Annotated in this window: 220 protein-coding genes and 2 pseudogenes (1 of these 222 running past the window's edge); 111 read left to right on the forward strand and 111 right to left on the reverse strand. The window is 73.4% G+C overall.

Translation table 11 applies throughout. The features are described from left to right. The 5 genes from KUM03_RS23075 to KUM03_RS23095 form a co-directional block, all read right to left on the reverse strand. Positions 1-1,398: ThuA domain-containing protein (locus KUM03_RS23075; RefSeq protein ID WP_217251188.1), on the reverse strand; the 1,398-nt coding region annotated here is incomplete at its 3' end. 16 nt (positions 1,399-1,414) lie between these two features. Continuing rightward, positions 1,415-4,282: a PQQ-dependent sugar dehydrogenase gene (locus tag KUM03_RS23080; protein ID WP_217251189.1), complete on the reverse strand. Its 2,868-nt coding sequence runs from the start codon at positions 4,280-4,282 to the stop codon at positions 1,415-1,417. A gap of 308 nt (positions 4,283-4,590) precedes the next feature. Further along, positions 4,591-4,929, reverse strand: coding sequence for a hypothetical protein (locus KUM03_RS23085; RefSeq protein WP_217251190.1), 339 nt, complete (start codon positions 4,927-4,929; stop codon positions 4,591-4,593). A gap of 98 nt (positions 4,930-5,027) precedes the next feature. After that, on the reverse strand, positions 5,028-5,711 hold the full coding sequence (locus tag KUM03_RS23090) for a class F sortase (protein ID WP_308406391.1): 684 nt from the start codon (positions 5,709-5,711) through the stop codon (positions 5,028-5,030). Positions 5,712-5,723: 12 nt separating this feature from the next. Further along, on the reverse strand, positions 5,724-6,500 hold the full coding sequence (locus KUM03_RS23095) for a hypothetical protein (RefSeq protein WP_217251191.1): 777 nt from the start codon (positions 6,498-6,500) through the stop codon (positions 5,724-5,726). A 278-nt stretch (positions 6,501-6,778) separates the two neighbouring features. Between KUM03_RS23095 and sigK the strand changes: the two genes are divergently transcribed. After that, on the forward strand, positions 6,779-7,387 hold the full coding sequence (sigK, locus tag KUM03_RS23100; protein WP_217251192.1) for an ECF RNA polymerase sigma factor SigK: 609 nt from the start codon (positions 6,779-6,781) through the stop codon (positions 7,385-7,387). Next, entirely contained in the window at positions 7,384-8,130 is a 747-nt protein-coding gene (locus KUM03_RS23105) for an anti-sigma factor domain-containing protein (RefSeq protein WP_217251193.1), read from the forward strand. Before sigK ends, KUM03_RS23105 begins: the two co-directional genes overlap by 4 nt. 36 nt (positions 8,131-8,166) lie before the next feature. Here KUM03_RS23105 and sbnA read toward each other — a convergent pair whose 3' ends face one another. From sbnA to KUM03_RS23135, 7 genes are all read right to left on the reverse strand, one after another. Next, positions 8,167-9,156, reverse strand: a complete 990-nt coding sequence (gene sbnA / locus KUM03_RS23110) for a 2,3-diaminopropionate biosynthesis protein SbnA (protein WP_217251194.1) — start codon at positions 9,154-9,156, stop codon at positions 8,167-8,169. Between the two features lie 45 nt (positions 9,157-9,201). Beyond that, positions 9,202-10,269, reverse strand: coding sequence for a 2,3-diaminopropionate biosynthesis protein SbnB (gene sbnB / locus KUM03_RS23115; RefSeq protein WP_217251195.1), 1,068 nt, complete (start codon positions 10,267-10,269; stop codon positions 9,202-9,204). Then, positions 10,266-11,315: a TauD/TfdA family dioxygenase gene (locus tag KUM03_RS23120; protein ID WP_217251196.1), complete on the reverse strand. Its 1,050-nt coding sequence runs from the start codon at positions 11,313-11,315 to the stop codon at positions 10,266-10,268. Before KUM03_RS23120 ends, sbnB begins: the two co-directional genes overlap by 4 nt. Before the next feature lie 24 nt (positions 11,316-11,339). Next, entirely contained in the window at positions 11,340-13,832 is a 2,493-nt protein-coding gene (locus tag KUM03_RS23125) for an amino acid adenylation domain-containing protein (RefSeq protein ID WP_254399721.1), read from the reverse strand. Continuing rightward, positions 13,832-16,339 carry a Pls/PosA family non-ribosomal peptide synthetase gene (locus tag KUM03_RS38520; RefSeq protein WP_254399722.1) on the reverse strand — a complete coding sequence of 836 codons (2,508 nt, stop codon included), beginning with the start codon at positions 16,337-16,339 and terminating at the stop codon, positions 13,832-13,834. The genes KUM03_RS23125 and KUM03_RS38520 overlap by 1 nt, the downstream gene beginning before the upstream one ends. 173 nt (positions 16,340-16,512) lie before the next feature. Beyond that, entirely contained in the window at positions 16,513-18,108 is a 1,596-nt protein-coding gene (locus KUM03_RS23130; protein WP_217251198.1) for a sulfite oxidase, read from the reverse strand. 387 nt (positions 18,109-18,495) lie between these two features. Beyond that, a complete protein-coding gene (locus tag KUM03_RS23135) occupies positions 18,496-20,028 on the reverse strand; it encodes an alpha/beta fold hydrolase (protein ID WP_217251199.1) in 1,533 nt (510 codons plus the stop codon). A gap of 87 nt (positions 20,029-20,115) precedes the next feature. On the opposite strand from KUM03_RS23135, the gene KUM03_RS23140 reads away from it, so the two are divergent. Beyond that, positions 20,116-21,093, forward strand: coding sequence for a MerR family transcriptional regulator (locus tag KUM03_RS23140; protein WP_217251200.1), 978 nt, complete (start codon positions 20,116-20,118; stop codon positions 21,091-21,093). A gap of 2 nt (positions 21,094-21,095) precedes the next feature. Here the strand turns inward: KUM03_RS23140 and KUM03_RS23145 are convergent, their stop codons facing one another. Next, positions 21,096-21,362 carry a hypothetical protein gene (locus KUM03_RS23145; RefSeq protein ID WP_217251201.1) on the reverse strand — a complete coding sequence of 89 codons (267 nt, stop codon included), beginning with the start codon at positions 21,360-21,362 and terminating at the stop codon, positions 21,096-21,098. A gap of 45 nt (positions 21,363-21,407) precedes the next feature. Continuing rightward, the gene (locus KUM03_RS23150) at positions 21,408-22,406 is read right to left on the reverse strand and encodes a phosphotransferase (protein ID WP_217251202.1); all 999 of its coding nucleotides are present in this window, start codon (positions 22,404-22,406) and stop codon (positions 21,408-21,410) included. A 111-nt stretch (positions 22,407-22,517) separates the two neighbouring features. Here KUM03_RS23150 and KUM03_RS23155 point away from each other — a divergent pair, with 111 nt between their 5' ends. Next, complete coding sequence (locus KUM03_RS23155) at positions 22,518-23,480, forward strand: helix-turn-helix domain-containing protein (protein WP_308406399.1); 963 nt, start codon at positions 22,518-22,520, stop codon at positions 23,478-23,480. A gap of 51 nt (positions 23,481-23,531) precedes the next feature. Here KUM03_RS23155 and katG read toward each other — a convergent pair whose 3' ends face one another. Both katG and KUM03_RS23165 read right to left on the reverse strand, forming a co-directional pair. Further along, entirely contained in the window at positions 23,532-25,754 is a 2,223-nt protein-coding gene (katG, locus tag KUM03_RS23160) for a catalase/peroxidase HPI (RefSeq protein WP_217251203.1), read from the reverse strand. Between the two features lie 24 nt (positions 25,755-25,778). Then, a complete protein-coding gene (locus tag KUM03_RS23165; RefSeq protein WP_073726925.1) occupies positions 25,779-26,225 on the reverse strand; it encodes a Fur family transcriptional regulator in 447 nt (148 codons plus the stop codon). Positions 26,226-26,429: 204 nt separating this feature from the next. Between KUM03_RS23165 and KUM03_RS23170 the strand changes: the two genes are divergently transcribed. Both KUM03_RS23170 and KUM03_RS23175 read left to right on the forward strand, forming a co-directional pair. Next, the gene (locus KUM03_RS23170; protein ID WP_217251204.1) at positions 26,430-27,530 is read left to right on the forward strand and encodes a DUF475 domain-containing protein; all 1,101 of its coding nucleotides are present in this window, start codon (positions 26,430-26,432) and stop codon (positions 27,528-27,530) included. Positions 27,531-27,681: 151 nt separating this feature from the next. Then, entirely contained in the window at positions 27,682-28,104 is a 423-nt protein-coding gene (locus KUM03_RS23175) for a DUF350 domain-containing protein (RefSeq protein WP_055421381.1), read from the forward strand. A gap of 22 nt (positions 28,105-28,126) precedes the next feature. Here KUM03_RS23175 and KUM03_RS23180 read toward each other — a convergent pair whose 3' ends face one another. From KUM03_RS23180 to KUM03_RS23195, 4 genes are all read right to left on the reverse strand, one after another. Beyond that, positions 28,127-29,287: an oxygenase MpaB family protein gene (locus KUM03_RS23180; protein ID WP_217251205.1), complete on the reverse strand. Its 1,161-nt coding sequence runs from the start codon at positions 29,285-29,287 to the stop codon at positions 28,127-28,129. A gap of 13 nt (positions 29,288-29,300) precedes the next feature. Next, a complete protein-coding gene (locus KUM03_RS23185) occupies positions 29,301-30,365 on the reverse strand; it encodes a polyprenyl synthetase family protein (protein WP_217251206.1) in 1,065 nt (354 codons plus the stop codon). Beyond that, positions 30,358-30,642, reverse strand: a complete 285-nt coding sequence (locus KUM03_RS23190; protein ID WP_217251207.1) for a polyprenyl synthetase — start codon at positions 30,640-30,642, stop codon at positions 30,358-30,360. The genes KUM03_RS23185 and KUM03_RS23190 overlap by 8 nt, the downstream gene beginning before the upstream one ends. A gap of 143 nt (positions 30,643-30,785) precedes the next feature. Beyond that, entirely contained in the window at positions 30,786-31,862 is a 1,077-nt protein-coding gene (locus tag KUM03_RS23195; protein ID WP_217251208.1) for a polyprenyl synthetase family protein, read from the reverse strand. Positions 31,863-32,012: 150 nt separating this feature from the next. Here KUM03_RS23195 and KUM03_RS23200 point away from each other — a divergent pair, with 150 nt between their 5' ends. Next, entirely contained in the window at positions 32,013-33,932 is a 1,920-nt protein-coding gene (locus KUM03_RS23200) for a TerD family protein (protein ID WP_217251209.1), read from the forward strand. 92 nt (positions 33,933-34,024) lie between these two features. Here KUM03_RS23200 and rpmG read toward each other — a convergent pair whose 3' ends face one another. From rpmG to KUM03_RS23220, 4 genes are all read right to left on the reverse strand, one after another. Then, the gene (gene rpmG / locus KUM03_RS23205; protein WP_217251210.1) at positions 34,025-34,189 is read right to left on the reverse strand and encodes a 50S ribosomal protein L33; all 165 of its coding nucleotides are present in this window, start codon (positions 34,187-34,189) and stop codon (positions 34,025-34,027) included. 104 nt (positions 34,190-34,293) lie between these two features. Beyond that, the gene (locus KUM03_RS23210; RefSeq protein ID WP_217251211.1) at positions 34,294-35,625 is read right to left on the reverse strand and encodes a M20/M25/M40 family metallo-hydrolase; all 1,332 of its coding nucleotides are present in this window, start codon (positions 35,623-35,625) and stop codon (positions 34,294-34,296) included. Further along, positions 35,622-37,016 (reverse strand): cytosine permease, encoded by a 1,395-nt coding sequence (locus KUM03_RS23215; protein ID WP_217251212.1) that lies wholly within the window; start codon positions 37,014-37,016, stop codon positions 35,622-35,624. The genes KUM03_RS23210 and KUM03_RS23215 overlap by 4 nt, the downstream gene beginning before the upstream one ends. 2 nt (positions 37,017-37,018) lie before the next feature. Then, a complete protein-coding gene (locus KUM03_RS23220) occupies positions 37,019-37,972 on the reverse strand; it encodes a DUF1177 domain-containing protein (RefSeq protein ID WP_217251213.1) in 954 nt (317 codons plus the stop codon). A gap of 150 nt (positions 37,973-38,122) precedes the next feature. Between KUM03_RS23220 and KUM03_RS23225 the strand changes: the two genes are divergently transcribed. From KUM03_RS23225 to KUM03_RS23235, 3 genes are all read left to right on the forward strand, one after another. Next, entirely contained in the window at positions 38,123-38,956 is an 834-nt protein-coding gene (locus KUM03_RS23225; protein ID WP_217251214.1) for an IclR family transcriptional regulator, read from the forward strand. Between the two features lie 46 nt (positions 38,957-39,002). Further along, positions 39,003-39,728, forward strand: a complete 726-nt coding sequence (gene pepE, locus KUM03_RS23230) for a dipeptidase PepE (protein WP_217251215.1) — start codon at positions 39,003-39,005, stop codon at positions 39,726-39,728. A 91-nt stretch (positions 39,729-39,819) separates the two neighbouring features. After that, positions 39,820-41,055 (forward strand): cytochrome P450, encoded by a 1,236-nt coding sequence (locus KUM03_RS23235; protein WP_217251216.1) that lies wholly within the window; start codon positions 39,820-39,822, stop codon positions 41,053-41,055. Here KUM03_RS23235 and KUM03_RS23240 read toward each other — a convergent pair. Genes KUM03_RS23240 through KUM03_RS23260 form a run of 5 tightly spaced genes read right to left on the reverse strand, consistent with a single transcriptional unit; the run spans position 41,036 to position 45,453 of the window. Beyond that, positions 41,036-42,298, reverse strand: a complete 1,263-nt coding sequence (locus KUM03_RS23240; protein WP_217251217.1) for a cytochrome P450 — start codon at positions 42,296-42,298, stop codon at positions 41,036-41,038. The genes KUM03_RS23235 and KUM03_RS23240 overlap by 20 nt on opposite strands. After that, positions 42,295-42,930 carry an ATP/GTP-binding protein gene (locus KUM03_RS23245; protein WP_217251218.1) on the reverse strand — a complete coding sequence of 212 codons (636 nt, stop codon included), beginning with the start codon at positions 42,928-42,930 and terminating at the stop codon, positions 42,295-42,297. Before KUM03_RS23245 ends, KUM03_RS23240 begins: the two co-directional genes overlap by 4 nt. Further along, a complete protein-coding gene (locus tag KUM03_RS23250) occupies positions 42,911-43,267 on the reverse strand; it encodes a DUF742 domain-containing protein (RefSeq protein WP_217251219.1) in 357 nt (118 codons plus the stop codon). The genes KUM03_RS23245 and KUM03_RS23250 overlap by 20 nt, the downstream gene beginning before the upstream one ends. Beyond that, positions 43,264-43,683, reverse strand: a complete 420-nt coding sequence (locus KUM03_RS23255; protein ID WP_217251431.1) for a roadblock/LC7 domain-containing protein — start codon at positions 43,681-43,683, stop codon at positions 43,264-43,266. Before KUM03_RS23255 ends, KUM03_RS23250 begins: the two co-directional genes overlap by 4 nt. A gap of 57 nt (positions 43,684-43,740) precedes the next feature. Continuing rightward, positions 43,741-45,453: an ATP-binding protein gene (locus tag KUM03_RS23260; protein WP_217251220.1), complete on the reverse strand. Its 1,713-nt coding sequence runs from the start codon at positions 45,451-45,453 to the stop codon at positions 43,741-43,743. 278 nt (positions 45,454-45,731) lie between these two features. Here KUM03_RS23260 and KUM03_RS23265 point away from each other — a divergent pair, with 278 nt between their 5' ends. The 5 genes from KUM03_RS23265 (at position 45,732) to KUM03_RS23285 (ending at position 49,291) form a co-directional block, all read left to right on the forward strand. Beyond that, positions 45,732-46,148, forward strand: coding sequence for a hypothetical protein (locus KUM03_RS23265; RefSeq protein WP_217251221.1), 417 nt, complete (start codon positions 45,732-45,734; stop codon positions 46,146-46,148). 53 nt (positions 46,149-46,201) lie between these two features. Further along, a complete protein-coding gene (locus tag KUM03_RS23270) occupies positions 46,202-46,699 on the forward strand; it encodes a hypothetical protein (protein WP_217251222.1) in 498 nt (165 codons plus the stop codon). Between the two features lie 58 nt (positions 46,700-46,757). Next, the gene (locus KUM03_RS23275) at positions 46,758-47,540 is read left to right on the forward strand and encodes a DsbA family protein (protein ID WP_217251223.1); all 783 of its coding nucleotides are present in this window, start codon (positions 46,758-46,760) and stop codon (positions 47,538-47,540) included. Continuing rightward, positions 47,533-48,381, forward strand: a complete 849-nt coding sequence (locus KUM03_RS23280; RefSeq protein WP_217251224.1) for a cytochrome c biogenesis CcdA family protein — start codon at positions 47,533-47,535, stop codon at positions 48,379-48,381. Before KUM03_RS23275 ends, KUM03_RS23280 begins: the two co-directional genes overlap by 8 nt. Before the next feature lie 70 nt (positions 48,382-48,451). Then, positions 48,452-49,291 (forward strand): lysozyme, encoded by an 840-nt coding sequence (locus tag KUM03_RS23285; protein WP_217251225.1) that lies wholly within the window; start codon positions 48,452-48,454, stop codon positions 49,289-49,291. Positions 49,292-49,355: 64 nt separating this feature from the next. Here KUM03_RS23285 and KUM03_RS23290 read toward each other — a convergent pair whose 3' ends face one another. From KUM03_RS23290 to KUM03_RS23310, 5 genes are all read right to left on the reverse strand, one after another. Then, positions 49,356-50,081 (reverse strand): FAD binding domain-containing protein, encoded by a 726-nt coding sequence (locus KUM03_RS23290; RefSeq protein ID WP_217251226.1) that lies wholly within the window; start codon positions 50,079-50,081, stop codon positions 49,356-49,358. 174 nt (positions 50,082-50,255) lie between these two features. Further along, the gene (locus tag KUM03_RS23295; RefSeq protein ID WP_217251227.1) at positions 50,256-51,059 is read right to left on the reverse strand and encodes an alpha/beta fold hydrolase; all 804 of its coding nucleotides are present in this window, start codon (positions 51,057-51,059) and stop codon (positions 50,256-50,258) included. Between the two features lie 10 nt (positions 51,060-51,069). Continuing rightward, complete coding sequence (locus KUM03_RS23300) at positions 51,070-51,873, reverse strand: hypothetical protein (protein WP_217251228.1); 804 nt, start codon at positions 51,871-51,873, stop codon at positions 51,070-51,072. Between the two features lie 119 nt (positions 51,874-51,992). After that, positions 51,993-52,610, reverse strand: coding sequence for a sigma-70 family RNA polymerase sigma factor (locus KUM03_RS23305; protein WP_217251229.1), 618 nt, complete (start codon positions 52,608-52,610; stop codon positions 51,993-51,995). A gap of 194 nt (positions 52,611-52,804) precedes the next feature. Then, positions 52,805-53,530, reverse strand: coding sequence for a hypothetical protein (locus KUM03_RS23310; protein ID WP_217251230.1), 726 nt, complete (start codon positions 53,528-53,530; stop codon positions 52,805-52,807). 352 nt (positions 53,531-53,882) lie between these two features. Here KUM03_RS23310 and KUM03_RS23315 point away from each other — a divergent pair, with 352 nt between their 5' ends. From KUM03_RS23315 to KUM03_RS23325, 3 genes are all read left to right on the forward strand, one after another. Further along, on the forward strand, positions 53,883-54,098 hold the full coding sequence (locus KUM03_RS23315; RefSeq protein ID WP_217251231.1) for a hypothetical protein: 216 nt from the start codon (positions 53,883-53,885) through the stop codon (positions 54,096-54,098). Between the two features lie 111 nt (positions 54,099-54,209). Beyond that, a complete protein-coding gene (locus KUM03_RS23320) occupies positions 54,210-54,815 on the forward strand; it encodes a flavodoxin family protein (protein WP_217251232.1) in 606 nt (201 codons plus the stop codon). A gap of 151 nt (positions 54,816-54,966) precedes the next feature. Beyond that, positions 54,967-55,530, forward strand: a complete 564-nt coding sequence (locus tag KUM03_RS23325) for a Dps family protein (RefSeq protein WP_217251233.1) — start codon at positions 54,967-54,969, stop codon at positions 55,528-55,530. An 89-nt stretch (positions 55,531-55,619) separates the two neighbouring features. Here KUM03_RS23325 and KUM03_RS23330 read toward each other — a convergent pair whose 3' ends face one another. Both KUM03_RS23330 and KUM03_RS23335 read right to left on the reverse strand, forming a co-directional pair. Beyond that, on the reverse strand, positions 55,620-55,784 hold the full coding sequence (locus tag KUM03_RS23330; protein WP_217251234.1) for a hypothetical protein: 165 nt from the start codon (positions 55,782-55,784) through the stop codon (positions 55,620-55,622). A 33-nt stretch (positions 55,785-55,817) separates the two neighbouring features. Then, positions 55,818-56,174: a PRC-barrel domain-containing protein gene (locus tag KUM03_RS23335; RefSeq protein WP_073726864.1), complete on the reverse strand. Its 357-nt coding sequence runs from the start codon at positions 56,172-56,174 to the stop codon at positions 55,818-55,820. Between the two features lie 174 nt (positions 56,175-56,348). Here KUM03_RS23335 and KUM03_RS23340 point away from each other — a divergent pair, with 174 nt between their 5' ends. The 3 genes from KUM03_RS23340 (at position 56,349) to KUM03_RS23350 (ending at position 58,638) form a co-directional block, all read left to right on the forward strand. Then, positions 56,349-56,702 (forward strand): STAS domain-containing protein, encoded by a 354-nt coding sequence (locus tag KUM03_RS23340; RefSeq protein WP_217251235.1) that lies wholly within the window; start codon positions 56,349-56,351, stop codon positions 56,700-56,702. Further along, entirely contained in the window at positions 56,699-57,628 is a 930-nt protein-coding gene (locus KUM03_RS23345) for an anti-sigma factor RsbA family regulatory protein (protein WP_217251236.1), read from the forward strand. Before KUM03_RS23340 ends, KUM03_RS23345 begins: the two co-directional genes overlap by 4 nt. Before the next feature lie 164 nt (positions 57,629-57,792). Then, the gene (locus KUM03_RS23350) at positions 57,793-58,638 is read left to right on the forward strand and encodes an RNA polymerase sigma factor SigF (protein ID WP_217251237.1); all 846 of its coding nucleotides are present in this window, start codon (positions 57,793-57,795) and stop codon (positions 58,636-58,638) included. A gap of 23 nt (positions 58,639-58,661) precedes the next feature. Here the strand turns inward: KUM03_RS23350 and KUM03_RS23355 are convergent, their stop codons facing one another. Next, complete coding sequence (locus tag KUM03_RS23355; RefSeq protein WP_217251238.1) at positions 58,662-59,735, reverse strand: Ku protein; 1,074 nt, start codon at positions 59,733-59,735, stop codon at positions 58,662-58,664. Positions 59,736-59,967: 232 nt separating this feature from the next. Here KUM03_RS23355 and KUM03_RS23360 point away from each other — a divergent pair, with 232 nt between their 5' ends. Continuing rightward, entirely contained in the window at positions 59,968-61,089 is a 1,122-nt protein-coding gene (locus KUM03_RS23360) for a peptidoglycan bridge formation glycyltransferase FemA/FemB family protein (protein WP_217251239.1), read from the forward strand. Between the two features lie 19 nt (positions 61,090-61,108). Here the strand turns inward: KUM03_RS23360 and KUM03_RS23365 are convergent, their stop codons facing one another. Beyond that, positions 61,109-62,563 carry a cytosine permease gene (locus KUM03_RS23365; protein ID WP_217251240.1) on the reverse strand — a complete coding sequence of 485 codons (1,455 nt, stop codon included), beginning with the start codon at positions 62,561-62,563 and terminating at the stop codon, positions 61,109-61,111. Positions 62,564-62,632: 69 nt separating this feature from the next. On the opposite strand from KUM03_RS23365, the gene KUM03_RS23370 reads away from it, so the two are divergent. The 3 genes from KUM03_RS23370 to KUM03_RS23380 all read left to right on the forward strand — a co-directional run bounded on the left by KUM03_RS23370 (position 62,633) and on the right by KUM03_RS23380 (position 65,725). After that, positions 62,633-63,274, forward strand: a complete 642-nt coding sequence (locus KUM03_RS23370) for a TetR family transcriptional regulator C-terminal domain-containing protein (RefSeq protein WP_217251241.1) — start codon at positions 62,633-62,635, stop codon at positions 63,272-63,274. Positions 63,275-63,296: 22 nt separating this feature from the next. Then, a complete protein-coding gene (locus KUM03_RS23375) occupies positions 63,297-64,922 on the forward strand; it encodes an amidohydrolase (protein ID WP_217251242.1) in 1,626 nt (541 codons plus the stop codon). A gap of 74 nt (positions 64,923-64,996) precedes the next feature. Further along, positions 64,997-65,725: a type 1 glutamine amidotransferase gene (locus KUM03_RS23380; RefSeq protein WP_217251243.1), complete on the forward strand. Its 729-nt coding sequence runs from the start codon at positions 64,997-64,999 to the stop codon at positions 65,723-65,725. Here the strand turns inward: KUM03_RS23380 and KUM03_RS23385 are convergent. After that, positions 65,715-66,890, reverse strand: coding sequence for a GDSL-type esterase/lipase family protein (locus KUM03_RS23385; protein ID WP_217251244.1), 1,176 nt, complete (start codon positions 66,888-66,890; stop codon positions 65,715-65,717). The two genes, KUM03_RS23380 and KUM03_RS23385, sit on opposite strands and share 11 nt — an antisense overlap. Positions 66,891-66,934: 44 nt before the next feature. Next, positions 66,935-67,504, reverse strand: a complete 570-nt coding sequence (locus KUM03_RS23390) for a TetR/AcrR family transcriptional regulator (protein WP_217251245.1) — start codon at positions 67,502-67,504, stop codon at positions 66,935-66,937. A 71-nt stretch (positions 67,505-67,575) separates the two neighbouring features. On the opposite strand from KUM03_RS23390, the gene KUM03_RS23395 reads away from it, so the two are divergent. From KUM03_RS23395 to KUM03_RS23435, 9 genes are all read left to right on the forward strand, one after another. Next, the gene (locus tag KUM03_RS23395; RefSeq protein ID WP_217251246.1) at positions 67,576-68,067 is read left to right on the forward strand and encodes an FBP domain-containing protein; all 492 of its coding nucleotides are present in this window, start codon (positions 67,576-67,578) and stop codon (positions 68,065-68,067) included. 128 nt (positions 68,068-68,195) lie between these two features. After that, entirely contained in the window at positions 68,196-69,167 is a 972-nt protein-coding gene (locus KUM03_RS23400; protein WP_217251247.1) for a GlxA family transcriptional regulator, read from the forward strand. A 28-nt stretch (positions 69,168-69,195) separates the two neighbouring features. Further along, entirely contained in the window at positions 69,196-69,753 is a 558-nt protein-coding gene (locus KUM03_RS23405) for a DUF488 family protein (RefSeq protein WP_217251248.1), read from the forward strand. A gap of 52 nt (positions 69,754-69,805) precedes the next feature. Next, complete coding sequence (locus tag KUM03_RS23410) at positions 69,806-70,744, forward strand: hypothetical protein (RefSeq protein ID WP_217251249.1); 939 nt, start codon at positions 69,806-69,808, stop codon at positions 70,742-70,744. 91 nt (positions 70,745-70,835) lie between these two features. Further along, positions 70,836-71,177, forward strand: a complete 342-nt coding sequence (locus tag KUM03_RS23415) for an SCO0607 family lipoprotein (protein WP_254399724.1) — start codon at positions 70,836-70,838, stop codon at positions 71,175-71,177. A gap of 179 nt (positions 71,178-71,356) precedes the next feature. Continuing rightward, positions 71,357-72,178: a hypothetical protein gene (locus KUM03_RS23420; RefSeq protein WP_217251250.1), complete on the forward strand. Its 822-nt coding sequence runs from the start codon at positions 71,357-71,359 to the stop codon at positions 72,176-72,178. Between the two features lie 45 nt (positions 72,179-72,223). Further along, a complete protein-coding gene (locus tag KUM03_RS23425; protein WP_217251251.1) occupies positions 72,224-73,087 on the forward strand; it encodes a DMT family transporter in 864 nt (287 codons plus the stop codon). 89 nt (positions 73,088-73,176) lie between these two features. Further along, complete coding sequence (locus KUM03_RS23430) at positions 73,177-74,631, forward strand: basic amino acid/polyamine antiporter (RefSeq protein WP_217251252.1); 1,455 nt, start codon at positions 73,177-73,179, stop codon at positions 74,629-74,631. Between the two features lie 46 nt (positions 74,632-74,677). Beyond that, entirely contained in the window at positions 74,678-75,940 is a 1,263-nt protein-coding gene (locus KUM03_RS23435; protein ID WP_308406394.1) for an arginine deiminase, read from the forward strand. Positions 75,941-75,966: 26 nt separating this feature from the next. Here the strand turns inward: KUM03_RS23435 and KUM03_RS23440 are convergent, their stop codons facing one another. After that, on the reverse strand, positions 75,967-76,245 hold the full coding sequence (locus tag KUM03_RS23440; RefSeq protein WP_217251253.1) for a hypothetical protein: 279 nt from the start codon (positions 76,243-76,245) through the stop codon (positions 75,967-75,969). A gap of 119 nt (positions 76,246-76,364) precedes the next feature. Further along, positions 76,365-77,255 carry an MBL fold metallo-hydrolase gene (locus KUM03_RS23445; RefSeq protein ID WP_217251254.1) on the reverse strand — a complete coding sequence of 297 codons (891 nt, stop codon included), beginning with the start codon at positions 77,253-77,255 and terminating at the stop codon, positions 76,365-76,367. A gap of 123 nt (positions 77,256-77,378) precedes the next feature. Between KUM03_RS23445 and KUM03_RS23450 the strand changes: the two genes are divergently transcribed. The 4 genes from KUM03_RS23450 to KUM03_RS23465 all read left to right on the forward strand — a co-directional run bounded on the left by KUM03_RS23450 (position 77,379) and on the right by KUM03_RS23465 (position 80,084). Further along, positions 77,379-77,555, forward strand: a complete 177-nt coding sequence (locus KUM03_RS23450; RefSeq protein WP_217251255.1) for a hypothetical protein — start codon at positions 77,379-77,381, stop codon at positions 77,553-77,555. Then, positions 77,542-78,912: an amidase gene (locus tag KUM03_RS23455; RefSeq protein ID WP_217251256.1), complete on the forward strand. Its 1,371-nt coding sequence runs from the start codon at positions 77,542-77,544 to the stop codon at positions 78,910-78,912. Before KUM03_RS23450 ends, KUM03_RS23455 begins: the two co-directional genes overlap by 14 nt. Before the next feature lie 28 nt (positions 78,913-78,940). Beyond that, on the forward strand, positions 78,941-79,504 hold the full coding sequence (locus KUM03_RS23460; RefSeq protein ID WP_217251257.1) for a TetR/AcrR family transcriptional regulator: 564 nt from the start codon (positions 78,941-78,943) through the stop codon (positions 79,502-79,504). A 106-nt stretch (positions 79,505-79,610) separates the two neighbouring features. After that, entirely contained in the window at positions 79,611-80,084 is a 474-nt protein-coding gene (locus KUM03_RS23465; protein WP_217251258.1) for a hypothetical protein, read from the forward strand. Here KUM03_RS23465 and KUM03_RS23470 read toward each other — a convergent pair. Further along, positions 80,066-82,480 carry a glycoside hydrolase family 65 protein gene (locus KUM03_RS23470; RefSeq protein ID WP_217251259.1) on the reverse strand — a complete coding sequence of 805 codons (2,415 nt, stop codon included), beginning with the start codon at positions 82,478-82,480 and terminating at the stop codon, positions 80,066-80,068. The genes KUM03_RS23465 and KUM03_RS23470 overlap by 19 nt on opposite strands. Further along, the gene (locus KUM03_RS23475) at positions 82,477-84,867 is read right to left on the reverse strand and encodes a phosphoketolase (protein ID WP_217251260.1); all 2,391 of its coding nucleotides are present in this window, start codon (positions 84,865-84,867) and stop codon (positions 82,477-82,479) included. The genes KUM03_RS23470 and KUM03_RS23475 overlap by 4 nt, the downstream gene beginning before the upstream one ends. A 351-nt stretch (positions 84,868-85,218) precedes the next feature. Between KUM03_RS23475 and KUM03_RS23480 the strand changes: the two genes are divergently transcribed. Beyond that, positions 85,219-86,601 (forward strand): rhodanese-like domain-containing protein, encoded by a 1,383-nt coding sequence (locus KUM03_RS23480; protein WP_217251261.1) that lies wholly within the window; start codon positions 85,219-85,221, stop codon positions 86,599-86,601. Then, positions 86,598-87,341, forward strand: coding sequence for a sulfite exporter TauE/SafE family protein (locus KUM03_RS23485; RefSeq protein WP_217251262.1), 744 nt, complete (start codon positions 86,598-86,600; stop codon positions 87,339-87,341). Before KUM03_RS23480 ends, KUM03_RS23485 begins: the two co-directional genes overlap by 4 nt. Before the next feature lie 21 nt (positions 87,342-87,362). On the opposite strand, the gene KUM03_RS23490 is transcribed toward KUM03_RS23485, so the two are convergent. Further along, positions 87,363-87,641 (reverse strand): metal-sensitive transcriptional regulator, encoded by a 279-nt coding sequence (locus KUM03_RS23490; protein ID WP_003978241.1) that lies wholly within the window; start codon positions 87,639-87,641, stop codon positions 87,363-87,365. Between the two features lie 78 nt (positions 87,642-87,719). Between KUM03_RS23490 and KUM03_RS23495 the strand changes: the two genes are divergently transcribed. The 3 genes from KUM03_RS23495 to KUM03_RS23505 all read left to right on the forward strand — a co-directional run bounded on the left by KUM03_RS23495 (position 87,720) and on the right by KUM03_RS23505 (position 90,710). After that, positions 87,720-88,304 carry a rhodanese-like domain-containing protein gene (locus tag KUM03_RS23495; RefSeq protein ID WP_217251263.1) on the forward strand — a complete coding sequence of 195 codons (585 nt, stop codon included), beginning with the start codon at positions 87,720-87,722 and terminating at the stop codon, positions 88,302-88,304. Positions 88,305-88,387: 83 nt separating this feature from the next. Then, positions 88,388-89,011: a TetR family transcriptional regulator gene (locus KUM03_RS23500; protein ID WP_217251264.1), complete on the forward strand. Its 624-nt coding sequence runs from the start codon at positions 88,388-88,390 to the stop codon at positions 89,009-89,011. A 118-nt stretch (positions 89,012-89,129) separates the two neighbouring features. Next, complete coding sequence (locus tag KUM03_RS23505; RefSeq protein WP_217251434.1) at positions 89,130-90,710, forward strand: MDR family MFS transporter; 1,581 nt, start codon at positions 89,130-89,132, stop codon at positions 90,708-90,710. Positions 90,711-90,801: 91 nt separating this feature from the next. Here the strand turns inward: KUM03_RS23505 and KUM03_RS23510 are convergent, their stop codons facing one another. After that, on the reverse strand, positions 90,802-91,314 hold the full coding sequence (locus KUM03_RS23510) for a GNAT family N-acetyltransferase (RefSeq protein WP_217251265.1): 513 nt from the start codon (positions 91,312-91,314) through the stop codon (positions 90,802-90,804). A 186-nt stretch (positions 91,315-91,500) separates the two neighbouring features. Next, positions 91,501-92,028, reverse strand: coding sequence for a copper chaperone PCu(A)C (locus KUM03_RS23515; RefSeq protein ID WP_217251266.1), 528 nt, complete (start codon positions 92,026-92,028; stop codon positions 91,501-91,503). A 191-nt stretch (positions 92,029-92,219) separates the two neighbouring features. On the opposite strand from KUM03_RS23515, the gene KUM03_RS23520 reads away from it, so the two are divergent. From KUM03_RS23520 to KUM03_RS23530, 3 genes are all read left to right on the forward strand, one after another. Next, the gene (locus KUM03_RS23520; RefSeq protein ID WP_217251267.1) at positions 92,220-92,804 is read left to right on the forward strand and encodes a sigma-70 family RNA polymerase sigma factor; all 585 of its coding nucleotides are present in this window, start codon (positions 92,220-92,222) and stop codon (positions 92,802-92,804) included. Then, complete coding sequence (locus tag KUM03_RS23525) at positions 92,804-93,556, forward strand: anti-sigma factor domain-containing protein (protein WP_217251268.1); 753 nt, start codon at positions 92,804-92,806, stop codon at positions 93,554-93,556. Before KUM03_RS23520 ends, KUM03_RS23525 begins: the two co-directional genes overlap by 1 nt. 73 nt (positions 93,557-93,629) lie before the next feature. Beyond that, entirely contained in the window at positions 93,630-94,100 is a 471-nt protein-coding gene (locus KUM03_RS23530) for a GNAT family N-acetyltransferase (RefSeq protein WP_217251269.1), read from the forward strand. 55 nt (positions 94,101-94,155) lie between these two features. Here the strand turns inward: KUM03_RS23530 and KUM03_RS23535 are convergent, their stop codons facing one another. From KUM03_RS23535 to KUM03_RS23555, 5 genes are read right to left on the reverse strand one after another with little or no spacing between them, the layout of a single operon-like run. Next, a complete protein-coding gene (locus KUM03_RS23535; RefSeq protein WP_217251270.1) occupies positions 94,156-94,992 on the reverse strand; it encodes a DUF1295 domain-containing protein in 837 nt (278 codons plus the stop codon). Further along, the gene (locus KUM03_RS23540; RefSeq protein ID WP_217251271.1) at positions 94,989-96,299 is read right to left on the reverse strand and encodes a cyclopropane-fatty-acyl-phospholipid synthase family protein; all 1,311 of its coding nucleotides are present in this window, start codon (positions 96,297-96,299) and stop codon (positions 94,989-94,991) included. Before KUM03_RS23540 ends, KUM03_RS23535 begins: the two co-directional genes overlap by 4 nt. Then, complete coding sequence (locus KUM03_RS23545) at positions 96,296-97,588, reverse strand: cyclopropane-fatty-acyl-phospholipid synthase family protein (protein WP_217251272.1); 1,293 nt, start codon at positions 97,586-97,588, stop codon at positions 96,296-96,298. The genes KUM03_RS23540 and KUM03_RS23545 overlap by 4 nt, the downstream gene beginning before the upstream one ends. Beyond that, on the reverse strand, positions 97,585-98,334 hold the full coding sequence (locus KUM03_RS23550; RefSeq protein ID WP_217251273.1) for a DUF1365 domain-containing protein: 750 nt from the start codon (positions 98,332-98,334) through the stop codon (positions 97,585-97,587). Before KUM03_RS23550 ends, KUM03_RS23545 begins: the two co-directional genes overlap by 4 nt. Further along, positions 98,331-99,632: an NAD(P)/FAD-dependent oxidoreductase gene (locus KUM03_RS23555; protein WP_217251274.1), complete on the reverse strand. Its 1,302-nt coding sequence runs from the start codon at positions 99,630-99,632 to the stop codon at positions 98,331-98,333. The genes KUM03_RS23550 and KUM03_RS23555 overlap by 4 nt, the downstream gene beginning before the upstream one ends. Positions 99,633-99,789: 157 nt before the next feature. Here KUM03_RS23555 and KUM03_RS23560 point away from each other — a divergent pair, with 157 nt between their 5' ends. From KUM03_RS23560 to KUM03_RS23570, 3 genes are all read left to right on the forward strand, one after another. Further along, positions 99,790-100,194: an ATP-binding protein gene (locus KUM03_RS23560; protein WP_217251275.1), complete on the forward strand. Its 405-nt coding sequence runs from the start codon at positions 99,790-99,792 to the stop codon at positions 100,192-100,194. 100 nt (positions 100,195-100,294) lie between these two features. Continuing rightward, positions 100,295-100,993: an alpha/beta fold hydrolase gene (locus tag KUM03_RS23565; RefSeq protein ID WP_217251276.1), complete on the forward strand. Its 699-nt coding sequence runs from the start codon at positions 100,295-100,297 to the stop codon at positions 100,991-100,993. An 81-nt stretch (positions 100,994-101,074) separates the two neighbouring features. After that, positions 101,075-101,527, forward strand: coding sequence for an NAD(P)H-dependent oxidoreductase (locus tag KUM03_RS23570; RefSeq protein WP_217251277.1), 453 nt, complete (start codon positions 101,075-101,077; stop codon positions 101,525-101,527). 73 nt (positions 101,528-101,600) lie between these two features. Here the strand turns inward: KUM03_RS23570 and KUM03_RS23575 are convergent, their stop codons facing one another. From KUM03_RS23575 to KUM03_RS23605, 7 genes are all read right to left on the reverse strand, one after another. After that, entirely contained in the window at positions 101,601-102,272 is a 672-nt protein-coding gene (locus KUM03_RS23575) for a fasciclin domain-containing protein (RefSeq protein WP_217251278.1), read from the reverse strand. Positions 102,273-102,682: 410 nt separating this feature from the next. Next, positions 102,683-103,615, reverse strand: coding sequence for a M56 family metallopeptidase (locus tag KUM03_RS23580; protein WP_217251279.1), 933 nt, complete (start codon positions 103,613-103,615; stop codon positions 102,683-102,685). A 6-nt stretch (positions 103,616-103,621) separates the two neighbouring features. After that, positions 103,622-104,050, reverse strand: a complete 429-nt coding sequence (locus KUM03_RS23585) for a BlaI/MecI/CopY family transcriptional regulator (protein ID WP_254399725.1) — start codon at positions 104,048-104,050, stop codon at positions 103,622-103,624. A gap of 383 nt (positions 104,051-104,433) precedes the next feature. Next, on the reverse strand, positions 104,434-106,125 hold the full coding sequence (locus tag KUM03_RS23590; RefSeq protein ID WP_217251435.1) for a hypothetical protein: 1,692 nt from the start codon (positions 106,123-106,125) through the stop codon (positions 104,434-104,436). Between the two features lie 130 nt (positions 106,126-106,255). Next, positions 106,256-106,942 carry a lytic polysaccharide monooxygenase gene (locus tag KUM03_RS23595; RefSeq protein ID WP_217251281.1) on the reverse strand — a complete coding sequence of 229 codons (687 nt, stop codon included), beginning with the start codon at positions 106,940-106,942 and terminating at the stop codon, positions 106,256-106,258. Positions 106,943-107,173: 231 nt separating this feature from the next. After that, entirely contained in the window at positions 107,174-109,249 is a 2,076-nt protein-coding gene (locus tag KUM03_RS23600) for a DUF1996 domain-containing protein (RefSeq protein WP_374225377.1), read from the reverse strand. Positions 109,250-109,466: 217 nt separating this feature from the next. Beyond that, a complete protein-coding gene (locus KUM03_RS23605) occupies positions 109,467-110,480 on the reverse strand; it encodes a zinc-binding dehydrogenase (RefSeq protein ID WP_217251283.1) in 1,014 nt (337 codons plus the stop codon). A 164-nt stretch (positions 110,481-110,644) separates the two neighbouring features. Between KUM03_RS23605 and KUM03_RS23610 the strand changes: the two genes are divergently transcribed. From KUM03_RS23610 to KUM03_RS23715, 22 genes are all read left to right on the forward strand, one after another. Continuing rightward, on the forward strand, positions 110,645-111,235 hold the full coding sequence (locus KUM03_RS23610; protein ID WP_217251284.1) for a TetR/AcrR family transcriptional regulator: 591 nt from the start codon (positions 110,645-110,647) through the stop codon (positions 111,233-111,235). A 118-nt stretch (positions 111,236-111,353) separates the two neighbouring features. Next, positions 111,354-111,803: a hypothetical protein gene (locus KUM03_RS23615; RefSeq protein WP_217251285.1), complete on the forward strand. Its 450-nt coding sequence runs from the start codon at positions 111,354-111,356 to the stop codon at positions 111,801-111,803. Positions 111,804-111,814: 11 nt separating this feature from the next. After that, positions 111,815-112,615 (forward strand): SDR family oxidoreductase, encoded by an 801-nt coding sequence (locus KUM03_RS23620; RefSeq protein WP_217251286.1) that lies wholly within the window; start codon positions 111,815-111,817, stop codon positions 112,613-112,615. A gap of 88 nt (positions 112,616-112,703) precedes the next feature. Further along, positions 112,704-113,399, forward strand: coding sequence for a bifunctional 2-polyprenyl-6-hydroxyphenol methylase/3-demethylubiquinol 3-O-methyltransferase UbiG (locus KUM03_RS23625; RefSeq protein WP_254399726.1), 696 nt, complete (start codon positions 112,704-112,706; stop codon positions 113,397-113,399). Positions 113,400-113,494: 95 nt separating this feature from the next. After that, positions 113,495-113,812, forward strand: a complete 318-nt coding sequence (locus tag KUM03_RS23630) for a gas vesicle protein (protein ID WP_217251287.1) — start codon at positions 113,495-113,497, stop codon at positions 113,810-113,812. Positions 113,813-113,846: 34 nt separating this feature from the next. Beyond that, complete coding sequence (locus KUM03_RS23635) at positions 113,847-114,362, forward strand: gas vesicle structural protein GvpA (RefSeq protein WP_217251288.1); 516 nt, start codon at positions 113,847-113,849, stop codon at positions 114,360-114,362. Further along, on the forward strand, positions 114,359-115,186 hold the full coding sequence (locus KUM03_RS23640) for a GvpL/GvpF family gas vesicle protein (RefSeq protein WP_217251289.1): 828 nt from the start codon (positions 114,359-114,361) through the stop codon (positions 115,184-115,186). Before KUM03_RS23635 ends, KUM03_RS23640 begins: the two co-directional genes overlap by 4 nt. 4 nt (positions 115,187-115,190) lie before the next feature. Further along, positions 115,191-115,469, forward strand: coding sequence for a gas vesicle protein GvpG (locus KUM03_RS23645; protein ID WP_217251290.1), 279 nt, complete (start codon positions 115,191-115,193; stop codon positions 115,467-115,469). Then, positions 115,466-116,029: a hypothetical protein gene (locus KUM03_RS23650; RefSeq protein WP_217251291.1), complete on the forward strand. Its 564-nt coding sequence runs from the start codon at positions 115,466-115,468 to the stop codon at positions 116,027-116,029. Before KUM03_RS23645 ends, KUM03_RS23650 begins: the two co-directional genes overlap by 4 nt. Then, the gene (locus KUM03_RS23655; protein WP_217251292.1) at positions 116,026-116,877 is read left to right on the forward strand and encodes an SRPBCC family protein; all 852 of its coding nucleotides are present in this window, start codon (positions 116,026-116,028) and stop codon (positions 116,875-116,877) included. The genes KUM03_RS23650 and KUM03_RS23655 overlap by 4 nt, the downstream gene beginning before the upstream one ends. 18 nt (positions 116,878-116,895) lie before the next feature. Next, positions 116,896-117,264, forward strand: coding sequence for a gas vesicle protein (locus KUM03_RS23660; protein ID WP_217251293.1), 369 nt, complete (start codon positions 116,896-116,898; stop codon positions 117,262-117,264). Beyond that, entirely contained in the window at positions 117,261-118,100 is an 840-nt protein-coding gene (locus KUM03_RS23665; RefSeq protein ID WP_217251294.1) for a GvpL/GvpF family gas vesicle protein, read from the forward strand. The genes KUM03_RS23660 and KUM03_RS23665 overlap by 4 nt, the downstream gene beginning before the upstream one ends. Positions 118,101-118,135: 35 nt before the next feature. Then, positions 118,136-118,345, forward strand: coding sequence for a gas vesicle protein (locus tag KUM03_RS23670; RefSeq protein ID WP_003978205.1), 210 nt, complete (start codon positions 118,136-118,138; stop codon positions 118,343-118,345). Then, positions 118,342-118,635: a gas vesicle protein K gene (locus tag KUM03_RS23675; RefSeq protein ID WP_217251295.1), complete on the forward strand. Its 294-nt coding sequence runs from the start codon at positions 118,342-118,344 to the stop codon at positions 118,633-118,635. Before KUM03_RS23670 ends, KUM03_RS23675 begins: the two co-directional genes overlap by 4 nt. 89 nt (positions 118,636-118,724) lie before the next feature. Further along, the gene (locus tag KUM03_RS23680; RefSeq protein ID WP_217251296.1) at positions 118,725-119,807 is read left to right on the forward strand and encodes a substrate-binding domain-containing protein; all 1,083 of its coding nucleotides are present in this window, start codon (positions 118,725-118,727) and stop codon (positions 119,805-119,807) included. Between the two features lie 138 nt (positions 119,808-119,945). Next, on the forward strand, positions 119,946-121,277 hold the full coding sequence (locus KUM03_RS23685) for an ABC transporter substrate-binding protein (protein WP_217251297.1): 1,332 nt from the start codon (positions 119,946-119,948) through the stop codon (positions 121,275-121,277). Positions 121,278-121,302: 25 nt separating this feature from the next. Beyond that, positions 121,303-122,292, forward strand: coding sequence for a carbohydrate ABC transporter permease (locus tag KUM03_RS23690; protein WP_217251298.1), 990 nt, complete (start codon positions 121,303-121,305; stop codon positions 122,290-122,292). Further along, on the forward strand, positions 122,289-123,152 hold the full coding sequence (locus KUM03_RS23695) for a carbohydrate ABC transporter permease (protein WP_217251299.1): 864 nt from the start codon (positions 122,289-122,291) through the stop codon (positions 123,150-123,152). Before KUM03_RS23690 ends, KUM03_RS23695 begins: the two co-directional genes overlap by 4 nt. Beyond that, positions 123,149-124,180: a hydroxyacid dehydrogenase gene (locus tag KUM03_RS23700; protein WP_217251300.1), complete on the forward strand. Its 1,032-nt coding sequence runs from the start codon at positions 123,149-123,151 to the stop codon at positions 124,178-124,180. Before KUM03_RS23695 ends, KUM03_RS23700 begins: the two co-directional genes overlap by 4 nt. Beyond that, the gene (locus KUM03_RS23705; RefSeq protein ID WP_217251301.1) at positions 124,177-126,075 is read left to right on the forward strand and encodes a DUF2264 domain-containing protein; all 1,899 of its coding nucleotides are present in this window, start codon (positions 124,177-124,179) and stop codon (positions 126,073-126,075) included. The genes KUM03_RS23700 and KUM03_RS23705 overlap by 4 nt, the downstream gene beginning before the upstream one ends. Before the next feature lie 138 nt (positions 126,076-126,213). Beyond that, positions 126,214-126,441 (forward strand): hypothetical protein, encoded by a 228-nt coding sequence (locus tag KUM03_RS23710; protein ID WP_217251302.1) that lies wholly within the window; start codon positions 126,214-126,216, stop codon positions 126,439-126,441. Positions 126,442-126,577: 136 nt separating this feature from the next. Beyond that, complete coding sequence (locus KUM03_RS23715) at positions 126,578-128,857, forward strand: catalase (RefSeq protein ID WP_217251303.1); 2,280 nt, start codon at positions 126,578-126,580, stop codon at positions 128,855-128,857. Between the two features lie 53 nt (positions 128,858-128,910). Here KUM03_RS23715 and KUM03_RS23720 read toward each other — a convergent pair whose 3' ends face one another. Further along, positions 128,911-129,792: a YegS/Rv2252/BmrU family lipid kinase gene (locus KUM03_RS23720; RefSeq protein ID WP_217251304.1), complete on the reverse strand. Its 882-nt coding sequence runs from the start codon at positions 129,790-129,792 to the stop codon at positions 128,911-128,913. 41 nt (positions 129,793-129,833) lie between these two features. Further along, positions 129,834-131,471, reverse strand: coding sequence for an FAD-binding oxidoreductase (locus KUM03_RS23725; protein WP_217251305.1), 1,638 nt, complete (start codon positions 131,469-131,471; stop codon positions 129,834-129,836). 70 nt (positions 131,472-131,541) lie between these two features. On the opposite strand from KUM03_RS23725, the gene KUM03_RS23730 reads away from it, so the two are divergent. Beyond that, positions 131,542-132,183 (forward strand): TetR/AcrR family transcriptional regulator, encoded by a 642-nt coding sequence (locus KUM03_RS23730; RefSeq protein WP_254399727.1) that lies wholly within the window; start codon positions 131,542-131,544, stop codon positions 132,181-132,183. Beyond that, positions 132,180-133,766 carry a glycerol-3-phosphate dehydrogenase/oxidase gene (locus tag KUM03_RS23735; RefSeq protein ID WP_217251306.1) on the forward strand — a complete coding sequence of 529 codons (1,587 nt, stop codon included), beginning with the start codon at positions 132,180-132,182 and terminating at the stop codon, positions 133,764-133,766. The genes KUM03_RS23730 and KUM03_RS23735 overlap by 4 nt, the downstream gene beginning before the upstream one ends. Positions 133,767-134,096: 330 nt before the next feature. On the opposite strand, the gene KUM03_RS23740 is transcribed toward KUM03_RS23735, so the two are convergent. After that, positions 134,097-134,351 carry a hypothetical protein gene (locus KUM03_RS23740; RefSeq protein ID WP_217251438.1) on the reverse strand — a complete coding sequence of 85 codons (255 nt, stop codon included), beginning with the start codon at positions 134,349-134,351 and terminating at the stop codon, positions 134,097-134,099. A gap of 186 nt (positions 134,352-134,537) precedes the next feature. Here KUM03_RS23740 and KUM03_RS23745 point away from each other — a divergent pair, with 186 nt between their 5' ends. After that, on the forward strand, positions 134,538-134,903 hold the full coding sequence (locus KUM03_RS23745; RefSeq protein ID WP_217251307.1) for an STAS domain-containing protein: 366 nt from the start codon (positions 134,538-134,540) through the stop codon (positions 134,901-134,903). A gap of 18 nt (positions 134,904-134,921) precedes the next feature. Here the strand turns inward: KUM03_RS23745 and KUM03_RS23750 are convergent, their stop codons facing one another. Continuing rightward, the gene (locus KUM03_RS23750) at positions 134,922-135,350 is read right to left on the reverse strand and encodes an ATP-binding protein (protein WP_217251308.1); all 429 of its coding nucleotides are present in this window, start codon (positions 135,348-135,350) and stop codon (positions 134,922-134,924) included. A 219-nt stretch (positions 135,351-135,569) separates the two neighbouring features. Beyond that, the gene (locus KUM03_RS23755) at positions 135,570-136,943 is read right to left on the reverse strand and encodes an endo-1,4-beta-xylanase (RefSeq protein ID WP_217251309.1); all 1,374 of its coding nucleotides are present in this window, start codon (positions 136,941-136,943) and stop codon (positions 135,570-135,572) included. A gap of 238 nt (positions 136,944-137,181) precedes the next feature. Between KUM03_RS23755 and KUM03_RS23760 the strand changes: the two genes are divergently transcribed. The 3 genes from KUM03_RS23760 to KUM03_RS23770 all read left to right on the forward strand — a co-directional run bounded on the left by KUM03_RS23760 (position 137,182) and on the right by KUM03_RS23770 (position 143,543). Continuing rightward, entirely contained in the window at positions 137,182-139,737 is a 2,556-nt protein-coding gene (locus KUM03_RS23760) for a SpoIIE family protein phosphatase (RefSeq protein ID WP_217251310.1), read from the forward strand. An 88-nt stretch (positions 139,738-139,825) separates the two neighbouring features. Then, positions 139,826-142,576: a SpoIIE family protein phosphatase/ATP-binding protein gene (locus KUM03_RS23765; RefSeq protein ID WP_217251311.1), complete on the forward strand. Its 2,751-nt coding sequence runs from the start codon at positions 139,826-139,828 to the stop codon at positions 142,574-142,576. A 127-nt stretch (positions 142,577-142,703) separates the two neighbouring features. Then, the gene (locus KUM03_RS23770; RefSeq protein WP_217251312.1) at positions 142,704-143,543 is read left to right on the forward strand and encodes a chitosanase; all 840 of its coding nucleotides are present in this window, start codon (positions 142,704-142,706) and stop codon (positions 143,541-143,543) included. Between the two features lie 39 nt (positions 143,544-143,582). Here the strand turns inward: KUM03_RS23770 and KUM03_RS23775 are convergent, their stop codons facing one another. Continuing rightward, positions 143,583-143,756, reverse strand: coding sequence for a CsbD family protein (locus KUM03_RS23775; protein ID WP_210958280.1), 174 nt, complete (start codon positions 143,754-143,756; stop codon positions 143,583-143,585). Between the two features lie 155 nt (positions 143,757-143,911). On the opposite strand from KUM03_RS23775, the gene KUM03_RS23780 reads away from it, so the two are divergent. Continuing rightward, the gene (locus KUM03_RS23780) at positions 143,912-144,058 is read left to right on the forward strand and encodes a hypothetical protein (protein ID WP_107063994.1); all 147 of its coding nucleotides are present in this window, start codon (positions 143,912-143,914) and stop codon (positions 144,056-144,058) included. A gap of 25 nt (positions 144,059-144,083) precedes the next feature. On the opposite strand, the gene KUM03_RS23785 is transcribed toward KUM03_RS23780, so the two are convergent. Further along, a complete protein-coding gene (locus tag KUM03_RS23785) occupies positions 144,084-145,553 on the reverse strand; it encodes an MFS transporter (protein ID WP_217251313.1) in 1,470 nt (489 codons plus the stop codon). Between the two features lie 221 nt (positions 145,554-145,774). On the opposite strand from KUM03_RS23785, the gene KUM03_RS23790 reads away from it, so the two are divergent. Beyond that, entirely contained in the window at positions 145,775-147,139 is a 1,365-nt protein-coding gene (locus KUM03_RS23790) for an FAD-dependent oxidoreductase (protein ID WP_217251314.1), read from the forward strand. 95 nt (positions 147,140-147,234) lie between these two features. Here the strand turns inward: KUM03_RS23790 and KUM03_RS23795 are convergent, their stop codons facing one another. From KUM03_RS23795 to KUM03_RS23810, 4 genes are read right to left on the reverse strand one after another with little or no spacing between them, the layout of a single operon-like run. Beyond that, the gene (locus tag KUM03_RS23795; protein ID WP_217251315.1) at positions 147,235-147,609 is read right to left on the reverse strand and encodes a hypothetical protein; all 375 of its coding nucleotides are present in this window, start codon (positions 147,607-147,609) and stop codon (positions 147,235-147,237) included. A 42-nt stretch (positions 147,610-147,651) separates the two neighbouring features. Then, entirely contained in the window at positions 147,652-148,176 is a 525-nt protein-coding gene (locus KUM03_RS23800; protein ID WP_217251316.1) for a roadblock/LC7 domain-containing protein, read from the reverse strand. A 38-nt stretch (positions 148,177-148,214) separates the two neighbouring features. Then, positions 148,215-148,991 (reverse strand): hypothetical protein, encoded by a 777-nt coding sequence (locus tag KUM03_RS23805; RefSeq protein WP_217251317.1) that lies wholly within the window; start codon positions 148,989-148,991, stop codon positions 148,215-148,217. Between the two features lie 14 nt (positions 148,992-149,005). Continuing rightward, positions 149,006-149,401 (reverse strand): hypothetical protein, encoded by a 396-nt coding sequence (locus KUM03_RS23810; protein WP_217251318.1) that lies wholly within the window; start codon positions 149,399-149,401, stop codon positions 149,006-149,008. A 349-nt stretch (positions 149,402-149,750) separates the two neighbouring features. On the opposite strand from KUM03_RS23810, the gene KUM03_RS23815 reads away from it, so the two are divergent. Then, positions 149,751-150,827, forward strand: coding sequence for a YihY/virulence factor BrkB family protein (locus KUM03_RS23815; protein ID WP_217251319.1), 1,077 nt, complete (start codon positions 149,751-149,753; stop codon positions 150,825-150,827). A gap of 38 nt (positions 150,828-150,865) precedes the next feature. Beyond that, positions 150,866-151,189: a hypothetical protein gene (locus KUM03_RS23820; protein ID WP_217251320.1), complete on the forward strand. Its 324-nt coding sequence runs from the start codon at positions 150,866-150,868 to the stop codon at positions 151,187-151,189. Between the two features lie 21 nt (positions 151,190-151,210). On the opposite strand, the gene KUM03_RS23825 is transcribed toward KUM03_RS23820, so the two are convergent. Continuing rightward, positions 151,211-152,005, reverse strand: coding sequence for an SDR family NAD(P)-dependent oxidoreductase (locus tag KUM03_RS23825; protein WP_217251321.1), 795 nt, complete (start codon positions 152,003-152,005; stop codon positions 151,211-151,213). A 194-nt stretch (positions 152,006-152,199) separates the two neighbouring features. Between KUM03_RS23825 and KUM03_RS23830 the strand changes: the two genes are divergently transcribed. From KUM03_RS23830 to KUM03_RS23845, 4 genes are all read left to right on the forward strand, one after another. After that, positions 152,200-153,348 carry a hypothetical protein gene (locus KUM03_RS23830; RefSeq protein ID WP_217251322.1) on the forward strand — a complete coding sequence of 383 codons (1,149 nt, stop codon included), beginning with the start codon at positions 152,200-152,202 and terminating at the stop codon, positions 153,346-153,348. Between the two features lie 83 nt (positions 153,349-153,431). Further along, a complete protein-coding gene (locus KUM03_RS23835; RefSeq protein ID WP_217251439.1) occupies positions 153,432-153,992 on the forward strand; it encodes a (2Fe-2S)-binding protein in 561 nt (186 codons plus the stop codon). Next, positions 153,993-154,985, forward strand: a complete 993-nt coding sequence (locus KUM03_RS23840; protein WP_217251323.1) for a xanthine dehydrogenase family protein subunit M — start codon at positions 153,993-153,995, stop codon at positions 154,983-154,985. A gap of 25 nt (positions 154,986-155,010) precedes the next feature. Next, on the forward strand, positions 155,011-157,140 hold the full coding sequence (locus KUM03_RS23845; RefSeq protein ID WP_217251324.1) for a xanthine dehydrogenase family protein molybdopterin-binding subunit: 2,130 nt from the start codon (positions 155,011-155,013) through the stop codon (positions 157,138-157,140). Positions 157,141-157,243: 103 nt separating this feature from the next. On the opposite strand, the gene KUM03_RS23850 is transcribed toward KUM03_RS23845, so the two are convergent. Beyond that, positions 157,244-158,737 carry a hypothetical protein gene (locus KUM03_RS23850; protein ID WP_254399819.1) on the reverse strand — a complete coding sequence of 498 codons (1,494 nt, stop codon included), beginning with the start codon at positions 158,735-158,737 and terminating at the stop codon, positions 157,244-157,246. Positions 158,738-158,943: 206 nt separating this feature from the next. Here KUM03_RS23850 and KUM03_RS23855 point away from each other — a divergent pair, with 206 nt between their 5' ends. The 3 genes from KUM03_RS23855 (at position 158,944) to tgmB (ending at position 160,584) form a co-directional block, all read left to right on the forward strand. Further along, a complete protein-coding gene (locus KUM03_RS23855; protein ID WP_217251325.1) occupies positions 158,944-159,267 on the forward strand; it encodes a DUF1232 domain-containing protein in 324 nt (107 codons plus the stop codon). Between the two features lie 119 nt (positions 159,268-159,386). Beyond that, complete coding sequence (tgmA, locus tag KUM03_RS23860) at positions 159,387-159,578, forward strand: putative ATP-grasp-modified RiPP (RefSeq protein WP_073728776.1); 192 nt, start codon at positions 159,387-159,389, stop codon at positions 159,576-159,578. 16 nt (positions 159,579-159,594) lie between these two features. Next, positions 159,595-160,584 carry an ATP-grasp ribosomal peptide maturase gene (gene tgmB / locus KUM03_RS23865; RefSeq protein ID WP_217251326.1) on the forward strand — a complete coding sequence of 330 codons (990 nt, stop codon included), beginning with the start codon at positions 159,595-159,597 and terminating at the stop codon, positions 160,582-160,584. A 22-nt stretch (positions 160,585-160,606) separates the two neighbouring features. Here the strand turns inward: tgmB and KUM03_RS23870 are convergent, their stop codons facing one another. Both KUM03_RS23870 and KUM03_RS23875 read right to left on the reverse strand, forming a co-directional pair. Then, positions 160,607-160,825, reverse strand: coding sequence for a hypothetical protein (locus KUM03_RS23870; protein ID WP_217251327.1), 219 nt, complete (start codon positions 160,823-160,825; stop codon positions 160,607-160,609). Positions 160,826-160,931: 106 nt separating this feature from the next. After that, complete coding sequence (locus KUM03_RS23875) at positions 160,932-161,441, reverse strand: hypothetical protein (protein ID WP_217251328.1); 510 nt, start codon at positions 161,439-161,441, stop codon at positions 160,932-160,934. A gap of 203 nt (positions 161,442-161,644) precedes the next feature. On the opposite strand from KUM03_RS23875, the gene KUM03_RS23880 reads away from it, so the two are divergent. After that, positions 161,645-162,613 carry a GlxA family transcriptional regulator gene (locus tag KUM03_RS23880; RefSeq protein WP_217251329.1) on the forward strand — a complete coding sequence of 323 codons (969 nt, stop codon included), beginning with the start codon at positions 161,645-161,647 and terminating at the stop codon, positions 162,611-162,613. 68 nt (positions 162,614-162,681) lie between these two features. On the opposite strand, the gene KUM03_RS23885 is transcribed toward KUM03_RS23880, so the two are convergent. The 4 genes from KUM03_RS23885 to KUM03_RS23900 form a co-directional block, all read right to left on the reverse strand. After that, entirely contained in the window at positions 162,682-162,927 is a 246-nt protein-coding gene (locus KUM03_RS23885; RefSeq protein WP_217251330.1) for a DUF5133 domain-containing protein, read from the reverse strand. Between the two features lie 198 nt (positions 162,928-163,125). After that, a complete protein-coding gene (locus KUM03_RS23890; RefSeq protein WP_217251331.1) occupies positions 163,126-164,895 on the reverse strand; it encodes an ABC transporter ATP-binding protein in 1,770 nt (589 codons plus the stop codon). A gap of 191 nt (positions 164,896-165,086) precedes the next feature. Then, a complete protein-coding gene (locus KUM03_RS23895; RefSeq protein WP_217251332.1) occupies positions 165,087-165,635 on the reverse strand; it encodes a hypothetical protein in 549 nt (182 codons plus the stop codon). A 27-nt stretch (positions 165,636-165,662) separates the two neighbouring features. Next, complete coding sequence (locus KUM03_RS23900; RefSeq protein ID WP_217251333.1) at positions 165,663-166,241, reverse strand: ATP-binding protein; 579 nt, start codon at positions 166,239-166,241, stop codon at positions 165,663-165,665. A gap of 181 nt (positions 166,242-166,422) precedes the next feature. Here KUM03_RS23900 and KUM03_RS23905 point away from each other — a divergent pair, with 181 nt between their 5' ends. After that, entirely contained in the window at positions 166,423-166,650 is a 228-nt protein-coding gene (locus KUM03_RS23905) for a DUF397 domain-containing protein (protein WP_031015816.1), read from the forward strand. A gap of 151 nt (positions 166,651-166,801) precedes the next feature. Next, entirely contained in the window at positions 166,802-167,725 is a 924-nt protein-coding gene (locus tag KUM03_RS23910; protein ID WP_217251334.1) for a helix-turn-helix transcriptional regulator, read from the forward strand. Between the two features lie 85 nt (positions 167,726-167,810). Here KUM03_RS23910 and KUM03_RS23915 read toward each other — a convergent pair whose 3' ends face one another. From KUM03_RS23915 to KUM03_RS39315, 8 genes and pseudogenes are all read right to left on the reverse strand, one after another. After that, positions 167,811-168,629 carry an SAM-dependent methyltransferase gene (locus tag KUM03_RS23915; RefSeq protein ID WP_217251335.1) on the reverse strand — a complete coding sequence of 273 codons (819 nt, stop codon included), beginning with the start codon at positions 168,627-168,629 and terminating at the stop codon, positions 167,811-167,813. Between the two features lie 147 nt (positions 168,630-168,776). Further along, a complete protein-coding gene (locus KUM03_RS23920) occupies positions 168,777-170,057 on the reverse strand; it encodes an ABC transporter substrate-binding protein (protein ID WP_217251336.1) in 1,281 nt (426 codons plus the stop codon). Further along, positions 170,054-171,235 (reverse strand): branched-chain amino acid ABC transporter permease, encoded by a 1,182-nt coding sequence (locus KUM03_RS23925; RefSeq protein ID WP_374225372.1) that lies wholly within the window; start codon positions 171,233-171,235, stop codon positions 170,054-170,056. The genes KUM03_RS23920 and KUM03_RS23925 overlap by 4 nt, the downstream gene beginning before the upstream one ends. After that, on the reverse strand, positions 171,228-172,127 hold the full coding sequence (locus tag KUM03_RS23930) for a branched-chain amino acid ABC transporter permease (protein WP_217251337.1): 900 nt from the start codon (positions 172,125-172,127) through the stop codon (positions 171,228-171,230). Before KUM03_RS23930 ends, KUM03_RS23925 begins: the two co-directional genes overlap by 8 nt. After that, on the reverse strand, positions 172,124-172,924 hold the full coding sequence (locus tag KUM03_RS23935) for an ABC transporter ATP-binding protein (RefSeq protein WP_217251338.1): 801 nt from the start codon (positions 172,922-172,924) through the stop codon (positions 172,124-172,126). The genes KUM03_RS23930 and KUM03_RS23935 overlap by 4 nt, the downstream gene beginning before the upstream one ends. Further along, complete coding sequence (locus KUM03_RS23940; protein WP_217251339.1) at positions 172,921-173,739, reverse strand: ABC transporter ATP-binding protein; 819 nt, start codon at positions 173,737-173,739, stop codon at positions 172,921-172,923. Before KUM03_RS23940 ends, KUM03_RS23935 begins: the two co-directional genes overlap by 4 nt. Before the next feature lie 413 nt (positions 173,740-174,152). After that, positions 174,153-175,439 carry a CdaR family transcriptional regulator gene (locus tag KUM03_RS23945; protein ID WP_217251340.1) on the reverse strand — a complete coding sequence of 429 codons (1,287 nt, stop codon included), beginning with the start codon at positions 175,437-175,439 and terminating at the stop codon, positions 174,153-174,155. A gap of 118 nt (positions 175,440-175,557) precedes the next feature. Continuing rightward, positions 175,558-176,781: pseudogene (locus KUM03_RS39315) on the reverse strand (LuxR C-terminal-related transcriptional regulator); the annotation flags it as partial. Between the two features lie 667 nt (positions 176,782-177,448). Here KUM03_RS39315 and KUM03_RS39320 point away from each other — a divergent pair. Next, on the forward strand, positions 177,449-177,766 hold the full coding sequence (locus KUM03_RS39320) for a hypothetical protein (protein ID WP_374225373.1): 318 nt from the start codon (positions 177,449-177,451) through the stop codon (positions 177,764-177,766). Between the two features lie 6 nt (positions 177,767-177,772). Beyond that, the gene (locus tag KUM03_RS39325; protein WP_374225374.1) at positions 177,773-178,786 is read left to right on the forward strand and encodes a hypothetical protein; all 1,014 of its coding nucleotides are present in this window, start codon (positions 177,773-177,775) and stop codon (positions 178,784-178,786) included. A 195-nt stretch (positions 178,787-178,981) separates the two neighbouring features. Here the strand turns inward: KUM03_RS39325 and KUM03_RS23955 are convergent, their stop codons facing one another. Continuing rightward, positions 178,982-179,905 carry a dienelactone hydrolase family protein gene (locus KUM03_RS23955; protein ID WP_217251341.1) on the reverse strand — a complete coding sequence of 308 codons (924 nt, stop codon included), beginning with the start codon at positions 179,903-179,905 and terminating at the stop codon, positions 178,982-178,984. A gap of 356 nt (positions 179,906-180,261) precedes the next feature. Between KUM03_RS23955 and KUM03_RS23960 the strand changes: the two genes are divergently transcribed. Next, entirely contained in the window at positions 180,262-181,146 is an 885-nt protein-coding gene (locus KUM03_RS23960) for a Gfo/Idh/MocA family protein (protein WP_217251342.1), read from the forward strand. 7 nt (positions 181,147-181,153) lie between these two features. Here the strand turns inward: KUM03_RS23960 and KUM03_RS23965 are convergent, their stop codons facing one another. Together KUM03_RS23965 and KUM03_RS23970 are read right to left on the reverse strand one after the other, a co-directional pair. Further along, positions 181,154-181,540, reverse strand: a complete 387-nt coding sequence (locus KUM03_RS23965; RefSeq protein WP_217251343.1) for a hypothetical protein — start codon at positions 181,538-181,540, stop codon at positions 181,154-181,156. Positions 181,541-181,615: 75 nt separating this feature from the next. Beyond that, entirely contained in the window at positions 181,616-182,515 is a 900-nt protein-coding gene (locus tag KUM03_RS23970; RefSeq protein WP_217251344.1) for a GNAT family N-acetyltransferase, read from the reverse strand. A 231-nt stretch (positions 182,516-182,746) separates the two neighbouring features. Here KUM03_RS23970 and KUM03_RS23975 point away from each other — a divergent pair, with 231 nt between their 5' ends. The 3 genes from KUM03_RS23975 (at position 182,747) to KUM03_RS23985 (ending at position 185,483) form a co-directional block, all read left to right on the forward strand. Continuing rightward, positions 182,747-183,961, forward strand: coding sequence for a glycoside hydrolase family 64 protein (locus KUM03_RS23975; protein WP_217251345.1), 1,215 nt, complete (start codon positions 182,747-182,749; stop codon positions 183,959-183,961). A 63-nt stretch (positions 183,962-184,024) separates the two neighbouring features. Continuing rightward, positions 184,025-185,134, forward strand: a complete 1,110-nt coding sequence (locus KUM03_RS23980) for a PP2C family protein-serine/threonine phosphatase (RefSeq protein ID WP_217251346.1) — start codon at positions 184,025-184,027, stop codon at positions 185,132-185,134. Between the two features lie 127 nt (positions 185,135-185,261). After that, positions 185,262-185,483 carry a hypothetical protein gene (locus tag KUM03_RS23985; protein WP_073728736.1) on the forward strand — a complete coding sequence of 74 codons (222 nt, stop codon included), beginning with the start codon at positions 185,262-185,264 and terminating at the stop codon, positions 185,481-185,483. A 100-nt stretch (positions 185,484-185,583) separates the two neighbouring features. On the opposite strand, the gene KUM03_RS23990 is transcribed toward KUM03_RS23985, so the two are convergent. The 4 genes from KUM03_RS23990 to KUM03_RS24005 all read right to left on the reverse strand — a co-directional run bounded on the left by KUM03_RS23990 (position 185,584) and on the right by KUM03_RS24005 (position 190,943). After that, complete coding sequence (locus KUM03_RS23990; RefSeq protein WP_217251347.1) at positions 185,584-186,087, reverse strand: DUF5709 domain-containing protein; 504 nt, start codon at positions 186,085-186,087, stop codon at positions 185,584-185,586. 97 nt (positions 186,088-186,184) lie between these two features. Further along, a complete protein-coding gene (locus KUM03_RS23995; RefSeq protein WP_217251348.1) occupies positions 186,185-187,663 on the reverse strand; it encodes a CPP1-like family protein in 1,479 nt (492 codons plus the stop codon). 188 nt (positions 187,664-187,851) lie between these two features. Beyond that, entirely contained in the window at positions 187,852-190,206 is a 2,355-nt protein-coding gene (locus KUM03_RS24000; protein ID WP_217251349.1) for a glycoside hydrolase family 65 protein, read from the reverse strand. Next, positions 190,203-190,943, reverse strand: a complete 741-nt coding sequence (locus tag KUM03_RS24005) for a beta-phosphoglucomutase family hydrolase (protein WP_217251350.1) — start codon at positions 190,941-190,943, stop codon at positions 190,203-190,205. Before KUM03_RS24005 ends, KUM03_RS24000 begins: the two co-directional genes overlap by 4 nt. Positions 190,944-190,997: 54 nt before the next feature. Between KUM03_RS24005 and KUM03_RS24010 the strand changes: the two genes are divergently transcribed. Then, a complete protein-coding gene (locus tag KUM03_RS24010; protein ID WP_217251351.1) occupies positions 190,998-191,687 on the forward strand; it encodes a nucleoside/nucleotide kinase family protein in 690 nt (229 codons plus the stop codon). Between the two features lie 164 nt (positions 191,688-191,851). Here KUM03_RS24010 and KUM03_RS24015 read toward each other — a convergent pair whose 3' ends face one another. Next, a complete protein-coding gene (locus KUM03_RS24015) occupies positions 191,852-192,016 on the reverse strand; it encodes a hypothetical protein (protein ID WP_217251352.1) in 165 nt (54 codons plus the stop codon). Between the two features lie 170 nt (positions 192,017-192,186). Here KUM03_RS24015 and KUM03_RS24020 point away from each other — a divergent pair, with 170 nt between their 5' ends. Next, on the forward strand, positions 192,187-193,104 hold the full coding sequence (locus KUM03_RS24020) for a MurR/RpiR family transcriptional regulator (RefSeq protein ID WP_217251353.1): 918 nt from the start codon (positions 192,187-192,189) through the stop codon (positions 193,102-193,104). A 328-nt stretch (positions 193,105-193,432) separates the two neighbouring features. After that, on the forward strand, positions 193,433-193,813 hold the full coding sequence (locus KUM03_RS24025) for a hypothetical protein (protein WP_217251354.1): 381 nt from the start codon (positions 193,433-193,435) through the stop codon (positions 193,811-193,813). A 27-nt stretch (positions 193,814-193,840) separates the two neighbouring features. Here the strand turns inward: KUM03_RS24025 and KUM03_RS24030 are convergent, their stop codons facing one another. After that, positions 193,841-194,329, reverse strand: a complete 489-nt coding sequence (locus tag KUM03_RS24030) for a flavin reductase family protein (RefSeq protein WP_217251355.1) — start codon at positions 194,327-194,329, stop codon at positions 193,841-193,843. A 10-nt stretch (positions 194,330-194,339) separates the two neighbouring features. Then, positions 194,340-195,179, reverse strand: a complete 840-nt coding sequence (locus KUM03_RS24035) for a hypothetical protein (RefSeq protein ID WP_217251356.1) — start codon at positions 195,177-195,179, stop codon at positions 194,340-194,342. A 149-nt stretch (positions 195,180-195,328) separates the two neighbouring features. Here KUM03_RS24035 and KUM03_RS24040 point away from each other — a divergent pair, with 149 nt between their 5' ends. Both KUM03_RS24040 and KUM03_RS24045 read left to right on the forward strand, forming a co-directional pair. After that, positions 195,329-196,033 carry a TetR family transcriptional regulator gene (locus tag KUM03_RS24040; protein ID WP_217251357.1) on the forward strand — a complete coding sequence of 235 codons (705 nt, stop codon included), beginning with the start codon at positions 195,329-195,331 and terminating at the stop codon, positions 196,031-196,033. A gap of 172 nt (positions 196,034-196,205) precedes the next feature. Then, positions 196,206-196,619: a Zn-ribbon domain-containing OB-fold protein gene (locus tag KUM03_RS24045; protein ID WP_217251358.1), complete on the forward strand. Its 414-nt coding sequence runs from the start codon at positions 196,206-196,208 to the stop codon at positions 196,617-196,619. A gap of 19 nt (positions 196,620-196,638) precedes the next feature. Here the strand turns inward: KUM03_RS24045 and KUM03_RS24050 are convergent, their stop codons facing one another. Further along, positions 196,639-197,025, reverse strand: coding sequence for a PPOX class F420-dependent oxidoreductase (locus KUM03_RS24050; protein ID WP_217251359.1), 387 nt, complete (start codon positions 197,023-197,025; stop codon positions 196,639-196,641). Between the two features lie 56 nt (positions 197,026-197,081). Then, positions 197,082-198,263: a MalY/PatB family protein gene (locus tag KUM03_RS24055; RefSeq protein ID WP_217251360.1), complete on the reverse strand. Its 1,182-nt coding sequence runs from the start codon at positions 198,261-198,263 to the stop codon at positions 197,082-197,084. 181 nt (positions 198,264-198,444) lie between these two features. Here KUM03_RS24055 and KUM03_RS24060 point away from each other — a divergent pair, with 181 nt between their 5' ends. Continuing rightward, positions 198,445-199,812 (forward strand): S1 family peptidase, encoded by a 1,368-nt coding sequence (locus KUM03_RS24060; protein ID WP_217251361.1) that lies wholly within the window; start codon positions 198,445-198,447, stop codon positions 199,810-199,812. 45 nt (positions 199,813-199,857) lie between these two features. On the opposite strand, the gene KUM03_RS24065 is transcribed toward KUM03_RS24060, so the two are convergent. Further along, positions 199,858-200,037 carry a hypothetical protein gene (locus KUM03_RS24065; protein ID WP_073728706.1) on the reverse strand — a complete coding sequence of 60 codons (180 nt, stop codon included), beginning with the start codon at positions 200,035-200,037 and terminating at the stop codon, positions 199,858-199,860. A gap of 205 nt (positions 200,038-200,242) precedes the next feature. Further along, positions 200,243-201,043: an SDR family NAD(P)-dependent oxidoreductase gene (locus KUM03_RS24070; RefSeq protein WP_217251362.1), complete on the reverse strand. Its 801-nt coding sequence runs from the start codon at positions 201,041-201,043 to the stop codon at positions 200,243-200,245. Between the two features lie 51 nt (positions 201,044-201,094). Between KUM03_RS24070 and KUM03_RS24075 the strand changes: the two genes are divergently transcribed. Further along, complete coding sequence (locus KUM03_RS24075; RefSeq protein ID WP_217251363.1) at positions 201,095-201,634, forward strand: hypothetical protein; 540 nt, start codon at positions 201,095-201,097, stop codon at positions 201,632-201,634. On the opposite strand, the gene KUM03_RS24080 is transcribed toward KUM03_RS24075, so the two are convergent. The 3 genes from KUM03_RS24080 to KUM03_RS24090 form a co-directional block, all read right to left on the reverse strand. After that, positions 201,618-202,544 (reverse strand): SDR family oxidoreductase, encoded by a 927-nt coding sequence (locus KUM03_RS24080; RefSeq protein WP_217251364.1) that lies wholly within the window; start codon positions 202,542-202,544, stop codon positions 201,618-201,620. The two genes, KUM03_RS24075 and KUM03_RS24080, sit on opposite strands and share 17 nt — an antisense overlap. Positions 202,545-202,664: 120 nt before the next feature. Continuing rightward, positions 202,665-203,294: an MBL fold metallo-hydrolase gene (locus tag KUM03_RS24085; RefSeq protein ID WP_217251365.1), complete on the reverse strand. Its 630-nt coding sequence runs from the start codon at positions 203,292-203,294 to the stop codon at positions 202,665-202,667. Further along, positions 203,294-204,382, reverse strand: a complete 1,089-nt coding sequence (locus KUM03_RS24090; protein ID WP_217251366.1) for an S-(hydroxymethyl)mycothiol dehydrogenase — start codon at positions 204,380-204,382, stop codon at positions 203,294-203,296. Before KUM03_RS24090 ends, KUM03_RS24085 begins: the two co-directional genes overlap by 1 nt. A gap of 130 nt (positions 204,383-204,512) precedes the next feature. Between KUM03_RS24090 and KUM03_RS24095 the strand changes: the two genes are divergently transcribed. Continuing rightward, positions 204,513-206,267 carry an ABC transporter ATP-binding protein gene (locus tag KUM03_RS24095; protein WP_217251367.1) on the forward strand — a complete coding sequence of 585 codons (1,755 nt, stop codon included), beginning with the start codon at positions 204,513-204,515 and terminating at the stop codon, positions 206,265-206,267. 32 nt (positions 206,268-206,299) lie between these two features. On the opposite strand, the gene KUM03_RS24100 is transcribed toward KUM03_RS24095, so the two are convergent. After that, entirely contained in the window at positions 206,300-206,584 is a 285-nt protein-coding gene (locus KUM03_RS24100; RefSeq protein ID WP_073728692.1) for a hypothetical protein, read from the reverse strand. 171 nt (positions 206,585-206,755) lie between these two features. On the opposite strand from KUM03_RS24100, the gene KUM03_RS24105 reads away from it, so the two are divergent. Beyond that, the gene (locus KUM03_RS24105) at positions 206,756-207,121 is read left to right on the forward strand and encodes a nuclear transport factor 2 family protein (protein ID WP_217251368.1); all 366 of its coding nucleotides are present in this window, start codon (positions 206,756-206,758) and stop codon (positions 207,119-207,121) included. Positions 207,122-207,131: 10 nt separating this feature from the next. On the opposite strand, the pseudogene KUM03_RS38525 reads toward KUM03_RS24105, so the two are convergent. Then, positions 207,132-207,398, reverse strand: a pseudogene (locus KUM03_RS38525) (hypothetical protein); the annotation flags it as partial. A 142-nt stretch (positions 207,399-207,540) separates the two neighbouring features. On the opposite strand from KUM03_RS38525, the gene KUM03_RS24110 reads away from it, so the two are divergent. Then, positions 207,541-208,800: a YncE family protein gene (locus KUM03_RS24110; protein ID WP_217251369.1), complete on the forward strand. Its 1,260-nt coding sequence runs from the start codon at positions 207,541-207,543 to the stop codon at positions 208,798-208,800. A gap of 9 nt (positions 208,801-208,809) precedes the next feature. On the opposite strand, the gene KUM03_RS24115 is transcribed toward KUM03_RS24110, so the two are convergent. The 5 genes from KUM03_RS24115 to KUM03_RS24135 form a co-directional block, all read right to left on the reverse strand. After that, positions 208,810-209,310 (reverse strand): metallophosphoesterase, encoded by a 501-nt coding sequence (locus tag KUM03_RS24115; RefSeq protein WP_217251370.1) that lies wholly within the window; start codon positions 209,308-209,310, stop codon positions 208,810-208,812. A 9-nt stretch (positions 209,311-209,319) separates the two neighbouring features. After that, positions 209,320-210,297 (reverse strand): dTDP-glucose 4,6-dehydratase, encoded by a 978-nt coding sequence (gene rfbB / locus KUM03_RS24120; RefSeq protein ID WP_217251371.1) that lies wholly within the window; start codon positions 210,295-210,297, stop codon positions 209,320-209,322. A 153-nt stretch (positions 210,298-210,450) separates the two neighbouring features. After that, entirely contained in the window at positions 210,451-210,630 is a 180-nt protein-coding gene (locus KUM03_RS24125) for a hypothetical protein (RefSeq protein ID WP_217251372.1), read from the reverse strand. 91 nt (positions 210,631-210,721) lie between these two features. Next, a complete protein-coding gene (locus tag KUM03_RS24130; RefSeq protein WP_217251373.1) occupies positions 210,722-211,141 on the reverse strand; it encodes a CBS domain-containing protein in 420 nt (139 codons plus the stop codon). 11 nt (positions 211,142-211,152) lie between these two features. Continuing rightward, positions 211,153-213,702, reverse strand: coding sequence for a SpoIIE family protein phosphatase (locus KUM03_RS24135; RefSeq protein WP_254399732.1), 2,550 nt, complete (start codon positions 213,700-213,702; stop codon positions 211,153-211,155). Positions 213,703-213,917: 215 nt separating this feature from the next. Here KUM03_RS24135 and KUM03_RS24140 point away from each other — a divergent pair, with 215 nt between their 5' ends. Continuing rightward, the gene (locus KUM03_RS24140; RefSeq protein WP_308406396.1) at positions 213,918-216,074 is read left to right on the forward strand and encodes a SpoIIE family protein phosphatase; all 2,157 of its coding nucleotides are present in this window, start codon (positions 213,918-213,920) and stop codon (positions 216,072-216,074) included. A gap of 63 nt (positions 216,075-216,137) precedes the next feature. Here KUM03_RS24140 and KUM03_RS24145 read toward each other — a convergent pair whose 3' ends face one another. Further along, on the reverse strand, positions 216,138-217,349 hold the full coding sequence (locus tag KUM03_RS24145; protein WP_217251374.1) for a S1 family peptidase: 1,212 nt from the start codon (positions 217,347-217,349) through the stop codon (positions 216,138-216,140). 548 nt (positions 217,350-217,897) lie between these two features. On the opposite strand from KUM03_RS24145, the gene KUM03_RS24150 reads away from it, so the two are divergent. From KUM03_RS24150 to KUM03_RS24160, 3 genes are all read left to right on the forward strand, one after another. Then, a complete protein-coding gene (locus KUM03_RS24150; RefSeq protein ID WP_073728672.1) occupies positions 217,898-218,113 on the forward strand; it encodes a hypothetical protein in 216 nt (71 codons plus the stop codon). 98 nt (positions 218,114-218,211) lie between these two features. Continuing rightward, entirely contained in the window at positions 218,212-219,018 is an 807-nt protein-coding gene (locus KUM03_RS24155; protein WP_217251375.1) for an HlyD family efflux transporter periplasmic adaptor subunit, read from the forward strand. Between the two features lie 68 nt (positions 219,019-219,086). After that, on the forward strand, positions 219,087-220,633 hold the 5' portion of the coding sequence (locus KUM03_RS24160) for an NHLP family bacteriocin export ABC transporter peptidase/permease/ATPase subunit (RefSeq protein WP_217251443.1). It continues 622 nt past the right edge of the window; 1,547 of the gene's 2,169 nt are visible here — the first part of the coding sequence; its start codon is at positions 219,087-219,089; its stop codon lies off the right edge, out of view.

Raw genomic sequence — 220,633 nt, forward strand, 5'->3', positions numbered from 1 at the left:
GCCCGTCACGGGGCCGGTCCGGGGATCGGGCCCCGGCGTACCGGCGTGCTTGACGCGGATGTCGCGGAAGGCCACCTCGTCGCCGTCGCCGTGGTTCTGGAGGCCGATGTGTCCCTGCCGCAGACTCCGCGCCGGATCGGTGTTGGTGAAGTCGTTGATCCGCACGCCGTTGAGGAAGACCTCCAGCCGCTCCCCGGTGACCCGGATCTCGTACGTGTTCCACTCCCCCGGCGGGTTCAGCGCGGCATCGCGTGCGGCGACGTCCGCCGACTGGAAGCCGTAGACGGCGCCCGTGGTGCGGTCGGCCGCGTCCGTGGCGTCGATCTGGATCTCGTAGCCGTTGTCCACCGCCGACCAGGGGTCGGAGGAGGCCGGGAAGCCCACGAAGACGCCGGAGTTGTCGTCCCCGGCCGCCTTCCAGTCCAGCTTCAGGGAGTAGTCCCCCGTGAACTCCTCGGCGGCGTACCAGAGCATGCCCAGTCCGCCGTGCGAGGTGAGGGTGCCGTCGGCGAGGGTGAACCCGCCGGGTCCGGCCTGCTGCCAGCCGGCTGTGCCGGAGCCGTCGAAGAGGGAGGTGTAGCCGCTCTCGGGGCGGCAGTCGGCGTTGGTCATGCCGGCCGCCCAGCGGATGCCGCCGAGGAGGTGCCGGCGGAAGGCGGCGTCGGCGTAGGACTCGTCGGTGTGGCCGCCGCCGGTGTAGAAGGCCCGGCCGCCCTCGTAGTCCTTGCACCAGGCGATCGGGTGGTCGCCGTTCATGTTGCCGCCCGTGTAGCTGGACTCGTCGAGCGAGGCCAGGACGTGGGCGGTGGTGCGCGGGTTGGTGCGGTAGTTGTACCACTCGTCGGTCCGCTGCCAGGTGCCGCCGAGGTGCGCGGTGGCGTCGTGCGCCCGGTCCTCGACCTCTACGGTGGCGGATTGAATGGCGGGGTGGGAGTGGAAGAGGGCGCCCGCCAGCCCTTCGTAGAAGGGCCAGTCGTACTCTGTGTCGGCGGCGGCGTGTATGCCGACGTATCCGCCGCCGGCGTTGACGTAACTCTCGAACGCCGTCTGCTGGGCGTCGCCCAGCACGTCGCCCGTCGTCGACAGGAAGACGACCGCCTCGTACTGGGCGAGGTTCGCGGTGGTGAAGGCCCCCGGGTCCTCGGTGGCGTCCACGGTGAAGTTGTTCGCCGTGCCGAGATCCCGCAGGGCCGCGATGCCGTCGTCGATCGAGGAGTGGCGGAAACCGGCGGTCCGGGAGAAGACGAGCACTTCGTACGGGGGGTCGGCCGCGGCCTGGACGGCGGTGCGGGCGGTGGCGGCGTCGGGGGTGACGCCGGGCAGGGCGGTGGCCTGGGGCGCCGCGCACAGTACGGCGCCGGCGAGCAGTGCCAGGGCTGCTTTCAGATGGTTGCGCATGGAGGTCGCCTCCTCGCTACGGCAGGGTCCACTTCTGGTTGGGTCCGGTGTGGCAGGTCCACAGGTGGACCGGCGTCCCGTCGTTCCACGTACCGCCCGACGCATCCAGGCACTTGCCCGACTGCGGATTGCGCACCGTACCGTCCGACTGCGCCGCCCACTTCTGCGCACCCGTCCCGTTGCACGTCCACAACTGGATCCGCGTACCGTCCGCGCTGCCGCCGCCGGACACGTCCAGGCACTTCCCCAGCGCCTTCAGTGTCCCGTCACCGCCGACCGTCCACTCCTGCGCGGACGACTGGTTGCACGACCAGACCTGCACCTCCGTACCGTCCGCCGTACCCGCGTTGTCCACGTCCAGGCACTTGCCGTTCACCCCCCGCACCGGGCCGGTCCGCGCACCGTTTTCACCGGTGGTGAAGGAGAACTCGTCCACGTCGAAGAGGGAGCCGGGGCCGCCCTTGAAGACGAGGTGGAGCGTCGTGGAGCCGGCCGGCTGGTTGCTCAGGACGGCCGTCACGTCCTGGAAGGTCTCCCAGCCCCCGGTCACCGGTACCGTCGCGGTGCCGAGCAGGGTGCCGGTCGGGGAGCCGGCGCGCACCTCGATGGTCCCGCCGGTGCCGGCCGAGGAGACCCGGGCGGTGAAGGCGGTGGCGTTGTCGAGGGCGTACGGCTGGAAGGAGATCCAGTCGCCGTTCTCGATGTGGCCGACGGTCCTGCCGCCGTGCGCGGGCGTGTGGTTGACGACCTGGACGCCCGAGGAGTCGCCGTAGTGCTCGGCCTGGCGGTGGCTGGGCTGGGTGATGTGCTGGTCGTGGGTGGTGAGGGCGGGCTGGCCGTTCGCGCCGTTGTCGGTGTACTCGGCGTCGATGACGCCGAAGATGTTGGCGTTCGGGTCGTGTTCGCCGTCCGCCAGGGTTTGCAGGGTGCCGGTGCAGCCGGTGGCGGAGGTCTGCGGGTGGCCGTGGCTGTCGTGGCCGATGATGAAAGTGACCTTCACCTTGGCGCAGTCGACGGTGCCGTCCTCGGGATCGGTCACCGTCACCTTGAAGGGGATGGCGGCGCCGAAGTCGTAGACGCGTCCGTCGGTGGGCAGGTCGATGCGCACGCTGGGCGCGGTGTTGCCGACGGTGATGTGGACGGAGGCCGTGGCGGACTTGCCCGTGGTGTCGGTGACCTTCAGCGTGGCCGTGTACTGGCCGTTGGCGGTGTAGGTGTGGGTGGGGTTCGCCGCGGTGGAGGTGGCGCCGTCGCCGAAGTCCCAGGTGTGGGTGAGGGCGTCGCCGTCCGCGTCGGAGCTGCCGGCGGAGGAGAAGGCAACCGTCAGCGGTGCGGTGCCGGAGGTGGTGTCGGCCCCGGCCTGGGCGACCGGGGCGTGGCCGCCGGTGATGTGCTCGATGCGGTAGAGGGCGGAGTTGGCGTCGCCGTTGAAGTAGCCGGTGCCGTAGTCGAGGACGTAGAGGGCACCGTCCGGGCCGAAGGCCATGTCCATCACCTGGGTCCCGCTCCAGGGGAAGGCGTTGATGGACTGCACGGTTCCGTCGCCGCCGGCCTCGATGCGCTTGATCCAGCGGCGGCCGAACTCACCGGCGAAGAAGTCGCCGTCGTACTCCTCGGGGAACTTCACGTCGGAGGTGGAGTCCGGGTCGTAGCGGTAGACGGGTCCACCCATGGGTGACTCGGAGCCGCCCCCGAACTCCGGCACGGAGCCGCCGTCGTAGGGGATCCAGGCGGGCTGGGCGGGCGGCAGGTCGGTGAGGCCGGTGTTGCGCGGCGAGGTGTTCTTCGGGGCGGCGCAGTCGAAGGCGGCGCCCGAGCCGCCGGTGGCGAAGTCGTGGTCGACGTAGGCGTCGTTGTCGCCGGTGCAGTATGGCCAGCCGAAGTTGCCGGCCTCGGTGACGCGGTTGAACTCGACCTGTCCGGCGGGGCCCCGGGAGGCGTTGGCGGTGCCCGCGTCCGGGCCGTAGTCGCCCACGTAGACGGTGCCCGTGGCCTTGTCGACGCTCATCCGGAACGGGTTGCGGAAGCCCATGGCGTAGATCTCGGGCCGGGTCCTGGCGGTGCCGGGCGGGAAGAGGTTGCCGGACGGGACGGAGTACGAGCCGTCGGCGTTCACCTTGATGCGCAGGATCTTGCCGCGCAGGTCGTTGGTGTTGCCGGACGAACGCTGGGCGTCGTAGGCGGGATTGCGCGAGGCGCGTTCGTCGATGGGGGTGTAGCCGTCCGAGGCGAAGGGGTTGGTGTCGTCGCCCGTCGACAGGTAGAGGTTGCCCGCCGCGTCGAAGTCGATGTCGCCGCCGACGTGGCAGCACAGGCCGCGGGAGGCGGGCACGTCGAGGATCTTCTTCTCGCTGCTCGCGTCCAGGGTGCCGTCGGTGCGCAGCACGAAGCGGGAGAGCCGGTTGACGCCGTCGAAGGGGGCGAAGTCGGACGCCGGGCCGTCCGCGGGTGCGTCTCCGGCCGGTGTGTCGAGCTTGGGCGCGTAGTAGAGGTAGACGAAGCGGTTGGTGGCGAAGCCCGGGTCCACGGCGACGCCTTGCAGGCCCTCCTCGTCGTGGCTGTAGACGTCGAGCCTGCCGGCCACAGCGGTGTTCCCCGCCGAGTCGGTCAGCCGGAGCGTGCCGTCGCGCGAGGTGTGCAGCACCGAACGGTCCGGCAGGACCGCCAGGGTCATGGGTTCGCCGGTCTCGGCCACGCCCTTGGCGAGGGTGACCTGTTGGAACTCCTCGGCGGCCACGGCGACGCCGGCGGCACCGGTCCCGTCGCCGCCCGGGGCCGCCGGGGCGGCGGCGGCCGGGCTCATGGGCAGCACCAGGCCGATGGCACACACCAGGGCCGGCAGCAGGGAGCGGACACGTCTGTGTCCGAGCGGTCTCGTGCGCACAGGGTTCTCCCGGGAAGTGTGGGGTGGCGGCAGGCGTGCGTGGCCTGCCGTGAGGGAGTACGGGCGCGCGCCGTCGCGCCGTCGAACGCCGGTCGGGAGACGCTCATGACCGGTTCATTTCAAGGAAGTTAGCGGGCTTGGTCCGAACCTGTAACCCATTCCGCACAAGATCTCGAATCTTTTTCCCGCCACGGGACAAAGTGGCCGGTGCATCGAGTGAGTGCGCGCGGTCACCGCGCCGCGCGCACGGGAGCGCCGGGGGCCGGACATCGCTGCCCGGCCCCCGGCGGTTCATGACGGAGGGCGCGCTAGTGGCGGCAGTCCCAGTGTCCCTTCTCCCAGACGTGGTCCCAGTGCCCGTGCGCGTAGGCCCACTTGTAGGACCATTCATGGCCCCACTTGCCGTGGTCCCAGGTCTTGTGCTGGTACCACTTCTTCTCCCAGTGGCCCTTCACCCACTTCTTCTCCCAGTGGCCCTTCTTCCACTCGCAGCGGTCGTGGTGGTCACCGGTGGCCACGGTGGTCGCCGACGTGGGCGCGGGGGCGGCGTTCGCCGTACCCGCCATGCCCAGCGTGGCGCCACCGGCGAGCAGCCCGGTCGCCGCGAAGCCGACGACGGCCCGGCGGATGCCGAGGGATGACGCCATCCGGATCACCTCCTTCACAGACGGTGTCGAACGCGTCCTTGCACAAGCCATTCGAAGCCGTCGGCGGCGCGGATGAGCGGAAGGGCGAGACCCTGGGCCTACTCCGCCCGGGTGAGCGTCGCGTAGACGACGATGTTGTCGGCATACCGGCGTTCGGCGGCGGAGTAGTCGCCCGCGCAGGTGATCAGCCGCAGGCCGGCGTGGTCCAGGTTCCGGTAGACCTCGACGGTGGGGAAGGCGTCCTTCGGGTACTGCTCGACCCGGTCCACGGTGAAGGTGGCCGTGCGGCCGTCCTCCCGGTCGACGGTGACGGTGTCGCCGGGGACGAGTTCGCCCAGGCGGTAGAAGACCGAGCGGTCGCCGTCCCAGGTGACGTGCCCGGCGATGACGGCGGGGCCGCGCTCGCCCGGTGCCGGTCCCGGCGTGTACCAGCCGGCCAGGTCGGGATCGCGCGGCGTCTGCATCGCGCCGTCGTCGTCGAGGCCGAGGTCCTCCAGTGCGGAGGAGACGCCGATGGCCGGGACGGTCACCCTGGTCGGCGCGGATCTGGACAGGGCGGTGGCCGGCCGGCCGTGACCGGCCTCGTGCCGGTGCTCCGGTGACGGGGAGGCGGTCGAGGCGCCGGCCTCCGGCCCGGCCGGTGCGGTCACCGACGGGGCCGGAGGTGCCGTACGGGGCTCCGCGCCGCGCCACAGGCCCGCGGCCAGGAGGGCGACGGAGAGCACCGCGAACGCCGCGACCACGACGAGCGGCAGGCGCCGCCAGGTCGGTCCGCGGTTCACGGGGCGGCCCGGTCAGCGCTCACCGGCACGCCGGCGCACGACCACCGCTCCCACCGCGGCCGCCATCAGGCCGGCTCCGCCGAGAGCCATCATCTGTCCGGCGTCGTCGCCCCCGGTGGCCGCGGTGCCGGTCTCGACCCCGCCCTCGGGCATCTCACCGATGGAGGCTCCGTGCACCATGCCGCAGCTGGCCGGCGCGGTCGCCTCCAGCGGGAGCTTCGGGTCGAGCTCGCTCTTGCCGGCGTCCATGTCGTAGGTGCCGTTGTCGTTGACGTCGATGCCGTGCTGCACGATGTGCAGGTTCTTGAAGTGGTCGGCGACGTCCTGAGAGACGGTGAGGGTGCGCTCGTAGGACAGCTTGCCGTCCTTGTCGGCGGTGGGCATCCGGTCGACCGCGAGGCCGCTGTCCTTGGAGGTGTCCCCGCTGGTCGTCAGCGAGATGTTGATGTCGCCGTAGGCGGGCAGCCCTTCCACGGTGGAGACGATGCCGTCGCCGTCCTTGTCGGCGCCGGCGTCGGGACAGTGGAAGTCCATGCCCTTGGTCGAGCCGTGGATGTGCTGGGCGTGCGGTGCTCCGGGGGTCAGGCCCTCGGCCTGGATCTTCACCGTGAGCTTCGTGCCTTCCAGGCTGACCATCGCGGTGCCGCTCGCGCCCGAGTCGTTCAGCTGCTTCAGGTCGATCTGGTACGCCTGGCCGTCGGCGGCCAGTGCGGGTGCCGCGGCCGAGAAGGCCACGGCTGCGGGCAGTGCGGTGAGCGCGGCTATCCGTGCGAGGCGTCGGTTCCTCACGCGATCACTTCCTTCTCACGGCCCACCCGGAGGTGGACGGCTGGGGCGGCGCCCGGCCGGGAGGCCGGGCAGCCGCTTGGTACGGGGAATCCGGAGCGCCCGGGCCGCCGGATTGGTCGAAGGAAGACGCGAACGGCGCGCACCCTCCGGGGCCTCGGCTACGAACAGTCAGTAAGGCCTGTCCCCCACACTCGCCCACCGGTCTCACGCGGACGGCTCCTGACCGCGTGCGCTCCACGCGCGGAGGGACCAGTGTCGAGCAGAGCTGAGGAGCGACGATGGAGCATGGCGAAGCGGACACGCGCAGCGGCGCGCGAACCCGCCCGGGGCGGTCCTCCGGCGATGCCCGGGTGGACGAGTTGCTCACCCGTGCCGCCGGCGGCGACGAGCAGGCGTTCGCCGGGGTCTACGACGCCCTGGCCTCACCGGTGATGGGGCTGGCCTGCCGGGTGCTGCGGGACGAGGCGCAGGCGGAGGAGGTGACCCAGGACGTGATGGTGGAGGTGTGGCGCACCGCCGACCGCTTCCGCCCGGAGCGCGGCGCCGCGCGGAACTGGGTGCTCACCCTGGCGCACCGCCGGGCCGTGGACCGGGTGCGGTCCGTCACCGCGGGCCGGGCGCGCGAGCTGCGCACCGGGGCACGGGACCAGGACCGGCCCTTCGACACGGTCGCCGAGGAGGTCGAGGAGCGCGAGGAGCACCGTGTGGTCTTCCGCTGCCTGGCCGAGCTGTCCGAACAGTTGCGGCTGCCCCTGGTGCTGGCCTACTACGAGGGACTGACGTACGCGGAAGTGGCCGATTCGCTGGCCGCTCCGGCGGGCACCATCAAGTCGCGGATGCGTCAGGGGCTGCGGCGCCTGCGCGAGTGTCTGGAGACGGGATCATGAGAACCGGCGACGACGCGCATCTCGATGTCGGTGCCTACGCGCTGCACGCTCTCCCGCCCGACGAGGAGGCCGCCTTCGAGAACCACCTGGCGAGCTGCGCGGAGTGCCGGCGCGAGGCCGACGAACTGACGAGGACGGCGAGCATGCTGGGCGCAGGCGAGGCCCGTCAGCCGTCCCCGGAGCTGCGCCGGCGGGTGCTGGGCCAGATCTCCACCGTCCGTCAGGAGCGCTCCCAGGGTGCCCCGGCCGGGGCACGTCCCCGGCGGCGGCAGCGGATTCTCGGGTTCGCGCTGGCCGCTTCCGTGGCGGCCGCGGCGGCGCTCGGCGGTGTCGCCTGGTGGCAGCACACGGAGGCCGACAGCGCCCGGGAGGAGGCCGCCGATCTGCACACCGGCGCCAGGGCGCTCGCCGACGTGCTGGCCGCTCCGGACGCCACGATCAGCACCGCGGAACTGCCGCACGGTGCGACGGCGAGCGTGGTCGCCTCGCGCGCCCAGGGCCAGGCCGCATTCATCGCGTCCGGCCTGCAGCCGCTCACCGACGACCAGGTGTACGAGCTGTGGTACGCCGAGTCGGGAGAGTTCCGGCCGGCCGGACTGCTGTCCGGGGCGGGCGGCCGTCAGGCGCACGTCCTCGACGGGCCGCTCGAAGGGGCGACCGCCGTCGGCATCACCGTCGAGCCCGCCGGCGGTTCCGAGCAGCCCACGACCGACCCCCTCAGCGTCATCCCCGTCCCCGCGTGACGGCGGGGACGGGGACGGGGACGGGGCCGACGCACGCTACGGCGCCGACACGCCGCGGCCGGGCGGTGCCTGCGGCGCGAGCGCGTCGTCGCCGTAGACGCCCTGCACCCAGTTGGTCTGGTAGACGGTGTCGAGATAGCGCTCGCCGAGGTCCGGGGCGATGGCCACGGGAGTGAGCCCCCGCCCGCCGTGCCGGGACAGCCAGCTCATCGCGCCGCTGACCACCGTGCCGGTGGACCCGCCGAAGAGGAACCCGCGCCTCGCCAGGCTGCGGCAGGTGCGGACGGTGTCGGCCTCCTCCACGCGCACCGCCTCGTCCACGTACGCCTCGTCGAGGAGCGGCGGCCGGACGCTCATGCCCAGGCCCGGGATCATCCGGCGGCCCGGCGGGTCGCCGAAGATGGCGGAGCCGACGCTGTCCACCGCGACGATCCGCACCGGGCGGTGCCAGGTGCGGAACCAGCGGGCGCAGCCCATCAGCGTGCCCGTGGTGCCGACACCGACGAACAGCACGTCCAGCTGCGGGAACCAGCGGGCGATGGCCGGAGCCGTCCGGAAGTAATGGGCCTTCCAGTTGTCGGGGTTGGTGTACTGACTCAGCCAGACGTGGCGGTCGTCCGACGCGCACAGCGCGCGCACGTACGCCAGCCGGGCACCGAGCAGGCCACCGGCGGCGCCCTCGTCGGACACGACGTGGACCTGGCTGCCCAGGGCCTCCATCATCAGCCGCGTGGTGAGGTTGCAGCGGGAGTCGGTCACGCAGACGAACCGGTAGCCCTTGCTCGCCGCGATCATGCTCAGGGCGACCCCGAGGTTGCCGGAGGAGGACTCCACCAGGACCGAGTCCCGTTTCAGGGTCCCGCTCCGCTCGGCGGACTCCACCATCTCGGTCGCGGCCTTCAGTTTGATCGAACCGGCGAAGTTGAAGCCCTCGCACTTGAGGAAGAGCCGGTGCCCGGACATCGGCGCGAGGTCGACGTACAGGTCCTCCTCGTTGAAGGCCTGGGGGACGGATATGACTGGCACGATGGTCTCCTCGCGTGGGACCGGATGGTGGACGGCGGGCCGTCCTCAGCCGTGGCGCCGCAGTTCGTGGAAGAAGTCGTCGATGACGTGCAGTTCGCCCGAGCCGGCCACCTCGTCGTAGACGAACTTGCCGACGGCCAGGTCGAGCACGCCCAGACCGAACGGGGAGAAGACCACCGGCCGGTCGGCCGGCACCGTCACCCGGCGGGCCGTCACGTCGTCGAGTGTGCCGAGCAGGAAGTCCCGGCCGCCGGTGAGGCGTTCGGTGAGGTGCGGTGAGGTGTCGGCGCGCAGGCAGTGGTCGATGTCGTCGACGACGTTGGTGGCGGACAGCAGCACCTCGGGCGCGAGGTCGCGCAGGGACACGTGCAGGACCACCGGGTTGTGGTGGAACCATGCCGGGTCGTCGATGTGCGGCCGGTCGGCGACCGTGGCGAAGACGATCAGGTCGCTGTTGCGGATCAGTTCCTCGGCGCCGTGGTGCACGGTGACGCGGCCGACGGCCCCGGACTGCTCCAGGTACGTCCGGAAGCCGGCCGCGCTGTCGGCGGACACGTCGTGCACGCCGATGGCGTCGAACGACCAGCCGGTGCCTTCGAGATAGGTGTGGATGTAACGGGCGATCAGGCCCGCCCCGACGAAGCCCAGCCGGGTGGGGCGCGGTCGCCCCCTGCTGAGCCGGTCGGCGGCCGCCGCGGCGGACGCGGCGGTCCTGGCGGCGCTGATGATCGAGCTCTCCATGCAGGCGAAGGGGTAGCCCGTGTCGTGGTCGTTGAGAACCAGCACGGCCGACGCCCTGGGGATGTCCGACGCGACGTTGGCGGGGAAGCTGGAGATCCACTTCAGGCCGTCCACGTGGTTCTCGCCGCCCAGGGAGGCGGGCAGCGCGATGATCCGTGCCGTCGGCCGGTCGTGGAAGCGAAGGAAGGAGGACGGCGGGTTGACCGAGCGGCCCGCGCCGTGCAGGCGGTAGGTCTCCTCGACCACCTCCGTCACGGTCTTCTCGCGGCCTTCGAGGACCTTCTTGACCTGGGCGCCGGGGATGACGGCGAAGGGCGGCACGGTCGCGGCACCGGCCGCGGGTGTGGCTGTGGTGGGGTGTACGGGGGTCATGCCGCTGTCCTCCCGGTTCGCGGGGCGGAGTGTTCGGGGTGTGCGGAGTGCGGGTGCACGGGGTTGCCCATCGCCACCAGCACCTCGCGCGGCCCCTCGTAGGCCTCCCGGCTGTGTGCGGTGCGGATGTTGTCGACGACCATCAGGTCTCCGGCGGACCAGGGCCGGCGCACGGTGTGTGCCGCGTAGGCCCCGTTGATCTGCTCCACGACGTCCTCGGGCACCGGATCGCCGTTGCCGTAGCGGGTGTTGAAGGGCAGGCCGTCGGGGCCGTACTCCTCGACCAGGAACTCCCGTACCTCCGGGGCCATGGTCCACTCGTTGAGGAAGGCGATCTGGTTGAACCAGCAGCGCCGGCCGGAGACCGGGTGGCGGACCACGGCGGGGCGGTGCTGCCGGGTGCGCAGTGAGCCGTCCGGCTGCCAGGACCAGTCGATGGCGTGGGCGCGGCAGTACGCCTCTACGGCGCCCCGGTCCTCGGTGCCGAACGACTGGGTCAGTGTGGCGCCGATCTCGTCGTGGTAAGTGCGGGTGAGCAGCCAGCCCTCCCGCTCGAAGCGGCTCGTCGGTTCGGCGGGCAGCGACCGCAGTACGGCGGCCGAGTCGGCCAGGGCGGTGGCGCCGCCCCGGGTGGGCGGCCGGAGGCAGGCGAACAGCAGCAGGCCGGGGCACTCGGTCGCGTAACTCAGCTCGTGGTGCATGCACATGGGCTGGTTCGGCGGCCACACCGACGACGAGTAGACGCCCTCCCCGTGGACGTCGCGGGCGGCGAACGCCTCCCGTTCGGTCGCGGGACGGTCGGCCAGGTGGTCGAGGACCGCCGCGACGTCGGCCGGGGCACGCAGCGCGAGGCCGCGGACCGTGAGTGCGCCGTGCTCGGCGACGAGGTCGAGCAGCGTCTCGCGGTGCTCGTCCGCCCAGGCGGCCGGGTCGGGGGTGCCGGGCGCGTCGACGACGGCTGGGCCCGCGTCCGGTGGTGCGGTGGTCCCGAAGGGCGGAGCCGGTGTGGCGGGTGCCGGGTGCTTGCGGAACAGTGCGGACAGCATGGGTACTCCTCGGAGGGTGCTTCTTCAGGGCCCGGCCCGGAACGCGGTGGCGCCCGTGCCCGTTCGGGTGTCGAGCAGGCGGGCCAGGTCGGCGAGGGTCGGGTGGCCGGTGAGGTCACGCAGGGACACGACCCGGTCCAGGCGGACCGCGAGCCGTACGGCCGACAGGGAGGTGCCGCCCAGGGCGAAGAAGTCGTCGTCCCGGCCGATCCGTTCGCGCGGTACGCCCAGGACCGTCGCCCATGCCGCGGCGAGCCGCTGTTCGGTCGGCGTCCGCGGGGGCCGGTGTCCGTCCTGGGCGTCGTCGCGCGCGGCGAGCGACTCGGCGAGCGCGGCCAGCGCCTTCTTGTCGGTCTTGCCGTTGGCCGTGTGCGGCAGGCTCTCCAGTCGGTGGAAGGAGGCCGGGACCATGTACTCGGGCAGCAGCTCGCCGACCCCCTCCCGCAGCCGGCCGGCGGTCAGGGCCGGGCCGCCCGTGCAGAACGCGGTCAGTTGCCGGCCGCGGCCCTCCGGGCCGGTCACCACGACCGCGCCGTCGCGGACGCCGTCGACCCGCAGCAGCGCGTTCTCGACCTCGCCGATCTCGATGCGGAACCCGCGGATCTTGACCTGCGCGTCCTCGCGGCCGAGGAACTCCAGTTTTCCGTCCGGCAGCCAGCGGCCGAAGTCGCCGCCCCGGTAGAGCCGTTGGCCGGGACAGTGCGGGTCGTCGCGGTAGGCGAGCCGGGTGCGCTCGGGGTCGTTGACGTAGCCGCGGCCGACGCAGACGCCGGAGAAGACGATGTGGCCGGGGGCGCCGAGCGGGACGGGGACGAGGTTGTCGTCGACGACGTGGACGCGTGCGTTCCGTACCGGGCGGCCGAGCGGTATCCGGTCGCCGGCGGGCATGGTGTCCATCACCTCGTGGTTGGTGTCGTCGGACGTCTCGGTCAGTCCGTAGGCGTTGACCAGCCGGACGCCGGGCCCGCCGCTGAACCAGCGTTGGACGAGTTCGGTCCTGAGGGCCTCCCCGGTGACCGACACGCACCGCAGGTCGGGCAGGTCGCGCGGGGTGCGTTCGAGCGCGGTCAGGAGGACGTCGAGGTAGGAGGGCACGAGTTGCAGGACGTTGACGCGGCCCTCGGTGATCGTGTCGAGGAACCGGTCGGCGTCGAGGATCGCGTCCTGCTCGACCAGGAGGGTCCGTCCGCCGGTCAGGAGTCCGGCCAGCAGTTGCCACAGGGAGATGTCGAAGCACTGCGACGCCGTCTGCGCCACCACCGTGCCCTCGCCGATGCCCAGGTCTTCGATCTTGGCGTGGAGGTGGTTGAGCAGTCCGGCGTGCTCGCACATCGCGCCCTTGGGCTCCCCGGTGGAGCCGGACGTGAAGAACACGTAGGCGAGCCGGTCCGCCGGTATGTCCAGGCCGAGTCGGGTGCCGTCGGCGGGCCGTTCGGTGAGCTCGGGGACGAGCAGCTTGCGGGTGCCGGGCAGGGAGGCGAGGGCCCGGTCCAGGTGGGCGGAGCTGCCCGGTTCGGTGAGCACGAGGGCGCAGTCGGCACGGGTGAGCATGGCGGTCATGCGTCCGGGCGGGTAGTGCGGGTCGACGGGCAGGTAGGCGCCGCCCGCCTTGAGTACGGCGAGCACGGCGGCCGTCCAGTTCAGGTCGCGTCCGGTCACCACGGCGACCGTGTCCTCGGGGCGCAGGCCCCGCACCAGCAGGGCGCGGGCCAGCCGGTTGGCCCGTACGTCCAGCTCCCGGTAGGTCCACCGCCGGTCGCGGCGGACGGCCGCGACGGCGTCGGGGTGGCGGCGCACCCGCTCCTCGAACAGTTCGTGGACGCGGCGGTCCGGCAGCGCGCGGCGCGGGCCGGCGAGTCCGTCGAGCTGGAAGCGGATCTCCTCGGAGGACAGCAGACTGTGCCGGTCGTGCGGGGCGTCCGGGTCGGCGGCGATCCGTTCGAGTGCGGCCAGGTGGTAGCCGCCGATCCGGGCGGCGCAGGCGGCGTCCAGAACGTCGGTCCGGTACCGCAGGCGCAGGACGCGCCGGCCGCCGCGCTCCTGAGCCGTGACGGTGAGGACGGTGCCGTCCGCCAGGGTGACGGGCGCTCGCCCGCCCGGGTCGAAGACGACCTCGGGAGCCGGGTGCGCCGCGGCCCGCGTGGGCGGCGGCGCCTCCGTCTCCGCCCTCGTGGCCGCGGTCACCAGGTGGCGCCAGGAGCCGGGGGCGACCGTCAGCTCCCAGGGGAGCGGCCCGGCTCCGTTCGGCGCCGGCCGGCCGCCGCGGACGGCGGGGTCGCCGGAGAGTGCGGCGAGCACTTTCGCGTGGGCCGCCAGGAGGACGGCGGTGAGCGGCACGTCCAGTTCGCCCGCCCGCTGTCGCAGGTCCGCGCTCAGTCCGTCGGGGAGGACGACGGCGTGCTCCGCGGTGCCGGGCACGGGCGTGCGGGTCCAGCGCGGGACGGTCGTACGGCCTCCTCCCTCGGTCTCCGGGTTCTCGTCCACCGGGGTGTGTTCGCCGGTCACTGCCGTCGCCATCACAGCCCACCTCCGTCGCGGGTGTCGGTGTCGTCGGGTGCGGGGCGGGCCGGATTGCCCGCCCAGCGGGTGTGTGCGGGCACGGTTTCGCCCTTCATCAGGAAGACGTCCGCGGCCAGGACCGCCCCGTCGCCGACCGTCACGCCGTAGTGCACGAACGCGCCGACGCCGAGGGTGCAGCCGGCGCCGATCGCGCTGCGGTCCGACTTGAACGTGCCGTCCTCCTGCGAGTGGCACTGCACGGCGCTGCCCGTGTTGAGGGTGCAGCCGTCTCCGATGGCGACCATCGGCCGCTCGGTCAGGCTGCAGCCGTCGTCGAACACCCGGGCCCCGACGCGGACGCCGAGCAGCCGCCACAGGACGGGCTTGAACGGGGTGCCGTTGAGGGCCTGGATGTACGTCTCCGAGGGGACCTTCCAGTACCGCTCGCGGTGCCAGAAACGACGGTCGTAGATCGAGCAGAACAGCGGTCCCGGGGGGCGCAGGGCGGTGACGGCCCGCTCCACGGCGACGAAGTACAGGAGGGTGAACGGCAGCAGGACGGCGTTGGCCAGGGCGAGCACCATCGTGCCCCACTGCGGGTACAGGCTCGCGGCGCACGCGTAGAGCACGGTGACGCCGAAGAAGAGCAGCCATCCCGTGAACAGGTGGCAGGCCATCGTCACCGCGTTGTGCCGGTTCTTGGCCGCGAGGCGGCGGCGCAGCCCGTCCCCTTCCTTGAGTTCGTCGAAGGTGCTGTCCCGCAGCACCGACCGCGGGATCTCGAAGGAGGGGGAGCCCAGCAGTCCGACGTCGTGCCGGACGGGGCCGTCGACCGGGATCATCACCTTGGTCGCCAGGAGGCAGTTGTCGCCGGTCCGGCCGCCCGGTGGGCAGGCGATCCGGTTGCCCAGGAAGTTGTGCGCTCCCAGGGAGGTGCGCGACAGGCGGAAAGAGGTGCTGGAGTACTCGGCGTTCATCATCGAGAGGCCGTCCGCGACCATGGTGCCGGTGCCGATCACGCTCACCAGAGGGCTCTCGTGCTTGACTCGGGTGCCGAAGTTCGAGCCGGTCTGCTCCACCCGGGAGAGGTCGTACCCGATCCACCGCAGGTAGTGCACGATGCAGGTGCTGTCGCCGAACAGCCGGGTCAGGGAAGCCCGGTTGCTGATCAGGAGGGTCGCCCGGTGCAGGGCGTGGTGGAGGCCGTACAGCGGGTACGTCCGGCCCGGGACCACGCACCGGCCCAGCAGGCGCGGGACGGTTCCCGCGAGGGCGAGGGCGGCGAGCAGGCCGCCGAAGAAGGTCACGGCCGTGATCACCAGTACGTCGGCGTAGAGCACCCAGCCGGCCGGCGTCGCCCGTCCCCGGCTCAGCACCGTGGAACCTTCCAGGACCGGGGAGAGCAGCGCGTCCAGCAGGCCCACCGTCAGCGGTACGTAGGCCAGGACCGCGGTGAGCAGCAGCAGGGCTCCGTTGACCGCCCGCCGCAGGGTGCCGCAGCGGGCGGGCGCCACGGGCTGGAAGTCGGCGTCGGCGGGCTGGGCCGGTGACCCGTGCCAGTGCTCGCCGTCCGGGACCGTCTGCCCGGTGTGCAGCGAGGAGGCGTGGCCGAGCTGGGAGCCGTCGCCGAGACGGCAGCCGATGTCCAGTACCGTCGCCTCACTGACGACCGCGTTGCGGCCCAGGGTGACCGGCCCGGTCTCGACCACCCCGTCGTGGGCGTGGTAGCAGCTGATGAGCGAGTCCTTGCGGACGACGGTGCCCTCGCCGATCGTCAGCAGGTCGGTGCAGACGGGCACGCCGCGCGACAGGAACGTCACCCCTCGTCCGATGCGCGCACCCAGCGCCCTGAGGTAGAGCGGGTACAGGGGCGAACCGGCGAACAGTACGAGGGGACTCGACCGGATCAGCGCCTTGACCAGCCAGAAGCGGACGTAGGCGAGGCTCCAGACGCGGAACCGCCGTGGCGTCCACCGGCCGATCAGCAGCCACTTCGCGGCCACCGGCAGGGCGCAGAGGGCCACGAGCAGCACGGCGCCGAAGGCCGCGGACCGCAGGTAGGCGTCGAGCAGGCCGGCTCCGCCGGAGATCCAGTCGTAGCCCCGGGCGCCGACGAAGGCGAGGAGAAGGGCGTAGCCGAGGTAGCCCAGGAGTTGCAGGGCTCCGCAGAGCAGGTGGTGGGGGCGGCCGGTGGGCTCGGGCGCCCGTTGCCCGGGGCTGTGCGGGCGGGCGATCGCCACGGGGGCAGGAGCGGGCGGGGGCGTGTCCGCGAAGGCGGCGGTCAGGTCGCGGATGGTCGGATGCCGGTAGATGTCGCGCATCGACACCGACGGCAGGTCCGGCCGCTTCCTGACCCGGGCGCAGAAGTGCGCCATGATCAGGGAGTCCGCGCCCAGGTCGTGGAAGAAGTGGCTGTCGAGCGGCACCTCGTCCACGTGGGCGACATCCGCGAGCAACAGGGCGAGTGTCTCGCCCGTGTCGAGTGCGGGGCCGGTCTCCCTCACCGCTGACTGCTGAACCGTCATGAGAACCCCCTGGGCTGCTCCCGGTCGGGCGTCGTGCTCTCTTGCGGGGTATTCGTCGCCGGGGAGCGGGGGTATGAGCGGACTTCGGATTTACTCCGGGTTTTCTCGCCTGCTGAGCGACCGTCTCAGCGGGTGGCCGCCGGGAGGGCGGCCCGGTGGGGCAGGCCGGTGGGTCACTCCACCGTCACCACGACGGAGTGCCATCCGCTGGCGCCGTCGGGGACGGTGCGGGTGCGCTTCTCGGTCTGCACCTCGCCGGTGCGGTCGGTGGCCCGCACGGTGAGGGTGTGGCCGCCCTTCGTGGCCTGCCAGGCGTAGGACCACTGGCGCCAGGTGTCGCGGGTGTCCTCGGCCGCGAGGGTGGCCTCCTGCCAGGGGCCGTCGTCGACGCGGACCTCGACCTTGTCGATGCCGCGGTGCTGGGCCCAGGCGACGCCGGCCACCATCACCGCGCCCGCCTTGGGCCGTGCGAACGGCTTCGGGGTGTCGATCCGGGACTGGGTCTTGATCGGGGCCTCGCGGGCCCAGTCGCGCTTGACCCAGTAGGCGTCGTACGCGTCGAAGGTGGTCAGCTCGATGTCCTCGATCCACTTGCAGGCGGACACGTAGCCGTACAGGCCCGGGACCAGCATGCGGACCGGGAAGCCGTGGTCGAACGGCAGGGGTTCGCCGTTCATGCCGACGGCCAGCATCGCGTCGCGGCCGTCCATGACGTCCTCAACCGGGGTGCCGATGGTCATGCCGTCCACCGAGCGGGCGACCAGCTGGTCGGCGGGGCCGCCCTTCGACGGCGGCCGCACCCCGCACTCCTCGAGCAGGTCGGCGAGCCGGACGCCGATCCAGCGGGCGTTGCCCACGTACGGGCCGCCGACCTCGTTGGAGACGCAGGTGAGGGTGATGTCGCGCTCGATCAGTTCGCGGCGCAGCAGGTCGTCGAAGGTCAGGGTCTTCTCCCGGGCGACCCCGTCCCCGTGGACGCGCAGCCGCCAGGCGGTGGCGTCCACCTTGGGGACCACCAGGGCGGTGTCCACCCGGTAGAAGTCCGCGTTGGGCGTAATGAACGGGCTGACTCCGGCGACCCTGACCTGTGCACCCCGGGGCACCGCGGGCGCCCGTGAGGCGGGCGGGGGCAGGTCGATGTTCTTGCGGGAGGCCACGGCCTCCTGGCCGCCGGCGCCGTTCAGGGCCCGGCCCACTGCGCCCGCCCCGGCCGAGGCGGCGGCAGCGGCGGTCGCCGCGAGGACGAAACGGCGCCGGTCCCAGCCCTCGCCCGGCGCCTGCCCCCCGCCCCGGGGCGCCGCCGGGAGGCGGCCGACGAGGACGTACAGGAGCCCGGCGCCGGCGAGCGCCCCGACGACGGACGGGAGGGCGTCGGTGAGGCTCGTGGAGTCGGGACGGCCGACGGCCGCCGCCGCCCCGACGGCTCCGAACACCAGCACGCCCGCGGCCCCCGTACGCCGGTGGCGGGCGGCGAGGACGCCGAGGGCCACGGCGAACAGGGCCAGGACGGCGAGGATGCCGAGCTGGAGGACCAGCTTGTCGTTGGTGCCGAAGGTGCGGATCGCCCAGTCCTTCACGGCGGCCGGGGTCCGGTCGATGGCGGCACCGCCGACCGCGACGACCGGACCGGCCTGCGGACGCACCGCCGCCGCCACCAGTTCGGCGACGGCGAGCGCGGCACCTCCCGCCAGGAGTCCGCTCAGCGCCCCCAGCGAGAGCCGTGTGGTCGTCCGGGGGTTCTGCCGGGGTGCGTTCTCTTCGTCGCTCACGCCGGTAATCCGGGGCCGGGCACCGGGTGGATTGGTGCGGCGGCGCCCGTCCCGGGCGCGAGCGGCCTGCGCCCGTGCGCGGGTGCCGGCGGGTGCCGTGTTGTGCCGTCCAGGTACCCGCGGCACCCGATCCGGGTGCCGCCGGACCGGAACCGGCACGCGGCGCGGCCCCACACCCGCCCAGACACCGCGCCACCGGCCCCGGAGTCGGGGCCCGCCCCCGCACGCCAAGGCCGCACCCACCACGTACCACGGCACCGACCCCGGAGACCACGCGTCACCGCACCGGCCCCCGAGCCGCAGACCGGAACCGGCACGTGGTGGCCGTGCACCGCCCCCGGGTGCCGCGGCACCGATCCGGTGCCGCGGGCCGGGGTGGGTGCGTGCCTACCGCGTGCCGGGCCGGCCGAGGCGGTCCAGGACCGCGCGCATCGCGTGGCGCACCGCTTCGCGGGACTCGTCCGTCGGGTCGACGGCCTCGAAGGTGTGGTGGCCGTGTGGCACGTCCACCACCTCGATATCCGCCCCGCACTCCTTGGCCGCGGCGAGGAACTCCTCGACGGTGGCGGCGATCTCGGGCATCTCCAGTCCGACGCGAGTGAGGACGACGGGCAGGGCGCCGGCGTTCGCCACCGCGCGCGCCGGGTGGAACCGGCCGCCGGACAGTCCCCAGTTGGGCAGTGGCGCGAGGACCGGGTAGGTGGCCGCCAGGCAGCGCAGCCAGGGCGGCGGCGCGTCCAGCCAGTCGGCCGCGATCGGGCCGCCGCCGGAGAAGAACCACAGCGCGACGCGGTCCGCGTCCACGCGTGGGTCGGCCCGGACCTGTTCCACGGCGGCGGCCACGTCGGCGGCGGCCCGCTCGTAGTCCGACAGGTCGTGCAGTCGGTGGTCGACGACGGCGCCCACCACACCACCCGCCGCCGCACAGCGCGCGTACCCCGTCAGAATCGGCCAGTCCCTCGGTGTGGGCCGCGCGTCGGCGGGCACCGGGCCGCCGTGCACGAACAGCACCGCGGGTCGGGGTTCCTCGGCGTCGGGCAGGTGCAGGTCGACGCTTCCGTGCCGCTCCCGCGGGGCTTCGGGGACGTCCAGCGGGAACGGCCGCAGGTGCGGGGGCGGTTCCGTCGCTTCGACGGGCTCCAGCCGGTGTCCCTCGCCGGCCGCGGCCCGCAGCAGTACGTCCGTCAGTTCGGCGGGGCGGGAGAGCATCGGCCAGTGCCCGGTGGCCAGTTCGAAGAAGGTAACCCGGGGATCGACCAGGGCCCGCAGCGCGGGATCGCCGAAGCCCACCAGCATCTGGACCATCTCGATGCTCGTGCCGTTCCCGGTGCACAGGACGCCGGTGGTGGGCACCGAGGCCACCGCCCCGGTCAGCCGGAGCGGCTGGAGCAGGGTGCCCGTCGGTTGCGGCGCGGCGAGGGCGGTGAGCCGGTCCAGCGCCGGGCCGGGTACGCCCTCGGTGCTGCCCCACTGGCGCCACTCGTCGTGGGTGGCCGGGGGCGGCAGCACGTCGTCGGCGGCCTCGTCCCCGACCGCCCCGGCCAGCCGCTCGCGCAGGGACTGGTCGGGCACCGCGGCCAGGGCCGGGGCGCCGTCGCCGGGCATGCCCGAGTCCAGGTAGACGATCCGGTCGATGCGCGCGGCCCTCCGGTCGGCGGCGCCCAGTGCCGGATGGATGCCGTAGTCGTGGCCGACCAGCACGATCTTCCGGTCCGTCGCGTCGATCGAGTCGATCACGGTGAGGACGTCCGCGATGTGGGTCTCCAGGTCGGTGCGGGTCCCCGCCGGGCCGGGCGGTCCGTCGAGCCCGGTCAGGGCGACCGCGTGTGCCTCGGCGCCCGCGGCGGTCAGACGGGTGGTCGTGTCCTGCCACACGTGTGTGCCGGTGAACATGCCCGACACCAGGACGAAAACGGTCATGGCCTCTCCTCCGTACCTCGGCGGTCCGGCCCGATCACCGGCCCGCGCTCGCCGGTACGGTAGGAACTCCCCCTGAGGGAGGTTCAAGTGATCACGTCGTTCGACGATCTGCGCGGCATCGGGGACCTGGCCGCACAGGCGGGCGTCACCGTGAAGACCGTCCGCTTCTACTCCGACCGGGGCCTGCTGCCGGAGGCCTCCCGCAGCGCCGGCGGGCACCGGCGGTACGGCTCCGACGCGCTCGGCCGGCTGCGCCTGATCCGCTCCCTGCGCGCGCTCGGCCTGTCGGTCCCCGAGGTGCGCCGAGTCCTCGAAGAGGAGGACGCGGCGGGCGCCGAGGGCGGGCAGGAGGGCGGCGCGCTGGAGGACGCGGTCGCCGGGCGGCTGCGCGAACTCGGCTCCGAGATGAGGGCCTTGCGCTGGCGGGAGGCGGCGCTGCGCCTGGTGCAGGAGTGTCCGCCCGGGGAACGGTCCGAACGGCTGGACCTGATCGGGGCCGTGTCCATGCCGCCCAGCACGGAGCCGCTGGTCCGGTTCTGGCGCGGCTGGCTGCCGCCGCGCATGCCGGCCCGGTCGGTCCGAACGTTCCTGGAGGTCGCGGTGCCGCAGCCGCCCGACGATCCGGCTCCGGCCCAGGTACTCGCCTTCGCCCACCTCAACGCCCTCACCCTCGCGCCGTGCCCGGGCACCGCGCAGCCCCAGCCCGAGGCGCACCGGGCCGCCGGTGCCCGGGGGGCCGCCGTGCTGTACGCGGGGCTCGCGGAGGCGTACGAGCTGGCGGGTGTCCAGATGCGGCGGGGCCGGGACCCTCGGCCCGGGGAGGCGCTGGACAGCTTCGTCGACGCGTACACCGGCGCGTACGGAATCCGGGACAGCCCGGAGTTCCGCCTTCGGCTGGCCGGGCAGCTCGCGGCCGACCCGCGGATCGACCGCTACTGGGACCTGGTGGCCGAGGTCGTCACCGAGCCGGGCCGGCGGCCGGAACCGACGCCCGGTTCCGCCCACGACTGGCTGTACGCGGCCCTGGTCGCGCAGACGGGGGTCCCGCCGCTGTCGGCGGCGTGACGTCAGGGCGCGTCGCCCCGCCAGTCGAGGCGGCGGGGGCCGTCCGGCCTCGGCGCGTACGCGGAACGGCCGCCCGGACCGTAGCGGCCTATCTCCGTCGCCAGTGAGACGCCCCGGGCGTACTCCTGCTCCGTCAGGTCCGTGATGTCCAGGAGCAGACCGTCCAGCGGACCGCCGACCAGTTGCGCGTAGGCGCGTCCGGGGCGCGGTCCGGGGTCGTCGTGCTCCGCTCCGTAGACCCGGCCCCGCATGAACTCCACCTCATCCATGCCTCGTAGCCTCGCATCCGCCACTGACAACGGCAGAACAGCGGCTCAGAACGGTGGCTCGTCGAACAGCTCCAGCAGGCAACGGGCGCCCTCCGCCGCTACCTCGGCGCCCGCGGCCCCGGACGCGGGGAAGACCCTGCCGTACGCGCCGGCCCGGTGCAGGGCGCTCAGCCGCCAGGCGAGGGCGAGCGCGCGCCGCAGCTCCCGAGTGGTCCGGCCGGAGCCCATCCACGGCTCCAGGTAGGCGTCGCGCAGACGCGGCAGTACCTGCGGGCCGTGCCACTCGCGGGCACGGCGGGCGGGGACCGCCAGGCTGCAGAAGGGGTGGGAGACGACGGCGTCCCCCCAGTCGAAGACGGTGAACGCGCCCGGCCCGGCGTGGAACAGCTGGCCGTCGTGCAGGTCCGCGTGGTCGAGGGAGTCCGGGACGCCCAGGGCGCCCAGTTCGGCGCACCAGTTGAGGAGGCGGGGGCCGAGGCGGCGGAGCCGGTGCCGTTCCTCCGGCTCCAGCGGCGTGTCGTCGAGCCGGTCGAAGACGCCGGGCAGGGCGGTGACGGGCACGCCGGGGACACCGAGCCGTTCGATCTCCCGTGCGCGGGGCGTCAGGGCGTGCTGCAGGGCCGCGTACCGGCGCAGGAGCCCTTCCCACGCTTCGGGGCCGGCGGCCCGGCGGTCGAGTACGTCCCTGAACAGCGGCCCCCCGTCGGGCAGCAGCGACCAGCCGCGGCCGGCGTCCACCGCGAGCGGCTCCAGGACGTGCCCCGGCGCCCAGCGGGCCAGGGCCGCGGTCAGCGGGCCCTCGAAGGCACTGGCCGGCGGATTCGCCTTGAACCAGACCGCGTCGCGCCCCTCGACGGACAGCCGTGCCAGGACGGACCACGGCCGCGACCGCACCCGCCACTCCCCCGCCGGGCGCACGCCCAGGGCGGCGAGCGAGGTCGCCACCCGGTCGAGGACGTCGGCCCGCCAGACGTCGTCGTCCCAGGGCGTCACCGCGTCCTGGAACCGGCCGCGGTCCACGGTCACCGAGATCTCGCTGCGCATCCGGTCATCTCAGCACCACGTGTCCTGGGCGGCCAGCGCTTTTGGGGCCGGCGGGGACGAGCGGGTGGAAGAATCCGGCCATGAGCCGGGCGAGGGTTGAGGGGTGTGGCAGTGCACCGTGTGGTGGTCTACGTACGTCCCGGGCTGCTGCCGATGGAGCTGGGGATCGTGCACCGTCTGTTCGGGACCGCGGTCGACGACGACGGCCGGCGGCTGTACTCGGTGCTCACGTGCGCGTCCGCGCCCGGTGAGGTCGCCACCGACACCGACTTCAGTGTGAACGTCGCGCACGGGCCGGACGTCCTGGAAGGCGCCGACACGGTGGTCGTGCCGGCGGCCGTGGAGGACTACGCGCCGCAGGAGCGCGGGCGGCTCGCCGCGCCGGTGCGCGCGGCCCTGGAGCGGATTCCCGCGACGGCCCGGCTGGCGTCCATCTGCACCGGTTCGTTCGTGCTGGCGGCGGCCGGTGCGCTGGCGGGGCGCCGGGCCACGACGCACTGGAAGTCGTGCGCCGAACTGGCCGCGCTCTACCCGGAGGTGGACGTCGATCCGGACGTGCTCTACACGGACGACCGGGGTGTGCTCACCTCGGCCGGTGTCGCCGCCGGGATCGACCTGTGCCTGCACATGATCCGCGACGACCACGGCGCCGAGGTGGCGAACACCGTCGCGCGCGGCACCGTGGTGCCACCGCACCGCGAGGGCGGCCAGGCCCAGTACATCGACCGCCCTATCAGGCAGGTGGACGACTCCTCGACGGCCGCCGCCCGCACCTACGCGCTCCAGCGGCTGGGCGAGCCCCTCACTCTGGAGGACCTGGCCCGGCAGTCGGCGATGAGTGTGCGGACCCTCAGCCGGAGATTCCGGCAGGAGACCGGGGTGACGCCGATGCAGTGGCTCGGCCGGCAGCGTCTGGACTACGCCCGGCGGCTGCTGGAGCGCGGCGACGAGCCGGTCGACCGCGTCGCCGCCCTCGCCGGCTTCGGCACCGGGACGGCGATGCGCCAGCACTTCCGCGAGGTGCTCGGGGTGTCGCCGCGCGCGTACCGCAACACGTTCCGTGGCGGCGCGTAGGAGCAGCGGTGCCCGGGCCGGCCGGTTCCGGCCGGCCCGGGCACCCGCGGATCAGGCCAGGTCGAACCGGTCGAGGTTCATGACCTTGACCCAGGCGGCGACGAAGTCGTGGACGAACTTCTCCTTCGCGTCGTCGCTCGCGTAGACCTCGGCGAGGGCCCGCAGCTCGGAGTTGGAGCCGAAGACCAGGTCGGCGCGGGAGCCGGCCCACTTGACCTCGCCGGTGGCGGCGTCGCGGCCCTCGAACGTGGTCTGGTCCTCGGACGTCGGCTTCCAGGTGATGCCCAGGTCGAGCAGGTTGACGAAGAAGTCGTTGGTCAGCGAGCCGGGCGTCCGGGTGAGGGCGCCGAGCTGGGACTGCTGGTAGTTGGCGCCCAGCACGCGCAGGCCGCCGACCAGGACGGTCGCCTCGGGTGCGCTCAGGGTGAGCAGGTTCGCGCGGTCGAGCAGCAGGAACTCGGCCGGCAGGCGGTTGCCCTTGCCGTGGTAGTTGCGGAACCCGTCGGCGGTCGGCTCCAGGGCCTCGAAGGACTCGGCGTCGGTGTGCTCCTCCGTCGCGTCCACGCGGCCCGCGGCGAAGGGGACCTCCACCTGGTAGCCGGCCTCCTTGGCGGCCTTCTCGACGGCGGCGGAGCCACCGAGGACGATCAGGTCGGCCAGGGAGACCTTCTTGCCTCCGGCACCGGCGTTGAACTCCTGCTGGACGCCCTCCAGGACGCGCAGCACCTGGGCCAGCTCGTCGGGCTCGTTGACCTCCCAGCCGCGCTGCGGCTGAAGGCGGATGCGGGCGCCGTTGGCTCCGCCGCGCTTGTCGCTGCCGCGGAAGGTGGACGCCGAGGCCCACGCGGTGGACACCAGCTGCGGGACGGACAGACCGGACTCGAGGAGCTTGGTCTTGAGCGTCTCGATGTCCTCGGCGTCGATGGTCTCGCCCTCGGGCTCGGGCAGCGGGTCCTGCCAGACCAGGGTCTCCTCGGGGACCTCCGGGCCGAGGTACAGGGACTTGGGGCCCATGTCGCGGTGGGTCAGCTTGTACCAGGCGCGGGCGAAGGCGTCCGCGAACTCCGCCGGGTTCTCGTAGAACCGGCGGGAGATCGGCTCGTAGATCGGGTCGTAGCGCAGCGACAGGTCGGTGGTGAGCATCTTCGGGCGGTGCTTCTTCGCCGGGTCGTGCGCGTCGGGGATGATCTCCGGGGCGTCCTTGGCGACCCACTGGTGGGCGCCCGCGGGGCTCTGCTCCAGCTCGTACTCGAACTCGAAGAGGTTCTTGAAGAACCCGTTGCCCCACTGGGTCGGGGTCGAGGTCCAGGTGACCTCCAGGCCGGAGGTGATGGCGTCCCCGCCCTTGCCCGTGCCGTAGGTGTTCTTCCAGCCCAGACCCATCTGGTCCATGGAGGCGGCCTCGGGGTCGTCGCCGACGTGGTCGGCCGGGCCGGCGCCGTGGGTCTTGCCGAAGGTGTGGCCGCCGGCGATCAGCGCGACGGTCTCCTCGTCGTTCATCGCCATGCGGCCAAACGTCTCCCGGATGTCGCGGGCGGCGGCGATCGGGTCCGGGTTGCCGTTGGGGCCCTCGGGGTTGACGTAGATCAGGCCCATCTGGACCGCGCCGAGCGGGTTCTCCAGCTCGCGGTCGCCGGTGTAGCGCCGGTCGTCGAGCCAGGTGGTCTCGGGGCCCCAGTAGACGTCCTCCTCGGCCTCCCACACGTCGGCACGGCCACCGGCGAAGCCGAAGGTGTCGAAGCCCATCGTCTCCAGGGCGACGTTGCCGGTGAGGACCAGCAGGTCGGCCCAGGAGATGCTCTGGCCGTACTTCTTCTTGACCGGCCACAGCAGGCGGCGCGCCTTGTCGAGGTTGCCGTTGTCCGGCCAGCTGTTGAGCGGGGCGAAGCGCTGCTGGCCGGCGCCCGCGCCGCCGCGGCCGTCGCTGATGCGGTAGGTGCCCGCGCTGTGCCAGGCCATACGGATCATCAGGGGGCCGTAGTTGCCGAAGTCGGCGGGCCACCAGTCCTGCGAGGTGGTGAGCACCTCGGCGATGTCGCGTTTGACGGCCTGGAGGTCGAGCGCCTGGAAGGCCGCCGCGTAGTCGAACTCCTCACCCAGCGGGTTGGCCACGGCGGGGTTCTTGGCGAGGATCTTCAGATTGAGCCGCTCCGGCCACCACTGACGGTTGCCGCCACCCTGGGTGGGGTGCGGGGCACGTCCATGGGCGACCGGGCAGCCGCCCGTCTCCTCCGTCTTCGCGTCGGTGACGATGGCGTCGTGGTTCTCGGACATGGGAATCCTTCCGAACGGGGCGGATCAAGGTGCTGGGGAACTGCCGGTGGTGGAGCAGTCGGGGCACAGGCCCCGGTAGATGACCTCGGCCTCGTCTATCGAGAAGCCGTGGTCGTCGGAGGCGGTCAGGCAGGGCGCCTCACCGACGGCGCAGTCGACGTCGGCGAGAACGCCGCAGGACCGGCACAGGACGTGGTGGTGGTTGTCGCCCACCCGCCCTTCGAACCGCGCCGGGCCGCCGGGCGGCTGGATGCGGCGCACCAGCCCGGCCGCGGTGAGCGCGTGCAGCGCCTCGTACACGGCCTGGAGGGAGACGTGGCCCACGCGCCGGCGCACCCCGGCCGCGATCGCCTCGGCGTCGAGGTGATCGCCCCGCCGGACGGTCTCGAGCAGCGCGGCGCGCGCGGCGGTCACTCGCAGACCGGCTCCGCGCAGTTCCGAGGCGACGGCCGGATCCCGGGATGCGGTCATGGCGGTGAACCTACTCCCGCAAACACGAACGACTCAAGGAAACGAACCGATCCATTTCGGTGACCGTCCGGTGCCGGTGTGCCGCCGCCGTGCCCGGCCTGCCGGGTCGGCTCCGAACGATCGTGTAGACAACGTGGGTGGTGGGCACTGGCAGGAAATGCCGTGTCCCGGCGCGACCCGACAACAGGAGTGAGTGATCAGCCCGTGCTGTTGAAGACGTTCCGCTGGGCCTTCGCGGTCACCGCCCTCGGCCTGGTCCTGGGAGTGCTGTACGACGGGTGGACCGCCTTCGGCCTCGTGGCGATCCTCGCCGTGCTGGAGATCTCCCTGTCGTTCGACAACGCGGTGATCAACGCCGGGATCCTGAAGAAGATGAGTGCCTTCTGGCAGAAGATCTTCCTCACCGTCGGCATCCTGATCGCCGTCTTCGGCATGCGCCTGGTCTTCCCGGTGCTGATCGTCGCGATCAGTGCCCGGCTGAGCCCGTGGTCCGCGGTCCATCTGGCGCTGACGGACAAGCAGCGCTACCAGGAGCTGGTGACGGACGCCCACCCGTCGATCGCCGCCTTCGGTGGCATGTTCCTGCTGATGATCTTCCTCGACTTCGTCCTGGAGGACCGGGAGATCAAGTGGCTGGGGTGGCTGGAGCGCCCGCTGGCGAAGCTCGGCAGGGTCGACATGCTGTCGGTGTGCGTCGCCCTGATCGTGCTGCTGGTGTCCGCGCTCACCTTCGGAGCCCACGCCCACCAGCACGGCGGCACCCACGTCGACAAGGCGGAGACGGTGCTGCTCGCCGGTGTCGGCGGACTGATCACCTACATGGTCGTCGGCGGCCTGTCCGGCTTCTTCGAGGAGCGGCTCGAACGGGAGGAGGAGCGCGAGCGGGCCGCCGAGGAGCGGGCGGCGCGCGGCGGCGGACCCCGCTCGGCCATGGCCCTCACGGGCAAGGCGGCGTTCTTCATGTTCCTCTACCTGGAGGTCCTGGACGCCTCGTTCTCCTTCGACGGCGTCATCGGCGCCTTCGCCATCACCAACGACATCGTGCTGATGGCCCTCGGCCTCGGCATCGGCGCCATGTACGTCCGGTCCCTGACCGTCTACCTGGTCCGTCAGGGCACCCTCGACGACTACGTCTACCTGGAGCACGGCGCCCACTACGCCATCGGCGCCCTCGCCGCCATCCTCCTGGTGACCATCCAGTACGAGATCAGCGAGATCGTCACGGGCCTCATCGGCGTCGTCCTGATCGGGTCGTCGTTCTGGTCCTCCGTCCGCCGCAACCGGGCACTGGCCGCGGCGTCCTGACCCCGCGTCCGGCCGGGCCGCCGGATCGCCGGACCGCAGGTCGGGGGACCGAACGCGTGCGCTACATTTTGCGCGCTGCATCTCGCATCACCCTGACCACGCTTTGACCGCGATCACTCACGATCCCCGACGCTACGGAGCCGGCACCCCCATGAGCGACATCGTCAACGGACTCGGCCGCGCCACCGCCTACGGCGGTCTCGGCCTGGTCCTCCTGGTCCTCGGCATCGTCCTGGTCGACGTGCTGACGCCCGGAAAGCTCGGCCGGCAGATCTGGGAGCAGCGCAACCGCAACGCGGCCATGGTGCTCAGCTCCGCGCTGCTCGGCATCGGCGGCATCGTCTTCACCTCGATCTGGACGACGTACGAGGACTTCGGCAAGGGCCTGGTGTCGACTGCGGCGTTCGGGCTGCTGGGCCTCGTGATGATGGCCGTGGCCTTCCTGGTGGTGGACCTGATCACGCCGGGCCGGCTGGGCGCGACGCTCGTCGAGCCGGAGCCGCACCCGGCCGTGTGGGTGACGGCGTCCTGCAACCTCGCCGTCTCGGCCGTCATATCGGCGTCCATCGCCTGACGCCCCGCCGCGCACCCGGTGTTCAGGAGACGGTGGCGGGCGGCGGGGTCCAGCGGCGGGTGCGGGAGGCCGCGCCCGTGACGCCGTACTCCTTCCTCAGCTGTTCCGGGATCGCGTAGTGCATGACGCGTCCGCGGGTGAGGGTGGACAGTTCCAGGACCGTGGTGAGGTGGCCGAGCCGGTCCAGCGCCCACGCGCCGAAGGGTGAGCGGTCCTCGATCGTCTCCAGCACGCCGAGGAGGTGCGGGGCGGCCTTCACGACGGTGTCCCAGGCGGTGCGGGGGACCTCCAGCCAGTCGGCGCACGTGTCGCCGACGAGGTAGCGGATCAGCGCGGACACCACCGGGTCGAAGAGGGTGCCCGGGACGACCTCCTCGTACAGGTCGATCAGCTGTCGCGTGAGGTGGGCGCCCTCCTCGGAGGGGCCCATGTGGCGCAGCATGTACAGGTCGAGGAACTGGCGTCCCTCGTCGAGTGTCGTGGGGACGGCCGTCTGGTCGACGCCGAGGATGGCGCCGACCACGCGCCAGGCGTAGAAGTACGCGTCCGCGCCTTCGGCGGACATGTGGATGCCGAGGCGGTGCAGGCTGTCCAGGACGAGCAGGGAGAAGAACATCTGCCCGCCGATCATGTCCTCCTGGCAGATGGGGGTGCCGAGGGTCTCGGTGTCCCAGCGGTCCTCTCGCTTCAGGTGGTGGCGGATGGCGGCGTGCAGCAGGCGTACCTTCTGGGCCGCGGGAATGAACCGGCCGCCGGCCTCGAAGGCGTCGGGCTGCATGAGGTGGACGGTGAACTGCCCGGTCTCCGCCATGCGTTTGGAGGGGTAGCTCAGCCCGTGGGTGGCCGACAGCAGCCGGGCCACGTGCGGGACGACGTAGCAGGCGGGCATGGACGCGAACGACAGTGCCGTGGAGATGTGCACGTTGTTGTCGATGAAGAAGAGGCGGGCCTTCTCCATCTCGGCCCAGTCCACCCAGTCCGGCGGGGTGCCGGTGGTGCGCAGGTACTCGCGGGCCACGCCGGGGAGTCCGTCGGGCAGTTCCTGGCCGGCGGTGGACACGTAGCGCATCAGCGAGTTGAACTTGCCGACCTCGCCGCGCTCGAACAGGGTGGCGACGACGGCGTCGGCCAGTTCGTCGCCGCTGCGGCGCAGGGCGTCCATCGACGTCTCGGTGTAGGTCATCGCGGTCTCCTCGTCAGTGGATGCGGTCGGTGGCCTGTCGGGCGAGGTCGCGCAGCGCCCGGCGGGCGTGCGGCGGTGCGCAGGCGGTGTCCAGGGCGCGGGTGGCCTGCTCCACGCGGGTGTGGATCATCTGCTCGACCCGCTGCGGCGCGCCCAGTTCCCGCATGAGGTCGCGTACGTCGCCGAGGTGCGTGTCGTCGAGGTCGCCGCGGCCCAGCACGCCGCGCAACCGCTCTCGCTGCCGGGCGTCGGCCATCCGCCAGGTCTCGGCCAGCAGCGCGGTGGGGCGGTGGGCGCGGACGTCGTCCAGGCCCTCCTTGCCGGTGCGCCGCGGGTCGCCGAAGAGGCCGAGCAGGTCGTCGCGCAGCTGGAACGCCTCGCCGAGGGGCAGGCCGTAGGCGGAGTAGGCGTCCCGCAGCGCGGGGCCCGCGCCGGCGAGCAGGCCGCCGATGAGCAGGGGATGCTCGACGGTGTACTTGGCGGTCTTGTACCGGACCACCTTCAGTGAGGTGCCGGTGTCCGGTGGTCGGCCGGTGTGCAGGATCTCCAGGCATTCCCCGGCGACGAGTTCACGGGCGAGCGCGGCCCACAGGGGCCGGGCCCGGGAGAGGTAGGCGGCGGGCAGGCCGCTGGTGGTGAACAACTCACCGGCGAGGGCCATCAGGTGATCGCCCACCAGCATGGCCAGGGACCGGGCGGCCGGGCGGGCCCGCCGGCGTCCTCCCGGCCGCCCGGTCAGTACGGTCTCCAGCGCCACGTGGGCGGTGGGCAGGCCGTGGCGCAGGGCGCTGTCGTCGATGAGGTCGTCGTGGACGACCGCCGCGGCGTGCACCAGCTCCATCGAGGCCGCCGCCCGCAGCAGGGCCTCGCCGTCGGGCTGTCCGGCCGCCCGCCAACCCCAGTAGCAGAAGGCGGCGCGCAGCCGCTTGCCGTGCCCCGCCGCGTTCCGGAGCTGCTCGGCCACGGGTGCGAGGGTGTCGTCGATGGCCAGGAGGTGGCCGGACTCCTCGTCCAGGAAGCCGTGCAGCACGCCGTCGACGCGCGCCTTGAAGGCGGCCGGGTCCCAGCGGTCAGTCATCGCCGGCGTCGGCTGCCCGGCGCGCCTCCACGTGCCGCGCGAGCACCTCCAGGTGGGCGGGCGGCACGTGCGTGTACCGGTCCAGGGCCAGCCTGCCCCGGGACTGGATGTCCTGTTCCGCCTCCCGGACCAGGTCGGCGGTGTCCGAGCGGCGCAGGAGTCCGCGCACCGCGCCGACCGCCGAGCCGAGTGTGCTCACCGCCAGGTCGGCGAGTCCGGCCGCCAGCAGCACGGCCCGGTCGTCCCCTCCCGCGCCCCGTTGCGCCGAGTGCGTCATGTTCTCCCCCAGGGATCACGTCGTGGCCGATGCGCCTGGTCAGCGGCGCATCCGGTCAGAGCATGACCCGGCAGTCCGGGTGGAAGATCCGGTTTTCCCCTTTGAGCGACATGGGGAACAGGCGTCGGACGGGCTGCCCGTGGTCATCCGTCGCGGTCGACACTCCACCGGGGCAGTTGCTCGAAGAACGCGACCGCTTCCTCGCGCCACCGCGGGCGCCAGCCGGCCGCCACCTGTGCGGCCTGCTCGGCGTGGCGCCGCATGTCCGCCCGCAAGTGGGCGGCCACGCCGTGGCGCTCGCCGATCTCACGGACCGCGGCGACGGTCTCCTCGGTGCAGTCCCGGTCTCCGAGGGCCCGCTCGACAAGGGCGCGCTCTGCGCCGCTCACGGTGGACAGCAGGCGGGCGACCGTGTAGCTGCGCCTTCCCTCGCGGACGTCGGTGCCCGTCGGCTTGCCCATGGCGGCGGCGTCACCGAACAGGTCGAGGTAGTCGTCGCGCATCTGGCCGCAGATGCCGACCAGCCGTGCGTAGCGGCGCAGTTCCGTCTCGTGAGGGCCCGGTTGTTCACCGGCCGCGAGGAGACCCAGGCGCAGGGGCGCGAGGACCGAGTAGCGGGCCGACTTGTGGTCGGCGACGTCGTGGAGGACCTCGTCGTCGGGTGCGCCGGGGGCGAAGTCGCGTTCCAGGTCGGTGATCTGGCCGACGACGGTGTCGGCCGCGGCCCGGGTCTGGACCTCGGTCATCGCCTGCCGCAGCTCGACCGGCAGCTTGGCGTCCAGGAGCACCCGCAGGGAGAGGGCGAGCGCCAGGTCGCCGGCGAGGACGGTGAGTCCGAGGGCGGCCCGCGGGTGGCCGGGGAACCTGTCGAGGTAGGCGTGGTAGGTGGTGGGCCCGCCCCTGCGGGTGGCGCTGTCGTCGATGAGGTCGTCGTGCACGAGACCGTGGGTCTGCAGCAGCTCGATGCTCAGCGCGGCGGCGTCCAGCGCCTCGGCCGGCGCGTCGTCGCGCACAAGGCCCGCGGCCTCGTGCAGCAGGGCGACCCGCATCCGTTTGCCTCCCCGCAGGGACAGGTCGCGCAGCAGGGCGAGGCAGTCCGGGGTGAAGCGGCTGAACGCCGGGGCGTCCAGCGTCGTGCCGAGAGTGTCGAAGTACTCCGCGAAGACCCGGTCGAAACGGCGCCCGTACCGGGCGACGCGGTCGCGCGGTTGCTCGGTCATGACGAAGTCCTCCTGAACGCCTGGCGGGTGACACCCCGACAGTCTCCCAGGAGGAGCCACCGTCGATTGACGCTCGAAAAGAACAGGGCAAAACCGGATCAAGCGGCGTTCGAGTTGAAGGAACCGTGGACAGGGCTCCATCCTTTCTCCATGTCTGTCACGTCTGCCGCTCCCGACTCCGCCCCCGTGTTCGACCATCCCCACGAGTGGGCCCTGGTCGACGTGGAGACCTCCGGTCTGGTCCCCCGTCGTGACCGGGTGCTGTCCCTGGCCGTCGTGACGCTCGGCCCGGACGGCGAGCAGACCGGTGAGTACTCGACCCTGCTCGACCCCGGCTGCGACCCGGGCCCGGTGCACGTGCACGGACTGACGGCGGAGCGGCTGCGCGGGGCGCCGGCCTTCGAGCAGGTGGCCGAGCGGATCGCCGCGTTGCTGGAGGGCCGGGTCCTGGTCGCCCACAACGCCCAGTTCGACTACGACTTCCTCGCCCACGAGTTCGCACGGGCAGGGCTGCGGCTGCCCGTCGCCCGGCGACTGTGCACCTTGGCCCTGAACCGTCGCGTGGACCCGCCGACCGACGATCTGACGCTCGGCACGCTCGCGGCCCACTACGGCGTCCTTCAGGTGCGGGCGCACGACGCACTCGACGACACGCGGGTGCTGGCGGGCGTGCTGCGGGCCTCGCTGCGTGAGGCGGCGCGCCTGGACCTGCCGCTGCCCCTGGTGGCCTGCCCGCCACGGCAGGACCCCCGGTTCGCGCCGAAACCGCCGAAGACGCCGTGCGCCTTCCGCAATCCGGGACGGCTCGCCGAGGGCGGGCCGCTGGTGCAGGGCATGAAGATCGCGGTGACCGGGGAGACCGGGACCTCGCGGGCGGACCTGCTGCTGCGGGGTACGGCGGCGGGGCTGAACATGATGACCTCGGTCAGCCGGCACACCAGCGCCCTGGTCACCAACGACGCCTCAGCCGGTTCCGCCAAGGCCCGGCGCGCGCTCGCCGAGGGTGTCCCGCTCATCGACGAGGAGTCCTTCCTGCGACTGCTCGGCGACGTCCGGGGCGGCGTCCCGCACGAGGGAGGGGAGCCGCCCCGGGGCGACGCGACCGCCTCCCCGGCGCTGCCTGCCGTCCCGGCCCCGCGCGCGCCAAAAACTCCCGACGCCGTGGAGAGCACCGCGCCGGAGACCGAGCCCAGCTCCCCCGCCGCGCGGACGCAACCGGCCTCGCCGGCCGAGGCCCCGAAATCCGATCGGCGCGCCCGGCCGCGTGGCCCGCTGACCGGCCGGCGCGTCCTGGTGCTCGGCGGCACCCACCCCGAGGCGGTGGCCGCCCGTACCCGTGTCGTCGAACTGGGCGGTGCGGCGGCCGTCAACCTGTCCGCCGGCGTCACCGACGTGGTGGTCCTCGACGGCGGAGAGACCGACCGCCGACTGCCCCGGATCAGGGCGCTGCTCCTGCCCACCCACGACGCCGCGTGGCTGGTGGCGCCGGTCGTCACGGATGCGCCACGCGCCGACGGCCGGCGCGCGGCGGCGCACGTGCTGCCGCGCGGCGGTGTCGTCGACCTGCCCCTGCAGGGCGGGCGGGGACCCGCCCACCGCTGGACGGTCACCGCGTCCTGGGCACAGCAGACCGCCTGCGACATCGACGTGGTCGCGTTCGTGCTGGACGAGGACGAGCAGGTCTCGTTCGACGAGGACTTCGTCTTCTACGGCGCCCCGGAGAACCCGGGCGGGACGGTGCGGCTGCTGAGCGACGGCCCCACCGAGCAGACGATCAGCGTGGACCTCGCGACACTGCCGCCGTCGGCCCGCAAGGTGGTCATGGCCGCCGCCGTCGACGGTTCCCCGGTCTTCGGCGACGTCGGCGCCCTGCACATCGTCTCCGGGCCGGGCAGCGGAGCGGCGGCCCTGGTGCAGGCGACGCTGGACGCCGCGACCACGGAACGCACCATGCTGCTCGCCGAGATCTACCGGCGCGGGCAGAGCTGGCGGCTGCGGGCCGTCGGCCAGGGCTACGACCACGGCCTGGAGGCCCTGGCGCGGGGCTACGGCGTCGACGTCGCCGACTGACCGGACGCCGACGCGACTCGGCCCGGCCCCCGGGACACGCGGGGCCGGGCCGTGGTGCGCGGGTCCGCCGGGTCCGCGGCGCGGGCCCTGGGTCAGCGTTCCTCGCGGAACGGGACGTGCTCCCCCGCCACCGGGTCGTACTTGCGCAGGACGAGGCGGTCGGGGTCGTTGAGGCGGTTCTTGCGGGTGACGTAGGTGACGCCGGTTCCGACGGTCGACTTCAGCTTGACGACCGGGCGTGCGGTGCTGCGTGCCATGGTGCTCCTTCCGACCGCCGCGCGGGCTGCCGTTCTGTCCCGCGCATGTCAGTCAGGGCTGTCAACGCCGGCGCCCGGTCGCGCATTCCCCCGGGCCGCCCCGGTCAGCAGCTCTGCCACAGCCGGGTCATCACCCGCACGCCGAAGCGCAGTCCCTCCAGCGGCACGCGTTCGTCGACGCCGTGGAAGAGGCGGCCGTAGTCGAGGTCGTGCGGGAGCTTGAGGCCCTTGAAGCCGAAGCAGCGGATGTCCAGCTTGGTGAAGGCCTTCGCGTCGGTGCCGCCCGGGTTGCAGTACGGCACGGGGTGGCCGTCGGGGTCCTCGGCGCGCACCGCCTCGCACATGGCGTCGACGAGGGGGCCGTCGAAGGTGGTCTCCATGGCGATGTCGTGGTTGACCCACTCCCGGGCGACCGAGGGCAGGAGCAGGGCGTCGATGGTGTCGATCAGCTCCTGCTCGTGGCCGGGCAGGAAGCGGCCGTCGACGCGGGCGGTGGCCCGGCCCGGGATGACGTTGGTCTGGTAGCCGGCCGTGAACATGGTGGGGTTGGCCGAGTTGCGCAGCACGACCTGCATGAAGTCGGCCACGTGGCCAAGCTTGGCCAGTTCGGCGTCCAGGTCCTCCGCGTCCAGGTCGAGGTCGACGCCCTGAAGGCGGGCGGCCTCGGTGAGCAGGGCGCGGACCGGCTCGATCAGGCGGACGGGGAAGGTGTGGCGGCCGATGCGGGTGAGGGACTCGGCGAGGTCGGTGACGGCGTTCTCGTCGTTCGGGGAGGAGCCGTGCCCGGCGCGGCCCGAGGCCGTCAGTTCCATCCAGGCCATGCCGCGCTGGGCGTTCTCGATCGGGTAGAGGCGCCGGGTGTCGTCCAGGGCGTAGCTGAAGCCGCCGCCCTCGCCGATCGCCTCGGTGACGCCGGCGAACAGCTCGGGCCGGTGCTCGACCAGCCAGTGGGCGCCGAACCTGCCGCCGGCCTCCTCGTCGGCGAGGAAGGCGAGGACGATGTCGCGGGCGGGCCGGGTGCCGGTGCGGGCGAAGTGGCGGGCGGTGGCCAGCATGACGGCCACCGTGTCCTTCATGTCGATGGCGCCGCGGCCCCACAGGTACCCGTCGCGGATCTCGCCGGAGAACGGCGGCACCTGCCACTCGGCCGCGTCCGCCGGTACGACGTCCAGGTGGCCGTGGACCAGCAGGGCGCCCCGGGCGGGGTCGGCGCCGGGGATGCGGGCGACGACGTTGGCGCGGCCGGGGGCGCTCTCCACCAGCTCGGAGGTGATGCCCGCCTCCGCGAGCCGGGCCACGACCCAGTCGGCGCAGGCCCGCTCGTCGCTGGTGGGGTTGGAGGTGTCGAAGCGGATCAGTTCCGCGCACAGCTCGACGACCTCGCGCTGCGCCTCCTCGGAGGCGGGGGCCGGGGCGGGGGCGGGGGTGGTGCTCATGGTGCTCCTACGGGGGCCGTGCCGGACACGGCCGGGGTGCGGTCGGCGGTTTCGTCGTCGTCGAGGGTGGTGGTGCCGTACGTCCTGATCCAGCCGGCCAGGCCGAGGACGCTGTAGAGGACGAAGGCGGTCAGCAGGGAGTTCAGGGCGGGGATGCCGCCGTCGTAGAACTTGCCGACGCAGAAGGCGAGGGCCCAGATGACCAGGGACATCGGCACCCAGGTCGGCGAGGTGGCGGGCAGGGTCTGAGCCTCGCGGGTGGCGTCCAGGGGTGCGCGCATGCGGCGGACCACCCAGTACTCGGCGACGATGATGCCGCCCACCGGCGGGATGGCGACGCCCAGCACGGACAGGAAGTCGGTGAAGTGGGTCATCATGCCGACGGCGGACAGCAGGGTGCCCGCGATGCCGAGGACGATGGTGACCGCGCCGCGGTGCACGCGCTTCTTGAAGACGACCTGGAAGAAGTTGACGACGCCGAGCGAGGAACCGTACAGGTTCCAGTCGTTGATCTTCGCGGTGGACATCAGGACGACGAGCACACCGAAGACGCCGGAGGTGGACAGCACGATCTGGGAGACCTGGCCGCTGCCGACCATGTGGCCGAGGAGGACGCCGGTCATGCCGACGATGTACTCGGAGAGGATCATCGACGAGGCGCTCTGCAGGAAGACGTGGCTGCCCTTGCGGTTGTAGCGGGTCATCTCCGGGGAGACGATCGCGCCGGTCATGAAGCCGCCCGCGATGGCGGTCGCGGCGACCGCGAGGGGGATGGTCTCGCCGGGGGCCGGGGAGTTGATCAGCTCGGAGAGCGAGTGGTCGCTCAGCGCGTCGGTGACCGACCAGGCGACCATCGCGAAGAACAGCGGCGTGACGATCTTCGCGAAGACGGCCATGTACCGGAAGCCGAAGATCACCAGCACGGTGATGCCGAGGCCGGCGGCCACGCACCACAGCCAGGAGGGGCCGCCGACGAGCGCGGACACGCTGTCGCCGAAGATCGTGTTCTGGACGCCGAACCAGCCCACGAGGCTGACCGAGATGACCAGGCTGACCAGCGCCGAGCCGTTGCGGCCGAAGCCGGCCCAGCGGGTGAGCAGCGGGGTCGCCAGGCCCTCGCGCATGCCGGCCAGGCCGATCGCGAAGATGACGACCTCGAGGATCACCGCGCCCAGGGTGAACGCGAGGAACGCGTCGCCGAAGGACATGCCGACGCCGATGGTGGCGCCGAGGGTGAACTGCGAGATGGAGCCCGACTGCGCGAGCCACTGGAGCAGCATCGTCCAGAAGCCGAGCCGCTTGTCGCGCGGGACGCGGGACAGGGCGTAGTCGTCGCTGCCCACGGCCTTGGTGCCGCCCGCCTCGGGGGCGGTGCTGTCGTTCGCGGCCATGATCACGACTCCCCGGGTTCGCGGCCGAGGGTCTGCAGGTGGGTCAGGGAGCCGTAGCGGGACACGAGCGCGTCGAACTCCTGGTCGTCGTGGAAGTCGAGGCGTCCGCCGCCGTAGGCCTTCGCGGTCTCGACGGCGAACCGGGCGGCCGCCGCGATGTCCGTCTCGTGGCTGGCGCCCGTCTGGCAGCCGGGCACCGCCGCCGCGGAGGTGACGGCGAGGCCGACGACCGGGGCGGCCGTCGCCGTGGCCGGCTGCAGGATCGAATTGATGTGATGTACACCGTTACCGTACGGGGTGATGTCCTGGGTGGTCACCGGGTACGTGACCAACGGCTCACCGGTCACCACCGCCAGCAGCTCCCCCAGCTGCTCGCTCACCTTGAGCACCCAGCCCTCCTTGACGGTGGGCGACAGGGCGAGGCCCTTGTGGTTGATGATCCGGTTGCCCTTGGTGGTGTCGACGGAGAGCACGGCCTCCATCTCGCCGGTGACCTCGTGCCGGTTCATGGTCGCGATGTCGACGGGCGAGTCCATGAAGGGCACCGGGTCGTGCGGTGCGGTCGGGGCGTCCGGGCAGATGTGCGTGGCGACGATCACGTCGCCGTCGAGTACGTCCCCGCGCCTGCGCATGTCCAGCAGCTTGGCGGCGGTGGCGAGCGCGGCGAGCGCGCCGTCGGCGTCGGAGACCAGGCCGGTCGTCTCCGGGCGGGCTCCGATGCCGCCGAGGCGTCCGACCACGCCGAGGGTGCGCGCCGGGCCGCCGACGGTACGGCCGCTGCGGCCCGGGACGCGGACGAGCACGAAGTCCGTCGAGCCGCGCTCGCCGGAGACGGTGGTGACCTCGGCGCCGGAGCCCTCGGGTCCGGCCACGGAGTCGAGGTGGGCGGCGACGCGCTTGCCGTCGACGTCGGGATCGTCCAGCAGGTCCACGAGGTCCAGGACGTACTTCAACATGGGCAGTTCTCCTGATCCGCACCTGGGGCGGTGCTGACAGCAGGTTCCGGATCGATTAACGTTCTCCGCAACTGTTTCCCGCTATCTGCAATTCGGGTCTGAATGGTGAGATGCGAGGAAACGGCGACCGCACCAGTGAGGAGAGCCGCCATGGCCGATCCGCCCGTCCAGCCCGTGGACCGCAAGACGCCGGCCGGAGCGCTGCAGACCGTCGATCGCGCCCTCCTGGTGCTGCTGGCCTTCGAGCGCAGCCGGCCCGACTGGGGCGTGACGGAGGTCGCCGGCGAGTTCGGCTGGGACACCTCGGTCGCCCAGCGGCTGCTGTCCACGCTCGCGGGCCGCGGCTTCCTGGTCTCCGACCCGGCGACACGCCGCTACCGCATCGGCCCGGCCGCCCTGCGCCTGGGCCGCCTCTGGGAGCGCTCGGGCTCCCTGGAGCTGCTCGCCGAACCGGTCCTCCAGGACCTGCGCGCGGCGACCGGCGACACCGTCCTGTTCTGCCTGCCCGACAGCTTCCACATGCGCTGCGTGGCGGCCGTCGAGGGCGAGGAGGGGCCGCTGCGCTACTACCCGCTGGTCGGCGAGCTGTACCCGGCGCACGCCGGCGCCACCAGCAAGTCGTACTACGCCTTCCTGCCCGACGACCAGCGGCACCGGCTGTTCCGCGGCCGTCCCATGGCACGCTTCACCGAGCGCACGGTCACCGACGCCGACCAGCTGGAGCAGGAGTTCCGCCGGGTGCGCGCCCAGGGTTACGCCTGGACCGTCGGCGAGTACGACGCCGGCATCGGCACGGTCGCCGTGCCGGTGTTCCTCGGCTCGGAGCCCTACGGCAGTCTCAGCCTCGGTGCCGCCAAGGAACGCTTTCCCGAGGGGCCCGAGGACCGCCTGGAGGTGCTGCGCCGCGCCGCCCGGCTGCTGGAGCGGCGCCTGACGCACCCGCCGCAGCACCAGCGCCGCCCGCGCTCCCCCCGTACCGCCTGAACAGCCAACGCATCACCGATCCGACCCCGTCGACGAGGACACCCCCGTGAATCTGCTGCTCCTGTCCAACTCCACCCAGTACGGCCGCGGCTACCTGGAACACGCCCTCGACACCGTGACCGGCTTCCTTCCCGACGGTGCGCGGCTGGCGTTCGTGCCGTACGCCCTCGCGGACCACGACGCGTACACCGCCAAGGTGCGCGGCGCGCTCGCCGGCGCGGGCATCGACGTGCGAGGCGTGCACGAGGGCGGCGACCCGGCGGCGCGGCTCGGCGAGGCGGACGCAGTGTTCGTCGGCGGCGGCAACTCCTTCCGGCTGCTGAGCGCCCTGTACCGCACGGGACTGCGGGCGGCGCTGATCAAGGCGGTGGGCGACGGGCTGCCCTACATGGGGGCCAGCGCCGGCACGAACATGGCGGCGCCCTCGCTGCGCACCACCAACGACATGCCCATCGTCGAGCCCCCGTCCTTCGAAGCGCTGGGCCTGGTGCCCTTCCAGATCAACCCGCACTACCTCGACCCGGACCCCGCATCCACACACAAGGGCGAGACCCGCGAGGAGCGGCTGACGGAGTTCCTGGAGGAGAACGACGTGCCCGTGCTCGGGCTGCGGGAGGGTTCCTGGCTGCGGGTCGAGGGCGAGCGCGCCGTGCTCGGCGGCGAGCGGGACGCCCGGCTGTTCCGGCGGGGTGCCGAGCCCTGGGAGCTGGCCGCGGGCTCGGACGTGTCCGAGCTGCTGCGGGTGACGGCCGCGTTCGACGCGCGGGCATAGGCAACAGGACCCGAGCGCCCGCGCGGTCTGTCGGGTCCGCCCGGTCGTCAATAGCCTGGTGCGGTACGGCCGTTGTCGACCGAGGAGTCCCATGTCCACCGCGCAGCAGGTCCCCGACATCCTCTCCCCCGAGTTCGCGGCGAACCCCTACCCGGCCTACCGGGTGATGCGCGAGAGCGCGCCGCTCATCCGGCACGAGGCCACCCAGAGCTGGATCGTGTCGCGCTACGAGGACGTGGAGCGCGTCTTCAAGGACCGCGCCGGGCAGTTCACCACCGAGAACTACGACTGGCAGATCGAGCCCGTGCACGGCAGGACGATCCTCCAGCTGAGCGGCCGCGAGCACGCCGTCCGGCGGGCGCTGGTCGCCCCCGCCTTCCGCGGGGCCGAGCTGCGGGAGAAGTTCCTGCCGGTCATCGAGCGCAACTCCCGCGAACTCGTCGACGCCTTCCGGCACACCGGGCGGGCCGATCTGGTCGCCGACTACGCGACCCGGTTCCCCGTCAACGTCATCGCGGACATGCTGGGCCTGGACAAGGCCGACCACGACCGCTTCCACGGCTGGTACACGTCGGTCATCGCCTTCCTCGGCAACCTCACCGGCGACGCCGAGGTGGCGGCGGCCGGGGCGCGCACCCGGGTGGAGTTCGCCGAGTACATGTTCCCGGTGATCCGGGAGCGCCGGGAGAACCCGGGCGACGACCTGCTGTCCGCCCTGTGCGCCGCCGAGGTGGACGGGGTGCGGATGAGCGACGAGGACATCAAGGCGTTCTGCAGTCTGCTGCTCGCCGCGGGCGGCGAGACCACCGACAAGGCCATCGCGAGCATCTTCGCCAACCTGCTGGCGCACCCGGAGCAGTTGGCGGCCGTGCGCGAGGACCGGAGCCTGATCCCCCGCGCCTTCGCCGAGACGCTGCGGTACACGCCGCCCGTCCACATGATCATGCGGCAGACGGCGACCGAGGTGGAGCTGAGCGGCGGCACCATACCGGCGGGCGCCACCGTCACCTGCCTGATCGGCGCGGCCAACCGGGACGGGAACCGCTACCGCGACCCGGACCGTTTCGACATCCTCCGCGACGACCTCACCACGACGACCGCCTTCTCGGCCGCCGCCGACCATCTCGCCTTCGCGCTCGGACGGCACTTCTGCGTCGGCGCGCTGCTGGCGAAGGCCGAGGTAGAGACCGGCGTCGGCCAGTTGCTGGACGCCATGCCCGACCTGCGGCCGGCCGACGGGTTCGACGTGGTGGAGCAGGGGGTCTTCACCCGGGGTCCGCAGTCGCTGCCGGTGCGGTTCACGCCCGTCACGGGACCACGGGTGTGAAGAGGGCCGGCAGCGCCGTCAGTCCGCGCATCCAGATGGAGGGCCGCCAGGTCAGCTCGTCGGGGTCGACCGCGAGCACCAGGTCGGGGAGGCGTTCCAGCAGCGTCTCGACCGCCGTGCGGGCCATGACGTCGGCGAGCAGCGGTGCCGGGTACGGGCACCGGTGCTCGCCGTTGCTGAAGGACAGGTGCGCGGAGTTCTCGGCGCCCACGTGCGCCTCGGGCCACAGCTGCGGGTCGGTGTTGGCCGCGGCCAGGCCCAGCACCAGGCAGTCGCCGGCCCGGATCTGCCGGCCCCCGAGCTGGGTGTCGTTCACGGCCCAGCGGCCGATGAAGTTCTGCGTCGGCGTGTCCAGCCACAGCACCTCGTTCAGTGCCTCGCCGACACTGAGCCGGCCGCCCGAGACGTTCAGGGCGAAGCGCTCGTCGGTGAGCAGCAGCCGTAGGGTGTTGCCGATCCAGTTGGCGGTGGGCTGCTGGGCGGCGGCGATGACGGAGATCAGGTCCTGGACGATCTCCTCGTCGGTCAGTCCCGCCGGGTGGGTCAGCATCCGGGAGGTGACGTCGGGACCGGGCCGCTCCCGTTTCCGGCGCACCAGCCGGTGGATGCGCTCGCCCACCCGCGCGTACGCCGCGACCGGGTCGTCGCCCTCCGCCGCGTCCAGGGAGACGCGCAGGTCCTCGACGAGCTGCCGGGTCTCGTCGCCGCTGTGCGGCATCCCGCACATGCGCACGGCGGCGCGCATCGGCAGGGCGTGGGCGTAGTCCCGCATCAGCTCGGCCCGGCCGCTGCCGGCGAAGGACGCGATGAGTCCGTCGGCGAGCTGCCGGCAGTCACGGGCCAGTTCGAACTGGTCGATACCCGCGAGGGCCTGCGAGATCACGCCGGCCCTCCGCCGGTGTTCCTCGCCCTCGGTGAACAGCACGGACGGCTGGTGGCCGACGTAGGGCAGCAGCGGCCAGTCGGGCGGGATGGCGTCCCACTGGTTCCAGCGGCGCGAGTCCCGGGCGAACAGCTCGTCGTGGCTGGTGACATAGCTGACCTCGGTGTAGCCGAGGACCAGCCAGGCGGGGACGGAGCCGTCCAGGAGCACCGGTGCGACCGCGCCGTGCTCGGCGCGCAGGCCGCGGTACAGCTCCGACGGTGTCTGCTGGTACTCCAGTCCGGCGAGCGCCACGGCCTTGTCGTGCGCGGGGCACGCGGGCGGGGCGGTGCGGTCGGGAGCGGGGTCGATGTCGGTCACGGTGCGCTCTCCTGGGCCAGGGCCAGTCGGTAGAGGTGGTCCACGAGGGTGACCAGTACGTGCTTTCCGGAGGTCCGCACCCGTGCGTCGCAGTCGATCAGCGGTACGTCCCCGGACAGGGCGAGTGCCTGCCGGATCTCGTCCAGGGAGTGCCGGGCGCGGTCGTCGTCGAAGCGGTTGACTGCGACCACGAACGGGGTGCGGTGGTGTTCCAGCCGGTCTATCGCGTACCAGGAGTCGTCCATCCTGCGGGTGTCGACGAGGACGACCGCGCCGAGGGTGCCGGAGAACAGCCGGTCCCAGAGGAACCAGAAGCGTTCCTGGCCGGGGGCTCCGAACAGGTACAGCACCATGCGGTCGTTGAGGCTGATCCGGCCGAAGTCGAAGGCCACGGTCGTGGTGGTCTTGTCCGTGACCTCGCCGGTCTCGTCGACGCCGACGCCGGCCTGGGTCATCACCTCCTCGGTGTTGAGGGGGCGGATCTCGCTGACCGAGCGGACGAGCGTGGTCTTGCCGACGCCGAAGCCGCCCACGACGACGATCTTCAGGCCGGTCTCCGCGGCGTGGGTCAGGGGCGTGCGGCCGGAGGCCGTGATGGTCCGTGAGGGTGGGTCAGAGGTTGCGGAGCCCATGGAGCACCTCCTGGAGAAGGGCGGTATCGGGGTGCGACGCGGCGGACTGCCCCAGGCGCGGGTGGCGGGCGGTGATCCGGCCGGTGGCGAGCAGGTCGCCGAGCAGGATGCGGACCACCGCGATCGGCAGGTGCAGCTCGGCGGCGAGCTCGACCACCGCCGTCGGGTGCCGGCACAGGTCGAGGATGCGGACGTGTTCCGACTGCATGCCGGCCGCCGGTTCGCATTCGCTGACCACCAGCGTGACCAGGTCGAACGAGTCGTCGGCGCGGCTGCGTCCGCCGGTGACCGTGTAGAGCCGGTCGGGTTCGCCGGTGTCCACGGGCCTGCGCGTCACGGCGTACTGCTCCCGGGGACGGCGTGGCGCGGCTCGGCCCGCAGGTGCTCACCGATCTGCTCGACCATCTCGGTCATCTGGTGGCCGACCACACCCGGGTCGGCGTCCTCCACCGCGACGACGGCCAGGTGCGCGCCCTCGCCCGCCTCCACGATGAAGAGCAGTCCACCGTGGAACTCGGTCATGGAGTGCCGCACGCCGCCGGTTCCGTCGCCGAACTCGACGGAGGCGCCCTGGGCCAGGGCCTGAATGCCGGAACAGATCGCGGCGAGCTGGTCGGCCCGGTCGAGGGTGAGGTGTTCGGTCCAGCACAGCTTGAGGCCGTCGCGGGAGAGCACGAGGGCGTGCCGGGTGCCGGGGGTGCGGTCGAGGAGGTTCTGCAGGAGCCAGGTGAGGCTGTTGTCGGTGGTCTGCATGGTGGGTGAGGGGACGGTGGTTCCTGGTTCTGCGGTCACCGGCCCGTTCCTCCAATCTCACGAGCTCGAGGGCGGTTCGGTCTCGGGTGCCCCGCCGGCCGCCCCGCTGCGGCGACCGCGGTGGAAGGCGCCGAAACTGGAGCCGGCGTCCCGGGGCGCCGTCGCCGCCCGGTCCGGCGTCCGGCGGTGCTGCTCCCGGCGTTCGCGTTCGGCCGCGGCCATCGTGCGGCCCGGGGAGCGCACCGGCAGCCCTCCCTCGGTGGCGGATGCGGGGCGGGGCGGCGTCGGCGCCTGTTCGGGGAGGTCGGGGCGGACGTCGGGGACGCGCCGCCTGTCCACCGGGGCCTCGGCGGCCGGAGCGGGGCCGGGGACGGTGAGGGCGCCGGTGGCCGTACGGCCGAGGGTCGCGTACGGTCCGGGGTCCCGCTGCTGGGCGAGCAGTTGCGGCGGGACCAGGACGACGACGCCCGTGCCGCCGCGTGAGGAGGGCCGGTAGCTGACGCCGATCCGGTACTTGGCGGCCAGCCGTCCGACCACGGCGAGGCCGAGTCGCGTGCCCTGGAGCTGGGCCAGGTCGTTCATGCGTCCCGACACCGCCTGTTCGGCGTGGCGCATGGCCGCGTCGGCCATCTTCAGTCCGCTGTCCTCGATGGTGATGACGATTCCGGCGGTACGTTCCTCCACGTAGACGTGGACCTCGTCGATGGGCGGCGAGAAGTTGGCGGCGTTGTCCATCAGTTCGGCGAGGAGGTGCATCACGCCCTCGGCCGCGTACCCGGAGATCGCGGCGCTGGTCGAGCAGTGCATGCGGACCCGGCGGTAGGCGGCGATCCGGCCGACGGCGCCGCGCAGGATGCTCTCCATCACGATGGGCTTGTTCCAGGCCCGGCTGGAGCGTCCGCCCATCAGCAGGGCCAGGCGGTCGGTGACCAGGCCGAGCTGCGAGGTGCTGTGGTCCAGGCGGAGCAGGTCGCCGAGGACTTCCTCGCCGTGGCGGTCCTGCATGTCGCGCAGGTCGGCGAGCATGCCGACGGCCTTGGCCTGGACGCGGCTCAGGGACTTGGCGGCCGCCGCCTGCGCCGCGGCGGTGCGCCGTTCGCTGTGGGCCAGTTCCCGGACGAAGAGTTCGGCGCAGGCGCGTGCCTGCGGGCCGCGCGGCCACTCCAGTTCGGCGAGGACGACGTCCGCCGAAGTGCCGTCGCGCAGTTTCTCCACCACGGCGGGCAGCGTGCTGCTCGTGAGGTGCTCCAGTTCCTCGGTGAGCCGGCGCGTCTCCTGAAGCGCCTGACGGTGGCGGGAATCGGCGTCCGCGGACTGCCGGGCCGCGTCCTCGGTCAGCACGGCGAAGCTCTGCACGACCTGGCGCAGGTGCGCGCCGGAGACGGGCGCGGTGTTCGCCACGGCCTCCTCGGCGCTCGAGCCGTCGCGGACCTGCTGGGCGATGCCCGGCAGGGCCACGTTGACGAGGTGGGCGAAACCCGCGCTCTCGTGGGCGATGCGGCCCTTGAGGGCGCTGATCTCCGCCCTCCGGTCGGACGCGGTCCGGCGCGCCCGCCCGACCAGGTGGGAGCCGAGTACGACGGCCACGGCGACGCACAGCCAGGACGACACGGCGAGGGTCGCGGTCCAGCTCCGGGCGGTGTCGGGGGCCGCCGCCCAGGCGGCGCCGGCGGCCGCGGCGGCCGCCGGCAGCACCACGAGGGGAAGGGCGGGGGTGGTGCGGCGGGCTTTCTGCGCCCGGGGCGGGGTGGGGGGTGCAGACACTGACATTCCGCGGTCCCTCTGGTCCTTGAGAGCGGGGAAAAGGCCGGGTCGACAGGCGTCGGCGGGCCTGCGGCTCATGCTAGTCAGCGCCCGGTGCGCGTAAGCCGGACCGACCGCGGACCCCACCGAGGAGCGAACTTCCCCGGCATCTCGCCGATCGAACGCAGCGATGTGATACAGGCGTTCTGGGGCACTGCTCTCCACCCGGTGGCGGGTATGTAGGGTGGCTTCCGCACACGTCCCCGAGTCGTCCCCGAGCAGTCCCTGCGGTAGGAGCCGTCCCCATGTCCCAGCGCGGCAGGCACACCCGAGCGGTGTCGCTGCTCCGTTGTGCGCTGGCGATGGTCACCGTGGTCGTCGCCGTGCTGTGCGTGGCGGGGGCGGGCCGTTCACCGGCCTCGGGCGCCGCTGGGGAGAGCGCCGTGGCCGGCTCCCCGGCCGCGGTCGCCGTACTCGCCGTCGACCGTGCCTCGGGGGACGAGGTGTCGCCCGCGGCGCCGCGTCCGTGCGAGAAGAAGGGCCTGGCCGAGCAGTCGTCGACGCGCGGGGACCTCCGCGTTCCGGAGACGCCGACCGCCGGCACCGCGGACTCGGCCGCCCAGCGCGGGACGGCCCCGTCGCCGGCCGTCCGTGCGACCGCCGGGCCCGCGCCGCCCGCGAGTTGTGCCAGTGCCACCTCTACCACCGTTCTGAGGATCTAGACCGGCCCGTTCGTGCCGCGTCCGCCGCATCCTTACGAACGGAGCCCATTCCCATGCCCTCCTCCTCCCGGTCGCTGAGCCGGGCGGGAGCGGCCCTCGTGTCCTGGCGGCCCGCCCAGTGGGCCGCCGCCGGGGCCGGTGCCGTCCTGACCGCCGTCGTCGTGGGTGTCCCCACCGCGGTCGTGCCCTCGCCCTTCTTCTCCCGGACCGTCCCCGTCCAGTGGTGGAACTATCCGGTGCTCGCGGCCACCGCCGTGCTCGCGGGCCTGGTCCTGGCCACCTTCGTGCGCCCGCCCGGGGCCTTGGCCACGCCGCGGACCGACGGTCCCGGCAGCAGGCTGGGCCCCCTCGGCGGTGTGCTCTCCTTCCTCGCCGTGGGCTGCCCCGTCTGCAACAAGGTGGTCCTGCTGCTCCTCGGCAGCTCCGGCGCGCTGACCTACTGGGCCCCGCTCCAGCCGGTCGTCGCCGTCGCCTCCCTGGCGCTGCTCGCCGAGGCGGCGCTGCGCAGGCTGTCGACGGCCGAGGCCTGTCCGGTGCCGGCCCGCGTCTGAGCGCCGGCCGCGGCCCTCCCCACTTCTTCCCTCTTTCCTCCTTCCGTGGAGTCGATCCATGAACGCTGCATCACGCCTGCCCGACAAGTCCCGTCCGGCGCCGCGCCGCCGGTTGCGGGTGGTCCTGGCCGCCCTGGTCCTCGTGGCCGCCGTCACCGTCGCCGCCGTCAGCCTGGGCGGTGGCGGCGAGTCCGCCGACCGTCCGGCCACCGCGTCGTCCTCCGGCCCCGCCTCAGCCGCCCCGCCCGCCGATCCCGCGCTGCTCGCGCTCGCCCGCCGGGACGCCGACGACCCGTATGCCCTGGGGAAGCCGGACGCACCCGTCGTACTGATCGAGTACTCGGACTTCCAGTGCCCCTACTGCGGCCGGTTCGCCCGCGAGACCAAGCCCGAACTGCTGCGCGACTACGTCGACAAGGGCGTCCTGCGGATCGAGTGGCGCCACTTCCCGATCTTCGGCGCGGAGTCCGAGCAGGCGGCCCGGGCCTCGTGGGCGGCGGGGCGGCAGGGCCGTTTCTGGGAGTTCCACGACACCGCCTACGGGCAGCCGCGCGAGCGCAACAAGGGTGATTTCGCGGAGAAGGAACTGGTCGCCATGGCCGAGGAGGCGGGCGTCGGGGACCTCGACCGCTTCCGCGCGGACATGGCCTCCGCCGCGGCGGACGAGGCCGTGAACCGGGACATCGAGGAGGGCTACGCGCTCGGCGTCAGCAGCACCCCCGCCTTCCTCGTCAACGGACGGCCGATCCTGGGCGCCCAGCCCACGGACGTGTTCGCCGAGGCGATCGAGGCGGCCGAGGCCGCCGGGGAAGCGCGCGCACAGGGCGGAACCGATGAGTGACCCGGGCTTCGCGGTCGCCTTCCTCGGCGGGCTTCTGGCGCTGCTCAGCCCCTGCTCGGCCCTGCTGCTGCCGGCGTTCTTCGCCTACTCGTTCACCAGCCGCACCCGGCTGCTGGGGCGCACCGCGCTGTTCTACGCCGGACTGTGTCTGACCATGGTGCCGCTCGGCGTGGCGGGGTCGCTCGCCGGGCGCCTCTTCTACGGGCACCGTGACCTGCTGGTCACGGTGGGCGGCTGGCTGGTCGTCGCCCTCGGGATGGCACAGGTACTGGGCCTCGGGTTCGGTTCGCGCCGGATGCAGCAGGCGGCCGGGACACGCCGCTCGGGTTCGGCACTGTCCGTGACGGCGTTGGGCGCGGTGTACGGGCTGGCCGGCTTCTGCGCCGGGCCCATCCTCGGCAGCGTCCTGACGGTGGCCGCGATGGGGGGTGACCCGTGGCGCGGTGGGGCGCTGCTCGCGGTGTACGCCCTGGGCATGGCCGTGCCGATGTTCGTGCTGGCGGCGCTGTGGGACCGGTTCGACCTGGGCCGGCGGAACTGGCTGCGTGGACGGCCGGTACGGCTGGGACCGTTGCGGACGCACTCCACGTCGCTGGTGGGCGGGGTGATGTTCATCGTGCTGGGCGCGGTCTTCCTGCTGTTCGACGGCACTTCGGCGCTGCCGTCGCTGCTGGGTGTGGACACCGAGTTCACCTGGGAGCAGCGGATGAGCGGGATCGGGGAGGCCGTCTCCGACCGTGCGCTGCTGGGCGTGCTGGCCGTGGCCGTGGCCGTGGGGGCGCTGGTCGTCCTGGTGCGCGGAGTGCGGGGGCCGCGGCACGGCGCACCCGAGGATCAGTAGGGGCGCCTTCCAACACCGTCTGGGTGACTGTGGGATGCGGCCGGGCGGGACAGCGGATCGGATGGGTGCCATGCGCAAACCCATAGCCGTGGCGTCCCGCCACTCACGCCGCCTGCTCGCGTCGGGCGTCCTCCTCGCCTCCCAGTCACTCCTGCTGACCCTGTCCGCGGTCCCCGCGTCGGCCGACGGGGCGGGCGCGACACCCGTCCGCGGCACCGCCCACATGGGCATGGGCGTCCTGGCCCACGAGGGCGTCCAGGGTGTGCCCGCGAGTACGCGGGCCGCCCAGACCGAGGGCGTCGACGTCTCCAGCCATCAGGGCGACGTGGCCTGGTCCACCCTCTGGAAGAGCGGGGTGAAGTGGGCCTACGTGAAGGCCACCGAGGGCACGTCCTACCGGAACCCCTACTACTCGCAGCAGTACGGCGGTTCGTACGACACCGGCATGATCCGCGGCGCGTACCACTTCGCGATCCCGGACGGCGCGGGCGGTGCCGCGCAGGCCGACTACTTCGTCGACCACGGCGGCGGCTGGTCCAAGGACGGCCGGACCCTGCCGGGTGTGCTCGACATCGAGTACAACCCGTACGGCGCCACCTGCTACGGCAGGACGGCGAGCCAGATGGTCGACTGGATCGGCGACTTCCTGGACCGCTACAAGGAGCGCACCGGCCGCCACGCGGCCATCTACACCTCCACCAACTGGTGGAAGCAGTGCACCGGCAACTACAGCGGCTTCGGCGACACCAACCCGCTGTGGGTCGCCCGGTACGCGTCGAGCGTGGGCGAACTCCCGGCCGGCTGGGACTTCCACACGATGTGGCAGTACACCTCGTCCGGGCCGACCGTCGGGGACCACGACAGGTTCAACGGGGCCCTCGACCGCGTCAAGGCCCTGGCCAACGGCTGACGCCGCCCTCCGCCGTACGTCCTCCATCCGTCCGCCGGCCCACCGAGGCCGGCGGGCGGCTCCGTCAGTGGTCGGAGAGGGGGGCCAGGATGCCGGCGACCTGCTCACGCACGACGTCGCGGGCGCCGGACGGCAGTGCTCCGACGTCCGTGTGTTCCAGGGCGCCGAGCACCTGGTCGGCGCTTCCGTCGTCGCACGGCGCGCTCTCGCTGAGCACCTCGTAGCCGTCGCGGACGGCCACCCTCAGGTTGCGGCGGCCCTCGTCGTCGGCGTGCACGGCGGTGGCGACGACCAGGGGCGGCGGGCCGCCTGCCTCGGCGGGCTGCTTGCGGTAGCCGCTGGCCACCGGTGTGCGCCAGCGCAGACCGAGCAGCAGGTGACGCTTGGCCAGGACCTCGGCCAGGTCGGTCTCGTAGGCGCGGTCCGGTCCCAGGACGGTGGGACGGGCGTCCAGGACGAGGGCGGCGGGCAGCAGGCAGCGCAGGCTGCTGCCGACTATGTTCCCGCCGACCGTGGCCGTCCGGCGTACGGCTCCGGTGCCCACCGTGCCGGCCGCCCGGCGCAGCACCTCGGGCACGCGGTCGTCGATGCGGTGCAGGACCACGGCGCTGCCGAGTGCCTCGGGCTCGAGCACGTTCGCCTCCGGCAGGTCGCGCAGCGACATGGCCAGTGCCGGGAAGCCGTCCCGCTGCCAGGCGGCCCACACGAGGGTGGCCCCGCCGATGGGCACCGCTCCCTCCGCCATGCACTCCTGCGCTTCGGACACGGACGTGGGCAGACGCAACAGCATGGCGATCGACCTGCTTTCCCGGCGGGCGGCGGTACGACGACGTCTCGCCTCCCGCCGCGTGATCACGGCCACTGCGCATTGTCCGTTCGGCCACGGGGGCGCGTACAGGGCTCACTCACCGGCGATGTGCGCTGTTCACGCGCCGGAGCACTACGCCGGAACGCGAGCCCGCGGTCACAGGTGCTCGGCGAGGAAGCGCAGCAGCGCGGCGTTGAAGCGCTCGGGCTGCTCGGCGCCGGGGAGGTGACCGGCCCGCTCGATCACGGCCAGGACGGCGTGCGGGACGAGCCCCTGGATGGCCTCGGCCTCCGCCACGGGGGTGTAGACGTCGTCCGCGCCGACCAGGACCAGGACCGGTGCCCGGACCGAGGCCAGGACGTCCCGGTAGTCGGGGCGTTCGGCCCGGCCGCGCAGCGCGGCGGCGGCGCCCCGGGGGTCGGTGGCGCACATCGTTTTCAGGACGCGGGCGGCCACGTCCGGCATCGCGGTGACGTTGTAGGCGGCGAGCATCTTGTCGATGACCTCGTGCGCGTAGCCGTCCATGCCCTCCGCGAGGAGCCGGTCGGCCAGCCGGTTGCGGAACGCCTTGCCCTCGGCGGTCTCCGCGGGCGCAGAGGTGTCGGACAGGACCAGTGCCCGTACCCGCTCCGGGTGACGCAGCTGGAACTCCATGGTGATCTGTCCGCCCATGGAGACGCCGCCGACCACCGCGCGTTCGATGCCCAAGTGGTCCAGGAGCGCGGCGAGGTCGTCGGCGAAGTCGGCGAGCAGCACCTTGCCGGCGGTCACACTGCTGCCGCCGTAGCCGCGCAGGTCCGGGGTGACCAGCCGGTACCCGGCCGCCGTCAGGGGGGTCACCTGGGGCGCCCACAGGGTGCGGTCGAACGGATGCCCGTGGATCAGCAGGAGCGGGAGCCCCGCCGGAGGGCCGAAGTCGTCGTACTCGATCGTGGCGCCACGCACGGATACGGAGTTCATCCGGGGCACTCTATCCGCGCGAAGGGACGCACAGGTGCCCGGTCAACTCCGTGCGCAGTTGCTCCACTTCCTTGCGGACCAGGCCGGGCACCTGTGCGTTCCACTGTGCCGCGGCACCGTCCAGCGCCTCGGCGAAGGCCCGGTGGGCGCGGCGTCCCGCCACGGCCATCGCGACGGGGAGGAGGGGACGCGCGAAGGAACGGCCCCTGACGCGTGCCTTCACGGTCACCCGCCAGCGTCCGTCCGGAGCCGGTCGCGGCACGGCCGTGACGGTGGCGCGGGCGAGTGCGTGCGTCACGGTCCCGCTCACCGGCGCGGCGGCGGACTGTCGGCCGTGTCCGGCCGCCGACGGCCACCATCTGCCGAGATCCAGGCGCAGGCGTCCGGTGCCGCCGAGGTACTTCGCCCCCTTCTCCCCGCCGGTCCGCACCGTCGCCTCGAGCCACGCCTCGCGCGGCCGGTCGGCGCTCCGGACGCCCAGTACGCAGGCCGACCGGGCGCGGTGGGCCGGATCGTCGTCCTGCGTGACGATTTCGAGTGCCGTCTCACGGCCGCGGTCCCAGGCGAGCACCGTGACGGTCGGTTCGGTCTCCGGCCGTCCGTCCGCTCCGCCGGTGGCCCGGTAGCGGGCGCCCGGCCTCAGATGGCGCCCCTCGGTCAGGACCAGGTCGGGCAGCGGGCGTCCGTCGGGCAGCCGCAGCCTCGCTCCGTCGGCCTCCGTGCCTTCGGCGAGGTCGTGGAGCATGCCGAGGCACGACTCCAGCAGGCGGCGGGGCACGGGGGCGAGCGTCACGGTGTGCTGGAAGCGGGCCATGAGGCCACCATGGCTGCCCGGGAGCGTCGGGTCATGGGGGCGGTCCGGCAGGGTCGGCCCCCTGTTGGCTGCCGATTTCCGGACCGCCCGTCACCGTCGTGCGTCACGCGGCTCGTGCGTCACGCGGCGGTGGTCACCGGCACGGGGCGCTCCGCGTCGTTCAGCCACTCGATCAGGGAGCTGCGGGCTCGGGCGACCCGTGAACGCACCGTCCCTATCGGACAGGCGCTGACGTCGGCCGCCTCCGCGTAGGGCAGCCCGAGCATCTGGGTGAGGACGAACGCCTCGCGCCGCTCGTCGGGGAGGGTGGCCAGCAGGTCGGCGAGGGCGATGCCGTCGTCGAAGCCCGGCAGACCGCGCGGCTGGGTGCGTTCGGCGGCCGACTCCCAGTCGTCCGTCGCCGCCGGCCGCGGCCTGGAGGAGTTGTAGCGGATGTTGTCGACCACCGCGCGGCGGGCGATGGAGAGCAGCCAGGTGCGGGCCGAGGACCGCCCCTCGAAGCGGTGCAGGCTGCCGAGGGCCCGCAGGAACGTGTCCTGGGTGAGGTCGTCGGCGCTCTGCGGATCGGCACCGAGGAACGTCACGTAGCGGCGGACGTCCCGGTGCAGGGCGCGTACGAAGTGGTCGACCGCGTCGGGGTCGCCGGTGCCCGCGGCGAGCGCCCACGCCGTGATGGACGCCTCCTCGGCGTCCGTGTCCGGTTGCCGGAGGGCAGGGGGCAAGGCAGGAGTGATCACCTGTGTCCGTCCTTGTCGGGATCGGGAATCCGGTCTCCGGGCGGGCTCGCCCGCGCGGGACGGGCGGGCGGCACGGAGGGACCGGTGACGGGGTGGCGGCCGGGCGCGGGAGCGCGCGGCCGGTGCCCGAGGCGCGACGCCGTCGGCTCGACGGCTCGGCGGGATCGCCGGCGGCCTCGGGGAGCCTGCTGTCGTCAGGCGACAGCGCTCCGGGCGGGCGGACCCCGGGAGGTGATCGCATGGGCGAGGGTGAGGCGGCGCGGCGCCCGGCCGGAGGCCGCCCGGCCGGTACGGACCCGGGGGCGGTGCGGCGGCACGGCCGGCCGCAGCAGCAGACGCAGTGGGGCGACGAGCCGGGCGGCGAGGGACCGCACGAGGCGGAACGCGGCGCGCTCGCCGTGGGCGAGCCACAGTCCGCACAGCAGCGCGGCCACCAGGTGGGCGGCGAGCATCCCCGTGGGTGACATGCCGCCCATGGCGTGACCGACGGCGTCCGTGGCGTTCATGCCGTGCGCGGCGTGCACGGCATGGCCGGCGTGGTCGGCGGCGCCCATCGGCATCGTCATGGTGCCCGGCTCCGCGCCCGGCTGTGACGGCATCCGGCACAGCAGGACGTCCAGCCAACGGCGTACGAGGGACGCGTCGCCGGTGGAACCGGGGTGCGCCGTCGCCTGGGCGAACGAGAAGGCGGCGTGCAGGACGGTCTGCGCGGCCACCGCGAGCAGGACGACGGCGACTGAGCCGCGTTCCCGGCCGGCGAGCCACCAGGCGGCCGCGCCCGTCGCCGACGCGCCCGCCGCCACGGCCCACCAGGGCACGGCCGCGCCGGACATCAGGAGGTGGCCCAGGGCGGCGAGCAGCACACAGACGGCCGCGAACACCGCGGCCCGTACCGTGCGACAGCACCACCCTGCTCTCATCGCGGCCTCATCCTCGCATCCGGGCTTCCGTGATCACCGGTGAGTACGGATTCCGGTCCGGCTCCCCACTCAATCCGACGTGCGTGAGGCACGCCATACCCCTGCGCACCCGCCTCTCACACGCCGCACCTCACGCACGTACGGTCGGACGGCGGGCCCGTCCGGTTCCCGGCCGTCCCCGTGTCGTCGAAGCGGCGGAGGCGGAGCGGGGTGCACCGGCGCACGGTGGCCGTCCGCCGTGCCTCCGCGCCGGGCGCGGCCCGCGCGTCCGCGGCCGCCGCGCCGGGTATCTCCCCGGCAGCCCCCACGACCGCCGGTGCGGTCGCTCGTTCCCCACGGAAGGCACAGGAGTATGACCGAACCTCACGGGCTGGAGCCCGTCGCGACGTTCTGCGGCGACTGCGACTGCGGCTGCCCGCAGCTGTTCGTCGATCCGGCCGCCCCCGCGGAGCAACGGATCGTCCTGACCGACGACTTCGGCCAGCGCGTGCAGATGAGCGCCGACCAGTTCTCGTCGCTGGTCGAGGACGCGAAGCGGGGCAGGCTGGACGGCATCGCGGCGCCCTGACCGGCCCGGCCTGGCCGCCGGACACCCGCCCGCGACCGCCGTGCGGCCGGGCGGGTGAACGCCTTCCCGCCACGACGGTCACGACCCGCCTTACGGGGAACAGGGACAGGCATGCGCGCACTCGTCATCAACTGCACCCTCAAGCCCTCCCCCCAGCCCTCGAACACCGAGGCCCTCGCCGGCACGGTCATCGCGGCGCTCAAGGGCCACGGCGTCGAGGTGGACGTCGTACGAGCCGTCGACCTCGACCTGAAACCCGGGGTCCAGACCGATATGGGAGAGGGCGACGACTGGCCCGGTGTGCACGAGAAGCTGCTCTCGTCGCAGATCCTGGTCATCGCGTCGCCGACCTGGCTCGGCCGCCCGTCCTCCGTCGCCCAGCGGGTCCTCGAACGCATGGACGCGATGCTCTCCGAGACCGACGACGAGGAGCGCCCGGTCGCCTACAACCGCGTCGCGGGCGTACTGGTCACCGGGAACGAGGACGGTGCCCACCACGTGATCAGCGAGATCGGCGGGGCGCTCACGGACATCGGCTACACCATTCCCGGCCAGGCGTGGACCTACTGGCACCTCGGCCCCGGTCCCGGCCCCGACTACCTGGACGACGACCGCGGCCACGACTGGTCGGCCTCCACCGGCCGGGCCATGGCGTCCAACCTCGTCCACGCGGCTCGAGCGCTCAGCGCGATGCCGCTGCCCGCCCCGCCGTCCTGACGGTGCCGGGAGGCGCCCTGACGATTGACTCGCCCCCTGCGGGAGACCCGTGCGCCTCGGACACACCGGCCGTGCATGTCTGCCGCCGCCGATGCGGGGCATTCGTGCACGTGCAATGACGTACGAACCGCATGAGGAGCTGAAGTCCGCCATGACGCACGACCTGACCCCGAAGTACACGGTCCCCGGCATCGAGCGCGAGGCCGCCGGGCGGCTGATCGGCGTGCTGCGCATGCGTCTGCACGCCCTCAACGATCTGCACCTGACCCTCAAGCACGTGCACTGGAACGTTGTGGGACCGCACTTCATCGCGGTGCACGAGATGATCGACCCCCAGGTCGACCAGGTGCGCGAGATGGCCGACGACGTCGCGGAGCGCATCGCCGCGCTCGGCGGGGTGGCACAGGGTACGCCCGGCGCCCTGGTCTCCGAACGGAAGTGGGACGACTACTCCATCGGACGGGCCGACGCCATCGCCCACCTCGGCGCGCTCGACGTCGTCTACACCGGCGTGGTCGAGGGGATGCGCGCGGCGGTCGAGGAGGCCGGGAAGATCGACCCCGCCACGGAGGACCTCCTGATCGGGCAGCTCAGGGACCTGGAGCAGTTCCAGTGGTTCGTGCGGGCCCATCTGGAGAGCGCCGGCGGCACCCTGGCCACGGGCACCGCGACCTCGGAGACGGAAGGGGCGGAGCGCGGGGCGGAATTCGGCTAGAACTCCACAGCGCGACATCACGGGGGCCGACCGCCGAGCGGTACGCGCGGTCGGCCCCCGTGTGCGCGCCCCGTTCGACGGGCAGGTGCTCAGCGTCCCGGGCCTCCCCGGCGCCCGATGAGCACCCCGACGAGGATCAGGTCGGCGACCAGCACCCCGACGCCGACGACGAACAGGTAGAACAGCCCTTCGGCGGCCAGTCCGATCACCCCGAGGACCAGCGCCACCAGCAACAGCAGCAGGAACAGGCTCATGGTCGTCTCCCCTCGGGAAATCCGCCGGACGGTTCAGCGCCGGCCGAGCCGACGCTCTCCCCGGCTGCCCTGCTCGTACGGCAGGTCGTAGTGGGCGAAGACCGCGCCCTCCTCCTCGGCCGCGAGCTCACCGTCCGGGTCGATGCCGGGCGCGTCCTTGACCAGGCCCTTGTCGTAGGTGACCTTCAGGTAGCCCGGGCCGACCGTGGCCTTGTCGACCGGGACGAACACCAGACGCCGACGGGTCGGCAGTCCGATGGTGACCGCCGCGAACGCGGGCCGGTCGGTGGCGGTGTCGAAGTAGATGGACTCGAGGGTGCCGATCTTGCGGCCGCCGCTGTCCACGACGTCCTGGCCCCGCCAGTCACGGATGTTGTCGGCTTCGAACATGGTCTGTCTTCCCTTCCGAGGACGCGCTCACTGTCTTGTTCCCCGCTTCGCTCGCCCGTCGCGTGTTCTGTCCTCTCTCCGGCGTACGGCGACCACCCCGCGATAGGCTGCCTGACCGGAGAAGGCGCCCGGGTCGGTACGGGACACCCGGCGGATTTCCGAAGGAGACCGAGTGTGGATGCCACAAGCCCCGCGGGCGGACCGTCCCGGGATCGGGGCGGGGCCGTGCTGGAGGTGGGTCCGTTGCCCGGCCGTCCCGGCATCCGTGCCAGCGGAGAGATCGGCGTGACCACCCGCCGGTCCTGGGAGAACGCTCTCACCGAACTGTCCCGGCGGCACGCGGACGTGTCCTACGTGGAACTGTCCGGCGTACGCTTCGTCGACGTGGCCGGCGTGGCGGCGCTCGCCGTCACGGCCATGAACCTGCCCGGCGGCCGGGTCGTCGTGGAACAGCCGCCGCCCCAGCTGCCCCGGGTGCTGGAGCTGTTCTGGCCGTCGCTGCGACGGATCGAGGTGGCACCGCGATGAGCACGGTGGACACCGAGGAGACCTTCTCGCACCCGGCCCTGTTCTACCGCTCCGAGGGCGAGTACGCCGACCGGACGGTGTCGTTCGTACGGGAGGGGCTGGCCGCCGGTGAGCCGGTGGCGGTGGCGGTGCCGGCCTCCAATCTCGAGCTGATCAGAAACGGGCTGGGCCCGGACGGGCGGGACGTCACCTTCCTCGACATGAGCGTGGCCGGGCGCAATCCGGGACGGATCATCCCCGGTGTGCTCCGGGCGTTCGCCGACGGCCACGACCGGGGTCGGGTGCGGATCATCGGCGAGCCGGTCTGGGCCGGGCGGAGCGCGGCGGAGTACCCGGCGTGCGCGCAGCACGAGGCGTTGATCAACGAGGCGTTCGCGGGCCGTGCGGCGACCATCCTGTGTCCGTACGACGAGACCCGTCTGGACGCGGACGTCCTGGCCGACGCCCTGGTCACCCACCCGACGGTTATCGACCGGGGAGGCGAGCGGGCCAGCGGGGCCTACGACTGGCGCGCGGTGGTCACCCGGTACAACGAGCCGCTGGGCCCCGGGCCGGGCGCCGCCGTCCTGGGCTTCGGTACCGGGGAGCTGCCCGAGGCGCGCCGCTTCGCCGTCGACCGGGCCGGCTCCCTCGGGCTGTCCGAGCGGCGGCTGCCGGACGTGGAACTGGCGGTGGCGGAGCTGACCACCAACAGCGTGGTCCACGGCGGCGGCCGGGGAACGCTGGCGGTGTGGGCGGAGGCGGGGCACGTGGTGTGCGAGGTCCGCGACACCGGACGGCTGACCGATCCGCTCGCCGGGCGCCGTCCCCCGCGGCCGGGGCAGATCGGCGGGCGTGGGCTGCTGCTCGTGCACCACGTGGCCGACCTCGTCCGGACCCACACGGGGGACGAGGGCACCGCGGTCCGCTTCTATGTCGGTCTCTGACTCCTTCACCACTTCGGCAATACGTCTGCTTTGGGGGAGTTTCTGATGCGTCGTCGAGCCGGTCGGCACCCGGGCAGGCATGAGAGCCATGGCCCGGGGTAGGCGGTCAGTCGTCGGCCGGTGAGCCGACGGTGACGGGGGCCGATCGACTGGGAGGGCACATCATGGCGACGACGACCGCACAGACCATCGCGCACACCACCACGGGCATGCCGGAGGTCGCGGACCCGTCCAAGGTGGCGCCCAAGGACGCGCGGGAGTTGTCGAAGCTGTTCTTCGAGCAGCTGACGGTGCTGGAGGAGGGCACGCCCGAGTTCCAGTACGCGCGCAACACGCTGATCGAGATGAACATGTCCCTGGTCCGCTTCGCGGCCGGCCGGTTCCGCAGCCGCGGCCCGGAGGAGATGGAGGACATCGTCCAGGTCGGCATGATCGGTCTGATCAAGGCCATCGACCGGTTCGAGCTGACCCGCGAGGTCGAGTTCACCTCCTTCGCCGTGCCGTACATCGTCGGTGAGATCAAGCGCTTCTTCCGGGACACCTCGTGGGCGGTGCACGTGCCGCGGCGGCTCCAGGAGGCCCGGGTGCAGCTGGCCCGCGCCACCGAGGAGCTGCGCAGCAGGCTGGGCCGCAACCCCACCACGAAGGAGCTGTCCGAGCTGATGAGCCTGCCGGAGGACGAGGTCGTCGAGGCCCGTCTCGCGGCGAACGGCTACAACTCCGCCTCGCTGGACGCGGCCATCGGCGGCAGCGAGGACGGCGAGTCGGCCCTGGCGGACTTCATCGGCGCGGACGACGCCACACTGGCGCTCGTGGACGACTTCCACGCGCTCGCCCCGATGATCGCCGAGCTCGACGAACGGGACCGGCAGATCATCCACTGGCGGTTCGTCGAGGAGCTCACCCAGAAGGACATCGGCGAACGCCTCGGCGTCTCGCAGATGCATGTGTCCCGGCTCATCTCGCGCCTGCTGGCCCACCTGCGCAAGGGCATGCTCAGCACGGCCTGAACCGGCCGGCGGCCGCTGCGGACTCAGGCGGCGGCCGTCTTCTTCCGCCGGCGGCCGCCGGCTCCGGTGAGGGCGTCGATCAGCTCGTCGCGGCTCATCCTGGAGCGGCCCGCGACGTCCTGGTCGGCGGCCCGCTGGTAGAGCTCGGCCTTGCTCAGCTCCCGCAGCTCGCTCCGTGCGGGCGGCTTCTTGCGGGAGTGGGCGGTGGCCTTCTTGCGGGCGGTGGCCTTCTCTCGGGCAGGGGCCTTCTTGCGCGACCCGGCGGGGCGTTCGCCGCCCTCCGCCTTCCCGGCCGGCTTCCCGCCGCCCGCGCCCGTGTCCTTCGCCCGCTCCAGGCTGCCCTGGAGCACCTCCATCAGGTCGACGACGTTGGTCGCCTGCGGCGCCTCCTCCGCCACCGCGACCTCCTCGCCCTCGGCCTTGGCCCGCACCAGCTCGCGGACCTTCTCCTGGTACGTGTCGTGGTAGCGGTCGGGGTCCCAGGGGCCGCTGAGCGCGTCCACGAGGCGCAGCGCCATGTCGAGTTCCTTGCCCCGACCGACCCGGTCCGAGGGCAGTTCGGGCAGTTCCCTGACCGGGTCGCGGACCTCGTCGGCCCAGTGGAGGGTCTGGAGCACCAGGACCTCGTCCTCGGCGCGCAGCGCGGTCAGGTACTGGCGGTTGCGCATGACGAAGGTGGCGACGCCGGCCTTGCCGGACTCGGCGAGGGCCGCGCGCAGCAGCTCGTACACGTTGAGGTACTCCTTGCCGCGCGGGGCGACGTAGTAGGTGCGGTCGAAGTAGACCGGTGCGATCCGGTCCAGTTCGACGAAGTCGGTGATCTCCAGGGCGCGGGAGCGGCCCGGCGCGATCTCGTCGAGTTCGTCCGGTTCGACGACGACGTACTCGCCCTCGCCCACCTCGTAGCCCTTGACGATGTCGCCGGGGTCGACCTCCTTGCCGGTGCGCTCGTTGACGCGCCGGTTCCGGATGCGGTCGGAGGTGCCGCGCTGCAGCTGGTGGAAGTGGACCGTGTGGTTCTCGGTCGCCGTGAAGAGCCCGACGGGCACCGAGACCAGCCCGAACGTGATGACGCCTGTCCAGATCGCCCGTGCCATGGCCGTCTGCTCCGTCCGTCCTGCCGTACCGCCCAGGCATTCCACGCTGACACTCCGCCCGCGCTCCCGCGCGCCGGGCGGAGCACTCGGGTGGGCGGCGGGCCGGCAGCGCGCGGATCCGCCGGCGCCGGGTTTCCCTGTGAGGTGCGGGGCGGCCGGCGCGCCTGCCGTACCACAGCGCAAGGAAGCACACGTCGAAGCAGCAGCAGAGCCGAACAGAGGGGCACCGCCCATGAGCCGTCACGTGAAGCCGATCAGCCGCGAGGAGCACCTGCGGTTCATTGCGGCCCGGCCGTCCGTGAGCCACCTGCAGACGCCCGCGTGGGGCGACGTGAAGCCGGACTGGCGGGCGGAGAGCCTGGGTTGGTTCGACGAGCGCGGCGATCTGGTGGGGGTCGGGCTGGTGCTGCTGCGTCCGCTGCCGCGGCTGAAGCGGTACCTGGCCTATCTGCCCGAGGGCCCGGTCATCGACTGGGACGCGCCCGACCTGGAACGGTGGCTGGAGCCGATGCTCGCGCACCTGAAGCGGCTGGGCGCCTTCTCGGTGAAGATGGGGCCGCCGGTGGTGACCCGGCGCTGGAGCCCCGAGGCGGTCAAGGCGGCGATCGCCGACCCGGGGGCCCGGCGTCTTGGGGACGTGGAGGCCACCGAACGGGAAGCCGGGGCTGAGGCGGTGGCCGAGCGGCTGCGCCGGCTGGGCTGGCGGCGCTCCGAATCCGGCGGCGAGGACGGGTTCGCCACCGGACAGCCGCGCCACGTGTGCCAGCTGCCGCTCGCCGGGCGGTCCCCGGAGCAGCTCCTCAGCGGCTTCAACCAGCAGTGGCGCCGGAACGTCAAGAAGGCCGAGAAGGCCGGCGTCAAGGTCGTCCGGGGTGACCGCGAGGACCTCAAGGCGTTCTACGAGCTGTACGTTGAGACCGCCGAGCGGGACCGGTTCGTGCCGCGACCGCTCGGCTACTTCGAGCGGATGTGGACGGCGCTGACGGCCGAGGACCCGGACCGCATGCGGCTCTACCTCGCCCACCACGACGGGGAGGTGCTGGCGGCGGCCACGATGCTGACGGTCGGCGAGCACGTCTGGTACTCCTACGGCGCGTCCACCGTCCGCCGGCGCGAGGTGCAGCCCAGCAACGCCCTGCAGTGGCGGATGATCTGCGACGCGCTCGAACTGGGCGCCTCGGTCTACGACTTCCGCGGCATCACCGACACCCTCGACGAGGACGACCATCTGCTCGGGCTGCTGCGCTTCAAGGTGGGCGCCGGGGGCCGGGCCGTCGAGTACCTCGGCGAGTGGGACTACCCGCTCAACAAGGTGCTGCACAAGGCGCTGGAGCTGTACATGGCGCGGCGCTGACTCCGGCCGGACCCGTCCCTCAGGGCGCCGGCGCCCGGAGTGCTCCGCCGCGTGTCAGGGCCGCGTAGAGCAGCGAGGCGGTGACGAGGCCGGCCGGCAGGGCGAGGTCCACTCCGCCGAGGGCGTGGGCGATCGGACCGGTGTAGAGGGTGTTGACGCACAGGGCCGCGACGGTGACGCCGCCGGCGAGGGCGAGGGCGCCCGCCGGGTTGACCCCGGCGGTGTACCAGAAGCGGCTGCCCGGCGTCTCGTCCATCAGCGCGGGACCGTCGTACCGGTTGCGCCGCAGGGCGATGTCCGTGGCGTAGACGGCCAGCGCGGGGCCGAGCAGGACGACGGTGAGCTGGAGGACGTTGCTGACGGTGTCGAGGAAGTCGGAGACGAGGAGCCCGTACAGGGTGAGGGCGACGGCGACGGTGCCGTCGGCGAGCACGCTGAGGGAGCGGCGGATGCGGATGCCGACGGCCTGGAGGGCGAGGCCCGCGCTGTAGGCGGTCAGGGCGTTGATGGCGATGGTGCCGAGGACCAGGGCGAGCAGGAGGACCGGGCCGAACCAGTCGGGCAGGAGCTGCCGCAGTCCCGCCTGCGGGTCCGTCATGTCGACCACCGTCGCGGCGAGGGCGCCGATCGAGCAGACGGCCACGCCGGGCAGGAAGCCGCCCAGGAAAGTCCAGCCGACGACGGCCCGGGCGGGCGTGGTGCGCGGGAGGTAGCGGGAGAAGTCGGCGCTGGTGGTGTACGACAGCGGGGCGGAGGCGATGAGGGTGACGCCGGCGACCAGGACGGTCAGCAGGCCCGTGCCGGTGAGTGGTTCGGCCGGTACGTAGGAGAAGTCGGTGTGCCGGAACACGCCCACGGCGACGACCGCGAAGGCGGCTGTCAGGGCCAGTGTGATGGGGAGGTACAACCTCATGATCATGGCGTGGCCGTAGACGCCGATGGCCAGGGTGAGGGCGGCGATCACCATCACCACGACGACCTTCACACCGGTGTTCGCGGTGATGCCGGCCATCTCCACGAGGGCGAAGGCGGCGGTCGCGGCGGCGGCCAGGTTCAGGGCGAAGTAGCAGACGGAGATCAGCCAGCCCACGATCGCGTTGTTCACGCGGTTGCCGCGCACCCCGTACATCGCCCGTGTGATGACCTCGCTCGGCGCGCCCGCCGCCGGCCCGGATGTCGAGAGCAGGCCGGTGAGCAGCCAGAAGAGGTTGCCCGCCACGATCACCGCCAGCGCCTGCCACAGGGTCAGGCCCATCAGGATCAGGGCGCCGCCGGTCACCAGACTCAGGTAGTTCACGTTTGCCGCGGCCCACACCGAGAACAACTGCCGCGGCCGTCCGTGGCGTTCGTGGTCGGGGATGTGGTCGATGCCGTGGGCCTCGACGCGGCCGGCCCGGTCCGACGGCGGCGGGGGCGGTGCCTCCTGGCGCGCGGCGCCGGTGCCGGGGTGCGGGTCGGGGATCGTGGACGCCATGAGGCTCCTCCGGGGTGCTGGTGTCCCACCTGCTTGCTTGTTGGTCGCACACTCAATAGCATTGATTCCATGCCGTCAAGCATTCCGAACAAGCGAATCCGCAAGTCTCCGGCCGCCAGACGTGCGGAAATCGTTGTAGCGGCGTCCGGGGTCGCAGTGACCGAGGGGCTGGAGTGCATCACTCTGCGGCGGGTCGCCGAGGAGCTGGACGTGCGCCCCGGACTGATCAGCCACTACTTCCCGGCGGTGGAGGACCTGGTGGCGGAGGCGTACGGCGACGCCGCCTGCGCCGAGCTCGACGAACTCCTCCCCGCCGACCTGGACGGCGCGACGCCGACCCGGCGGCTGGCCCAGTTCTTCGCCCGGGCGACCGGGCCGGACTTCGACGACATCAGCCGGCTGTGGCTCAACGCCCGGCACCTGAGCCGTTACCGGCCCGCCCTGCGCGAGAGGGTTGCCGTCCAGGAGGCGGCCTGGCGCGACCGGCTGGAGGCGGTGATCCGCGACGGCGTCGAGCGGGGCGAGTTCCGCACCGACGACCCGCTGGTGGCCGCGATCCAGATCCTGGTCGTCCTCGACGGCCTCGGCATGCTCGTCAACAGCGCCGACACCGGTGACGACCCGCCCGCGGTGCGACGGATGCCGATCACCACCGCGGAGCGCGAACTCGGCCTGCCCGCGGGCGCTCTGACGACCACCGACACCAACTGAACCGCCCCCTCAAGGAGTGACTGTGCGCACCTCTCTCGTCCTGCTCTCGGCCCGGCTGCTCGACCCGGTGACCGGCGAGTTCCTGCCGCAGACCGCGCTGGCCGCGGCCGGCGGCCGGATCAGTGCCCTCGGTGACGACCGGGAGATCCGTGCGCTCGCGGACGCCTCGACCACGGTCGTCGACCTGAAGGGCGCCGTGGTGACACCCGGCCTGGTCGACGGGCACATCCACCCGGTCACCGGTGCCGAACTGACCCACGGCCTCGACCTGTCGGGCTGCACCGACGTCGGCCAGGTGCGCGAGGCGCTGGCCCGCGCGGTGCGGGACCTCTCCCCCGGCGCGTGGCTGCACGGCTGGGGCCTGGACCCCAACGTCTTCGGTGACCGCCCGGTGGAGACGGCGCCCTTCGACTCGGTGCTCGACGGCGTGCCCGCGCTGCTGCTGCTCTTCGACGCGCACTCGATGCTGGCCAGCCGGCGGGCCCTGGAGCTGGCCGGGGTGGACGGGCCGCGCTCCTTCGACCAGGCGACGGCCGAGGTGGTGTGCGACGCCGGCGGGCGGCCCACGGGCCTGCTGCTGGAGGACGCCGCGTGCGAACTGGTGGAGCGGGTCGCCCCGCAGCCCACCCGGGCGGAGCGCCTCGACCGGCTCGCCGCGGCCCTGCGCGCCATGGCGGCCACCGGACTGACGGGCGGTCACGTCATGGACGCGGGCGGCGACAGCCTCGACCTCTTCGCCGAGCTGGACCAGGCGGGACGGCTGCCGCTGCGGCTCCGGGTGGCGCCCTGGTGCCAGCCGGGCACCGGCGCGGACGGGGTGCGCGCCCTCGTCGAGGGGCAGGGCGTGGGCGGCCGGCTGTGGCGGACCGCCGGCGTCAAGATCTTCATGGACGGGACCGTCGACAACGGCACCGCCTGGCTGGAGCAGCCGGACTGCCACGGCGAGTCCCGGCACGCCTTCTGGCCGGACCCCGCGGAGTACACCCGCGTCGTCGGCGAGCTGCACCGGGCCGGCGTGCCGACGGCCACCCACGCGATCGGTGACGCGGCCGTACGTCACGTCCTCGACGCGGTCGAGAAGGCGCAGGCGGACGGCGGACGCGGGGTGCGGCACCGGGTCGAGCACATCGAGACCGTCCCGGACGACACGCTGCGCCGGTTCGCCGAACTCGGGGTCGTGGCCTCCATGCAGCCCACCCACTGCTGCGACTTCACCCGGGCCGACCACACCGACAACTGGTCCCGGCGGCTGGGCGAGCCGCGCGCCTCGCGGGCCTGGCGCTGCCGCGACCTGCACGACTCGGGTGCCGTCGTGGTGCTGGGCTCCGACTGGCCCATCGCCCCCTACCCGCCGCTGGGCGTCATGGCCGGCGCCCGCCACCGCCGCCCGACCCGCGACCTCAGCCGGGCGCCGCACGGCCCGGAGCAGGCGCTGTCGGCGCTGGAGGCGCTGCGCGGCACGACGGTCAACGCGGCCTACGCGGCGGGCGAGGAGCACGAGGCCGGGCGGATCGCCGTCGGTCACCGCGCCGACCTGACGGTACTCGCCGCCGACCCGCTCACCGTTCCGGCCACCGAACTGGCCGACGTGCCGGTGCTGTTGACCGTGCTGGACGGCGACCCGACACACCGTGCCGCGAGTCTGTGACCCCCGGGGAGGTTGCGGCCCGACGCGCTCCGGGCAGTGAGGTGGTGTCCGAGAGCTGAGGCAGGGAGTGGGCGATGGCGCGGCTGCTGGTGGTGCAGAACGGTCCGGGCGGCGGGCCGGGCCGGTTCGGTGACTGGCTCGTCGCGGACGGCGTGTCACTGGACGTCGTGCACGCGTACGCCGGTGCCCCGCTCCCCCGTCACCTCGCGCACGACGGTGTCGTGGTGCTCGGGGGCGGTTACCTGCCCGGCGACGACGTGCGCGCGCCCTGGCTGGCGCCCACCCGAGCACTCGTCGCCGAGGCACTGGAGCGGGGCGCCCCCGTGTTCGGGATCTGCCTCGGCGGGCAGCTCCTCGCCCACGTCGCGGGCGGCACGGTACGGGGCGAGCACGGCGAACCGGAGTTCGGCAGCACCCCGCTCACCCTGCGGCCCGGCGCCGGTGGCGATCCGCTCTCCGGGGGGCTGCCGGAACGGGTGACGGCCGTCGAGCACCATGTGGACGCCATCACCGCCTTGCCGCCGGACGCCGCCTGGCTGATGGAGAGCGAGCGGTGCCCGTACCAGGCGTTCCGGGTCGGTGACCGGGCCTGGGGCGTGCAGTTCCACCCGGAGGCGGGCGCGGACCGGATGCGGTCGTGGGATCCGGAGCGGATGCGGGCCCGGGGGCTGGACCCGGCGGAGCTGTGCCGCCGGGCGGAGCACGACGAGCCGGCCGCCGAAGCGGTCTGGCACGGGGTCGCCCGGCGTTTCGCCGCGGTCGTACGGGGCCGCGGCCATGGGGAGCCGGGCTTCAGCCGGTGAAGGCGCCGCGGTCGCCGAAGGCCAGCTCGGCGAAGCGTTCGCCCATGCGGCGGTGGGTGGCGGCGTCCGGGTGGAGGTTGTCGGGCAGGGGCAGCTCGGCCGCGTCGGCCTCGCCATAGAGGTCGCGGCCGTCGAGGTAGTGCAGGTTCGGGTCGTCGGCCGCCCGCTGGGCCACGATCCGGGCCAGCTCCTCCCTGATGACGTTCAGGGTCAGCTTCCCGCTCGCGCGTTCCGCCGGGTCGCCGGTGGCCACGAAGCGCAGCCGCCCCTCGGCGACCTCGCTGAAGTCGGGAGCCAGGGGGCCGGGCGTGTCCTCGTGGACGGGGCACAGGACCGGCGAGACGACCAGCAGCGGGGCGGTGGGGTGGCCCTCTCGGACCGTGTCGAGGAAACCGTGCACGGCGGGGCCGAAGGCGCGCAGTCGCATGAGGTCGGCGTTGACCACATTGATGCCGATCTTGACGCTGATCAGGTCGGCGGGGGTGTCTCGCATGGCCCGCGCGGTGAACGGGTCGAGCAGGGCGCTGCCGGACAGCCCCAGGTTGATCAGCTCGACGCCGCCGAGCAAGGCGGCGAGCGCGGGCCAGGTCGTGGTGGGGCTCGCGGCGTCGGAGCCGTGGCTGATCGAGCTGCCGTGGTGCAGCCAGACCCTGCGGCCGGAGTCCCGGGCGGGTTCGACGGGGGCGTCGGTGCGCAGGGCGACGAGTTCGGTGGTCTCGTTGTGCGGCAGCCAGACCTCGATGTCCTTGTCGCCCTCGGGCAGGTCCGGGAAGCGGAGGGTGCCGGCCGGGCCGGGCTCGACGGAGGCCGTGCCGGCGGTCATGTCGATGGTGAGGGTGTTGCCGCCCACGACACTGCCCCGGCCCGCCGGGCGGCCGTCGACCAGCAGGTCGTAGATGCCGTCCGGGCGCGGCGGGGTGCCCGCGTAGACGCGCTTGGTGGGCAGCGTGTCCAGTTCGAGGATGGTGGCGCGGGTGCGCAGCGCCAGGCGTACGCCGGAGGGCTGGGACTCGGCCATGGCCAGCTGTCCGTCGGTGTTCTGGGCGCGGGCCCGGGCCGGCAGCCGGTGCGGCAGGAGTCCGTGCTCGGTGCGCTCCAGGTCGAGGGCGCCGCGGACCAGGTCCGGGGTGATCGGCGTGGTGATCAGGTCGTCGTGGGCGTGCATCTCGTTCTCCGGCTGTGGTGGTGTCTCGGTTCGCGGTAGGGGACTCAGGGGGCCGGCCAGTTGCGCAGCAGTGCGTCGAGGGCGTCCACGATCCGGGTCCAGGTCTCCTGGGTGTCGGGGGCGCTGTGGTCGAAGCCGCCGCCCATCTCGAGGCTGACGTAGCCGTGGAAGACGCTGCCCAGCAGCCGGACCGCGTGAGTCTGGTCGGGTTCCGTCAGGTCGTAGCCGCGCAGGACGGCCCGGGTCATCCGCGCGTGGCGGACCCCCGCGCTCGCGGCCGCCGTCTCGGGGTCCAGGCGCAGCTGGGCCGCGGCGTAGCGGCCGGGGTGTTCCCGGGCGTAGTCGCGGTAGACGTCCGCGAAGGCGGCCAGGGCGTCCTTGCCGGCCCGTCCGGCCAGGGCGGTGGCGGCCCGGTCGGCCATTTCCTCCAGGGCGAGCAGGGCGATGCGGGTCTTGAGGTCCTGGGAGCCCCGTACGTGCGAGTACAGACTCGCGACCTTGACGTCGAACTGGCGGGCCAGCGCGGAGACCGTCACCTGGTCGAAGCCGACCTCGTCGGCCAGTTCCGCGCCCGCCCGGACCAGGCGTTCCGTGGTCAGCCCCACGCGCACCATAACCATCCTTCCGTTCGCCTGAATCAATTATGCATTTGCCTAAGCCTTTTAGGCAACCTACGCTCCGTCGTATGAGACCCCTGAACGACAAAGAGATCCGCGCCGCCTTCGTGAACTGCTCCAAGGGCGCCGCCAAGCGCCTGTCCGTGCCGCACGACCTGGCCGACCGCCCGTGGGGCGACCTGGACTACTTCGGCTGGCGGGACCCGCAGGCGCCGGACCGGGCCTACCTCGTGGCCGAACTGGACGGCCGTCCGACCGGGCTCGCGATGCGCGCCTCCGGCGCGGGCTCCGGGCAGACGCGGCGCAGCATGTGCTCGATGTGCCTGACGACCCACTCCGGCGGCGTCTCGCTGATGGTCGCGCCCAAGGCCGGCAAGGCCGGGCAGCAGGGCAACTCGGTGGGTGCCTACATATGCGGCGACCTGGCCTGTTCGCTGTATGTGCGCGGCATCCGGGAGCCGGACGCCGGGGCGCGGCTGCACGAGACGATCACGCTGGAGGAGAAGATCCTGCGTACGGTCGCCAACGTCGCGGCGTTCGTCGACAGGGTGGTCGCCTGACGTGGCGTTCCTGACAACTTTCAACGGGAAAGTGCCACGGTGCCGGGAACGCTCCTGACCTGCGCTTCAATGGGCTGGTGGCCAGCCGTGGCCACGGCCGCCGTCCGGTGAGGAGGTCCGTTCCGGCCATGCACACCGTCGCCGTACTCGCGCTGGACCAGGTGATCCCGTTCGACCTGTCCACCCCCATCGAGGTCTTCGCCCGCACCAGCCTCCCCGACGGGCGCCCCGGCTACCAGATCCGCGTGTGCGCCGAACACCCCGAGACCGACGCCGGGGCCTTCACCCTGCGCGCGCCGTGGGGCCTGGACGGTCTGCGGGACGCGGACACGGTCGTCGTGCCGGGTACGGCCACCGCCGGCGCCCCGCTCTCCCCGGCCGTCCGCGACGCGCTGCGCGCGGCCGCCGCGAACGGCACCCGCATCGCGTCCATCTGCTCCGGCACCTTCCCACTGGCCGCCACCGGGCTGCTCGACGGCCTGCGGGCGACCACCCACTGGGCCGCCGCCGACGTCCTGGCCGCGGCACACCCGGACGTCGAGGTCGACCCGGACGTCCTGTACGTCGACAACGGCCAGTTCCTCACCTCGGCCGGCGCCGCCGCGGGACTGGACCTGTGCCTGCACATGATCCGCCGCGACTACGGCTCGGCGGTCGCCGCCCACGCCGCACGGCTGTCGGTCATGCCGCTGGAACGCGAGGGCGGCCAGGCGCAGTTCATCGTGCACGACTACCCGCCCACACCCCGCGGGTCCGCCCTGGAGCCGCTGCTCACGTGGTTGCGGGACAACCTGTCCCGCGACCTCGCCCTCGCCGACATCGCCGACCACGCCGGCCTGAGCACCCGCACGCTGATACGCCGCTTCCGGGAACAGACCGGCTCCACCCCGCTGCAGTGGCTGCACCGGGCCCGCGTCCGGCAGGCGCAGCACCTGCTGGAGACCACGGAGCACTCCGTGGAGCGCGTCGCGGCACAGGTCGGCTTCGGTTCGCCCACCGCGTTCCGTGACCGTTTCAAGCGGACCACCGGAGTCAGCCCGCACGCCTACCGGCGCTCGTTCGGCCGGGCGGCGCCGCGGGTGCGCGGCCGGGAGGCATGAGCACGGGCGGCGCGGGGACCCCGACCACATGTCGCATCCCCACCTGGTCACCTTCGGACACGGCACCGCGGGCCGCGCCGCACTGGCCGAGCTGCTGCGGGGCGCCGACGTGTCGGCCGTGGTCGACGTCAGGACCGCGCCGGGCAGCCGCCGCGACCCAGACCTGCTGCGGGAACGGCTCGCCCGGTGGCTGCCCGAGGAGGGCTTCGCCTACCGGTGGGAGCAGCGGCTGGGCGGCTTCCGCAAGCCGGCGCCGGACTCGCCCGACGTCGTGTGGCGCAACACGTCCTTCCGCGGGTACGCCGGCCACACCCGTGCACCGGACTTCGTCACCGCCATGGACGAGTTGCTGGAGCAGGCCGCGCGGGAACGCACCACGGTGATGTGCAGCGAGGCCGTGTGGTGGCGGTGCCACCGGCGCCTCATCGCCGACTTCGCCGTGCTGGCCCGCGGCACTCCCGTGGACCACCTCATGCACGACGGCCGCCTGACGCCCCACTCCCCCACCCCGGGGGCACGGCTGCGGACGGACGGACTCCTCGTGTACGACGACGAGGACGAGGCGGCGAGGCACGCGCCGTCGTAGCGGGTTCGTGGCCGTCGGTGGCGCACACACGTCGAGGTGGAGGCGGAGGACCATGCAGCGCAGGGGCGGACACCGCCGGGAGGACGGCGACCACGACGCGGAGTCGGTCGAGTCGGTGCTCGACGAGCTCTACACGACACCGCCGTCCGACTTCGTCGCCCTCCGCGAGGAGCACGCCAAGGCCGCCAGGACCGCCGGCCACAAGGAGGACGCCCGCCGTATCCACGCGGCCCGCCGACCCACGCTGTCGGCCTGGGCGGCGAACCTGCTGACCCGTTCCCGGCCCGAGGAGAGCCGGCGGTTCCTGGACCTGGGGCAGGCGCTGCGCGAGGCATACCGCACCCTGGACGCCGACGGTCTCAAGGAGCTCTCCGCGCAGCGCCGGAGCGTCGTCTCCGCGCTGTCCCGGCAGGCCGCACGGCTCGCCCGCGAGGCGGGGCACCGGCTGTCCGAAGCGGCGCAGCGGGAGGTCGAGTCGACGCTGCAGGCCGTCCTCGCGGACCCGGACGCGGCCGCGCGATGGGCCGGCGGGCGCCTGGAGGGGTCGCTCACCCCGCCCTCGGAGTTCCCCTCGGACACCGTCCCGGCCGAACCCGCGCCGCGCGAGCGGGCCACCCGGACGAAGACTCACCCCACGGGCCGCGCGAAGGACGAACTCGCCGAACGGCGCCGCAAGCGCCGGCAGGACCTCACCCGCGCAGAACAGGCGGCCGAGCGGGCCGAGCGGCAGGTGCGTGACCGAAGGGCGGAACACGCGGACGCCGACTCCGCGTTCCGGCACACCGGCGACGAACTCGACCGGGCACGCGAGGAGGTGTCCGCCGCCGAGCGGCGGCTGCGGCAGGCACAACAACGACTGGAGCGGGCCGAGCGGGAACGGTGTGAGTCACAAGAGCGCGAGCGCACGGCGGCGGACGCCCTGGACCGGGCCGAACACGAGGCACGTGAGGCCGCACGGCAGGTCGACCGGCTGGCCGGCCGAGTCAAGTAGTACGGCGCACACGACTGAGTACCCGTACTCATGAGGAGGCGGACCAGGCCGGAGGAGGCTTGCCGTGTCAGCCGGCCAGAGGGAGCCAAACATGCGCGTCGTCAGCCCAGTTCACCGTCAGTCAGCCGTGCGCGGCGAGCAGCGCGCCGCACGTTCCGTCATGGGTCTCGCACTGGTCTGCGCGACCGCCGCCGCGGTGCTGACCGGATGCTCCATGAAGGAGGCGATCTGCGGCGGCGGCGAGTACCCGGTCCTCACCGTCGGCGGCACCGGCAGCGCGTGCGTGCCCAACGGCGAGGAAGCGCCCGGGGGTTACACCCGTTACCCCGAGGGCAAGGTGCCCGAGCACGTCGATGACGAGTGGGACACCTACTGGCGGACACACACCGTCGACAAGGACGGGAACATCGCGGAGGTGCCCGAGGGCCAGTGAGCGCGGGGTGTTCGCGCGCCGAACGCACGCACGAGGAAATACGGCGGGACATACCACGATGACGGCCATACGTGGTATACCGGCCGGACGCCGATCGGACATGGTCCTCATGTCCCGCGCCCGAAGTCCCGTCGTTCCTCCCGAGCCTTCACGGCCGCGAATCGAGGAGAGTCAACAGCATGTCCGAGAGCACGACGCAGCCCGCCACCGAACTGGCATCGCAGTACAGCGTCCAGGTGACCGACGACCTGGAGCGCAACCTCAAGGAGCAGGAACGCATCAGCGCGGAGATCACCGCCCTCCAGCAGCAGCTGGCCGCGCTGCAGCACGACCACGCCCTGCTGGTGAACATGCAGCAGGCGCTGGGCATCACCCCGCCGCCCTCCCCGCCGGTGACCGCGACGGAGTCCGCCGCCGCGGCCGACTCGGCCACCGTTCCCGCGCCCCGCGACGGTGTCACCGCGGAGCCGGCCGCCGGTAAGCGGACGCGGGGCCGCAAGACCGCCGCCGCTCCCAAGCGCGCCGCCGCACCGAAGCCCGGCGCCAAGCCGGGCGCCAAGCCGAGCGCCAAGCCGGCCGCCAAGTCCGCGGCCAGGTCCAAGCCGGCCGCCAAGTCCGCGAAGGCGGCCCCGAAGCAGGCCTCGAAGCCGTCCGCCAAGGCCGCCGGGAAGACGGCGGCCAAGAAGTCGTCGCCGCAGGCCCCGTCCGCCCAGCAGGCCGCCGCCCAGCCCACACTGGTCGAGCTGGTCCGCACCCACCTCGCCGAACAGAGTGAGCCGCGCTCCGCCGCCGAGATCACCACGGCGCTCGACCGGGCGCACTCCGAACGCACCATCAAGACCACGGTCGTGCGCACCACTCTCGAGGGGCTCGTCGCCAGGAACCAGGCGCAGCGCACCAAGCAGGGCACCTCGGTCTACTACACCGCCACCGACGCCCCCGAGGCGGCGAAGCAGCAGGACACCGAGGAGAAGGCGACGCCCGCGCAGCGCGAGGACTGACGGCCGCCGCGCGCGGCCGGAGGGAAACCGGGCGAGTATCGGTGGATGGGTGTCGTACTGCCGGTGCTCTTCGCACTCCTCGCCGCGTTCAGCAACGCGCTGGCCACCGTGCTCCAGCGCCGGGCGGCGTTGACCGTGCCCCAGACGCAGGGGTTCCGCCCGGGGCTCGTCGTCGACCTGCTGCGGCGGCCGGTGTGGCTCGGCGGCATGCTCGCCGTGGTCGTGGCCGGCGTGGCGCAGGCGGTGGCTCTGGCGACGGGGCCGCTGTCACTCGTACAGCCGCTGTTCGTGCTGGAACTTCCGCTGGCGCTGCTGCTGGCCTCGCTGATGACCGGCCGACACCTGGCCCCCGCCCTGTGGCTGGCCGTGGGCGGGGTGGTCGTCGGGCTGGGACTCGCGCTGGTGTCGGCCGCGCCGGACGCGGGCCAGGAGGACGTTCCCCTGGACCGCTGGCTGCCCGCTCTGGCGGCCTGCGCCGGAGCGGCGGTGCTGTTGGCGGCGGCCGGTCTGAGGCGCCCCGTCGGCAAGGCCCGCGCCGGTTGCCTCGGTGCGGCCACCGCGGTCTGCTACGCGCTGACGGCGGCCCTGATGAAGGACGCCATGCGCGTCCTGGACACGGACGGACTGCCCGGCTTCCTGACCACGTGGCAGACGTACGGCTTCGCCGCGGCCGGGGTCGGTGCCGTGCTCCTGCTGGAGCACGCCATGCAGGGCGGCCCCCTGGTCGCCTCCCAGCCCGCCCTCACCCTGGGGGACGCCGCGGTGAGCCTCATGCTCGGCGTGATCCTCTACCGCGAGGACGTACGCGGCGGCTGGTGGGTCCTGCCGCAGCTGCTCGGGGTCGCCCTCATCGTCGTGGGCGTCCTGACGCTCGCCCGGCGAGGAGGGGATCTGCGCACCGGAGGCTGAGCGTCACCGGGTGCCGGGTGAACAAGATGCCCTGAGCCACCATGTGCGGCACAGTGGTCGCGAATCGTCCGGCGACCCAGAGGGACGGCATGTCGCAGGCCGCTACGACCGACGCCGGCGGGGAGGCCCCGCCGGCCGCCAAGCTGCCCCTGTTCACCCTGACGGCCATGGTCGTCGGGTCGATGGTGGGTGCCGGAGTGTTCTCGCTGCCGGGGCGGTTCGCCGAGGAGACCGGCGTCGCGGGCGCACTGATCGCCTGGGCGATCGCCGGTACGGGCATGCTGATGCTGGCCTTCGTCTTCCAGTCCCTCGCCGTGCGCAGACCCGACCTCGACGCCGGTGTGTACGCGTACGCCAAGGCGGGCTTCGGCGAGTACCTGGGCTTCTTCGCGGCCTTCGGCTACTGGGCCAGCACCTGCGTGGGCAACGTGACCTACTGGGTGCTCATCATGTCGACGATCGGCTCGATCTGGCCGGGGCTCGGTGACGGCGACACCGCCCTCGCCGTGGTCCTGTCCTCGATCGGGCTGTGGGCGTTCTTCTGGATGATCCGGCGCGGGGTGAAGGAAGCGACGGCCATCAACAAGATCGTGACGGTGGCCAAGCTCGTCCCCATCGTCATCTTCGTGATCCTGGCGCTGGTGTACTTCCGACCGGCCGTGTTCGCCGACAACTTCGGCGGAACGGACTACGCGGGCTCCCTGTTCTCGCAGGTGCGCGGCACCATGCTGGCCACCGTGTTCGTGTTCCTCGGGGTCGAGGGCGCCAGCGTCTACTCCCGGCACGCCGAGCGCCGTTCGGACGTGGGCAGGGCGACGGTGCTGGGCTTCCTCAGCGTGTTCGCGGTCTTCGCGTCGGTGACCATCGTGTCGTACGGCATCATGCCGATGGCCGAAATCGCGGAGCTGCGCCAGCCGTCCATGGCGGGCGTCCTGGAGGAGGCCGTCGGGACCTGGGGCAGGGTGTTCATCAGCGTCGGTCTGATCGTGTCGGTGCTGGGCGCCTATCTGGCGTGGACGCTGATGGCGGCGGAGGTACTCTTCGTCGCGGCCAAGGACGACGACATGCCGCGCTTCCTGCGCCGCGCCAACGCGGTCGACGTGCCCGTGCCGGCGCTGCTGATGACGTCGCTGCTCACCCAGGTGGTGCTGATCGCCACCAGTTTCTCGGACGACGCGTTCAACTTCGCGCTCAACCTGACCAGCGCACTGTCCCTGATCCCGTATCTGCTGGCGGCCGCCTTCGCGGTGCGGATCGGCGTCCGCGACGACCCGCGCACGGAGGGCGGGCGGAGCTCCCGGCGGGAGCTGGCCGTCGGTGTCGTCGCCACGCTGTACACCGCGTTCCTGCTGTACGCGGCCGGGCTGAAGTTCGTCCTGGTCTCCTTCATCCTCTACGCCCCGGCCACCGCGCTGTTCGTGATGGCCCGCCGCGAGCAGGGCAGACGGCTGTTCTCCCCGGCGGAGCTCGTCGTCCTGGCCGTCTCCGTGGCCGGTGCGGTCCTGGGCCTCGTGGCGCTGGCGGCCGGATGGATCAGCCTGTGAGCCGCGTCCCCTCTCCCCCACATCCCGCACCGTTCAGGGAGGCCCTGTGACCAGCAACGACAGCGCCCCGATGCCCGCCCTCGGCGTCCACTCCGAGGTGGGCAGGCTGCGCAAGGTCCTGGTGTGCTCCCCCGGCCTCGCGCACCGGCGGCTCACCCCGACCAACTCCGACGACCTGCTCTTCGACGACGTGATGTGGGTGGAGAACGCCCAGCGCGACCACGCCGCGTTCGTCGGCGAGCTGCGCCGGCGCGGGGTCGAGGTGGTGGAGCTGCACGACCTGCTCGCGCAGATCATGGCGATCCCCCAGGCGAAGGCATGGCTGCTGGACCGCAAGATCACCGCCAATCAGGTCGGCGTCGGCCTCATCGACGCCACCCGCGCCTACCTGGAGACCCTCTCGCCCAGGGAACTGGCCGAGTACCTGGTCGGCGGACTCGCGGTCGGTGATCTGCCCGAGGACTTCCGCTCCCCGTACCTGGCCCTGGCCCGCGAGTCCACCGGCGCCCGCGAGTACCTGATGCCGCCGCTGCCCAACACCCTCTACACCCGCGACACCACCTGCTGGCTGTACGGCGGAGTGACCCTCAACCCGCTGTACTGGCCGGCGCGGCACGACGAGACGCTGCTGATGAAGGCGGTCTACCTCTTCCACCCCGACTTCAGGGACAGCGAGGTGTGGTGGGGCGACCCCGAACTGGACTGGGGGCAGGCCACCTTCGAGGGCGGCGACATCATGCCGGTGGGCAACGGCGTGGTCCTCATGGGCATGAGCGAGCGCACCTCGCGGCAGGCCATCACCCAGGTCGCCGCGTCGCTGTTCCGCAGTGGTGCCGCCGAGCACGTCGTCGTGGCCGGGATGCCGAAGCTGCGGTCCGCCATGCACCTGGACACGGTGTTCACCTTCGCCGACCGCGACGTGGTGACCCTCTACCCGCGCATCATGGACGCGGTCCACACCTTCTCGCTGCGCCCCGGGGACCGGGCCCCCGGCTTCGACGTCGTCGACGAGGGCACGACGCCGTTCACCGACGTGGTCGCCAAGGCGCTCGGGCTGTCCTCGCTGCGGGTGGTGGAGACGGGCGGCGACGCCTACGCCTCCGAACGCCAGCAGTGGGACAGCGGCAACAACGCGGTCGCGATCGAACCGGGCGTGGTGTTCACCTACGACCGCAACACGCTCACCAACGCCCTGCTGCGCGAGGCCCGTATCGAGGTCGTCACCATCGTGGGCGCGGAGCTGGGCCGGGGCCGCGGCGGCGGGCACTGCATGACCTGCCCGCTGGTGCGGGACCCGGTCGACTTCTGACCGCCCCGGGGCCCCGCGGCCGTCCGTCACCGGCAGAACCCGTACGCCTGCTCCAGCCACCGGTGCAGTGCCGTGTGGACGCTGCCGGGGAGCTCGCTGAGCCGCTCGATGGCGGCCCGGTCCCCGGCGGAGGGCGCGATGCCGGCCGTGGTCAGCAGGGCCAGCAGGTCCAGGCGCCGCAGGTCGACGGGGTCGACGCGGCACGGCACGCGTTCGGCGGGGTGGGGCGGCTGGAGCAGGAAGTCGCCGTCGGTGTCGCCGGAGCGCGCCGGGTCGGCGGCGGTCGGGGCAGTCATGGTGTGCATACCGCGGTCCTCCACTTGGTGGGTCGCCTTGGTCGGCGTTCTCGACGGCAAGGGACACCGGCGCGGCGGCGGTGGTTGCGGACCGTCCGCCGGACCACACGGTGGATGCAATCGGCGCCTTATCGCACGAACCGGCCGGGCACGGGCGTCAGCCGGTAGGCGTCCCGGTGGCCGACGACCCGGCCCGCGGTGGGCGGTGGGAAGTGGGTGCCCAGCACCAGGGTGCCGGTGCCGGCCAGTGAGGCGAGCAGGGAGCGCCTGGTCGACTCGGCGAGGGCGGGGTCGATGTCCACGCAGCTGCCCAGCGCGGGGTGGGCGAGTTGCACGGGGTGGTGGACGCAGTCCCCGGTGACGAGCGCGCCGGCGCCGGGTCCGCCCACCCGCACGGCGACGTGGCCCGGGGTGTGGCCCGGGGTCGGCAGGATGCGCAGGCCGGGCGCGAGGCCGGTGCCCTCGGCGGGTACGTCCACGACGTCGAGCAGCCCGGCGTCCTCGACCGGGCGCACGGAGTCCCGGAACATCTGGCGCCGGGGCTCGTCCATCGGGTACGCGGCCCAGAAGTCGCGCTCGGCCCGGGAGACCACGTAGCGGGCGTTGGGGAAGGTGGGGACCCAGCCGTCGTCGGTCCGCCGCGTGTTCCAGCCGACGTGGTCGGTGTGCAGGTGGGTCAGGATCACCAGGTCGACGGTGTCCGGGGGGAAGCCCGCCTCCGTGAGCCGCTCCAGGTAGTCGGTGCGCAGGTCGTGCCAGGCCGGGTTCGCGCGCGTCTTGCCGTTGCCGATGCCGGTGTCGACGAGGACGCGCAGCCCGCCGGTGGTCAGGGCGAAGGTGTGGCTGCCGAGGCGCAGGACGCCGTCGTCGTCGGCGAAGTCGGGGCGCAGCCACTCCTCGCGGGTCACCAGGTCCGGGGTGGCGCCGGGCAGCAGCCAGGGTCCGGTGGCGGGCGGCAGGAGGGTCTCGTCGACGCGGTGGACGGTGGTGTCGCCCACGGTCCAGGAAGGGGTGTGCATGGCGGTGCCGTCTTTCGTCGGGCTCACTAAAAGCTATTGGTTTGCGTTTGGCCACCGTAGAACCTATGGTCGCCTAACGCAAACAGTTCGCTTTAAGTGGTTTCAGAACAGAGGAGAGTGCCTGTGCCCATCCCCGAAGAGGACCGCCAGGCCGTGGTGACGGCCACCGCGCGGCACATTCACGACGTCGTCTCGGTACTGCGGGAGCTGGACTTCGGCGACACCCCGCCGGCCGCGGCCTTCCACGCCGCCGACGCGTCGGACACCGGGCGCGAGGAGGTACGTCGTGCGGCCGTATGAGTTGTCCCTGGCCGACGCCGCGGACGCGATCCGCACCCGGCGGCTCTCGCCGGTCGAACTGGTGGACTCGGTACTGGAGCGCGCGACGGAGGTGCAGCCGGGGCTCGGCGCGTACGTGACGCTGACGGCGGAACGGGCCCGCCGCTCGGCACGCACGGCCGAGCGGGACGTGGCCGAGGGCGGGGTGCGGGGCCCACTGCACGGCGTGCCGATGGGACTCAAGGATCTGATCGATGTCGCCGGGACCGCGACCACCGCGAGCTCGCGGGTTCGCGCCGGGCATCGCGCGCGGGCCGACAGCACGGTCGCCGCGCGGCTGGCGGCGGCCGGCGCGGTGCTGGCCGGCAAGACCCACACCCACGAGTTCGCCTACGGCCTGACCACTCCGCAGACGCGCAACGCCCGGGACCGCGGCCGGATCGCGGGCGGCTCCAGCGGCGGCTCCGCCGTCGCCGTGGCGGCGGGCGCGGCCACCTTCGCCCTCGGCACCGACACCGGGGGCTCGATCCGCGTGCCCGCCGCCCTGAACGGCGTCGTCGGCCTCAAACCGACCTACGGACTCGTCCCCCGCCACGGAGTGACGTCGCTGTCGTGGTCGCTGGACCACGTGGGGCCGATCACCCGCACCGTCGAGGACGCGGCCCTGGTCCTGGCCGCGGTGGCGGGCCACGATCCGCGCGATCCCGCCTCGACGCCCGCCCCGGCGGCGGACCACCGGCCGACCGCGTGGACGGAGGACCTGACCGGCCTGCGCGTCGGCGTGCCCCGCACCTACTACTTCGACCACGTCGACCCGGAGGTCGAGACCGCCGTCCGGGGCGCCGTCGCGCGGCTGGCGGAGCTCGGCGCGCGCCTCGTCGACGTGGAGATTCCCATGGCGCGCTACGTGCAGGCGGTCCAGTGGGGCCTGATGGTGCCCGAGGCCACCGCCTACCACGAGCGGACCCTGCGCACCGCCGCCGACCTGTACGACGACGACGTACGCGTGCTGCTGGAGGCCGGCGAGCTGATGTCCGCCGGGGACCACCTGCGGGCCCAGCGCGCGCGGACACTGATGCGGCGGGAGTGGGCGCGCCTGCTCCGGCAGGTCGACGTGGTCGTCGCGCCGACCGTGCCGGTCACCGCGGTACCGGCCGGGCAGTCCTCCGTCACCTGGTCCGACGGCACGGTGGAGAGCGTCTCGGACGCCTACGTCCGCCTCTCCGCGCCGGCCAACATCACCGGCGTCCCGGCGCTGACCGTGCCGGTGGGCGCCGACCGGGCGGGCATGCCCGTCGGCATGCAGGTGCTCGGGCGCCCGTTCGACGAGGCCACCGTGGTGCGCGTGGGCCACGCCTACGAACGGAGCGCCACTTGACGCAATCGCTTTGCTTTAAGCTGTCGGTATGAGTCCCAGACCGATGGCCCGCCCCGGCGGGCGCAGCGCCCGGGTCCAGGAATCGGTGCACACCGCCGTACGCGAGCTCACCGCCGAGGTGGGGCGCGACGCGCTGACGGTGCCGCTGGTCGCGTCCCGCGCCGGGGTCACCCCGTCGACGGTGTACCGCCGCTGGGGGGACCTCCAGGAACTGCTGTCGGACGTGGCCGTCGAACGGCTGCGCCCCGACGACGGCCCCGAGGACCACGGCGGCCTGCGCGCCGACCTGACGGCCTGGGCCGAGCAGTTCCTCGACGAGATGGCCTCTCCCCCGGGCCGCGCCTACATCCGCGACGCCCTGCTGGGCGATCCGGACGGCGGCAACGCGGGCCGGTGCTCGGCCTACGCCGCCGAGCAGATCGACGTCGTCCTCGCCCGCGCGGCCGGCCGCGGGGAGGCGGTGCCCGACACGGAGGCGGTCATGGACGGCGTCGTCGCGCCCGTCATGTACCGCATCCTGTTCCGTCCCGGCGGCCTCGACGCCGGGTACGCGCGCCGCCTGGTGGACGGGCTGCTGGACACCCCGGGGTAGCCCCGGGCACTGCTCCGTACGAGTGGTGCGTTCGTGGAGTCAGTCGTACGGTCAGGTACGGGGAACGGAGCGGAGACAAGCGACCCCGAGACGGCCGGGAGCAGACATGGGCAGAAACCCGATGAGGGCAGCGATCACCCTCTGTGCCGCCGCCGCGCTCGCCGTGCCCATGGGCACGGCCTTCGCGGCACCGTCGGCGCAGCACACGACCACGGCCCAGGCGGAGCACGGCCGGTACACGCAGGACCCGGTGCTGGTCGACTGCGCCTTCCAGCCCCAGGTACGGCCGGAAACGTTCATCCTCGCCTGCGGGGACGGCAACAGCCGGCTGGTCTCCATGCACTGGATGCGCTGGGACGGGAACGCCGCGGTGGGCCGGGGCACCAACGTCGTCAACGACTGCGACCCCTACTGCGCCGCGGGCACCTTCCGCCCGTACCCCGTGATCGTCCGGCTCGACCAGCCGCAGGCGTCGCAGACGGACCCGGGCGAGCGGCACTACACCCGGATGACCCTCACCTACACCGACGGCAGGCCGGACGGCTACCCGCGCACGGTCACCTACCCCCTGTCGGGCTGACGGGCCCCGCTGTCCCGGCGGTCACTCCGGAGCGCCAGCCGGCAGGTGTCGCCGGGCGCGAGCCGCACCTCGCGGTCCGGCAGCCGGATGTCGATGGGCAGCGGGCCCAAGGCAGGCACGGCGATCTCCAGCCGGCCGTGCTCCAGCCGGAACCGCACGCCCCAGTGGCCCTGGTAGCGGACGGAGAACCCGTACGACGACAACTCCGGCAGCGGCACCGGGTCCAGCCACAGGGCGCCGGAGCGGGTCTCCAGTCCGGTCAGGCCCCGCTGCACCAGGTCGAGGGTGCCCGCCATGGCACCGAGGTGGATGCCCTCGCCGGTGGTGCCGCCCTGGAGGTCGGCGACGTCGCCCTTGAGCGCCTCCTGGCAGTAGGTCCAGGCCTCGGCGCGGCGGGCCCGGGCGAGGATCCAGCCGTGCACCAGGCCGCTGAGGGTGGAGCCGTGGCTGGTGCGGGCCAGGTAGTAGTCGACGGTGCGCTGCCAGGTCTCCTCGTCCAGGCGGTACCCCAGCCGGTCGAAGAGCGAGCGCAGTTCGGCCGGGGAGAACAGGTAGCCCAGCATCAGCACGTCGGCCTGCTTTGACGCCTGGTAGTTGTTCGGGCTGTCGCCCTCGGCCTCCAGGACGCGGTCCAGGCGCCGGATGTCGCCGTACCGCTCCCGGTAGCCCGCCCAGTCGAGTTCGGCGAGGTCGCCGTACCCCTCGAACTGGCTGACGACACCCTGGTGGAAGGGGACGTGGAGGGTGCGGGAGACGCTCTCCCACTGTTCGAGTTCGGCGTCGTCCAGGGCGGTGCGCTCGACGAGTTCGCGGCGGCGGGGCTCGGGCAGGTCGCGCAGGACCTCCAGGGTGCGGGCCAGGACCCAGGCCGCGGTGACGTTGGTGTACGCGTTGTCGTCGAGGCCCGGTCGTTCGGCCCCCGGGTACGCCTCGTGGTACTCGTCGGGGCCGACGACGCCCCGGATGCGGTGCCGGCCCAGCTGGACGTCCCAGGTGGCGGAGTCCGCCCAGAAGCGGGCGATCTGCAGCAGCATCTCGGCGCCCTTGGTGTGCAGGAACTCGGCGTCGCCGCTCGCCTCGCAGTACTGCCACACGTTGTACGCGATCGCCGATCCCACGTGGTGCTGCAGGTGCGAGTGGTCCGGCAGCCAGCGGCCCGAGTGCGGGTTGAGGTGGAGCTGCTGGGTTTCCTCGCGCCCGTCGCTGCCGCTCTGCCACGGGTACAGCGCGCCGCGCCGGCCGGTGGCGCGGGCCGCGGCGCGGGCCCGTTCCAGCCGGCGGTGCCGGTAGTGCAGCAGGGCCCGGGACACCTCCGGGAAGTGCAGGTTGAGGTAGGGCAGGACGAACAGTTCGTCCCAGAAGACGTGGCCTCGGTAGGCCTCCCCGTGCAGCCCGCGCGCCGGTACGCCGACGTCCAGGTCGGCGGTGTGCGGGGAGAGGGTCTGCAGTACGTGGAAGAGGTGCAGGCGCAGGATGCTGCCCGCCTCGCCGGGCACGTCGAGTTCGGCCCGGCGCCACAGCTGGCCCCAGGCCGTGCGGTGGGTCCGCAGCAGGTCGTCGAAGCCGGGGGCGTCGGTCACCCGGTCGACGGCGGCCTGCAGGGGGTCGCTGATCGCCGGGTCGCGCGAGGTGTGCAGGGCGACGACCTTGTCGACGGTGACGGTACGGCCCGGCCGGACGCGCGCGGTCGCGCGCTGGGTGACCCTCAGGTGCTCGCGGGCCGGCGTGACGGGCACGCCGGCCGTCGTGCGGGCCGCGAGACCGATCCGGATGTCCGAGGTGCGGGTGCGGCAGCGCAGCCAGACCGTGGCGTCGTCGGTGACGCCGGTGTGCACGTGGGTCAGGTGACGGCCGTCGAGCTTCCGGTAGCGCGGTACACCGGAGTTGGTGACGCCGCCGTCGAGGGCCGCCTCCACCTCCAGGTCCACCTCGCCGGCGTCCACCGTGAACTCCGTGCGCAGCGCGGCGAGGTGCGGGTCGGCCATGTGCGCCAGGCGCAGCTGACGCACGGTCAGCACGCGTCCTTCGCCGATCCCGAAGTGGGTGCGGCGCTCCAGCACGCCCGAGTCCAGGTGCACGGTCTGCCGGTGGTCGAGCACCTCGGCGGTGTCCGGCGTGATCCACTCCCCTCCGGCGGTCCGGAAGCGCAGCGGCAGCCAGTTCGGGAGGTTGACCATGTCCTCGTTCTCGACGTCGCGTCCCGCGACGGTGGAGGTGAGCCGGTTGTAGCAGCCGGCCACGTAGGTGCCCGGGTAGTGCACGTCGTCCGCGGCGCACTCGGGCAGCGCGCCGCGGGTGGCGAGGTAGCCGTTGCCGAGCGTGCACAGCGACTCGCGCAGCCGCTCCTCGGCCGGGTCGTAGTGGTCGTAGTCCCAGGTCGAGGGGGTCGCGGTCACCGTGTGCCCGCCCAGGTCCAGTCGGCGACCTCGGGCAGGTCCACTCCGTGTTCGCGGATCCAGTCGTGGTGGCGCAGCCTGGCGTCCTCCATCCGCTGCCGCACGGCCGCCGCCCGCACGGCGAGGCCGGGGACGCGGTCGATGACGTCCATGACGAGGCGGTAGCGGTCCAGGTCGTTGCCGACCACCATGTCGAAGGGCGTGGTGGTGGTGCCGATCTCCTTGTAGCCGCGCACGTGCAGGTGGGCGTGGCCGGTGCGCCGGTAGGCGAGGCGGTGGATCAGCCAGGGATAGCCGTGGTACGCGAAGATGACCGGCTTGTCGGCGGTGAACAGTCCGTCGTACTCGAAGTCGCTCATGCCGTGCGGATGTTCGCCGCTGGGCAGCAGCCGGGCGATGTCCACCACGTTGACGACGCGTACGGCGAGGTCCGGCAGGTGACGGCGGACGAGCTGGGCGGCGGCGAGCACCTCCTGGGTGGGGACGTCGCCCGCGCAGGCGAGCACCACGTCGGGTTCGCGGCTGCCGTCCTCGGTGCCGGCCCAGTCCCAGATGCCGGCGCCGCGCGCGCAGTGCACCCGGGCCTCCTCGATGGAGAGCCAGTCGAAGCAGGGCTGCTTGCCGGCGACGATCACGTTGACGTAGTCGCGGCTGCGCAGGGCGTGGTCGGCGACGGAGAGCAGGGTGTTGGCGTCCGGCGGGAGGTAGACCCGTACGGCTTCGGGGCTCTTGTTGAGGATGTGGTCGACGAAGCCGGGGTCCTGATGGGAGAAGCCGTTGTGGTCCTGGCGCCACACGTGGGAGGTCAGCAGGTAGTTGAGGGAGGCGATGGGGGCGCGCCAGGGCAGGCGGCGGGTCACGCGCAGCCATTTGACGTGTTGGTTGACCATCGAGTCGACGATGTGGACGAACGCCTCGTAGCAGGAGAAGAGTCCGTGCCGGCCGGTGAGGAGGTAGCCCTCCAGCCAGCCCTGGCAGGTGTGTTCGGACAGGATCTCCATGACCCGGCCGTGCCGGTCGAGGTCCTCGTCGACGGGCAGGGTGCGTTCCTGCCAGGCCTTGCCGCTGGCGTCGTAGACGGCCTGGAGTCGGTTGGAGGCGGTCTCGTCGGGGCCGACGAGGCGGAAGTCGCGCCGCTGGGCGGTGGCGGCCATGACGTCGCGGAGCAGGTCGCCGAGGACCCGGGTGGGTTCGTGCGTGCTCGCGCCGGGCTTGTCGACGGGGACGGCGTACTTCTCCAGCGGGGGCATGGGCAGCTCGCGCAGGAGGAGACCGCCGTTGGCGAAGGGGGTGGCGCCGAGGCGGCGCGGACCCTCGGGGACGGCGGCGAGGACGGCGGGGCGGGGCGCTCCGGTGTCGTCGAACAGTTCCTCGGGCCGGTAGGAGCGCAGCCACTGCTCCAGTTGCCGCAGGTGTTCTGGGTTGGTGCGCACGGCGGACAGGGGGACCTGGTGGGCGCGCCAGGTGTTCTCCACGGGCAGGCCGTCGACCTCGGCCGGGCCGGTCCAGCCCTTCGGGGTGCGCAGGACGATCATGGGCCAGCGGGGGCGGTCCGTGGCGCCGTCCTCGCGGGCGGCGCGCTGGACGGCGGCAATGCGGTCGAGGGCGGTGTCCATGGCGTGGGCCATGGCGCGGTGGACGGCGGCCGGGTCGTCGCCGGTGACGTGGATCGGGTCGTGGCCGTAGCCGCGCAGGAGGTCGTCGAGCTCGGCCTCGGGGAGGCGGGCGAGGACCGTCGGGTTGGCGATCTTGTAGCCGTTGAGGTGCAGGATCGGCAGGACCGCGCCGTCGCCCGCCGGGTCGAGGAACTTGTTGGAGTGCCAGGACGTCGCCAGCGGGCCCGTCTCCGCCTCGCCGTCGCCGATCACACAGGCGACCACCAGTCCGGGGTGGTCGAAGGCGGCGCCGTAGGCGTGCGAGAGCGCGTAGCCCAGCTCGCCGCCCTCGTGGATGGAGCCCGGCGTCTCGGGCGCGACGTGGCTCGGTACGCCGCCGGGGAAGGAGAACTGCTTGAAGAGGCGGGCCATTCCGGTCGCGTCCCGGGTGATGTCCGGATACGTCTCGGTGTAGGAGCCCTCCAGCCACGCGTTGGCCAGGACGGCGGGCCCTCCGTGCCCGGGGCCCCAGACGCACAGGGCGTCGAGGTCGCGGGCCTTGATCACCCGGTTGAGGTGGGTGTGGACCAGGTTGAGGCCGGGTGAGGTGCCCCAGTGGCCGAGCAGGCGCGGCTTGACGTGCTCGGGGCGCAGCGGCTCGGTGAGCAAGGGGTTGGCCATGAGGTAGATCTGGCCGACGGAGAGGTAGTTCGCGGCGCGCCAGTGGGCGTCCAGTCCGGCGAGCTCCTCGTCCGTGAGCCCAAAGGGCGCCTGCTGCGTGTCGGCGGACATCGGGAGTCCTTTCCGTGTCGGGACAGCGGTCGGGCCGCGCGGGCACGGGGTGCCCGTGCACATCCCAACCCTGCGCGAGCCGGTCGGGTACCCGACAGGACCGTTCGGGTCACGCCGGTGTCCGGACCGGGACGGGCACGGAATGGCACGGCCGCCACCGGCGCCGACCCCGGTGCCGACCGTGCTGAAGCACCGAGTACCCCAACTTTCGGGGGACACGCAGGAGTTGCACGAGGCCCGTACCGCCCCTGTACGGGTCCTGCACCGACCTCACCCGCTTCGATACCCCCCTGGGTATATCTGTTACGGTGGGAACCGGATACCCCGGGGGGTAATCGGAAGGAGAGTGCCGTGTTCTTTGTCGACGTCCTGGAGACCGAGGGGCTGGGCAACCGCAGCCACCTGGCGGGCGGTGCCCGCTCGGCCGTGGTCGTGGACCCGCCGCGGGACATCGACCGGGTCATCGCCGAGGCCGCGCGGCGCGGGGTGCGGATCACCGCCGTCGCCGAGACGCACGTCCACAACGACTACGTAACCGGTGGCCTGGAGCTGGCCCGCCTCACCGGCGCCCGCTACCTGGTGCCGGCCGGGGCCGAGGTGGCGTACGCGCGCGTGGCGGTGGCCGACGGGGACGTGGAGCCGGTCGACGAGGGCCTGGAGCTGCGCGCGGTGGCCACGCCCGGTCACACCCCGCACCACACCTCGTACGTCCTTCAGGAGTCGGGCCGGGCGGTGGCCGCCTTCACCGGCGGCTCCCTGCTGATCGGCAGCGTGGGCCGGCCCGACCTGGTGGAGCCGCGGCTGACCGAGGAGCTGGCCCGCGCCCAGCACGCCTCCGCCCACCGCCTCGCCGACCAGCTGGACGACGAGGTGGCCGTGCTGCCGACGCACGGATTCGGCAGCTTCTGCTCCTCCGCCCCGGCGGGCGGCGAGCACAGCACCATAGGTGCCGAGAAGGCGGCCAATCCGGCGCTCGTGCAGGACGTGGAGGTCTTCGTCGCCCAACTGCTGGCCGGCCTGGACGACGTGCCCGCCTATTACGCCCACATGGGTCCGGTCAACACGGACGGCCCCGCCCCCGTGGACCTGACCGAGCCCCGCCGCGCCGACGCCGACGAGATCGCCCGGCGGCTGGCCGCCGGTGAGTGGGTCGTGGACCTGCGCGGCCGGGTGGCCTTCGCCGCGGGGCACGTGGCCGGGGCGTTCAACTTCGAGGTCGACGGACAGCTCGCGACGTATCTGGCGTGGATGATCCCGTGGGGCAAGCCGGTGACGCTGCTCGCGGGGAGCGCCGCGGACGTCGCCCGCGCCCAGCGGGAGCTGGCCCGGGTGGGCATCGACCGGCCGGCCGCGGCGGCGGTCGGCTCCCCGGCCGACTGGGTCCCGGACGGCGCCCGGCCGGCCTCGTTCCGGCGGGCCACGTTCGCCGAGCTGGCCACGGCGCGCCACGAGGGCGCGGACGTGGTGGTCCTCGACGTACGCCGGGACAGCGAGCGTGCGAACGGCTGGGTCGAGGGCAGCGTGCACGTCCCCGTCCACGAGGTGCACCGCCGGCTGGACGAGGTGCCGCCGGGCACGGTGTGGGTGCACTGCGCGGGCGGTATGCGCGCGGCCGTCGCCGCGTCCGTGCTGGACGCCGCCGGCCGTGAGGTGGTCGCCATCGACGACGGCTTCGCGGCGGCGGCGGACGCCGGTCTCCCGCTGGTCACGCCGTCGGGCGGCCGGGCCGTATGACCGCGCTCGTCCTCGCCCTCACGGCCGGTGCCGTGGCCGGCGTCGCCCTGGGCGCGCTGGGGGCGGGCGGCAGCATCCTCGCCGTCCCCGCGCTGATCTACCTGCTCGGTTTCACCCCGGCCGCGGCGACCACCGCGAGCCTGGTCGTCGTGATCGTCTCGTCGGTCACCGCACTGGTCGCCCACGCCCGGGCCGGCGCGGTGCGGTGGCGGGCCGGGCTGGTGTTCGCGGCGGCGGGTCTGCTGCCCGCCGCGGCGGCCGGCGCGCTGTCCGCGCGGGTCCCCGAGACGGTGCTGACGCTGCTGTTCGCCGCGCTGGCCGCGCTGGCCGGGGTGCACATGCTGCGCCGCCGCGCACCCCGCGAGGGCGGCCCCGCCTCGGGCGTCCGGGCGGCCGGGGCGGGGGCCGGGCTGGGCGCGGTGACCGGGTTCCTCGGCGTCGGCGGCGGTTTCCTCGCGGTCCCCGCGCTGGTGACGGTGCTGGCCGTGCCGATGGGCGCCGCGGTGGGCACAAGTCTCCTGGTCGTGACGGCCAACGCGCTGGTGGCCCTCGCGGCCCGGGCGTACACCGCCGTCCACCTGGACCTCACGCTGCTCCTGCCGTTCCTGGCCACCGCCGTCCTCGGCGCGTGGGACGGCAGGCGGCTGGCGGCCAAGGTGTCCGCTGGGACGCTGCGGCGCGTGTTCGGCGCCGTGCTGCTCGCCGTCGCCGTGGCGATGGGCGCCACGGCGGCGCTGTGACCGGCCGCCGAGCCGCGCCGGTCAGGCCAGGGAGAGGAAGAGCTTCTCCAGGCGGGCCCGCATCTGGGCCGAGTCACGCACCTCGGGGTCGTCACTGGTCATGCACTGCTGGAGCCCCGTCGCGATGATCGAGAAACCGGCCCGGTCCAGGGCCCGGGAGACGGCGGCGAGCTGGGTGACCACGTCCTCGCAGTCGCGCCCCTCCTCGATCATCCGGATGACTCCCGCCAGCTGCCCCTGGGCGCGCCGCAGCCGGTTGAGCGCCGACTTCAGCTCGTCGGCCGACATGTCGAGTTCCACGCTTCCTCCTCCACCGGGCCCCACATACCCCCACGGGTATCCTACCCCGGGGCCGCACACAACGAGAAAGGTCCTTCCATGACCACCCGCACCGCACCGGCCGCCACGCTGACCCCGCAGGAGGCAGTGGACCGCCTGGGCGAGTTCACCGTCGTCGACGTCCGCTCCCCCGGCGAGTACGCCGGCGGCCACCTGCCCGGCGCGCACAACGTCCCGCTCGACCGGCTGGACGAGGCCGTCGCCGCGCTCGGGGCGGCCGCCGCGAGCGGACCGCTGCTGCTCGTGTGCGCCTCCGGGAACCGGTCCGCGCAGGGCTGCGCCCGGCTGACGGCGCGGGGCGTCGAGGCGACCACCCTCGAAGGCGGCACGAGCGCCTGGGCCGCGGCGGGCCACCCGGTCGAGCGCCAGGCCGGCTCGCGCACGCCGTGGGCGATGGACCGGCAGGTCCGCTTCGCCGCCGGCTCGCTGGTCGCCCTGGGCTTCCTGGCGGGCCGCGCCTGGCGTCCCGCGCACTGGATGTCCGGCGCCGTCGGCGCGGGCCTGGTGTTCTCCGGGGTGACCGGCACCTGCGGGATGGCGGCGGTGCTGGCCCGGCTGCCGCACAACCGGGCCGCCGGGAGCGCCGTCCCGTTCGAGGAGACGCTGGCGCGCCTGACCGGCTGAGCCGGGCCACGTCACGGCGGCGGGCGCCACCCTTCAAAGGGTCGGTGCCCGCCAATTTTGCATGACGTGCATCTTTGCATACCATGCAACTTATGACGGAGAAGGGTGCCGCGGGGGGCGGTCTGCGGGAGCGGAAGAAGCGGGCCACGCGTGCCGCTCTCGCCGAGGCCGCGGTACGGCTCGCCGCCGAGCACGGGGCGGAGAAGGTCACCGTGGAGGCGATCAGCGCCGCGGCCGGGGTCTCGGTACGCACCTTCTTCAACTACTTCGACACGCGCGACGACGCCTTCGTCGTCATCGACGCCGACTCGGGCGCCCGCATGCGGCGCGCCGTGGTCGAGGCACCGCCCGGCCTCCCCCCGCTGGAAGTGCTGCGCGCGGCCATGGCGGCGGAGCTCGCCGAGGCGGAGCAGCAGCACGAACTGTGGCGGCTGCACGCCGAGGTGCTGCACGCCTCACCGCACCTCCTGGCGAGGGGCGTCGGCGCGCACATGGCGGCCGAGGCGGAGCTGGCCGAAGCCATCGCCGAACGCCTCGGCGACGCCGGCGGCGGCCTCTATCCGCGGCTGCTGGCCGCGGTGGCCGGCACCGCGGTGCGGACCAGCATGGACCACTGGTCGGCCCACCAGGACGAAGCCGCCTTCCTCGACGTCTTCCACGAGGTGTTCTCCCTCCTGGCCGCCGGTCTTCCGGCCCCTCCCGCGTAACCGCCTCCGCACCACTTCCGCCGCCGCCGCGCCGGACGCCGGCGCGACTCGTCAGACCACCACCGAAAGAGATGCCGTGACCGCAGCTCAGGCGCCCGCCGACGCGCCTCCCACCGCCATGAACCAACGGCAGATACTCCAGGCCATGTCCGGCCTGATGGCCGGCATGTTCGTCGCCATCCTCGCGGGCACCGTCGTGTCCAACGCGCTGCCGACGATCATCGCCGACCTGGGTGCCAGCCAGTCCTCCTACACCTGGGTCGTCACCGCCGAACTCCTGGCGATGACCGCGACCGTGCCCCTGTGGGGCAAGCTGTCCGACCTCTTCAACAAGAAGCTGCTGCTCCAGCTGTCGCTGCTGATGTTCGTGATCGGCTCGCTGCTCGCGGGCTTCTCGCACGACACGACGCTGCTGATCTTCAGCCGGGTCGTGCAGGGCATCGGCGCGGGTGGTCTGACCGCGCTCGCGCAGGTCGTCATGGCCGCCGTCATCCCGCCCCGGGAACTGGGCAAGTACTCGGGCATCTTCGGTGCCGTCTTCGCCGTCGGCACCGTGGCCGGGCCGCTGATCGGCGGTGTGCTGGTGGACACCGACTGGCTGGGCTGGCGCTGGTGCTTCTTCATCGGCGTGCCGTTCGCGCTGCTGGCCATCTTCCTGCTCCAGCGCACGCTGAAGCTGCCCACCGTCAAGCGCCAGGTGAAGATCGACTGGCTCGGCGCCTTCCTGATCGTCGCCGGTGTCTGCGCGCTGCTCATCTGGGTCTCCCTGGCGGGCAACCAGTTCGACTGGGCGTCCTGGCAGACCGCCGCGCTCGTCGTCGGCGGCGTGGTCCTGCTGGGCCTGGCCGTCCTCGTCGAGGCCCGCACCGACGAGCCGGTGATCCCGCTCGACATCTTCAGGAACCGCACGGTCACCCTGACCACGGTCGCCAGCCTCCTGGTCGGCGTCGCGATGTTCGGCGGAACCGTCTTCCTCTCCCAGTACTTCCAGGTCTCCCTGGGCAAGTCGCCGACCGTCGCCGGTCTGATGAGCCTGCCGATGATCCTGGGTCTGCTGGTGTCCTCCACCGTCGCCGGACAGCTCATCAGCCGGACCGGCAAGTGGAAGGGCTACCTGGTGGCGGGCGCGGTCATCATGACCGCCGGCCTGGCGCTGCTCTCGCTGATCGACGCCGAGACCCACTTCGGGCTGCTCAGCCTCTACATGGCCGTCCTCGGTATCGGCGTCGGCATGCTGATGCAGAACCTGGTGCTCGCGGCGCAGAACGACGTCCCCGCGGCCGAACTGGGCGCCGCGACCTCCGTGCTGTCCTTCTTCCGCAGCATGGGCGGCACGATCGGCACCAGCGTGCTCGGCGCGATCCTCGCCAACCGGGTCGCGACCGAGATGACCAAGGGCCTGGAGAAGGCGGGCGCCACCGGCGCCGCCGAGGGCGGCTCGGGCGGCGGTCACGGGGCCGTCCCGGACATGAGCGCGCTGCCCGCCCCGATGCGGGAGATCGTGCAGCACGCCTACGGCGTCGCCACCGCCGACCTGTTCCTCGTCGCCACCCCGTTCGCGCTGCTGGCGCTGGTCGCCGTGGTCTTCATCAAGGAGAAGCCGCTGAAGACCACCAGCGGCATGGAGCGCCTCGCCGAGGAGGCCGGCGAGTCCGCCGCCGCCCCGGCCGACAAGGGCCCCGCGGCGCCCGTCGCCTGAGGCGCCCGGCACACATGACAGCGGGGCCGCCCGTCCGATCCGGACGGGCGGCCCCGCTGTCATGTACGGCGGCGGGCCGGAGCGCCCTCGGTCAGATGCCGAAGGGAGCCGCGTAGCGGACGGTGCCGGCCGGCAGCGGGTGGGCGGCGTCCAGGGTGAGGGCCATGAGGGCCTCGTCGGGGACGTCGATGGTCAGGCCGATGCCGTGGGCGGAGGCTCGGCCGAAGCCGAACCGGGGGTAGTACTCCGGGTGTCCGAGCACGACGACGTGGTGCTCGCCGAGGCGTCCGGCCGCGGCGAGTGCCGCACGGACAGCCGCGGCGCCGGCGCCGGTGCGCTGGTGGCCGGGGAGCACGGCGACGGGTGCCAGGCAGAGCGCCGGGCTGTCCCCGATGTGGCACCGGGTCAGCAGCGCGTGGCCCACGGGGCGGTCGTCGTCGTCCACCGCGACGAGGGACAGGCCGTCGATCCAGGCCCCCGGGTCGGCGCGCAGCGCGTCGACGAGGGCGGCCTCTTCCGGCGTGGGGAAGGCGGCACGGACGATGTCACGGACGGCGGGGATGTCGGCGCCGGTCTCGGCGCGGGTGTTCCAGGTGTGCGACATGACTGGGTGAGGATCCGTTCCTGGTTGCGTTCGGCTGGCTCAGGACGTGGCCCGGGTCGCGAGGGAGACCCGGGCGCCGCGAAGCGCGGCTTCGAGCGCGGTCATCGACCTCACCTCCCCGTCGTCCCGATTCATGGGCTCGTCGAACGCGAACGGCCGCAGTCTACCCGTGCGGCACCGGCGAGGTCACCCGCTGGGCGTGGGACTGGTGTCGTAGACGGGGATCTGCGACTGGATGTTGAAGGTGACGGACCCGGCCTTCTCGAAGTTCAGGGTGATCTTCATGAAGTCGCCGCCGCGGACCACCTTGCGCACGTCCCGCAGCAGCAGATGGCTCTTGCCCGGCTCCAGTTGCTGGAGCTGGTTCGGTGGGAGCTCCACCCCGTCCGGCAGGGGCTTGCCGTCGGCGTTCACGATGTCCACCGACTCGGCGTTGGAGCTGCTCGCGCCCACCAGCCGGTCGGCCTTGTCCCCCTCGTTCACGAGCCAGACGTACGCCGGGACGTCGTCACCGACCTGCCAGGGCTCACCCTTCGGCTCGGCCACGTGGGCGTAGCGGATCAGGACGTCGCCGACGCTCGCGTTCTGGCCGGGCGCGTGCCAGTCCTGCAGCTCGAAACTGTCGTCCCCGCCGCAGCCGGTCAGGGCCAGGGCCGCCGCGGCCACAACGGCGGCGGCTGCGGTTCGGGCGGTTCTCCCACGGGTGAGCACCATGGCACCTCCAGTACGGCGGTCGGCATCCGCACCCGGGTTGCCCGTGGCCCGGAGTGCAAACGGCTGGTCATGCGGCAGGCCGGTGCCGCCTCGCCGGACACCGTGGGAGGCTCGCGACCAATCCGCGGGCCGTGCGGCCTCGGATTACCCGGGGACACCCCCGCCCGTCGCATTCTTTTGGAGACACCCTCGTGAAAGAAGCCGTACACATCGGCAGAAATCCATCGGCCCAGCCTGATCTGCAACAGCTCATCCGTGAGGTGGCCCTGGGCGATCAGGACTCCTTCGCCGCGGTCTACGACGCGGTGGCGGGGCCGGTGCTCGGGGTCGTCCGGGCGGTGCTGCGCGACCAGGCGCAGTCGGAGGAGGTCGCGCAGGAGGTGCTGGTGGAGGTGTGGCGCACGGCGCCCCGCTACCGGCCCGAGCGCGGCACGGTGATCAACTGGATCCTGACCCTGGCCCACCGGCGGGCCGTGGACCGGGTGCGGTCGGTGGAGGCCGCCGCGGCCCGCGACCACAAGGCCGCCCTGCTCGACCGTACGCCCGAGTACGACGAGGTGACCGAGCAGGTGGAGACTCGGCTGGAGCGGGAGCAGGTACGGCGCTGTCTGCGCACCCTCACCGAGATCCAGCGCCAGTCCGTCACCCTCGCCTACTACCGCGGCCTGACCTACCGGCAGGTCGCCGAGGCGCTCGCGCTGCCGCTCGGCACGGTGAAGACGCGGCTGCGCGACGGTCTCATCCGGCTCCGTGACTGCCTGGGGGTGAGCGCGTGATGCGCACCGAGGACCTGCACAGCCTGACGGGCGCCTACGCCCTGCACGCGCTGCCCGACGACGAGCGGACCGCGTTCGAACGACATCTGGGGCACTGCGGCCCCTGCGAGCAGGAGAGTCTGGAGCTGGCCGCGGCGGCGGCCCGGCTGGGCCTGGCCACCGCCGTCACCCCCGGCCCCGTGCTCAAGGACCGGGTGCTGCAGCGCATCACCACCGTGCGACAGGTGCCGCCGGGCGGCGGGACGGTGGAGCGGGCGCGGCGCGTCGTCCCCCGGGGGCGGGGGCTGGCCCGGTGGGCGCTGGCCGCGTGCGTGGCGGCGGCGGCCGGGCTCGGCGGCACCACCGTGTGGCAGTACCAGCGGGCCGAGGACGCCGGGGAGCGTGCGGCGCAGGCGGAGCAGCGGGCCGGAACCCTGGCCGGCGTGCTGGCCGCGCCCGACGCCGAGTCCCGCACCGCGCGCCTGGCCGACGGGGCGACCGGGACGCTGATCGTCTCCGAGCGCGAGGACCGGGCCGTGTTCCTGGCCTCGGGCATGGCCGAGCCGCCGCAGGGCAAGGTGTACCAGCTCTGGTTCGACGACCACGGCACGATGCGGTCGGCGGGCCTGATGGAGCCCGGCCGCACCAGTCAGGCGGTACTGATGGAGGGCGCCGTGGACGGCGCGGCGGGTGTCGGGATCACGGTGGAGCCGGCGGGCGGGTCCGAGCAGCCGACCTCCGCACCGATCGCGCTGATGACCATGCCGGCTTGATCCCGGTGGGTCCAGCGTCATCCGCGCCCGCCCCCGGTGCCCGCCGGGTGGGCGCGGATGCAAGGCTTCGGCCATGGCTCTTTCACCCACGCCGGACAGCGTCACGACCCGCAGCGCACGTCCGGAGGACTTCGAGGCGATCGTCGCGGTGGTCGACACCTGGTGGGGACGCCCGGTGTCGGGCCTGCTCAACCGGCTCCACCTGGACCACTTCCACCGGACCAGCCTGGTCGCCGAGGGCGAGGACGGGGAGCTGGCGGGCTTCGTCGTCGGCTTCCTCTCCCCGTCCCGACCGGGTGAGGCGTACATCCACTTCACCGGAGTCGCCCCGGGGATGCGCCGGACCGGGCTCGCCCGGTCGCTGTACGAGCGGTTCTTCGCCGAGGCACGCCAGGCCGGCCGCACGGTCGTCAAGGCGGTCACCTCGCCGCACAACACGCGCTCCATCGCCTTCCACACGGCCCTGGGCTTCGAGTGCTCCGAGCCGGTGGCCGACTACGACGGCCCGGGGCAGGACCGGGTGGTGTTCTCCCGCCGGCTGTGACGGACGGCGGGACGAACGGTGGGGACGAGCGAGGCGTCCCCACCGTCCGCTCCGTTCACGGGCCGTCCGCTCCCCTCCCGGGCTCGGGGCGCGGCGGGCGCGGGAAGAAGCCGCTGGTGCGTGCGGCGTACGCGGCCCACCCGGGGCGGTCGGCCATGTGCCGTTCCAGCAGCCGCTTCCCGCTGCCGCCGATCAGCAGGTACGTCATGACCAGCGGGGAGAGGACCGACACGGCGGCGGCCGGGAGGCCGGCGTCGCAGGCGATCAGGAACAGGCCCCACCAGACGAGGAAGTCGCCGAAGTAGTTCGGGTGCCGGGTCCAGCTCCACAGCCCGCGGTCCATGATGCGGCCCCGGTTCGCCGGGTCCGCCTTGAACCGGGCCAGCTGGGCGTCGCCGACGGCCTCGAAGCCGAGCCCCACGGCCCACACGGCCGCCCCGGTCCAGGCCAGGGCCGTCATCGGACCGGAGCCGTACGAGGCGGCCTGCACGGGCAGCGACACCAGCCACACCAGGGCACCCTGGAGCAGGTAGACCACGCGCAGGGCGTAGAGATCGCGGTTGCCGGGGGCCTTGGCGAGCAGGGCGTCGTAGCGCGGGTCCTCGCCGCGGCCCCGGCCGCGCCGGGCGATGTGCGCGGCGAGGCGCAGGCCCCAGACGACGGTCAGGACGGCCACCAGGGCACGGCGCCCGGGGTCGCCTTCCCCGGCCGCCGCCGTTGCCGCCCAGGTCACGGCGGCGACCGCGGCGAACCCGACGCCCCACGCGGTGTCCACGACCCGGTGCACGCCCTTGCGCACGGCGACCGCGAAGGTGACCAGCATGACGGCGAACGCGGCGCCGGCCGCCCAGCCGAGACCCGACGCGAACGCGCCCCACGGGAAGCCGCTCACGACCGGTCCAGCCGCTCGTACCACTCCCCCGGCGTCGCCGGCATGCCGCTGACTCCCTCACGAGTGGGCCGGACGCCGAGGATCTGGTCGACGCCCATGCGCCGCTGTTCGAAGGCGAGCGCACCGCCGACCAGGTACAGCCGCCACACCCGGGCGGTCTCCTCGCCGACCAGGGCGGTGAAGTCGTCCCAGCGTTCCTCCAGGGTGCGCGCCCAGGCGGTGACCGTGCGGACGTAGTGCTCGCGCAGGGACTCGACGTGGCGTACTTCCAGGCCGGCGTCCTCCAGGAGCTGGACCGTCTCGCCGAGCGGCCGCATGTGCATGTCGGGTGCGATGTAGGCCTCGATGAAGGCCCCGCCGCCGGGCGCGTTGCGGCCACGGGACATCTGCTGCACCAGGACCCGGCCCCGCGGGCGCACCAAGCGGTGCAGGGCGGCGGCGAACGCCGGGTACTCGGCGTCGCCGACGTGCTCGCCCATCTCGACCGTGGACACGGCGTCGTAGTCCCCCCCGGTGATGTCCCGGTAGTCCTGGCAGATCACCTCCACCCGGTGCTCCAGTCCGCGCTCGCGCACCTGCCCGCGCACGTACGCCGCCTGCTCCTGGGCCAGGGTGACCGCGGTGACCTGCGCCTTGTGCCGTTCGGCCGCGTACAGGGTGAGCGAGCCCCAGCCGCAGCCGATGTCGAGAAGGCGGGCGCCGGAGGCGAGGTTCAGCTTGCGGCAGATCAGCTCCAGTTTGGCGTGCTGGGCACCGGCGGGGCTCGCGTCGGCGTCCTCGCCGGTCCACACACCGCACGAGTAGGCCATGGTCTCGTCGAGAAGCAGGCGGTAGAAGTCGTTGGAGAGGTCGTAGTGGTGGCTGATGGCGGCCCGGTCGCGGGACTTGCTGTGCAGTCCGCCGCGCAGGCGAGCCTGGGAGGCGGGGGTGGCCGGGCGGGGGCCGACGGCGCCCAGGCGCACCGCGGTGCCGACGGCGCGGGCCCGGTCGCCGAGGCCCGGGCGGGGCGGGTGCAGCCGGCGCTCGCGGGCCGCCTCCCACATCCGGCGCAGGCCGACGGCGAGGTCACCGTCGATGTCCAGTTCGCCGGTGACGTAGGCCTGGGCGAGACCGAGTTCGCCGGGCTGCCACAGCAGGCGGCGCAGGGCGCGCCGGGAACGTACGACGACCACCGGACCGTCGGCGGGGCCGGTCTCGGAGCCGTCCCAGGCGCGCAGCCCGAGCGGCAGGGGGCCGCCGAGCGCCTCCTCGACGAGCGCGGCGAGCCGGTGGGCGGCGCCGGGCCGGGTGGTGCGGGCGGTGGTCATCGGGCCGGGCCCTCCTTGGTGAGCAGGTACTGCTGGACGTCGAGGTAGCCGGCGCGGAACCCGGCCTCGGAGTAGGCGAGGTAGAAGGTCCACAGGCGGCGGAAGGTCTCGTCGAAGCCGAGGGCGTCGACCTCGGCGGCGCGCTCGGTGAAGGTCTCCCGCCACAGGCGCAGCGTCTCGGCGTAGTGCGGGCCGAAGGCGTCCCGGCGGGCGACGCCGAGCCGCGTGTGGTCGCGGACGGTCTCCTCGATGGCGTCGGCGGAGGGGATCAGGCCGCCGGGGAAGACGTACTTGGTGATCCAGGTGTGGGTGTCGCGGGCGGCCAGCATGCGGTCGTGCGGCATGGTGATGGCCTGGAGGGCGGCCCGGCCACCGGGGGCGAGGCGGGCGTCGAGGGTGCGGAAGTAGACCGGCCAGAACTCGGCGCCGACGGCCTCGATCATCTCGACGCTGACGACGGCGTCGTAGGTGCCGGACTCCTCGCGGTAGTCGCGCAGTTCGACCCGGACGCGGTCGGCGAGTCCGGCCTCGTGGGCGCGCTCCACGGCACGGTCGCGCTGTTCGCGGGAGAGGGTGAGCGTGGTGACGTGCGCGCCGCGTGCGGCTGCCCGCAGGGCCAGCTCGCCCCAGCCGGTGCCGATCTCCAGCAGCCGGGTGCCGTCGTCGACCTCGGCGAGGTCCAGCAGCCGGTCGATCTTGCGGTGCTGGGCGGCGACGAGGGATTCGCGGCGGGCCGGGAAGCCGAGGAAGACGGCGGAGGAGTAGCTGAGGGTGTCGTCGAGGAAGAGGGCGAACAGGTCGTTGGACAGGTCGTAGTGGTCGCTGATGTTGGTGCGTGCGCCATCGGGGGTGTTGCGGCGGGCGGCGGGCCGGCGCTGGTGCCACAGGCGGCGCAGCCGCTGGAGGGGGGCGGGCACGAGGTCGGGGGCGTGGGCCGCGAGTACGGTGAGGGCGCCGACCGGGTCCGGGGCGTCCCACTCGCCGGCCATGTAGGACTCGCCGAAGCCGATCAGACCCTGGGCGCCGATCCGTCCGTGGAATGCGTCGGGGTCGTGGACCTCCACCAGCGGTCCGCCCAGCCCGACGGTGTCCCCGTCGGCGAACCGCACCCGCAGCGGCAGCCGCTCCAGCGCCCGGCGTACGACGGCCGCGGCGAGGGCCCGGCGCGCACCGGAGGCCCGGGGCGGGGCGGCCGCGTCGGGCCAGCGGGCCGGGTCGACGGGCGTGCTGCGGGCGCCCGGGACACGGGGCGCGGCGGTGGGGCGTGGGTCGGGGTGGGTCGCGGTCATGTCGCCTTCTCCGTGGTGCGGTGGTTCGGGCGCGGCTGGACGGGCAGGCCGCGCAGATACAGGCGTATGCCGTGGCGGCGGATGCCGGCCGACACGGCGAGGGTGGACAGGGGGTGGCGCAGCGCGAGGCGCAGCAGGGCGGCGCCGGTGGGCTCGCGGCGGGTGCCGCGGACGGTCGCGGTGAACGGCCGGGCGCCGGGCCGGTCCAGTCGTACGGTCAGGTCGAGGCGGTCGCCGGGGAGCGGGAGCCGCATGCGGTAGGCGCCGTCGACGGGGAAGAACGGGGAGACGTAGAAGTCCTTGTCGACGTGGGCGACACCGGCCTCGTCGGGGTGGAGCAGGTAGGCGTGCCGTTCGCCGTAGGTGTTGTGCACCTCGGCGACCACGCAGCGCGGGGTGCCGTCGGGGCCGTGGCACCAGTACAGGGTCAGCGGGTTGAAGACGTACCCGAGGACGCGGGCGTGGGTGAGCATCATGACCCGTCCGCCCTCCAGGTCGACGCCGCGTGCGGCGAGGAAGCGTTCGAGGCCGGCCCGCAGGGTGGGGGCGTCGCCGGTGAAGTGGTCGTCGGCCCGGAAGCCGGCGAAGGGACGCAGAGGGCGCGGCGGTTCGGGGAGCCGGTCGAGGTCGACGAGCCACATGTAGGTGCGGTGGCGCAGGGTGTGGCGGATCGGCCCGGTGCGTACGTGGACCGTCTCGCAGGGGTAGAGCCCCGGGCGCCCGGTGGTGGGGGGCCGGGTCGTCACCAGGTGACTCCGAGTGCCGCGGCGGCCTCCACGCCGGAGCGGCAGCCGTCCTCGTGGAATCCCCAGCCGTGGTAGGCGCCGGCGTAGGCGGTGGCCGGGGTGCGCAGGCCGGGCAGGCGGCGCTGGGCGGCGACCGACTCGGGCGTGTAGACGGGGTGTTCGTAGGTCATGCGGGCCAGTACCCGGCCGGGGTCGACCCGGTCGTCGCCGCCCAGGGTGACGACGTAGGTGTCGGGGGCGTCGAGGCGTTGCAGGCGGTTCATGTCGTAGCTGACGCGGACCCGGTCTGCGCCGGCGTCGCAGGCGGGCATGAGGTAGTTCCAGGAGGAGCGGGCTCCCCGTGAGCGCGGGAGGAGGGAGGTGTCGGTGTGCAGGAGGGTGGTGTTGCGGGAGTACCGGAAGGCGTCGAGTACTTCCTTCTCCTCGGGCGTCGGGTCGGCCAGCAAATCCAGCGCCTGGTCGGGGTGGACGGCGATCACCACGTGGTCGTACGTGTCCGTGGTGCCGTCGGCGGCGGTGATGTCCACGCCGTCCGCGTGCCGGATCACCGAACGCACCGGGGTGGCGGTGCGGACGTCGGGCAGTCGCCGGGCGATCCGGTCCACGTAGGAGCGGGAGCCGCCGGTGACGGTGCGCCACACCGGTGAGCCGCCCACGGCGAGCAGGCCGTGGTGGTGCAGGAAGCGGAACAGATAGGCGGCCGGGTAGCGCAGGGCCGTGGCGGCGTCGCAGGACCAGACGGCGGAGACGACCGGTGTCACGAAGTGGGCGCGGAAGTACGGCGAGAAGCCCGCGCGGTCCAGGAACTCGCCCAGGGTGAGGGCGTGGGCGGGTCCGGAGTCGTGTGCCTCGGCTTCGGCGAGGAGCAGCCGGCGGGCGGCGCGGTGGAAGCGGGGCACCTGGGCGAGCATGCGCAGGTACGGGCGGCGCAGGGCGTTGCCCGGGCGCGCGAGGAGCCCGGCCGGGCCGCGGGCGCCCGCGTACTCCAGACCGCACCCCTCGCACCGCACCGACATGCTCATCTCCGACTCCTGCGTGGCGACGCCGAGTTCGTCGAAGAGGCGCAGCAGGTTCGGGTAGGTGCGGCGGTTGTGCACGATGAACCCGGAATCCACACGGTCGACCCGGCCGTCCGCCGACGTCAGGTCGTGGGTGTGGGCGTGTCCGCCGAGGCGGTCGTCGGCCTCGTAGAGGGTGACGCGGTGCGCGCGGTCCAGTACGTACGCGGCGGTCAGCCCCGCCACTCCACTGCCGACGACGGCGGTACGGCGTACGGCCTCCCCTGACGCTCGCGGCATCGCTTCTCCTCCACCCCTGGTGATCAACGTCTGGCGTGGGTAATCCGGGGCCGCGGGCCGGGCGGATTGGCGGAAGTTCCGACGACCAGCCCGGGCCATCCGGCCGGCGTGCGGCAACGAATCACTCAGGGGGAGAGATGAAAAGGGATGAAGCACTATGAAAGCGACCTGCGAACTGGCCGGCTGCCGGGACACCCAGAGCGCGCGCTTGGTGCGCGACGGCGTGCGGGACCAGTTGGACCGCTGGGGAACCGGCGCTCTCGGCCCCGACGCGGAGCTGGTCGTCACCGAACTGCTGAGCAACGCCCTGCGGCACGGAAGGCCCCCGGTGCGCGTGGCACTGACCGTCCTGTGCGCGCCGCACGGCCTGCCCTCGGTGCGCGTGGAGGTCACCGACGCCGGTGCCGCCTTCGACACCGGCCGTGTCCGGGCCCGGTGGCGGCATCCGTCGTTCGGCTGGGCGGAGTCCGGCAGGGGGCTGTTCCTCGTCGACGCACTGTGCTCCCGCTGGGGCGACCGGCCGGCCGGTGGCGGGCACACTGTGTGGGCGGACCTGGGCTGACGGCGGACCGGGACGCACCCATCCGCCCGCCGCGCGGCAACGGATCAGGGGTGATCGCCGGTGAGCGGTGGTGACCACCGGGAATGACGAGGGGGAGCGGATGAGCACGCGGGACGAGGCGTCGACGAGGGCGCTGGTCGTACGCCGCCGGCCGGCGCGGGCGGGCGCGGCCGTGCTGGTGCTGCACGGCGGCCGGGCGGAGAGCCGCCGGACCGCACGGCCCTGGCACCTGGCGGCGCTGCGGATGCACCCTTTCCTGCGCACCCTCAAGGCACGGACCGACCGGGACGACGTGCTGCTGGGTCAGGTGCGCTACCGCCGGCGCGGCTGGAACGGCGTGGGCGCGGAGCCGCTGAAGGACACCGTGCGGGCGCTCGCCGAACTGCGTGAACTGGTGGGTGACGTGCCGGTGGTGCTGCTGGGGCACTCCATGGGCGGCCGGGCCGCCCTGCGGGCCGCGGACGCCCCTCAGGTGCGCGGCGTGGTGGCCCTCGCTCCCTGGTGTCCGCCCGGCGAGCCCGTCGCGCAGTTGCGGGACCGGCACGTCCTCGTCCTGCACGGGAGCCGCGACCGGATCACCGACCCCGGGGAGTCCGCCGCGTACGTCTCCCGCGCCCGCGCCGCCGGCGCCCGGGCCGGCCTGCTGCTGGTGGCGGGCGGCGACCACGCCATGCTCCGCCACCACGACCGCTGGCACCGCACGGCGGCCTCGGCGGTGGCCCACCTCCTCGCCCCCGGCACGGCCCCCTCCGGGCTCTTCGCCCGGGCCACCACGACCGTCGATCCCGTGGTCCTGTGACGGCTCCGCGTCGGTGAGCGGGCAGCGGACCGGGGTGGCGTTCCTTGCCCCCGTGGGGCGTCGGACGGCAGGCTTCGGGCTGTGACCACTTTGCTGATCGTGCACCACACGCCGTCGCCGAACTGTCAGGCGATGCTGGAATCCGTCGTGTCCGGGGCGACCGACCCGGAGATCGAGGGCGTACGGGTGGTCCGGCGCGCGGCGCTGGCGGCGACCGCGGTCGACGTGCTGGAGGCCGACGGATACGTGCTGGGCACACCGGCCAACCTGGGTTACATGTCGGGGGCGCTGAAGCACTTCTTCGACCAGGTCTACTACCCCTGCCTCGACGAGACGCGGGGCCGCCCGTTCGGCTACTACGTGCACGGCGGCAGCGACACCACCGGCGCGGTGCGCGGCGTCGAGGCGGTCACCACGGGGCTCGGCTGGCAGCGCGCGGCGCCGGCGGTGACCGTGGCCGGTGAGCCCGGCAAGGCCGATCTCGAAGCCTGCTGGGAGCTGGGGGCCGCCCTCGCCGCCGGGCTGATGGACTGATACCGCGGCGAGCACGGCGCGGCGCCGGGTGCGGCCGTCTGCCCGACCGCACCCGGCGCCGTCCGCGCGCGCGTCAGCTCTTCGGCATGAGGACGGTGTCGATGATGTACACGTTCGCGTTGGCGGTCTTCACGTTGCCGCAGACGACCTTCGCGGAGTCGTTGACCGTGTAGGCCTCGTCGGAACCGGAGGTGGTCAGCTTCGACTTCTGCAGCGTCTCGAAGGAGCCGTTCTCCAGATCCTTCGGCGCGAGCTTCTGGCCCACGACGTGGTAGGTCAGGATGTTGGTGAGCATCTCCTTGTCGGCCAGCACCTTGTCCAGGTCGGCCTTCGGGATCTTGGCGAAGGCGTCGTTGGTCGGGGCGAACACCGTGATGTTCTCGGCGTTGTTGAGCGTGTCGACGAGGCCGGCCTTCTTCACCGCCGTCACCAGGGTGGACAGGGCCGGGTTGTTGGAGGCGGCGGTGGCCACCGGGTCCTTGGCCATGCCGTCGAAGGAACCGGCGCCCTCCTTCGGCACCGAGGAGCAGGCCGGGCCGAACGGCTCGTCGGTGCCGGCCATGTCGCCGCCGGCGGACTGACCGTCGCCCGCGGACTGGTCGTCGGTGGCGGCGGGGGCGGAGGAGGCCGCCTGGGCGGAGTCCGACGAGCCGCTGTCGCCGTCGTCGGAGCAGGCGACCAGGGCCAGGGGCAGGATGGCGGCCGCGGCGACGGCGACGGCGGAGCGGCGAATACGGGCGTTCATGGATTCTCCCGGGTAAAAGGGCAGCACGGAGGCCGCGTTGGTGCGGAGTACGGTGAAGTAGTGGTCGGTCGGCGGGGTGCGCGGCCCCGCCCGTCGTCAGTCGATGGACCCGCGCCGGTCCTCGTCGGCGTCCCTCGTCGCGGCGAGCACACTCGGAGGTTCCGCGCTCGCCGCGGGGCCGACCCCGCTCGACGGGGGTTCCGGCGCGGGCGTGTGAGGGCCGAGCCGCCCCGCGCGTATGGACGGCGGGGAGGACGGTCGGTCGGTGCGCTGTCGGTGTGTCCTCGGTTCTTCCCTCACACGGGGAATCCGGAGCCGGCCCGGCGGCGGATTGGCCGCTCACCCGATCGAGTGAAAAGGTTCTGCGCCTGAGCCTGTGACCTGCGTCTTCTCCGAGAAAAGAGAGTCGCTCAGAGAGGCGTGGCGGCGCGCAGGATCAGGAACATCGTGACGGCGGCGTTCGCCGACGACATCGCCGACACGGCGGTTCCGGCGGCCGCGGCCCACGCCGCCAGGCCCACCGAGGTGAACAGCGAGGGCCAGGTGCGGACCGCGGGAGCCGGCCCCAGCAGCGCCGCCACCCGGCGCGGCACCGGGCCGGGCGCCGCGAGCCCGGCGAGGGTGGCGACGGGGGTGCCCCGGGAGACGAGGGCCGCCTTGCCGATCGCCGTCGCCACCGCGCGGCGGTCGCCGACCACCCGCGCGGCCGCCTCGTCGGCCCACCGCTCCGCCGTGTAGGCCACGGCGGTCCGCAGGGGCCGCAGGAAGGGATTGGCCAGTGCGGCGAGCCGGACGGCGAGCAGGAAGCGGTGGTGGCGGGCGGCCAGGTGGGCCCGTTCGTGGGCGAACAGTGCGCGGCGCTCGGCCGGTTCGAGGCGGTCGAGCAGGGCCGTGCTCACCACCACCCGGTCCCGGCGTCCGCCGGGGAGCGCGTAGGCGTAGGGCACGTCGTCCGGCAGTACGGCCACCCCGGTGCCCGGCAGGCCGGCCAGGGCCCGGTGGGCGCGGCGGCGCACCCTGCCATGCCGCCACAGGGCCCGGGCCGAGGCGGCGACCACGGCGCACAGCGCGGGGATCGCCGCCTTGCCGACGACCTCGTCGTACGGCACCGCCGCCCGAACCTCGGGGTCGGACCAGCCGTCGGGCAGCGGGTTGCCCGGCAGCTGGGCGGTGCCGACCACCATCACCAGGGCCAGGCACACCGTGCTGCACAGGGCCATCACCGCGGCCACCGCGGTGAGCAGCCTGGTGGCGGTCCGCGGATGCAGGTGCTGTTCGGCCAGCCGGGCGATCGGCCACGCCGTCAGCGGCAGGACCAGCGGCAGGAAGACGAAGACCCCCATGCGGCGTCAGCCGTCCCCCGCGTCGGGTGTGTGTCCCAGCAGCGTGCGCAGCAGCCGCTCGTCCTCCGCGTCGAGTCCGGTCACGAAGCTGGCCAGGACCGCCGACCGGTCGCTCTCGGAGTCCAGGACCTTGCGCATCTTGCGGGCGGCCAGGCCCGCCTGGTCCGAGGCGGCCGTCCAGGCGAAGGACCGGCCGACGCGCTCACGGTCGACCGCGCCCTTCTCCAGCAGGCGGGTGAGGATCGTGATCACCGTGGTGTAGGCGAGGTCGCCGCCCAGGTGCTCCTGCACCCAGCCGGCCGTCGCCGGGCCGTCCGCCTCGCGCAGCGCCGACAGCACCAGTGCCTCCAGCTCGCCCTGGCCTCGCCGCCGCGGACGCCGGTGATCCGTCACGGTCCGCCTCCTTCCGCCGCAGTCCCTTGTCCGAGGCGACATCGTATAGACCGGCCGGCGCACCCACCGGCTCCGGTGTCCCCCCGCCACCGCTTCCTCTCCCCCGCCCTTTCCCCGCCCCTCGTCCGTCTCCCGTCGCCTTCCGCCCGTCCGCGTCAGGCCCCGGCCGGGGCCACGCGTCAGCCGCCCAGGCGCCTGGCGTACCGGTGACACGGGACCGGGACGGGCCCTCCGGGCCCTCGGCCGGGTGGCCGAAGGGCCTCTCGTCGGCACGGCCCTGCCGGGCGCAGAAGCGGCGTGCGCGGGCGTTGGGGGTGGCGACGGCCGGCCACGCCCGGTCGGGGACGTGCCGCGCTGGGCGGCGCGGGAGGCGAACGACTCGGGGATGCGGACAGCGACCGGTTTCCGTCCCTCGGGAGGGCGGGTCAGCGCTCCGGGGCGCAGCAGTCGCCGGTGCCGTCGGTGTCCGGGGCCGGGCCGAGGCGGCAGAAGCAGGAGGCGCCGACCGGGACGTCCGCCAGTGCCGTGGCGAGCCCGAGCTGCTGCGCCACGATCCGTGCCTCCCCCTCCTTGCCCAGCCGCTCCAGGCACTCGTGGAGTCCGTGCAGGGACCAGACGTTGCCGGGGTGCTGCAGGGCGCGGGGAAGCGTGTCGTCCAGGCCGAGGTCGGCCCGGTAGACGGCCTCGGCCTCTTCGACGCGCCCCTGTTCCAGGAGCAGCGCTCCGTATGCGTGCCGGGTGGGCTGCATCCAGCCCCACGGCTCGTCGTAGGGGAGGTTGTCATCCAGTTCGATCGACCGCTCCAGGGCGGCGAAGGCGGCGGCGTGGTCGCCCTTGCGGTACTCCAGCTCGCCGTCGAGCATTGCGGCGGCGACGGCGAGGATGTCGGCGCAGGTGTTGTTGAACAGGGTGCGCGTGTCCGGCACCCGGGCGGCCGCCTCGCCGAAGCGCACCCGTTCGGCCTCCGCCTCGTCGACCCTGCCGGTGGCCGAGAGGGCGACCCCGCGGGCGTAGTGGAGCATCGCGGTCGTCACGCAGTACAGGCGCGGGTCCGTGGGCAGCGGCAGCGCGAGGATGTCGGCCCAGCGGCCGAAGCGGATCAGGACGTGCACCCGCATGGCGAGGAAGCCCTCCAGCCAGTCGGCCATGGGAGGGCTCTCGACGCGCAGCAGCTCCTCGGGGACGGACGCCTCCAGCCTTGCGGCGGTGTCCAGAGCGGTCTCGTACTGGCCGAGGAACATCGCGCCGTAGATCCTGAAGTGGTAGTTGTGCGCGCGGTAGAGGGTGTAGAAGTTCATCGCGCCGGCCCGGGCGCGGTACTTCTCGTCGGCGGCGATCGCGGCGGCGTTGTCCGACACCACGCGCCGGTAGTCGCCGCACAGCACCTCCAGGTGGGAGGGCATGTGGTTGAGGTGTCCGGCGTCGGGGACCAGTCCGCGCAGCCGGTCGGCGACGGTGAGGGCCGCCTCCGGGGTGGCGGACATCTCCATCAGGTGGATGTAGAGGTGCAGGACGCCGGGGTGCTCGCGCCCGCCCTCGGTGGCCAGGGCCCGGTCGAGGACGTCCTTCGCGTCCAGGGTGCGGGCTCCCTCGGCCGGACGTCCGGTGCGCTGGTCCCACAGCTGCCAGGGCGTCAGGTTCATCAGCGCGTCGGCGTGGAGGGTGGCCACGTCCAGATCGTCCGGGGCGAGTGCGTGGACGGCCCGCATGCTCTCGGCGTACGGCGCGTTCCACACCGAGCAGTCCTCGACGGCCCGGGCCTGCGGGTAACGGGCGCGCAGGGCGCCGATCAGGGCGCGTTCGACCGGAGTGCCGACCAGGGTCGCCTTCTCGTGGGCGCGTTCGACGGCGGCGTGGGTGCGGTCGACGGTCCGGGTCAGCTCCTCGGCGTCGAAGGCCTCCCACGGCTTGTTGTAGTTCGGGCCGAGGGCGTAGGCGATGCCCCAGTGGGCCATGGCGCAGTCCGGGTCGGCCGCGACGGCGGCCTCGAAACAGGAGACGGCCTCCTCGTGGTGGAAGGCGTACGTCCACACCAGCCCGCGGTCGAACCAGCGCTGGGCCTCGGGCGACGAGGTCGTCACGGGGCGGCCGTGGGTGCCGAGGTCGTAGTAGTCCATCGGGTCCATGAGGGGACGTATACCGCAGCTCGCGGCGGCCGCGGCGTACTTCGCCGGGACTGTCACACCGACCGGTGTCCCCGCCGGACGCGGTGCGCCCGGCGGGGGTGGGGGGACGGGATGGTGTGGATCAGCCGAAGTCGACGTCGCTGCACAGGAAGTACGTCTGGTCCATGTGCGACGCCTGCCAGATCGTGTAGACGACGTGGCGGCCGCTCAGACCCGAGGTGCTCACCGGGATCTCGTAGTTCTGGCTGGGGGCGTAGCTGCCCGTGGTGGTGAGCAGCTGGAGGTCGTCCCAGCCGAGAGGCTGCGTGGTGGGGTCGAAGCCCTGCCGGGAGACGTAGACCTTGAAGTAGTCGGCGCCGTGGCTGGCCTGGTCGTACAGCTTGACGGTGAAGTCGTCGGCGACCGCCGTGGTCTTCCAGGCGCCGACGGTGTCCAGGGAGTTGTAGCGCCCGCCCTCGGTGCGGCCACCGCTGCACAGCTGGCCGTCGGGGACCACGGCCTCGAAGTTGCCGCCGGAGCCGTTGCGGTACAGGCCGTTCCAGTTCCACATGGCGTTGGGGTTGTCCTGCCACGCCTGCCAGCACATGGGGTCTTCCTGGGCCATGGCGGGGTTCTGGAAGTCGTCGCCCCAGCGCAGCCAGCAGCCGTAGTTGCGGGAGGCGGGGTCGACGACCGAACCGTGGGCGACGGCGGTGCCGCTCCAGGGGATCAGGGCGAGCAGGGCGGCGGTCAGGGTGCCGAGGGCGAGGGTCGCGGCCCGGCGGACTCTGCCGGCGCGACCTTGCTTGGTGTGATCATGACAAGTCATGACGTCCTTCTCTCGCGTGGGGGGACAGTGTGGGCGGTTCAGGTGAGAGCAACCAGTGGGAGCGCTCCCAAAGCGGTTCGGAGACCAGGCTGCGCCCGGGGAAACGGAATGGCAATAGTTGAAATGCGCCACTTCCCGTCGGGCGGTGGCGGGTTCGGTTCGGTCGGCACGTCGGGTGGGCGGGATTGCGTCCCACCCACCCGGCGTCTGTGTCATGGCGTCACGCGGGTTTCACAGCGCACGCTTCCGGGAGCGGATCAGCAGCACGCAACCCCCGGCGAAGAGGACGCCTCCGACGGCCGCGGGCCACAGACCCATGCCTGACCCCGTCTCGGCGAGTCCGCCCTGGGCCGCCTGGGGCTCGGTCGCGGAACCCGGGGCCACGTCGGCACCGCCGTCACCACTGCCGCCCGTGCCCTGTGTCCCCCGGGGCGCGGCTGCGGCGTCCTTCCGGTCGTCCGCGGTGCCGGCCGGTGTCGTGGCCGCCCGGGGCTCGGCGCTCGGGGAGGTGGCGCCGGTCTGCGGGGCGTCGTTCTCCTGACCGTCGTTCTCCTGGGCGCCGTTCTCCTGGGCGTCGTTCTCCTGACCGCCGTTCTCCTGACCGCCGTTCTCCTTCACCGGAGGGGCGGGCCGGTCGTCGCCGCTCTGGCCGTCGCTCCGGCCGTCGTCGTGCTCGCCCTGGCCCGAGTCCGCGGGCGCCGAAGCCGTGGCGGTCTGCTCGGCCGGGGGCTCGGAGGCGCCGGGGTCCTCGGCGGGCTGCTCCTGCGGGTGCTCGGTGGGATTCGCACCGGGGTCCTCACCGGCGTTCCCGCCAGGGTTGTCGGTCGGCTGCTCCTGCGGGTCCTCGCCCTGGTCCCCGCCCTGACCCGGGTCCGGGGGCGCGCCCGCACCGCAATCGCGGCCGGTGTTGATGCAGTCGACCATCTCCCGCATCAGGTCCTCGTCGAAGACGTTGATGAAGTCGCTGTGGTCCGTCACCGGCTTGTGCAGCTGCTCGGGGAACGAGTCCACGGCGAACAGCGGAACCGTCTTCCCCCCGTCCTGAAGGCTGGGCGCGTCCACGTCGTACACGATCCGCTGCACCAGGCGGGGAATGGGCCGGAACCCGTCCGGGCAGCTCCCGTCCGCGGCGGCGAAGGCGACGTGGGTGCGGTGGTTGGCGCTGTCGATGTTGCGGCCGTCCCAGCAGCTCTGGAAGGTGAAGGTGCGCACCACGTCGCTGCCCGAGGGGCAGAGCGGGTACTTGTCCTTCAGCTGCCGGTCCTCGAAGCCGGTGCAGCTCCAGGAGGCGTTGGCGTTCGTATTGCCGTTGACGAACGCCTTCGCGTCACCGGTGATGATGCGCAGCAGCCGCGGCATCTCCGTGACCTTGCCCCGCTCGTTGCCCTCGAAGGTCAGCGTGACCGCGGCCGGCGTGACGATCTCACCGGCGTTGCCCTCGATGCCGCCGCCGGGCGACTGGGCGTCCTGTTCGACGGTGCCGTTCTGGAGGCGGAGCACGGGCCAGTAGTACGAGGACTTGTCGCCCTGGTCGGCGCAGCTGGTGTCGGCGGCGGCCAGGTCCTCGTCGCTGGAGAAGGCGTCGTTGTCCTGGTTGCCGACGTAGTCGTGGAAGTGGTGCGCGCCGTTGCTGACGCCGGGGGCGGCGATCAGGTTGTCCGAGTTGAACAGGCCCTCGGCGTTCACACCGCAACTGGTGGCGAAGGAGCCGTTGGAGGCGTCGCGCAGCCGCGGCGCCTCGACGACGTTCGGCCGGACGGACTTGATGTCGACGTAGTCCGCCGCGACGGGACCGTTGCCCGCCTGTCCGCCGTTGCCGGGCGGCTGCTGCCCGCCGCCGTCCTGCCCGTCCCCGCCGCTGCCTTCTTCCTCGCCCTCGCCGTCCTGCTGTCGTCCCTGGTCCGGGCCGCCGCTCTGCGCGTCCGTCGGCGCCACCTCGATGCGGCGCAGGGTGCACTCCGCCTGGGTGTCCAGTCCCTGGGGGCGGTCACCGGCCTTGTCGACGGCGGCGACGATGCGCTCGATCGTCGCGGCCCGTTCCTTCTTCAGCGGGTCGAGGACGGCGGCCTCGTCGAGCTTGCCGTCGTCGGCGGTGCGGGCCGCTTCCTGGAGTTGCCCGTAGGCGGTGGCGATCTGCTGGTCGAGCCGGGCGAGTTCGGTGTCGACCTCCGGCCGCGCCGGCTCCGGGACCGCCGTCAGCCGTTCGCTGAGGTCGGGGCAGTCGATGGTGGCCGCCACTCCGGAACTGCCCAGGGGAACGGCGGTGTTGCCGGCCTCGGTCGCGGAGGCGAACACGTTGACGGCCACCAGGCCGCCGCCTCCCAGAATGAGCGCGAGTGCTCCGAAGGTCGCGCGCCGCGCCCCGGTCGGGCGTCTGCGCCTGTTGTGTCCCAAGACGTGCTCCTGTGTCGTGGCGGACTCGGACATGAAATGCCCCCGGTTCCATACGGAGCCGGGGGCCGGAGCGTTCAGCCGTCCCGGGGATTCTCAGCGATCCCTCACCTCACGGACGCGATCCCTCACCTCACGGACGCAGGATCAGCCGGATCGGGTCGCCCTCCTTCTTTTCCAGTCGTGCGACGGCCTCGGCGGCCTCGGCGAGCGGCAGTACGCCGCTGATGGACCCGGAGAAGTCCAGCCGGCCGCCCTGGATCAGGCGCAGGAGCTGCGGCAGCGCGACCGGCATGTCGGAGCCGTAGTGCCCGAGGATGCGCTGCTGGAGGTAGCTGAAGCGGGTCCCGTCCGTGACGGTGAGCGGCTTGTCGGTCAGCCCCACCAGGACGAGCCGTCCCTTGGGCGCGAGCACGGACAGCGCCTGCTCGCGTACGGGCGGCACGCCGGCGAAGTCGAAGGCGGCGGCGAGCCCGGCCCCGCCGGTCACCGCGCGCACGGCCTGGCGCAGCTCCGGGTCGGCGGAGTCCAGGGCGAGGTCGGCACCGGACGCGAGGGCGCGTTCACGGGCGACGGGGTTGGGGTCGACGGCGACGACCGGGCAGGCGCCCGCGGCGCGCAGGAGCTGCACGGCGTGCACCCCGAGGCCGCCGGCGCCCCACACGCCGACCGCCTCGGCGGGACGGACGGCGCCGGTCTCGGTGATCGCACCCCAGGGCGTGGACACGGCGTCGGGGATGATGGCGCCCTGCTCGAAGGGGATGGCGTCGGGCAGCGAGGTCAGGGCGGTCTCGGCCGACAGGGCGTACTCGGCCCAGCCGCCGTCGTAGTCGACGCCGCGGGTGTACGTGACGCCGTCGCGCACCTCACCGGCGTGCAGCACCACCCGCTGTCCCGGCGACCAGGCGGTGACGTCCGCGCCGACCTCGGCGACGGTGCCGGAGACCTCGTGGCCGAGGGTGACCGTGTCGCCCTGGAGGAGCAGCGGGGTGAGCGTGCCGTCGATCAGGTGCACGTCGGACAGGCACACCCCGGCCGCCTCGACCTTGACCAGCACCTCCCCGGGGCCGGGCTGCGGGCGGGGCACCTCCTCCAGCCGCAGGGTGCGGCTCGGGACGTGCAGGCGGGCGGCGAGCATCTGCGCCATGACGGGACCTCCTCGGTGCGGTGGCGACCCCGGACGGCTCCCCGGCGGTCCGTCGGAGTCCCCCGGGCGGTCTATCGCAGGTCGACTTGCGTTAACCGTACACCCAGCGCAAGCCGACTTGCTTCAGCCGCTCAACGCAGGTCGGGCTGCTTTAAGCTGGCCGCATGATGTCTCCCGAACCCGCCGTCCCTCCCCTGCGCCGCCGTGGGGAGCGGATGCGGCGGGCGGTGCTCACCGCCGCCGTGGACCTGCTGTCCACGCAGGGGCTGGCGGGCGCGACCGTCGGCGCCGTCGCCCGGGCGGCGGGGGTGCACGAGACCTCCGTCTACCGCCGCTGGGGCACGCGGGAGAACCTGATCCTGGACGCGCTGACCACGGAGCTGGACTCCGCCCTGCCGGTCCCGGACACCGGGCGCGTCCGGGACGACCTGCTGGCCTTCTTCTCCTCGCTGGCCCGGCTGCTCGGCACCGCGCAGGGCCGGGCGCTGCTGCGGCTGAGCGTCGAGCAGGACGACACCCTCGAGGACCGCCGCGGCCTCTACTGGGGCGAGCGTCTGGACCGCGCGGTGGTGATGGTCCGTCGGGGCGTCGAGCGGGGCGAACTGGTCCCGGACACCGACGCCGGTCTGCTGGTCGAGGCCGTCAGCGGTCCGCTGTTCGTCCGGGTGCTGCTGAGCGGGGCGCCACTGGACGAGGCGCTCGTGCGCGGGCTGGTGGACCTGGCTCTGGAGGGAGCCCTGCCCCGCCCTGAGTGACCGCACGACCGGGGTACGGCGGGGCGCGGTCGGCTCTGTTAGGCGCCTGGGTTCGGGGAACCCGGGCGGCGCAGCAACCGTCCGCGCGCGCCAGCGCCCACGCCGAGGGAGCCCACGCATGTCAGTGACCAAAGGCCTCGTCGCCGGAGCGGCCGGGACCGTCGCGCTGAACCTCACCACGTACGGCGACATGCTGCTGCGCGGCCGGGGGTCCAGCGACGTGCCCGCGCAGGTGGCGGACCTGCTCGTCGACCGGGCCGGCGTCGACCTGGGCGACGAGCAGACCAGGACCAACCGCGAGCAGGCCGTCGGGGCCCTGCTCGGGTACGTCACCGGTCTCGGCGTCGGCGCGGCCTACGGGCTGCTGCGGCGCGGGAGCGGCCCGCTGCCGGACTGGGTGGCCGGCCCGCTGCTCGGCGCGGCCGCCATGGCGGGCAGCGACGTGCCGGCGTCGGTGCTCGGGGTGACCGATCCGACGTCGTGGGACCGGGTCTCGTGGGTGTCGGACCTCGTGCCGCACCTCGTGTACGGCTTCACCACGGCCACGGTCTACCAGGCCCTGCGGTGAACGGGGGAAGCATGGCGGGCGGCAGGCCGCTCGCCCTGGTGACCGGGGCGTCCAGCGGCATCGGGTACGAACTGGCCAGGCTGTTCGCCGAGCACGGTCACGATCTCGTGGTCAACGCCGAGGACGACCGGCTGGAACACGCCGCCCAGCGGCTGCGCGAGACCGGCGCCGAGGTGCGGGCCGTGCGTGCGGACCTGCGGACCGGGGAGGGCGTCGACCGGCTGGTCGCCGCGCTGACCGGCCTCACGGTGGACGTGGCCGCCCTCAACGCGGGGGTGGGGCGGGGCGGCGCGTTCGTCGACACCGATCCCGCCGACGACCAGTCCGTCATCGACCTCAACGTCACGTCGACCGTGCGGCTCGCCAAGCCGCTGCTGCGGGACATGGTGGAGCGCGGCGTGGGACGGCTGATGTTCACGTCGTCCGTCGCCGCGACGATGCCGGGTTCCTTCCAGTCGGTGTACAACGCGTCCAAGTCGTTCGTGCAGTCCTTCGCCCAGGCATTGCAGGAAGAGGTCGCGGACACCGGCGTCACGGTCACCTCCTTCATGCCCGGACCCACGGAGACCGACTTCTTCCGGCGGGCCGGCATGGAGGACACCAAGGTCGGCACCATGGACAAGGACGACCCGGCGCAGGTCGCGCGGCAGGCGTACGACGCCGTCATGAAGGGCCGGGGGAAACTGGTCACCGGCTCGGCGAAGACCAAGGCGCAGGGCGTGGCGGACAAGGTGCTGCCGGACCGCGTCAAGGCGGCCGTGCACCGGAGGATGGCGGAGCCGGGGACGGCACCGGACGACGACGGCCGGTAAGGGCGGGGCGACGACGGACGGTATGGGCGGGGCGGCGTGGCCGGTCACCCGTAGGGACCCTTGTCGGCGGCCGTCCGCCGGTGGAACGATGCCTGCGGCACCGGCCCGCCCCACCGAAGGGAACGTCGTGACCGACGAGCAGCAACGGCCGCAGGCCGCCGCCACGTTCGACGCGCTGGGCGCCGACTACGAGAAGGCCTTCGCCGGGTCGAAGACGCACCGGCGCTCCCTGGAGTGGCTGCTCGGACGCCTCGCGCCGGGCAGCCGGGTGCTGGACGTGGGCAGCGGCACGGGCCGGCCCACCGCCGAATTCCTGGCCGGCGCCGGCCACGACGTCCTGGGCGTCGACGTCTCCCCGGTCATGGTGGAACTGGCGAGGCGTCAGGTGCCGGCCGCCGCCTTCCAGTGCGCGGACATCCGTGAAGTACGGCTCCCGGATGCCTCGTTCGACGCGGTCTGCGTGTACTTCTCGCTGCTCCAGCTCGACCGGCGGGAGCAGACGGACCTCGTCCGGCGCCTGGTGCGGGCGCTGAAGCCGGGGGGTCACCTGGTCCTGGCCACGGTGCCGCTGGACGTCGAGGGGGTCGACGCCACCTTCATGGGCCAGCCGGTGCGGGTGACCAGCTTCACCGCGCAGGCGCTGACCGCCGTGGCCGAGGAGGCCGGCCTGGAGGTGCTGGCGCAGGAGGCGTCGATGTTCACCCCGGCCCACCCCGAGGCCCGGCCGGAACCCCACCTCTTCCTGCACTGCCGGCGCGCGCCCGCCCCCGCGCCGGGCGCCTGAGCACCACGGGCGTCACGCCGCGCCCGGTCCCCGCGCAGCCCCGAATGGGGTAACTGCGCACGCGCCGGCCGTGGCCCGCGGCCAGAGTGGGCAGCATGACAGAACCTGGCGAGCGGCGGCGCGGCACGACTTCCACGACCACGCGCGAGCGTTCCGTGCGGGGCGCCCGGGACGCCGCCGGACGCGCCGCGGACGCCCTGGCCGAGCTGATCAGGCACCGCGTCGAGGGAGTCTCGGCGGTGTGCCGGAGCGAGGACGACGGCTGGATCGTCAACGTGGACGTGCTGGAGGTGGCACGCATCCCCGACACCACCAGCCTCCTCGCCACCTACGAGGTCGAGCTGGACCCGGCCGGCGACCTGCTCCAGTACCGCAGGGTCGCCCGCTACCGGCGCGGTGCCCAGGACCAGTGACCGCCGTGAGGCCCGCACCCGGAAGGACCACCGCATGATCACCTACGACGACGAAGTCGTCTGCGCGCCCCGCGCCGGCACCCTCTACGACGTCCTGGAACTGATCCTCGACCGCGGCATGGTGATCGACGTCTTCGTGCGCGTCTCACTGGTCGGCATCGAGATCCTCAAGGTGGACGCCCGCATCGTCGTCGCGAGCGTCGACACGTACCTGCGGTTCGCCGAGGCCTGCAACCGGCTGGACCTGGAGCACGACGTGCGCTCCAAGACCGTGCCCGAGATGTTCGGCTCCCCGGTCGCCAAGACGATAGGCCGGGCCGGCGCCAAGCGGACGGCCCGCTCCCTGACCGACAAGGTGCGCGACATCCTCACGCCCGAGGAGGAGGCGGCAGAGGAGGAGGACACCCGCTCCCGCGCTCCGGAACGGGAGCCCGCGGAGCGCGGCCGGAGCAGTCCCGAGCGGCCTCGCCGCCGGCCGGCCGCACGCCCCCGCGACGAGGACGACCGCCCGCGCAGCCGCCGCCGGCGCACGGAGACGGAGGACGAATGACCGCGCCAGCCACCACCAGTACCGCGACCACCACCGGTACCGCGACCACCACGGGAACCGCGACCACCACCGGTACCGCCACCACGACCGCCACCGTCCGCAAGGCCCTGTACGTCTACGGCATCACCCCCGCCGGGGTCCGGGTTCCCCGTTCCCCGGGCGTCGACGGCGCCCCGGTGCGGCTGCTGACCGGCTCGGGCCTGTGCGCCGCGGTGTCGCCGGCGCCCGTACGGCTGCGGCCCCGGCGCCGGGATCTGCTGGCGCACCAGGCCGTACTCGACGAACTGGCCGCCCAAGGGCCGCTGCTGCCCATGCGCTTCGCCGTCCTCAGTCCCCGGCCCGACGCGCTGCTCTCCCAGCTGCGGGCGGACGCCGCCCACCTGTCGCGGCAGCTCGACGAGGTGCGCGGGTGCGTGGAACTCAACGTCAAGGGGACGGTCGTACCCGGTCACTTCGCCGAGCTGGTCCGCCGGGACGAGGGACTGCGGTCCCTGGCCCTGCGCACCCGGCGCCGTCCGGACTACGAGGCCAACGTCCGGCTGGGCGAGGCGATCGCCCGGAGTGTCCGCCGCGAGGCACGACGGGCGGCACGGGAGGTGTTCGACCGCCTGACCCCGCTCGCGGTGCGCTCCGTACAGGGCCGTACCGATGACGAGCAGGTGCTCAGCGTCTCGTTCCTGCTGCGCTCGGCCGACGAGCAACGCTTCCGTCAGGAAGTGGACACCCTGGCGCGCGGCCACGGTGACCGGCTGGCGCTCAGTCTGACCGGGCCCCTGCCGTGCTACAGCTTCGTCGACCCGGGTCCCGCAGAGGCCGGGCGGTGATGCCGTGGGCATCGTGAGCGGCCTCCTGCTGCTGCCTCTCGCCCCGGTGCGCGGCACGGCGTGGATCGCCGACCACCTGCTCCAGGAGGCCCGGCGCCAGGCCCACGACCCGCGCGTCGTCCAGGCGCGGCTGGCCGCCCTCAACCGGGCCTTGGACGAGGGCGCCTTGGACGAGGCGGCGTTCGAGCGGGAGGAGGAGCGTCTGCTCACCCTCCTCGAACGCCCGGCCCGGCCGGGCGGCCGCACCACCACCACGCATCGAGCGCAGAGAAGGCACGTATGAACGACAGCAAGGCGGCCCTGGCGGCGGCCGTGGCCGGCGGATATCTCATGGGCCGCACGAAGAAGGCCAAACTCGCCTTGGCGGTCGGTTCCTACCTCATGGGCCGGCGTATCGGCCTCTCCCCCGGGCAGGTCCTTTCCCAAAGCATGTCCGGGCTCCAGCGGAACCCACAGATCCAAGAACTGACGGACCAGCTGCGCGGCGAGCTGCTCACCGCCGGGCGCACGGCCGCCACCGCCGCGGCGAACCGTACCCTCACCGGCCTCGCGGACAACCTCCGCGACCGCACCGACGCACTCACGGGCGCGGGCCGGAGGGACGACGGCTACGACGCGGACTACGAGGACCACACGGACGAGGGTGGTCCGGACGAGGACGCCTACTTCGACGAGGAGGACCGGGAGGAGGCCCGGCGGGCCGCGCCGCCCCGGAAGGCTGCCAAGAAGGCGCCTCCGCGCAAGACCGCGCCTCCCGCGAAGACCGCGAAGAAGGCCGCCAAGAAAACCGCGCCGGCGAAGCGGACCGCGAGCCCGGGGTGGCGCGGAGGTGAGCGCGGATGAGCCCCGACCGGCAGGGCGACGGCGGGCCGTCCCCCCTCGGCGACCTCAAGGACGCGCTCGGCGGCTACCTCTCCGCCACGGGGCACAGCCTCGTCGGCAAGGCGGGGGAACGGATCGGCGGACTGACCGAGCGCCTCACCGCCTCCGCCGACGGCGGTGGTTCCGGCGGCGGAGGCGGCTCCGGGAGCAGCGGTGCCGGCGGTGGCAGCGTCAAGGCGACGCACATCATGGAGAGCGTCGACATCGGCGTCCCCCTGCGCACCGTCTACGACCAGTGGACGCAGCTCCAGGACTTCAGCGGTTTCACCAAGGGCGTCCAGAGTGTCAGCCCCCACGACGAGGTGACCTCGGACTGGACCGCCAAGATCGCTTTTTCGACCCGCAGTTGGAAGGCGACCGTCCAGGAACAGACCCCCGACCAGCGGATCGTCTGGACCTCCGAGGGTGCCAAGGGCAGTACCAACGGGGTGGTCACCTTCCACGAACTGGCGCCCCGGCTGACCCGGGTCGTCGTGGTCGTCGAGTACTACCCGGCGGGCTTCTTCGAGAAGACCGGCAACCTCTGGCGCGCCCAGGGACGCCGGCTGCGACTGGACCTCAAGCACTTCGCCCGGCACGTGACCCTGATGGGCGACGACGAGGAGATCGAGGGCTGGCGCGGCGAGATCCGCGACGGGGAGGTCGTCCGGAGCCACGAGGAGGCGCTGGAGGAGGAGTACGAGGACGACGAGGAGGAGGAAGACGAGGACGACGACGCTCGTGACGACGAGTACGACGACGATGAAGACGAAGACGAAGACGACGAGGGCGAGTACGAGGACCGCGGACATGCCCGCCCCCGTCGCTGACCACTCGGGGAGTACACGGTGACGGACCTCGACCACCGCTACGCGGCCCCGGACACCCAGCCCTACGCACCCGTCACCGGCAACCTCGCCGACCTCCTCGAACGGGTCCTCGACAAGGGCATCGTCATCGCCGGAGACATCAAGATCGACCTGTTGGACATCGAACTGCTCACCATCCGCCTGCGCCTGTTCATCGCCTCGGTGGACACCGCGAAGAAGGCGGGCATCGACTGGTGGGAGACCGACCCGGCACTGTCCTCCCGGGCCGCGCGGGAAGCGCTCGCCGAGGAGAACGCGCGGTTGCGGGCCCGGCTCGACGCCCTGGAGGACGTCTTGGAGGAAGCGCCCGGCGGGGACGCCGAGGACGAGAAGGAGGTCGCACGGTGAGCGAGTACCCCGCCGGACCGGCGACCCCGGGCCTCGTGTGCGCCTTCGCCGTCACTCGCACCGCGCCGTCCGGCGCCGACCTGGCCGCGGCCACCGGCCACGAGGAGGGCGGCCCGCTGCGCGTCCTGCGCGCGGGCGGCCTGTGCCTGGTCGTGCAGGACGTTCCGGCCGCGCTGTTCGACGAGGAGGCGCTGGCCGAGCGCCTGAACCGGCCCGACGACCTGGAGCGCTGCGCCCGCGCCCATCACCGGGGCGTGGCGGCCGCCGCCGCCCGCGGCCCGGTCGTACCGCTGCCGATGGCGACCCTGTACCGCGGCGACCGGAACGCGGAGCAGGCCGTGGCCGTCCGGGAGGCGGCCCTGGACGCGCTGCTCGACCGTCTCCGGGACCGCACGGAGTGGGCGGTGAAGGTGCACGCCGTCGAGGGGCCGGCGGAGCCCGCCGCCGGTTGTGGTGCTCCCCGCGACCGGGGCGCCGGTGGGCGTGACTACCTCAGCCGGGCCAGCGCACGGCGCCGCGACCGGCGCGACGGGCACGCCAAGGCACAGGCCGAGGCGGAGGCCGTGGACGCGGAACTGAGGCGGTACGCCGTCGCCGCGACCCGGCACCGGCCGCAGAGCGAGCGGCTCACCGGCCGCCGCTCCCCGCAGGTGCTCAACGTCGCCTACCTGGTGCAGGACGCGGAGTCGGCCGCCTTCACCCGCGCGCTGTCCCGGCTCACCGCCGACGGGCGGCTCACGGCCGTGGAGGTCGCCGCGTCCGGCCCCTGGATCCCGTACTCGTTCGCCCGCTGGGACGAGGAACCGGAGCGCGCGCCGCAGGTGGTGGGCGCGTGATCGGCCCGGACACCCGCACGCCGGGCCCCGAGCCCGTGCCGTGGGGCGGCCCTGAGCCGTACGCGCCGGTGGGCGTGCCGCTGGTCGACCTCCTGGACCGGGTGCTGGCCACCGGTGTCGTCGTCAGCGGGGACCTGGTGCTGGCCGTCGCGGACGTGCCGCTGGTGCGGATCTCGCTGCACGCGCTGCTGTCGTCGGTGAACGAACGGGTGCCCGCCCCCTGGCCGGACAGCGGGCCGCTGTGAGCGCGCCCCGGGCCCACTCCCTCGACCTGGACCCGGAGCGGGTCACCAACGACCTGGCCGCTCTGGTCCTCACCGTCGTGGAGCTGTTGCGCCAGCTGATGGAGCGCCAGGCCGTACGCCGCTTCGACGAGGGGACGCTGAGCGGGGAGCAGGAGGAACGGCTCGGTACGGCGTTGATGCTGCTCGACGAGCGGATGGACGACCTGTGCGCACAGCACGGCCTCAGCCGCGGCGACCTGAACCTGGATCTGGGCCCGCTGGGGCCGCTCCTCGCGGACCCGGAGCCGTAGCGCAGCCCCGGTAAGCGCGGGCCCCCCTTGAGCGATCGCTATGATGACCCTGAATCGCTCAAACGAACATCACGGGGGTGGGAGGCCTGATGCGGGAGCCGGTCGATCTCAGGCGCCAGCGGATTCTGGCGGCGGTCCAGGCGCGGGGTACCGCGCGGGTGCGCGATCTCGCCGACGAGTTGCAGGTCTCCGTGGTGACGGTGCGCCGCGACGTGGAGGAGCTGACGCGCGAGGGCAGGCTGCGCCGCGGGCACGGCGTCGTCCGGTCGACGCTGCCCGCCCAGGAGGCGCCGGCCAGGGAGGCCGCCGACGGGGACCGGGTGGCGGTGGTGGTGCCGGAGCGGCACTCGTACCTGACCGAGACACTGCACGGGGCGCGCACGGTGCTGGAGGAGGCCGGGGTGCGCCTGGCCCTGCACATCGCGCCACAGGCGGCGGGCGCGGAGCACCCGCTGGTCGAGCGCGCCCTCGCGGACGGCGCCCGGGGCCTGCTGCTCGCACCCCGATGGAACAGCCTGGCCGTCGAGGAGGCGGACCACGCCTGGCTGGCCGGGCTTCAGGTGCCGACGGTACTCATGGAGCGCAGGCCACGGCGCGGCAGTGCGCCGCACGTGCTGGACTCGGTGTGCTCGGACCACTGGTACGGCGCGCACCTCGCGGTGGAGCACCTGGTGGGGCTCGGGCACCGCCGCATCGTGTTCGCAACCCGGGACGACAGCCCGACCGCCCGTACGCTGCGGTCCGCGCTGGCCGAGATCGCCGCCGCGCACCCGCTGGTGGAGGAGTGGGCGTGGGCGCTGAGCACCCCGGAGTCGGGGCCGGAGGGGCCGTACTCGGCGGACGAGACGGCCGAACTTCCGGTGCTGCTGCGCAAGACGGGGGCGAGTGCGGTCGTGCTGCACGGTGACGTGGACGCGTTGATGATCGTGCAGCGGCTGGCGGCCGAGGGCGTGCGGGTACCGCAGGACTGCTCGGTCGTGGCGTACGACGACGTGGTGGCGGGTCTGGCCACTCCCCCGCTGACCGCCGTGTCCCCGCCCCGGGCCGAGGTCGGCAGGGTCGCCGCCGAGCTGCTGCTCCGGCGTCTGCGGGAGAGCGCGCCCGGGCCCACGAGCCGTGTCGAACTGCTGCCCCGGCTGATGGTGCGCGGCTCGACCGCCGCGAAGGAATGAGGCCGGGTATGAGCGTTTGAACGCTTTATTTTCTTCTGATCGATCTATTGACCGTTTGTGCTGGAGGCTTCAGGATTCCCGTGTCCCGAACAGTCGGGCCCGCACCCACGCGGGCCCGCAGGAGCCGCGGGAGGCGCCATGCCCGGACGACCCAGCCGTCGCTCCGTGCTCGCCGCGATGGCCGCCGTACCCCTGACAGGAGCCGTGAGCGCCTGCAGCGGGGGGAACGGATCATCGTCGGCCCGCACGGGCGGCGTCACGCGCATCACCTTCTGGTCCGCCCTGCGCGGCAGCCAGGAGGTGGTCGACGAGTTCAACCGTACCCACCGCAGCATCCAAGTGGAGTTCAACCAGATCCCGTCCGGCGGGCAGGGCGGCTACGCCAAGCTCAGCAACGCCGCCCGGGCGGGCAACGCGCCCGACGTCGCCACCATCGAGTATCCGCAGGTGCCGGGGTACGCCATCGACGGCGTCGCCCGTGACATCACCGACCTCGTCGGCGACGGCCTGCGCAGCAAGCTGCTGCCGCAGTCGCTCGGGCTGACCACCTTCGAGGGCCGGGTGTTCAGCGTGCCGCTGGACGTCGAGCCCATGGTCATGCACTACCGCGCCGACCTCTTCGACCGCTACGGGCTCCGGCCCGCCCGCACCTGGGACGAGTTCGCCGAGCAGGCCGCGACCGTGCGCCGCGAGGCACCCGACCGCAGGCTGGTGCTGTTCCCCACCGACGGGATGACGCAGTTCGCCTGCTACGCCTGGCAGGCGGGTGCCCAGTGGTTCGACACCTCCAAGGGTGCCTGGAACGTCTCCCTCGCCGACGCGCCCTCCCGGCGGGTCGCCGAGTACTGGCAGGGTCTGATCGACCGGGACGACGTGTTCATGAACGCCGTCGAGAGCCGCCAGTCCGACGCGCAGATCGCGAACGGCCTGGTCCTGACCCGGCTCAGCGGCGCCTGGGACGCGGGCGCGCAGATGAACGCGCGGCCGGGGCAGAAGGGCCAATGGCGGATCGCCCCGATGCCGCAGTGGGACACCGACAGCCCCTCCGCCGGCACGCACGGCGGCTCCACCTTCGCCGTCACCGAGGACAGCGAACATCCCGAGGCCGCCATGGAGTTCATCGAGTGGCAGGTCTCCCACCCCGACGCCCTGCGGGCCCGGCTGTCCAGCGGCACCAGCAGCCAGTACCCGGCCGCGCCCGGCCTGGTCTCCGTAGGACGCGAGGCGTTCGACCGGTCGTACTACGGCGGTCAGGACATCTACACCCTGTTCGAGCGGGAGGCCGAGAAGATCGGCGAGCAGTGGCTGTGGGGGCCGCGGATGAGCGCCACGCAGAAGGTCATGCAGGACTCCTTCGCCCGCGTCAGCGGCGGTCAGGGCTCCCTCGTCGAGTCGCTGCGCGCAGCCCAGGAGGGCACCATGCCCGACCTCAAGGCCCTCGGCCTGTCCACCACCCAGCACAGCACCTGAGCCGACGAAAGGCAGGTGACACCCCATGACCACGACCACCCACACCCGGGTGCCGGCCGGCGCCTCCCCCGCCAGTACCCCGGCGCCCTCCGCGTCCGGGCAGCGCGCCCGCAGAGCGGCCAAGCGCCGTCAGCTGACCGCCGCCGGCGTGCTGATGACGCCGTTCTTCGCCCTGCTGGTCACCGTCTTCCTGATCCCCGTCGGCACGGCCGTCTACCTGAGCTTCTTCAGCGACGACCAGCCCGGCCTCGGCTTCGGCCCCGAACGCCGGATCTTCGTGGGGCTGCGCTCCTACGCGGCCGTGCTCACCGACCCGACCTTCCTCGGCGGACTCGGCACGGTCGCCCTGTACTGCCTGATCTACATCCCGCTCATGGTCGTCGGCGCGCTCGCCCTCGCCCTGCTGCTGGACTCCGGCGTGGTCCGGCTGCGCGCCTTCGCCCAGCTCGGCCTGTTCCTGCCGCACGCCGTGCCCGGCATCATCGCGGCGCTGATCTGGCTGTACCTGTACACGCCCGGCATCAGCCCGGTGATCGAGCTGTTCGCCCAGGGCGACATCACCATCGACTTCCTCGGCGTGCACACCGTGATCCCGTCCATCGTGAACATCGCGCTGTGGAGCAACCTCGGCTACAACATGGTGGTCTTCTACGCCGCATTGCAGGCCGTGCCGCGCGAGGTGATCGAGGCGTCCGTGGTGGACGGCGCGGGACCGGTGCGCACCGCGCTCCAGGTGAAGACGCCCCTGGTGCGCGCCTCGATCGTGATGGTCTCGATCTTCACGCTGATCTGGGCGCTCCAGCTCTTCACCGAGCCGATGCTGCTCAGCCAGTCCTCCCCGATGATCAGCTCCCGGTTCTCGCCCAGCATGTACATCTACGACGCGGCGTTCACCCGCAACAACTACAGCCTCGCGGCGGCCGCCTCGGTCGTCCTGCTCGTCTGCACCATCGCCCTGTCCTACGGCGTCACCCGCTTCACCAGCCGCGCCGACGTCACGGAGGAGGCCCGATGAGCGCCACCGACAGCTCCCTGCTCCGCCCGGGACTGCTGGGCCGCGCGACGGTCAACGCGGTCGTCGCGATCTCCGTCCTCTACACCCTGCTGCCCGTGCTGTGGCTGGTGCTCGCCGCCACCAAGAACCGGGACGCGCTCTTCAGCAGCGACCTGCTGTCCCTCAGCGACTTCTCCTTCTTCCAGAACCTCCAGGACCTGTTCGCCATGGACGGCGGGCTGTACGGCCGCTGGTACGTCAACAGCCTGCTGTACGCGGTGGTGGGCGCGGCCGTCGGCGCGCTGGTGAGCGTGGCCTGCGGCTACGCCTTCGACAAGTACAGCTTCCGGCACAAGGAGAAGCTGTTCGGTCTGGTCCTGGCGGCGGTCATGGTGCCGCAGACGGTGCTCGCGCTGCCGCTGTACCTGATGGCGTCCGAGACCGGCCTGGTCAACACCTTCTGGGCGGTCTTCATCCCGGTGCTGTTCAACCCGTTCGGCGTCTACCTCGGCCGCATCTTCGCGCGGGGCTACGTGCCCGACGAGGTGCTGGAGGCGGCGCGCGTGGACGGGGCCGGCGAGCTGACCACGTACGCCCGGGTGGCGCTCAGGATGCTCGGGCCCGGTCTGATCACCGTATTCCTCTTCCAGCTGACCGCGATCTGGAACAACTTCTTCCTGCCCATGGTGATGCTGTCCGACCAGGACCTGTATCCCGTCAGTCTCGGCCTGTACCAGTGGAACAGCGCGGCGTCCGTGTCGCCGGAGTACTACCCCGTGGTGATCATGGGTTCGCTGCTCGCCGTACTGCCGCTCATCCTCGCCTTCGTCCTGCTCCAGCGCTTCTGGCGGAGCGGGCTGACCGCCGGAGCCGTCAAGTGACCCTGCACTCCCCCGGTCCCGGATTCCGGCCCCGTGCCGCCGTGGCCATGTCCCGGGACGCCGCCTCGGCCGTCCTCGACCCGCAATCGCTCGCCGCCTTCCGCCGGGTGTGCGACCTCGCGCCGTTCCCGGTCCTCGACGACCTGTCCACGCCACGGGCCGCCTCCGTGCTGGCCGACGTGGACCTGCTGGTCACCGGCTGGGGCTGTCCGCGGCTGGACGAGGCCGTGCTGCGGAGCGCACCCCGGCTGCGGGCCGTGGTGCACACGGCGGGCAGCGTCCGCGGACACGTCACCGACGCGTGCTGGGAGCGGGGGATCGAGGTCTCCTCGGCCGCCGCGGCCAACGCGCTGCCGGTGGCCGAGTACACGCTCTCCATGATCCTGCTCACCGGCAAGCGGGTGCTGGAGCGGGCCCGCGACTACCGGGTGTCCCGGGAGCGCGGCAACTGGCTGCGCACCCCGCGCGGCGTCGGCAACTACCGCCGTACGGTCGGCATCCTGTCGGCCTCGCTGATCGGGCGCCGCGTCGTCGAGCTGCTGCGCCCGCACGACGTGGACGTGCTCCTGCACGACCCGTACGTGAGCGACGCGGACGCCGCCGGACTCGGTGTCGAACTCGTGACGCTGCCCGAGCTGTTCGCGCGCTGCGACACCGTCAGCGTGCACACGCCGCTGCTGCCGACCACCCGCGGTCTGGTCGGCCGTGCGCTGATCGACGCGATGCGGCCCGACGCGGTGCTGATCAACACCTCCAGGGGCGCGGTCGTCGACCAGGACGCGCTCACGGACGCCGTCGCGCAGGGCCGCATCCGGGCGGTGCTGGACGTCACCGACCCCGAGGTACTGCCGCCGGACCATCCGCTGTGGGAGTGCGACAACGCGCTGATCACCCCGCACCTCGCCGGCTCCGAGGGCAACGAGTGGCGCCGCCTGGCCGACCTCGCCCTCGCCGAGACCACCCACTGGGCGTCGGGTGCCGGCTTCCTCCATCCCGTACGACGCGAAAGGCTGGCGTTCCTGGCATGAGCATCCCGTTCGAACTGCCCACCGAGGACCGTGCGCCGAGCCCGTACACCGGGTACACCCGGGCCCACTGGGAAGCCGTCGCGGACGGGCTGCTGTGGGCCGCGTGGCGCTGGAGCACCCCGGGCCGCGCCCTGCTGGACCTGCCGGGGCGCCCCTCGCGCTCGGGCGTGCGCTCCGACGGACTGGAGGGCTTCGCGCGGACGTTCCTCGCGGCGGCCTTCCGGGTCGCCGGCGCCGACGGCGACGACCCGCACGGCTGGCTGGACCGCTACGCGCGCGGCCTCGACTCGGGCACCCGCACGCCCGGCCGCGAGGACACCGAGTCCTGGCCGCTGATCCTCGACCACGACGTGCAGGGCCAGCCGATGGTCGAGTCGGCGTCGGTCGCGCTCGGGCTGCGGCTGACCGCGCCCTGGCTGTGGAAGAACCTCGACGCCGGGGTGCAGGACCGGGTGGAGGAGTGGCTGCGCGGGGCGCTCAGGCACGTGCCGGCTCCGAACAACTGGTACCTGTTCCCGTACACGGTGGCCGGGTTCCTGGAGTCGGTCGGCCGCGGGGACGCGGAGACCGCCGCGGCCCGGGAGCGGGCGCTGGAGCTGATGGAGGGCTGGTACCGGGGCGAGGGCTGGTACGCCGACGGCGACGGACGCGCCTTCGACCACTACAACGGCTGGGCGCTGCACCTGTACCCGGTGCTCGACGCCCACCTGGCCGGTGACACCGGGCCGGTCGCCGCCCGGTACGGGGAGCGGCTGCGCACGCACCTCGACGGCTTCGCGCTGATGTTCGGCGCGGACGGGGCGCCGCTGCACTACGGCCGTTCGCTCGCCTACCGCTTCGCGGCCTCCGCGGCCGTGGGGCTGGGCGCGGTCACCGGGCACACGCCGCTGACGCCGGGAATGTCGCGGCGACTGGCGAGCGGCAGTCTGCGCTACTTCCTGGAGCGGGGTGCGCTGACCGACGACGGGCTGCTCTCCCTGGGCTGGCACGGCCCCCACGAGGCCACTCTCCAGCCGTACTCGGGCCCGGCCTCCCCGTACTGGGCGTCGAAGGCGTTCGTGTCGCTCCTGGCCCCCGCCGACCACCCGCTGTGGACGGCCACCGAGGAGGCGGCCCCGGTGGAGGAGGCGGACCGCGTGCTCGCCCTGCCGGCACCCGGGCTGCTGCTCCAGGCGACGCGCGCCGACGGGATCGTACGGCTGCACAACCACGGCAGCGACCACGTCCGTCCGCACGAGGGCGAGGTGGCCGCCGAGGACGACCCGCACTACGGCCGGCAGGCCTACTCGACCCGGACCGGGCCCACCGCCGTCACGAACGTCGCGGACAACCACCTCTCGGTGCACGTGAACGGCCGCGGCAGTGTGCGGCGTCGCGTCCACCCGCTCGGCGCGGGGCAGGGCGAGGGATGGGGCTGGGCGGCGTCCTGGCACCGGCCGGTGTTCGCCGGCGGGCCCCCGATGGTGCCGGGGCTGCGGGTGGAGAGCGTGACCGTGGCCAAGGGACCGTACGAGCTGCGGGTGCACCGGGTGACCGGGGCGCCGCCCGGCGCGCGCGTGACGCACACCGGGTGGGCCACCGGCCCCGAGGAGCCCCTGGTCTCGGCGCTGCACGGACTGCACGGCTGGAACTCCGAGCCCGAGACCGTCCGCGCCCCGCAGGGCACCGCGTACACGCAGTGGGCCGAGCTGCCCCGGCTGTCCGGCGAGGCGGGCGGTACCTCCCTGCACGTCTGCCTGGCCGCGCTCGCCGGCGAACCGGGGCCCGGCCCGCTGGCGGACGCCGTCACGGAGGTCGTGCCCGGCGAGCGGGAGGTCGAGGTGGTCTGGGCGGACGGCGGCGGGCGCACCCGCGTCTCGTTCGAGCCGGTGCGGGTGACGCACACGGCGGAGTGACGCGCTCACCCGCTCAGTGCAGGGAGGGCCCCGGCCGGCGCGACCGGTCGGGGCCCTCCCTCGTGCGCGCGTCTGAAGTGGCGGACCGCGCCGCGCCCGGTGACGCTGGTACGGCACCGGCGAGAAGGAGCCCCACTGATGCGCAAGTCCCTGTGGGCCGTGGTCACGGCCCTGACCGTGCCGGTGCTCTGCGCGGCTCCCGCCGCGGCCTCCGGGTCCCCCGCCGCGCACCTCCCGGCCGACGTGACGGCGACCGAGTGCATCCAGGGCGGCGGACTGATCGTCGTCTCGGTCGACCAGTCGGGGACGGGGTCCTTCACGAAACGCTGTCAGGGCGGCGTGCACGACGGGGAGTCCGTCACCTGAGACGACCGCGTCCGTTCCCTCGCGCCCATGCCTTGAGTCCCGCTCACTGGGTACGCGGTCACGGCCCACCACGGCAGTCGGTACCCGAACACGACCGGCCGCGTGCAGCGGCCCGCCCAGAACGGAGAAGAGGCTGATGAGCGAGGCCAACCCCCTCAAGCGGGTAGCCCACAAGGTCACCGAGAGCCTGCAGGGCGACGGTGGCGGACCGGCGGACGGTGTCCCCGGCAAGCCCGGGCCCGAGTCGCCGCCCGTCGCCGAACCCACCGAGCCCCGGGAGCCGCTGCCCCCGAAGCCGGACCAGAGCGGCCCGGACACCGTCTCGCCGACCGGCCAGCCCACGGGCGCCGACCAGGCCCGCGTCGCGCAGTCCGGCGCCTACCTGACGAACGCTCAGGGCACGCGGCTGTACGACACCGACCACTCGCTCAAGGCCGGGCCGCGCGGTCCCGTGCTGCTGCAGGACCACCACCTGCGCGAGAAGGTCATGCACTTCGACCACGAGCGCATCCCGGAGCGCGTGGTGCACGCCCGCGGCGCCGGAGCGCACGGCGTCTTCCAGAGCTACGGCACGGCGGCCTCCGTGACCAAGGCGGCGTTCCTCGCCGACGACGTGGAGACGCCCGTGTTCACGCGGTTCTCCACGGTGGTCGGCTCGCGGGGGTCGTCGGACACCGTGCGGGACACCCGCGGGTTCGCGACGAAGTTCTACACCAGTGAGGGCGTCTTCGACCTGGTCGGGAACAACATCCCGGTCTTCTTCATCCAGGACGCGATCAAGTTCCCGGACGTGGTGCACGCCGCGAAGCCGCACCCGGACCGGGAGATCCCGCAGGCGCAGAGCGCGCACGACACCTTCTGGGACTTCGTCTCGCTGCACACCGAGGCGACCCACCACACCATCTTCTTCATGGGCGACCGCGGCATCCCGCGCTCCTTCCGGATGATGGAGGGCTTCGGCGTCCACACCTTCCGGCTGGTCAACGCCGCGGGTGAGACGACGCTGGTGAAGTTCCACTGGAAGCCGAAGCTGGGCGTGCACTCCCTGGTGTGGGACGAGGCGCAGCTCATCAACGGCGTCGACCCGGACTTCCACCGCCGGGACCTGGCGGACGCGATCGAGGCGGGCGCGTACCCGCAGTGGGAGCTGGGCATCCAGACCTTCCCCGACAACCCGGAGCAGACCTTCGAGGGCATCGACCTGCTGGACCCGACCAACATCGTGCCCGAGGAGCTGGCGCCGGTGCAGCCGGTCGGGCTGCTGACGCTGAACCGCAACCCGTCCAACTTCTTCGCCGAGACCGAGCAGATCGCCTTCCACGTCGGCCACCTGGTCCCCGGCATCGACATCACCGACGACCCGCTGCTCGCGGGGCGGCTGTTCTCGTACCTGGACACGCAGATCACCCGGCTCGGCGGGCCCAACTTCCCGCAGCTGCCCATCAACCGTCCGCAGGCGCCGGTCAACGACATGCTGCGCGACGGCATGCACCAGACGGCGGTGCACCGGGGGGTGGCGCCGTACCGGCCCAACTCCCTGGACGGCGGCTGCCCGTTCACGGCCGGGGCCGCCGAGGGGGCGTACATCGAGGCGCCGGTACGGGTCCCCGAGGCGACCAAGGTGCGCGAGGCGCCGGAGTCGTTCGCGGACCACTTCAGCCAGCCCCGGCGCTTCTGGCTGAGCATGAGCCCGGTGGAGCGCGAGCACATCATCGGCGCCTACACCTTCGAGTTGGGCAAGTGCTACGAGCAGCCGATCCGGGAGCGGACCCTCCAGGTGCTGGCCAACATCGACCCGGAGCTGTGCGCGGGTGTCGCCGAGGGCCTGGGCCTGCCCGCGCCGCAGCCGACCGTGCCGCTGGCCGACGTCGAGCCGAGCCCGGCACTGTCGCAGGTCGGCCGGACCTGGCCCACCGACGGCCGCGTCGTCGGCATCGTCACGGGCGGGGGCGACCTGGAGGGCGTGAACGCCGTGCGGCAGGCGGTGCTGAACGCGGGCATGGTGCCGCTGGTGGTGGCGCCGACCGGCGGCACCCTCGGCTCGGGCGACGCCGCGCTGACCGTACAGCGCAGCTACGTCACCGCGCGCTCCGTCGAGTTCGACGCCGTGCTGCTGGCGGGGGCGCCGGACATGGGCAGCGACGCGTACACCCCGCGCGACTACAAGTCCGGGCCGGCGCCCGCGCGGCCGGCGACGACCGACCCGCGGGTGAGCCTGCTGGTGTCGGAGGCGTTCCGGCACGGCAAGGCGATCGGCGTCTGGGCGGGCGGCGAGGTCGCGCTGGAGGCGTCGGGGGTTCCGGCCGACGCTCCCGGTGTGGTCGTCGCCGACTCCGGCACGGCGGCCCTGGAGCAGGTCACCGAACTGCTGGGCTCGCACCGGGTCTGGGAACGGTTCACCACTCCCCGGGGCTGAGAGCCGCACCCGCCGGGCCGGTCACCGAGACGGTGGCCGGCCCGGCGGCGTGTTCAGCACAGGACGCGCAGCGCCCCGGGCAGCACCCTGGCCGTGACCGGGACGACGGCCTCGACCTCGCCGTCGGCGCCGTACGGTATGGCCCGGTCGGCCTCGATGCGGACCTCCTTCCCGCGCAGGACGCGGACCTGGGGGCGGCGGACGTGGGCGCCCGACGCGAGCTCGTTCATGAGGGCGAAGAACAGCCGCCGGGGCGCCTGGTGGATCATCACGACGTCCAGCAGGCCGTCGTCGACCCGGGCGGCGGGGGCGATGCGGCGGTTGAAGCCGTAGTAACCGGAGTTGGCGGCCACCGTGGTGTAGCCGGTGAAGGCGTGCTCCTCGCCGTCGACGGTGACGCGGTAGCGGGTGGCGCGCCAGCCGGTGACGGCGCGCAGGGCACCCGCGTAGTAGGAGGCGGCACCGCGCAGCAGGCGCGTCTCGTTGGCGTGGCGGTTGGCGAGCGCGTCGACACCGGCGTAGACGCTGCCGAGCACGGCGGTGCGGTCGTGGACGGCGGAGGTGACCTCGATGGTGTCGACGGGGCGCGGCTCGCCCCGCAGCAGCACCTCGGCGAGGGCGGTGGGCTCGGTGGGCAGGCCCAGGGCGCGCGCGAAGTCGTTGCCGCGGCCGGCCGGGACGAGCCCCAGCGTCGCCCCGGTGCCGCTGAGGGCGCCGCCGATCCCGCCGGCCATGCCGTCGCCGCCGACGGCGAGCACCACCCGGCCGCGCTCCCCGGCCCGCCGGGCGATCTCCCGGGCGTGGCCGAGGCTGCGGCTGTACTCCGTCTCCAGCCCCGCGCCCGCCTCCCGCAGCAGCCGGGCGACCCCGAGCAGCGCGGCGGCCGAGGTGGCGCCGCCCGCGGTGGGGTTGACGACGGCGGTGAACTGTCGCATCGATGTGCCTCCGGGCTGAGGGGTGGTGCCGGACGGTTGTCTCACGGGTGGGGGTGCGACGGCGGGCGGGGTCCGTCCTCGGGCAGCAGGACACCCGGGCTGAGCACTCCCGCCGGGTCCAGGCTCCGCTTGACGGCGCTCAGGGCCGCCACGCCGAGGGGCCCCGCCTCCCGGACGTACCAGTCGCGGTGGTCGGTGCCGACGCCGTGGTGGTGGGTGATGGTGCCGCCCGCGGCACCGATCGCCTCGTTGGCGGCGTGCTTGGCCCGGGTCCAGTGCGCCACGGCGTCCTCGCCCTGGGCGGAGACGACGGTGAAGTACAGCGAGGCGCCGTTCTCGTAGACGTGCGAGATGTGGCACATGACCAGCGGCGGTGTGCCGGCCTCGGTGAGGGTGCCGGTGAGCGCGTCGCGGACGGCGGTGTAGAGGGCGGGTATGCGGGACCAGTAGGTCGCGGTCTCCAGGGTCTCGGCGAGGGCGCCGGCGTCGAGCAGCGAGTCGCGCAGGTACGGCGCCGAGTAGCGGCCGTGGGCCCAGCGCTCCCCCGGCTCGTCCCCGGCGAAGGTGCCGCCGCACTCGCGCAGGACGGCGGCGGCGCCCTCGCGGCGGTACGCGGTGTCCTGCTCGGTGCCCTCGAAGCCGACGACGGCCAGGCAGCCGGCGTCCTGCCGGTCGAGGGAGGCGCCGATGGCGTCGGGCTGGGCGAGGCCGATCAGGGTCTCGGTCTCGTCGGACAGCCGCAGCACCGTGGGACGGGGGCCGTCCTGGGCGAGACGGCGCAGGGCGGCGGCGCCCGCGTCGAAGGAGGCGAAGCGCCAGCCCTCGTAGCGGCGGACCTCCGGCAGGGGGCGGATGCGCACGGTGACCGACGTGATGACGCCGAAGGCGCCCTCGGAGCCCAGGATCAGCTGGCGCAGGTCGGGTCCGGCCGCCGAGCGCGGGGCGCGGCCGGTGTCGAGAGTGCCCTCGGGGGTGGCGAGGGTGAGGCCGAGGACCATCTCGTCGAAGCGTCCGTAGCCGGCGGAGGCCTGTCCGCTGGAGCGGGTCGCGGCGAAGCCGCCGATGGTGGCCCACTCGTAGGACTGCGGGAAGTGGCCGAGGGTGTAGCCCCGTTCGGCGAGCAGCGCCTCGGCCTCGGGGGCGCGCAGGCCGGGTTGCAGGGTGGCGGTGCGGGAGACCTCGTCGAGGTCGAGCAGGCGGTTCATGTGCCGCAGGTCGAGGGCGACGAAGCCGGCGCGTCCCGACCGGCCTTCGGGGGCGAGGCCGCCGACGACGGAGGTGCCGCCGCCGAAGGGGACGAGGGCCAGGCCGTGCCGGGCGCAGGCGTCGAGTACGGCGAGCACCTCGTCGTGGCCGTCCGGGAGGACGACGGCGGCCGGGGCGTCGGTGGTGTCGCCGGCCCGCATCCGCAGCAGGTCGGGGGTGGACTTGCCGCGGGTGTGGCGGACGCGGGTCTCGGCGTCGGTGCGCACCCGGTCCGGGCGGTCGCCGACGGCGGCCTCCAGGTCGCGGCGGGCGGCTTCGTCAAGCGGCGACGCGGGTACGCCGATCCCTTCCAGCGGGACGGGGGCGGTGTCGCGGGGCTTCACGCCGAGCAGCTCGCGCAGCACCCCGGTCACCGTGTCGGGCAGCGGCGTCGCCCTGGCCGGGTCGCCCCAGCCGTTCCACAGCATGTCCATTGCCTGTCGTCCTCACGGTCGGTTCGGGGGATGCCGTCTGCGCGGCCCCTGGGGCGTTACACTGTTACACATGACGCCCAACCGTCACAACAACTCGGACCGCAACTCGGACCGCAACTCGGACCGGCCGAACGCCTCGGACAACGACACCGTGCTGGACGCCGTGCGCGACTGCGTACTGGCCGTCGGGGTCCGCCGCACGACGATGACCGACGTGGCCCGCCGCGCCGGCGTCTCCCGGATGACGCTGTACCGGCGCTGGCCGGACGTGCGGACCCTGGTCGGCGACCTGATGACCCGCGAGTGGATCGCGGTGGCCACCGGCGCCATCCCCGAACCGCGGCCGGACCTAGACACCCGCCCGCGCATCGTCGAGGGACTGGTCACCGGAGTGGAGGCGTTCCGCGCGCATCCGCTCTTCCGCAAGATCGTCGACGTAGATCCCGAGCTGCTGCTCCCGTACGTCCTCGACCGGCGCGGGGCGAGCCAGGAGGCGCTGCTGGAACTGCTGGCCGGCGGGCTGGCCGAGGGCCACGCCGACGGGTCGGTGCGCCCGGCCCACACCGGACGGCAGGCGCGGTCCGTCCTGCTGGTCGTCCAGTCCTTCGCCCTGTCGCTGCGCACCATGACCGACGAGGACGACGCCGAGCTGACCCCCGAGGCCTTCCTCGGGGAACTGCGCACCATCCTGGAGAGGACCCTCGCCCCATGAGCCCGACCAGCAGCAGCCCCGCCGCCGGGGCCTCCCTGTCCGCCGCGCGGCGCTCGCGCGAGCTCACCGAGGCGGTGGGCGGTCCCGTCGTGGACGTCCTGGTCGTCGGGCTCGGCGCGACGGGCGCCGGTGTCGCCCTGGACGCGGCGGCCCGGGGCCTGAGCGTGGTCGCGGTGGACGCCCACGACCTGGCCTTCGGCACCTCCCGCTGGAGCTCCAAGCTCATCCACGGCGGCCTGCGCTACCTCGCCTCCGCGCAGTTGGACGTGGCCCACGAGAGCGCGGTCGAGCGCGGGGTGCTGATGGAGCGTACGGCTCCGCACCTGGTGCACGCCCAGCCGTTCGTGCTGCCGCTGACGCCGCTGGTGTCGCGGGGGCAGGCCGCGCTGGCGTGGGCCGGGTTCCGGGCCGGGGACACGCTGCGGCTGGCGGCGCGCACCGCGCGGGCCACGCTGCCCGCGCCGCGCCGGCTGTCCGCCGTGGAGACCCGTCACCTGGCCCCGGCCCTGCGCTCCGACCGGCTGCGCGGCGGGCTGCTGTCCTGGGACGGCCGGCTCACGGACGACGCCCGCCTGGTGACCGCGCTCGCCCGGACCGCCGCCGCGCGCGGCGCCCGCGTGCTGACCCGGGTGCGGGCGCTGGAGCTGACCGCGTCCGGCGCCCGGATACGCGACGAGCTCACCGGGGAGGAGGGCGAGATCCGCGCCCGCGCGGTGATCAACGCCTCCGGGGTGTGGGCCGGTGACCTCGTCGACGGCATCCGCGTCCGCCCCTCCCGCGGCACCCACCTGGTCCTGCGCTCCGACCGGCTCGGCCCGCTGCCCGCCGGTCTGCACGTGCCGGTCCCCGGGGAGACCAACCGCTTCGTGCTGGTGCTGCCCCAGGGCGACGGGCGGGTCTACGTCGGTCTGACCGACGAGCCCGTGGAGGGCGAGGTGCCGGACGTTCCCGAGGTGCCCGAGACCGACGTGGGCTTCCTGCTGGACGTGCTCGGTTCCGTGCTGGACGTGCCGGTGCACCGCGAGGACGTCGTGGGCGCCTTCGCGGGCCTGCGTCCCCTGCTGGACACAACGGCCGCCGACCGGTCCGGCGGCGCTCCCCGCACGGCGGACGTCTCCCGCCGGCACGCGGTGCTCACCTCCCCGGAGGGCGTGGTCACCGTGGTGGGCGGCAAGCTCACCACGTACCGGCGCATGGCCGAGGACGCCGTGGACGCCGCCGTCGCCGCCCGCCGCCTCGCCGCCGGCCCGTCCCCCACGGCCGCGCTGCCGCTGGTCGGCGCCGCCGCACCGCACGCCCTGGCCGCGCTGCGGGCACCGCGCCGCCTGGTCCGCCGCTACGGCGCCGAGGCGCCGGCCGTCCACGCCCTCGCCGCCCGCGACCCCCGGCTCGGCGAGCGGGTCCTGCCGGACCACCCCGTCACGGGCGCCGAACTCCTGTGGGCCCTGCGTCACGAGGGAGCCCTCGACGAGTCCGACCTCCTCGACCGCCGCACCCGCATCGGCCTGGTCCCCGAGGACCGGGCCGCGGCGCTGGACGCCGTACGCGGTCTGCTGGACGAGACCGTGGCCGGGCGGGTGTGACACCAGCCCGGCACCGACGGGCACGCACGGCGGCCCGCTCCGGGCCGGCAGGACGGACACCTCCGGGAGCCCGACGGTCCGTACCGCCGGACTGACGCGGGCGGTCCCAGCGGGTTCGGAGGCCGGTGGCGGGCCGCCCCGGTCGCGCGGCTCGCCACCGGGCGGCCCGAGGGCCGGGCAACCCGCGGAGCGGGAGACCCGTGTTCCGGGACCGGAGGAAGCCCCGCTCCCGGCCGGGTGCGGGGCTTCCCGATGGTCGGATGTGCCGGATGTGCCGGATCGGTCGGGCGGGCCCGAAGAGGCGTTCGCGGGTCGGACCGCCCCCGTCGGTCAGGAGCCCTGGCCCCCGTCCTGGACTGCCTTGTGGACCTTCGCCTCGATCTTGTGCCGGGACTGACCACCCTCCTTCACGTACTCGGTCATAGCGGTCTGCGCGTCCCGGTCGAGGTCGCGCCAGGCCCGTACGGCGGTCTCGTAGGTGTTCGACTGCCGCGGGGTCCACTGATGCTGTGTAGGAGGCCCGTACGAGTCCCGCAGCGTCTCGACCCGGTGGCGGGCCTGGTCCGCCGCACGACGCTTGTGCACGAGCTCCTCGAATGTATGAGCCACCACACCTCGACCGTAGTCAGAGGAACCCCTTCGCGCGCGCCGAGCCCGAGACCCCGGGCCCTGGAGGGCCCGGGCTGTGCGCAAGTGGCCCCCGCCGGCCCCGAAGGGCCTTAACATCAAGCCACCGACGACGTGCCGGGCATATGCGGGAGATGAGGGAACGTGGCGGACATCGAGGGAGCGGCAGTACCGGAGCGGCTGCTGATCACCCGTACCACCACGGGAGACGGCGTCAGCGTCGTCACCCTCGCCGGGGAGGTCGACCTGGACGGCAGCAGTCAGCTCCGCGACGTGCTGCTGTCCTGCGTGCAGACGGCGCCGGGCACGGTGGTCGACTTCGCGGAGGTGGCCTTCCTCGACTCCAGCGGCATCAACGTGCTCATCGCCGCCCACCAGGCCGCCGAGTCCCGCGGCGTCTGGTTCCGGCTCGCCGCACCCCGGCACGCCGTCGAGCGCGTACTGCGCCTCGTGGGCGTCGACGGCCTCATCGCCTGCTTCCCGACGGTCGAACGGGCCCTGGCCGCCTGAGTCGCCGGCCGGGCGGCGTCAGCGCAGCGGCAGGCGGGCGTAGACCGTCTTGCCCGTCGCGTGCGGCTTGGTGATGACCTCGTCGCACAGGCGGGTCACGATCTCCAGCCCGTGCCGGCCGACCCGCAGGGGATCACGGGGCAGGAACGTGGGGAACCCCTCCCCCGTGTCCGACACGGCGATCTCCACACCGTCGTCCACCAGGGTCAGCTCCAGCCGGCAGGGACCGGGGGCGTGCCGGAGCGCGTTCGTCACCAGTTCGCTGGCGACGAGGCGGGCGGCGTCCAGGAAGCCGTCGGCCAGGTCCACGCCCCGCTCCCCGAGCCGGTCGACGAAGCCGTGCACGACGTCCCGGGAGGCCGGGATCATCGCCGAGCCGCCCCTGAACTCCACCACCGAGGACACGGCCGAGGCGTCCGCGGCATCGGGTCTGTGCGCCGGAGTCATACAGAGCCTCACCGTCCGGTCCGGGGCCGGGTAGGGAGAGCGCGGGCCCCGGCTCCTCACGATACGCACCGGGACCGTCACCACAGTCTCTTTGCCCCAACTTCCGCCGGACGCGCCGTTTTTCGGACAGTCCCGGGCTGAGTGCGCCGGAAAGAACGCCGTCCCGGTCGGTCCCGGGCACCGGGCCTCGTCACGACGCGGCCCGGTGCGCCGGGCGGGTCAGGAGGCGGTGCAGCCGCCGACCACGGGGGCGGCGTCGCTGCCGTTCTTCGTCACCGTGAAGCCGAAGCTGGTCGACGCGCCGGCCGCCAGGGTGCCGTTCCAGCTCGGCCGCGCGGTCATGACGTTGCCGTTCCAGGCCGGCGTGGCGTTCCAGGTGGCCTGGACCCGCTGCGACGCCGGGAAGGTGACGGTCGCCGCCCAGGAGCCGATCGGCTCGCTGCCCGCGGTGATGGTGACCTGGCCGTTGTAGCCGCTGCTCCAGTCCGCGGTCCTGGTGTAGGTGGCGGTGCAGGTCGCGGTTCCGTCGCCGGGGTCGCCGCCGCCGTCGTCACCGCCTCCGGTGCCGCCGAGGGCGGTCAGGACGGCGTCGTACGCGGGCTTCGCCTCGTAGTTCCCGTCGAACAGGAGCGGGGTGCCGCCGCTGCGCCACGAGTACTTGTCGGTGACGCCCCACACGGTGATGCCGGTGCAGCGGTCCACGGCGAGGCAGGCCTCGACGACGCGGGCGTAGTTGTCGGCCTGGGCGGCGCCGGAGCCCTCGATGTCCAGCTCGGTGATCTGCACGTCGACGCCGAGGTCGGCGAAGCGCTGAAGGTTGGCCTGTAGGTCGGCCGGGACCGGGGAGTTGCTGTTGAAGTGGCCCTGGAAGCCGACGCAGTCGATGGGCACGCCGCGGGACTTGAAGTCCTTGACCATGTTGTAGACGGCGGTGCTCTTCGCGTTGACGCCGTCGGTGTTGTAGTCGTTGTAGCAGAGCTTGGCGGCGGGGTCGGCGGCGCGGGCGGTGCGGAACGCCTCCTCGATGTAGCCGTCGCCCAGCTTGTCCTGGAAGGGCGAGCTGCGCCGGGCGCCGCTGCCGCCGTCCTGGAACGCCTCGTTGACGACGTCCCAGCTGTGGATCTGGCCCTTGTAGTGGCCCATGACGCGGTTGATGTGGTCGTTCATGGCGGTGCGCAGGTCGGCGGCGCCCAGGCCGCCCACCCAGGAGGGCAGTTGGGAGTGCCAGACGAGGGTGTGGCCGCGGACGTCCATGCCCTGTGCCTGGGCGTGGTCGACCACCCGGTCGGCGGCCGAGAAGGTGAAGGTGCCGCGGGTGGGCTCGGTGGCGTCCCACTTCATCTCGTTCTCGGGCGTCGCGGAGTTGAACTCGCGGTTCAGCGTGGAGACGTAGCCGGCCTCGCCGAGGTGGCTCGCCGCGACGGCGGTGCCGAAGTAGCGGCCCTGGGCCGCTGCCGCGGAGCCGAGCGTGTCGGCGGCGGCGAGCCCGGTGGGCGGGGCGGCCTCGGCGGAGTGGGCCGCGGCGGTGAGCGCGGCCGCGGCGACGAGTCCGGCGGTGGCCGCTCTCGACAGACGTAGGAAAGTCATGCGCATGTCATCCCGTTCCTCGAATCGGTGTGCGGGAGTCGTTCGGAGTCGCCCGGAGAAAGCCGGAGTCTCCGAAAGTTTCGGAGAGATTTCCGAATGTCGCGGAGGAGGTTACGGACTCTCGTCCCCGCGGTCAACGCCCCGTCGCGGTCACCCGTGCGGCCCCATCGCGTGCGCGGTGCCGGTGGGGTGGCGCATTCTTGCTGTGTCGCCCGCGTGACGGCGCACGGACGAGGTGGGGCCGATGAGTGCAGGCGCCGAGGACGCAGGCCGGATGCCGGGAAGGCTGACGGCGCTGCTCGTCGACGCCTGTGCGCAGGCGATCAGCGCGGCCGGCGGCTACGCGGGCGGGATCTACCTGCCCTCCCGCACCCCCGGGCTGCTGCGGCTCGCCGTCCTCGCCGGACTGCCCGGACCGCTGTTCCGACCCTGGTGGCGGCTGCACGCCGACAGTCCGTTCCCGGTGGCCGACGCCTACCGGCTCGGCACCCGCGTGGTGCTGCCCAACGCGGCCGAGACGATGCGCCGTTACCCGCAGTTCGCGGCCGGTCTGCCGTTCCCCTTCGGGTCCCTGTACGTGCCCGTCGCCGGCGCCGCGCGGACGTACGGCGTCCTGACCGTCCTGCGCCCCTCGGCCTCCGACACCGCCGAGGTGCTGGAGGGCCTGAACCGGATGGAAGAGGCGGCGCGGGAACTCGGCGCGCTGCTGGACCGGTCGGCCGGGCGCCGGGACGCGCCGCCCGTGCTCTGGGACGGTGAACCGCTGTGCCTGCGGCCGCCGCCGTCCGCGCGGCACCCGCAGCACGCCGGAAGTTTCGCCTGGGACCCCGGCTCCGGCGCCGTCACCGTCGACGAGCCGCTGTGCGCCCTGCTCGGGCTGGCCGAAAACACCCGGGACCCGGTCGTCACACTCGACGCGCTCACCGGCGCGCTGACGCCCGACGACGGGCACCGCATCGCCGCGGCGCTGCGGCAGACGGCCGCCGGCCTGCCGCCCCCGCTGCCCCTGTACGCGCGCGCCGCGGACGGCACGCTGCGCCTGGTGGAACTGTGGCGACCGCAGGCGGCTCCCCACGCCGGCGGCCCGGTGCGGGGCGTCGTGCGCGAGCCGTCCGGCGGCACCGTCGCGGACGCCGCGGCCGACCTGCTGCCGGACGGCGTGTTCTGCGTGGACCGGCTGGGCACCGTCGTCTACGCCAATCCGCGCGCCGCCCGGCTGCTGGGCCTGCCCCGGTCCCGGCTGCTCGGCCACTCCCTGTGGGAGGCCGTGCCCTGGCTGGACCAGGCCGCCTACGAGGACCACCTGCGCGGCGCCCTGCTCTCCCCGGACCCGGTCCACTTCCACGTCCGGCGCCCGCCCGACGACAGCCGCCGGGCCACCCCGCAGCCCTACGAGGGCGACTGGCTCGCGGTCTCCGTGCATCCCGGGCGGGACCTGCTGACCGGAACGCTCCGCCCGGCCAACCGGGTGGCCGACGCGTCCGCCGGTCTCACACCCGAGCACGGCCCGGCGCGGGCGGCGCCCGGGGCCGACGACCCCGGACCCACCGCCGTCGCCACCACGCCGCCCGTGTACCGGCCCATCGTCCTGGCCGTGGCCCTGACCGAGGCGGTCACCGCCCGCCAGGTGGCCGCCGTGGTCGTACGGGAACTGCTGCCCGCGTTCGGCGGCCGCCGGCTCGCCATCTACCTGCTCCAGGAACGGCACCTGTACCTGGCGTGGGAGACGGGCTTCCCGCCGGGCTTCCTCGCCCCCTTCGAGGGGGTGGCCCTCGACGCCCGGCTGCCCGGGGTCGAGACGCTGACCAGCGGCCGCCCGCTCTTCTTCGACTCGATGCAGGCGCTGGCCGCCGCGTACCCGGGCATTCCGCTGGACGCCACGGAGGGCGCCCGCGCCTTCCTTCCGCTGATCGCCTCCGGCCGCCCGGTCGGCTCCTGCATCCTGGGCTTCGACCGTGCCCGGAGCTTCGGCACCGAGGAGCGCTCCGTGCTCACCGCCCTCGCCGGGGTGATCGCCCAGGCGATGGAGAAGGCCAGGCGCTACGAGTCCGAGACCGCGCTCGCCCGCGGCCTGCAGCGGGCGCTGCTGCCCCGCCGGCTCCCGGCGCACCCGCTGCTGGAGACCGCCGGGCGCTATCTGCCCGGCACCCAGGGCATGGAGGTGGGCGGGGACTGGTACGACGTGGTCGCCTCGGGCGACGGCATGGCACTGGTCATCGGCGACGTGCAGGGGCATGGCGTGCAGGCGGCGGCCACCATGGGGCAACTGCGCAGCGCCGTGCGCGCCTTCGCCCTCGGGGACCGTCCGCCCGACGAGGTGCTCGGCGGCGTCAACCACCTGCTGACCGACCTGGACCCGGGCCTGTTCGCGAGCTGCTGCTACATCCGGCTTGACCCGGCCACCGGACGGGCCTGCGCGGCCCGCGCGGGTCACCCGCCGCCGCTGCTGCGCCACCCGGACGGACGCACCGAGCCCGTGGACCTGCCCGGCGGGATGGTGCTCGGGGTGGACCCCGGCGCGCCGTACCCGCTGACCGAGTTCCGGGTCGAGCCCGGCGCCGTCCTCGCCCTGTACACCGACGGGCTGGTGGAGCGGCCCGGCGCCGACATCGACGACGGCATCACCGCCCTCGGGCTGGCCCTGGCCAGGGAGGGCGCGCCCGCGACGGGGGCGGACGGCCGCTCGCTCGCGGGCATCGCCGACCGGCTCACCCGCACCGCGCGCCGCACCGAGGACCGCCCCGACGACATCGCCCTGCTGCTCGCCACGCGCCACTCGCGGCACCGGAGTCCCCGGTGAGCGCGGGCCCGGACCTGCCCGTGCCGGGCACCTCCGTCACCGGGGGCGCCCCTCGCCTCCTCGGGCCCGGCAGTGTAGACATGGGCACATGGTCCGACTGATGGGTCGATCGGGAGAGCGGTCACCCCGTCGTCCCAGCGGTTCGCTCGCCCGGGTCCGGCGAGACGCGGACCGGTCACGGCGAGGGGCGGGCGCGGGACGGCGAGGACGCGCGGCGGCGCTGCGCTCCATGCTGTCCGGGCGCAGCGTCGCCGGCCAGGTCTTCGCCATGAACGTGTTCATCGTGCTGCTGCTCGTGGTGGCGGCGGCGGTGGCGCTGGTGCTCCAGGTGCGGCACGACAGCGAGGTGGAGGCCCGCAACCGGTCCGTCGCGGTGGCCGCGACATTCGCCAACTCCCCGGGCATCCGCGAAGCCCTGCGCAGCCCCGACCCCACGGCGGTGCTCCAGCCCCGGGCCGAGGCGGCGCGCAAGGCGACGGGCGTGGACTTCATCGTCGTCATGAACACCGAGGGCATCCGCTACACCCATCCCAAACCGGACCGCATCGGCAAGGAGTTCGTGGGCACCATCGCCCCCGCGCTGAACGGGGAGACGGTGACCGAGCAGGTCGACGGGACCATCGGCCCGCTCGTGCAGGCCGTCGTGCCCGTCGAGACGCCGGACGGCGAGGTCGTGGGCCTGGTGTCGGCCGGCATCACGACGGAGAACGTGGGCGGCGCCGCCGAGCGGCAGCTGCCGCTGGTGCTGATCGTGGCGGGCGTCGGCCTGGCCCTGGCGACGGCGGGCACCGCGCTGGTCAGCCGGCGGCTGCTGCGGCAGACGCACGGTCTGGGGCCGCACGAGATGACCCGGATGTACGAACACCACGACGCCGTCCTGCACAGCGTCCGGGAGGGCGTGCTCATCGTCGGCCCCGACGGCCGGCTGCTGCTCGCCAACGACGAGGCGCAGCGCCTGCTCGACCTGCCCGCCGACGCCGAGGGACGGCAGGTCGGCGAACTGGGCCTGCCGGACGACACCGCGGAGCTGCTGGCCTCCGGCCGGGTCGCCACCGACGAGGTGCACCTGGTCAAGGACCGGCTGCTGGCGGTCAACCAGCGCCCCACGGACATCCGCGGCGGCCCCGCCGGAAGCGTCACCACGCTCCGGGACTCGACGGAGCTGCGGGCGCTGTCCGGGCGGGCCGAGACCGCCCGCGAACGCCTCGACATCCTGTACGCCGCCGGTGTGGGCATCGGCACCAGCCTGGACGTCACCCGCACCGCCGAGGAACTGGCCGAGCTGGCCGTGCCCCGGTTCGCGGACTACGTCAGCGTGGACCTGTACGACGCCGTGCTGGCGGGCGGCCAGCCGGGGAGCGCGACCCCGCTGAGCCGCGCCGCGCTCAGCGGCATCCGCGAGGAGGTCCCGCTCTACCCGGTCGGCAGGCAGCTCCGCTTCGTGGCCTCCTCCCCGCAGGGCCGCTCCCTGGAGACGGGCCGCCCCGTGCTCGAACCCCGGCTGGGCGAGGCCCCGGGCTGGCAGGCACAGGACCTGGAACGCTCCGCACAGGTGGTGGAGTACGGCGTCCACTCGCTGATCACCGTGCCGCTGCGGGCGGGCACCCTGGTGCTCGGGGTGGTCAGCTTCTGGCGTTCGGAGAAACCCGAGCCCTTCGACGAGGACGAGCTGACGCTCGCCGAGGAACTGGTCGCGCGGGCCGCGGTCTCGATCGACAACGCGCGCCGCTACACCCGCGAGCACAGCATGGCGGTCACCCTCCAGCGCAGTCTGCTGCCGCGCCGGATGCCCGAGCAGAACGCCCTGGACGTCGCCTACCGGTACCTGCCGGCGCAGGCGGGGGTCGGCGGCGACTGGTTCGACGTGCTGCCGCTGTCGGGAGCGCGGGTGGCCCTCGTGGTGGGCGACGTCGTCGGCCACGGGCTGCACGCGGCGGCCACCATGGGGCGGCTGCGGACGGCGGTGCACAACTTCACGTCGCTCGACCTGCCGCCCGACGAGCTGCTCGGCCTGCTCGACGAGCTGGTCGGCCGCATCGACCAGGACGAGGCCGCCGACGACAGCGCTCCGGTCACCGGCGCGACCTGCCTCTACGCCATCTACGACCCCGTCTCCCGGGTCTGTGTGCTGGCCCGCGCGGGGCATCCGCCGCCGGCGCTGATCCGGCCCGACGGCACCGTGGAGTTCCCGGAGGTGCCCGCCGGGCCGCCGCTGGGCCTGGGCGGCCTGCCGTTCGAGACGACCGAGCTGCGCCTGGCCGAGGGGAGCCGGCTGGTGCTGTACACCGACGGGCTGGTCGAGACCCGGGAACACGACATCGACGTCGGCCTGGAGCATCTGCGCCGGGCGCTGGAGACGGCCGGTCAGTCGCCGGAGGAGACCTGCCGGACCGTCCTCGACGCGCGGCTCCCGGACCGGCCGGGCGACGACATCGCCCTGCTCGTCGCCCGCACCCACGCGCTCGGCCCCGACCGGGTCGCCGAGTGGCAGGTCCCCAACGACCCGGCGGCGGTCGGCGAGATCCGCTCCCAGGTCACCCGGCGGCTGGCCGAATGGGGGCTGGACGAGCTGGCGTTCACGACCGAGCTGATCCTCAGCGAGCTGGTCACCAACGCGATCCGGTACGGCGGGGAGACCGTCCAGGTCCGGATGGTGCGGGACCGGAGCCTGATCTGCGAGGTGTTCGACAGCAGCAGCACCTCGCCGCACCTGCGGTACGCCGCCATGACGGACGAGGGCGGGCGCGGCCTCTTCCTCGTCGCGCAGCTCGCCGAGCGCTGGGGCACGCGGTACACGCCGGCCGGCAAGGTCATCTGGGCGGAGCAGCCGGTGCCCTGACGGGGCGTCGGCGTCCGTCTCCGTAACGGTTTCGCGCACGGTGGGTACCCGGCACGCCCGTCATCTGGTAGGAAACTTTCCTATCAGTGCCAGGCATTCCCGACCCCCCACCACACCTGGAGATTCCGTGAGGCACCCGTTCCCCGATCCGGCGCGTCCCGCAGGCACCTCGCGCCGTACCGTGCTCGCCGTGGCATGCGCGTCCCTGGCGACGGTTCCCTTCCTGACACCCGAGCGGGCCTCGGCGGCCGTGCGCGCGCCGGGCCTCGACGACCCGGCGAAGAAGGAGATCGCCATGCGGCTGGTGTCGAGCGCGGAGAACTCCTCGCTCGACTGGAAGGCGCAGTACCAGTACATCGAGGACATCGGCGACGGCCGCGGCTACACCGCCGGCATCATCGGCTTCTGTTCCGGCACCGGCGACATGCTCGACCTGGTGGAGCTCTACACCGCCCGCCGGCCCGGCAACGTGCTCGCGCCCTATCTGCCGGCGCTGCGCGCGGTCGACGGCTCGGACTCGCACGAGGGTCTCGACCCGGGGTACCCCGGCGACTGGCGCCGGGCCGCCCGCGATCCGGAGTTCCGCCGGGCGCAGGACGACGAGCGCGACCGCGTCTACTTCGGCCCTGCCGTACGGCAGGGGAAGGCGGACGGGCTGCGGACACTCGGGCAGTTCGCGTACTACGACGCGATCGTCATGCACGGCGGCGGCAACGACCGTCTGAGCTTCGGCAGTATCCGTGACCGGGCGCTGCGCCGGGCCCGGCCGCCGGCCCGGGGCGGCGACGAGGTGGCGTACCTGCACGCCTTCCTGGACGAGAGGGTGTGGGCCATGGAGCAGGAGGAGGCGCACAGCGACACCAGCCGGGTCGACACGTCGCAACGCGTCTTCCTGAACGAGGGCAACCTGGACCTCGACCCGCCCCTGGACTGGCACGTGTACGGGGACGCCTACCACATCGGCTGACCCCGCCGCCGGGCACGACGCCCTTCGTGGGCTCCGGTGTCAGTGCCGGAACGTGTCCTTGCCCTTCTCCTTGGCCTGCCGGGCGTCGCCCTTGGACTGCTCGGCGCGGCCCTCGGCCGTCATGCGCTCGTTGCCGGCGGCCCGGCCGGCCGCTTCCTTGGCCTTCCCCTTGGCCTGTTCCATCTTGGCCTTGGACTTCTGGTTGCCGGCCACAGTGCTCACCTCTCGGCGTTCGCTTGCGATGTCCTGCGCCCTGCGGGTCGCCCGGCGCGGCCGGATCAAACCCGGCGGCGGCCCACGGGGTGAGCGGGCGAGGGCGGGGTAGGCGGTCGGACAGGAAGGACCCGTCGTCGACTCGGAGGAACGTCATGGCCGGAGTACTGGACCGGATCAAGCGGTTCGCGCGCAGCCCGCAGGGCCGCCGGGCGACGGAGCAGGTGCGCAGGGCGGCGGCGGACCCGCGTCGCCGTGCCCAGGCCCAGCAGATGCTGCGGAAGTTCGGCAAGCGGCGCTGAGCGGCCACTCCACCGGGGCGGCGCTTCAGCCCTGGCCCGCGTGAGTGTGACTGTGGGACCGCTCGGGCGGGCAGCGTCCGGCGCGGCCCGCGCGGTCCCGCCGCCAGTCGAGGACCGCGACGGTCAGCGCACACAGCATGGCGGCGACACCGGAGCCGACCGACAGGGCCACCGCCTCGTGGTAGTCGTCGTGGGTGGCGTTCAGCGTCAGGTAGAACAGCCCCGGCAGCGCGGCGGTGCCGACGGCGCCGCCCAGCCGCTGGCCCGTCTGCAGGGCGCCCCCGGCGGCGCCCGCCATCCGCACCGGGACGTCCCGCAGCGTCATCGTGATGTTCGGGGAGATCACACAGCCGCTGCCCAGGCCGCCGACCAGCAGGGCCGGGGCCGCGAACCACACCGCCCGGTCGGAGGGCGCGAGCCACAGCACCACGGCGGTGGTGCCCAGTCCCGCCATGACGGCCACCAGCCCCCAGACCGTCAGCAGCCGCCCCAGCCGCTCGACCAGCCGGCCCGCCACGGCCGCGGCGGCGGCGGAACCCACGGCGAACGGCGTCACCGCCAGGCCGGACATGAGCGGCGAGTAGCCGAGGCCGTTCTGGAAGAAGAGCGCGAAGACCAGCCACACGCCGCTGAACCCGACGAAGTACAGGGCGGCCAGGCCCGCGCCGGTGGCGTAGCCGCGGGTCTCGGTGAGCAGGCCGGGGTCCAGCAGCGGCTCCCCGTCGCGGCGGGCGATCCGCCGTTCCCAGCGCACGAAGGCGGCCAGCAGGACCAGCCCCGCCGGGAACAGCCACCACACCCTGGCGACCCCGCCGCCCTCGGCGAGCACCAGCGGCAGCATCAGGGCCAGGATGCCGGCGCCCAGGAGCAGGACTCCCACGGGGTCCAGCCGCCCCCGGCCGCCGGGGGCGACCCGGGGCAGGAGACGGAGGCCGAGCACGAAGGCGAGGGCGCCGACCGGCACGTTGACGTAGAAGATCCAGCGCCAGCCCCCGGAGCCCGCCAGGGCCAGGATCAGTCCGCCGACGACCGGCCCCACCGCGCTGGAGACACCGACGGTCGCGCCGAAGAGCCCGAAGGCGCGGCCGCGCTCCGTGCCCCGGAACAGTTGCTGGATGAGCGCCGAGTTCTGCGGCGCGATGCTGCCCGCGGCGACCCCCTGGGCGAGCCGCGCGACGACCAGGAGTTCGATGCCGGGCGCGGCCCCGGCCGCGGCGCTGCAGACGACGAAGGCGGCCAGTGCGACGAGGAAGACACGGCGCCTGCCGAACGTGTCGCCGACCCGACCGGCGGTGACCAGCGTCAGGGCGAACGCGAGGGCGTAGCCGGACACGACCCACTGCACCGACGCCGCCGAGGCGTTCAGCTCACGTTGCATGGACGGCAGGGCGACCGCGACGATCGTGACGTCCAGCAGGGTCATGAAACCGGCGACCAGCGTCACCCACAGGGCCCGCCACCGGTTCGGATCCGGGTGGTCGTCCGGACGGTGCACCGGGGGCTCCCCTCGTGAGGTGACGCGATCGCCTGCCTCACGCCTTGGTCACCCGTGACCGGTGGTTCAAACTTCGGTCCACCCCCGGGGCAAAGTCAGGCCATGACATCCCATAAGATCGACTTATGGGCTCATAGACCGGACCCGCGTACCGACTTAGGCTTGCCTTAGCTTAGGCTTCCCCAAGAGTCGATCTGTCACCGCTCGAAGGGAACCTGAACATGCCCCGCCCTCTGCGGGTAGCCATCGTCGGATCCGGCCCGGCCGGGATCTACGCCGCCGACGCCCTGCTCAAGTCCGAGGTGGCCGCCGACCCCGGTGTGTCCATAGACATCTTCGAGCGCATGCCCGCCCCGTTCGGACTGATCCGGTACGGCGTCGCCCCCGACCACCCGCGGATCAAGGGCATCATCACGGCCCTGCACCAGGTGCTCGACAAGCCGCAGATCCGTCTCTTCGGCAACGTCGACTACCCGACCGACATCAGCCTGGACGACCTGCGCGCCTTCTACGACGGTGTGATCTTCGCCACGGGCGCCACGGCCGACCGGGCGCTGCCGATCCCCGGCATCGACCTCGACGGCTCCTACGGTGCCGCCGACTTCGTCGCCTGGTACGACGGCCACCCCGACTTCCCGCGCACCTGGCCGCTGGAGGCGGAGAAGGTCGCCGTCCTCGGTGTCGGCAACGTCGCCCTCGACATCGCGCGCGTCCTCGCCAAGACGGCCGACGAGCTGCTGCCGACCGAGATCCCGCCGAACGTCTACGAAGGCCTGAAGGCCAACAAGGCGCTCGAGGTCCACGTCTTCGGCCGCCGCGGCCCGGCGCAGGCGAAGTTCAGCCCGATGGAGCTGCGGGAGCTGGACCACTCCCCCAACATCGAGGTCATCGTCGACCCCGAGGACATCGACTACGACGACGGCTCGATCGCCACCCGGCGCGGCAACAAGCAGGCCGACATGGTCGCCAAGACCCTGGAGAACTGGGCGATCCGCGACGTCGGCGACCGGCCGCACAAGCTGTTCCTGCACTTCTTCGAGTCGCCCTCGGAGATCCTCGGCGAGGACGGCAAGGTCGTCGGCCTGCGCACCGAGCGCACCGAGCTGGACGGCACCGGCAACGTCAAGGGCACCGGCGAGTTCAAGGACTGGGACGTCCAGGCCGTCTACCGGGCCGTGGGCTACCTGTCCGACCAGCTGCCCAAGCTGCCCTGGGACATCGACTCGGGCACGGTCCCGGACGAGGGCGGACGCGTCATCCAGGAGTCCGGCGAGCACCTGCGGTCGACGTACGTCACCGGCTGGATCCGGCGCGGCCCGGTCGGTCTGATCGGCCACACCAAGGGCGACGCCAACGAGACGGTCGCCAACCTGCTGGCGGACTACGCGGGCGGCCGGCTGCAGACGCCCGCCTCTCCGGAGCCGGAGGCCGTGGACGCCTTCCTCGCCGAGCGGAACGTCCGCTTCACCACCTGGGACGGCTGGTACCAGCTCGACGCCGCGGAGAAGGCGCTGGGCGAGCCGCAGGGGCGCGAGCGCGTGAAGCTCGTCGAGCGTGAGGACATGCTCCGGGAGAGCGGCGCCTGAGCCGTCCGGGAGTGCGCGGGCGTGGGCCCGGGACGAGGGAGTTCCCTTCGTCCCGGGCCCACGCCCGTCGGTCCGGGTGCGCCGTGTGTTCGGGCTCAGACCTCCAGTTCGTTCTCGATCCGGCGCAGCTGGTGGCGGGCCATCGCCAGGTTGGCGCGGCTCGCGTCGAGCACCAGATAGAGGAACAGCCCGTTGCCGCCGCGGCCCTTGAGCAGGCGGATCATGTGGTACTGGCTGTTCAGGGTGATGAGGATGTCCTCGATCTCCTCCTTCAGGCCGAGCAGTTCCATGGTGCGGAGCTTGGCGCGCACGACGTCGGTGTTGCCGGCGGCGGCCACTTCCAGGTTGAACTCCTTGGTGCCGCCCAGGGTGCCGAGGGCCATGCCGCTGGTGTAGTCGACCAATGCGGCGGCCGACGCTCCGTCGATGGCGCTGAGGCATTCCTTGAGCGAGGTCTCCAGGTTGGCCATGCGTGCTTCCTTTCCGGACGTGATCGGTGCGTGATCGGTTGATCAGGTCGGTCGGCGGTGGCCGCCGGCCTGCGGGCTGGGTCGGTGTGCGGGCCGCTGCGGGGTGCGTACCGGCAGGGTCCCGATGGGGCGGTCCGTCTCCGCGGCCGCGGGGGCGACGCGCTCGGCGGGCGCGGTGCGGGCGCGGTCCTGGCCGATGCGGTCGGCGACCAGCTCCCCGATCCGCGCGCCGCTGCGCCGGCCCTCCAGGTGCAGCCGGCCCACGTTGACCCGGCCGTCGGCGAGCAGGGTGAGCACGGCGGCCGGACCGGCGGCGTAGGTGGCGACGTAGCCGTCCGCGCCGCGCAGCAGCAGTTCGCGGAAGCCGCCGCGCGCGGTGGCCTCGGCCATGCGCTGCGCGACGCCGAGGGCGGCGGCGGTGAGCGCGGCGAGCCCCTCCGGTTCGGTCTCCGGCGCGTCGTGGGCCAGGACGAGTCCGTCGACGGTGGCCGCGAGCGAGCCGGTCAGCTGGGGCACGCGGCCTCGCAGTCGGTGCAGTTCGTCCAGCACGTCGCTCTCGACGGCCATGAGCAGTCTCCTTTCGGCACGCTGACGGCGCGCGCGGATCACAGGGCCTCCAGGGCGTCTCGGAGCCGTCGCAGCAGGGCGGTGTCCGGGTCGTCCCACACGACCCCGCCCGGGTCGGCCGCCGGGGAGGACGGTGCGGGTGCGGGCGGCGCCGGGGTGACGAGACCGGCGGCGGCCAGGCGGCGCAGTTCGACGAGGGTGTGGTACGTGCGGCAGGCGAGCGCCGAGGCGATCTCGGCGGCGGTGCGGACGCCGTCGACCTGCGTCAGGGCCCGGCTGCGCCGCACCGGCAGAGCCGCGGCGCGGGCGTCGGACACCCGGGTGAGGGGGGCGGTGTCGATGGCGGCGTCCGGCCAGATGCGGTCCAGCAGGGCGCGTCGGCGTCCGGTCTCGCGGACCACGACGTCCACGGGCACGGACCGGACCGCGCCGAGCCAGTGCACGGCGCCGGGCCGGAAGCGGTGGGCGCGCGTGTCGTGGGCTAGGACGAAGTAGGCGGCGTCGAACAGCGCGCCCAGGTGGCAGACCTCCAGCGCCCCGGCGGCGAGCCGGCCGCTGTCCACGAGCCGGTGTCCGACCCGGTGCTGGGTCCCGCCCCGGTCGACCGCGTCCCACCAGCCGTCGGGCTCCACGGCGCCGCTGCGGGTGAGCAGCGCCCCGAGGTCGGGGGTGAAGGCGGACTCCACCTGTACGACGCGGCCCGCCGACAGGTAGACGATGCCCCGCTCGCCCGACAGGGCACCCGTCGCCCCCTCGGCCGCGAGCGCCCGCAGCGCCGCCGACGTCGTCTCGTGCGCGGTCCACGTGGTCGTCACCCTGGTCACCCTCGTCACCCGAGCACCAGACGATCCGCCATCTCGGCCAGCCGGATGCGGGCCAGGGCGAGGTTCCCGTCGCCCCGGTCCAGCCACAGGTGGAGGAAGACGGTGCTGTCGAAGGGGGTGCTGACGAACCGGAGCAGGTGGTAGGAATCGGCGGTGGTGGCGATCAGGTCCTCGACCGCCGGTTCCTTGTCCGGCTCGGCGGCACCGCCGGCGCCCAGGGAGCCGTGCTCCGCGACGTGCCGGGCCAGTTCGGCGGTCTCCGCCGCGGTCGCCTCCCAGTCACCGCCCGGCGCGTCGCCGACGGCACCCAGGGCGAGTCCGCTGATCCAGTCGACCAGCGACGCGCCCCGCACACCGGGCAGCCGCATGGCTTCCACCAGACTCTCGTCGATTCCGGGCACGCCGGATCCCCTCCCCCTGCACGGCTGTACCGCGAACGTGACGCCGAGACTACGGAAAGTGCACGCATCTGGTGAGCGCTTTGGCATTTTCCAGAGGAACGTGCGCGCGCTGCGGCATACTGCGGTATTTCGGCCGCGCGGCGGCCCGGCGGACGGGAGTGGTGCGGGCAGACCCGCCCCGATGCGGATGGTGGGCGGGCCTGTCCGCGACGGCCATGGTGACGACGGCGTGCCGTGGCGGACCACGGGTGAACGGGGCCGGCTTCGGGTGCGGCCCGCGCGCCCGGCACGTTTCCCGCGCACGGGTGCTCGAGTGCTTGGGTACGGCGTGGCGGGCAACCCGGGGGCCATGGACCGACCGCACCTCCCCCGCCGCGGGGCGCACGCCAAGGACGACACGGCGGACGCGGACCGCTCGCCGGACCGGACGGAGTCCGAGGACTACGGTCCGGACGCCGCCACCGAGCGTGCCGCGCCCGATTCCCCCACCAAGTTGGAGAAACGCTCGTGGTCCGCGCTGCTGCGGCGCGTCGTCTCCGAGTTCAAGGACGACGAGCTGACCGACCGCGCCGCCGCCCTCACCTACTACGGCATCCTTTCGCTCTTCCCGGCCCTGCTGGTACTGGTCTCCCTGCTCGGGATCGCCGGGCAGTCGGCCACCCAGGAGATCCTGGACAACATCCAGAAGCTCGCGCCCGGCGCCGCGCGGGACGTCATCACCAACGCGGTGGAACAGCTGCAGGCCAAGGCCGGTCTGGGTTCCGTGCTGGCGGTGGTCGGCCTGGTCGGCGCGATCTGGTCGGCGTCCGGCTACGTGGCCGCGTTCATCCGCGCCGCGAACGCGGTGTACGACGTGCCCGAGGGGCGCCCGGTGTGGAAGGTGCTGCCGCTACGGGTGGCGCTGACCGTGGTGCTGCTGGTGCTCGCCGTGATCAGCGCGCTCATCGTCGTCTTCACCGGCAGCCTGGCCCAGCAGGCGGGCACCGCGCTCGGTGTCGGCGACACCGCGATGACGGTGTGGACGTACGCCAAGTGGCCGGTGCTCGTCGTTCTCGTCACCCTGATGATCGCGATCCTGTACTGGGCCACCCCCAACGCACGGGTCAGGGGCTTCAAGTGGATCACGCCGGGCAGCCTGCTCGCCCTGCTGATCTGGCTGGTGGCCTCCGTGGGCTTCGCCTTCTACGTGGCGAACTTCGGCTCGTACAACAAGACGTACGGCACCCTGGCGGGCGTCATCATCTTCCTGGTGTGGCTGTGGGTGACGAACCTGGCCATCCTCTTCGGCCTGGAGTTCGACGCCGAGCTGGCGAGGCAGCGGGTGATCGACGGCGGCCATCCGCCGGACGAGGAGCCCTACGTCGAGCCGCGCGACACCCGGGCGTGGGACGAGGCCGACCGACGGCGCGCGTCGCCGGACGAGTGACGCCACATGGCCCGTCCCGGCAGGGGTACGCGGACGCCATGACTGACGGCAGGGCACCAGAGGACCAGGACGCGGCCCGGGCCGCCGAGCGGGAGGAGAAGGAGCGCGCCGAGGCCCGCCCCTTCGACTACCGGTACCCGGAACGGCACGCCAACGTGCGCGCCACCCGGCACATCAGCCGTGAGGAGGCCGACGCGGACAGCGTCCCGGGCGTGCCCGGCGGCTACGGCACCACCGGCGGCGGACAGCCCGGCGGCCGGAGCACACCCGTGCCGGGCAGGGAGCAGCCCGACGAGTCCGGCGTCACGGAGACCGCCGGCGGGCGCGAGCCCCGCCCGGACCAGGAGGACGGCGAGCGCTAGACGGCGTCCCGCACACCGCCCCTACGGCAGGATCGAATCGACGTATCCGCCGTCGACGCGGACGGCCGCTCCCGTGGTGGCGGAGGCCTGGGGCGAGCTCAGGTACACCACGAGGTTGGCGATCTCCTCGGGCTCGATCAGCCGCTGGAGCAGCGACTGCGGGCGGTGCTCGCGCATGAAGGCTCGCTGGGCCTCGTCCCAGGGGAGGTCGCGGTCGACGAGCTGGTACACGAAGTCCTCGACGCCCTCGGTGCGGGTCGGCCCCGCGATGACGGAGTTGACGGTGACGCCGCTGCCGGCCGCCTCCTTGGCGAAGCCGCGGCTCACCGCGAGGAGGGCCGTCTTGGAGACCCCGTAGTGGATCATCTCGGCCGGGATCACGACGGCCGAGTCACTCGCGATGTACAGCACCCGGCCCCAGCCCCGTTCCCTCATCCGGGGGAGATGGGCGCGTGTCAGCCTGACGCCCGCGAGGACGTTGATCTCGAAGTAGCGGCGCCACTCGGCGTCGCTGATCTCCAGCGCGGGCACGGCGCCGAAGACGCCGAGATTGTTCACGAGGATGTCCACGTCGGGCAGCGTCTCCAGGGCCCGCTCCGCGCCCTCCTCGGTGCCGAGATCGGCCGCCACCGGCACGAACGCGCCGTCCGGCACCTCGGCCCGCAGTCTCCCGACGCTCTCCTCCAGGCGGCCGGCGTCGCGTCCGTTGACGCCCACCGTGGCACCGGCCCGGGCCAGGCCGGCGGCGATCGCCGCGCCGATGCCCTGCGAGGAGCCCGTCACCAGTGCGGTCCGCCCGCCGAGGTCGAGGTTCATCGGTTCGCTCCCTGTCGTGCCGTACGGTCGGTCCTCGTGCTCCTGCCCACCCTCGCGCACGGCGCACCCGGAACCCCGCCGACGCCACCGCGCACCGCGCCCCGCCCCGCCCGGTCGGCGGACCCCGGGTGCTCTCGGCTGACCTGCGGCGACGATACTTGCCTTTGTCCGTGCCCCTGCTTCCCGATGGACTCATGCCGACCTCTTCCGCCGCCCGCCCCTCGACTCCACCCACGCTGTGGTCCGCCCGCGGCCGCCACGTCGGATCCGCGGCCGAGGACACCGTCCGGGACCACCTCCAGCGGCTGAAGGACGGCCATGCCGTCGACGACTTCCTGGAGCTGCCCGACGAGCCCCCGGAGCAGACCGCCGGTGTCCGGGTCTTCGAGGCCCGCTGGAAGGCCCCGGGGCCCGTCACCGTGCGGGCCAGGCTGATCCTGTCGCCCCCTTCGGCCGGCGGTCAGGAGTGGACGCTGCTGGCGGAGGCCGAGGCGGCCTGGGACAACGCCTGGCCCTCCCCCGCCACCGTGTTCTGGCCCGACGACCCGGACGTCACCTGGGACCGGGACATCGCCACGGGTCTGCGGCTGCGGGGCATCAACACCCTCCCGGACGACGACAAGGCCGTACGCCGGCTGCTCAAGGACGCCGGGCGCAGTCCGTGGAACATCCACGTCGTCGTGCACGAGGCGATGACCCCGGACCACCGGGGCCGGGTGCCGCTGGCGGACCGGCTGCCGCCCGGCCTGCGGCATCGCGTGGTCGAGCACCGCGCCGCACCCCAGCAGCTGCGGGTGGTGAACTGGGCGCTGGAGGACTTCGGCGTCCAGGTGCCGCGCGGCGGTGCCGCGGTGCTGCCCGGCACACCGGCCCCGGACGGCTACGAGGCCCGGGACTTCTCCGTGCGCACCGTGTTCCTGGACGGGTCCGAGCCGGCCGGCCTGATCGCCGCGGTGACGTCGTTCGACAAACTGGCGCGGCCGCTGACGGCCGACGGGGAGGACGCCCTCACCGCGCTGCGGGAGGACTGGCGGCTGCTGACCATGGCCGAGGAACTGGAGCGCGAGCGCAAGCTGGTGGCCATGTACGCCGAGGCCCTGGAGGCCATGACGCAGTCCCGAGACCTTTACCGGGAGGCGGCCGAGAGCGCGGCCGAGGCCCTGGCCGCCTACCGGGAGTCCGCCAAAGCCCTCCCGGCCGGGCCGGCGCCGTCCGAGCCGCCGGCGTCCCCGTTCCGGGGGCTGACCCGCACGCTGGAACGGTTCCGGGGCGGCGGCCGGGCCCCGCGTCCCGCACCCGGCCAGGACGGCGCGGGGGGAGCCTCGGGCGGCACCGGGGACTGAGGGCACCCTCACGTGTCAGGCGGCGGTAGGTGGATACGCGGACCGCACAGCCGTACGGCCCGTCCCGGAAGGTCATCGACGCCATGGACAGCCAGCACGAGGGCACCGCCCCCGCCTCCCCGCCCCCGACGTCCCGGTCGGACACCACGCTCCGCGTCAACGGCAAACCGCACACCCTCACCGTCGACCACCGCCGCGTACTGCTGGACCTGCTGCGGGAGGACCTCGGTCTCGCGGGTGCCAAGAAGGGCTGCGACCACGGGCAGTGCGGCGCCTGCACGGTCCTGGTGGACGGGCGGCGCGTCAACAGCTGCCTGCTGTTCGCCGTCGCCCTGGACGGCTGCGAGATCACCACCGTCGAGGGCCTCGCCGGGGACGGCGAGGAACTGCACCCCATGCAGCGGGCGTTCCTGGAACGCGACGCCTTCCAGTGCGGGTACTGCACACCGGGGCAGATCTGCTCCGCGGTCGGCGTGCTCGCCGAGGCGGCGGCCGGGCACCCGTCCCACGTCACCGACCCGCAGGCCCCCTCCGGCGAGCCGGTCCCGCTGGTCCGCGACGAGATCCGGGAGCGGCTGAGCGGCAACATCTGCCGGTGCGGGGCCTACCCGCGCATCGCCGACGCGGTCGAGGACGTGATCTGAGTGCAGCCCTTCGCCTACGTACGGGCCGGCAGCGTCGAGGAGGCCACCGACGCGTTCGCCGCCCACCCCGGCGCCCGCTACCTCGGCGGCGGCACCAACCTCGTCGACCTGATGAAGCTCGGCGTGGAGACGCCCGCCGCCCTCGTCGACGTCACCCGGCTGCCGCTGGACACGGTGGAGGAACTGCCCGACGGTTCGCTGCGGGCCGGGGCCATGGTGCGCAACAGCGACCTCGCGGCCCATCCCGCCGTCCGCGACCGCTACCCCGCGCTGTCGCAGGCGTTGCTGGCGGGCGCCTCGGGGCAGTTGCGCAACGCCGCCACCACGGGCGGCAACCTGTTGCAGCGCACCCGCTGTCCCTACTTCCAGGACCTGTCCAAGCCCTGCAACAAGCGGGAACCCGGCACGGGGTGCGGCGCCCTGGAGGGTGTGCACCGCGACCACGCGGTGCTCGGCCACTCCGAGCAGTGCATCGCCACCCACCCCTCGGACATGGCGGTGGCGCTCGCCGCCCTCGACGCCCGGGTGGAACTGCACGGCCCCGAGGGCACCCGGAGCGTGCCCGCCGCCGACTTCCACCGCCTGCCCGGTATGCACCCGGAGCGGGACACGGAGATCCGTCCCGGCGAGCTGATCACCGGCGTGGTCCTGCCCGCCGCCACCGCCGGGCTGCCCTCGGCATATCGCAAGGCCCGCGACCGGGCGTCGTACGCCTTCGCCCTGGCCTCGGTCGCCGTGGTGCTGCACATGGCGGACGGAGTGGTCGACCGTGCCGGGATCGCCTTCGGCGCGCTGGCGCACCGGCCCTGGCGGGCGCGGCGGGCCGAGGACGCGCTGGTGGGCGCGGCGCCCACCACGGCGGCCTTCGAGCACGCCGTCGACCTGGAACTGGCCGCGGCCGAACCGTTGCGGGACAACGCCTACAAGGTGCCGCTGGCCCGCCGGCTGGCCCTGGACGTACTGGGCCGGCTCGCGCCGCCCGCCACCACCTGATCCGGCGTCCACGAGGAGGACCCCCATGACCGGCACCGAAACCGTCCTGGGCGCTCCGGCCGAGCGCCGGGAGGGGCGGGAGAAGGTCACCGGCACCGCCCGGTACGCCGCAGAATACGACGCCCCCGGCCGGGCTCAGGCCTGGCCGGTGCCGGCCGCCGTGGCTCGGGGCCGGGTGACCGGCGTCGACACCGCGCCCGCGCTCGCCCTGCCCGGCGTGCTCGCGGTGCTCACGCACGAGAACGCGCCCCGGCTCGCCGACCCGGAGGACCCTACGCTGGCCGTGCTGCAGAGCCCGCACGTCCCGCACCGGGGCTGGTTCGTGGGCCTGGTGGTCGGCGAGACGCTGGAGGCGGCACGGGCCGGCGCCGCGGCCGTACACGTCACGTACGAGTCGGAGGAGCACGACGTGACGCTCACCGCCGACCATCCGGAGGCGTACGTCCCCGACTCGGCCAACGGCGGGTTCCCGGCCGTCACCGAACACGGGGACGCCGCAGCGGCGTTCGCGTCGGCGAAGACCCGGCTGGACGTCGAGTACCGGGTCCCGCCGCTGCACAACCACCCGATGGAGCCGCACACCAGTACCGCGTGGTGGGAGGACGGCCGGCTGACGGTGCACTCCTCCAGCCAGGGCACCACCGCCGTACGCGCGGAACTGGCCCGGATGTTCGAACTGCCCGGGGACCGGGTCACGGTCCTCGCCGAGCACGTGGGCGGCGGCTTCGGGTCCAAGGGCACGCCCCGCCCCGACGTGGTGCTGGCCGCGCTGGCGGCGCGGGTGACCGGACGGCCGGTCACCGTGGCGCTGCCGCGCCGCTACCTGCCCGCCGTCGTCGGACACCGCGCGCCGACCCTGCACCGGCTGCGGCTCGGCGCCGGCGCCGACGGCCGGCTCACCTCCCTGACGCACGAGGTGACGACGCACACCTCCCGGGTGAAGGAGTTCGTGGAGCAGGCGGCCGTCCCCGCCCGGGTCATGTACGCCGCGCCCGCCCTGCGCACCGCGCACCGCGTCGCGCGGCTGGACGTGCCCACCCCGTCCTGGATGCGCGCCCCCGGCGAATGCCCCGGCATGTACGCGCTCGAGTCCGCGATGGACGAACTGGCCACCGGGCTCGGCATCGACCCGGTGGAGCTGCGGATCCGCAACGAGCCGGAGACCGAACCGGACAGCGGCAAGCCCTTCAGCAGCCGGAACCTGGTGGAGTGCCTGCGCGAGGGCGCCCGCCGCTTCGGCTGGCAGGACCGTGATCCGCGCCCGGGGTCCCGCACTGCCGGGCCGCTGCTGATCGGCAGCGGGGTGGCCGCGGCCACGTACCCGGTGCTGGTGTCGCCGTGCACGGCCTCCGCGCGGGCCCTGCCCGATGGCGGCTTCCTGGTCCGGGTCAACGCCACCGACATCGGCACCGGCGCCCGCACGGTCTGCGCCCAGATCGCGGCCGACGCCCTCGGTGCGCCCCTGGACCGGGTGCGCGTCGAAGTCGCCGACAGCGGCATCGGGTTCGCGCCGATGGCCGGCGGCTCCTCCGGCACCGCCTCCTGGGGGTGGGCCGTGCACGAGGCGTGTGTGCGGCTGACCGGCCGGCTCGCCGGGCATTCGGGGCCGCTGCCCGACGGGGGCGTCACCGCCGACGCCGACACCTCCGGCACCGCGGACGCCGAGAGCCCGTACGCGCGGCACGCGTTCGGCGCGCACTTCGCCGAGGTCACCGTGGACACGGTCACCGGTGAGGTGCGGGTGACGCGGCTGCTGGGGGTGTTCGCGGCGGGACGCATCCTCAACGCCCGTACCGCCCGCTCCCAGTTCGTCGGCGGCATGACGATGGGGCTGGGCATGGCGCTGACCGAGGACAGCACGGTGGACCCGGCGTTCGGCGACTTCACCGAGTCCGACCTCGCCTCCTACCACGTGCCCGCGCACGCCGACGTGGCGGACGTGGAGGCGTACTGGGTCGACGAGGCGGACGCCCACCTCAATCCGATGGGCAGCAAGGGGATCGGTGAGATCGGCATCGTCGGCTCGGCGGCGGCCGTCGGCAACGCCGTCCACCACGCCACCGGCATCCGCTTCCGGGAACTCCCGCTCACTCCGCACCGGGTGCTCACCGCCCTGCTCGAGCACGAGCACCCCGCGGGCATGCTGGGCGTGTGAGCGCACGGCCCGTGGTCCGCGCCGGGTGCCGGCGCGGACCACGGGTGTGTGCGGGGGCGGTCGAGCGGTCGTGCCGCGGTGGGGGTGGCCGGTGACCGTCCCGTCAGTCCGCGAGGCGGCTCGCCCGGGGCATCGGGCCGGCCGGACGGCGCCTGGCGGGCACCTGCGAGGCCACCCGCACGCACAGGGCGGTCAGCGCGACCAGTGACGCCAGTACGGCGACCGCGACGGCGATCCGGGTGGGCGCCAGGGTGAGGTCCACGGCCCGGGACACCCGCGACGAGGGGGTGGCGCTGCCGTAGAGCTTGGCCGCGGCCAGCGCCGCCGGTGCGACGACCGCCGCGGCGAGCAGCGGCACGGCGGGCCGCACGGTCAGCAGCAGCGCCAGCAGCAGGCAGAGCGCGGACAGGCCGAGGGCGACTCCGTAGGCGCGTGCCGAGGCGTCGTTCTGGTGGAGCGGGAAGTAGGCCACGCCGCACCCGGCGAGGACGGCGACGGTGAGCCACACGGGCCAGGCGGGGCCTCGGTCGGCCCGGCGGGCGGAACGGTCGCGCCGCGCGGGTTCCTCGCCGTGGTTCCGGTCGCGTTCGTGGTCGCGGGCAGCGCGTGCCTCGTCGTGGTCGCGTCCCCGGCGGGCCGAGCGGGCGGTCCGGCGGCGTTCGCGGCCCCGGCGGTCCCCCGCCGCGAACACACCGGCCAGTCGGGCCGGGCGGGCGGGCGGCTCCTCGTCCTCGCGGTGGCCGTCGCCGTCGCCGTCCAGGGCCGCCCGCAGGTGCCGCGCGTCGGGCCGGTCCGGGCGCACCCGCCCGTCCTCGGCCAGGCGGCCGATCAGCTGCACCAGTTCCTCGACGGGGCGGCCGGTGGCGGCGGCCCGTACGGCCTCCTGGCCGCAGTGCGGTTCCAGGGGCGTGCGGTGGAGCAGTTCCATCAGCCGGGTCACGTCCTCCACCGAGCGGCACTCCGCCGCGGCCCGGATCGCCTCGTCGGCGCTGTCCGAGTTGCGCGGGGGCCGCGTCAGCAGGCCGACCAGCCGGGTGACGTCCTCCACCGAGCGGTTCACGCCGACCGCGCGGAGCGCGTCGATCGTGGCCTGCGCGTACTGAGGGGATCCCTCCAGCATCGTGATGAGGTCGACGACCTCCTCCAGCGGCCGGTCGGCCACGGCGGCGCGCACCAGGTCGCCGACGGGGTCGCCGTACTCGCGTACCGGCTCGTCGCGCACCACGTCGTCGTGGGCGGCGGAGTCCTGGTCGAACACTTCCCGGTCGAGTACGTCGGGGTCGAAGGCGTCCTGGTCGAAGAACTCCTCGGTGGTGTTCTCCTCGGGATGCGCGGCGGCCTCCTCGCGCGCGGGGTCTCGGGGAGCGGGCTGCGGGACGGGCTCCTGAGGGGCGAAGTCGGGCTCCCGGTGGACCGGTTCGCCGGGGGCGGGCGAGCGGGCGGCCGAGGGGCGGGCGCCCGGTGTGCCGGCGTCGGGCCGCGCGCCCGGCGCACGCACCGGGTACGTTCCGGTGCCGGCGGTCGTCTCCCCGGTGGGCAGGTCCACGGCGGATATGGCGTATTCGGGCGAACGGGGTGAGGAAGATCCGGTGGTCATGATCTCTCCGTGTGGTGAGGGTGCGGCCGCCCTGCGTCCCCGACATGCGACACGCGCTGTGTGCTGACCATTACTAAGCACGTCCACCGCGGCGTGCCACCGGAGTGGGCCACAGGGATGAGAGACCGGGCGCCAGGGACTTGCCGGCCTCCCGAACGGGCATCCGGAAGGCAAGGCGCCTGCCGCACAGCATGAGGAGGGGCGGGGTGGACACGACCACAGTGGTGATCATCGCGGCGGTGACGCTCGCGGTGGCGGTCCTCGCGACGGCGGTGGCCGTGCTGGTGCGGCTGGTCCGCACCCGGCGGGATCTGGAACGGGCGGGGCTGCCCACCGGTCCGCGGTGGGTCTTCTGGGGCGCCGTCCTCTATTTGGTGCTGCCGGCGGACCTGTTGCCCGACCCGGTCTACCTGGACGACGTCGGGGTGCTGCTCCTCGCGCTGCGCTCCGCGCGCGGCCCTCTCGGCGGCCGGCGGGGCGCCGAGGACCGGCGGCGGGACGCCGGTCCGCGCGGTGACTACGCAGCGTAAGGAAACCAATCACCCGTTCGATTCGTATAAGTCTCTGGAAGCCGAAGGAAGTCGGCGGACCAGGCGACGCCGCGACCGGGCCGTCGTCTGATCGGCGCAGCACCGACTAGGGAGAGACGATGCAACCGTTCGCGCTCAACTACGCACGGCCCGCAGTGGAGTTGGAAGCCACAACTCCCTACGTCTACGACTCCGGGCTGCAGTTGAACGTGCTCCTGGACGGGCGGGTGGCCGCCGGTGACCACGCGCTGCTGAGAGAGCTGGGGACCACGACCTCCACCGCGGGGTCGAAGACTCACTTCGACGACTGAACACGGGCCGTCGCACATGACCGTTCTGATCCTGACCTGTGAAGAGGACGTCACCGCGGACATGGTGGTCGTCCACCTGAACGCGTCGGGAGTCCCGGTGGTCCGCCTGGACCCCGCCGATCTCACCGGTTCCGTCGCACTCTCCGGCGAGTTCGTGCACGGCTCCTTCCGGGGACATCTGTCCTCGGGGGGCCGGCTGGTGAGCATCGGCGGGCTGCGGTCCGTCTGGGTGCGCAGGCCGGGCGGTGCGGCCGCGCGGGCCGCCGAGCCCTCCGCGTGGCTGACCGAGGAGTCCGGGCAGGCGCTGTACGGCATGCTCCGCGACTGCGGGGCACGCTGGATGAACGATCCGGACGCCGCGCACCGGGCCCGGCACAAGCCCTGGCAGCTGCGCCTGGCCCAGCGGTGCGGGCTGCCGGTGCCGGCGACCCTGATCACGACGTTTCCGCGGGCCGCGCGCGAGTTCGCCGAGCGCTACCCGGACCTGGTGGTCAAGCCCGTCTCGGGCGCGCACCCGCAGGACCCGCCCCTGGCGGTGCCGACCAGCAGGGTTCCGCCCGAGGCCGATTTCTCCGCGGTCGCCCACGGCCCGACGCTGCTGCAACGGCGGGTCGCCAAACGCGCCGACATCCGGCTCACCGCCGTCGGCGAGGAACTGCTGGCCGCGCGGAAGGCGTCCCTCGCGTGCCCGGGGCCGGAGGAGGTCGTCGACGTCCGCTTCACGGCGTCCCCCGAGCCGTGGCGGCCCGCCGAGGTGCCGCCGCGCGTCGCCGAGGCCGTCCTCGCCTATCTCCGTGCGGCGCGGCTCGCCTACGGCGCCTTCGACTTCGCCGAGGACGCCGACGGCACCTGGTGGTTCCTGGAGTGCAACCAGTCGGGGCAGTTCGGCTTCGTCGAGGTGGACACGGGTCAGCCGATCGCCCGCACCCTCGCCGAGTGGCTGGCCCGCCCAGCTTCCGGGGAGCCGGTGGACGCGGGCGGTCCGGGCACGGCGGCCGTCGGGTGAGGTACCGGCGCGCGACGGCCCGTCAGTGCGGGCGGGGGCCGGGCAGCAGGGCGGCGGTGCGCTGCCAGCCGGCGCCCGGGGACGGCTGCCGTTCGGCGCCGGGCAGGTGACCGGGTGTCCGCAACGGGCGCATGACCACCTCCAGCTCCCTGCTCACGCGCTCGGCATCCCGTCGCACCTGGTCGGGGACGTCACCGCGTTCGGCGACGAGTCGGTCGTAGATGGGGGAATCCTGGAACACCCGTCAACGTGCCTTTCGTGTCGTCCGCCCCCGTACGGAGGCGCGACTGAGCAGTCTAGGCGTCCGTCCACCCGGCGGTGCGCATATGTCCGAAGGTGACGGCCGCTCAGGCGCCGGTCGTGGAACCCGGCCGGACGATCATGAGCACCGTCACAGTGGCCCACAGCAGGTTGAACAGACCGGTGAACATCGCCAGCCGGGCCGTCCTGGCGCGCTCGACGGGCCGCCGGCCGGTCAGGTCCGCCAGCAGTTCCTCCTGCCGCGGCAGGACGAGGGCGAGCAGGATGCCCGCCGCGGCCGCGGTCAGGGTGATGGACGCGATGAGCCACGCGTCCCCCAGCACGCCCATCGCCAAGGCCGTGGCGAGACCGAGGAGCGGTACCGCGATGCCGAGACCGGCGTAGACCCGGCAGATGCGGTGCAGCAGCCGGACGGTGCCCACGTCGGTGGCGTCCCCGGCACCGGCCGCGGTCGCGGTCTCTTCTCCGCCTGGGCCCACGGGCAGGGCCACCGCCGCCCGGCGGACGGCCGGCGGGAACATGCTGGCCGCGACGGTGACGGGGCCGATGGCGAGGATGGCGGCCAGGACGTGGAGGGACAGCAGGAACTTGGTCATCGGTCGGGGCTCCGGGAGGCGGGAGGGTCGATGCGGTGAGACCCACGTTAGGAAGCCGGTGCGTGACCGCACAGAGGCTGGAACGACAGTATTCAACGGGTTCTCGCCAACGCTCCGACCAGGCACCGGCCGCCGCACGGGCGAGGTCGCGGTATGGTGCACGCCCTTCTGCGCGCGGCGGAATCCCGCCTATCGTGGCGTCCATGCACTCCGTGGCGATCCTGGTCCTCGACGACGTGGTGCCGTTCGACATGGCGGCGCCCATGCAGGCCTTCGACTGGACGCGGCTGCCCGACGGGCGCGCCCCGTACCGGGTGCGGCTGTGCGCCGAGTCGCCCGAGGTGCGCACGCACGGTCTCGGCCTCCGCATCGACCAGGGCCTGGAGGCTCTGGCGTCGGCCGACACGATCATCGTGCCGGGCCGCTCCGAGGAGTCCGGACCGCCCTCCGAACGCGTCCTGGCGGCGCTGCGGCGGGCGGCCGGTGCCGGTACCCGGATCGCGTCCGTGTGCGTGGGCGCCTTCGTCCTCGCCGAGGCCGGGCTGCTGGACGGTCTGCGAGCCACCACGCACTGGATCGCCGCGGCGGAACTGGCCCGCCGCCACCCGCGCGTGCGGGTGGAACCGGACGTGCTCTACGTCGACAACGGCCAGATCCTCACCTCGGCGGGCGCCGCCGCCGGTCTCGACATGTGCCTGCACATGATCCGCCGGGACCTGGGGTCGGCGGTCGCCGCGCACGCCGCCCGGATGTGCGTGGTACCGCTGGAACGGGAGGGCGGGCAGGCCCAGTTCATCGTGCACGAGTTCCCGCCCGTGCCGCGGGGCTCGGATCTGGAGCCGCTGCTGGAGTGGATCGAGGACAACCTGGCCGGGGAGGTCACCCTCGGGGCGATGGCGGCGCGCTCCGGCATGAGCGAGCGCACCTTCAGCCGCCGGTTCCGCGAGCAGACCGGCACCACGCCCCTGCAGTGGCTGCTGCGGGCGCGGGTACGGCGCGCCCAGTACCTGCTGGAGAACGGCGACCACTCGATCGAACGGATCGCGCGGCAGGCCGGGTTCGGCTCCCCGACGGCCTTCCGGGAGCGGTTCCGGCGGGTGGTCGGGACGACACCCCACGCCTATCGCGCCGCGTTCCACGGGAAGTCCGCCACTCCTGCACGGGGTGCGTAGGGCCCGTCTCGCGGATCAGTCCGCCGTTCGCGGCCTGACCTCGAGACGGGCCCCGGGGTACGGCGTTCTCACACGGCCAGCGACAGGCCGCTCTCCCCGTCCGGGTCCGCCGTCCGCCCCTTGGCGAGCAGCAGCGCGTCGGCCTTGGCCACCGCGTCGTGGATACCGGTGGTGGCCATCATCACGCAGAGCGTGTAGCTGACGTCCGCCAGCTCGCGCGCCGCCGCCGGGCTCTGCCTCTCCGCCTGAGCGATCCGCAGTGACGCGTACCGCGTCAGCAACTCCCTGACGACCTTCGGGTCCGGTTCGAGCACGAAGCGCCCCTCTCTCGATTTGCGCTCCGTATGCCCGAACCCGGACGAAACAATCACACCATGCGCGCCACCACCCGCAATTGACGAAAACCCGTCGCTCGCTGACCGGCCTTCGTCGAACTGAGGCAGATTTCCGACTGAAAGTGAACAGAACAGCTTTGTGTACGACCGGACGTCGACCGCGTGGCAGGCGCGGCGTCAGGCGACCTGGCCGCTGTGCAGTGCCGTGTACGCCCCTTGCCTGCCCAGCAGTTCCTCGTGGGTGCCGGTCTCCAGGATCCGGCCCTCACCCATGACCACGATCCGGTCCGCGCCCCGGACGGTGGACAGCCGGTGTGCGACGACGAAGGTGGTCCGGCCGCGCAGCAGCCGGGCCAGTGCCTGCTGGACGAGGGCTTCGGAACGCGTGTCGAGCGCCGAGGTGGCCTCGTCCAGGATGAGCACCCTGGGGTCCCGGATCAGGGCGCGGGCGATGGCCAGTCGCTGACGCTGACCGCCGGACAGCCGTGCGCCGTGCTCCCCGACCAGGGTGTCGAGGCCCTGCGGCAGCCGGTCGACGTACTCCAGCGCGTTGGCGTCGCGCAGCGCCCCGCGCACCGCCTCCTCGTCGGCGTCGTCCATGCCGTAGGCGACGTTCTCCCGGATCGTGCCGTCGAAGAGGATCGACTCCTGCGGTACCACCGAGACGAACCGCCGGTAGGCGCGCAGGTCGAGGGTGTTCATGTCGGTGCCGTCCAGCAGCAGCCGGCCGGACGTGGGCCGCAGGAAGCCGATGACGAGGTTGAGCACCGTGGACTTGCCGGCGCCGGACGCGCCCACCAGCGCGATCGTCTCGCCGGGTTCGACCGCGAGCGTGAAGTCGCTCACCGCGGGCCGCCCGTCGCCGTCGAAGGCGTGCCCGACGGACTCGAAGGTGACGGCTCCGCGCAGCGAGGCGATCTCCGCCTTGCCCTCGTTGTCCTCCAGTTCGGGGGCCTGAAGCACTTCGCCGACCGAACGGACGGACTCCAGGCCCTTGGTGATGACCGGGGCCAGTCCCGCCAACGTTGTCGTGGAGTTGGTGAGGGTGGTGAGGAAGGCGCTGAGCATCACGACGTCGCCGGCGGTGACGCCCCAGACGCCGTGGTACGAGATGAGCGCGGCGCCCGCGAGCACCAGCACGCCGACCACGTTGAGGACGACCCAGGACAGCGAGCCGAAGCGGCCGTTGACCAGGTCCAGGCGCATGCCGGAGGTCAGCAGGCGGTCCAGGGTGCCGTCCATGCGGCGCAGCGCCTTGCGCTCCAGGCCGTGGGCGCGGGTGACCGGGATCAGCCGGGTCATCTCCGTGACCCGGGAGGAGAGGGCCTCGACCTCGTGGCGGAAGTGTTCGTTGTGGGTGCGCAGCCGGGCTCTCAGCCGCGCCACCAGGAGGGAGGCGGCGGGGACTACGACCAGGAAGACGGGCAGGAACTCCGGGGTGCGGACCGCGATGATGACGAGGCCGCCGGCGAGGACGGTGAACGCGCCGAGTCCCGTCTCGGCGGTCTGCTGGACCATCTGCTCAACCGTCTCGACGTCCCGGACGACCTTGGCCTGCAGCACGCCGGCGCTGACGCGCGAGTGGTAGCCGATGGAGAGCTGCTGCATGCGGGTGCACAGCGCGGAGCGCAGGGCGGTGCCCATGCGGCGCACGCTGCCGTACAGGAGGCGGACGTACAGGAGGTGCAGCGGGTAGTTGACGACCAGGATGAACATGATGATCCCGGTGCTGGTCCACAGGTCGCCGATCGGCCCGTGCTGGACGACGGTGTCGATGATGGACGCGGTGATGAGGGGCAGCAGCCAGACCGGGCTGTGCTTGACGGTGAAGACCGCGACCGCGCCGGCCAGCCGGTGGCGGTCGGCGCGGAACAGGTAGACGAGCGTGCGTATCGGGTGTTCGCCCCGGTAACGGTGGTCGAGCGGCTTTTCGAGCGGCGACGCCATCGGCGTGGTCCTCCTGGTGACCGAGGGGGGACAAGCGCTTTCTTCCGCGCGCTTTCCTACTCCGTCGGCGAGGAGTGCGCCACCTCGTCCCGCGGGTCGGTACACCGGCACGCCGGTTCGTCGGTACGTCATCGCGTCCGTCGCGCGCCGGAGGGAGACCCGCGCCTTCTCCCCCGTGGAGGGCGCGGGCCTCAGTCTCCGAGCGTGCGGGCGAGTTCGGTGGTGGCCCGGGTGATCTCGCTGTCGTCGTCGGCGAGCAGCCGCTTCAGCTCGTCCCGCCGAGCCCGGACGGCCTGCCGTGCCGCGCGCTCCCATGCCACCGGGTTCTCCCGGTGGTTGAGCAGCTTGGGATAGACGTTGGCGGTGGTCTCCCACTGCCGTGCGTCGGCGATGTTCTTCAGCAGCTGGATGATCTGGGCCCGGCAGTTCACCTGGGGCCGCTGCGCGAGCTCCCAGAGGAAGGGGACGGTCGCCGCGGTCGCCTGCTCGACGACGAAGCCGTACTGGCAGATGCGTTTCCGCAGATCGGCGAGGGCGGCTCGGGCGGTCTCCGGGTCACCCCCGGCAACCTTGCGCAGCAGGCGCGGAATGGCCGCGGCCGAACCGCTGGAGTCCTGGATGTCACCCCAGGGCACTCCGTCCAGCCCCGCGAGGGGGGCGGCGGCCCGGGGCAGGCCGGGCGGCTGCGTCTGACGGTCGGTGCGCCGGATGCTCGGCTCGGGTGTCGGAGCGCTGCGCATGGTGTGGGGCCCTCCGCGGCAGTCGGGTCAGGAGAGGTGGCGGGTCGTCAGGGTGGCCCAGACGGTCTTGCCCGCCGGCGGCCTCGGGGTCCAGCCCCAGTCGTCGGCGAGGGCGTCGACAATGCACAGGCCGCGCCCGTGCTCGCGCAGTGCGGAGCCGTCGGACGGGGTGCGCACGGGTCCGTTGTCGCCCGGGTCGGAGACGGTCAGCGTCAGGTGACCGGGGCCCAGGGCGAGTCCCAGTCTGATCTCCGGCGCACCGGCCGCGGCGGACGGCACCGCGTGGACCACGGCGTTGGAGACGAGCTCCGTGATCACGAGGACGGCGTCGTCGGCGTGCCGGTCCAGGGACCAGCCGCTGAGCGTCTCCCGGGTGAAGACCCGGGCGCGGGCGAAGCCCTCCGCGCTGCACGCGACCCGCAGCACGGCGGAATCCGGGCCGCTTTCTCGTACGTGCGACTTCGCGTCCGGAGCGGCGAACGGCCACGGACCCTGACCGGCGGCCGGCCGCGCCGTGCGCGGGAGCCCGCCGAACCGGCTCACCGCGCCTGCCTCCGACGCGGTTTCGCCGGACGGCCGGAGCGTTAAATGCGCAGGTGACGACACGGCATCTCCCTGATGCTACGTCAGAACGGGGCGTCGACCGGGGGGTTGACGCCACGGCTATTATCCACGCTGACAGCGCTCGCGTGCAATTGCACGGGAAATTGCGTGAAAAAAATCGGATGGGGGTAGGCCGGGACCGACGGGCCTCGGGTCCGCTCCCCCGAACGGCAAGGAGACCGCGGTGCCACCAGTGCGCAACGGAGTGCAGGCCAGCTCGTTGGAAGCCTGCTGGAAGAAGAGTCGGCACAGCAACGCCGAGGGCAACTGCGTCGAGGTCGCCCTGGTGGACGGCGGCATCGCGATGCGCAACTCCCGTGATCCCGACGGCCCCGCGCTCGTCTACACCCCCGCCGAGGTGGCCGCCTTCCTGGCCGGGGCGAAGGAGGGCGAGTTCGACCACCTGCTGTGAGGCGGGCCGCGATCACGGAGACGGGTGCCGTGGGGCGGGCGCTGCCACCCAAGCGGAGGCCAACTACCCGATTTCCACGGGCGGATGCGCGAGGCATAGGCCGGATGAGATAGTGTGGTTTCTCAAGTCTGCCGGTCTGCTGGGAGTCAGGATGTCCGCCGCCGCGTCGCCTCGCATCTCCCGTCTCGAACCCTATCTGGACCGGGCCGAGCCGGCGCCCACTCTGCTGAAGATGCTCGTCGGCGTGCAGCTGGCGGGCTTCCGTGAGGACGCCGGCCTCTCCCAGGACCAGGCGGCGCGCGAGCTGGGTTTCAGTGCGGCGAAGCTCTCGCGCATCGAGTCGGGCAAGGGTCGCAGGCCCCCGGCGGAGAAGGACGTCCGCGCGCTGCTGGACCGGTACGGCACCGACGAGTACGAGGCCTCGGTCCTGCTCAAACTGCTCCAGCGCGCCGGTGAGCCGGGCTGGTGGCAGCGGTACGACAAGCGCCTGATGCCCGAGTGGTTCGACCGCCTGGTCGGCCTCCAGGAGGCCGCGGCGACCATCCGGACCTTCGAGATCCAGTACGTCCCGGGTCTGCTCCAGACGCCGGACTACACCCAGGCCGTGGTCGAGCGGGGCCTGCCCAACGCGCCCGCGGGCGAGGTCCGGCGACGGGTGGAGCTGCGCAAGCGCCGCGCGGAGCTGCTGCACCGCAAGGACGCCCCGCAGCTGTGGGCGATCATCGACGAGTCCGTGCTGCTGCGTGTGCTGGGCAGCCGCGAGGTCATGCGTGAGCAACTGGAGCACCTCGTCGAGATGGCGGAGGAGCCCCATGTGACGCTGCAGATCGTGCCGCTGGACGTGACGAACGCTTCGGCGCCCGCGATCCCGGTGACCTATCTGCGCTTCGGCGGCACCGACCTGCCCGACGTGGTGTATCTGGAGCACATCAGGAGCGCCAACTTCCTCGAGGACCTCGACGAGACCGAGGAGTACCGGGTCGCGCTGGACCGGCTGGCCGACGAGGCGCTGACTCCGCGCGAGTCACTCGAGCTGCTGCGCACGACGATGGCACAGCGCTACCCCGGGAAGTAGCCGGCCCGGCAGTCGGTGCCGCCGGCCGGGCCACGGCGAGAAGCAGGGCCGCACGCCCGCGCGCGGCCCTCGCACACGTCCGCAGCTAGGGGAGGCGGCCCAGTCCGCCGAACTCGATCCACTCGTCGGTGAGCTGGCGGGGAGCCACATCGGTGTCCGGACGCCAGGTGGAGACCTCCACCAGGCCCGGCTCCAGGATGTCCATGCCCTCGAAGAAGGCTTCGACGTCCTTCGGCTCGCGGACCCGGCCCCAGTGTCCCTGCGTCGCCTGGTTCATGAAGTCCGTGACGAACTTCCGCACTTCGGCGTCCTCGCTGACCAGCTGGCACATCACGGCGTAGCTCCCGGGCACGAGCCGCTCGGTGACGCGGCGGACGACCGCCATCGGGCCGTCGGTGTCACTGTCCGGGATGCAGTGGAAGACCGAGTTGAAGAGCACGGCGACCGGCTGCGAGAAGTCGATCAGGCGCTGGGTCTCCGGGTGGGAGAAGATCTCCTCCGTCGAACGCATGTCGGCGTGGATGACGGCGGTCCGGTCGTTCTGGTCCAGCAGCGCGCGGCCGTGGACCAGCACCATCGGGTCGTTGTCGACGTAGACGACGCGGGACTCGGGGTCGATGCGCTGGGCGACCTGGTGCACGTTGTCCTGCGTGGGCAGGCCGGAACCGTGGTCCAGGAACTGGCGGATGCCGTAGTCCTCGGCGAGGGTCCTGACGACCCGCTGCAGGAAACGCCGGTTGTTCAGGGCCAGCCGGCGGGTGCTGGGGACGACCTTGTCGAGTTCACCGACCGCCGCACGGTCGGCCGCGTAGTTGTCCTTGCCGCCCAGATAGTAGTCGTACATACGTGCGGCCGTAGGCACGTTGGCGTCGATCTCCGTGGACAGCTGCTTGTCGGCTTGCATCGTTCCCCCAGCTCCGTACGGGCGCCAACTGGACTGGCATGACAGAGAGTACATCCTAGAGACCCGGTGGTCAGGGAAACCAGTACGCGAACCGAGTGGCCGCCAAAGCGTCTGGCTGGCGGACGAGTTGACGGCCACTCACTCCGGTCAGCCGCGCGCGGCCAGGTACGCGTCGACGCCGGGCGCCTTGTGGGCGTCCTCCACGCCGACCAGGCCGCCGACCGCCTTGGCGTCGGGCTTGAGCACGTAGGTGGACCGGCTGGCCGGCTCGGTCACGAAGGTGAAGTTCTGCGGGGTGCCGAGGCCGGTGTCCGCGTTCTTCTGCGAGCGGTGCGCCTTCACCACGGCCTCGCGGGTCAGGCTGCCGCCCTCACAGGCCTTCTTCAGGTCTGCGCCGATCAGCTGGGCGGCGTTGTATCCGGAGAGCACGCCGGAGTCGACCGGCTCGCCGGGGTACTTCTCGGTGTAGGAGGCGACCATCTTCTTGACGCCCGGCAGGTCGGAACTGACCGCGGGTGCGGCGCTGACGACGTGGACCATGGCCTCCAGGGCCGGCGCCGCGGGCGTCTTCATCAGCTGCGGGGAGTATCCGGGAGCGCTGGAGACGATCGGCACCTTCAGGCCCCGGGCGGCGGCGACCCCGGCGAGGGAGGCGGTCTGGGCGGGGCCCGCGCTGATCAGGACGGCCTTCACTCCGGCGTTGCTCAGCGCGGAGACCTGCGCGGTCAGGTCGGTGTCCGTCGCCTTGATCTTCTGACCGACCACCTTCATCCCGGCCTGCTCGGCGGCCCACTCGGAACCCTCCAGCGCGTTGGCGCCGTAGTCGCCCTCGAAGTACACGTGGCCGATCGTGTCGCCCTTGGCGATCTTCTTGGTCCGGGTCAGGAAGTCGACGGCCGCGATCATGTCGAGGTCGTAGGTGGTGCCGAGGACCTGGACGGCGTCCTTGCCGAGCAGGGAGGCGGCCCAGGCCTGCGGGAAGGTCAGCATGCTGTCCCGCTCGATGTCGTCGAGCAGCGCCGCGACCACCGGTGAGCCGATGACCTGGGGCAGGGCGACGACGTCCGGGGAGATGTCGGCGTAGGCGGTCACCGCCTTCTGCACGTCGTAGCCGTGGTCCTTGACGACGATCTCGACCTTGCGTCCGCAGATGCCGCCCGCCGCGTTGGTCTCGTCGGCCCACATCTGCTGGGCCTGCACGATGGACTTGCCGAGGGTGGCGTAGGGACCGGTGAGGTCGGTCAGCGCGCCGAGCTTGATGCCCTTCTCGCTGACCCCGGGGCCGGCCTTGACGCCGTCGGCGGCGTCGTCGGTGCTTCCTCCCTCCGCCTTGGAGCTGCATGCGGTGCCCGCGAGCAGCACGGCGGCCAGCGCCGCTGCCAGGGCGGCGGTCCGGGTGGTGCGGGGCCTTGGGTGCGTGACGTTCACGGGGTGTGCTCCTTGGCTCGTGCGGTGCTTGCGGGGGTCGCGGAGGTGTCGGTGGTCGCGGCGTTTCCGGTGGTTTCCGTGGTGGCGGAGGAGGGACCGGGCGGTCGGCGGCGCAGGCGGGCGCGGGTCCGGCGGGCCAGCCCGTGCAGGCCGTCGGGGGCGAAGAGCAGGATGACGACGATCGCGGCGCCGTACAGGTAGCGGGCGGCCTCGGTCGGGCCGATCGAGCCGTCGCCGGAGCCCGGCGTCGCCACCAGCGGCAACTGGTCGGCGTAGCGCGTCATCAGCAGCGGCAGGGTGGTGACGAAGACGGCGCCGGCGGTGGCTCCGGCCACGGAGCCGAGACCGCCGATGACGATCATGGCGAGGTAGTCGACGGAGAGGAGGAGCGAGAAGTAGTCGGGCACGACACGGCGGAAGGAGAGCGCGAGCAGGACGCCGGCGAGGCCCGCGTACATCGAGGAGACGACGAACGCCGCCGAGCGGTACCGCGCCACGGGCACGCCCATCACGGACGCCGCGGTCTCGCTGTCACGCAGTGCGGACAGGGCGCGTCCCGGCCGCCCGCGCAGCACTCCGCGCGCGGTGAACCAGGTGAGGGCGAACAGGGCGAGGCCGAGGTACCAGAGCCGTTCCTCGGCGCCGAACGGCACGCCCAGGACGGTCAGTCCGGGGTCGGACTCGGCGAAGGTGAAGCCGCCGATCTCCAGCGGCGGCACCGACCGTCCGTTGAAGCCGCCGGTGACGGAGTCCGCGGTGAGCAGGACGTGGTGGCCGAGGAAGACCAGGGCGAGGGTGGCCACTCCGAGGTAGATGCCCTTGACCCGGCCGGCGACGGGGCTGAACAGGCCGCCCGCGGCCCCGGCGAGCAGCACGGCGAGGACGGCGGCGAGGAGGGGCGGCAGTCCGGGTCCGGGCTCGCCCGCCAGCCATACGTAGCCGTAGGCGCCGACGGCGAGGAAGAAGGCGTGGCCGAGGGAGAGCTGGCCCGCGGTGCCGCTGAGCAGGCTGAGCCCGACGGCGCCGATGGCCGCGGCCATGGAGAACAGGCCGATGCGCAGCCAGAAGGCGTCGAGGTAGAAGGGCAGAGCGCACAGGAGGAGCGCGACGAGCAGGAGCCTGCCGGGCTTGAGGAGGCGGCCGTCGAGAAGGCTGTTCGGCTTGCGGGGGTCAGACACGGGCCGCTCCCTTCGCCGCGAAGAGCCCGGCGGGGCGCACCAGGAGGACCAGTACCATGACGGCGTACGGGGCGACGTCGCCGAAGCCCTCGCCGAGGACGTGCAGGTCGGACTGGTAGCCGGCGACGAAGGCCTCGGTGAGGCCGATCAGCATGCTGCCGACCAGGGCGCCGACCGGGGAGGCCATGCCGCCGAGGATGGCGGCCGGGAAGGCCTTGAGGGCGATCTGCCCGGTGGTGCGTTCCAGACCCGGCGCCGGGAAGGCGACCAGGAAGACCGCGGCGAGCGCGGCGAGCCCGCCGGCCAGGCACCAGGCGACGGCGCGTACGCGGGTCAGCCGTACGCCCATGAGGGCGGCGGCCTCGCGGTCCTCGGCCGCCGCGCGCAGCGACAGGCCCCAGGGCGTGAACCGGAAGAGGGCGAAGGCGCCGCCGATGGCCGCGGCGGACACCAGGATCGCGGCGATGCGGCTGTCGGCGACGGTCACCGGGCCGAGGTCGGTCACCGCGTTGCCCCAGGGGTCGCCGAGCGGCAGCAGGTCGCCGCCGATCCGCCGGGCCAGGTCGGTCACCAGGATGATGTCGACGCCGATGGTGACGATGGTCTGCACGTGGGCGGCGTGCGGGTCGGTGCCGCCGACCCGCTGCAGCACCAGCCGGTCCAGCGCGCCCGCCACGGCCGCCGTCACGACGACGGCGAGGGCCAGCGCCCCGGCGAAACCGAGGTCGTCGTGGAGGACGGCGACGAGGTAGCCGCCGAGCAGCAGGAGCGAGCCGTGGGTGAAGCTCAGGACGCCGGAGGCCTTGAAGATGGTGACGAAGCCGAGGGCGATCAGGGCGTAGACGGAGCCCAGGGCGAGGCCGCCCAGGAGGCTGTCGAGGAAGGCGGTCATGCCGCGTCCTCCCCGGTGGCGCCGGTGCCGAGGTAGGCGCGCAGCACCTCGGGGTCGCGGCGGACCTCGTCGGGGGTGCCGTGGGCGATGGCCTTGCCGAAGTCGAGGACGGTGACCTCGTCGGCGAGCCGCATGACCAGCCCCATGTCGTGCTCGACCAGCACGAGGGACAGGCCGAGTTCGGCGCGGATCTCCCGGACGACCTCGGTCATCCGGACGCGTTCGGCGGCGTTCATGCCGGCCACCGGTTCGTCGAGCAGCAGTACACGGGGCTCCAGACAGAGGGCACGGGCGAGTTCGACCCGCTTGCGGTCGCCGTACGGGAGCAGGGCGACGGGTGATTCGAAGTGGGCGCCGAGGCCGGTGAGTTCGGCGATCTCGCGGGCCTTGGCGAGGTGGGCGCGCTGTTCGCGCACGGCGCTGGGCAGGCGCAGGGCGCTGGCGGCGAAACCGGCGCGGGACAGGGCGTGGCGGCCGAGCATCAGGTTGTCGGCGACGGTGCCCTGGGTGGTGACGATGTTCTGGAAGGTGCGGGCCACCCCGAGGGCGGCGATCTTGTGCGGGGCGAGCCGGGTCAGGTCGGCCTCGCCGAGGCGAACGGTGCCGGCGCTGGGCCGGTACAGGCCCGACAGGACGTTGAAGCAGGTGGACTTGCCCGCGCCGTTGGGGCCGATGACGGCGTGCACGGTGCCCGGGGCGACGGTGAAGGAGACGTCGTCGAGGGCGACGAGCCCGGCGAAGCGCACGGTCACGTCGCGGACCTCGAGCGCCGGTGGCGCGGCGGTGCGGGTGGTCACGCGGCCCCCTTGCCGTCGGTGCCCGCGGCGGCCTCGGTGGCCTCGGCGGTCTCTGTGTCCTCGCCCAGGTAGAGGCGGCGTACGGCGTCCGTCCGGGCGAGTTCGGCGGCGGGACCGGACAGCCGGATCTCGCCGACCTCCAGGACGTGGGCGTGCTCGGCGAGGGAGAGCGCCATGCCGGCGTTCTGTTCGACGAGGAGTACGGCGGTGCCCTGGGCGTTGATCTCGCGGACCACCTCGGCGATGCGGTCCACCATCAGCGGGGCGAGGCCGAGGGAGGGCTCGTCCAGCAGGAGCATGCGGGGCGCGGCCATCAGGGCGCGGCCGATGGCCAGCATCTGCTGCTCCCCGCCGGAGAGCAGGCCGGCGGCCTGGCGGGTGCGCTCGGCGAGCCGCGGGAAGAGGGTGAAGACCCGCTCCCGGGCTTCGCGGACCTGGGCCGGGGCACGCCGGTTCAGGCCGAGTCCCCCGGCCCGCAGGTTCTCGTCGACGCTGAGTCCGGCGAACACCCGCCTGCCCTCGGGCACCTGGACGACTCCGGCGCGTACGGCGGCGACCGGGTCCCGGCCGTCCAGGGCCGTGTCGCCGTAGCGGACGCGGCCGGCCGTGATCGCGCCGCGGTGCAGGCGCAGGGTGCCCGACACGGCCCGCAGCAGCGTCGTCTTGCCGGCGCCGTTGGCGCCGAGCAGTGCGACGACACCGCCGTGCGGGACGGTCAGGGACACGGAACGGAGGGCGGACAGGGCGCGCCCGTACGTCACGTCGAGACTCTCGACGTGCAGCGCGGGCTCGCCGTCCGGTGGTGCTGCGGGCATCGCGGCTCCTTGGGACCGTGCCGGGGCCGGCACGGTGACGGGTGAAGGGGGGAGCTCACGACAGCACGGGCCCGAGTGCCCGTACAGGGGTTCGGGGCCGGGTCGCTGCGGCGTCCCAGTCCGGGAGTGGAGAGTCTGTGCGGGTGCCCAGGGCGGGGGTGGCACTGGTGGTGGCGGGCGCGGGGGCGCCGGGGCCGGAGGCAGGGGTGGGATGGGGTGGGGTGGGTGCGGCGTTGGTCACGCCGGGCGCGTTGCGGTGCCGGGCCGGGCGTGCGGGCCAGGCGGTGCCGGGCCGGGCCGGGCGGGCCCGAGTCGAACCGGGTCTCGCCGGACCGGACCGGTTCAGGTCTGTCTGCGCCGGGCAGGGCCCTGCCCGGCGGCGCGCGGCGGCACCGCGTACCGCAGACGCCTCCTCAGTCGCGCAGGACCCGCCGGGCGGTGAGCGCCAGGCTGATCTCCACCACGTCGGCCGGGCGGGCCAGCGAGCGGCCGGTGAGTTGCTCGCAGCGGCGGAGGCGGTTGAGGACCGTGTTGCGGTGGCAGTAGAGGCGTTCGCCGGCCCGTTGCGCGGAGCCGTCGCAGTCGAGCCAGGTGGTGAGGGTGTCCAGCAGTACCTCGCGGTCGGCGGGTTCCAGCCGCAGCAGCGGACCGAGCACCCGTTCGGCGAGGGCGCCGCCGAGTTCGGGACTGGAGGCGACGAGGGCGGCGGGGAGGTGGTCGGCCAGTCTCACCGTGCCGCCGGCCTGCGGGCATATCTCCAGGGCGGTGTCCGCGAACCTGCGGGCGTCGCCGACCGAGGCCAGTCCGTCGACGGCTCTGCCGATGCCGACCCGGACGCCGGGTACCGGGGCGTACGCCCCGCCTGCGGGCGCCGGCGGCTCCGGGAACCCTTCCTCGTCGCCCGCGTCGGCCAGGACGATGCCGTAGTCGACGTCCGCCCCCGCGTGCCAGTGGACGCGGGGGCCCGGCGGTACGGCGGCTCGGGCGGCGTCGGACCGGGCAGGGTGCGCGCCGGTGACGGCGACGACGACGTACCGGCCGTGTTCCGGCAGGCCCAGGGCCTGGGCGGCCTCGGGCAGGTCGGCGATGCGGCTGGTGCCGTCGAGCAGGCCCGCCGCCAGCAGCCGGGCCCGGTTCTCACGGAGCCGGCCGATCCGCCACTCGGTCTGCCGGTAGGCGTCGGCGACGAGGGTGCAGTGCTCGTCGACGAAGTTCCACACGTCGGCGGCCACGTGCACGAGGAGGCGTACGTCCTCGGGCGCTGTGCGGGAGGTCTCCTCGACCAGCCGCTGCCACACCAGCGAGCCGCCGAGGCGGAAGGCGTGCAGCAGGGCGTCGAGCGGGAGGCCCTGCTCGGCGCGGGTGGCGCCGATCCGCCAGGTGCAGCGGTGGGCCGCGTCCCGGGAGCCGCGGGGGTCCAGCAGGGAGGCCACGCTGTGCCGCAGGGAGCGGTGGACCTCCTGCCAGGTGGCCGTGGGGTCCTTGGTGAGGGCCGCGCGATACGCCGGCTCCTGCTCCCGCAGCAGGGCGACCAGCCGGTCGGTCAGGTCGGGCAGGTCGTCGAGCAGGGCGCGGGCGGCCCGGTGCAGGACCCGCAGCGCGTCGGCGTCCATCAACGACGCGACGCTCGGTGTCCGCGGGCGTGGAACGGGCGTCAGTCCGGTGCGGATCGCTGTTCGTGACCGTACGGCGTGCTGCATCGCGGTCCTCCCCCAGGCCAGGGCTTGCGGAGGTGCCCCGCGGCGGGCCGTCCGCCCGTGCCGGGCATGCCCCCTGACTCGTCCTGCCCCGAAGGATGGCATACCGTCCGGTCGGTCCCTAGGGTTGTGCACCGGTCTTTTCAGACCTTCCGGCCGCTCGGTCCTGTTCGGCGTGCTCCACCATGCGGGCCAGTTCCAGGCGGGACCGCACGCCGAGCGCGGCGAAGACCTTGCGGAGGTGGTAGTCGACGGTGCGGGTGCTCACCGCGAGGGTGAGCGCGACCTCTCGGTTGGTGGCGCCCTCGGCGACGTGCCGGGCGATGCGCAGTTGCTGCGGCGTCAGGCGGGTCAGCGGTCCGCCCTCCCGGGCCCGCGGCGCGGCCCCGAGCGCCCGCAGCTCCGCGCGGGCCTGCGCCGCCCAGACTCCAGCGCCGCACCGGTCGAAGCCGGCCAGCGCGGTGCCGAGGCGACCGCGGGCCTCGCGGGGTCTGCGTCGCCGGCGCAGCCACTTGCCGTACAGCAGCGCGGTGCGGGCCCGCTCGAAGTCGCCGCCCGCCTCGTCGTGCCGGGCGAGCGCGCGCCGGTAGAGGTCGTCGGCGTGGTCCGGCGGGGCCAGCAGCGCGTGGCAGCGGGCCAGTTGGGCGGCGGCCTGTGGATCGGCGCCGAACGCCGCCCAGCCGGCGAAGTCCGTGAGGACCTCGTGGGTGTCCTCGGGGCGTCCGGCGAGGGCCGCGGCCTCCACGAAGCACGGCACGGCGAGTCGCCACACCGCGAAGTGCCCGCGTCCGGGCCCGGGCAGGACCAGGAGCCCGAGCCGGTCGGCCGCGTCGTGGGGCCGCCCCCGGCCCAGGTCGGCGCGGGCCGCCGCCCACTCCGCGAGGGTGGCCGCCTGGGCCAGCCCGTGGCGCCGGGCCGTGGCCAGCGCGGCCGTCACGTACTGGGCCACCGCCTCCGGCTCGTCCTCGATCGACGCCGCCAGGGCCAGTATGGCCTGGTGGTGGGCGGCGGTGTTGCGCTGGCCGACGCGCAGCGCGGTGCGCAGTCCGTCCTCCGCGTGGGCGCGCGCCTGGGGGTGCCGGCCGGCGCGCAGTTCGGCGTAGGCGAGGTATTCCAGCGCCTGCGGCACCAGTGCGTCCGACCCTGACTGCCGGGCCGCGGCCAGCGCCCGCGCGCCCGCCCGGCGGGCGGCGTCCACGTTGCCGAGGAGCAGGGCGGCGGAGGCGGCCCGCAGCAGCCGCTCGGGCCGGTCGTCGGTCCGGGCCCGCTCCACCACCTGGCCGAGTGCCGGGGCGGCCCGGTCGAGCCGTCCTTCGAGCAGGGCCCGCATACCGGCGCGGTGATCGCGCACGGGGTCGGGCCCCGGGGCGCGCACCTGCGCCTCTCCGGGCCCAGCTCCGGCGGCCCGGCCCGGCCGGGGGTCGGACGACACCGGTGCCGCCACCGTCCACGGTGGACGCCGGGGCAGTGGGGGGCTGGAGGGCCGGCGGGCCGTTCAGACCTGGGTGCTCAACCGGGTCTGGGGGGCCACCCAGGACCGCAGCGCCATCCGGCCCCCGAGGATCACCTTCCACCGGGGCACCAACCAGCCCAGGAAGCTGACCATGGGCCAACGCCTCAGCCGGGCCCGGGGGCTCATCCGGGGCCATGGGGAGGCCCGGGCCCGTAGGTACCCCCGGGACCGGGGCGTCAACCGAGCCCGGAGCCGCAGCGCCAACCGGCCCCCGAGGATCACCTTCCACCGGAGCACCAACCAGCCCAGGAAGCTGACCATGGGCCAACGCCTCAGCCGGGCCCGGGGGCTCGTCCGGGGCCGTGGGGAGGCCCGGGCCCGTGGGGGCCCCCGGGTCCGGGGCGTCAACCGGGAGCGACGGCGGGACGGGCGCCAGGGTGGTCAGGCAGGACGGTAGGTCGCCCGCCGCCCAGGCCGCGTCGGCGGCGGCCAGTGCGGCGGTGGCGGCGTCGGCGGGGGCGGCGTCGGCCAGCAGGGACGCGGCCAGCAGCAAGGACTGGTGGGCGTCGCCGACGGGGCCGTCGCGGAGTTCCGCCAGGCCTCGCACCAGTTCGGCCCGCCCTCGTACCGCGGCCGGGGCGGCGCAGCCGCGGGCCGCCGCCAGCAGGGGACGTGCCCGGTCGGGGCGGCCGGCGAGCAGGGCCTGTTCGGCGGCGGCCGTGTACCGCTCGGCCCGGGCCGGCGGGGCGGCCGTCAGTTCGGCGGCGCGGGCGTACGCCGTGCCGCGCAGCCCGTGGGAGGCCGGCTCCGCTCCGTCGGCGGCGGCCGCCGCCAGCCGGTCCGCGAGCCGTACCGCCGGCCCCGGGCCGGACAGTGACCAGGAGTGGTGCAGCAGCGCCGGCAGCCGGTGGCCGCCGGTCTCCAGTACGTCGGCCAGCGCACGGTGCGCGGCGCGGCGCCGCTCCGGTGGGGCGGTGGCGTGGACGGCCCGGCGCAGCAGTGGGCTGTGGAAGCGGAGCCGGTCGCCGGCCCCGGCGAGGGCGTCGGGGAGGGGGTCGGCGCTGGGGGCGGGTGCGGAGGCGGGGCGCAGGCGTCGCAGGGCGTCCAGGACCAGGCCGGTGTCGGCGTCCGGTCCGTCCGATGCCCGTACGGCCGCCGCCACCGTCAGCAGCAGGTCGCGGACGTCCGGGGACTGACCGGACAGCGCCCGGCCGGCTACCGCCGCCAGCGTCCCGGCGTCGGCCGGCGGGTGGGGCAGCGGCCGGAGCCCGCGCAGTTCGGCGGGCGAGAGCCGGCGGACGAGGGCGAGGAGCAGGGCCGGGTTGCCCTCGGCCTCGGCCAGCAGTTGCTCGCGGACGGCCGGGGCGGCGGAGCCGTCGGTCACGTCGTCGAGCAGGGCGTCGGCGTGCGACGGTGCGAGCGGGTCGAGGCGGACGACGGGGAGGCGGGCGTACTCCGGGTCGACGGCACGGTGTCCGGCGACGGAGAGGAGCAGCGCGACGCGTCCCACGGTGTGCAGGCGTTCGGCCGCGTGGCCGAGGGCGGCTCGGGCCGGCGCGTCCCACAGGTCCGCGTCGTCGGCGCAGACGAGGAGGGGCGCCTCGCCGGCCGCCGCCCGCAGGGTGCCGAGCAGTTCCCCGGCGGTGGCGTGCGCGCCGCGGTCCGGACCGGGCCCGAGGTGCAGTACCGGGCCGGCCCGGAAGGAGTGGGCGGCCCACTGGAGGAGGGCGGTCCGGCCGAGCCCTGGTTCGCCGGTCACGACGAGGTGGCCGCTGTGGGTGCGCAGCCCGTCCAGCAGGGCCCGCACCGCCTCCCGCTGCGCGCTCCGGCCGTGGATCCGCACGGCCGTACGTACGGTCGTCTCTCCGGTCATCCTCGGGAGGTTACGCGTGCGTAACCTGACGCGGAAGCCGTCGGTCCGCCGCGGACCGCCGAGGTGTCGGCCGTGTCACCTGCGGTTGTGCGGCGTACGGCGGGGACGGGCACTGTGCCGTTGCCCAGCCGCCTGGGCCGCGGGCCGTGCGGCGGCACAGCGGGCCGGCGACGGCCGCAACGTGCGTGCGACCGCCGCCGGTTGGTGCCGGGAGGGACGTCAGGAGCCGTGCGGGCAGTTGCCCCGGTACTCCTCGATGGTCAGGCTCGGCCGGGGCAGCGGGCACAGGAACTGCTCGTAGCGGGTGTCGTTGTCGATGAACCGCTTCAGCCAGGAGATGCTGTACTTCGCGATCGTCGTGTTCGACGTGTTCGGCGAGAAGTGGCTCGCGTTGTTCAGTTCCAGGTAGGCGCGGTCCGTTCGGGACGGCAGGCTGGAGTAGAACGGTTCGGAGTGCGAGGAGACGGGCGCGATCGTGTCGCCGTCGGCCCCCACGATCAGGGTCGGGGTGCTGACCTCCGGCCAGCTCTTGTCCAGGTTCCAGGGGGTGAGCGGGATCGCCGCCTGGAGCGAGGGACGGGACTTGGCGGCCTCCAGTGAGCCGCCGCCGCCCATGGAGTGGCCCATGACGCCGAGCCGACTGCTGTCGATGCGGCCGCGGACGGAGCTGCGCTCGGTCAGGTAGTCCAGGGCGGCCAGCAGCTGGCGGCCGCGGGAGTCGGGCTGGTCCAGCGTGGTGTTGGTGTCGATGGTGAAGACCACGAAGCCCTGTGAGGCCAGTCGCGGGCCGAGCCAGGCGATGGACGACTGGTACGCGGTGAAGCCGGGCGAGATGACGACGGCGCCGAAGGTGCCGTCGCTGGTGCTGGTCGGGTAGTAGATGGTGCCGCCGCCGAAGCCGGTGACCCCGAGCGAGGAGACGGTGGTGTCGGCCACGGAGTACGGGCCGCGCAGGGCCTCGATGCTGGACTCGGTGGGCGCCGGGCCGCGCTCGTACGGGTTGTCGGCGACGGCCTGGGCGCCGGGGCCGGTGAGGGTGGTGAGCGCGACGGCGGCGGCCACGGCGGCCGTGACACCGGCGAGCCGCCGCCGGGTCCCGCGGAACGCCGGACGCACGGCGTGGGTGTGGGGGTTCTGCTGCACGGGGAGTGGTCCTCTCTGTCGTGGCGAGGGGCCCGGCCGGTGGTCGCACACGGCCCGGGACACGTGGGGTCGCGTCCCGGGACATCCACCGCCGGACCTCGCCGATGAGCTGGCGGTGCCACTGTCGGGGCGGGGTACGGCCGGGGGGATCGGCTGAATTACCGGTCTCGTGCGGCGCGTTCGGACCGGGACGGGAGCCGGGACCCGGCTTTACCGCCTGCGGAGCATCCGTGGTCTTGCCCGGGCACCCGGTCGGTGTGGCACGCTCGGCGTCGGCCGGGCGGTCGCGCGCCGGCCGGTGCGAGGAACGTCAGCCGGCCCGGTGTCGGGTCCGGCACGGTGGAGAGGCGAACGGTATGCGGATCGGACTGCTCGGCACCGGACCCTGGGCGGACATGGCGCACGCTCCCGCCCTGCGTCTGCACGACGGCCTGGACTTCGTGGGGGTGTGGGGCCGCCGTCCCGACGCCGCCAGGGAGTTGGCGCGGCGGCACGGCACCAGCGCCTACGACGACCTCGACGCCCTGCTCGCGGACGTGGACGCCGTCGCGGTCGCGCTGCCCCCGGCGGTGCAGGCCGACATGGCGGTGCGTGCGGCGCGGGCCGGCTGCCAGCTGCTGCTCGACAAGCCGCTCGCGGCGACCGTGGCGCAAGGGCGGGCGGTGGTCGAGGCGGCCGGTGAGGCGGGCGTCGCCTCGGTGGTCTTCTTCACCGCCCGGTTCCAGTCCGAGACCGAGGCGTGGATCACCGAACAGGGTTCTGGGGCCGACTGGTTCACGGCGCGGGCGCAGTGGCTCGGCGCGGTCTTCGGCGGGGACAGCCCGTTCGCCGGCTCACCGTGGCGGCGGGAGAAGGGCGCCCTGTGGGACGTGGGACCGCACGCCCTGTCCGTGCTGCTGCCGGTCCTGGGGGACGTCCGGCGCGTGTCGGCCGCGGCGCCCGGGCCCGGGGACACCGTCCATCTGGTCCTCGACCACACCGGCGGTGCGTCCAGCACGCTCACGCTCAGTCTGACGGCACCGCCGGCGGCGGCGGGCGCGGCGGTGGAACTGCGTGGCCGGACGGGGGTGACGCTGCTGCCCGAGGCCACGGAGGGGCCGGTGCCCGCGCTGCTGCGGGCGGTGGACGCGCTCCTCGCCTCCGCCGGAGGCGGGGGTCCGCACCCGTGCGACGCCTCGTTCGGCCTGCGGGTCACCGAGATCCTCGCCGAGGCGGAAGCCCTGCTGGACGGGCGACGGTGAACCGGGTTCAGCCGCCCGCCCCCTCCCCCGCGAACGGTTCGTCGCTCCACCTGAACCAGGCCCGCTCGCCCTGGATGTGCAGCAGGAACTCGGCGACCGGGCCGTCGGGGGAGACCAGCCGCACCCTCCGCTCGATCTCGGCGTAGACCGCCTCCCATGCGTCCCAGTGCCCGGCGTCGTCCCGCTCCGCGAGGGCGAGTTCGCGTACGAAGAGATCCTCGACGCCTCCGAACGCGGGGCCCGCCCGGAACCGGCCCGACAGCCAGGGGAAGTCGGCGTCGTCGATCAGGATCTCGCCGATGTCCGCACCGTCGCTCCCGGCCTCCCCGCCCGCTCTCCCCTCCCCCGCGGGCGGTGCCCCGCGCACGTACCAGGTCTCGCCCTCGAACCCCACGTCCGTCCCTCCGCCACCCGCCGTCGTCCACCGTGACCAACCGTGTGGATCACCCTGACGGCCAGCATGCCACCGCTAGCGGCCGGCCGCCGGAGGACGGAAGTTGCTCCGTTCCCGTACGACCGGGTAGCCCGCCTTGCCGAAGTTGGCGGCCATCGGGTGGTTCCCCCGGTCGGTCGCGGCTGAGACGAACTCCGCGCCCCGTTCGACGAGGAAGTGGGTGCACTCGGCCAGCAGGTCGTACGCGTAGCCGTGTCCGCGGTGTTCGGGCAGGACGCCGATGAAGCCGACACAGGGGCCGGAAGGGTTGTGCACAGGAATGTGTACGCCGGCGAGTTCACCCCTCGGGGTGTACGCCAGCTGCCACCACTCCCGCGGCGACGGGCACCAGTGGAAGAAGTCGAGGTCCGACTGGGCGGCCCGGTCGAGTCCGCCCTCCTCGATGTCCATCAGCGCATGGGCGTCCAGGGTGACGGAGTGGATGCGGCGCAGTGCGACGAGGAACACCGTGTCGTCCGCGTCGGTGCGGAAGTCCAGTCGTCCGGGCCGACCGGGGAGCCCGCACTCCGGCGTCCACCGGTACAGGAAGCGTTCGGCCAGGAGGTCGTACCCGGCCCCCCGGGCGGCGGCGAAGCGCGCCTGGGTGGCGGCGCGCAGGGCCGGGACCTCCCGCCAGTCACCGGGCGGGTTCAGTTCGAGTTCGACCTGCCAGGGCGCGCTGCGCAGGAGTTCGGCTCCCGCTTCCTCCTCGCCCTCCAGCACGTCGAACCAGTTGACGTTGACGGGTTCGCTGTCGTCGGGACCGCCCCACCAGGCGCCGCGGGCGACGACGACGCCGTCGCGAAGGGCGATCCGCTTCCACTCGGGGCGGTGGCGGGTGAGCCGGTGCGCCGCACGGGCGTCCAGCGGGTCGGGCATGGTGTCGAAGAGATGGGCGTCGCTCGCGTCGAGCGCGCGGATGACCGGATCGGTCACGGATTCCTCCGGGATGCGTCATGCGTGGTGCGCTCCCGGTCAGCTTTTCGGGTGCGGATTAAACGGGCCTTAAACGCCGCTTAAGCGTCGCCCGTTCCGCTCGGGAAGCCCCAAGTCCGTTGGGGTGGCTGCGTACCATCGGCGCACGGCGTGAGAGCGCTCTCAGGATTTGGCGTCCTCAGGTTCCCGCCCGCCACCTGTCATGCCCCGAACACTCTGGAGACCCCCCACATGACTCCCCGTCACCAGCGTCCGCTCGGCCGCCGCAAGCTCCTCGTCGCCCTCGGCGGCGCGGCCGTCGCCGCCCCCGTCGCCGCCGCAGTCGCCCCGCACGCCCTCGCCGGCGTCGGCGCGGACGACGACACGGCCGCACCCCGGGCCGAGGCCGCGGGCGCGCTGCCGCTGACGCTCGTCAACGGCACCGGCTCGTTCGGCAACGCCGACGTGCACGTCTACATCGTCGGCAACCAGGACGGCACGCAGGTGCGCGTCACCCCCGACGGCACCGTCGCGCCCGTGGCGCTGTCGGACAACGGGGCCGACGGCTACACCGACTACGCGATCAGCCTCGCCGGCAGCGGCGAGACAACGCTGTCACTGCCGTACCTCTCCGGCCGGATCTACGTGTCGCTCGGCGCGAAACTGAAGTTCAAGGTCGTCGCCGACGGCGCCGGCAAGCCGGCCCTGCAGTACCCGGCGGGCTGGGTGAAGTCCGACCCCAACTACGGGGTGCTGCACGACTGCGCCGAGTTCACCCACAACTCCTCCGGGATGTTCTGCAACACCACCATGGTCGACATGTTCAGCGTGCCGCTGAGCATCCGGCTGACCGGAACCAAGGACCAGACGACCGGCACCGTGCGCCCCGGCGGACGGGCGGCCGTCTTCGACGCGGTGCGGTCGGTCGAGGAGTTCGCTCCGCTCGTCGTGGACGACACCCGCGTGATCGCCCCCGGCCACGGTCTGGACGCCGGGCTCTTCCCCGAGGACTACCTCGCCCCGTACATCGACGAGGTCTGGAGCACCTACACCGGCAGGGACCTGCGGATCACCACCAACGCCGGCACGTTCACCGGCCGGGTGCGCGGCGGGCGGCTGACCTTCGACGGGCCCGCCCAGGTGTCGTTCGCCAAGCCGTCCACCCGGGACGTGCTCTTCTGCGACGGCGCCCTCGCCGCGCCCAACGACGGCACGACCGGCCCCGTCGCGGCGGTCCTGGGCGCCGGTTTCAACCGCTCCACGCTGGTCTCCTCAGCCGACCAGCCCACGACGGACCCGGCGACCTTCTACCGGACCGCGCTGACCAACCACTACTCCAGGGCCGTGCACGCCGCCACCGAGGACGGGAGGGCGTACGGCTTCGCCTTCGACGACGTCGCGGACTTCGCCTCGTACATCCAGGACACGGCGCCCACCGGGTTCCGGCTGACCCTCACCGCGTTCTAGCCACACCCACGGCCGCCCCGGCCCGGCGTGCGGGACGCGGGGCGGCGTAGGAGCGTGGTGGGTGTGCGAAAGGTGCCGGCCCCGCCACCGCGCCGGGGCGAGGAGCGGCGGAGCTGGCTGAGCGGTGCTCCGCCGCCCCGCTGGGTGCGGGTGCTCCCGCCGGTCCTCGTCGGAGTGATCTGCGCGGCGACCCTGGTCAGCGACGACCGGCTCGACATCGGGTTCCTGCTGGGCGCCATCCCGCCGCTGGCCGTCCTGTCGTACGGCCCGCTGGTGACGGCGCTGCTGTGCGGGGCGGTGATCGCGCTGCTGACCGTCCCCGCCTTCCAGCTCGACCGGCCGGGCGACGCCGACCTGCTGACCGTCGTGTTCGTCTCGGTGCTGAGCGTCTTCGTGTCCTTCGTGCGCAGTCGCCGCGACGCCCAGCTGGACCTGGAGCGCACGGTCGCCGAGGCCGCGCAGCGGGCCGTCGCGCCACCGCTGCCCGAGCGGGTCGGCGCGGTGCGCTGCGCGGGGCTGTACCGGGCGGCCCAGCACGGCACCCTGGTCGGGGGCGACTTCTTCGACGTGCGGGACGGGCCCTTCGGCGTACGGGCCGTGATGGGCGACGTACAGGGGCACGGGCTGTCGGCGGTGTCGACGGTCGCCTCGCTGCTGGGGGCGTTCCGGGAGGCGGTGCTGGACCAGCCGGAGCTGGCGTCGGTGGCGGGGCGGCTGGACCGCAGGCTGCTGGTGGACTCCGCGGGCACGCGGCACGCCGAGCTGTTCGCGACCGCCGCACTGCTGGAGTTCTCCGCCGACGCGCTGCGGGTGCGCGTCGTGGTGTGCGGCAATCCGCCGCCCTTCCTGCTGCGCGGTGCGCGCGCCACGGAGCTGGAGGTCCCCCCGTGGACGCCGCTGGGGCTCGGGCTGGCGGACGCCGGCGCGATCGACGCCTGCACGGTGGCGCTGCGCCCCGGCGACCGGCTCTTCCTCGCCTCCGACGGCGTGGTCGAGGCCAGGGACGACAGCGGCGCGTTCTATCCGCTGGCCGACCGGCTGACCGGGCTCCTCGCCGAGGAGGACGCGGATCCCGCCACGCTCCCGGAGCGCGTCTGGGCCGACCTCGTGCGCTTCTGCCCGGACGTGGAGGACGACGTCACGATGCTCGTCCTCGTGCCCTCACCGCCGTGACGGGGTGCGGCGCGTCCGGTTCTCCGGATGCGCGGTGCGCTTCCGCATTGAATGGTGATATCGGGATATTCGGGACCGACAACAGCACGGCACCGAAGCAGCGAACCGGATCCGAGGAGCACTGATCATGTCGACGTCACAGCCCGACGCCTCCCGGCCGTCCGAACCCCGCGCGGGGGACGACCGCGCCACACCGGACGACCTGCTCCACGCCCGTACCGGCACCGACGTGTCCCCCGAGGACGTGGTGCTCGCGGCCGGCCGGGACATCACGCCGGCCAACCTCGAATGGGCCCGGCGCAAGCTGGCCGAGGAGGGCCCCGCCGCCCTGGACAAGCTGCTGCCCTGACCACCGGGCGGCCGGGTCCCGGCATCGTCCGGGCGTCGTCCGGGCCGGGCCGGTGCGCTGCGCACCGGCCCGGCCCGGAGGACGGGTGTCCCCTGCCTGATCAGGCGGATCCGCCGGGGCGGGCGTCCTCGCCCTCCGGCAGCTCCGTCTCGTCCTCCACGACGTGCACGGCGGCCTCCTCCGCACCAGCGGCCCCGCCGTCGATGCCCACGTCCTCGGCGACCGTCTCCTTGGTCGTGTCGGTGCGTACGCCCTCGTCCGGGGCGACCAGCCGCCCGGCGCGGTCGGTGCCCGCCTCCGGGTCGACCGGCTCGCCCTCGCCGCCGGGCTGGTCGCCCACGCCGTCCCCGGCGGGCCCGGACTCGTCGGGCACCTCCTGGGAGAGCCGCTGGTCCAGGGTCTCGCCGTCGTGCTGCTCGGCGGCCGTGGTGCCGTGCTTGGTCACGCCGAGCGGCTTCTCCGGCGGGGAGTAGCCCTCGTCCAGCGTGTCGTCGTAGGTCCGCTCGTCGACGGCGTCCTGGAGGTCGAGGGGCGCGGCGTCCTCCTGCTCCTCGTTGTTCCCGGTGGGCTGGTAGGCGTCGTCGGCCATCGGGTCCGTGCCCATCGCTGCCTCCCTCTCGCGCTGCGTCGGCATGGTGGTCTCGGTGTGCGGTTCGCGTTTCCCGATACGCGATCTCTAACCCGTTCCGGGAGGGCGGTCTTCACCCGCGCGGCGCGACCCGGACGGTCAGATCGGTGATCCGGTACGGGGTCCAGTCGCGGGCGTAGCCGGGGGCGCCGCCGCCCGGGCCGGTGATGGCGGCGACCGGGAGCCGGCGGGCGGTGTCCACGATCTCGGCGGCGGTGATGTTCTCGTTGTTCCCGCTGGTCGAGCCGGAGGAACAGCCGGTGTAGTAGCCGATCGGGATGGACTCGTGCCCGGTGATCAGGCAGGGCGGGCGGACCCCGAGCCGGTGCAGTTCGTCCGCGACCCGGGCCCAGTCCTCGCGGCTCGCGACGTTGCGGTCCACGGTGCCCTCGACGACGGCGAACTGCACCGCTAGGTGACCGGCCAGCGCGAGGGCGACCAGGGGCGCGGCCACCGGCCGCCACCGCCTCTGCCGTGTCCTGACCAGGTGCCACAGCGCGTCGGCGACCGGGATCGCCAGGAGGGCGTAGGCGGGCTGGAGGAAGCGCGGCGCCGCGTAGCCGATCATGAAGAGGTAGGGCGCCGCGGCGGTCACCGCGCAGGCGAACGGGATGAGGGTGCGGGCGGTGCGCCGGGCCCGGACCGCGACGGCGACGCCGAGGACGGCGACGAACGGCAGGACGATCCACCAGGCGGTGACCACCGGGTGGGGCATGGAGCCGGTGCAGGGGCGGCACAGGCCCCGGCCGCCCAGGCTGCGCATCTGGTCGTCGACGGCGATGTTCCAGCCGAGGCCGCCCTGGATCTCGGAGGCCCGCGACAGCCGCTCACCGAGGCCGCCGTACCAGCCGTACGCCTCGATCACCCACTCCACTCCCCCGGCGGCGAGGCCGCCCGCGAGGGCGAGCAGCAGCATCCACCGGCGGCGTACGAGGACCAGGACGAGCAGGGGCACGGTCACCCAGACCGCGTCGGTGGGCCGCATCCACGCCATCAGCGCGGCGCCGGCCACCACACCCCACAGCGCGGCCCGCCCGGAGCGCCCCTGCCAGTACCGCAGGAAGCAGCCCACGCAGATCAGGGCGCCGATCGCGACCCAGTAGTTGGGCATGGCCTGCGGACCGTAGAACAGGTTCACCCACAGGGTGGCGAAGAACGCGCCGGCGGTGGCCAGGACGCGGGCCGGGAACAGCCCCTTCCAGGCGCGCAGGGCGAGGTACAGGCCTACGCCGGACAGTACGGCGAGGTAGACGCGCAGCAGTTCGGTGGAGGCCGACCAGGACGCGACGGGCGCCACCAGCAGGGAGACGCCCCGGGAGCGCGGTGCGCTGAAGAAGGCGGCCGGGTGGTGGGAGGTGACCTGGCTGGTGTACACGATCTCGTCCCAGCCGAGGCCCATCCACGGATGGACGAAGATCAGCTGGGCGAGCGTGAACGCGGCCGCCACGGCCGCGAGCAGTGCGTCGCCGCGCAGGCGTCGCGGGATGCGGGGCGGCGTCGCCGGCTCGCCCCGTCGTCTTCCGGCGAGCATGGCGTTCGCGCCGTCGGTCATCGTGCACCCCTCTGCCCCCGCTCGTCGCGGGGTGTTCGTTCCTGTCCTCACCTCCTGCCGCCACTGGCGGGAGCCCGGAAGTCGGATTACATGGTCAAACTAGTGCGCGTGCCACGGCCGCGCAGGGTGGAACTCGGCCAGTCGCGCGGGTTCCGCCGGTCCCGGCCCCGGCCCGGGGTCAGCCGGGGTCAGTGGGCGTTGGGGCGGCGGTGCGGGGGCTGTTCGGGTGTGGGGCGCCGTTTGGGTGCGGGGATGGCGCGGGTGACGGGTCCGTCGCCGTTCACGGCCAGCGCCTTGCCGTGGTGGTGGATGGTCAGCGGCTCGCCTTCGAGCAGGGTGTACGTCGCCTTGTCGGCGCGGACCTCCACGCGCAGGCACCGGCCGCGGAACTGGAGCCGGAAGGCGAGGCGGCTGAACTTCTCGGGCAGGCGCGGCGTGAACCGCAGGCCGTCGCCGTCCCGGCGGGTGCCGCCGAAGCCGGCGACCAGCGCCATCCACGTACCGGCGAGCGAGGCGATGTGGAGCCCGTCGCGGGTGTTGTGCTCCAGGTCCGCGAGGTCCATCAGGGCGGCCTCGGCGGCGTAGTCGTAGGCCAGGCGCAGGTGTCCGGTCTGGGCGGCGACGACGGCCTGGCAGCAGGCGGACAGGGAGGAGTCCCGTACCGTCAGCGGCTCGTAGTAGGCGAAGTTGCGGGCGATCTGGTCCTCGTCGCAGTGGGCGTCGAACCAGCTGCCGCAGGTGTACATCGCCAGCACCAGGTCGGACTGCTTGATCACCTGCTTGCGGTAGAGGTCGAAGTAGGGGAAGTGCAGCATCAGCGGGTACTGGTCGGCGGCGGTGCGGGCGAAGTCCCAACGCTGGTGGCGGGTGAAGCCGGAGTGCTGCTCGTGGACGCCGATCTCGTCGTTGTAGGGGATGTGCACGGACTCGGCGGCGTCCCGCCAGGCGGCGCTCTCCTCGTCGTCGACGCCGAGCCGGGCCGCCTCGTCGGGGTGGCGTTCGCACACGTCGGCGGCGGCGAGGAGGTTCGAGCGTGCCATGAGGTTGGTGTAGGTGTTGTCGTAGGCGATGGCGCTGTACTCGTCGGGGCCGGTGACGCCGTCGATGTGGAAGACGCCGTGGTGGTCGTGGTGGCCCAGCGAGCGCCAGAGCCGGGCCGTCTCCACCAGGAGTTCGAGGGCGGTGTCACGTTCGAAGGCGGTGTCGGCGGTCGCCGCCGTGTAGCGCACCGCGGCGTGTGCGATGTCGGCGGCCACGTGGAAGGCGGCGGTGCCGGCCGGCCAGTACGCGGAGCCCTCCGAGCCGTCGATGGTCCGCCAGGGGAACGCGGCGCCGCGCAGTCCGAGCTGGGTGGCGCGGTCCCGGGCGGCGGGCAGGGTGTCCCGGCGCCAGCGCAGCGCCTCGGCGACGGCCCTGGGCTCGGTGTAGGTCAGCACGGGCAGCACGAACATCTCGGTGTCCCAGAACGCGTGCCCGTCGTAGCCGGAGCCGGTCAGCCCCTTGGCCGGAATCGCCCGCTGTTCGGCGCGGGCCCCGGCCTGCAGCACGTGGAACAGGGCGAAGCGCACGGCCTGCTGGATCTCCTCGTCGCCGTGCACCTCGACGTCGGCCCGTCCCCAGAAGTCGTCGAGGTAGGAGCGCTGTTCGGCCACCAGGCCGTCCCAGCCGCTGTGCGCGGCGGCGGCCAGCGCGGCCTCGACCTGGTCGCTCATCGCGGGCCGGGAGCGGGCACCCGACCAGCCGTGGGCGACCGTCTTGCGCACCCGCAGCCGCTGGCCGGGTTCCAGCACGGAGGTGATGGTCAGGCGGGCCACGTCCTCGTTGCTCTCACTGCTGGTGGTGATCTCTCCCGGGGTGTCGACCTCGTGGTCGGCGGCGACGGCGACCCTGAGGCCGCTGCGTCGGGTCCGGTGGACCAGGCGCAGCCGGGAGCCGACGGCCATGTCCTCCTCGGGTTCCAGCGGGGACCTCAGCGCCTTGGACGTGCGGGGGTCGCCGTCGGGGTCGGGCAGGCTCTCGTTGGCGACGAGTTCGGACTGGATGACGACCCTGGTCCGGCTGTCGAGGGGCTCTACCTCGTAGGAGACGGCGGCGATGGCCCGCTGGGTGAGCGAGACCAGCCGGGTGGAGCGCACCCGGACGGTGGTGCCGGCCGGGGAGGTCCACTCGCAGGTCCGCTCCAGCACGCCGCGCCTGAGGTCCAGGGTCCGCTCGTGCTTGCCGAGCCGGCCGTAGCGCAGGTCGAAGGGTTCGTCGTCGACCAGCAGGCGCAGCAGCTTGCCGTTCGTGACGTTGATGACGGTCTGGCCGGACTCGGGATAGCCGTAGCCCGCCTCGGCGTAGGGCAGCGGGTGGAGTTCGTAGACGCCGTTGAGGTAGCTGCCGGGCAGGCCGTGGGGTTCGCCCTCGTCGAGGTTGCCGCGCCAGCCGATGTGCCCGTTGGACAGGGCGAACACGGACTCGCTCTGGGCGAGCAGGTCGAGGTTGAGGGCCGTCTCGCGCACGGACCAGGGTTCGACGCTGTACGTCCGGTTGGTGATCACGCGTCACCTCCCAGCTCGGCCAGGTCCTTGACGACGCGGTCGGCGCCGTGGGCGTAGAGGGCGTCGCTCTGGCCGACGCGGTCGACTCCGACGACGTAGCCGAAGTGCCCGGAGCGCCCCGCGTCCATGCCGGCCAGGGCGTCCTCGAAGACGGCGGCCCGGGACGGTTCGACGCCGAGGTCACGGGCGGCGGCCAGGAAGGTGTCGGGGCGCGGTTTGCCCGGCAGCTTCCGCTCGCGGGCCACCACGCCGTCGACGCGTACGTCGAACAGGCGCTCGGCGTCGATGGAGCGGAGCACGTCGCGGGTGTTGGCGCTGGAGGAGACGATCGCGGTGGCGAGGCCGGCGGCGCGGACCGCGTCGATGTAGCGCAGCGTGCCGTCGTAGGGTTCGACGCCGTCGGTGCGGATCTTCTCCAGGACCAGTGCGTTCTTGCGGTTGCCGACGCCGTTGACGGTCCGCGCCTCCGGTGGGTCGTCGGGGTCGCCCTCGGGCAGTTCGATGCCGCGGGAGGCGAGGAAGGTGCGCACGCCGTCGGCGCGGGGGCGGCCGTCGACGTACTCGTCGTAGTCGGAGTCGGTGAAGGGCCTGAAGTCCGCGCCGTCGCGCTCGCGCAGGAAGGCGTCGAAGGTCTCCTTCCACGCGGCGGCGTGCACCACCGCCGTCCTGGTGACGACCCCGTCGAGGTCGAAGAGGCAGGCCCGGATGGTGTCGGGGAGTCCCAGCTGCGTCGTCATACCCGACACAGTTCCCCGCCGGGGCGGGTCCGATCAGGTGACACACTCTGCGGTGTGCCGCTGACTTTCGACGACCTCCTCGCCCGTGCCCGCGCCCTGCCCCGGGGCGGACGGCGCGCGATCCTCGGTATCGCCGGCAGCCCGGGCGCCGGCAAGTCGACGCTGGCCGAGAGCCTGGTGCGGGAGTTGAACGGGGCCGGCACGCCGTGGGTGGCGCACGTCCCGATGGACGGTTTCCACCTCGCCGACGCCGAACTGGACCGCCTGGGCCGCCGGGACCGTAAGGGCGCGCCGGACACCTTCGACGCGGCCGGGTACGCGGCGCTGCTGGGCCGCCTGCGCGAGGCGGCGGTGGGCGACGGGGAGGCGGGCGGCGGGGAGACGGGCGGCGACATCGTGTACGCGCCGGGTTTCGAGCGGGTGCTGGAACAGCCGGTCGCCGGGGCCGTGCCGGTGCCGCCGTCGGCCCGGCTGGTCGTGACGGAGGGCAACTACCTGCTGGTGGGCTCCGGCGCCTGGGTGCGGGTGCGTGCGCGGCTGGACGAGGTGTGGTTCTGCGAACTCGCTCAGGCGGAGCGGGTCCGTCGCCTGGTGGCCCGGCACGAGCGGTTCGGCAAGTCCCACGACGACGCGGTCGCCTGGGTGCTGGGCAGCGACGAGCGCAACGCCGAGCTGGTCGCCGCCACCCGGGACCGCGCCGACCTCGTGGTGCCCGAGGGGGCGATGCCGGTCAACCGGTCATGAACCCGCGCCCGGCCCGCTCGGGGGGTCCGCGTGCGGGCGGTGGCGTCCGCCCGGTACGTCGTCCGACCTGGTGATGTGTACGGCGGTGCGCCAGGGCGTCGCGGAGTTCGACGGGGTCGTTGTCGAAGACCCACGCCGATGGCGCCCGTGGGTATCACCCGCGGTCATCGCTCGTCGTAGTCGTCGGGGCGGACGTGCGCCTCCTCCAGCGCCTCGCGCATGGTCCGGCCGGTGCCGCCCTGCTGTCGGGGCGTCTCCTCGTCCTCGCGCTGGTCGAGGACGTCGTCGGTGGTGTCGGTCTTCGGCCGGTTCTCTTCCGGGACGGTCATGGCGGTGCCTCTCGTGCTTGCTGTCCTGCTTGTTGTCCTGCTTGCCGTGGTCGCTTCCGAGGTGGCGGGTTCCCGGACGGCGCTGGGCTATCCCCTCCGGGTGCGACCGCCCTGCCGGTGACGAGGGGTGAGCTATGTTGACCTCCGTGGGAGACAAAGGAGGCGCACCCGTGCCATCGCCGCAGCAGGCCCGCGCACAGGCATCGGCGATCACCTCGGGACGTACGGCCGAGGAGACGGAGGTCTCCGCCACGTCCCGGCTCAGGACACTGTTCGACCGGCCGCGTCTCTCCCCGGGGCAGCGGCGCATCGCCCAGTACCTGATCGAGCACCTCACCGAGGCGGCGTTCCTGTCGATCACCGACCTCGCCGACCGGGTGGGCGTCAGCCAGCCCTCGGTGACGCGGTTCGCCTCGGCGGTGGGCTTCAGCGGCTACCCGGCGCTGCGGGAGCGGCTCCAGTCGATCGCGCTGGGCAGCCGGGGCGGCACCCCGGCCGAGGAGAACCGGGGCAACGAGCTCCAGGCGGCCGTCGACGCCGAGATCGACAACCTGGAGAACCTGCGGCGCGACTTCGCCGACGCCGACCGGGTGATCGACGTCGGCCGCAAGCTGGCCGCGTCCGCCCCGCTGACCGTCCTCGGCCTGCGCATCTCCGTCTCGCTCGCCGAGTACTTCGCCTACGCGGCCCGCCGGGTCCACCCGGACGTGCGCCTGGTGACCCGCGGCGGCAGCGTCGCGTACGACGCCCTGCTCCAGTCGCGGGAGGCGGGCGGTGCCTGGGTGCTGGCCTTCTCCATGCCCCGGCACGCCCACGAGACGCTGAACGCCGTCCGGGTGGCGCGCGGTGCCGGGCTGAAGGTGGCGCTGATCACCGACCTGGCCCTCGGCCCCATCGTCGACGAGGCCGACGTCACCTTCGCGACGGGCACGGGGTCACGGCTGGTCTTCGACTCCTACGCGGCGCCCGGCGTGATGTGCGCGGCCCTGCTCCAGGCCATGACCGACGCCGATCCGGAGCGGACGCAGGCCCGGCTGGAGGAGTACGAGCAGGTCGCGGACCAGCACCAGTTCTTCCTGCGGGACTGACCCGGCCGCCTCTCGCCGGGTACGGGCCCGGCGATTGGTCGGCGCAGACGGGGGCCATCCGGATCAAAGCAGGCATGAATGTTTTCATACGTCTTGCAAACCGGATGGCATATATAAATACTGCTCACGGATCGCGACCCGGCCGCCCCGGAGCGCGTCCGCACCTGCGTGAACATCCCTGGCCGCCGACTCCTACCCGCTCCGGCGGGCCCGGGGATGTTCCGTCGGGCATCGCCTGTGCGAGCGCCCGCGGCGGTCCCGGTCGTCCCCTGGACCGGGACCGCCCCCACCCGTCGCCCACCCCGTCGACGCCGCCACACCGGAAGCGATGATCATGCCCCTGACGACCACGCGCACCCACCCGGACTGGCCATGCCAGGTGAAGGCCCCCGGCAGCTACGACTGGGAACGCTCGGCGGTCAAGTGGCTGCGCGAGCTGGTGCCGTCGCGCTACGCCGGCTATCCCGCGCTGATCCGCCACCCCGTCCTCCTCGCCCGCCACGCGCAGATCCAGGTGCAGCACGAGATCCGGGTGGCGCGCACCGCCCTGCAGACGGCGCGGGCGGATCTGCCCCGGCTGGGACTGCACGAGTCGGTCATCGAGCACACCATCAAGCTGTATGCGGCGGAGGTCCTTCAGTTGCAGCACATCGCGCGCAGCGTGCGGGCGGTCACCGAGACGCTGGTCGAGCGCGGCACCGGGCGCTGAACCGGCCGGCCCGCCGGGAGCGGACCATCAGTCCACCGGGTGGCCCGCTGCGATGTCCGCGGCGTCGGAGATCCGCAGCAGTGGGCCGTCGGACTTCTCCCGCCCGCCCCATTCGACGGGGTCGAGGACGAACCCGACGTGGTCGCCGCCGGGGACGCGCTCCACGACGCGCCCGACGAACCACGCCTCGGCGTCCTCCAGCACCACCGCCCCGCCGTGGCCGGTGCGCCAGCGGACCCGCCGGAACTTGTCCACCTCGTCGCCGGTCCGCCCGCCGAAGAGCTCGGCCGTCCCGTGCTGGTCCCGGGCGAGAAGATGGACGGCCAGCACGTCGGCGGAGTGCGCCACCCGGAAGGTCCGGTTGACCTCCGAGAGCCACACGGCGTACCGGACCGGGTCGAGGGAGCACTGGCAGGAGAACCCGACCAGACACCCGGCCCGCTCCCCGCCCGCGGCGGCCGTCACCACGCACATGTCCGGGTCGAGCCGGTCGATGAAGACGTCCATGCCGGCCATGGTAGGAGGGTCAGTCCGCGAGGAGGCGCCGGAGGGCCGCCCGCAGGGCGGTGACGAAGGAGTCCCTGCGTGCCTCGTCGAGGGCGTCCAGCGACAGGTAGGGGTTGAGGTCTTCGAGCTCGACCAGGAGCAGCTCGCCGCCGGGGGCGCGGCAGGCGTCGACGCGCTGAATCCCGTGGTCGATGCCGTTCCACTCGATGAACCGCCGGGCGAACTCGAGGTCCCGGGCGGTGGCGTCGTACGGCTCCAGCCGCCAGCGCCGGCCGGGGTCCGGCGCGTACAGCGCGTACTGGAATGCGTCGTCGACGAAGTAGAAGGAGACCTCGTACGCGAAGTCGACGCGCGGCTGGACGAGGGTGTCCCCGGCGTCGTCGTCGCGGAGCGCCTGGCGGAGGCGGTCCGCGGGCACGATCCGCAGGCCCGCCGAGTCGGCGCCGAGCCGGGGCTTGACGACGTACTCCTCCGCCGCCGGCAGCAGATGCAGGTCCTCCGGCCGGCCGACGGTGGGGATGACCGACTCCCCCGCGGCGCTCAGGTCGAGCAGGTACTGCTTGCCGGCCATGTCGGCCCGGCCGGTGAGCTGGTTGTAGACGCGCGTGCCGCGCTCGGCGGCGCGCTCGCGGAAGGCGTCGTACGCGGCCCGGTAACCCAGCACGGGACCGCTGTTGCGGACGACGACGGCGTCGAAGGCGTCGAGCAGCGCGGCGGCCTCTCCGGGGTGGCACAGCGCCAGGTGGAACTCGTCGCGCAGGCGGGAGGCCAGGTAGATGTCCTCGTCGCAGTAGCGCCGCCCTCGTGCCTGGTAGGACAGGTCCGTGACGTAGAGGAGACGGGGGCGGGTGGGCGGCATGCGGAACTCCTCAGGCTGATCGGAACTCCTCGGTGCTGATCGGATGTGATCGTATGCGATCGGCAGTGCGGTGCCCGCTAATGCACTCAGTTCCCTCCTGTGGCTGCACTGAGTGCCATGAAGGCCGGTGAACTGCTACGTTCCCCTTCATGAGCTCCAGCAATGCGGCGGGCGGCCGGCCGCCGATGCGCGAGGCACTGGTCGCGGCCGCGTTCCGGCTGTTTCTGGAGCGGGGTTACGAGCAGACGACCATCGACGACATCGTCGCGCTCGCGGGTGTCGGACGGCGGTCGTTCTTCCGCTACTTCCCCTCCAAGGAGGACGTGGTCTTCCCCGACCACGAGCGGTGCCTGGCGGACATGACGGCGTTCCTGGCCGCCTCGCCCGAGGACGCCGACCCGGTGGAGCGGGTCTGCGACGCGGCCCGGCTGGTGCTGCGCATGTACGCCGAGAACCCGGACTTCTCGGTGCAGCGCTACCACCTCACCAAGAAGGTCCCCGGGCTGCGCGCGTACGAGCTGTCGGTGGTGTGGCGCTACGAGCGCGCCCTCGCCGAGTACCTGCGCGGACGCGTCGGCGCACGGCCGGACGGGACCCTGGAGGCGGACGTGATCGCGGCCGCGGTGGTCGCGGCGCACAACAACGCCCTGCGGTCCTGGCTGCGTTCGGACGGGCGGGACGACGCGGGCGCCGCGGTCGACCACGCGCTCGGGTACGCGCAGTCCGCCTTCGGAAGCCTTCCCGCACCGCCGCCGGCCGCCGGGGAGGGGGACGTGGTCGTGGTCGTCACGCGGCGCGGCGCACCCCTGTGGCAGGTCGTGCGGGAGGTCGAGGCGGCGTTCGCAGGCGACTGACCGCCCCGCGGCGGCGGAACCACTTCATCCGCAATCGAGGGTACCGAGTGCCTTTACGTGTGGCACGCAGTGCCATAGCCTGAGCCTGTGCACGGTGGCACGGTCACCCGCACATGCGTGCCCGGGCGACCGCGCACGCGGATTCCGGCTCGAGTGCAGGGAGTTGACCAGCGTGTACCACCACTCAGGAAACGTCGCTCAGCAGACGGCCGGCTCCGCGACGGGCGTGCTCGATGCCAAGACCTCGGAGTCCGAGGCGATCCACTTCCAGCGCTGCACCTGGTGCGGCACCGCCATGTACCACCGGGTGCTGTGCCCGGTCTGTCGCGGCAGCGACCTGCGGACCGAACGCAGCGAGGGCGCGGGAACGGTGCGGCACGCCACGGTGGTGCACCGCAACACCCCGGCCGCGCGCAACGTGTCCCTGATCGAGATGGCCGAGGGCTTCGTGCTGCGCGGCCGGGTCATGGGCCCGCTCATCGGCATCCACAGCGGCGACCGCGTCCGGCTGTCCACGGCCCAGGACCCGGTACGGGGCGAGCCGGTCTTCCAACTGGTCGACGAGCCGTACCGGGCCTGGACCTGAGCGGCGGTGCCCCGGCCGCTCAGGGCGCGGGCGTGATCCGGATGCCCACGGTGCCGTCGAAGCCGCGGCGCAGTCGGCTGCCCAGGAGGGTGAGCCTCCCGACGACGCCGTACTTGCGGGCGATCAGCCTGCGGTAGCGGCCGGTGGTGTCCGGGTCGCAGATCTCCGCCCTCGCCGGGATCTGGTCGCCGGTCGGCCGGCCGTGCACGTCGCACGGGCCGACCAGGACGTCCGCGCGGTTGCGGACCCGCTTGACCTTCCAGGAGTCGGCGACCGTCCAGACGCCGAGCGCGTCCCCGTCCCGCACGACCCACACCGGGGTGGCGACCGGGGTGCCGTTCTTCCGGAACGTGGTGACCAGCAGGTACTTGCCGGCGCCGAGCCGGGCCATCGAGACGTCGTCCATGCCGGGAGTCTAGGCGGGCGCCGGTCCCGGTGAGACGGCCCCGCCCGCCCCTCGCCTCAGTCCAGGGCCGCCGCCATCCGCCGTACCGCCTCCGTGATCACCTCCGTCGACGTCGCGAGGTTGAGCCGCAGGTGTCCCGCGCCGCCGGCGCCGAAGGGGATGCCGGAGCTGAGGGCCACCCGGCCGCGCCGCAGGAAGACGTCCGCCGGGTCGTCGCCGAGGTCCAGCGGGCGGCAGTCGAGCCAGGCCAGGTAGGTCGCCTCGCCGGGGCGGTGGACCACGCCGGGCAGGTGCTCGGCGAGCAGGCGGGTGAGCAGCCGCCGGTTCTCCTCGATCCCGGCCAGCACGGCGTCCAGCCAGGCGGTGCCGTCGCGCAGGGCCGCCGTGTGGGCGAGGACGCCGACGTGACTCGCTCCGTGGCCGACCTCCTCGGGCATCCGCGCCAGGTCGGCTGCGGCACCGGGCCCGGCGAGGGCGAGCGCCGCCTTGAGCCCGGGCAGGTTCCAGCCCTTGGACGCGGACATCAGCGCGAGGCCCCGCTCGGCGCCGGGCACACTCAGGTACGGCACGAACCGCGCGCCGGGGCCGGTGACGACCGGCGCGTGGATCTCGTCGGCGACGACCCGGACGCCGTAGCGCTCGGCGAGAGCGGCGACGGCGGCGAGTTCGTCGGCGGTGTGCACCGTGCCGGTGGGGTTGTGCGGGCTGCACAGCAGGTAGGCGGCGCGCCCCGACCCGGCGACGGCCCGCCGGAACTCCTCCTCCAGCACGCCGAGGTCGATGCGCAGGCCGGCGCCGAGGGGCGCTTCCACGACCCGCCGGTCCATGTGGGTCACGAACGCGTAGAACGGCGGGTACACGGGCGGGTTGACGATCACCGGGTCGCCGGGGCCGGTGACCAGCTTGAGCATCTCCACGACGCCCAGCATCACGTCGGGCACGATCGCGGTGCGTTCCACGGCGAGGTCGTCCCAGCCCCAGCGCTTGCCCGCGAAGGCGGCCAGGGCCTCGGCGTAGGCGGTGCCCGCGGGATAGCCGGTGTCGCCGAGTTCCATGGCGTCGGTGACGGCGCGCGCGACGGGTTCGGCGAGCGGGACGTCCATCTCGGCCACCCACAGCGGCAGCACGTCCGCCGGGTAGGTGCGCCACTTCATGCTCGTACGGCGGCGCAGCTGGTCGAGCGTGAGGGCCTGGAGGGGGTTCGTCTCGCCGGGCTGGTGCTCCTCGATGCTGGTCATGGGGCACAAGATAGGCGGCGACGGCGCGTGCGGGAAACCGTACGGGAGGGGCGCCGCGGACCGGACGGTGCCGCCCGCCCGGTGAACGCGGACGTGCCCGCCCCCGTATGGGAGGAGGGCGCTCGATGACCGGAGGTCCCCGCGGCGGTGACGCCGTGAGTCGGGGTTCGGGAGCGCATGCATGAGGCACGCACGACGACGCATCGTCCGGCGAGTCGTACGGCTGGCGGCCGTCGGCGGACTGCTGCTCGGGGGGACGATGGTCACCCGGGCCGTGGCGAGCGAGCCTCCCGACGCCGCCGCCGTGCCGCACACCCTGGCGCGGTCCGCGTCGGGCACCGGCGCCGGCCTGGTGTCGCGGCTGGGCACCGAGCGCACGGCGGGCCACTGGGTCGGCTCCGACGGGCGGCCGGTAGTCGCGGTCACCGACGAGCGGGCCGCCCGGGAGGTGCGCCGGGCCGGCGCCGAGGCGAAGGTCGTGCGGCACAGCATGTCCGAGCTGAAGTCGGCGACGTCGACGCTGCGGTCGGCTCCTCGGGTGGCCGGCACGGCTTGGGCCCTGGACTACCGGACGAACGAGGTGGTGGTGCGGGGTGACAGCACGGTCTCCCGGTCCGACTGGTCCCGGCTGACGGACGTCGCCGAGGGCATCGGCGGCTTCGTGCGTATGGAGCGCACCGAGGGAACCTTCACCACGCGCCTGAACGGTGCCGAACCGATCCTGTCCACGGCGGGGCGCTGCTCGGCGGGCTTCAACGTGACCGACGGGCGGAGCGACTTCATCCTGACCGCGGGTCACTGCGGGCCGACGGGGTCGGTGTGGTTCGGCGACGGCCGGGGCGACCGGCGGGTCGGCGAGACCGTGGCCGGGAGTTTCCCTGGGGACGACTTCTCCCTGGTGGAGTATGCGAACGGCGAGGCGGGCGACGGCGCCGACGTGGTGGCCGTCGGCGGGGGCAAGGGGGTGCGCATCACGGGCGTGGGTGAACCGGCCGTGGGTCAGCGGGTGTTCCGCAGCGGCAGCACCAGCGGGCTGCGCGACGGCCGGGTGACCGCGCTGGACGCGACGGTCAACTACCCGGAGGGCACGGTCACCGGCCTGATCGAGACCGACGTGTGCGCGGAACCGGGCGACAGCGGGGGGCCGATGTTCTCCGAGGGCATCGCGCTCGGCGTCACCTCGGGCGGCAACGGCGACTGCGACGAGGGGGGCACGACGTTCTTCCAGCCGCTGCCGGAGGCGATGGCGTCGCTCGGGGTCCGGCTGCTCGTCTCCGATGAGGAGGGGGCGGCGCCGGGAGCCGCGCCCTCCGCGCCGGCCGGCGCCGGCGGTGGTGCCGCTCCGGGCGCCGCGGCGCCGGGGGCCACGGCGCCGGTGACGGGTGTCGACGGCTCGACGCTCCTGTCCCGGCTCACCGACCGCAGGAACGTCGGTCCCGGCATGCTCGTCGTCGCGGGCAGCATGCTCGCCCTGGTGGCGACGCGCTGGATTCGTGCGGAGCAGGACCGCAAGGCGTACCGGCGGCACTACTCGGCGACGTGGGGGTGATCCCGGGTCGGGGCCGCGAGGCGCGGAGGAGTCCCGGGGTGCCGGTCAGGCGGCGTGCTCCGGGTCCGCGGCGGCCCACTCCATGACGAGCCGCTGGTACTCCTCACGCTGCTCGACGCTCAGTGTCCCGCCCGACCGGAGCCACAGGGCCCGGATCTCCTCGTTGACCTCGGCAGCCGATCGCTCGGAGGAGGGTTCAACAGTGGTGGACATGCTGTGAAGCATACGGCGCCGGGCGTGAAGACGATGTGAGTAATCGCCAGCCAAACGGACATAACGGACCGTGTTACTGGTCACGTCGATCTTCTCATCTGTCAAGAGCTGAGGGCGAGTTCGTTCCCCGCGGCTGTGTTCTGCCGCACATGCCCCGCCCGTTGTGTTCTCCGCCACTTCCCCGGCTGCCTCCGGCACGACCGCGCGGCCGGGGTCGTCATCCCCTGCCGTCCCGCTCCCGCACCGCCTGCCGGAACCCGGTGTTCACGGCGGTCAGTCCGCCGTCGACGACCAGCGTCGTGCCGGTGATCCAGGAGGCGTCGCGGGAGGCGAGGAAGGCGACGGCCGCCGCGATGTCCTCGGGTTCGCCGACCCGCCCCAGCGGATACAGTCCCTGGACCGCCGCCAGGTCCTCGTCCCGCCCCTCCCACGCTGTGGTGCGCACGGTGCCCGGCGTCACCAGGTTGACGCGGACACCGCGCGGCGCGGCGTGCCCGGCGAGGGTGCGGGTGAGGGAGGCGAGGCCGGCCTTGGCGGCGCTGTAGGCGTGGTTGCCGAAGTCCTGGACGCCGTTGACCGAGCCGACGCTCACGATCGCGCCGCGCCCCGAGGCCGCGAGGTGGGGCAGCGCGGCCCGGCAGCAGCGGTAGGCGCCGGTGAGGGTGACGTCGAGGTCGCGGGCCCAGGCCTCGTCGGCCTCGTCCTCGAAGAGCGGGGCGTCCGGCGTACAGGCGTAGGCGTTGTTGACCAGGACGTCGAGGGTGCCGAAGGTGTCCACGGCGTGGGCGACGGCGGCCTCCACGGACGCCCGGTCGGCGACGTCGCAGGCGAAGGCCTCGACGCCGAGACCCTGCTCGGCCAGTTCCCGCGCCGTCCGTCGCGCGGCGGCGAGGTCGACGTCGGTCAGCAGTACCCGCGCCCCCTCCGCGGCCAGCCGGCGTGCGGTGGCCGCGCCGATGCCGCGGGCCGCGCCCGTGACCAGTACGCCGTGGTGTGCGAAACGCCCTGTGTCCGTCATGGGCACCGACCGTACTGCCGAAAGGATCACCGCGGCAGATAGCGTGCGCGCATGTCCGTGTTCTTGCAGCAACTCCCCGCGCTCATAGGCGTCGTGATCGGTGCCCTCAGCTCGTATCTCGCCGTGGTCCGCAGTGACCGGGCCCGATTCCGCAGTGAGACCGCGGCGCGCTGGGAGGAGCGCAGGCTCGCGGTGTACGCCGACTACGCGCGGGCCCTGAAGACCTCCGTCACGCTGACGTACCGGATCGCCGCCCACCTCGGCAACGACCCGCACCCCCACCCGTTGAGCCCCGCGGAGGCCGCGTCGGCGCAGGCCGAGGCCACGCTCGCCCGGGACCCGGCCGGGGAGGCGCTGCTCCTGCTGGGCAGCAAGGAGGTCGTGGAGCAGGCGCGGGTCTGGGTCGTGGCGGTACTGGACATGGAGCGCTTCCTGCGCGAGGGGACGCGTGACCCGGATGCCTGGCAGGCCCTGCTGGAGCGGCAGCGCGCCGGCCGCGAGGGCTACTACACGGCCGTGCGCGAGGATCTGGCCCTGCCGCCGGGTCATGCGGCCCGGTGGCCGCTGCCGCCCGTCAGCGGTAACCGGTGACGTCGGCCGGCTTGTCCGCGTCCTGGACCTCGACGAGGTAGCGCCAGGCGTCCGGGCGGCTGCCGTCGAGGTCGGTGAAGCCGTACTCCTGCGCCAGGCCCCCGCTGGACAGGGACTTGCCGTTGAGGCGCGCCACGTGCGGGTCGGCGGCGAGGGCGGTAACGGCTCGGCCGACGTAGCGGGGCGTCTCGGAGATGGCGAAGTGCGGGACGCGGTCGAGCGCGTCGCGCCAGTTGTCCTCGCGTACGCCGAAGTGGTCGAGCATGAGCTCCGAGCGCAGCCAGCCCGGGGTCAGCGCGACGGCGGTGGCGCCGCGCGGGCCGACTTCATGGCCGAGGGCGAAGGCCATGCGCAGGACGGACGCCTTGGCGAGGTCGTAGAAGAACGAGACACGGTAGTGGTCGCGGTTGTAGTCGTCGGTGCCGTCGGTGACCTCCACGACCAGTCCGCCGGGGCGGCGCAGCAGCAGCGGCAGGGCGTGGTGACTGGTGATGGCATGGGTCTCGACCGCGAGCCGCAGGAGTCGGAGCCCCTTGTCGAGGTCGTGCTCCCAGACGGGGCTGTCCCATGCGAAGAGGTGCTCGCCGCCCCAGATGTCGTTGACCAGGACGTCGAGGCGGTCCTGTTCGCGAGCGACGCGGTCGACGAGCACGGCGACCTGCGCGGGGTCGAGGTGGTCGGTCGGTACGGCGATTCCGTGGCCGCCGGCCTCGGTGACCAGGTCGGCGGTGTCCTCGATGGTCTCCGGGCGGTCGTACTCGGAGCGGCGGGCGCGGGTGCTGCGGCCGGTGACGTAGACGGTGGCGCCGGCCGCGCCCAGTTCGACGGCGATGCCGCGTCCGGCGCCGCGGGTCGCTCCGGCGACCAGCGCGACCCTGCCCGCCAGCGGCTTGTTCGGTGACTGTGCCATGTCCGGCTCCCGTTCCTCTCCCACGACTGCTGCTGATCTCGTGATCGAGACTGCCCTGGAAGCCGGACATCTTCTGTCACCTTTTACGCGTGTCCCCCGCCGTTGCCGTCGCGCTCCGGGTCAGTGACCGCGTGTGACCCACTCCTCCAGGTGCGGTGCCTCCGCCCCGATGGTGGTCGGGTCGCCGTGGCCGGTGCGGACCTCGGTCTCGGGCGGGAGCACCAGGAGCCGGTCGCGGATCGAGTCGATGATCGTCGGGAAGTGGGAGTAGGAGCGTCCAGTGGCGCCGGGGCCGCCCTGGAAGAGGGTGTCGCCGGTGAAGACGGTGCCGAGGCCCGGGTCGTAGAGGCAGACCGCGCCGGGCGCGTGCCCGGGGGTGTGCAGGACGGTCAGGTCGGCGCCGGCGGCCTCGATGACCTGGCCGTCGGTCAGCCAGGCGTCGGGGTCGCGGTCGGGGTGGGTCTGCTGCCACAGGGGCATGTCGTCGCGGTGCAGCCAGATGGTGGCACCGGTGCGCTCGGCGAGGGCGGGGGCGGCGTTCACGTGGTCGTTGTGGGCGTGGGTGCACACGATGGCGGTGAGCCGGCGCTCGCCCACGGCCTCGGCGATGGCGTCGGCGTCGTGGGCGGCGTCGATGACGATCACCTCGTGGTCGTCGCCGACGAGCCAGACGTTGTTGTCGACGTCCCAGCTGCCGCCGTCGAGGCTGAACTGGCCGGAGGTGACGAGGCGTTCGATGCGGGCGGCCATCACAGCACCACCACCGAACGCAGCACGTCACCTGCGTGCATCCGCTCGAAGGCCTTCTCGACCTCGTCCAGCCGGATGGTCTCGGTGACGAACTTGTCCAGGTCCAGGCGGCCCTGGAGGTGCAGGTCGATGAGCATCGGGAAGTCGCGGGAGGGCAGGCAGTCGCCGTACCAGGACGACTTCAGGGCGCCGCCGCGACCGAAGACGTCGAGGAGCGGGAGCTCCAGCTTCATCTCGGGCGTCGGTACGCCGACGAGGACGACGGTGCCGGCCAGGTCCCGGGCGTAGAAGGCCTGCTGATAGGTCTCCGGGCGGCCGACCGCCTCGATGACCACGTCGGCGCCGAAGCCGCCGGTCAGTTCGCGGATGGCCTCGACGGGGTCGGTCTCGCGGGAGTTGACGGTGTGGGTGGCGCCCATGGAGCGGGCGGTCTCCAGCTTGCGGTCGTCGATGTCCACGGCGATGACCTTCGCCGCCCCGGCCAGGTGGGAACCGGCGATGGCCGCGTCGCCGACGCCGCCGCAGCCGATGACGGCGACGCTGTCGCCGCGGCCGACGTTCCCGGTGTTGATGGCGGCGCCGATGCCGGCCATCACGCCGCAGCCCAGCAGACCGGCCACCTGCGCGGAGACGCCCGGGTCGACCTTGGTGCACTGTCCGGCGGCGACCAGCGTCTTCTCGGCGAAGGCGCCGATGCCGAGGGCCGGGGAGAGCTCCTGGCCGGTCGAGGCCAGGGTCATCTTCCGCTCGGCGTTGTGGGTGTCGAAGCAGTACCAGGGACGCCCGCGCAGACAGGCCCGGCACTTGCCGCACACCGCACGCCAGTTGAGGATCACGAAGTCGCCGGGGGCGACGTCGGTGACGCCGGCGCCGACCGACTCGACCACGCCCGCGGCCTCGTGGCCGAGCAGGAAGGGGTAGTCGTCGCCGATGCCGCCCTGCTTGTAGTGCAGGTCGGTGTGGCACACCCCGCAGGCCTGGACACTGACCACGGCCTCGCCCGGTCCGGGATCGGGCACGACGATCGTCTCGATCCGCACCGGTTCGTCCTTGCCCGGTGCGATCACGCCGCGTACTTCCTGCGCCATGGTCTGGACCCCTTCTTCGGCCGTTCAGCGTTCCACCCGAGCCTACGCGCAACTGATCGCCGAGGGACGCTCCGACGGCGTTCCGGGTCCACGTAGCCTGAAGCCTCCGCCCACCTGCCGAAGGAGTGCCGTGAGCACCGCCGATACGGAGACCGGTCAGCCCGCCTGGCGACAGCTCCTGACGTACGTACGGCCGCACCGAAGGGCCCTGTTCGCGGGCGCCGTGCTCTCCCTCGTCACCGGCGCCACGGGGCTGACGCTGCCGCTGGTGGCGCGGGAGCTGATCGACGACCTGTCGCACGACCGTGCCATCACCGGCGCGCTGCTGGCCATGTCGGGGTTGGTGGTCGCCAACGCGGCGCTGGGCGCGCTGGGCGGGTATGTGCTGCGGCGCACCGCCGAGTCGGTGGTGCTCGGCGCGCGGCGCACGCTGTCGTCGTATCTGCTGCGGCTGCGGATCACGGCCGTGGACCGCACCGAGCCCGGCGACCTGATGGCCCGCATCACCTCCGACACGACCTTGCTGCGCGAGGTCACCACCGACTCCCTCGTCGGCCTCGGCACCGGCGGGCTCACGCTGGTGGCCACCCTGGTGATGATGGGCCTGGTCGACCCGGTGCTCCTCGGGGTCACCCTGGCCGTGGTCGCGGGCGCGGGGACGGTGCTGGGCCTGATCGTGCCGCGCATCAACCGGGCGAGCCGGCAGGCGCAGGACGCGGTGGGTGTGATGGGCGCCGCGCTGGAGCGGATACTCGGCGCGCTGCGCACGGTGAAGGCGTCCGGGGCCGAGCCCCGGGAGGAGCGTGCGCTGCACGAGGCCGCCGAGGAGTCCTGGCGGCAGAGCGTGCGCGCCGCCAAGTGGTCGGCGGCGGCGGGCAACACGGCCGGGCTGGCGATGCAGACCGCGTTCATCACGGTGCTCGCGGTGGGCGGCGCCCGGGTGGCGACGGAGGCGATCGACATCGGCACGCTGGTCGCATTCCTGCTGTTCGTCTTCTACCTGATGTCGCCGATACAGGAGGTCGTCTCCGCGATCACCCAGTACCAGACGGGCAAGGCGGCGCTCGCCCGCATCCAGGACGCGCTGAGCCTGCCCGCGGAGCCGCAGGCCCGTCCCGCGCCCCTGCCGTCGCCGGGCTCGGAGCCGGCGTCCGTCGCCTTCCGTGACGTCCGCTTCCGTTACGCCGACGACCTGCCCTACATCCACCACGGGGTGACCTTCGAGGTGCCGGCCCGGGGGATGACGGCCTTCGTCGGCCCGTCCGGAGCGGGCAAGACCACCGTCTTCTCCCTGGTCGAGCGGTTCTACGACCCGGTCTCCGGGGAGATCGCGCTGGACGGCCGGAACCTCGCGGACTGGGACCTGGCCTCGCTGCGGGCCGCGATCGGTTACGTGGAGCAGGACGCGCCGGTGCTGTCCGGCTCGCTGCGGGACAATCTGCTGCTGGGCAACCCGGAGGCGGACGACGCCGCCGTCGCCGCGGTGGTGAAGACGACCCGCCTCGACTCCCTGGTGGGGCGACTGCCGGACGGCCTCGAGACGCTGGTCGGGCACCGCGGCACCAAGCTGTCGGGCGGCGAGCGCCAGCGGGTCGCCATCGCGCGCGCCCTGCTGCGCCGTCCGCGGCTGCTGCTGCTCGACGAGGCCACCTCGCAGCTGGACGCGGTCAACGAGGCGGCGCTGCGGGACACGGTGGCCGACGTGGCCCGTACGACCACGGTGCTGGTCGTCGCGCACCGGCTGTCCACGGTGACGATGGCCGAGCGGATCGTGGTGATGGACGCGGGCCGGGTCCGGGCCGTGGGCACGCACCGGGAGCTGGTGACCGCCGATCCGCTGTACGCGGAGCTGGCGGCCACCCAGTTCCTGGCCGCCGGCGGCTGAGGCTGCCCTCGGCGGCTTGATGGCGCGGGTCGTCAGCCGAGCGCGGGGACGGCTCCGAACAGCGGGGAGACGAGCCCGGTGACCTGCTGGAGCTGATTGAGGTCGTTGAGCCGGTTCAACTGCTGGGAGGGCCGCGGCATCTGTGCACGGTCCTCGGCGGGCATGTCGCTCACCGCGAGCGAGTCCAGCGTCTTGGTCACGCTGAGCTTGTCGGCGCCCAGCGCGCCGCCCTCGGCGGCGCTCGCCATCGGCGCGGCGAGGCCGGCGACACCGGCGGCGAGCCCGACGGCGGCGGCGATACGTCGTGTTGAAGTCATGCTCTGAGCAACGGTGCCGGGCCCCGGACGGACACGGGCGGGCGGCGCCGCTCACCCGACGGGACCAGTCGCCCGGCCGCGTTGCCGTGGGCGCCCGGACGGAGGAGGCTCGAAGAGAGGGCCCGTGCGGCCCGCCCCTTCCCGGGCCGCGGTCTTCGAAAGGAGGTCGTCATGAGCGCTCGGGCAAACCCCGGCTTCGACGTCGAAGCACTGCGCCGGGGCATCGAAGGAGAGACTCCGGCGCCCCTCGCGTCGCTCTATGCGCCGGACGCGGAGGTCCGCATCGTCGACCGGTACGACCAGCCCAGCCGCCCCAAGGTCCTGCACGGCCGGGACGAGATCGCCGAGATGCTCGACGACGTCTACAGCCGCGACATGTCGCACCGGCTGACCCGCTGCGTCGTGCAGGGCGACCAGGTCGCCTTCACCGAGGAGTGCGTCTACCCGGACGGCCTGCGGGTGCTCGCCGAGTCGATGCTGTCGCTGCGGGACGGCGAGATCGCCGAGCAGACCACCGTCCAGGCCTGGGACGAGTGACCGGGAACGTCTAACCGACCCCCCGGCCGGGGGGCCGGAGCACGGCCAGGAGCTGGCGGACCAGTTCGTCGACGACCTCGTCCAGGGTCGCGTCCACCCAGCCCGCGCTGTAGTCGTGCAGCAGGCCGTTGACGCCGCCGATGAAGGCCGTGGCGGCGAGCCGGTAGCCGGGGGTGTCGCCGAAGAGCTGGAGCGCGGCGTCGAGGAAGCGTCGACGGCGCTCGGCCTGGCGCTGTGCGGCGGACTTGCCGCTGTAGCGTCCCGTGGGCGCCCTGAGTGTACGCGGTCTTGTGGAAAGGGCGCCCCTTCCTTACTTTGCAGTAAGTTCACTCTGAAAGCGGCTGTGTTCAGAATTCGCGCGCCAGCGCGCCGGCGCGCCATCGCCCCCCCCACCACGCCCACCGCCAGAGGAGAGCAGCATGCCTGCCCGTCGAACCAGGCACCTCCGCGCCGCCGCCGTCGCCGCCGCACTCGCCCTCACCGCCGCCGCTCCCACGACCGGCGCGGCGGCCACCCCCGACTCCCCCGCCGGTCTGCGCGAGGTGATGTTCGTCGGCAACAACTGGGACGGCACCGCCGACGTCATCCGGTCCACCGGCGACTTCGCGAGAATCGGCCGGATCAACGTCATCCCGGACAAGGCGGAGCGGATGGCGGAGATCAACGCCGACCCGATCAAGTGGATCTACTTCCAGGCCATCCGCAACAGCGTCGGCGAGGGCCACGACCAGTTCGTCGATGACATGTACTCGACACCGGACGGCTCGTCGGTGGTGGTCTCCCGGCCGAGCTTCGCGGACGTCGTGTCCGTCGACCTCGCCACCGGCGACATCAACTGGCGCTTCCCCGTCTCGGGTTACCGCTCCGACCACATGGCGGTCTCCCCCGACGGCACCCGGGTCGCGGTGTCGGCGTCCACCTCCAACACCGTGCACGTGCTGGACATCGAGTCGGGGGAGGAGCTCGGCTCCTTCGGCACCGGCGACAAGCCGCACGAGAACATCTTCACCCGCGACGGCAAGTACATCTGGAACATGTCCATCGGCGAGGTGAACACCGCGCTCGACGCCCCCTGGCTGGACTGGACCAAGGGCGACCGGCGCATCACCGTAGTGGACGCGACGACGTACGAGCAGGTCAAGGTGATCGACATGCGCGAGCGCCTCGACGCGATCGGTCTCGGCGACCGGTCCGACGCCGTGCGGCCCGCCGTCTTCTCGCCGGACGAGTCCAAGCTGTACTTCCAGGTGTCGTTCTTCAACGGCTTCTTCGAGTACGACATCGCCACCGACCGCATCACCCGCACCAAGACCCTGCCCGAGAACCCGGCCACCAGCGACGACCGCACCACCTGGGTCAACGACTCGCGGCACCACGGCATCTCCATGAGCCCGGACGGCACCAAGCTGTGCGTCGCGGGCACGATGGACGACTACGCGACGGTCGTGGACCGCGCGACGCTGCGGGAGGGTCCGCTGGTCACCGCCGCGAAGCCGTACTGGGCCACAGTCAGCGGCGACGGCACCCACTGCGTGGTCTCCGAGAGCGGCGCCGACCAGGTGACCGCCATCGACTTCGCGACCGGCGAGAAGTCGGTGTCGGTACCGGTGGGCGACCACCCCCAGCGGGTCCGGATCGGACACGTGGCGGCGGACTGGACGGGCCCGTCCGCCGGCTGAACCGGCCCGCTACCGCCGCGGCAGCCGGTGCAGTTCGACCTCCCCGAGTCGGCCGTCGGCGACGGTGGCCGTCATGTAGGTGCAGTACGGCTGGCGGCGCCGGTCGGTCGGCGAGCCGGGGTTGAGCAGCCGCAGGCCGGTGTCGGCGGTGGTGTCCCAGGGGATGTGGCTGTGTCCGAAGACCAGGACGTCGAGGTCCGGGAAGCGGGCGGCGCAGCGCCGCTCGCGCCCCTGGGCGGCGCCCGTCTCGTGGACGACGCCGAAGCGCAGACCGCCGAGGTCCGCGTGGGCCACCTCGGGCAGCCGGGCGCGCAGGCCGGGCCCGTCGTTGTTGCCGTACACGCCGACGAGCCGGTGGCTGCGGTGCTCCAGCAGGTCGAGTGTGGCCGTGTCGACCCAGTCCCCCGCGTGCACGACGACGTCGGCGCGCGGGATCTCCGCCAGCAGCGGTTCCGGCAGTTCCTTCGCCCGCTTCGGCAGGTGGGTGTCGGACATGAGCAGCAGTCGCACGGACCCAGCCTATGCGGCGGGCCCCGTCCTCCGCTTGAGCGGCTCCCACCAGGCCCGGTGGTCCCGGTACCAGGCGACGGTGTCGGCCAGCCCGGCGGTGAAGTCCCGGCCGGGGCGGTAGCCCAGTTCGTCGCGGGCCTTGCTCCAGTCGACCGAGTAGCGCAGGTCGTGGCCCTTGCGGTCGGCGACGTACTCGACCCGGTCCCGGCCGGCGCCGCAGGCGTCGAGCAGCAGGCCGGTGAGTTCGCGGTTGGTCAGTTCGGTGCCGCCGCCGATGTTGTAGACCTGGCCGGCCCGGCCCCGGGTGCGGACCAGGTCGACGCCGTGGCAGTGGTCGTCCACGTGGAGCCAGTCGCGGACGTTGCGCCCGTCGCCGTACAGCGGGACCTTCCGGCCGTCGAGGAGGTGGGTGACGAACAGCGGCACGAGTTTTTCGGGGAACTGGTACGGGCCGTAGTTGTTGGAGCACCGGGTCACCCGCACGTCCAGGCCGTGGGTGCGGTGGTAGGAGAGGGCGAGCAGGTCGGCCGAGGCCTTGGAGGCGGCGTACGGGGAGCTGGGCCGCAGCGGGTGCTCCTCCGTCACCGAACCGGACTCCACCGAGCCGTAGACCTCGTCGGTGGAGACGTGCACGAAGGTGCCCGTGCCGTGCCGCAGGGCCGCGTCCAGCAGCGTCTGGGTGCCGACGACGTTGGTGAGCACGAAGTCGGCGGCGGCGTCGATCGACCGGTCGACGTGGGACTCGGCGGCGAAGTGCACCACTTGGTCGGTGTCGGCCATCAGCTTGTCGACCAGCGGGGCGTCGCGGATGTCGCCGTGCACGAAGTCCAGCCGGGGGTGGCCGAGTGCGAGGGCGTCGAGGGTGCCGGCGTAGGTGAGGCTGTCCAGGACCGTGATCCGCGGCGCGTCGGGCGCGTCCGAGGCGAGCAGGGTCCGGACGTATCGGGAGCCTATGAAGCCGGCTGCGCCGGTGACCAGGAGGTTCATGGACGGTTCTGTGCCTTGCGGGGTGGGGCGGACGGACGGGCGGAGCCTTCGCCGACATTACCCGCGGGCCGCGCGTGGTCGGCGGCCGGTCCGGACGTGCACCGCGCCGGCACATGGCCGGCGCGCTGGGGTGTGCTTCGTCTTCGGGACGGTTCAGTCCTCGCCCCTGACGATGTTCGATTCCTGCCCCGTCCGCGGTGCGCGTGCGCTCGTGCCGTCCTCGACGGCCGGTATCCAGGTGCGCATCGCGCCGCGGCCGCGCAGCCGGCGGGCGGTGGACCAGCCGGTCTCCTGGCGGCGGGCGACGGGTTTCTCACTGGTGTCCGTGGTCACGGAGCATCATCTTCCTTCTGCCTTCTGTGTCCGGCACCGTCGCCCGACGGGTCCCCAGACGGGTTCTAGCGAAACACCAGGGGTGCGGGGCCTACGGGTTGGGCCGGGCCACGCTGATGTCGCCCAGCGCCGACTCCGGGTCGCGCTCCATGGCCAGGTCGCCGAGGGAGACGATGCCGACGGGGCGGCCGTCGTCGACGACCGGCACCCGGCGCACGGCGTGTTCGCGCATCACCTCGACAGCGTGGTCCAGCTCCTCGTCGGACCGTACGGTCACCAGGTCGTCGCTGCACGCGCCGGCCACGGTGGTCTGCTCCGGGTCGCCGCCGTCCGCGACGGACCGGATCACCAGGTCACGGTCGGTCACGAGTCCACGCAGCTCGTCGCCGTCCGTGACCAGGACGGCGCCGAGGTCCCGGTCGCGCATGAGACGGGCCACCGCGGTCACGGAGGTCTGCGGCTCCACGGTCACCGGGTGGCCGGTCATGATGTCGCGGACGTACTGGGTCATGGCGTGATCCCTCACTCTGCTCGCTCGGTCGTGGTGTGACCGTCGGGTACCCGACCGGGCGGCGCCGGCACCTGTCCCGGGCGGCGGCCCACCGGGACCTCGCTCCAGACCTGTTTGCCGCCGCTGACCGGCAGGGTCCCCCAGGTCGCCGACATCGCCTCGACCAGGAGGATGCCGCGTCCGCCCGTGGCCTCCCAGCCGATGCTGGTCGGCTTGACGGGCGTACGGGGCGAGGCGTCGGCGACCGCCACGCGCAGCCGGCCGTTGATCAGGGCCAGGTCGAGGCGGACCTGGCCGTCGGTGTGCACGAGGGCGTTGGTGACCAGTTCGGAGACGATCAGGAGGACGCCGTCGACGTCGTCGTCCGGCACGCCCCAGGAGCGCAGGGTGCGCCGGGTGAAGCGGCGGGCGTGGCGTACGGCCTCGGGCAGCCGCCACACCGACCAGCTCTCCCTCAGCGGCCGCACCGCCATGCCGTCGTAGCGCACCAGCAGCAGGGCGACGTCGTCGCTGCGGCGGGCGCCTCCGAGCAGGGCGTCGGCGACCAGCCCCAGGTGGGCGGGGTCGGAGACGGCCAGCGCGTGTGCGAAGCGGTCGATGCCCTCGTCGATGTCGGCGTCGGCGGACTCCACGAGGCCGTCCGTGGTGAGGGCGATCAGCGTGCCGGGGCGCAGGCGCAGCGGGCTCATCGGGAAGTCGGCCTGCCGGACCACGCCCAGCGGCGGGCCGCCCTCCGCCTCCGCGATCTCGGTGCTCCCGTCGGGGTGGCGCAGCACCGGGGGCGGGTGCCCGGCCCGCACGCACCAGGCGGCACCGGCCTCCATGTCGAGGTCGACGTAGACACAGGTGGCGAAGAGGTCGGTCTCCATGTCCATCAGCAGCCGGTTGGCGTGGGAGACCACCACGTCCGGTGGATGGCCTTCGGCGGCGTAGGCGCGCAGGGCGGTGCGCATCTGGCCCATCAGGGTGGCGGCGCCGGCGCTGTGGCCCTGGACGTCGCCGATGACGAGGGCGACGTGGTGGTCGGGCAGCGGGATCACGTCGTACCAGTCGCCGCCCAGCTCCAGTCCGGCCGTGCTGGGCAGGTAGCGGGCGACGGCGACCGCGCCGGGCAGCTTCGGCAGGCGGCGCGGCAGCAGCTGGCGCTGGAGCATGCCGACGAGCTCGTGCTCGGCGTCGAAGGCGTGGGCGCGCATCAGGGCCTGACCGGCGAGGCCGGCGGACGCGGTGAGCAGGGCGCGTTCGTCGGGGCCGAAGTCGTGCGGGGTGTCCCAGCCGATCAGGCAGGCGCCGGCCATGCGGCCGCCGGCGGGCAGCGGAAGTACGGCGAGGCCGCCGGGGCCGACGTCGGCGAGGGCGGGCTCCAGGTCGCCGGTGCCGGCCGGCCAGATCCGGGCGCGGCCCTCGCGCAGCGCGGCGGCGAGGGTGGGCATGGCACGCACCGGCGCGTCGGGCCACTCGGTGCGCCACTCCAGCCGCCACAGCTCGGGCCAGGACTCGGGCTCGGGCGGGTCGAGGACGGTGACGACGAGACGGTCGTTCTCCAGCTCGGCCAGCGCGATCCGGTCGGCGCGCAGGGGCCGGCGCAGAGCGGCGACCACGGCCTGGCTGACGTCGCGGACGGTGCCGGCGGTGGCCAGCGCGGCGGCGAGGCGCTGGACGCGGGCCACGTCGGTCACGTCGGGTCGCAGGGTGGAGGCGTCGGCGACGGTGCCGACGAGGCGGGCGGGCCGGCCCTCGCCGCCGGGCAGCAGGCGGCCGCTGAGCCGCAGCCACTTCGGCGGGCCGGTGGGCTGGAGCACGCGGAACTCCAACTCGCGGTCGCCGATGGACATGTGGTCGGCCTCCGTGACCGACATCAGCGAGGGGAGGTCCTCGGGCACGGCGAGGCCGAGCAGCGTCTCGACCTTGCCGTCGAACTCGCCGGGCGCGAGGCCGAACAGCCGCAGGATGTCGTCGCCGACCTCGACCCGGCCGGTGTCCATGGCCAGCGAGAAGGCACCGGGCCGCAGTTCCTCGCCGTCGGCGGCCGGGACCGGGGCGGGCGCCGGGCCGGTGACGGCTTCGGCGATCAGCTCCAGGCAGGCCCGGTCCTCGGCGCCGAAGCCCTCCGGGCGCTCGGTCAGGGCGAGGAGGCAGCCGCCGCCGTCGCCGCGCACGGGCAGGGTGGCGAGGGAGAAGCCGCTCGACGGCACGTGCCGGGACTCCGCCGAACCGGCGAACTCCTCGGGACCGAGCCACACCGGCGTCCCCTCACGATGCGCGTCGGCCACCGGGGAGCCGCCCGAGACGGGGTAGCCGTCGCGCACGCCGTACAGGGTGCGCGGCACGCCCACCGACTCCGCCAGGCAGAGCAGCTCGGGATTCTCGCCGGGTGTGTAGAGGGCGGCGAAGGAAGCCCCGGCGAAGACCAGCGCCTGTTCGAGCACGCGGCGCAACCGCTCCGCCGGGTCCGGCACGGAGGCGATCGCCTTCAGGGCACCCTCGGCACGCAGCGTCCTCGCTCCGCGTTCCACCGCGCCCTCACTGACCACGCCGCCATTACAGCGCTTGTGGGACATCGGCGCAGCCCCTGCGGGGCGGGAAGAGTCGATCGGGAGGGGAAAGGGTCCGGGCTGCGCGGGCGGCGCGGGACACACGGCGGGCCACTCGGCCCGGGAGGGCGTCTCGCGTGAGGATGCGCGGGGGCTCCCCAACGGCTTCCGCGCTCGCCGTGCGGTGCGGGCCGCCGGGGAGGAGATTTGAACCGGGGCAAGGACCACGGCCGTGCGAGGAGGTGGTCGGTGTGTCCGACGAACGGTCGTCGTCACCGGCGACACCCGCCGCGCCGGCGCCGGGCTCCCACCCGGTGCTGTCGCTGGCGCTGGCCGCGATGATGGAGGACGTCCACGCGCACTCCGGGGCGGTGTACCTGCTCGGCGCGGATCCGCCGGTCCTGGAGATGGCGGTGATGGCAGGGCTGCCGAGGGCGTTCGCGGCGCCCTGGGAGCGGGTGACGCTGCACTCCCCGGTGCCGGTGGCGGACGCCGTGCGCGAGCGGCGGCTGGTCTGGGTCGGCGACGGTGAGGAGATGGCGCGGCGCTACCCGAGGGTCGCCGTGGTGCTGCCCTATCCGTTCGCCCTGGTCGCGCTCCCCGTCGCCACCGGCTCCGCGGCGTACGGCGCGGTCTTCCTGACCTGGCCCGGCTCCCGTTCCGCGGAGCTGTCGGCGCGGGACCGCGACCATCTCACGGCGGCCTGCGGGCGGCTCGCCGTCCGGCTCGAACGGGCGGCCGCGGCGAGCGTTCCCGTGCACCCGGAGCCGGACCTGCTGGCCGCGCCGGTGGTCGGCGGCGCGCCCGGCACGCTCGGCTCCCTGGAGGCCGTGCGGATGGTGGGGCGGCTGCCGTACGGGCTGTGCTCCCTCGACCTGCACGGCAGAGTCGGCTACGCCAATCCGGCGGCGGCCGAACTCCTGGACGTCCCGGTCGGCACACTGCTCGGCACCCAGCTGTGGACGGCGGTGCCGTGGCTCAACGACCCGGTGTACGAGGACCGGTACCGGGCGGCGCTGCTCAGCCAGCAGGCCACCTCGTTCGTCGCGCTGCGGCCGCCCGGCGACTGGCTGTCGTTCCGGCTGTACCCGACCCGGACCGGGCTGAGCGTCCGCGTCAGCCGGGCCCGGGGTCTGTCCCGGCCGGAACCGGGCGGTGCCACGGCGGGCGACGCCGCCGCGCCACGGGCCCGGCTGGTGACCATCTCGCAGGTGGTGAGCCTGACCGGTGCGCTCTCCGAGGCGGTGGGCGTGCAGGACGTGGTGCAGCTGATCGCGGACGAGATCGCCCCGACGGTGGGCAGCCAGGGCCTGGTCGTCCTGGGCTCGCGGGCCGGCCGGCTGCACGTGCTGGGGCACCGCGGCTATCCCGATCCGGCGGTCGCCGAACGCTTCGACGGGACGCCGCTCACCATGCGGATCCCCGGTACGCAGGTTCTCCGGACGGGTGTGCCCGCGTTCTTCGAGTCCTGGGAGCAGCTGGAGCGCCTGTACCCGGCGCGGCGGGGCACGCACGACGGCTTCGCGGCCTGGGCGTTCCTGCCGCTGATCGCCTCGGGACGGCCGGTGGGCACCTGCCTGCTCGCCTACGAGCGTCCGCACTCCTTCACCACGGAGGAGCGGGCGATCCTGACCAGCCTGGCCGGGCTGGTCGCGCAGGCCCTGGACCGGGCCCTGCTCTACGACGCCAAGCACCGGCTGGCGCACGGGCTGCAGGAGGCCCTGCTGCCGCACTCGCTGCCGGCGGTGCCCGGCGTCGAGGCCGCCGCCCGCTATCTGCCGGCCACCCGGGGCATGGACATCGGCGGCGACTTCTACGACCTGGTCCCGGCCCGGGGCACCGCGGCGGCGGTGATCGGGGACGTACAGGGCCACAACGTGACGGCGGCCGGGCTGATGGGACAGGTGCGCACGGCGGTTCGCGCGTACACGGCCGTCGGGCAGGCGCCGGAGGAGGTCGTGCGCAGCACCAACCGGCTGCTGATCGACCTGGGCACCGAGCTGTACGCCAGCTGTCTGTACCTGCGGCTGGACGCGGGGCGCGGGCGGGCGGTGCTGGCCCGCGCGGGCCATCCGCCGCCGCTGCTGCGTCGCCCGGACGGCGGGGTGGGAGTGCTCCACGTCCCGGGCGGTCCGCTGCTGGGCATCGATCCCGCGGCGGACTATCCGCGCACGGAGGTCGAGCTCGCCCCGGGCACCCTGCTCGCGCTCTACACCGACGGGCTGGTGGAATCCCCCGGCGTCGACTTCGACGACGCGCTCACCGACCTGGGGCGACGGCTGGCCGAGGCCGGGGACCTGCCGCTGGACGAGCTGGCCGACCGGCTGGTGCGGGACGAGGCGGGCGCGGGGGAACGGCTCGACGACATCGCGCTGATGCTGCTGCGGGCGCCTGTCTGACGCGGGACGCGAGCGGGGGTGGCGCACCGGCCCCGCCACGGGTGCCGGTGCGCGGTGTCCGGCTCAGCCCGTGAGACCGGAGCCGTCCTCGCCGCCGGCACCCGTGCCGTCACCGGCGTCCCCGCCTCCGTCCTCCTGCCCGTTGCCTGCGGCGTCGCCGCCCAGCGTGGCGCCGACGGCCTCCAGCGCGGTGGTGACCGGCTGGAAGAAGGTCTCGCCGCCGACCGTGCAGTCGCCGCTGCCGCCCGAGGTCAGGCCTATCGCCAGGCCGTCCTGGGTGAACAGGGAGCCGCCGCTGTCGCCCGGTTCGGCGCACACGTTCGTCTGGATGAGGCCGGTGACCGTGCCCTCGGGGTAGTTGACGGTGGCGTCGAGGCCGAGGACCTGTCCGTCGGCCAGTCCGGTCGTGCTGCCCATCCGGAAGACCTGTTGACCGACCGTCGCCTCGGCGGCCTGGCTGATCCGGATGGTCTGGTCCCCGAGGTTGACCTCGCTCGGCGCCTGGGTCGCGGGGTCGTCGTAGCGGACGAGCGCGAAGTCCCCCTGGCCGGGGAAGACCGCCTGGTCGACGGTGCCGATCGGCGCTCCGCCCTGCGCGTCGGACCACTGGTCGTCCGCGACGCCGCAGTGACCGGCCGTCAGGAAGGCGGGTGCGCCGTCGCCCGCGGTGACGTTGAAGCCGAGCGAGCAGCGCGCGCCGCCGCCGAAGATGGCGTCGCCGCCCGAGACGAAGGTCTTGAAGGTGCCGGCGGACCTCTTGACGGTCGCCATGCCCACGCCGAGGTCCTCGACCGTGGACTCCAGCCGGTCCCACTCGGCGCCGGTGACGGTGCTGTCGGCGGTGACCAGGATCTTGTTGGTGCGCGGGTCGATCGCCCACGAGGTGCCCGGGATGGTCGCCTCGGACTTCAGGGTCCGCGCGCCGGTCCGCAGCTCGCTCATGCTGTTGTCGACCTCACGCACGTCCGCGCCGGCCTGCTTCGCCTGCACGATGATCTGGTTGTTGTCGCCGGGCACGACGTTGACGACGAGCTGCTGCTCGTCGGCGTCGTAGTAGGAGCCGGCGAAGGCGTCGCCGAGCAGGCCGGCGAGCTGTGAGGCGAGATCCGACGCGTCCGCCGCCTTGAGGGTCCTCGGCGCCGCCGCCGTGTCGTCGGCTCCGTCGCCGTCCTGGGAGGCGTTGGCGTTGGGCAGCAGGACGGCGGCGGCGCCGAGTGCCACCACGGCGCCCGCCGCCATCGCGGCCCTGCGCTTCGGAATTCGCTTGTGACTCAACCTGATCGACCTCCTGGGACGGGCGCCTGGACGGCACTTGGTACGCACGGGCGGGACGGGGCGTTCAGCCGCGCCGTGCGATCACACCGGATCAGCACTCCCCGTATACGGTCGGCAACGGTCTGTTCCGATCACGGAGCGGAATCTCTGCTTCAGCGAATCTGCACATCGAATGCCCAACCCGGTCACCCCCGTTGGCGGATCTGCACAACCCCGCACCACCCCGCACGTCTTTGGGGCGGGAGTGCCGGATTCGCCTGCGTACGGGCAAGGGGTCGCACGGGCCGATGTCGCGCCGCGTGTGAAGAAGTCGCCGCGAAGGCGTGCGCACACCTGCACGCTTGGGTGCCTGGGCGTCGCAAGTGCCCTGGTGGGAGGGGGTGATTGATTGGAAGGGCGGACCGGCCGCGTGCTTTGATCCATCGCACCGCGGGGGCCGCGGAGGGCTCCGGAAACGGGCGCCCGGCGCCCGCGGTCGCGGCCGTCATCTGTCCCCAGAGGGGGCCGCTCCCCCCTTGTGAAATGGCTATACGAAGGGAAGTTCCATCATGAACTCCACCCCCCAGGTTGAGACCGTCGAGATCTCCGACGCCGACCTCGACAACGTCTCCGGCGGCCTGAACGTGAACGCCGTCGGCACCGTCACCGGCCTGGTGGACGGCATCGCCCCGGTCTCCGGCCTGGTCAACACCGCCATCGGCACCGTCGAGGGCGTCACCGGCCTGAACACGGCCCCGGTCACCAACCTGGTCGCCGGTCTCTGATCGCGCCCTGGTACCGCTGAGTCCCGGAGCCAGCCAGGCTCCGGGGCTTCTCGGCGGTTTCCCCGCGGCTCCCCGCAAGACACTGGGATACGTCCGACGTGCAGTTCCGCCAACAGGCCCTCGCCAAACTCCAGTCGCCGGAGGAGCTCGACCTCCCGGTGCGTTTCGCCCGCCCGCAGGGCTGGCTGGTGCTCTCCGTGACCGTTCTCGCCATGGCCGCCGCGTCCGTGTGGGCGGTGGGCGGGTCGGTGGCCTCCACCGTCAGCGCCCCCGCCGTCCTCACCCACGGCCAGGGCAGCTACCTCCTCCAGAGCCCCGTCTCCGGCCAGGTCACCGCCGTACTCGCGCGCCAGGGTCAGCGGCTGCCCGCCGACTCCCCCGTGCTGAAGGTGCGTACGAGCGAGGGCGAGACCGTGGTCCGCACGATCGACGCGGGACGGGTCAGCGCGCTCGCCGCCACCGTCGGGCAGATCATCCGGACCGGGGCGAACGTCGCCGCCGTCGAGAAGGTCGCCCACGCCGACGACCCGCTCTACGCCACCGTCTACGTCCCCGCCGAGAACGCCGCCGCCATCCCCGCGCACGCCTCCGTCGACCTGACCGTCCAGTCGGTGCCGGCCCAGCAGTACGGCGTCCTGCACGGGGAGGTGAAGTCGGTGGACCGCTCGGCGCAGTCGGCGCAGACCATCGCCGCGTTCCTCGGCGACAGCCAGCTCGGCGAGCAGTTCACCAAGGAGGGCAGGCCGGTGGCCGTGACGGTCCGGCTGGACACCTCGAAGTCCACGAAGAGCGGCTACGAGTGGTCGTCCGCGGACGGACCCCCGTTCGAGCTGACCTCCATGACCATGGCCACGGGGTCCATCCGGCTGGCCGATCAGCGTCCCGTCGATTGGCTGCTGCCGTGAGCACCGCACAGGAGACCACAGCAGAGCAGACCCGGAGCAGACGCCGTGCCGCCCCGCCGAAGCGCGGCGTGCCCAAGGCGCGGGCGAAGACGGTGCGCACGCCCACCGTGCTCCAGATGGAGGCCGTGGAGTGCGGCGCCGCCTCCCTCGCCATGGTGCTCGCCCACTACGGCAGGCACGTCCCGCTGGAGGAGCTGCGCATCGCCTGCGGCGTCTCCCGCGACGGCTCGCGCGCCAGCAACCTGCTCAAGGCGGCCCGGAGTTACGGCTTCACCGCCAAGGGCATGCAGATGGACCTGGCCGCGCTGGCGGAGGTGACGGCGCCGGCCATCCTGTTCTGGGAGTTCAACCACTACGTCGTCTACGACGGCGTGGGGCGCCGTTTCGGCCGCCGCGGGGTGTTCGTCAACGACCCCGGCAAGGGCCGCCGTTTCGTGTCCCTGGAGGAGTTCGACGGGTCGTTCACCGGGGTCGTGCTGACCATGGAGCCCGGCGAGGACTTCGCCCGGGGCGGCCGCAAACCGGGCGTGCTGGGCGCGATGCCGGCCCGGCTGCGCGGCACCGCGGGCACGCTGCCCGCCGCCCTGCTGGCGAGCCTGCTGCTGGTGGCGGTCGGCGCGGCCGTGCCCGCGCTCAGCCGTACCTATATCGACATGTTCCTGATCGGCGGGCAGACCTCGCTGCTGGGCGTGCTGTTCGCGTCGATGGGCGCCTGCGTGCTGCTCACGATCGTGCTGACCTGGCTCCAGCAGGCGAATCTGCTGCACGGCCGCATCATCTCCTCCACCCTCTCCAGCGCCCGCTTCCTGCGCCATCTGGTGCGGCTGCCGGTCACCTTCTTCTCCCAGCGCAGCCCGGCCGACCTGGTGCAGAGACTCCAGTCGAACGACGCGGTCGCCGAGACACTGGCCCGCGACCTCGCGGCGGCGGGCGTGGACGCGATCGTCGTCGTCCTGTACGCCGTGCTGCTGTACACGTACGACCCCCAGCTCACCTTCGTGGGCATCGGCGTGGCGCTGCTCAACATCCTCGCGATGCGCATCGTCATCCGGCTGCGCGCGACCCGTACGGCGAAGCTGCGGGCGGACACGGCGCGGCTGACCAACACCGCGTACACCGGTCTCCAGCTGATCGAGACGATGAAGGCGACCGGCGGTGAGGACGGCTACTTCCGCAAGTGGGCGGGGCAGCACGCGACCACGCTGGAGGAGCAGCAGCGGCTCGGGGTGCCGAGCGCCTGGCTGGGCGTGGTCGCGCCGACGCTGGCGACGCTCAACAGCGGGCTGATCCTGTGGATCGGCGGCATGCGGGCGGTCGAGGGCCACATCTCGGTCGGTCTGCTGGTCGCCTTCCAGGCGCTGGTGGTCCGCTTCACGGCCCCACTGACCCGGCTGAACGGCGTCGCGGGCCGCATCCAGGACTTCGCGGCCGACGTGGCCCGGCTCAAGGACGTGGAGAACTTCCGCACCGACCCGCTCTACGACCGGCCGGGCGGCGCCGCCGACTCCACCCGCAGGCTGCACGGCCACGTCGAGCTGCAGAACGTCTCCTTCGGCTACAACCCGCTGGACAAGCCGCTGCTCACCGGTTTCGACCTGACCGTCGGGCCGGGGCA

Source organism: Streptomyces sp. AC602_WCS936, assembly GCF_019049125.1.
Taxonomy (GTDB): Bacteria; Actinomycetota; Actinomycetes; order Streptomycetales; family Streptomycetaceae; genus Streptomyces.

Bases quoted from the DNA above. Each gene is read 5' to 3' on its own strand.
- KUM03_RS23085 (WP_217251190.1), bottom strand. From the start codon at position 4,929: ATGGCGTCATCCCTCGGCATCCGCCGGGCCGTCGTCGGCTTCGCGGCG.
- sigK (WP_217251192.1), top strand. From the start codon at position 6,779: ATGGAGCATGGCGAAGCGGACACGCGCAGCGGCGCGCGAACCCGCCCG.
- KUM03_RS23105 (WP_217251193.1), top strand. From the start codon at position 7,384: ATGAGAACCGGCGACGACGCGCATCTCGATGTCGGTGCCTACGCGCTG.
- sbnB (WP_217251195.1), bottom strand. From the start codon at position 10,269: ATGACCCCCGTACACCCCACCACAGCCACACCCGCGGCCGGTGCCGCG.
- KUM03_RS23120 (WP_217251196.1), bottom strand. From the start codon at position 11,315: ATGCTGTCCGCACTGTTCCGCAAGCACCCGGCACCCGCCACACCGGCT.
- KUM03_RS23125 (WP_254399721.1), bottom strand. From the start codon at position 13,832: ATGGCGACGGCAGTGACCGGCGAACACACCCCGGTGGACGAGAACCCG.
- KUM03_RS38520 (WP_254399722.1), bottom strand. From the start codon at position 16,339: ATGACGGTTCAGCAGTCAGCGGTGAGGGAGACCGGCCCCGCACTCGAC.
- KUM03_RS23135 (WP_217251199.1), bottom strand. From the start codon at position 20,028: ATGACCGTTTTCGTCCTGGTGTCGGGCATGTTCACCGGCACACACGTG.
- KUM03_RS23145 (WP_217251201.1), bottom strand. From the start codon at position 21,362: ATGGATGAGGTGGAGTTCATGCGGGGCCGGGTCTACGGAGCGGAGCAC.
- KUM03_RS23150 (WP_217251202.1), bottom strand. From the start codon at position 22,406: ATGCGCAGCGAGATCTCGGTGACCGTGGACCGCGGCCGGTTCCAGGAC.
- katG (WP_217251203.1), bottom strand. From the start codon at position 25,754: ATGTCCGAGAACCACGACGCCATCGTCACCGACGCGAAGACGGAGGAG.
- KUM03_RS23165 (WP_073726925.1), bottom strand. From the start codon at position 26,225: ATGACCGCATCCCGGGATCCGGCCGTCGCCTCGGAACTGCGCGGAGCC.
- KUM03_RS23175 (WP_055421381.1), top strand. From the start codon at position 27,682: ATGAGCGACATCGTCAACGGACTCGGCCGCGCCACCGCCTACGGCGGT.
- KUM03_RS23180 (WP_217251205.1), bottom strand. From the start codon at position 29,287: ATGACCTACACCGAGACGTCGATGGACGCCCTGCGCCGCAGCGGCGAC.
- KUM03_RS23185 (WP_217251206.1), bottom strand. From the start codon at position 30,365: ATGACTGACCGCTGGGACCCGGCCGCCTTCAAGGCGCGCGTCGACGGC.
- KUM03_RS23190 (WP_217251207.1), bottom strand. From the start codon at position 30,642: ATGACGCACTCGGCGCAACGGGGCGCGGGAGGGGACGACCGGGCCGTG.
- KUM03_RS23195 (WP_217251208.1), bottom strand. From the start codon at position 31,862: ATGACCGAGCAACCGCGCGACCGCGTCGCCCGGTACGGGCGCCGTTTC.
- KUM03_RS23200 (WP_217251209.1), top strand. From the start codon at position 32,013: ATGTCTGTCACGTCTGCCGCTCCCGACTCCGCCCCCGTGTTCGACCAT.
- rpmG (WP_217251210.1), bottom strand. From the start codon at position 34,189: ATGGCACGCAGCACCGCACGCCCGGTCGTCAAGCTGAAGTCGACCGTC.
- KUM03_RS23210 (WP_217251211.1), bottom strand. From the start codon at position 35,625: ATGAGCACCACCCCCGCCCCCGCCCCGGCCCCCGCCTCCGAGGAGGCG.
- KUM03_RS23215 (WP_217251212.1), bottom strand. From the start codon at position 37,016: ATGGCCGCGAACGACAGCACCGCCCCCGAGGCGGGCGGCACCAAGGCC.
- KUM03_RS23220 (WP_217251213.1), bottom strand. From the start codon at position 37,972: ATGTTGAAGTACGTCCTGGACCTCGTGGACCTGCTGGACGATCCCGAC.
- KUM03_RS23225 (WP_217251214.1), top strand. From the start codon at position 38,123: ATGGCCGATCCGCCCGTCCAGCCCGTGGACCGCAAGACGCCGGCCGGA.
- KUM03_RS23235 (WP_217251216.1), top strand. From the start codon at position 39,820: ATGTCCACCGCGCAGCAGGTCCCCGACATCCTCTCCCCCGAGTTCGCG.
- KUM03_RS23245 (WP_217251218.1), bottom strand. From the start codon at position 42,930: ATGGGCTCCGCAACCTCTGACCCACCCTCACGGACCATCACGGCCTCC.
- KUM03_RS23255 (WP_217251431.1), bottom strand. From the start codon at position 43,683: ATGCAGACCACCGACAACAGCCTCACCTGGCTCCTGCAGAACCTCCTC.
- KUM03_RS23260 (WP_217251220.1), bottom strand. From the start codon at position 45,453: ATGTCAGTGTCTGCACCCCCCACCCCGCCCCGGGCGCAGAAAGCCCGC.
- KUM03_RS23265 (WP_217251221.1), top strand. From the start codon at position 45,732: ATGTCCCAGCGCGGCAGGCACACCCGAGCGGTGTCGCTGCTCCGTTGT.
- KUM03_RS23270 (WP_217251222.1), top strand. From the start codon at position 46,202: ATGCCCTCCTCCTCCCGGTCGCTGAGCCGGGCGGGAGCGGCCCTCGTG.
- KUM03_RS23275 (WP_217251223.1), top strand. From the start codon at position 46,758: ATGAACGCTGCATCACGCCTGCCCGACAAGTCCCGTCCGGCGCCGCGC.
- KUM03_RS23280 (WP_217251224.1), top strand. From the start codon at position 47,533: ATGAGTGACCCGGGCTTCGCGGTCGCCTTCCTCGGCGGGCTTCTGGCG.
- KUM03_RS23285 (WP_217251225.1), top strand. From the start codon at position 48,452: ATGCGCAAACCCATAGCCGTGGCGTCCCGCCACTCACGCCGCCTGCTC.
- KUM03_RS23290 (WP_217251226.1), bottom strand. From the start codon at position 50,081: ATGCTGTTGCGTCTGCCCACGTCCGTGTCCGAAGCGCAGGAGTGCATG.
- KUM03_RS23295 (WP_217251227.1), bottom strand. From the start codon at position 51,059: ATGAACTCCGTATCCGTGCGTGGCGCCACGATCGAGTACGACGACTTC.
- KUM03_RS23300 (WP_217251228.1), bottom strand. From the start codon at position 51,873: ATGGCCCGCTTCCAGCACACCGTGACGCTCGCCCCCGTGCCCCGCCGC.
- KUM03_RS23310 (WP_217251230.1), bottom strand. From the start codon at position 53,530: ATGAGAGCAGGGTGGTGCTGTCGCACGGTACGGGCCGCGGTGTTCGCG.
- KUM03_RS23315 (WP_217251231.1), top strand. From the start codon at position 53,883: ATGACCGAACCTCACGGGCTGGAGCCCGTCGCGACGTTCTGCGGCGAC.
- KUM03_RS23320 (WP_217251232.1), top strand. From the start codon at position 54,210: ATGCGCGCACTCGTCATCAACTGCACCCTCAAGCCCTCCCCCCAGCCC.
- KUM03_RS23325 (WP_217251233.1), top strand. From the start codon at position 54,967: ATGACGCACGACCTGACCCCGAAGTACACGGTCCCCGGCATCGAGCGC.
- KUM03_RS23330 (WP_217251234.1), bottom strand. From the start codon at position 55,784: ATGAGCCTGTTCCTGCTGCTGTTGCTGGTGGCGCTGGTCCTCGGGGTG.
- KUM03_RS23335 (WP_073726864.1), bottom strand. From the start codon at position 56,174: ATGTTCGAAGCCGACAACATCCGTGACTGGCGGGGCCAGGACGTCGTG.
- KUM03_RS23345 (WP_217251236.1), top strand. From the start codon at position 56,699: ATGAGCACGGTGGACACCGAGGAGACCTTCTCGCACCCGGCCCTGTTC.
- KUM03_RS23350 (WP_217251237.1), top strand. From the start codon at position 57,793: ATGGCGACGACGACCGCACAGACCATCGCGCACACCACCACGGGCATG.
- KUM03_RS23355 (WP_217251238.1), bottom strand. From the start codon at position 59,735: ATGGCACGGGCGATCTGGACAGGCGTCATCACGTTCGGGCTGGTCTCG.
- KUM03_RS23360 (WP_217251239.1), top strand. From the start codon at position 59,968: ATGAGCCGTCACGTGAAGCCGATCAGCCGCGAGGAGCACCTGCGGTTC.
- KUM03_RS23365 (WP_217251240.1), bottom strand. From the start codon at position 62,563: ATGGCGTCCACGATCCCCGACCCGCACCCCGGCACCGGCGCCGCGCGC.
- KUM03_RS23370 (WP_217251241.1), top strand. From the start codon at position 62,633: ATGCCGTCAAGCATTCCGAACAAGCGAATCCGCAAGTCTCCGGCCGCC.
- KUM03_RS23380 (WP_217251243.1), top strand. From the start codon at position 64,997: ATGGCGCGGCTGCTGGTGGTGCAGAACGGTCCGGGCGGCGGGCCGGGC.
- KUM03_RS23385 (WP_217251244.1), bottom strand. From the start codon at position 66,890: ATGCACGCCCACGACGACCTGATCACCACGCCGATCACCCCGGACCTG.
- KUM03_RS23390 (WP_217251245.1), bottom strand. From the start codon at position 67,504: ATGGTGCGCGTGGGGCTGACCACGGAACGCCTGGTCCGGGCGGGCGCG.
- KUM03_RS23395 (WP_217251246.1), top strand. From the start codon at position 67,576: ATGAGACCCCTGAACGACAAAGAGATCCGCGCCGCCTTCGTGAACTGC.
- KUM03_RS23400 (WP_217251247.1), top strand. From the start codon at position 68,196: ATGCACACCGTCGCCGTACTCGCGCTGGACCAGGTGATCCCGTTCGAC.
- KUM03_RS23405 (WP_217251248.1), top strand. From the start codon at position 69,196: ATGTCGCATCCCCACCTGGTCACCTTCGGACACGGCACCGCGGGCCGC.
- KUM03_RS23410 (WP_217251249.1), top strand. From the start codon at position 69,806: ATGCAGCGCAGGGGCGGACACCGCCGGGAGGACGGCGACCACGACGCG.
- KUM03_RS23415 (WP_254399724.1), top strand. From the start codon at position 70,836: ATGCGCGTCGTCAGCCCAGTTCACCGTCAGTCAGCCGTGCGCGGCGAG.
- KUM03_RS23420 (WP_217251250.1), top strand. From the start codon at position 71,357: ATGTCCGAGAGCACGACGCAGCCCGCCACCGAACTGGCATCGCAGTAC.
- KUM03_RS23425 (WP_217251251.1), top strand. From the start codon at position 72,224: ATGGGTGTCGTACTGCCGGTGCTCTTCGCACTCCTCGCCGCGTTCAGC.
- KUM03_RS23430 (WP_217251252.1), top strand. From the start codon at position 73,177: ATGTCGCAGGCCGCTACGACCGACGCCGGCGGGGAGGCCCCGCCGGCC.
- KUM03_RS23440 (WP_217251253.1), bottom strand. From the start codon at position 76,245: ATGCACACCATGACTGCCCCGACCGCCGCCGACCCGGCGCGCTCCGGC.
- KUM03_RS23445 (WP_217251254.1), bottom strand. From the start codon at position 77,255: ATGCACACCCCTTCCTGGACCGTGGGCGACACCACCGTCCACCGCGTC.
- KUM03_RS23460 (WP_217251257.1), top strand. From the start codon at position 78,941: ATGAGTCCCAGACCGATGGCCCGCCCCGGCGGGCGCAGCGCCCGGGTC.
- KUM03_RS23465 (WP_217251258.1), top strand. From the start codon at position 79,611: ATGGGCAGAAACCCGATGAGGGCAGCGATCACCCTCTGTGCCGCCGCC.
- KUM03_RS23475 (WP_217251260.1), bottom strand. From the start codon at position 84,867: ATGTCCGCCGACACGCAGCAGGCGCCCTTTGGGCTCACGGACGAGGAG.
- KUM03_RS23485 (WP_217251262.1), top strand. From the start codon at position 86,598: ATGACCGCGCTCGTCCTCGCCCTCACGGCCGGTGCCGTGGCCGGCGTC.
- KUM03_RS23495 (WP_217251263.1), top strand. From the start codon at position 87,720: ATGACCACCCGCACCGCACCGGCCGCCACGCTGACCCCGCAGGAGGCA.
- KUM03_RS23500 (WP_217251264.1), top strand. From the start codon at position 88,388: ATGCAACTTATGACGGAGAAGGGTGCCGCGGGGGGCGGTCTGCGGGAG.
- KUM03_RS23505 (WP_217251434.1), top strand. From the start codon at position 89,130: ATGAACCAACGGCAGATACTCCAGGCCATGTCCGGCCTGATGGCCGGC.
- KUM03_RS23510 (WP_217251265.1), bottom strand. From the start codon at position 91,314: ATGTCGCACACCTGGAACACCCGCGCCGAGACCGGCGCCGACATCCCC.
- KUM03_RS23515 (WP_217251266.1), bottom strand. From the start codon at position 92,028: ATGGTGCTCACCCGTGGGAGAACCGCCCGAACCGCAGCCGCCGCCGTT.
- KUM03_RS23525 (WP_217251268.1), top strand. From the start codon at position 92,804: ATGCGCACCGAGGACCTGCACAGCCTGACGGGCGCCTACGCCCTGCAC.
- KUM03_RS23530 (WP_217251269.1), top strand. From the start codon at position 93,630: ATGGCTCTTTCACCCACGCCGGACAGCGTCACGACCCGCAGCGCACGT.
- KUM03_RS23540 (WP_217251271.1), bottom strand. From the start codon at position 96,299: ATGACCACCGCCCGCACCACCCGGCCCGGCGCCGCCCACCGGCTCGCC.
- KUM03_RS23545 (WP_217251272.1), bottom strand. From the start codon at position 97,588: ATGACCGCGACCCACCCCGACCCACGCCCCACCGCCGCGCCCCGTGTC.
- KUM03_RS23555 (WP_217251274.1), bottom strand. From the start codon at position 99,632: ATGCCGCGAGCGTCAGGGGAGGCCGTACGCCGTACCGCCGTCGTCGGC.
- KUM03_RS23560 (WP_217251275.1), top strand. From the start codon at position 99,790: ATGAAAGCGACCTGCGAACTGGCCGGCTGCCGGGACACCCAGAGCGCG.
- KUM03_RS23565 (WP_217251276.1), top strand. From the start codon at position 100,295: ATGAGCACGCGGGACGAGGCGTCGACGAGGGCGCTGGTCGTACGCCGC.
- KUM03_RS23575 (WP_217251278.1), bottom strand. From the start codon at position 102,272: ATGAACGCCCGTATTCGCCGCTCCGCCGTCGCCGTCGCCGCGGCCGCC.
- KUM03_RS23580 (WP_217251279.1), bottom strand. From the start codon at position 103,615: ATGGGGGTCTTCGTCTTCCTGCCGCTGGTCCTGCCGCTGACGGCGTGG.
- KUM03_RS23585 (WP_254399725.1), bottom strand. From the start codon at position 104,050: ATGTCGCCTCGGACAAGGGACTGCGGCGGAAGGAGGCGGACCGTGACG.
- KUM03_RS23590 (WP_217251435.1), bottom strand. From the start codon at position 106,125: ATGGACTACTACGACCTCGGCACCCACGGCCGCCCCGTGACGACCTCG.
- KUM03_RS23595 (WP_217251281.1), bottom strand. From the start codon at position 106,942: ATGACTTGTCATGATCACACCAAGCAAGGTCGCGCCGGCAGAGTCCGC.
- KUM03_RS23605 (WP_217251283.1), bottom strand. From the start codon at position 110,480: ATGGCGCAGATGCTCGCCGCCCGCCTGCACGTCCCGAGCCGCACCCTG.
- KUM03_RS23610 (WP_217251284.1), top strand. From the start codon at position 110,645: ATGATGTCTCCCGAACCCGCCGTCCCTCCCCTGCGCCGCCGTGGGGAG.
- KUM03_RS23615 (WP_217251285.1), top strand. From the start codon at position 111,354: ATGTCAGTGACCAAAGGCCTCGTCGCCGGAGCGGCCGGGACCGTCGCG.
- KUM03_RS23620 (WP_217251286.1), top strand. From the start codon at position 111,815: ATGGCGGGCGGCAGGCCGCTCGCCCTGGTGACCGGGGCGTCCAGCGGC.
- KUM03_RS23625 (WP_254399726.1), top strand. From the start codon at position 112,704: ATGCCTGCGGCACCGGCCCGCCCCACCGAAGGGAACGTCGTGACCGAC.
- KUM03_RS23630 (WP_217251287.1), top strand. From the start codon at position 113,495: ATGACAGAACCTGGCGAGCGGCGGCGCGGCACGACTTCCACGACCACG.
- KUM03_RS23635 (WP_217251288.1), top strand. From the start codon at position 113,847: ATGATCACCTACGACGACGAAGTCGTCTGCGCGCCCCGCGCCGGCACC.
- KUM03_RS23640 (WP_217251289.1), top strand. From the start codon at position 114,359: ATGACCGCGCCAGCCACCACCAGTACCGCGACCACCACCGGTACCGCG.
- KUM03_RS23650 (WP_217251291.1), top strand. From the start codon at position 115,466: ATGAACGACAGCAAGGCGGCCCTGGCGGCGGCCGTGGCCGGCGGATAT.
- KUM03_RS23655 (WP_217251292.1), top strand. From the start codon at position 116,026: ATGAGCCCCGACCGGCAGGGCGACGGCGGGCCGTCCCCCCTCGGCGAC.
- KUM03_RS23680 (WP_217251296.1), top strand. From the start codon at position 118,725: ATGCGGGAGCCGGTCGATCTCAGGCGCCAGCGGATTCTGGCGGCGGTC.
- KUM03_RS23685 (WP_217251297.1), top strand. From the start codon at position 119,946: ATGCCCGGACGACCCAGCCGTCGCTCCGTGCTCGCCGCGATGGCCGCC.
- KUM03_RS23690 (WP_217251298.1), top strand. From the start codon at position 121,303: ATGACCACGACCACCCACACCCGGGTGCCGGCCGGCGCCTCCCCCGCC.
- KUM03_RS23695 (WP_217251299.1), top strand. From the start codon at position 122,289: ATGAGCGCCACCGACAGCTCCCTGCTCCGCCCGGGACTGCTGGGCCGC.
- KUM03_RS23705 (WP_217251301.1), top strand. From the start codon at position 124,177: ATGAGCATCCCGTTCGAACTGCCCACCGAGGACCGTGCGCCGAGCCCG.
- KUM03_RS23710 (WP_217251302.1), top strand. From the start codon at position 126,214: ATGCGCAAGTCCCTGTGGGCCGTGGTCACGGCCCTGACCGTGCCGGTG.
- KUM03_RS23715 (WP_217251303.1), top strand. From the start codon at position 126,578: ATGAGCGAGGCCAACCCCCTCAAGCGGGTAGCCCACAAGGTCACCGAG.
- KUM03_RS23720 (WP_217251304.1), bottom strand. From the start codon at position 129,792: ATGCGACAGTTCACCGCCGTCGTCAACCCCACCGCGGGCGGCGCCACC.
- KUM03_RS23725 (WP_217251305.1), bottom strand. From the start codon at position 131,471: ATGGACATGCTGTGGAACGGCTGGGGCGACCCGGCCAGGGCGACGCCG.
- KUM03_RS23730 (WP_254399727.1), top strand. From the start codon at position 131,542: ATGACGCCCAACCGTCACAACAACTCGGACCGCAACTCGGACCGCAAC.
- KUM03_RS23735 (WP_217251306.1), top strand. From the start codon at position 132,180: ATGAGCCCGACCAGCAGCAGCCCCGCCGCCGGGGCCTCCCTGTCCGCC.
- KUM03_RS23750 (WP_217251308.1), bottom strand. From the start codon at position 135,350: ATGACTCCGGCGCACAGACCCGATGCCGCGGACGCCTCGGCCGTGTCC.
- KUM03_RS23755 (WP_217251309.1), bottom strand. From the start codon at position 136,943: ATGCGCATGACTTTCCTACGTCTGTCGAGAGCGGCCACCGCCGGACTC.
- KUM03_RS23760 (WP_217251310.1), top strand. From the start codon at position 137,182: ATGAGTGCAGGCGCCGAGGACGCAGGCCGGATGCCGGGAAGGCTGACG.
- KUM03_RS23765 (WP_217251311.1), top strand. From the start codon at position 139,826: ATGGTCCGACTGATGGGTCGATCGGGAGAGCGGTCACCCCGTCGTCCC.
- KUM03_RS23780 (WP_107063994.1), top strand. From the start codon at position 143,912: ATGGCCGGAGTACTGGACCGGATCAAGCGGTTCGCGCGCAGCCCGCAG.
- KUM03_RS23790 (WP_217251314.1), top strand. From the start codon at position 145,775: ATGCCCCGCCCTCTGCGGGTAGCCATCGTCGGATCCGGCCCGGCCGGG.
- KUM03_RS23795 (WP_217251315.1), bottom strand. From the start codon at position 147,609: ATGGCCAACCTGGAGACCTCGCTCAAGGAATGCCTCAGCGCCATCGAC.
- KUM03_RS23800 (WP_217251316.1), bottom strand. From the start codon at position 148,176: ATGGCCGTCGAGAGCGACGTGCTGGACGAACTGCACCGACTGCGAGGC.
- KUM03_RS23815 (WP_217251319.1), top strand. From the start codon at position 149,751: ATGGACCGACCGCACCTCCCCCGCCGCGGGGCGCACGCCAAGGACGAC.
- KUM03_RS23820 (WP_217251320.1), top strand. From the start codon at position 150,866: ATGACTGACGGCAGGGCACCAGAGGACCAGGACGCGGCCCGGGCCGCC.
- KUM03_RS23825 (WP_217251321.1), bottom strand. From the start codon at position 152,005: ATGAACCTCGACCTCGGCGGGCGGACCGCACTGGTGACGGGCTCCTCG.
- KUM03_RS23830 (WP_217251322.1), top strand. From the start codon at position 152,200: ATGCCGACCTCTTCCGCCGCCCGCCCCTCGACTCCACCCACGCTGTGG.
- KUM03_RS23835 (WP_217251439.1), top strand. From the start codon at position 153,432: ATGGACAGCCAGCACGAGGGCACCGCCCCCGCCTCCCCGCCCCCGACG.
- KUM03_RS23845 (WP_217251324.1), top strand. From the start codon at position 155,011: ATGACCGGCACCGAAACCGTCCTGGGCGCTCCGGCCGAGCGCCGGGAG.
- KUM03_RS23850 (WP_254399819.1), bottom strand. From the start codon at position 158,737: ATGACCACCGGATCTTCCTCACCCCGTTCGCCCGAATACGCCATATCC.
- tgmA (WP_073728776.1), top strand. From the start codon at position 159,387: ATGCAACCGTTCGCGCTCAACTACGCACGGCCCGCAGTGGAGTTGGAA.
- tgmB (WP_217251326.1), top strand. From the start codon at position 159,595: ATGACCGTTCTGATCCTGACCTGTGAAGAGGACGTCACCGCGGACATG.
- KUM03_RS23875 (WP_217251328.1), bottom strand. From the start codon at position 161,441: ATGACCAAGTTCCTGCTGTCCCTCCACGTCCTGGCCGCCATCCTCGCC.
- KUM03_RS23880 (WP_217251329.1), top strand. From the start codon at position 161,645: ATGCACTCCGTGGCGATCCTGGTCCTCGACGACGTGGTGCCGTTCGAC.
- KUM03_RS23890 (WP_217251331.1), bottom strand. From the start codon at position 164,895: ATGGCGTCGCCGCTCGAAAAGCCGCTCGACCACCGTTACCGGGGCGAA.
- KUM03_RS23895 (WP_217251332.1), bottom strand. From the start codon at position 165,635: ATGCGCAGCGCTCCGACACCCGAGCCGAGCATCCGGCGCACCGACCGT.
- KUM03_RS23910 (WP_217251334.1), top strand. From the start codon at position 166,802: ATGTCCGCCGCCGCGTCGCCTCGCATCTCCCGTCTCGAACCCTATCTG.
- KUM03_RS23915 (WP_217251335.1), bottom strand. From the start codon at position 168,629: ATGCAAGCCGACAAGCAGCTGTCCACGGAGATCGACGCCAACGTGCCT.
- KUM03_RS23930 (WP_217251337.1), bottom strand. From the start codon at position 172,127: ATGACCGCCTTCCTCGACAGCCTCCTGGGCGGCCTCGCCCTGGGCTCC.
- KUM03_RS23940 (WP_217251339.1), bottom strand. From the start codon at position 173,739: ATGCCCGCAGCACCACCGGACGGCGAGCCCGCGCTGCACGTCGAGAGT.
- KUM03_RS23945 (WP_217251340.1), bottom strand. From the start codon at position 175,439: ATGCAGCACGCCGTACGGTCACGAACAGCGATCCGCACCGGACTGACG.
- KUM03_RS23960 (WP_217251342.1), top strand. From the start codon at position 180,262: ATGCGGATCGGACTGCTCGGCACCGGACCCTGGGCGGACATGGCGCAC.
- KUM03_RS23975 (WP_217251345.1), top strand. From the start codon at position 182,747: ATGACTCCCCGTCACCAGCGTCCGCTCGGCCGCCGCAAGCTCCTCGTC.
- KUM03_RS23985 (WP_073728736.1), top strand. From the start codon at position 185,262: ATGTCGACGTCACAGCCCGACGCCTCCCGGCCGTCCGAACCCCGCGCG.
- KUM03_RS23990 (WP_217251347.1), bottom strand. From the start codon at position 186,087: ATGGGCACGGACCCGATGGCCGACGACGCCTACCAGCCCACCGGGAAC.
- KUM03_RS23995 (WP_217251348.1), bottom strand. From the start codon at position 187,663: ATGACCGACGGCGCGAACGCCATGCTCGCCGGAAGACGACGGGGCGAG.
- KUM03_RS24005 (WP_217251350.1), bottom strand. From the start codon at position 190,943: ATGACGACGCAGCTGGGACTCCCCGACACCATCCGGGCCTGCCTCTTC.
- KUM03_RS24015 (WP_217251352.1), bottom strand. From the start codon at position 192,016: ATGACCGTCCCGGAAGAGAACCGGCCGAAGACCGACACCACCGACGAC.
- KUM03_RS24025 (WP_217251354.1), top strand. From the start codon at position 193,433: ATGATCATGCCCCTGACGACCACGCGCACCCACCCGGACTGGCCATGC.
- KUM03_RS24030 (WP_217251355.1), bottom strand. From the start codon at position 194,329: ATGGCCGGCATGGACGTCTTCATCGACCGGCTCGACCCGGACATGTGC.
- KUM03_RS24035 (WP_217251356.1), bottom strand. From the start codon at position 195,179: ATGCCGCCCACCCGCCCCCGTCTCCTCTACGTCACGGACCTGTCCTAC.
- KUM03_RS24040 (WP_217251357.1), top strand. From the start codon at position 195,329: ATGAGCTCCAGCAATGCGGCGGGCGGCCGGCCGCCGATGCGCGAGGCA.
- KUM03_RS24050 (WP_217251359.1), bottom strand. From the start codon at position 197,025: ATGGACGACGTCTCGATGGCCCGGCTCGGCGCCGGCAAGTACCTGCTG.
- KUM03_RS24055 (WP_217251360.1), bottom strand. From the start codon at position 198,263: ATGACCAGCATCGAGGAGCACCAGCCCGGCGAGACGAACCCCCTCCAG.
- KUM03_RS24060 (WP_217251361.1), top strand. From the start codon at position 198,445: ATGAGGCACGCACGACGACGCATCGTCCGGCGAGTCGTACGGCTGGCG.
- KUM03_RS24065 (WP_073728706.1), bottom strand. From the start codon at position 200,037: ATGCTTCACAGCATGTCCACCACTGTTGAACCCTCCTCCGAGCGATCG.
- KUM03_RS24070 (WP_217251362.1), bottom strand. From the start codon at position 201,043: ATGACGGACACAGGGCGTTTCGCACACCACGGCGTACTGGTCACGGGC.
- KUM03_RS24075 (WP_217251363.1), top strand. From the start codon at position 201,095: ATGTCCGTGTTCTTGCAGCAACTCCCCGCGCTCATAGGCGTCGTGATC.
- KUM03_RS24080 (WP_217251364.1), bottom strand. From the start codon at position 202,544: ATGGCACAGTCACCGAACAAGCCGCTGGCGGGCAGGGTCGCGCTGGTC.
- KUM03_RS24085 (WP_217251365.1), bottom strand. From the start codon at position 203,294: ATGGCCGCCCGCATCGAACGCCTCGTCACCTCCGGCCAGTTCAGCCTC.
- KUM03_RS24090 (WP_217251366.1), bottom strand. From the start codon at position 204,382: ATGGCGCAGGAAGTACGCGGCGTGATCGCACCGGGCAAGGACGAACCG.
- KUM03_RS24100 (WP_073728692.1), bottom strand. From the start codon at position 206,584: ATGACTTCAACACGACGTATCGCCGCCGCCGTCGGGCTCGCCGCCGGT.
- KUM03_RS24105 (WP_217251368.1), top strand. From the start codon at position 206,756: ATGAGCGCTCGGGCAAACCCCGGCTTCGACGTCGAAGCACTGCGCCGG.
- KUM03_RS24110 (WP_217251369.1), top strand. From the start codon at position 207,541: ATGCCTGCCCGTCGAACCAGGCACCTCCGCGCCGCCGCCGTCGCCGCC.
- rfbB (WP_217251371.1), bottom strand. From the start codon at position 210,297: ATGAACCTCCTGGTCACCGGCGCAGCCGGCTTCATAGGCTCCCGATAC.
- KUM03_RS24130 (WP_217251373.1), bottom strand. From the start codon at position 211,141: ATGACCCAGTACGTCCGCGACATCATGACCGGCCACCCGGTGACCGTG.
- KUM03_RS24135 (WP_254399732.1), bottom strand. From the start codon at position 213,702: ATGTCCCACAAGCGCTGTAATGGCGGCGTGGTCAGTGAGGGCGCGGTG.
- KUM03_RS24150 (WP_073728672.1), top strand. From the start codon at position 217,898: ATGAACTCCACCCCCCAGGTTGAGACCGTCGAGATCTCCGACGCCGAC.